Genomic DNA, 230,686 nt, shown 5'->3' with positions numbered 1-230,686 from the left:
AGAACGGCGGGTAGTCGTCCTGGGCGTCGTAGATGTGGGGGCCGCAGTCGACGGGCTCGTGGCCGTGGGCCTTGAGCCATTCGACGAGGTGGTTCTTGAGTTCATAGCCGGCATGGTCCGAGCCGAGGTACACGCGCATGGTCCGAGTGTGGCACGCGGGCGCGCGGGTAGCGGTCAGCGGGGTCGCGGGGCATGTCCGGACCGTCTCCGACCCACGGGATCTTGACCGTCACTCTGTGTACACAACGTTCCGGAATATGGTCTTCCTTTATCTCGGCTCACCCGCTTCAATACTCAGGTTCGTAACCCGAACGACCCGCATACGTAAGGAATCGTCCATGACCACCCAGCCGACCCTTACGAAGACAGGCGGGAGCACCGGCACTCCCGGTGACCCTCAGTCTTCCAACGGTCTCCAGGCCGGTCTCAAGAACCGCCATCTGTCCATGATCGCCATCGGCGGCGTGATCGGCGCAGGACTCTTCGTAGGGTCCGGTTCCGGTATCGCCAAGGCGGGGCCGGCCATCCTCCTGTCGTACGCGCTCGTCGGCTTGATGGTCGTCTTCGTGATGCGGATGCTGGGCGAGATGGCCGCCGCGAACCCGACCTCCGGCTCCTTCTCCGCGTACGCGGACCGGGCGCTCGGCCGCTGGGCCGGATTCTCGATCGGCTGGCTCTACTGGTTCTTCTGGGTCGTGGTGCTGGCCGTAGAGGCCACGGCCGGTGCGGAGATCCTGGAGAGCTGGATACCCCAGGTGCCGCAGTGGGGCTGGGCGCTCATCGTGATGGTCGTGCTGACCGCGACCAACCTGGCGTCGGTGGCGTCGTACGGCGAGTTCGAGTTCTGGTTCGCGGGCATCAAGGTCGTCGCCATCGCCGCGTTCGTCGTCGTCGGCCTGCTCGCGGTCTTCGGACTGCTGCCCGGCTCGGACAACCCGGGCGCCGGCCTGTCGCACCTGACCGACACCGGCGGCTTCTTCCCCGCGGGCTACGGCGCGATCCTCACCGGTGTGCTGATGGTCGTCTTCTCCTTCATGGGCAGCGAGATCGTGACCCTCGCGGCCGGTGAGTCCGAGGACCCGCAGCGCGCCGTCACCAAGGCCACGAACAGCGTGATCTGGCGGATCGCCGTCTTCTACCTGGGCTCGATCTTCGTGGTGCTGACGCTGCTCCCGTGGAACGACCCGTCGATCGCCAAGGACGGCTCGTACGTCGCCGCGCTCAACTCCATCGGCATCCCGCACGCCGGCGAGGTCATGAAGGTCATCGTGCTGACCGCCGTGCTCTCCTGCCTGAACTCGGGTCTCTACACGGCCTCCCGGATGGCCTTCTCGCTCGGCCGGCGCGGCGACGCGCCGAAGGCCTTCGCCCGCACCAACGCGCGAGGTGTGCCGACGGCGGCGATCCTGGCCTCCGTGCTCTTCGGCTTCGTCGCGGTGTTCTTCAACTACAAGTGGCCGGACACGGTCTTCGCGTTCCTGCTGAACGCCTCCGGTGCCGTGGCGCTCTTCGTCTGGCTGGTCATCTGCGTCACGCAGCTGAAGATGCGCGGGATCATCCAGCGCGAGACGCCGGAGAAGCTGATCGTGCGGATGTGGCTGTTCCCGTATCTGACGTGGGTGACCATCGCGATGATCTCGGGCGTGCTGGTCTACATGCTGTACAGCGGCGGGGACGCGCGCGAGCAGGTCGTTCTGTCGCTGCTGGTGGCCGCCCTGGTCATCGCCATCGCGGTGGTGCGCGACCGGCTGCCGAAGAAGGCGGACGCGGACGCCGAGATCAACGCCTGATCAACGCCTGATCAAGTCCTGATCAAGGCTGATCGAGGCTGATCGAGGAAACGCGAGAAGGGGCTCCGTACACGTTCGGTGTACGGAGCCCCTTCTTTCTTTCGTACGCGCGCCTCAGCCGCGGCGGCCGATCAGCTTCCATGCCGTCGGCAGCGCGCCCATCGCCAGCGCGGCCTTGAGCGCGTCCCCGACCAGGAACGGCGTGAGGCCCGCGGCGACGGCCTGGCCGAGCGTCATGCCGGTGGCGAGGGAGAGGTACGGCACGCCGACCGCGTAGATGATCGCGGAGCCGAGCACCATGCTGCCGGCGGTGCGCAGGACGGTGCGGTCGGCGCCACGGCGGGCGAGGTCGCCGACGACGGTCGCGGCGAGCAGCATGCCGAGGATGTAGCCGAAGGACGGCATCGCATACCCGTGCGCGCCCTCGGCGAACCACGGCATGCCCGCCATGCCCACCAGCGCGTACAGCGCGAGGGACAGGAAACCGCGGCGGGCGCCGAGCGCGGTGCCCACGAGCAGCGCGGCGAAGGTCTGGCCGGTGACCGGGACCGGGGAGCCGGGGACCGGGACGGCTATCTGGGCGGCGATGCCCGTGAGTGCGGCGCCGCCGACGACCAGCGCGGTATCCACCGCGTACTTCGTGCGGGAGGCGGGCAGCAGGTCGGCGAGGACCGCTCCGGCTCGAACGGGTGCGGCTGCAGTGCTCATCGGGACTCCGCGGAGGTGAGGGTGACGGGGAGGACACGGTGACGCTAGCGGACACGTAAGCACGTGATCACCATCAGTCGTGAACAAAGGCCGAATCCCCGACTTGGTGGGGTCCTCACAAACGATGACCATGCGGAGAGCCATGGAGTGACGCTCGTCACTGAGTCGAGGTTCGAGGCCGCGACGGCCGAGACTGTAGGTTTTGGCCAAATCCACCCGTTGCCCGATGTGCATGCGCCGCGTGCTTGGCGTGTACAGTTCTTCACATTGTGTGAGCGTGGTGTCCGTATACCGGTCCCCCGTTCCCCGTCAGCGGTGCACACGACGAAACTGTGTGGGTTTCCGCTCACCCCTCTCGGCTACTGAACAGGGCACGCCCATGTCTCGGACTTCCGCGCCCGCGCCCGTCGACGCCGCACCCGTCGACTCGTCGCTCGCGCACGGCCTCAAGCAGCGCCATCTCTCGATGATCGCCCTCGGCGGTGTCATCGGTGCCGGACTCTTCGTCGGCTCGGGCGCCGGTATCGCCGCCGCCGGACCGTCGATCGTCATCGCGTACGCGATCTCCGGCCTGCTCGTCATGCTCGTGATGCGCATGCTCGGCGAGATGTCGGCCGCGAATCCCGCATCCGGCTCGTTCTCCGTGCACGCGGAGCGGGCCATCGGCCCCTGGGCCGGGTTCACCGCGGGCTGGGCGTTCTGGTTCCTGCTGTGCGTGGCCGTCGGCCTGGAGGGCATCGGCGCGGCGAAGATCATGACCGGCTGGATGCCCGACACGCCCGAGTGGGCCTGGGTCGCGCTGTTCATGCTGGTGTTCTGCGGGACGAACCTGGCGGCGGTGAAGAACTTCGGCGAGTTCGAGTTCTGGTTCGCCGCGCTCAAGGTCGGCGCGATCGTGCTCTTCCTGGGCATCGGCGTGCTCGCGATCGTCGGCGTCCTGCCGGGCACGGACGCCCCGGGCACCGCGAACCTCACCGGCGACGGCGGGTTCATGCCCAACGGCACCGAGGGCCTGGTGATCGGACTACTCGCGTCGGTCTTCGCGTACGGCGGCCTGGAGACGGTCACCATCGCCGCGGCCGAGTCCGAGCACCCCGTCCAGGGCGTGGCAAAGGCCGTGCGTACGGCCATGTGGCGCATCGCGCTCTTCTACATCGGCTCGATGGCGGTCATCGTCACGCTCGTCCCGTGGGACGACAAGACGGTCGTCGACAAGGGCCCGTACGTCGCCACCCTCAACCACCTCGGCATCGACGGCGCCGGGCAGATCATGAACGTCGTCGTGCTGGTCGCCCTGCTCTCGGCGATGAACGCCAACATCTACGGCGCCTCCCGCATGGCCGGCTCGCTGGTCGCCCGCGGCCAGGGCCCGAAGGCGCTCGGCAAGCTCTCCGGCGGCGTGCCGCGCATCGCGGTCCTCACCTCCTCGGTCTTCGGCTTCGGCTGTGTGCTGCTCAGCTACTGGCGGCCCGACGACGTCTTCATCTACCTGCTCAACACGATCGGCGCGATCATCCTGGTCGTCTGGATCTTCATCGCCGTCTCGCAGCTGCTGCTGCGCCGCAGGACGGAGCGCGAGGCCCCGGAGAAGCTGGTCGTGAAGATGTGGGCGTACCCGGTGCTGACCTGGGTGGCACTGCTGGGCATGGTCGGGATCTTCGTCCTGATGGCCCGCGACCCGGGCACCCGGGTCCAGCTGTACTGGACCGGCGGCCTGACGCTGGTGCTCGCGGTCGTCGGCTACATCCGTCAGACCGGTAAGGCGAAGCTCCAGGCGGGCGCGCCCGTCGACGGCGGCAAGGACAGCTCCGCCGTCGACGCGACCGGCTGACGCTCAGCCACACGCCACACAGGACCCCCGGGCCGCCGCCAAGGCCCGGGGGTCCTTCGCATGCCGGAACGGTCGACGGTGATCACGAAATCGAACTTCTGCTGTTAATCTGCACTTGCATAAGGTTTGCAATAGGCAGTGGAAGGGCTCGGACGAACATGGCTGTTTACACGCTTCCTGAACTTCCGTACGACTACGCGGCGCTCGAACCCGTCATCAACCCGCAGATCATCGAGCTGCACCACGACAAGCACCACGCGGCCTACGTGAAGGGCGCCAACGACACGCTGGAGCAGCTGGCGGAGGCGCGCGACAAGGAGGCCTGGGGCTCGATCAACGGCCTGGAGAAGAACCTCGCGTTCCACCTGTCCGGGCACATCCTGCACAGCATCTACTGGCACAACATGACCGGCGACGGCGGCGGCGAGCCGCTGGACAAGGACGGTGTGGGCGAGCTCGCGGACGCGATCGCCGAGTCCTTCGGCTCCTTCGCGAAGTTCAAGACGCAGCTGTCCAAGGCCTCGGCGACCACGCAGGGCTCGGGCTGGGGCGTCCTCGCGTACGAGCCCGTCAGCGGCCGGCTGATCGTGGAGCAGGTGTACGACCACCAGGGCAACGTCGGCCAGGGCTCGGTGCCGATCCTGGTCTTCGACGCCTGGGAGCACGCCTTCTACCTGCAGTACAAGAACCAGAAGGTCGACTTCATCGAGGCCATGTGGCAGGTCGTCAACTGGCAGGACGTGGCGAAGCGTTACGCCGAGGCCAAGGAGCGCACGCCGCTGATCGCGCCGTGAACTGACCTGCTCCTGGAGTCGTCCTGCTCGTGATCGTCTTCTCAACCTTCACTTGCAGGCGGATAAAGGAAGGGCCCCCGTGAGGACGTGACTCGCGGGGGCCCTTCTGTCTGCGCGGGTGCGGTCAGTCGAAGATCGGGCCCTGCGTACGCGTCCGCTTGATCTCGTAGAAGCCCGGCGTCGACGCGACCAGCAGCGTGCCGTCCCACAGCCGCGCCGCCGCCTCGCCCTTGGGCGCGGGCGTGACGACAGGGCCGAAGAAGGCCACGCGTCCGCCGTCCTCCCCCGGGACCGCGATGACCGGGGTGCCGACGTCCTGGCCCACGAGCTCGATGCCCTCCCGGTGGGAGGTGCGCAGCTCGGCGTCGTACTCGTTCGAGTGGGCGTAGTCGAGCAGCGACGTGGGAAGGCCGACCTCCTCCAGCGCCGCCGTGATCGCGTCGTCCGTCGCGCCCAGGCCCTGGTTGTGGAAACGGGTGCCGAGAGCGGTGTAGAGCGGGCCGACGATCTCGTCGCCGAACTTCTGCTGGGCGGCGATGACGACCCGCACCGGGCCCCAGGCCGTGGCGAGCTGCTCCCGGTACTCGGCGGGGAGCTCGTCCAGCCGGTCCTCGTTGAGCACGGCCAGGCTCATGACGTGCCACCGCACGTCCACCGGCCGGACCTTCTCCACCTCCAGCATCCAACGGGAGGTCATCCAGGCCCAGGGGCACAGCGGGTCGAACCAGAAGTCGGCGGGGGTCCTGGTCTCGTTGCTCTCGTTGCTCTCGGACACGTCTCTCCTCGGGGTGGGCCGGGGTGGGCCGGGTGGGCTTCGAGGGAGGAACACCGGCGTCACGCGGAGGCATTCCCTGCCCAGGGCCCGAGGGTCCCGGGCGCGTGCGAGGATCAAGGCTGTTCGTACGAGACACGAAGGAGTGGCCGTGCCCGGAGAGAATCTGTCCCGCGACGAGGCCCGCGCACGGGCCGCGCTGCTGTCGGTCGACAGCTACGAGGTCTTCCTCGACCTGCGGTCGGCGACCGGGGAGAGCACCGGGCCGGAGCCCCGCACGTTCCGCTCCGTGACGACGATCCGTTTCCGCGCCGCCGAGCCGGGCGCCGCCACCTTCGCCGATCTGATCGCCCCGTCCGTGACCGCCGTCACACTGAACGGCGAGAAGCTGGACCCGGCCGCCGTCTTCGACGGCTCCCGGATCGCGCTCACCGGTCTGCCGGCGGAGAACGTCCTGGTGGTGGACGCGCAGTGTGCGTACAGCCGCACCGGTGAGGGCCTGCACCGCTTCGTCGACCCGGAGGACGGCGAGGTCTACCTCTATACGCAGTACGAGCCGGCCGACGCCCGCCGCGTCTTCGCGAACTTCGAGCAGCCGGACCTGAAGGCACCCTTCCGTTTCGAGGTGGCGGCGCCGGCGGAGTGGACCGTCTGGAGCAACGGGGCGGAGGAGTCGCGCGACGGGGAGATCCGGCGGTTCGCGCGGACGCAGCCCATCTCGACGTACATCACCGCCGTCGTCGCCGGGCCGTACCACCACGAGACCGACGTCTACACGCGTACGTACGACGACGGCACGACGCTGGAGATCCCGCTCGGGGCGATCTGCCGCAAGGGTCTTGCCCGGCACTTCGACGCGGACGACATCTTCCTGATCACGAAGCAGGGCCTGGACTTCTTCCACGACCACTTCGACTACCCGTACCCCTTCGGGAAGTACGACCAGGCCTTCGTGCCCGAGTACAACATCGGGGCGATGGAGAACCCGGGCTGTGTGACCTTCCGGGAGGAGTACATCTTCCGGGGGAGGGTGACGGCGGCGTCGTACGAGCGGCGGGCCAACGTCATCCTGCACGAGATGGCGCACATGTGGTTCGGCGACCTGGTCACCATGCGCTGGTGGGACGACCTGTGGCTCAAGGAGTCCTTCGCGGACTTCATGGGCTCCTTCTCGCTGGTCGGGGCGACCCGCTTCACCGACGGCTGGGTGACCTTCGCCAACAGCCGCAAGGCGTCGGCGTACCGGGCCGACCAGCTGCCCTCCACCCATCCGGTCACGGCCGACATCCACGACCTGGAGGACGCCAAGCTCAACTTCGACGGCATCACGTACGCCAAGGGCGCGTCGGTCCTGAAGCAGCTGGTGGCGTACGCGGGGCGGGAGGCGTTCCTGGAGGGCGCGCGGCGCTACTTCAAGGCGCACGCGTACGGGAACACGGAGCTCGGCGACCTGCTGTCGGTGCTGGAGGAGACCTCCGGGCGGGACATGACGGCGTGGTCGCGGTCGTGGCTGCAGACGGCGGGCGTGAACTCGCTGACGCCGGTGGTGACGTACGACGCCGGTGGCCGGATCACGGAGCTGGCCGTCGTCCAGGACGGGGACGAGCTGAGGCCGCACCGGGTGGCCGTCGGGCTGTACCGGCACGAAGGGCCCGATCTGGTGCGCTACGCGCGCGCCGAGGTGGACGTCACCGGGGTGCGGACGGTCGTGACGGAGCTGGCGGGCGCGGAGAAGCCGGCGCTGGTGCTGGTGAACGACGACGACCTGACGTACTGCAAGATCCGCTTCGACGAGGGGTCGCTGGAGACGCTGCGGTCGCATCTGGGGTCGGTGACGGACTCGCTGGCACGGGCGCTGTGCTGGTCCGCGCTGTGGAACCTGACCCGTGACGCGCTGATGCCGGCGCGGGACTTCGTGGCGCTGGTCCTGGACTTCGCCGGGCGCGAGTCGGACATCGGCGTGCTCCAGATGGTCCACGCGTGGGCGCGGACGGCTCTCGTCCACTACGCCGCGCCCGAGTGGCGCGAGGAGGGCGGGCGGTTGCTGTCCGAGGGCGCGCTGCGGGAGCTGAGGGTGGCCGAGCCGGGCAGCCAGCACCAGCTGACGTGGGCGCGGTTCTTCGCCTCGCTGGCGGCGACGGACGCGGATCTGCGGCTGCTGCGGGGGCTGCTGGACGGTACGGCGAAGATCGACGGACTGGACGTGGACCAGGAGCTGCGCTGGGCGTTCCTCGAGCCGCTCGCCGCGCACGGAGCGGCGGACGAGACCGTGATCGGGGAGGAGCTGGCGCGGGACGACACGGCGTCCGGCAAGCGCCACCAGGTGCGGTGCCTGGCGGCGCGGCCGTCGTCGGCGGTCAAGGACCAGGCGTGGGCGCAGGTGGTGGAGTCGGACGCGTTGTCCAACGCGTTGGTGACGGCGACGATCTCGGGGTTCGCGCAGGCGTCGCAGCGGGAGTTGCTCGCGCCGTACGTGACGAAGTACTTCGCGGCGATCGAGCGGGTGTGGGCGGAGCGGTCGATCCAGATCGGCATGGATGTGGTGGCGGGGCTCCACCCCGCGCTCCAGGGTGACCGGCCCACGCTCGACGCGACGGACGCGTGGCTCGCGGCGCACCCGGCGGCGCCGCCGGCCCTGCGCCGCCTGGTCCTGGAGGCCCGCGACGACCTCTCCCGCGCCCTGCGCGCGCAGGCGCGCGACGCGGCAGCGGCGTAACCGGGGGGCGCCCCCCAGGCCCCCGTGCTCGAGTGCCCCTCGCGCCGGGGCACCTGGCCCCCGTGCCCCTCGGCCGGGGGGTGCCTGCGGCGGGCCTTTTCCCCTACCCGCCCCTTCCCGAAACTGGGGCTCCGCCCCAGACCCCGCGCCTCAATCGCCGGCGGGGCTCCTTTGGAGCCCGTCCGGCGTTTGAGGACACGGCCGGAGGCCGTACGGGGGTCTGGGGGCTTGCCCCCCACGCGGCGGAGCCGCAAATCGACACTGCGGGAAGGGGCGGGGCGGGGAGAGAAGCCCGCCGCAGGCACCCTCACCACCCACCCACCCCACCGCGCGAGGGCGCAATCGGCAGTCGAACGTCCGTACTTTAGGGCGATGTTGTCCGGAATTGTCGACGGATGTGTAACAGCGGTTAGGAAGCCCCACCCGCGCGGGAATTGCCGAGGCATGACCCACAACACCCCTCTCTCCCCCCGCCCCTTGCCCCGGCTCTCCGACGTACGCGACCGCGTCATGTCCGCCGCCCAGCTGCGTGCGCACGGTGTTCCGGCCGGGCAGGTCGCCGAGCGGTGCACGCCCGGTGGGCCGTGGCAGCAGTTGCTGCCCGGTGTGTATCTGCTGCACCCGGGGCCGCCCACCAGCGAGGAGCGGCTGCATGCCGCGCTGCTGTACGCGGGACACGGCGAGGCGATGATCACCGGGCTCGCCGCGCTCGCGCTGTACGGGTTCACGGCCGCTCCGCCGCTGACCTCGCTCGACCGGATCGACGTGCTGGTGCCGCGCACCCGGCGGCTGCGGTCGGTGGGGTGCGCCCGGCTGATCCGTACGCACACGACGCCGAGCCCGCAGGAGGTGACGGGCCTGCCCGTCGCCCCGGTGGCCCGCGCGCTCGCGGATGCCGTGGCGCGGCTCTCCGACGCGGCCGCGGTGCGCCGGCTGCTCACCGAGGCGGTACGCGGTGGGCACTGCGAACCGGCCGCGGTGGTGCGGGAGCTGAACCGCGCACGGCTGCTGGCCCGGCCCCACGTCGTGGGTGCCGTGGACTCGCTGCTCGCCGAGGGGCGGGCGCTGGCCGAGGAGCGGCTGTACGCGCTGGTGCGGGAGCACGGGCTGCCCGAGCCGCTGTGGAACGTGGATCTGCGGCTGCCGGGCGGCCCGCACCTCGGCGGTGTCGACGCGTACTGGCCCGAGCACTCCGTCGCCGTGGAGCTGGACACCCGTGCCCCGCGAACCCAGGACGGGGACACGGACGCGGAGTGGACCGCGTACAGCAGCAAGCGCGAGCATCTGGAGCTGCTCGGCATCACCGTCGTCCACATCACGCCGAAGAAGCTGCGGGAGTCCTCCGAGCAGCAGGCGACGGTGATCCGTACGGCCCTGATGGCGTCCCCGGACCGGGAGCCCGCCGCCTACGTCGTCGTCCTCCCCCGCTAGCTGCCGCTCCGGCTACCGGGGCGGCAGAACTCGGCCTCGACCACCGTCGCGGAGTCTCCCGCCCAGTCCGCGTTGAAGTTCAGCGCGAGCGAGTGGCGGGCGTCCCGGGTGGTCACGGCCTCGGACGCGGAGCCGTGGATCCCGCCGCCATGGCCCCAGACCTCCTTGCCGCAGGACAGCTCGGTGCTCATCAGCCCGAGGCCGTAGCCGTACTGCGGCACCTCCGCCGACATCGGGACGGTGTCCGTCATCTCCTTCAACTGCCCGGCGGGCAGCAGTTTTCCGCCCAGCAGCGCACGGTAGAAGCGCTGGAGGTCCGAGGTCGTCGAGATCATCTCGCCCGCCGCTCCCGCCATGGACGGGTTGAGCTCGGTGACATCGTGGATCTTCTCCGCCGCCGGGTCGAGGGACAGCTTCGAATACGCGCGGCCGCTCGGCTGTGGCATCCCCACGGCCGTGCCGGGCACGCTGGTCGCACGGAGCTTCAGCGGCCGCAGGATGCGGCGTTCGATCTGCCGCCCGTACGACTGCCCGGTCACCTTCTCGATCACCATCCCGGCGAGGACGTAGTTGGTGTTCGAGTAGCTCCAGGACGTGCCGGGCGCGAACTCCGGCTTGTGCTCCATGGCGATCGCCACGAGCTCACGGCCCTGCCAGGTGTCGTAGCGGTGCTCCAGGAAGCCGGGCCCGAAGACCTTCGCCATCAGGGCCGGGTCGCTGGTGTAGCTGTAGACGCCGCTGGTGTGGTTGAGCAGCTGCCGTACGGTGATCTTCCGCCCGTCGTGTCCGTTGCCGCGGACCACACCGGGCAGCCACCGCTCGACGGTGTCGTCCAGGTCGAGCTTGCCCTCGGCCTGGAGTTGCAGCAGGACCGTCGCGACGAACGTCTTGGTGATGGAGCCGACGCGGAAGCGGTCCTGCGGGAGCCGGCCGCTCCCGGCGGTGCCGTCCCAGGTGCCGCGCGGGTCCTGGGCCCTGGCCACCACCCCGGGCACTCCCGCGCGCACGGCCGCCGCGATGGCCGCCCGGGTGTCCTCGTGGCCGCTGCCGGTGCTCGGTGCGGCGGCGGCAGCCGGGGCTGCGAGGGCGCCGGCGGCGAGCGCGGCCGCCACCAGCGCTCCGGTCAGTGCGGAACGTACTGACATACGAACTCTCCTGTCTGCGGGTCGTCTCGACTGACAGGACCCCGACGGATCGTGCCCAGTTGATCGGATTTCAGCCGTTCGCGGCGGGGAACGACCCGTCCACCCGGCCCAGCGCGGGGCGTTCGCGCCACAGTTCCAGGCCGATGTCGACGAGAGCGACCCGGTCGAGGTCCGCGACCGCGTCCAGGGGGTGCCAGGCGGCGAGGTCGGTGGAGCCGTTCGTCTCGGGGCGCAGCTCACCGCCGGTGACACGTCCTTCGTACACGATGCGCAGGCTGTGGAAGTCCGACTCGCCGCCGAGCCTGCGCGGGCGGCGTGTGCGCATGGAGTCGATGCCGAGGAGGGTGGTCACCTCGGCCGTGTATCCGGTCTCTTCCGCGACCTCGCGGACGGCCGTGTCGACGGGGTCCTCGCCGTGGTCCATCCCGCCGCCGGGCAGGGTCCACTTCCTGGTGCCGTCCCGGCCCACCCAGCGGGCGAGCAGTATCCGTCCGTCCCGTACACATACGGCGTAGGCCGCCACCCGCAAATCCTGACTCATGCGGTGAGGTTAGAGGCGAGGCACGTCAACCTATCACGTACCCTTCAGGGGTTAGCCGTACAGGTGAAGGGGAGCCCGCCCATGTCCGACACCGACATCGACGCCGACCCGCGTCCGCTGATCGGCGAGCCGGTCTCGCTGGACCTGCTCAACACCCGCTGGATCGAGGACGGTGAGCACAAGGACCTGCTCACCTCCGTCGACGGGCTGCGGATCTGGCTGCGCAGCAGCGGCCTCGGCGACCGCTTCGCCGCCGACGCCCCGACCCTGGAGAAGACCCGGATCGCGCGGGACGCGCTGGGCGCGGCCGTGGACGGCCGGGGGGACGCGGCAGCGACCGCGCGGGCCGACGCCGTACTCGACCACGGACGCATTCGCGCCATGCTGACCACCGAGGGCCCCGGCGAGCGGGCCGAGTTCGCCGATCCGGCCTGGGGTCCGGGCTGGACGGCCGTACGCGACTACCTGGATCTGCTGCGCACGGCGCCCGACCGTATCCGCGCGTGCGCCCATGAGGCCTGTGTCCTGCACTTCTTCGACACCTCGCGCAACGGCACCCGGCGCTGGTGCTCGATGGCCGTGTGCGGCAACCGCGCCAAGGCATCGCGGCACTACGCCCGCACGAAGGACAGCTGACCCCACCGCGTACGCCCGGAACCTCCGGGTTCGTCCCACATGGCGCGGGGAGCGCGGTGGCGGATCTCCGCCATGTGCATGTCCCGTCTTCGCCAACTCTCCACAAACCTCTGTCACTTGCGAAAGGCTGAGCGGTCATCCGGCACCGACATCCGGACCCGTTCTGACCCGTCCTTTCACAACACAGGGATGCTGATGACTTTCGAGTCCCAGAGCGCCATACCCGGGCCGAGACGCGTCGCCCGAGTGGCTGCCGCCACCGCACTGGTGGCCGCGCTCGTCGCGACCGGCGCCGCACCCGCGTTCTCGGCGGCCACCGCCGACGACCCGGCCGGCTCCGCCCCCGTCAAGTCCTCCCCCGCCTCCGACAAACTCGGGGCAGCCGACGCCGATCTGCTCGCGCAGGCCGAGGCCACGGGCGAGAAGTCCGTCACGCTGATGGTCGCCACCGCGCCCGGCGCGACCGAGCAGGTCGCGCGCCAGTTCGACGCCGTACCCGGCGCCACGGTCGGCAGGACGGACGACAAGCTCGGTTACGTACGGGCCACCCTGCCCACCGGCAGGGCGGACGCCGCCATCAAGGCGGCCCAGAAGCTCACCTCCGTCCAGGGCATCGACCTCAAGCACGAGATCGAGCTGGACGACCCGACGCCCGCGGCCGACACCGCCAAGGGCGCCGCCACGGGCACGACGACCGCGGGCAGCTACCCGGCCCCGGGCAAGCACACGCCCGCGAAGAACCCGTACAACCCGTCCTTCGAGACCGGCGCGGTGGACTTCGTCAAGGACCACCCGAAGGCCGACGGCCGCGGCGTGACCATCGGCATCCTCGACTCCGGTGTCGACGTGGCCCACCCGGCGCTGCAGAAGACCACCACCGGCGAGCGCAAGATCGTCGACTGGGTCACCGCGACCGACCCGGTCAGCGACGGCGACGGCACCTGGCTGCGGATGGACACGGGCGTCACCGGCCCGGTGTTCACGGCGGACGGCCGCACGTGGAACGCCCCGGCCGGCTCGTACCAGTACCGGAAGTTCGCGGAGGCCGCCACCAAGGGCGGCGACATGGCAGGTGACCTCAACCGCGACGGCGACACCACCGACGTGTGGGGCGTCCTGTACGACGCGGCCGCCGGTACCGCCCGTGTCGACCTGAACAACAACGCGGACTTCACCGACGACACCGCGATGAAGCCGTACAAGGACGGCTTCCAGATCGGCTACTTCGGCACCGACAACCCGGCCACCGAGGTCGTCGAGCGCATCCCGTTCGTCATCGAGATCCGCAAGAACGTCCCCGGCTCGGCTTCCGACTTCGTCAGCATCGGCGTCATCGAGGGCTCGCACGGCACCCACGTCGCCGGCATCACCGCCGCCAACAGCCTCTTCGGCGGCCGGATGAACGGCGCGGCCCCCGGCGCCAAGCTCGTCTCCTCGCGCGCCTGCACATGGAGCGGCGGCTGCACCAACATCGCGCTCACCGAGGGCATGATCGACCTCGTCACCAACCGCGGTGTCGACATCGTCAACATGTCCATCGGCGGACTGCCGGCGCTCAACGACGGCAACAACGCCCGCGCCCGCCTCTACACCCGGCTGATCGACACCTACGGCGTCCAGCTGGTCATCTCGGCGGGCAACGAGGGCCCCGGTGTCAACACCATCGGAGACCCGGCTCTGGCCGACAAGGTCATCTCCGTCGGCGCCGCGATCTCCAAGGAGACCTGGGCCGCCAACTACGGCTCCGCCGTGGCCAAGAAGTACGCGATGCTGCCCTTCTCCTCCCGCGGCCCGCGCGAGGACGGCGGCTTCGCCCCGACGATCACCGCGCCCGGGGCTGCCATCAACACCACCCAGACCTGGGCCGCCGGCGGTCCGGTCAAGGAGGCGGGCTACCAGCTCCCGGCCGGCTACTCGATGCTCCAGGGCACCTCGATGTCCTCGCCGCAGGCCGCAGGCGCGAGCGCGCTGCTGCTGTCCGCCGCCAAGCAGGAGGGCATCGCACTGCCGCCCGCGAAGCTGCGCACCGCGCTGGTCAGCCAGGCCGACCACATCCCCGGCGTCCAGGCGCACGAGGAAGGCGCCGGGCGGATCAACGTCGTGGACGCGTGGAAGGAGATCAAGCGCGGCGCCACCGCCCACGAGTACACCGTCAAGGCCCCGGTCGACACCGCGATCGACTTCGCGCTCGCGCAGCCGGGCTTCGGCACCGGTCTGTACGACCGTGAGGGCGGCCTGAAGGCCAGTCAGAAGAAGACGTACGACATCACGGTCACCCGCACCACGGGTCCGGACCGTCCGGTCCGCCACGAGCTGCACTTCCAGAACAACGACGGGACGTTCCGCGTCGTCGGCGACGACGTCGTCGACCTGCCGCTGAACAAGCCGGTCACGGTCAAGGTCTCGGCCCGGCCGAAGGCGGCGGGCGTCCGCAGCGCGATCCTGGAGCTGACCGACCCGCTGACCAAGGGCATCGACAAGCAGATCCTCACCACCGTGGTCGTCTCCGAGGAGCTGGCCAAGCCCGCGTTCTCCGTCTCGCACAGCGGCTCGGTGCAGCGCAACAGCTCGACGTCGTACTTCGTCAACGTGCCGGCCGGCGCGAAGAACCTGGAGGTCGCGCTCGGCGGCCTCGACAAGGGCAGCCAGACCCGGTTCATCGCGATCCACCCGTACGGTGTCGGGGTCGACGACAGCTCGACGATCTTCTGCTACCCGAACTACGTGAACCCGGCCAACACCTGCCGCCCGGACGTGCGCTCGTACCCGGACCCGGCGCCCGGTGTCTGGGAGATCGAGGTCGAGTCGCGGCGTACGTCGCCGCTGCTGGACAACCCGTACGCGCTGGACGTGACCGTGCTCGGCGCGGACTTCGACCCGGCCGTGCAGACGCTGCCGGAGGCCAAGGTCGGCACCCCGGTCCCGGTCCGGTGGAACGTCTCCAACGGCTTCGCCGCCATCGACGGCAAGGTCGGGGGCGGCTCGCTCGGATCCGCCAAGGTCGCCCGTCCGACGATCAAGGACGGTGAGCAGCAGATCAGCAAGGTCACCATCGGCGAGGGTGTGGAGCGGCTCGATGTGACCATCGGCTCCACGGCCGACAACCAGGCCGACCTCGACCTGGTGGTCTTCGACGGGAACGGCGCCGAGGTCGGCCAGTCCGCCGACGCCGACTCGGAGGAGTCGGTCAGCCTGCTGAAGCCGAAGGCCGGTACGTACACGATCGTCGTCCTCGGCTACTCGGTCCCGGCCGGGACCACCGCCTACGACTACCGCGACGTGTACTTCTCGGACTCGCTCGGCACCGTCAAGGTCGACGGGGCCCCGGTGAAGCTCGCCAACGGGGCGACGGCGCAGGTCGGCGCCGAGGTCGTGGTGGCGGGCCCGGCGCCCGAGGGCCGGCAGTTCTTCGGCCAGGCGCAGCTGCTGACCGCGCGCGGCACGGCCGCGGGCACCGGCAGTGTGGTGATCGAGAAGGTCACTCCGTAGCCGTACGGGTACGGGGTGCGAGGGAGTGTCCGCACACGACCTCGGGCGGGCGTCCGGTCGGACGCCCGCCTTTCTCACACCCCGGACAATGGATTGGACAAGGTGGCCGGGGACATACGCATCATGGAAGGCGCCCAGGCCACCCCAGGCTGCGCAAAAGTACGTAAACGTGTGGAGGAGTCCCCGTGAAGGTCGGAATCGTCGGAGCCACCGGGCAGGTCGGCACGGTCATGCGCAAGATCCTCGCCGAGCGAAAGTTCCCGGCCGACGAGCTCCGGCTGTTCGCCTCGGCCCGGTCCGCGGGCTCCACGATCGAGTGGCAGGGCCGGCAGATCACCGTCGAGGACGCCGCCGCCGCGGACTACACCGGCCTGGACATCGTGCTCTTCTCCGCCGGCGGTGCGACGTCGAAGGCGCTCGCCGAGAAGGTCGCCTCCCAGGGTGCCGTCGTGATCGACAACTCCTCCGCCTGGCGCCGTGACCCCGAGGTCCCCCTCGTCGTCTCCGAGGTCAACCCGCACGCGATCAAGGACCGCCCCAAGGGCATCATCGCCAACCCGAACTGCACGACGATGGCCGCCATGCCGGTCCTCAAGCCGCTGCACCAGGAGGCGGGCCTCGTCGCCCTGATCGCCACCACCTACCAGGCCGTCTCCGGCTCCGGCCTCGCGGGCGTCGCCGAGCTCGACGGCCAGGTGAAGGCCGTCGCCGAGCACGCGACCGAGCTGACCCACGACGGCGAGGCCGTCGCCTACCCCGAGCCCGGCGTCTACAAGCGCCCCATCGCCTTCAACGTGCTCCCGCTGGCCGGCTCGATCGTCGACGACGGCTCCTTCGAGACCGACGAGGAGCAGAAGCTCCGCAACGAGTCCCGCAAGATTCTGGAGATCCCGGAGCTGAAGGTCTCCGGCACCTGCGTCCGCGTCCCGGTCTTCTCCGGCCACTCCCTCCAGGTCAACCTCCGCTTCGAGCGCCCGATCGGCGTGGAGCGCGCGTACGAGCTGCTGAAGGACGCCGAGGGCGTCGAGCTCTCCGAGATCCCGACCCCGCTCCAGGCGGCCGGCAAGGACGCCTCGTACGTGGGCCGCATCCGGGTGGACGAGACCGTCGACAACGGCCTCGCCCTCTTCCTCTCCAACGACAACCTCCGCAAGGGCGCCGCGCTGAACGCGGTGCAGATCGCGGAGCTGGTCGCGGACGAGCTCAAGGGCTGAGTCTCAAGGACCGAGACGCAAGAGTTTGAGTCTCAGGACTGAGCCTCAAAGGCCGAGTCTCACGCTCTCTCACGGGGCGGGATTCCGTACGGTACGTCCGGAATCCCGCCCCGCCGTGATGACCGCCACCGTCGCGAGCAGCGCCAGTACGCCGCCCAGGCCGAGCGCCCCCGTCACCCCGAAACGGTCCGCCGCCCGCCCGCCCAGCAGCGCCCCCAGCGCGATCGCCACGTTGAACACCGCGGCGAAGAGCGCCGAGCCCGCCTCCCTAGCATGCGGCGCGGCCGCCGCCATCCAGCCCTGGGCCGACACCGACACGCCCCCGTAGGCGAGCCCCCACACCACCAGCAGCACCACGCTCGCCGCCGCCGAACCGGCGGCCCCGGCCATCAGCAGCACCACGGCACCGAGCAGCGCGGCGATCCCCAGCAGCGCCCGGCGCGGATCGCGGGCCGCGACGGCGCCGCCCGCGAAGTTCCCGGCGATCCCCGCGATCCCGTACGCCAGCAGCAGCCCGCTGATCAGGCCCGTGCCCATGCCGTCCACCCGCTCCAGGACCGGCCGTACATACGTGTACGCGGCGAAGTGCCCGGTCACCAGCAGAGCGATGACCACCAGCCCGGCCCGCGCCCGCGCTTGCCCGAGCAGCCCCACCACCGTCGTCAGCCGGACCACCCGCTCGGCGGGCAACCGCGGCAAGGCCGCCGCGAGCAGCCCGGCGACCAGCAGGGCGAGCGCCCCCATGGCCGCGAAGGCCCAGCGCCAGCCCGCGAGCCCGCCCAGCAGCGTGCCCGCCGGTACGCCCAGGACCGAGGCCACCGCGATCCCGCTGAAGATCACCGCGGTGGCGCGGCCGGCCGCGGCCTCGTCGCGCGCCAGGCGTGCGCCGAGACCGGCCGCGATCGCCCAGACGCCGCCGATGCACACGCCGACGAGCACCCGGGCGGCGAGCAGCACACCGAAGCCCGGCGCGAGCGCCGAGAGCAGATGCGCGGCGGCCAGCAGCACCATCAGCGCGCACAGCACCCGCCGCCGGTCCGCGCCGCGCACGACGACGGGCAGCAGCAGGGCGGCGAGCGCGGCGACCAGCCCGGGGAGCGTCACCGTCAGGCCCGCGGTGCCGGAGCTGACGCCGAGGCCGGAGCCGATCGAGGTGAGCAGGCCGACCGGGAGCATCTCGGCGGTGACGACGCAGAAGGTGGCGGCCGCGACGACGGGGACGGACAGCGGCAACGCGCGCTGTCCGGGGGGACGTTCGGTAGTGGTGGAACTCATGCCCGCAAGCCTTCGCGGGGCGCGGCGCCGGAACAACGCCGAAGATCTCATCCTTCTATGAGCGGGGCTCATCGACGGGTCCCGCCGACGGGAGGAAGCGACGTGCTGGAGATCCGGGAGCTGGAGTGTTTCCTCGTCATCGCCGAGGAGCTGCACTTCGGCCGCGCGGGCGAGCGGCTGTACGTCTCGCAGAGCCGGGTCAGCCAGCTGCTTCGGTCGCTGGAGGACCGTATCGGCGCCCGTCTCGTCGAGCGCACGAGCCGCCGGGTGCGGCTGACCCCGCTGGGGACGCGCTTCCTCACGGATCTGCGCCCCGCGTACGAGACGCTCCGCGCGACGGTCGAGGACGCGAGGGCGGCGGCCCGCGGGGTCGAGGGCACGCTGCGCCTCGGCTTCCAGGGCACGGCCGACGCGCGGCTGGCGGAGGCGATCGGCGTGTTCCGGCGGGATCATCCGGCGTGTGTCACGGAGATCGTCGAGATCCCGTTCGCCGATCCGTTCGGCGCGGTGCGGCGAGGGGCGGTGGACGCCGCGATCGTGCTTCTGCCGGTGGCGGAGCCGGATCTGGTGCTCGGCCCGACGTTCTCGAGGGAGCGGCAGACGGTGGCGGTGTCCGTACGCCACCCGCTCGCGGCACGCGCCGCACTGGGCGCCGCCGAGCTGTCCGGCACCGCGCTGATCGCGGCGGCGGCGCCGGCCCCCGCGTACTGGCGCGAGGCCCATGCCCCGTCGGACGTCGCGGGGCCGGAGGTCACCACCCTCCAGGAGGGCCTCACCCTGGTCGCGGCGGGCTGCGGCGCGATGCTGCTGTGCCGGCTGACGGCGGAGTACCACGGCCGCCGGGACGTGGTGTTCGTCCCGGCCGAGGGGCTGCCGGACTCGGTGCTGGGCCTGGTGTGGCACCGGGACCGTGAGACGGAGCGGGTCCGGGCCATCGCGCGGGTGCTCGCGGAGGTGGCGTAGCACCCTGGCGGAGGTCCGGTTGCCCCACCGCACGCCGCCCGCCCGTCATGGAAGGATGGCCCCAAACATCACATACCGAGGAGATGACCGGGTGCCTGGCACAAACCTGACCCGTGATGAGGCGCAAGCGCGGGCTCGCCTGCTCACCGTTGACTCGTACGAGATCGATCTCGATCTCACCGGGGCGCAGGAGGGCGGCACCTACCGGTCCGTGACCACCGTGCGCTTCGACTCCGCCGAAGCCGGCGCGGAGACCTTCATCGACCTGGTCGCCCCCGCCGTGCACGAGGTCGTGCTGAACGGGAAGTCGCTGGACGTGGCCGCGGTCTTCCGCGACGCACGGATCGACCTGAAGCATCTGCACGAGGGCCGCAACGAGCTGACGGTCGTCGCGGACTGCTCGTACACGAACACGGGCGAGGGTCTGCACCGGTTCGTCGACCCGGTCGACGAGCAGGCGTACCTCTACACCCAGTTCGAGGTTCCGGACGCCCGCCGGGTCTTCGCGAGCTTCGAGCAGCCGGACCTGAAGGCCACATTCCAGTTCACGGTGAAGGCTCCCGAGGGCTGGACGGTCATCTCCAACTCTCCGACGCCGGGACCCGAGGACGTCAAGGACAACGTCTGGCGCTTCGAGCCGACACCCCGGATCTCCACGTACATCACGGCCCTGATCGTCGGCCCGTACCACTCCGTCCACAGCTCGTACGAGAAGGACGGCCGGAGCGTTCCGCTCGGCATCTACTGCCGGCCGTCCCTCGCGGAGTTCCTGGACGCCGACGCGATCTTCGAGGTCACCCGTCAGGGCTTCGACTGGTTCCAGGAGAAGTTCGACTACGCGTACCCCTTCGCGAAGTACGACCAGCTCTTCGTGCCGGAGTTCAACGCGGGCGCGATGGAGAACGCGGGCGCGGTGACGATCCGCGACCAGTACGTCTTCCGTTCGAAGGTGACGGACGCGGCGTACGAGGTGCGGGCGGAGACGATCCTGCACGAGCTCGCGCACATGTGGTTCGGCGACCTGGTCACCATGGAGTGGTGGAACGACCTGTGGCTGAACGAGTCGTTCGCCACCTACACGTCGATCGCCTGCCAGGCGTACCACCCCGACTCGCGGTGGCCGCACTCGTGGACGACGTTCGCGAACTCCATGAAGACCTGGGCGTACCGTCAGGACCAGCTGCCGTCCACGCACCCGATCATGGCCGAGATCCGCGACCTTGATGACGTTCTCGTGAACTTCGACGGCATCACGTACGCCAAGGGCGCGAGCGTTCTGAAGCAGCTTGTCGCCTATGTCGGCATGGACGAGTTCTTCCGGGGCGTGCAGGCGTACTTCAAGCGCCACGCGTTCGGGAACACGCGGCTGACGGACCTGCTCGGCGCGCTGGAGGAGACCAGTGGCCGGGATCTGACGGCCTGGTCGAAGGCATGGCTGGAAACCGCCGGTATCAACATCCTCCGCCCGGTGATCGACACCGACGCGTCGGGGGCCATCACCTCCTTCGCGGTGAAGCAGGAGGCCCCGGCGCTGCCCGCCGGAGCCAAGGGGGAGCCGACCCTGCGGCCGCACCGGATCGCGATCGGCCTCTACGAGCTGCGGGACGGCAGCCTGGTGCGCACCGAGCGGGTCGAGCTGGACGTGGACGGCGAGCTCACCGCCGTACCGGACCTGGTCGGCAAGCAGCGTCCGGCCGTCGTGCTGCTCAACGACGACGACCTGTCGTACGCGAAGGTCCGCCTGGACGAGGAGTCGCTGAAGGCGGTCACCGAGCACCTCGGCGACTTCGCCGAGTCGCTGCCGCGCGCCCTGTGCTGGGCCTCCGCCTGGGACATGACCCGGGACGGCGAGCTGGCCACCCGCGACTACCTGGAGCTGGTGCTCTCGGGCATCGCGAAGGAGTCCGACATCGGCGTCGTGCAGTCGCTGCAGCGGCAGGTCAAGCTGGCGCTCGACGTGTACGCGGCGCCCGAGTGGCGCGAGACGGGCCTGACCCGGTGGACCGAGGCGACGCTGGCGCATCTGCGCGCGGCGGAGCCGGCCGGCGACCACCAGCTGGCCTGGGCACGGGCGTTCGCGGCGACCGCGCGCACCCCGCAGCAGCTGGAGCTGCTGGCGGCGCTGCTGGACGGCCGCGAGACGATCGAGGGCCTGGCCGTCGACACCGAGCTGCGCTGGGCGTTCGTGGAGCGGCTCGCGGCGACCGGGGACTTCGACGAGGAGCAGATCGCGGCCGAGCTGGAGCGCGACCGGACCGCCGCGGGTGAGCGCCACGCGGCCACCGCCCGTGCCGCACGGCCGACGCCGGAGGCCAAGGCGGAGGCGTGGGCCTCGGTCGTCGAGTCCGACAAGCTGCCGAACGCCGTGCAGGAGGCGGTCATCGGCGGCTTCGTCCAGACCGACCAGCGCGAGCTGATCGCCCCGTACGCCGAGAAGTACTTCGCGGCGGTCAAGGGCGTCTGGGACTCCCGCTCCCACGAGATCGCCCAGCAGATCGCGATCGGCCTCTACCCCTCGCTCCAGATCTCGCGGGCGACGCTGGACGCGACGGACGCGTGGCTGGAAACCGCCCAGCCGAACGCGGCGCTGCGCCGGCTGATCTCGGAGTCCCGCGCGGGGATCGAGCGGGCTCTGAAGGCCCAGGCGGCGGACGCGGCGGCGGCCTGACCTGCACCCTTGGAGGGCGCCCCGGAATCTTTCGGTCCGGGGCGCCCTTTCATGTGCCCGGCCCGGGTACCTAACCGGCGCGCCGAGGTGGATCAAGGTTGTGTCCAGTCCGTGACCCGGCGTCAACACCCGCCCTTCGAAACCACTATGCTCCGATGCCGTCGTCATATGATCGTTTCCGTTCAGATGGTTTGAGGGTGCTGATGGTCCGTGAGGAATCGTCGCCCGGAAGTGGAAGCCCGCAGTCTGCGGCATCTTTCGTGTGGCTGCTGCCTGCCGCTCTGACCGCCGTCGCCACCGTTGTCGCGGTGGCCGTGGTGTCCGCCGGCGCACGGTTGCCGGTCGGGGTCGTCGGAGCCGTCGCCGTCGTGGCGGTCGCCGCCATGGGGGCTGAATCCGCTCGGCGCGGGAGAGTCATCGACGGGCTGCGGCGTGACGTCGCCGTCCGCGACACCGCTCTGGCGCGCCAGAGCGCCGAGACCGGGCACCTCGCCGGGACTCTGCTGCCCGAGGTCGTCGAGCGGCTGCGCAAGGGCGAGTTCCCCGAGGACGTCCTCGCCTCGCTCACCGCGCCGCACGAGCACCAGGCCGTGGTCCGGGCCGTCGTGGACGCGGTCGTCGCCGAGGAGGACCTGCGCGAGTCCGCGCAGCGCGCCTTCGTCAACATCGCCCGCCGCGTCCAGGCCATCGTGCACCAACAGGCCCAGGAACTGCGGGAGATGGAGGACCGGCACGGCAAGGAGCCGGAGGTCTTCGGCGATCTGCTCCGCCTCGACCACGGCACCGCGCTGATCGGCCGGCTCGCCGACTCCATCGCCGTACTCGGTGGCGCCCGGCCGGGCCGCCAGTGGAGCCGGGCCGTCCCGCTCTACTCCGTCCTGCGCGGAGCCATGTCGCGGATCATCGACTACCAGCGCGTCGAGCTGCACTCCGTGTCCGAGGTCGCCGTCACGGGCCCCGCCGTCGAGCCGCTGATCCACGCGCTCGCCGAGCTCCTCGACAACGCCACCCGCTACTCGCCGCCGCAGACCAAGGTCCATCTGACCGCCGTCGACGTGCAGTCGGGCATCGCCATCGAGATCGAGGACGGCGGTGTGAGCATGAGCGAGGAGGCCCGCAAGCGGGCCGAGCGGATGCTCCGCCAGGCCCAGCAGGGCATCGACCTCAACGACCTGGGCGAGACCCCGCGCCTCGGCCTCGCCGTCGTCGGCCGCCTCGCGCAGGCGTACGGCTTCCAGGTCTCGCTGCGTTCCTCCGCGTACGGCGGTGTCCGCGCGGTCCTCGTCGTACCGCAGGAGCTGATCACCACGACCGCGTCCGCGACCGGCCTCGCGCACGGCATCGGCGCCTCCTCGGTGCCCCGTACGAGCCTCCCGCCCGCCCCGGCCGTGCCCGAGACGCGCCAGGTGCGCCCGGCCACCGGCCCGGTGGCGACCGCCGACGCGCTCACCGGCGCGCCCTCGGTCGCGCCGCCCGCGCCGTCGCCGCTGGAGCCCGCACCCGTCGTCACCGAGCGGACGCCGAACGGCCTGCCGCAGCGCCGCCGCAAGGCGCCCACCGTGGCGCCCGCCGCGCCGGCGCCCTCGACCACCGCGGCTCCCGGCCAGGACCAGGAGCCCACACCTCAGGTGCAGCCCGGAATGTGGCTGGCCGCCTTCCAGAGCGGCCTCTCCGGGGAGTCCACCGACACCAGCAAGGGGAACACGCAGCCATGATTCAGCAGCAGGCCAATATGGACTGGATGCTCAAGGACCTCGCGGAGGGTGTACCGCAGACCAGGCATGTGGTCGTGCTCTCCGCCGACGGTCTGCGCATGGCCCAGTACGGCACCGACACCGACACCGCCGACCGGCTCGCCGCCGCCTGCGCCGGGCTGCAGTCCCTGGCCGGTGCCGTCGCCTCCGAACTCCCTGGCAGCGAAGGCCGGATGCGGCTGGTCGTCATCGAGATGGACGGCGGCTTCTTCTACTTGATGGCCGCGGGGGCGGGAGCGTATCTGGCCGTACTCGCCGAAGAGGGGGTGGACGCCGGCCTGATGGGCCAGCGGATGCGTGACCTCGTCCTGCGCATCGGCGAGCACCTGAGCAGCCCGCCGCGCCAGGACGGGCAGGCGGCCAGGTGAGCCACCCGGGCGGCGGGGACTGGGAAGAGGCCAGCCCCGAGCGGCTCTACGTGATCACGGGCGGCCGCAGCGGCATGTCCGTGCCCGCCCATCTCGACCTGGTCACCTTGATCGTGGCCAGGTCGGGGCCGAAACCCGGGATGCAGCCCGAGCACGCGGCGATCATCCAGATCTGCCAGGCCCCCCTGTCGGTGGCCGAGATCTCCGCGTATCTGAGCCTCCCGGTCAGTGTCGTCAACGTCCTCCTCGGCGATCTCCTCGCCGAGAACCGGGTCGTCGCCCGCGCACCCGTCCCACCCGCCCGTCTCCCCGACCGCGCTTTGATTGAGGCAGTGATCGATGGACTTCAGAGGCTCTGAGCAGGCCACCGCGGTAGAGCGCGGGCCGCGGAGCGAGGATGTGCTGCCGGCGACCGCCACCGCCGCCGTCAAGGTGGTGATCGTGGGCGGCTTCGGCGTCGGCAAGACGACGCTGGTCGGCTCGGTCAGCGAGATCCGTCCGCTGACCACCGAGGAGACGATGACCCAGGCCGGGGTCGGCGTCGACGACACCGCGGGCATCGGCGGCAAGACGTCGACGACGGTCGCGATGGACTTCGGCCGTATCAGCATCAACGACGAACTGGTGCTCTACCTCTTCGGCACCCCGGGCCAGGAACGCTTCTGGTTCCTGTGGCGCGGCCTGTTCGAAGGCGCGCTCGGCGCCGTCGTCCTGGTCGACACCCGCCGGCTCGAGGTCAGCTTCGACGTGATCGGCCGGCTGGAGGAGCGGGGCGTGCCGTTCGTCGTGGCCGTCAACTCCTTCCCCGACGCTCCCCCGCACGCCATCGAGGAGCTGCGCGGCGCGCTGGACCTGCCGGAGTCGGTGCCGATCGTGCGGTGCGACGCGCGGCAGCGCGGGTCGAGCCGGGACGTACTGATGGCGCTGATGCGCTATCTCCAGACCATCGCTGTTTCTACGGAGGCATCGTGACCACGCCCGACCCCGGAATCCTGCCGCCTCCGGGCTGCCCCGCCCACGGCAAGAGCGCCGATGAACTGCGCAGGCTGTACGGCCCGGTGGCCGAGGCCGATCCGCGGGCTCTGTACGAGTCCCTGCGCAAGGAGCACGGTGCGGTGGCGCCGGTGCTGCTGCACGGCGACCTGCCGGCCTGGCTGGTCCTCGGATACCGGGAGATCCTCGAAGTCACGCGCTCCCCTTCCCGGTTCACCCGCGACTCACGTCATTGGCGGATGTTCCAGGAGGGGAGGGTCGCCCCGGACTCGCCCCTGCGCCCCATGGTCGAGTGGAGCCCGAACTGCATCTTCGTCGACGGCGAGGAGCACCGCCGGCTGCGCGCCGCGGTCACGGACAGTCTGGAGCAGTTCGACCGCCGGGGTATCCGGCGCTATGTCATCCGGTACGCGAACCAGCTGGTCGACTCCTTCGCCGCCGACGGACAGGCCGATCTGATCTCCGGCTTCGCGGAGAAGCTGCCCATGCTCGTCATGACGCAGCTGCTCGGGATGCCCGAGGAGTACGGGGCTCAGCTGGTGGATGCCGCCCTGGACCTGATGAAGGGCACCGAAACGGCCCTCGCCAGCAACGACTTCGTCGTGGAGACGCTGCGGACGCTGACCGAACGCAAGAAGGTGGCCCCGGGCCACGACCTTGCGACCCGGCTCCTCGGCCATGAGGCCGGTCTCACCGACGACGAGGTCATGGAGCACCTGCGGCTCGTGCTCATCGCCGCGAACGAGACCACGGTCAACCTGATCGCCAACACGCTCAAGGTGGTGCTGACCGACCGCCGTTTCCGCGCGAACCTGGCCGGCGGCCATATGACGCTGCCCAACGCGCTGGAGCAGGTGCTGTGGGACGAGCCGCCGCTCTCGGCGATCCCGGGCCGCTGGGCCACCGGCGACACGGTGCTCGGCGGCAAGGAGATCAAGGCCGGCGACCTGCTGATGCTCGGGCTCGAGGCCGGCAACGCCGACCCGGAGATCCGGCCCGACCTGACCGCGCCGCTGCACGGCAACCGTGGTCATCTCTCCTTCTGCAGCGGGCCGCACGAGTGCCCGGGCCAGGAGATCGGCCGGGCCATCGCGGACACCGGCATCGACACCCTGCTGGCGCGGCTGCCCGATGTGCAGCTCGCCGTGTCCGAGGGCGAGCTCCACTGGCGGGCGGCCTGGCTGTCGAAGCGACTGGAGGCCCTGCCCGTACGGTTCACGCCACCGCGCTCGGCGGGACAGGGCGGCGCCAGGGAAGCGGCCTCGGACTTCGCCTCGACGATGCCAGGGCCCCTTCCGGCCACGGTTCCGGTGCCCCCTCCGGCGGTTCCTCCGGCGTCCACGGGCAGCCACGCGGTCCGGAAATCGTGGTGGAGGCAGCTGCTCGGGCAGTGAGACGCCCTATTGCCGGGGCGGCGTGGCTGAGTACTATGCGCAATAGTTGATCACTTCTGGTGACCAAGTTACTGGTGTGACAACAGAGACCGCACCGTACCGACCCGAGAGGATGGCCGAAAGTGGGGCCTGAGCTCATAGTTCCGCCGATCTTCTCTCCCATCCCCCCGGCGATCCATCCTCGGCACGCCGACATAGACGTCCAGACGGCGGCCTGGGCCGAAACGTTTCGCATCGGCTCCGAGGAGCTGAGGTCCAGGCTCGTCAGGCACGACATCGGCACGTTCTGCGCCAGGATCCTGCCGGAGGGCCGGGAGGAAGTCGTCTCGCTCCTCTCCGACTTCGTGCTGTGGCTCTTCGGCGTGGACGACGGCCACTGCGAGGAGGGCGAACTGGGCCGCCGGCCCGGCGAGCTGGCCGGCCTGCTGCACCGCCTCATCCGGGTCGCCCAGAACCCCGAGGCCCCGATGCTGGAGGACGACCCGCTCGCGGCCGGCCTGCGCGATCTGCGCCTGAGAGTGGACCGGTTCGGCACCGCCGGCCAGACGGCCCGCTGGGTGGACGCCCTGCGCGAGTACTTCTTCTCGGTCGTGTGGGAAGCCGCCCACCGCCGCGCGGGCACCGTGCCCGACCTCAACGACTACACCCTGATGCGCCTTTACGACGGCGCGACCTCCGTGGTGCTCCCGATGCTGGAGATGGGCCACGGCTACGAACTCCAGCCGCACGAGCGGGACCACACCGCGGTGCGCGCCGTGGCCGAGATGGCGTCGTTCATCATCACCTGGGACAACGACATCTTCTCGTACCACAAGGAGCGCAGCACCAAGGACTACTACCTCAACGCCCTGCGGGTGCTGGAGGAGGAACGCCGCCTCACCCCGGCCGAGGCCCTGGATCTGGCGATCTCCCAGCGCGACCGCGTGATGCGCCTGTTCATGAAGGTGAGCGAGCAGCTTGCGGAGCAGGGCAGCCCGCAGCTTCGGCAGTACCTCCACAGCCTGGGCTGCTTCATACGCGGCGCCCAGGACTGGGGCATCAGCTCGGTGCGCTACACCACCCCCGACGATCCGGCGAACATGCCGTCGGTGTTCACCGACACCCCCACCGACGACAGCGACGAGCCGCTCGACATCCCCTCGATCTCGTGGTGGTGGGGACTGCTCCCCACCAGGAACGCGACGCCCGGCGGTCGAGTGCCGTCCCAGCAGTCCGCCCAGAGCAAAGGACTCGTCGGTGGCCGTTGAGTCGCAGGTGGTTCCCCGCGCGCCCGGCGCGGTGCCGCTTCTCGGGCACGCCCTGAAGCTGTGGCGCGACCCGCTCGGCTTCCTCGGTTCCCTGCGCGCCAGCGGGGAACTGGTCCGGGTCGACCTCGGGACCATGCCCATGTACGTCGCGACCAGCGCGCGGGTGGTGAACGAGGTGACCGTCAAACAGGCGCGCAACATGGAGAAGGGCCGGCTCTTCGACCGCGTGCGCCCGCTCGTCGGCAACGGTCTGGCGAACTCGGGCGGTGAGACCCACCGCAAGCACCGACGGCTGATGCAGCCCATGTTCCACCAGCAGCGCATCGCGGGCTACGCGTCGATCATGAGCGAGCGCGCGTTGGCGCTCACCGAGTCCTGGACACCAGGGCAGGAGATCGCCGTCGAGCAGGTGATGAGCGAGTACACGATCGAGACGCTGGCGGAGACGATGTTCTCGGCGGACCTCGGCCGGCCCGCGGTCGAGGCCGTGCGCCGGAACTTCCCCATCATCCTGAAAAACATGCTGATACGCGCCGCGTCGCCGAAGTTCCTCGACCGGCTGCCCATCCGTCCCAACCGGGAGTTCGACGCCGCCGCCTCGCGCATGCGCGAGGTCATCGACGAGGTGATCGCCTCGACGCGGAAGTCGGGGCAGACGGACCAGCCGGACCTGCTCTCGGTACTGCTCTCGGCCCGGGACGCGGACACCGGGGAGGCTCTCACGGACACCGAGGTGCGCGACCAGATCGTCACCATCCTCTTCGCCGGCACCGAGACCACCGCCTCCACGCTCGCCTGGGCCTTCCATGAGCTGGCCCGGCATCCTGAGGTCGAGAAGCAGCTGGTGGCCGAGATCGACGAGGTCGTCGGCGACCGGCCGGTGACCGCCGGGGACATCCCCCGTCTCCCGGCGATCCGGCGGGTGCTCGACGAGACGATCCGGCTGTACGGCGTGACCATGCTGATGCGCCGCACCACGACCGAGGTGGAGCTCGGCGGGTTCACGATCCCGGCCGGTGCCGAGGTCGCGTTCAGCCTCTACGCCCTGCACCGGGATCCGGAGCTCTTCGACGAGCCCGACCGCTTCGATCCCGACCGGTGGTTGCCGGAGCGCAAGGCGGGCCTGGGGCGCGACGAGTACGTTCCCTTCGGCGCGGGCAACCGGAAGTGCATCGGGGACGCCTTCTCCTGGACGGAGGCGAGCATCGTCCTGGCGACGGTCCTGCGCCGCTGGAAGCTGCGGCCGGTCCCCGGCCATACGCCCAAGGCGGCGGCCTCGGCGATGGCGCACCCCGACCATGTGCCGATGACGGTGCTCCCCAGAGACGCGTGACGCAAGGGCCCGGCCGATTCGGCCGGGCCCTTCCGTCTCACTCCGTCACATCGCCGTACCGCGCCCGCAGTTCCGCCTCGCCCGCCGCGGTGAGCGCCCCGTGCAGCCGCATCCGCGCCACCCCTCCGTCCGGAAACGCGTCGAGCCGTACGTGGGTCGCGATCGCCTGCGCCGCCAGCGGGAAGCGGTGCAGGGTGTCGGGCTCCAGCCGGGAGCGCGGGATGATCTCGAACCACTCGCCGGTCTCGCCGTTGCGGCCGCTGAGCGCGATCCAGCCGGCCGAGTTCCCCTTCAGGTACGCGGTGTCGATCTCCACGGCCCGGATCGCCCCCTGCGCGACGAGCCGGAACCGCACCCAGTCGTTCGTGCCCCGGACCCGGCGGCGGCGGTTCTCCCAGCCGTCGTCCATCTTGCGGGAGGTGCCGGGCAGGATGATCTGCGTCGGCGACGAGTAGAACTTGTCCGAAGCGTCCTCGTACACCCCGCCGTTGAGTACGGAGACGAGATCGAAGGTTCCGAGCAGCCCCAGCCACTCGGGGTCCGGCACGACCTCACCGTGCACGCGCAGCCGGGCGATGCCGCCGTCGGGGTGCTGGCAGAGCCGGATGTGCGTCCAGCGGCGCTCGGAGGTGATCTCGAAGCCGTTGGCGGCGTGGCCGCGTACGGGGGTCGGCGGGACGAGCTCCTCCCACTTCACGTCGTCGGCGAGCAGCCGCGCGGGGCTCGGGGATCCCTCGACGGCCGCGGCCTGGACGGAGACGCGCTGCGGGTAGTTGCCCCGGAAGTGCGCGGTGTCCACGACGATCCCCCGGATGACGCCGGGCGCGCCGAGCCGGACGATGGCCCAGTCGTGCTCGTCCGGCTCCGGGAAGGTGTGCTCCTCGTCCGCGCCCCGGCGGCGGCGGGTCTCCCAGCCGTCCATGATCTTGCCCTTGTGCCCGAACCGCTCGGGGTCGAAGACGGCGGCCTCCCGCACGAGCAGGTTCTCGCGCTCGGCGAAGAACTCGTCGTTGGCGGCGACGACTCCGGCCCCGAGGCGGCGGTCGGCGAGGTCGACGAGCTCGGTGAACGGGAAGTACCCGGCGCGGTAGTCGGCGTAGGGGTCACCGCCGGCGTAGGGGGCGGCGTCGTTGGTGTGAGGGTCTTCGGCGTGCGCGGCGTTTGTCATACGGACGACTGTGCCGCCCACCGACACCCCAGGTCCATCGAATGTTTCCGCACAGTCCTTTCAGCTGGACTGAACGGTTGAGGTCCGTGTCAAGACCACCTGCCGCAACGCGGCCAGTACGTGCGCCACGCCCGCGCCCTCCTCCGCGCCACGGCGCACCGCCGCGATCACATGACGGCGCGGCTGGTCCACGCCGAGCACCCGCGTCACGACCCCGAGGAACGGGTCCGCCGCCACCATCCTCGGCACCAGTGCCACACCCATCCCCGCCTCCACCATCGCGAGGATCGCGTCCCAGCCGGACGCGGAGTGCGCCTGCTCGGGCATGAACCCGGCCGCCTCGCACGCCGCGATCGTGATCTCCGACCAGGGCCCGCTGCCCCCGAAGATCCACGGCTCCCGCGACAGATCCGCCAGCCGCAGCCCCGGCTCGGCGGCGAGCGGATGACCGGCCGGCAGCGCGACGTCCAGCGGATCGGCGAACAGCGGTACGCGCGTGAACTTCGGGTCGCGCGCGGTCGGCGCGTGCGCGGCGAGCGACAGGGCCAGGTCCACGTCCCCGGCGGACAGCAGCTCGTACGCCTCCGCCGCCTCCGCCTCCCGCACCCGTACCTCCAGGGCCGGATGCTCGGCACGCAGCCGCCGCACGGCGGGCACGACCAGCGCGGGCACGGCCGTCGAGAACGCCCCGACCCTCACCTGCCCCGCCTCCCCCTGCAGATAGCCGGCCAGCTCCGCGTCGGCCCGCTCCAACTGCGCGAACACCGCCTCCGCGTGCCGCAGCACCAGGTGGGCCGCGTCGGTGAGCCGCACCCGCCGCCCGTGCGCCTCCAGCAGCTGGACGCCGAGCTGCTTGGCGAGGTTGGTCAGCTGCTGCGACACCGCGGACGGCGTCATGAGCAGCGCGTCGGCGGTCGCGGTCACGGTGCCGCGATCCCGCAGCGTACGGAGGATCTGCAGCTTCTTGACGTCCCACTTGTCCCACTCGGCCATGCCCGCAACCTACAGCGGCCCCGCGCGAGGAGCGCGGGGCCGCCGGCACCGACCGGACCTGGGCCCAGGGCAAGGGCAGGTCGGGGGTCAGGTCCGGGTCGGGTCCGGGTCCGGGTCGGGTTCGGGTCGGGTTCGGCGTCGTATCAGCCACCCGAGGCCCGTCACGAGGGGCATTCGCGGCCGCTGACGCGCGAACGGCTGACACTCGCTCAAGCACCGCCCGGGGCCGGTCGAATAAAGCGGTGACCTGATCATCATCGATCCGATGGGAGTACCCATGCGACTGTACGCGCGCTGCGCGGCCGCCTCGCTGCTCACCGCCCTGTCGTTGACCGCCCCCGAGGCCGTCGCGGCCCAGGACCTTCACGACGGCACGGCGCCCGCGCCGCTGCACCGGTCGGCGGAGCCGCTGAAGGGCAGTTACATCGTCTCGCTGGAGGCCGGGGCCGACCCGGCCGACGTCGCCAGACAGACCGGGGTGAAGCGCAGGTTCACGTACAACCGGGCCATGCGGGGCTTCTCCGCGACGCTGAGCCCGGACCAGCTGAACGCGGTGCGGCTGGTGCCCGGGGTCAAGGCCGTGGAGGAGGACTCGAAGGTCTCCGCACACGACACGAGGGAACTGCGCAAGGCCGCCGCCAGCTGGGGGCTGGACCGGGTCGACCAGCGCACGCTCCCGCTGGACGGTCAGTTCGGGGTGAGCGGCACCGGCAAGGGCGCCACGGTGTACGTCGTCGACACCGGGATCGACTTCGGGCACAGCGAGTTCGGCGGGCGCGCCACGGCCGGGTTCGACGCGATCGGGGACGGGCGGGGCGGGCAGGACTGCGAGGGGCACGGGACGCACGTGGCGGGCACCGCGGGCGGAGCGACGTACGGAGTCGCGCCCGAGGCCTCACTGGTCAGCGTGCGGGTGCTCGACTGCAACGGCGAGGGGACCTGGTCCGGGATCATCGCGGGCCTGGACTGGGTCGCGAAGAACGCCAAGCAGCCCGCCGTACTGAACGCCTCGCTCGGCGGCTCCACCTCCCCCGCCGCGAACGCCGCTGCCGACACGGTGTTCGCCAGCGGGGTCCTGCCGGTGATCGCGGCCGGGAACTCGGCCGAGGACGCCTGCGGCATCTCGCCGGCCAGCGCCGCCCATGTCGTCACGGTCGGCGCGACCGACCGTACGGACAGCGAGACGGACTACAGCAACTACGGCGAGTGTCTCGACCTCTACGCCCCCGGCAGCGAGATCGTCTCCGCCCGGATGGGCGGCGGGAGCACCACCATGAACGGCACCTCGATGTCCTCGCCGCACGTCGCCGGGATCGCCGCGCTCTACAAGGCGGCGCATCCGGACGCCGACGCGCAGGCGGTCACGGACTGGATCGTCGCGCAGGCCACGCCGAACGCGGTCCTGAACATCTCCCAGGGCTCGCCCAACCGGCTGCTGTTCAGCGGCGGTCTGTGAGCACACGCGCGCAGGAGAGTGTGGCGGGGTACAAGCCCCGCCACCCTCGCCTCAGTCCGTTCCCCGCGCCGAGCCCAGCATCACTCCGCCGAGGATCAGCACCAGGCACAGCCCCTGCAAGGCCCCGAACGGCTCGTCGATGATCGCGAAGGACAGCAGCGCCACGCACACCGGCTGGAGGTAGTACACGATCCCCGCCCGCGCCGCGCCGACCAGGGCGATCGCCTTGTTCCAGGCGAAGAAGGCGACGGCCGACGAGAGGACACCGACGTACACGAGGGGTCCGACCGTCCCCGCCGTGGGCTGGAAGCCGCCCTGGACGGCGAGGCTGACCAGGAAGACCGGCAGCAGCATCAGCGCGCCGAGGACGAAGGTGGTGAAGAGGAAGGTGAGCCCGCCGAGTTCGGCCGGGCGGCGCTTGAGCAGGGCGCTGTAGGAGGCGAAGGCGACCGCGCCCGCCATGACCCACAGGTCGCCGGTGGTGAACTCCAGGGCGAGCGAGCCCTTGCTGACGAGCAGCAGCACGCCGGCGCAGGCGATCGTCATGCCCACCACCCGGCGGGCGCCGAGACGGGTGCCGCCGAGACGTTCGTACAGGGCCATGAGGACCGGCGACGCGGCCATGATCATGCCCATGTTCCCCGCCGTGGTGGAGACTCCGGCCTGGTTGACGAGGGTGTTGTAGACGGTGACGCCGAGCAGCGAGGCGAGGGTCACGAAACCGAGGTGGCGGCGGATCAGACGCCGCTGCCGCCAGGTCTCCCGGGCCGCGAAGGGCGCGACCGCCGCGATGGCGATGATCCAGCGCCAGAAGGCGTGCTGGACGGGCGGCACGGAGTCGTGGAGGGCACGGGCGGCGACGAAGCTCCCCGACCAGACGACCGTCGCGACGACCGCGAGGAGGACGCCGAGGCCGGAGGCCTGCTTCACCCTCCTCGTGGCGGTCGTCGGTTCGATGACGCGGACGCGGTCCAGGAGTGCCACGGCGTATCCCTTGCCTCTCTCCCCCGGTGGGGACTCGGTCTCGTTGCGGGCTCTACCGTCGCAGTTCCGGAACGCTCAGGTCCATCGAATCTTTTTGATCGATCCCTTCAGAATTCTTGAACGATCGGGAGGATCGCGACGGGAGCTGACCGACCACGGTCGCGGCGAACGCGATCACCATGCCCGTCAGCTGGACCGCCGTCAGGGCCTGGCCGAGCGCCGCCCAGCCGATGACGGCCGCGGTGATCGGGGAGAGCGGGCCGAGGAGCGTGGCGGAGGTGGCGGTGAGCTGCCCGATGCCGCGGAACCAGAGCCAGTAGCCGACGGCGGTGTTGGCGAGGGCGAGGTACGCGTATCCGGCCACGGCGCGGCCGTCGAGCGCGGGCGGCGCACCCTCGACGATGAGCGCGACCGGGGCGATCAGAAGTCCGCCCGCGGTGAGCTGCCAGCCGGTCAGGGCGAGCGGGCCGACACCCTCGGGCCGGCCCCAGCGCTTGGTGAGGACCGTGCCCGAGGACATCGAGGCGGTGGAGGCGAGTCCGGCGAGGATGCCCACCAGGTCGAGCGCGCCGGCCGCCTTGAGGACGACGAGGCTGACACCGAACGCCGCGGCGATCGCGGCGAGCAGCCCCCGCACGGTCGGCCGCTCACCGAGCAGCAGGGCGGCGAGGCCCACGACGAAGAGCGGGCCGACCGAGCCGACGACGGCGGCGAGCCCGCCCGGCAGGCGGTACGCGGCGAGGAAGAGCAGCGGGAAGAACGCGCCGATGTTGAGCGCGCCGAGCACCGCCGACTTCCACCACCAGGCACCGCGCGGGAGCGTGCGGGTGAGCCCGAGGAGGAGCAGTCCCGCCGGCAGCGCGCGCACCAGACCCGTGAACAGCGGCCGGTCCGGCGGCAGGAACTCCGTGGTGACGGCATAGGTGGTGCCCCAGGAGATGGGGGCGAGGGCGGTCAGGGCTATGACGGTGGCCTTGCGGGACATGGTCGTCCCCTCCGAATCGCAGTGCCAGGAAGTAGCTCGGTGATAAGTAGCTTACAGCTAAGCCACTTATCCGCAAGCAGCTTTCTCGTAAGAAACTTCCTTGTCGCTTACTTGCCGACGAGCGGGAGGGACGGGACACTGCGGTCATGGACTCTCAGGACCCCGTGGACGCGATCACCGCGCAATGGGCAGTGGTACGGCCCGACCTCGACACCGTTCCGATGGCCGTCTTCGGACGGATCTACCGGCTGTCGAGCGCCATGGCCGCCCGGATCGACAAGGCGTACGCGCCCTTCGGCATCTCGCGCGGCGAGTTCGACGTACTGGCGACCCTGCGGCGGTCGGGAGAGCCGTACACGCTCTCACCGCGCGAGCTGTCGGCGACGCTGATGCTGACGACGGGCGGGATGACCGGGCGGCTCGACAAGCTGGAGCGGGCCGGGCTGCTGAGCCGCAGCCCCGATCCGCACGACCGGCGCGGACTGCGGGTGACGCTCAGCGAGCGGGGGCGGGAGCTGGTGGACCAGGCCGTGGGCGCCGGGCTGTCGGCACAGCGGGAGGCCCTGGAGGGCGCGCTCGACGCGGATGAGGCGGAGCAGCTGGCCGGGCTGCTGCGGAAGCTGCTCGACTCGATGGGGGCGTGACCCGGTCGGGCCTGACCGGTGGGGGCCTGTTGGGGGCGTGCCCGGTGGAGGCGTGACCCGGTAGGGGCGTGACCCGGTAGGGGCGTGACCCGGTAGGGGCGTGACCCGGTAGGGGCGTGGCCGGTGGGGGCCGCTAGGGGGCGTGCCCGGTCGGGGCCTGTTGGGGCGTGATCCGGTACGTGAACGCGCGAGGGCGCCGCACGGTATGCCCACCGTGCGGCGCCCTCGTGCTGGTCTATCGCGTCAGGCTTGCTTCCGGGACTTGTCGAGGACCATCACCAGGCCGGCGATCACCAGGAAGAGGACGATCGGCAGAACGACGTACAGGCCGAGCGTCTCGCCCACGCTCAGGCCCGGACCCGGGTCGTCGCCGTCGTCGCGGGTGAGCGCGAGCGCGGGGGACGACATGAGCAGCATCATCAGCGTCGTACCGGCCGCGACGGCGCCGGTGCGCAGGGCGTTTTTCTTGTCCACGGTGCCAAAGTAGCGAACGGTCATACGAGCCGCGCGTCCGGGGTGCCCGTACGGGGAGCTCCGCGGGATCGACCGGGCGGCCGGAACACCTCCATCAGCGCGTGCAGCCGGGGCGACGCGGCCAGCTCCTCCAGGCTCAGCGGACGGCCCTCGGCATCCGCGACGGGCAGCCGCCAGTTCGGATACTGGTCCCAGGTGCCGGGCAGATTCTGCGGCCGCCGGTCCCCCACCGTGTCCGGCAGCCAGATGCCAACCATCCGGGCCGGGGTGCGCAGCAGGAATCGATGGACGGCCCGGATCTCGCCCTCCTCGTCGTGCGTGCCCTCGGGCAGCAGGCCGAGCCGGGTCAGATAGCCGCGCCACTCGGCGACCTCCGCGGAGTCCTCCGTACGCTCCTGCTCCAGTGGCCGGGCGAGCAGCCCCAGCCGGTGGCGCAGGTCCACGTGCCCACCGGTGAGGCGGGCCGCGGTGGACGGCAGATCGTGGGTCGTCGCCGTCGCCACGCACCCCTCGCGCCAGGCCTCCGGGGGCAGCGGGCGGCCGTTGCCGGCCCAGTCGCGCTCGAACCACATCACCGAGGTGCCGAGCACGCCCCGGCGCGTGAGGGTCTCGCGCACGCCCGGTTCGACCGTGCCGAGGTCCTCCCCTATGACGACGGCGCCGGCGCGGTGGGCCTCCAGGACGAGGACGGCGAGCATCGCCTCGGCGTCGTAGCGGACGTACGTGCCCTCGGTCGGTTCGGCGCCGCTCGGCACCCACCAGAGCCGGAACAGGCCCATGACGTGGTCGATGCGCAGGGCGCCCGCGTGGCGCAGCAGTCCGCGCAGCAGATCGCGGTAGGGGGCGTAGCCGGAGGCGGCCAGCACGTCCGGGCGCCAGGGGGGCAGGCCCCAGTCCTGGCCGCGCGCGTTGAACGCGTCCGGGGGCGCGCCGATGGACATCCCGGCGGCGAAGGCGTCCTGCTGCGCCCAGGAGTCCGCGCCGTCCGGGTGCACCCCGACGGCGAGGTCGTGGACGATGCCGACGGCCATCCCGGCGTCCCGGGCCGCCCGGGAGGCGGCGGCCAGCTGCTCGTCGGTCAGCCAGGCGAGGCGGCAGTGGAAGTCGACCCGGTCCATCAGCTCGCCCCGGGCGCGGGCGGTCTCGGGCGAGCGCGGGTCACGCAGGCCGGCGGGCCAGGAGCGCCAGTCGGAGCCGTACACCTCGGCCAGCGCGCACCAGGTGGCGTGATCGTCCAGCGCCTGGCCGCGCGCGGCCAGGAAGTCGCAGTACGCGGCCCGTCTGCCGGGGCCGAGCGGGATGCGCAGCACCAGCTCCAGCGCCCGGAGCTTGAGCTCCCAGACGGCGTCGCGGTCGATCAGCGCTCCCTTGTCGAGTACGGAGGCACGCAGGTGGCCGGCCTTCTCGACGAGCGCGTCCAGCCGGACGCGGTCCTGGCCGCCGACGTACGCGTACTCGGGGATGTCCTCGATCCGCAGATGGACGGGGTCGGGGAAGCGGCGGGAGGACGGCCGGTACGGCGACGGATCGGTCGGCGCGCCCGGCACCGCCGCGTGCAGCGGATTGACCTGCACGAACCCGGCCCCGAACGCCCGCCCGGCCCACGCCGCCAGCTCCGCCAGGTCCCCGAGGTCGCCCATCCCCCACGACCGCCCGGACAGCAGCGAGTACAGCTGGACGAGAAACCCGTGGGCCCGCTCCGGCGCCCGCGGCGCACCCGCGGGCGTGACGACGAGCGTGGCACGGGCGTCACGCCCGTCGGGAGTCCGGACGACCAGCCGGTGCACCCCGGCCGGCAACCGGTCCCAGCCGGGGGCCCCGGCGGGCGGGGCGGCGGGCTCGTCGTGCACGGGCTCGTCGTGCACGGGCTCGTCGTGCACAGGCTCGCCCGGCGCCACGGCCGCGCCGGGAGCGGGGTCGCCGGGAGCCGGCTCGTCGGCGTCGGACACGCCGGGCGCCGGCGATCGTGGTGCCGGTTCGTGCCATTCCGTCGTGGCGCCGGACTCCAGGCGCACCCGGACGCGTGTGCCGCGCGGGAGGGGGGCGGGGGGCTCCGTGGCCGGGAGCCAGAGGACGACCGTCGGCGGGAGCAGCCGGCGCGCGGCGGACGACTCGGCCGCGGTCAGGGCGACCCGTACCGCCTCGGGCGTGGTGGCGTCCACTCCCAGCGCGGCGAGTACGGAGACGACCGTGGAGTCGGGGACGGGGACGGTGACACCCGCCGACGGCGAGTGCGTGGTGGCGACACCGTGCAGCGCGGCGAGCCGGGCCAGGCCCATTCAGACTCCTGGGGGCTCCGTGCCGCCGGCGGTGCCGGGGGCGGTCGGTTCGCTGGTGAGGGGCGCGGGGGCGGCGAGCGGGGGCTCGCTGGTCAGCGGGGCGGCGTCGGCAAGCGGGGGCTCGCTGGTCAGCGGGCCCGGCAGCAGCGTCGGTTTGGACAGGGCGGAGAGCAGAAGCGCGGAAGCGGCCACGGGGGCCTCCCTCAACATGGACAACAGGACAGTGCAGCCCTACCCCGTAGGCGCGGCCGCAGACGTAGACCATTCGTCAACGTGTTCCGTGTCACATTCTGCTGCACCTACGGAAGCGGGTACGGCAGTTGAACAGAACGCGCGCGCCGGAGGGCAAAGGGGACACAACCGGCGCACGCGTTGACACCCTCACCGCACGGGTGGTGGGCTCGCATTCGGTTTGCCGGCGAGAGGGGACTGACGTGCGGTTCGGGCGCAGCAAGCAGACGGCCACCGCCGTCGCCGTCGCCGTGATCGGCGGACTGCTCGGCACCGCTCCCGGCGCCGTCGCGGCCCCCGGCGTCCCCGGCGCGCCCGCCGCCACCGCCGACACCGTTCCCGACCGCGAGGGCGACGCGACACCGCCCGCCGTATGGCCGCGACCGCAGTCGCTGAAGGCCGCCGGCGGCTCCGTGCGCCTCGGTGCGGACGTCACGCTCATCGCCGCGCCCGGTGCCGATCCGTACGCCGTCGAGTCCGTACGCGCGCTGCTGCGCGCCGCGGGCGTACGGACCGTGCACAGCTCGCTGCCCGGCCGCGGCCCCGTCGTCCACCTCGGTGGCACCGGCGCGCAGGAGGCCCTGCGCGCCCTGCGCGCACCCGAACGCACCGATCTGCCCGCCGGCGGCTACCGCATCGCCGTGGGCCGCGTCACCGGGCGGGACACCATCGCCCTGGACGGCGTCGGGGCCGACGGGCTGTTCCACGGCGCGCAGACACTCCGTCAGCTGGTCGGCGACGACGGCTCGGTCGCCGGGGTCGTCGTACGCGACTGGCCCGGCACCGCCGTACGCGGGCTGACGGAAGGTTTCTACGGACAGCCTTGGAGCCACGAACAGCGCCTCGCGCAGCTCGACTTCATGGGCCGCACCAAGCAGAACCGTTACTTGTACGCCCCCGGCGACGATCCGTTCCGGCAGGCCCGCTGGCGCGAGGTGTACCCGGCTGCGGAGCGTACGGCCTTCCGGGAACTCTCCGAGCGGGCCCGCGCCAACCATGTGACGCTCGCCTGGGCCGTCGCCCCCGCCCAGTCCATGTGCATGGCATCCGCCGACGACGTCAAGGCCCTCAAGCGCAAGGTCGACGCCATGTGGGCGCTCGGCGTGCGCGCCTTCCAGTTGCAGTTCCAGGACGTCAGCTACAGCGAGTGGCACTGCGACGACGACGCCGACACCTTCGGCTCGGGGCCCGAGGCCGCGGCGGAGGCGCAGGCGCGGCTGGCCGGGGAACTGGCCCGGCATCTGGCCGACCGCTATCCCGGGGCCGAGCCGCTCACGGTCATGCCGACCGAGTTCTACCAGGACGGCGCCACCGACTACCGGCGGGCACTCGCCGACGCGCTGGACAGCCGCGTACAGGTCGCGTGGACCGGTGTCGGGGTCGTACCGCGCACCATCACCGGGCGGGAACTGGCCGGTGCGCGCGAGGTGTTCCGGCACCCGCTGGTGACCATGGACAACTACCCGGTCAACGACTACGCCCAGGACCGCATCTTCCTCGGCCCCTACACCGGTCGCGAGCCGGCCGTCGCGACCGGCTCGGCCGCGCTGCTCGCCAACGCCATGGAGCAGGCCACCGCGTCCCGCATCCCCCTCTTCACCGCCGCCGACTACGCCTGGAACCCGAAGGGGTACCAGCCCCAGGAGTCCTGGCAGGCGGCGATAGCCGATCTCGCGGGCGGCGACCCGAAGACCCGGGAGGCGCTCGGCGCGCTCGCCGGGAACCACGCGTCGTCGATCCTCAGCACGAACGAGTCCGCGTATCTGCGGCCGCTCATGGCCGAGTTCTGGCGGGCGCGGAGCACGACGGGTGGGAGTGCGGGGGCGGCGGCGGAAGCGGGGGCGGGTGCGGGTTCGGGGGCCGGTGCGGGTACGGGTACGGGTACGGGTACGGGTCCTGGTTCGCGGGGCGAGGCGGCGGTGCGGCTGCGGGCCGCGTTCACGGTCATGCGGAACGCGCCGGGGCGGCTCGCAGGGCTGGATGCCGAAGTACGGCCGTGGGCCGAGCAGTTGGGCCGCTACGGACAGGCCGGGGAACTCGCGGTCGACATGCTTCAGGCCCAGGCCCGCGGCGACGGGCAGGCCGCCTGGGCGGCCTCGCTGGCCCTGGAGCCGCTGCGGAAGGAGATCGCCGGGCAGCGGGTGACCGTCGGCAAGGGCGTGCTGGATCCGTTCCTGGACCGGGCGGCCAAGGAGTCGGCGGCCTGGACGGGCGCGGACCGGCCGGCCGGGTCGGTGAGCCGTACCGCCTCCGCGTACACCGTACGGCTCGACCGCGCGCGGCCCGTCGAGGCGCTCACCGCGATGGCCGAGCCCGGCGGGGAGGGGGCCACCGGGCGGCTGGAGGCCCATGTGCCGGGCCAGGGCTGGCGGCCGCTGGGCGCGCTCGCCCCGTCCGGCTGGACCCAGACGGCGGGGCGCGGGCTGCGCGCGGACGCCGTACGGATCGCGTGGTCCGGCGACGCGGACGCGGCGCCGGTCGTGCGGCGGCTGGTGCCGTGGTTCGCGGACGAGCCGCGTGCCGGGCTGGCACTCGTACGGGGCGAACTGGACGCGGCGATCGGGGGCGGGCCGCAGCGGACCGAGGCGTACGTCTCGGCGCGGCGGCCCGACGAGGTGCGCGGGGCGCTCACCGCGAAGGCCCCGCCGGGGATCACGGTGACGGTCCCGCCGGAGGTCCGGGTGCCCCGGGGTGCGCGTACGGCCGTGCCGGTCGAGGTCACCGTCCCGCCGGGGACGCCGTCCGGGGAGTACCGGGTGCCGGTCGCCTTCGCCGGCGAGGAGCGCACGCTGACGGTGCGGGCGTATCCGAAGACCGATGGGCCCGATCTGCTGCGGACGGCCACGGCTTCCTCGTCCGGGGACGAGACGCCCGACTTCCCGGCCTCGTCGGCCGTCGACGGCGACCCCGCGACGCGGTGGTCGTCCCCGGCGGAGGACGGCGCGTGGTGGCAGGCGGAGCTGGCGGCGCCGGCGCGGGTGGGGCAGGTGGTGCTGCACTGGCAGGACGCGTACGCGACCAAGTACCGGGTCCAGGTGTCCGGGGACGGCCGGACGTGGCGCACGGCGGCCACGGTCCGCGACGGCCGGGGCGGGCGGGAGGTCGTCCGCCTGGACGCGCCCGGCACGCGGTTCCTCCGCGTCCAGGGGGACGCGCGGGCGACGCCGTACGGCTACTCGCTGTGGTCGGCGGAGGCGTACGCGGTCGCGGACTGACGAGACTGCTCCGCTCGTCGGTGTTGCCGGGCGATCATGGTGGGCCCGTGCCGGGCCGTGCACCTCGGGCCGGTCGTGGTCGGCCCGTGCCGGGCCGTGCACCTCGGGGCGGTCGTGGTGGACCCGGTCCGGGTCGGTTGCTGTGGGGGCCGCTCCGGGGCTCGTGTCCGGGACGGCATGCTGTGTCTTCTGGGGGACACCCCCAGACCCCCGTACGGCGCCTGCGGGCCCTCGTAAAGGCACTCTGAGTCATGCGCCACAAATCACGCTTTAGTGTCCCGAACACGACCCCGCCGCGTCCCCCTCCGTGCGCCTGGCCGGGTCCTTCCGGTTTGTGGGCATACGTTCCGCAGGGCGGAACGGGTGGGCACAAACCACCCACCGGCCCGCAGACGGGTACGTGCCTCAGGAGGCACCGGACCCAGCCCCGCCCGGGCCGGTGCCGGGGCGCCCCCCGTACGGGGCACGCACCCGGCCCCGCCCGGAGGGCCTACGCGAAGGCCCGGATCTCAGGCAGAGATGCCGTCGATCCGGGCCATCGCGTCATCCGCGCCGAACGGCTGCAAGTACGGCAGCCAGCGCGGATCCCTATGCCCCGTGCCGATGATCCGCCACGCCAGCCCCGTGGGCGGAGCGGGCTTGTGACGCAGCCGCCAGCCGAGCTCCATCAGGTGCCGGTCGGCCTTGACGTGGTTGCAGCGGCGGCACGCGGCCACCACGTTGTCCCAGACGTGCTGACCGCCCCGGCTGCGCGGAATGACGTGGTCGACGCTGGTTGCGACGCCACCGCAGTACATGCAGCGGCCCCCGTCGCGCGCGAACAGCGCGCGCCGGGTAAGTGGAACGGGCCCCCGGTAGGGGACCCGCACGAAGCGCTTGAGTCTGACCACGCTGGGCGCGGGCATGATGTGGGTCGCGCTGTGCATGAAGGCGCCGGACTCTTCGAGACAGATGGCCTTGTTCTCGAGGACGAGGACGAGCGCGCGGCGGAGCGGTACGACGCCGAGCGGCTCGTACGACGCGTTGAGGACCAGGACATGCGGCACGGATGCCTCCTTGTACGCCGGCGGCGCGTGGCTCGCGCCGGGACGATCTGCTCTCAGTCTCTCCTCCTGGCTGGTCGAAGCGCCACTACGTCCCCGTAACGGGCCGGAGGGATTTTGTGTGCGGTCGGCCACAGACCTCCAGGTCCTTCGAACGGAACGCCGGGCGCACGGGGTATGCCCCGTTAGTGTGGTTGGACCGCCGTACGTCCTGGAGGTACCCACCGTGTCCCTGGCAGCCGACCCGTCCGCTCCGCCCGTCACCTTCGACGAGGCCGCGGCAAAGGCCACGAACGCCGCGGGCTGGGTGGAGGAGAACTGGTCCACCTGGCTCAGCATCGGCCTGCGCATCCTGCTCATCCTGGTGATCGCGGTGCTGCTGCGGATCGCCATCCGCCGTGCGCTCACCAAGCTGATAGAGCGGATGAACCGCAGCGCCCAGGCGGTGGAGGGCACGGCCCTGGGCGGTCTGCTCGTCAACGCCGAGCGGCGCAGGCAGCGCTCGGAGGCGATCGGGTCGGTGCTCCGGTCGGTCGCGTCGTTCGTGATCCTCGGCACGGCGGGCCTGATGGTCCTCGGCGCCCTCAACATCAATCTGGCCCCGCTGCTGGCCTCGGCCGGTGTCGCGGGTGTGGCGCTCGGTTTCGGTGCGCGGAACCTGGTCACCGACTTCCTGTCGGGCGTCTTCATGATCTTGGAGGACCAGTACGGCGTCGGTGACAGCATCGACGCGGGTGTGGCCTCGGGCGAGGTGATCGAGGTCGGCCTGCGCGTGACCAAGTTGCGCGGCGACAACGGCGAGATCTGGTACGTCCGCAACGGCGAGGTCAAGCGGATCGGCAACCTGAGCCAGGGCTGGGCGACCGCGTCGGTGGCGGTGACCGTGCGGCCGACGGAGGATCTGGACCGGGTCAGCAAGGTCATCGAGGAGGCCTCCTCGGCGATGTCGAAGGACGAGCCCTGGAACGAGCGTCTGTGGGGCCCCATCGAGGTGCTGGGCCTGTCCGAGGTGCTGCTGGACTCGATGACCGTGTCCGTTTCCGCGAAGACGATGCCGGGCAAGGCGCTGGGCGTGGAGCGGGAGCTGCGTTGGCGGATCAAGCGCGCCTTCGACGAGGCGGGCATCCGCATCGTGGGCGGTCTGCCGCTCCAGGCCGACGACGAGCCGCCGGTCAAGGACCCGGCGGCGGGCGTGGCGGCCCCCTCGGCGTACGCGTCGAACACGTCGCCGCAGTCCATGGCGGCGTCCCCGATCAGTCCCCCGCCGAGTCTCTCGAAGTAACCCCGGTCCTCGGACACCCCCGCAGGCATGTGCCGCGGGGGTGTTCTTGTCTGCGGGTATTGACGGGCAGCTGACGCGGCCCTACTTTTCACGGCATCAGATAGGAACCTTTCCTAACAATGCTCGAGAGGGCAGGTGGGCCGTCATGGCTACCCCGGGGACACCGCGCGTACTCCGCGCCATGAACGACCGGGCCGCACTCGATCTGCTGCTGGAGCACGGCCCGCTCTCGCGGACCCGGATCGGCAAGCTGACCGGGCTGTCCAAGCCCACCGCCTCGCAGCTGCTCGCACGGCTGGAGGCCGCGGGTCTGGTCGTCGCCACCGGGACCACCGAGGGGCGCCCGGGGCCGAACGCGCAGCTGTACGCGATCAACGCGCGCGCCGCCTTCGCCGCGGGGCTCGACGTGACCCCGCAGCGCATCCGTGCCGCCGTCGCCGACATCACCGGCTCGACGGTCGGGGAGTTCGTCGTGCCGAAGCCCGGCCGGCGCGCCGACGGCGTCGTACGGCAGGTGACCGAGGCGCTCGACGGGGCGGCGAAGGCGGCCGGAATCACCCGCGCCGACGTGCACCGCCTCGTCATCGGGACGCCGGGCGCCTTCGATCCGTCCACCGGGCGGCTGCGGTACGCGGCGCATCTGCCCGGGTGGCACTCGCCCACGCTGCTCGACGAGCTGGCCGCCGCGCTGCCGATGCCCGTCGAGTACGAGAACGACGTCAACCTGGTCGCCGTGGCCGAGCAGCGGCTCGGCGCCGCCCGCGGGCACGAGGACTTCGTGCTGCTGTGGAACGAGGAGGGCCTGGGCGCCGCGCTGGTCATCGGCGGCCGGCTGCACCGGGGCTTCACCGGTGGCGCGGGCGAGGTGGGCTTCATGCCGGTCCCCGGTACGCCGCTGGTGCGGCAGGTCTCCAAGGCCAACAGCGGCGGCTTCCAGGAGCTGGCCGGTGCGCAGACGGTGCGGAGGCTCGCCCGGGAGCTCGGCATCCCGGGCATCGGGAACGGCACCCACGTGGAGGTGGCGACGGAGCTGCTGACCCGGGCCGCGGCGGAGGAATCGGCGCCGCTGCGCACCCTGCTCGACACGTTCGGGACCGGCCTCGCCACCGGGATCGCCGCCATGGTCGCCGTGATCGACCCGGAGCTCGTGGTGCTCTCCGGCGAGGTGATCCTCGCCGGAGGCGAGCCCCTGCGCGAGCGCGTCCACGCGGAACTCGCCGAACTGGCCGCGTCCCGGCCCCGGCTCGTCATCGGCGACGTACGCGAGCAGCCCGTGCTGCGCGGGGCGCTGGAGAGCGCCCTCGCCTCGACCCGCGACGAAGTCTTCGACACGACCCTCCGCTGAACCCCCGCTTTCCCGAAGGACCACCCGCCACAGGGAGACCCCGCCATGCCCGGAATCCGCAGGAAGACGGCCGCCGCACTGGCCGTGACCGCCGCGACAGCCCTGCTCGCCACCGCCTGCACCGGCTCGAACGACGCCGGCGCGAACGACGACCCGAACGCGAGGACCACGCTCACCTTCTGGCACGGCTGGAGCGACCCCGGCGAGGTCAAGGCGATCGAGGCGAACGTCAAGGCCTTCGAGACCGAGTTCCCCCACATCAAGGTGAAGCTCGTCAAGGGCATCTCGGACGACAAGCTCAACCAGGGGCTGCGTACGGGCGGTTCGAACGCGCCGGACGTGGTGTCGTCCTTCACGACGGACAACGTGGGCCGGTTCTGCTCCTCCAGGGCACTCACCGATCTGAAGCCGTTCCTGGAGAAATCGAAGATCGACCCGGAGAAGACCTTCCTGCCACAGATGGCCAAGTACACGGAGCACGACGGCACCCGGTGCACCGTGCCGCTGCTCGGGGACGCGTACGGCCTCTACTACAACAAGAAGGCCTTCGAGGAGGCCGGGATCAAGGCCCCGCCGAAGACGCTGTCCGAGTTCGACGCGGTCGTGAAGAAGCTCACCAAGCCCAAGGGCGACGGCTTCGAGCGGCTCGGCTTCATGCCGCTCTACCAGGGTTACGAGACCACCGTCGAGCACTACGGCGGCAGTTTCGGGATCACGTACCTCGACGGGAGCGGGAAGTCGAACACCGCCGAGGACCCGGCGGTCAAGGCCATGTTCGCCTGGCAGAAGAAGCTCGTGGACGACCTCGGCGGGTACCGGAAACTCAACAAGTTCCGCACCTCGTTCGGCGACGAGTGGGGCGCGAAGCACCCCTTCCACACCGGCCAGGTCGCCATGCAGCTGGACGGCGAGTGGCGCGGCAGGATGGCCTCGAACGCCAAGCTGCCCTTCGAGATCGGCGCCGCGCCCTTCCCCGTCCCGGACGACCGGGTCGCCGACTACGGCAAGGGCTATCTGTCCGGCACGGTCCTCGGTATCGCCGGCAACAGCCCCAGGAAGAACGCCGCCTGGGAGCTGGTGAAGTACCTCTCCACCGACACCGACGCGGTCGTCGGCTTCGCCAACGCCATCCACAACGTGCCGTCGACCGTCGCCGCGCTGAAGTCGCCGAAGCTGAGCACCGACCCGCTCTACCGCACGTTCGTCGGCATCGCCCAGCACCCCAGGAGCTCGCACGCCCCCTCCTCGGTCAACGGCGGCGCCTTCCTGCTGACGTTGCAGGACAGCGGCATCGCCTACGAGAAGGGCGCGGCGAAGGACCTGGACGCGCTGCTGAGGAAGAACGACGCGCAGGTCGACAAGGACAACGAGCAGGCCGGCTGAGATGGCCGTCGCCCCTGTGCCGAGTGGGTCGAGTGGGCTGAGGGCGAAGCGCGCTCTGCGGACCCTCGGGTTCCTCTCGCCCTGGCTGGTCGGGTTCAGTGTGTTCTTCGCGTATCCGCTGATCGCGACCGTCCACTTCTCGTTCATGGAGTACGACGGGTTCACCCCGCCCCGCTGGGTGGGCCTGAAGAACTGGGCGTACGTCTTCCAGGACAGCCCCTTCTTCTGGCCGGCCCTGCGCAACATGCTCTGGCTGGTGCTGGTCATGGTCACCTGCCGGGTCGCCTTCGGGCTCGGTATCGGCCTGCTGATCACCAAGGTCAGGACGGGCGGGGGCCTGTTCCGGACCTTCTTCTACCTGCCCTGTCTGGCCCCGCCGGTGGCGGCGACGATGTCGTTCGTCTTCCTGCTCAACCCGGGCACGGGACCGGCCAACACCGTCCTGGGCGCGCTCGGACTCGGCGAGCCCGACTGGTTCGGCAGCCCCGCGTGGTCGAAGCCGTCGCTCACGCTGCTCGCCCTGTGGGGCATCGGCGACCTCATGGTCATCTTCATGGCGTCGCTGCTCGATGTGCCCAAGGAGCAGTACGAGGCCGCCGAACTGGACGGCGCGAACGCCTGGCACCGTTTCCGGTACGTCACCCTGCCCAACATCGCGCCGATCGTGCTGTTCGCGGTGATCACCGGAGTGATCGCCACGATGCAGTACTACACCGAGCCCCTGGTGGCCGCGAAGGTCGCCAGTGGCGTGATCGGCGGCTCCGGGCAGCAGTTCGAGCCCGGATATCCGGACAGGTCGACGCTGACCGTGCCGCACGTGGTCCACAACCTGGGCTTCCAGCGTTTCGACACCGGGGCGGCGTGTGTGGTGGCGCTGGTGCTGTTCGTACTGGCCATGCTCTTCACCGGATTCCTGATGCGCCGGCGCAGCGGCTTCATGGCGGCGGAGGACTGATCGACGATGACTCGCACGACACTTTCCCCGGTGCGCGCCGCCATGGCCGCCGCGCCGTCGCCGAGCGGCACCGCGGCCAGGCGGGCGGCGCGGCGCAGGGCTGCCCTGGAGTGGATCGCGGTCCACGCGCTCGCCGTCGCCGCGGCGCTCTTCTTCCTGCTGCCCTTCGTCTTCGTGTTCCTGACCGCCGTGATGAGCGACAGTCAGGCACTCACCCGCGATCTGTGGCCGCACACCTGGGAGTGGGGCAACTTCGCCACCGTATGGAGCACGTCCGGGTTCCTCACGTGGTGGCGCAACACGCTGCTGTACGCGGGGCTCGGTACCGTGCTCGCCGTGGCAAGCAGCATCCCGGTGGCGTACGCGCTCGCGAAGTTCCGCTTCCGCGGCCGCAATGTGATGATGATGCTGGTGATCGCGGCGATGATGCTTCCGCCGCAGGTGGTCATCGTCCCCATGTATCTGTTCTGGGCCAGGCAGATGGATCTGGCCGGCACGCTCTGGCCGCTGATCATCCCGTTCGCGTTCGGCAACGCGTTCACGATCTTCCTGCTGCGGCAGTTCCTGCTGACGATCCCCCGCGAGTACACGGAGGCGGCGAGGATCGACGGCTGTGGCGAGTTCCGCACGATGATCAAGGTCGTGCTGCCGATGGCCAGGCCGGCCATCGCCGCATCCGCGCTGTTCCACTTCTTCTACTGCTGGAACGACTACTTCGGGCCGCAGATCTACGCCTCGGAGAACCCTGCCGCCTGGACGCTTTCGTACGGCCTGGAGTCGTTCAAGGGCTCCCACCACACGGACTGGAATCTGACCATGGCCGCGACCGTGCTGGTCATGGCCCCCGTGATCGTCGTCTTCTTCTTCGCCCAGAAGGCGTTCGTCGAAGGCGTCACACTGACCGGAGTGAAGGGCTGAGGTGTTCATGAGGCTCGCAGTCGTGGGTGGCGGATCCACCTACACACCCGAACTGATCGACGGTTTCGCCCGGTTGAGGGACACACTGCCGGTGAGCGAGCTGGTGCTCGTCGACCCGGCGGCCGACCGGCTGGAGCTGGTCGGCGGACTGGCCCGGCGGATCTTCGCCAAGCAGGAACATCCCGGCACGATCACGACCACCTCGGACCTGGACGCGGGCGTGGCCGGCGCCGACGCCGTACTGCTCCAACTGCGCGTCGGTGGGCAGGCGGCGCGCGAGCGGGACGAGACCTGGCCGCTGGAGTGCGGCTGTGTGGGGCAGGAGACGACGGGCGCGGGCGGTCTCGCCAAGGCGCTGCGCACGGTGCCGGTGGTGCTGGACATCGCCGAACGGGTGCGGCGGACCAGCCCGGACGCCTGGATCATCGACTTCACCAACCCGGTCGGGATCGTGACCCGCGCGCTGCTCCAGGCCGGTCACAGGGCCGTCGGGCTGTGCAACGTGGCGATCGGCTTCCAGCGCAGGTTCGCGAAGCTGCTGGACGTGGCTCCGGGCCATGTCCATCTGGACCATGTGGGGCTCAACCACCTCACCTGGGAGACGGGTGTGCGCATCGGCGGCCCGGAGGGCGAGAACGTCCTGCCGAAGCTGCTCGCCGAGCACGGCGACGACATCGCCGGGAACCTGCGCCTGCCGCGCGAGATCGTCGACCGGCTCGGCGTCGTACCGTCGTACTACCTGCGGTACTTCTACACGCACGACGAGGTCGTACGGGAACTGAGGACCAAGCCGTCGCGGGCCGCCGAGGTCGCCGCGATGGAGAAGCGGCTGCTGGAGATGTACGGCGATCCGGCGCTGGCGGAGAAGCCGGAGCTGCTGGCCGAACGCGGGGGCGCCTTCTACTCGGAGGCGGCCGTCGATCTGGCCGCGTCGCTGCTCGGCGGCAGGGGGAGCCCGTACCAGGTGGTGAACACGTACAACAACGGGACGCTGCCGTTCCTCCCCGACGACGCCGTGATCGAGGCGCAGGCCGCCGTCGGCCCGGCGGGCGCGACGCCGCTGGCCGTACGGGAGGTCGACCCGCTGTTCGCCGGGCTGATCGCCCAGGTCACGGCGTACGAGGAGCTGGCCCTGGAGGCGGCGCTGCGCGGCGGCCGCGACCGGGTGTTCAAGGCGCTGCTCTCCCATCCGCTGATCGGCCAGTACGAGTACGCCGAGGCGCTCACGGACCGGCTGGTCGCGCACAACCGGGAGCACCTGGCGTGGGCGTGACCGCTTCCGTACTCGCCATCGACGCGGGCAACAGCAAGACCGACGTGGCGTTGGTCGGCACGGACGGGTCGGTGCTCGCCGCCGCGCGCGGCGGCGGCTTCCAGCCGCCGTGCACGGGCATCGAGGCGGCGTTCGACTCGATCGCCGCGACGGTGGGCGACGCGCTGGCGAGGGCCGCCGACCGGGGCGACTCCGTCGACCGCGTCGAGCACGTCTCGGCCTGCCTCGCCAACGCCGATCTGCCGGTCGAGGAGCAGGAGCTGACGGCCGCGCTGCGGGCGCGCGACTGGGGACGGACCGTGGAGGTCCGCAACGACACCTTCGCGATCCTGCGGGCCGGGGTCGAGGAGCCCAGGGGGGTGGCCGTCGTCTGCGGCGCGGGCATCAACTGTGTGGGCATGCTGCCGGACGGCCGTACCGCCCGCTTCCCGGCGATCGGCAAGATCTCCGGGGACTGGGGCGGCGGCGCCGCACTCGCCGACGAGGCGCTGTGGTTCGCGGCGCGGGCGGAGGACGGGCGCGGCGATCCGACGGAGCTGGCCCGCACCTTGCCGGGGCACTTCGGCCTGCCGACGATGTACGCGCTGATCGAGGCGCTGCACCTGGGCCACATCGACGCCGGGCGCAAACACGAGCTGACCCCGGTGCTGTTCGCGACCGGCGCGGGCGGTGACCCGGTGGCCCGTGCGGTCGTCGACCGGCTCGCGGACGAGGTCGTCGCCATGTCCACGGTCGCGTTGGGCCGGCTCGGGCTGCTCGGTGAGGAAGTGCCGGTGGTGCTCGGCGGCAGCGTCCTGGCCGCCCGTCATCCGCGGCTCGACGCCCGCATCGCCGAACTGCTGGCGGTCCGGGCGCCGAAGGCGTCGGTGCGCGTGGTGACGTCCCCGCCGGTGCTCGGCGCGGCGCTGCTGGGCGTGGACCGGCTCGGTGCGGCGGCGGAGGTCCGGGCGCGGCTGCGGGCGCACTACGAGGGTTCTTGACCCGGAATGGGAACCGATCGGGCGCGGGCGGCGTATACAAGGTGGGACTCGGGGCAGGCGGCAGGACGTGGGCGTGGGGCCGAAGGCGGGGTTGGCGGCGATGACGGCGTGGACGGCGTGGAGTTGGCGGCGTTGACGCGACGGACGAGATAGCTCAAGATCCAGTCAATCCTGGGTGTGGGTATCCTCCCCTGCGGCCATACTGGCCGGGCCGCCGTCCCCCGTCCCGCGGGGTCGGGACGCCGTCAGTGACCGAGGGGGAGGTCTGGTGACACACACGCCGAACGCGGCAGGACCGCCGCCCGCGCCGCCGATGGCGCGGGTTCCCGGGCAGCCGCGGCCGTCCGGGGACCAGTCGGCGTCCCCGCCCGCGCCCACATCGCCCGCCCGGCGCAGCGCCTGGGCCGAGACATCGGCGCGGCTGCGGGCAGCGGCGACGACGGAGCCGGGCCGGCTGCGCGTCATCGGGGCCGTCCTGGCCGCTCTCGTCGTGGCGTTCGGCGCGGTGACCGCGTTCGAGGTCTCCGACCGGGCGTCCGCCGCCGACGACGTGGTCAGCCGCAGCCAGCCGCTGAGCGCCGACGCCGCGAGCATCTACCGCTCGCTGGCCGACGCCGACACGGCCGCGGCAAGCGGCTTCCTGGCGGGCGCCGAGGAGCCGGCCGAGGCCCGGGAGCGCTACCGCAAGGACATCGCCAACGCCTCCCGGCTGCTGGTCAAGGCCGCGGCCACCACGGACGTCTCGTCCGATTCGGGCCGCTCCATAGCCGCGCTCAACGAGCAGCTCCCCCGCTATACGGGCCTGATCGAGCGGGCCCGCGCCAACAACCGCCAGGGCCTGCCCCTGGGCGGCGCCTATCTGCGGTACGCGAACCAGCAGATGACCACCGAGCTGCTCCCGGCCGCCCAGCAGCTGTACGACGCGGAGACGGCCCGCCTCGACGCGGACCAGGAGGACGCCCAGCTGTGGCCGTTCCTGTCCCTGGCCATCGGTGTGGTGGCGCTCGGCGGCCTGGTGTGGGCGCAGCGCCGGGACTACCACCGGACGAACCGGATGTTCAACCAGGGCCTGCTCGCGGCCACGGCCGCGTCGACGGTGGTCCTGCTGTGGCTGGCGGTCGGCCACACGGTCGCCAGGGCCGGGCTGGACGACGCGCAGACGCGCGGCCAGGCCTCCCTCAGGGTCCTCAACGAGGCCCGGATCAACTCGCTGAAGGCCCGCGCCAACGAGAACCTGACCCTGGTCGCGCGCGGCGCCGTGCTCACCCCGGACGGCAAGGGCGACAAGTACGAGACGGACTACGCGGCGGGCATGGACCGGCTGACCACGGCTCTCGGCGAGGCCCAGGAGCTCGCCGGGGACGACCCGGGGAGCATCCCGGTCGCGTCCGCCGTCTCCGCGGTCTCCGAGTGGAAGACCCGGCACAAGTCCGCCGCCGACACCGACAGGGCCGGTGACTACGACGAGGCCGTCATGAAGGTGATCGGCGGGAAGGGCTCCACGGGCGAGTCCTTCGACCGGGTGGACGAGGCGCTGGACAAGGCGCTCACCCACGAGCAGGGCGAGTTCACGAAGTTCGCGGGCGACGGCAGGGCCGCCCTGACCGGTCTGCCGGTCGGCACGGCGGTGCTGGCCGTGCTCGGCGCGGCGAGCGCGGTTCTGGGCATCGGCCGCAGGCTGTCGGAGTACCGGTGAGAGGGGGAGCGATGAGGAGCGGGGTGTCCGGCGCGATGCCGGAGAAGCCGAAGGGGACGGCCGCGGCGGCCGGGGACACGGACCCGGTCCTGGCCGCGGACGTGACGCCGGACGCGGCCTCGGCGCGGCGGGTCCGGACGGGCCGGGCCGGGCGCGGGCTCCGCGGCTGGGGTGGTGTCGCCGCGATGGCGGCGGCGTGCGCCCTGACGGCCGCGCTCACCCTGCTGCCGCTCTCGCACGGCGGCGCGGTCACCGGCAAGGTGGCGGGCTCGGCCGCCCAGGCGCCCACGAAGGCCGACACCTGCACGGACCCGGAGGCGTCACTGCTGCCGTCCGCCGTGGACGGACCGGCGATCGCGGACATCAAGCGGCGCGGCAAGCTGGTCGTCGGCGTCGACCAGAACAGCTACCGGTGGGGATACCGCACCAACGACGGCAAGCAGGAGGACCTGCAGGGCTTCGACATCGATCTGGCCCGCGCCATCGCCGCCGACATCCTCGGCAGCCCCGACGCCGTCATCTTCCGCGCCATCCCCACCAACCAGCGGATCCCGGCACTCGACAACGGCAAGGTCGACCTCGTCGTCCGCACGATGACGATCAACTGCGCCCGGATCAAGCAGGTCGCGTTCTCCACCGCGTACTTCCAGACCGGGCAGCAGGTGCTCGCCCCCAAGGAATCCACGATCACCGGCTATGACAAGTCCCTCGCGGGCAAGCGGGTCTGCACGGCCGAGGGCTCAACCGCCTTCGAGGCACTGAAGAACCAGTCGTTCGGCGCGGTCTTCGAGGACGAGGACGACAACGGCCCGGGCGACAGGGACCAGCTGACCGTCCCCAACCAGCTGGACTGTCTCGTCCGGCTCCAGCTCGGCGAGGTCGACGCGGTGGTGACGGACGCGGCCCTCGCCGCCGGTCAGGCGGCGCAGGACCCGGCCGTCGAACTGAAAGGCGGGAAGCCTTTCACCACCGAGTACTACGGCGTGGCCGCCAAACTGGGCAAGGACGATCTCGTGCGCCGGGTCAACAAGGTGCTGGAAAGCTACCGCCAGGGCCCGTGGCTGACGGCGTACAAGAAATGGCTGCAGGCTGACCTGCCCGGCATGACCAAGCCGCCGGCGCCGAAGTACCTGAAGAGCTGATTCCGCCCCGACGCCATGGCCTCCGTGCCATGCGCCGGGCAGCGGAGCCGAGAGCACGAGCGGAGAGGTGATCGATGAGCGTCGCGGGACCCCCCGGGCCGGTAATGGACCGGGACGAGGTGGACCGTGCGCTGGCGCGGCTCGGAGAGGAGCACGAGGCGATCGAGACCTCGCTCCTCGCCCTGCAGGACCACGCGGGCCGCCGGCTCCTGGAGGGCGCGGAGCTGACGGGTGTCACCAAGGACCGCTGGGCCTCCACCGAGCAGGCGATCACCCTGCTGTGGGGCTACTTCGACGCGTACACGGCGGCGCTGCGTTCGGCGAGCGAGCTCAGGGCCCGGCGCCGCTGGCCGAACCGCGACGACCTCGTGGAGCTGACCGAACGGCTGCGCGGCGCCAGTGTCACCGTCGCGGGTTCCGCCGCGCACCCGGAGCCGTCGCTCACCGGACCGGCCAAGCTCTCCGAGCGGTTCACGCTGGAGGCCCTGGTGGGCCGCATGAACCAGCTGTACGCGCGCTCGCTCGACATGGTCGTGGCCGCCGACTCCGTCTGGTCCGCGCTGCCCGCCCGGATCGATCTGCTCTCCGCCGAGTTGCAGCGCACCCGCTCGCTGGCCCACTCGGTGGGCGTGCGGCCGGGTGAGCATCCGGCGGGCGACGACCTGGAGTCGATCACCCACGAGCTGGTCACGCTGCGCTCCCAGGTCGTGTCGGACCCGCTCGCGTTCTGGACGCCCGCGGGCCTGAGTTCCGCCCCCGGCGGGGGCCGCCCCGACACCGAGCGGTACGACCGGGCGGCCCGCGCGCTCGAGGACATCCGCCGCGAGATCGAGGCGGTCCTCGCGGTGCGGCAGGACTCGGAGGAGCGGCTGGTCCGACTGCGGGACGTGCTCTCCCGCGCGGACCGCACCCTCACCGAGGCCCGGGCGGCCCGCGGCGAGGTGCTGGCGAAGATCGCCGCGTCCGAGGTCCCGGCGGTCAGCGGCCCTCCGACGGTCCTTCAGGAACGGCTCGCCACCGCCGCCGAGTACCGGCGGCACGCCCAGTGGCACCGGCTCTCGCCGCTGCTGGAGTCCCTGGAGCGGGAGGCCGAGGACGAACTGCTGCGGGCACGGGAGTCGCTGACGGCCGTGACGGCGCCGCTCGCGGTCCGCGCGGAGCTGCGCGGCCGCCTCGACGCGTACAAGGCGAAGGTCGCCCGGCACGGGATGGCGGAGGACCCGTTCCTGATCGAGCGGTACGACGCGGCCCGCCGGATGCTGTGGAGCGCGCCGTGCGATCTGCGCGTCGCCGAGCAGGCGGTGCTGCGGTACCAGCAGGCCGCGGCGGAGGTCCTGGTCCCAAGGCAGTCGGGTCCCCGGGACGGTACGGCCGGGCGGGGGGATTCGTGAGCGGCGCGCGCGAGGCCACCGGGCCCCGGAGGAGAACGAAGAGCGTACGTCCGCCGATCGGGCGGGGAATCGAGGAGGGGGCAGCGTGAGTGCCATGACCGTGTGCGTGCGCCCCGGCTGTGAGGGGTCGTACGAGGACGTCGGCGGCGGACAGCTGTACTGCGACACCTGCGGGCTCGCCCCCGAGACCTCGGGGAGCGGCGCGGGCGGGTCCGCCGTGGTGGTTGGGGCTGCCGTTGGAGGTGGGTCCGCCCTTGGAGGTGGGTCCGCCCTGCCCGCCTGCCAGCGACCCGGCTGCGAGGGGTCGTACGAGGACGTCGGCGGCGGCGAGCTGTACTGCGACACCTGCGGGCTCGCCCCGGTCGTCTCGGTGAACGGCGCGCTGTCGTCACCGCCCACCGGGGTCGCGGGCGGCGGCCGTGGAACCAACGGCAGCTCCTCGCGGAGCAGTTCACGGGCCTCGTCCCGGTCCTCCTCGCGCTCGTCACGGTCCTCGACGTCCCGGCGGTCGGTCTCCGGCCGGCTGTCGCGCTCGCTGTCCGGCGCGACCTCGGGCCGCTCGATCTCGGTGCGCAGCTCCGGCTCCACGGCCTCCTCCTCCGGGCGCAACCGGCTGGGCGCCGGTCTGGTCCTGGTGCCGGACGTGCCGCGCCCCGACCCCCGTTCCGCGGTGATGGAGAACCCCGAGGTCCCCGAGCGGAAGCGGTTCTGCAGCCGCAGCGACTGCGGGGCGCCGGTGGGGCGGGCCCGCGGCGAGCGTCCGGGCCGTACCGAGGGCTTCTGCACCAAGTGCGGCCACCCGTACTCGTTCGTGCCCAAGCTGCGACCGGGCGACATCGTGCACGGGCAGTACGAGGTCGTCGGCTGCCTGGCACACGGCGGCCTGGGGTGGATCTACCTCGCCGTCGACCGGGCCGTGTCCGACCGCTGGGTCGTCCTCAAGGGCCTGCTCGACACCGGCGACCAGGACGCCATGGCCGCCGCGATCTCGGAACGCCGCTTCCTCGCGGAGATCGAGCACTCCAACATCGTCCGCATCTACAACTTCGTCGAACACCTCGACCAGCGCACCGGATCGCTGGACGGGTACATCGTGATGGAGTACGTCGGCGGCAAGTCCCTCAAGGAGATCGCCAACGAGCGGCGCGCGCTGGACGGGAAGCGCGACCCGCTGCCGGTCGAGCAGGCCTGCGCGTACGGCATCGAGGCCCTGGGGGCGCTCGGCCATCTGCACAGCCGCAACCTGCTGTACTGCGACTTCAAGGTCGACAACGCGATCCAGTCCGAGGACCAGCTCAAGCTCATCGACATGGGCGCGGTGCGCAGGATGGACGACGAAGAGTCGGCGATCTACGGCACGGTGGGCTACCAGGCGCCTGAGGTCGCGGAGGTGGGCCCGTCGGTCGCCTCCGATCTGTACACGGTGGCGCGCACGCTGGCGGTCCTGACGTTCGACTTCCAGGGCTACACGAACGTGTTCGTGGACTCCCTGCCCGATCCGGACAACATCGACGTGTTCCGCACGTACGAGTCCTTCTACCGCTTCCTCGTCCGCGCGACGGACCCGGACCCGGCCCGCCGGTTCGCCTCGGCCGAGGAGATGGCGGACCAGCTGACGGGTGTCCTCCGCGAGGTCGTGGCGCTCCAGACGGGCCGGCCCCGGCCCGCGCTGTCGACCCAGTTCGGCCCCGAGCTTCGGGTCACGGACACGGAGCTGTTCGCCGAACTCGACGGCGAGGTCTCGGCCCTGGGCACGCGGACCCCGCCCCGCAGGGCCGCCCTCCGCCGCCGCCCCGTCGGCCCGTCCGGCCCCGCCACCGCACCGGTCGCCGTGCCCGGCGGCCCTGCCGCGGGCTCGCCGCCCGGGTCGTACCCGGGCCCCGGGGTCGCGGGGGCCGTGCCCGGCACCGCCTCCGGCGCCGCGGGCGGCTTCGGCCATCCGGCCGCCGGGCACCCGGGAGCGGGTTCGCTGCCCGCGGGCAGCGTCGGCGCCGGGCAGAACGTGGTCGTCGGCAGCTTCGGTGGCGCAGCCGCGTACCCGGGCGGTGCCGCCACCGGGGCATACGCGCAGGCCGAGGTGGCGGTGGCGCCGGAGCTCGCCGGGCTCGACGCGCGTGCGACCGCGCTCGCGCTGCCGGTGCCCCGGGTCGATCCGAACGATCGGAACGCCGGGTTCCTGACGGGCCTCATGGCGTCCGCCCCCACCGAGCTGATCGCCGCGCTGCACACCGCGCCCGCCACCTCCGTGGAGCTGCGCCTGCGCGAGCTGCGCGCCCGCCTGGAGATGGGCGATCTCCTCGCGGCGACCACCGCGCTGGCCCATCTCGAGACCCAGTACCCGGACGACTGGCGGGTCGTCTGGTACCGCGGCATCGCCTCCCTCGCGACCGGCGACAACGAGACGGCCGCGCTGTCCTTCGACGCGATCTACGACGCCTTCCCCGGCGAGCCCGCGCCGAAGCTGGCGCTCGGTGTGTGCGCCGAGGTGCTGCGCCAGTTGGACAACGCGGCGGAGTACTACCGCCTCGTGTGGGCGACGGACCCGAGCTATGTGAGCGCCGCGTTCGGCCTGGCCCGGGTGCAGCTCGCGGCCGGGGACCGGGTCGGAGCCGTACGAACGCTGGAGTCCGTGCCCGAGGCGTCGATCCACTACACCGCGGCGCGCATCGCCGCGGTCCGGGCGAGGCTGCGCAGGCGCGCCGCGCACGAGCCCCTGATCGACGATCTGACCGCTGCCGCCGGCCAGGTGGAGGCGCTGCGCGGGTTCGGCCTGGACGCGGTCCACCGTGAGCGGCTGTCCACCGAGGTGCTGGGTACGGCACTGGACTGGATACTCTCCGGTAGCCCCGGAGCGCGGCCCGCCGCGACTGTCCTGCTCGGCAGCGAACTGGACGAGCGTGGCCTGCGCTTCGGTCTTGAACGCTCGTTCCGGGTGCTCGCCCGGCTCGCCCAGGAGGGCGAGGAGCGCATCGAACTGGTGGAGCGGGCAAACCGTTTCCGCCCCCGGACGTGGGTGTGAGTGATGGACCGGATGCACCAGCTCTCCGCGTGCCCCAGCTGCGAGGAGCCTCTGGAGTCGGGTGACTTGTTCTGCGGCGCCTGCGGGTACGACCTCTCGGCCGTACCCGAGCCGCCGCAGGACCACCCCACGATCGCGATCGGCACCCTGGTGGGCCGGGGCGAGGCCGTGGCCGCTACGGATGGCGCCGGTGGTGCCGGCACGTCCGCGGTGGCGGGCACGGCCCCGGGGGGCCCGCCGCCCGCCACGACGTCGGTCGCCGCAACGCCGCCCGCCGCCACGGCGGTCCGTCACGACGCCCGCGCCACCGACGTCACCCCCGGAGCCTCCGACGTGTCCGGGGACTGCGCGCCGGCCACGCCGGACCCCCGCACCGCCCAGAGCCCCGCCGCCGCGCCCCCGGCCGGTGCGAAGCTCTGCGTCGCCTGCCGCGCCGGCCATGTCGACACCGACGGCTACTGCGAGAACTGCGGGCATGCCCAGCCCCGCGAGCGCGACCACATGGAGCAGGAGCTCGGCGCGGTGGCCGCGGTCAGCGACCGGGGCCTGCGTCATCACCGTAACGAGGACTCCTTCGCGGTGTCCTCGACGGCGCTGCCCGACGGCTCCCCCGCCGTGATCGCGATCGTCTGCGACGGCGTGTCGTCGGCGACCCGGCCCGACGAGGCGTCCGAGACCGCGGCGCGCTGTGCCAACGAGTCGCTGCTGGAGTCGCTGCCCCGCGGCACACACCCGCAACAGGCCATGCACGAGGCGATCATCGCGGCCGCCGAGGCGGTCAACGCGCTGGCGGCGGAGCCGGCCGGGGCCATGGAGCACGACCCGCACCGCCATCAGAACGCACCGGCGTGCACCCTCGTGGGCGCCGTCGCCGCGGCCGGTCTGCTGGTGGTGGGCTGGGTCGGCGACAGCCGGGCCTACTGGGTGCCCGACGACCGCGACGGACCGCCCGCCCGGCTCACCGAGGACGACTCGTGGGCGGCGCAGATGGTCTCGGCGGGCCTGATGAGCGAGGCCGAGGCGTACGCGGACGAGCGCGCCCACGCCATCACCGGCTGGCTCGGCGCGGACGCGTACGAACTGGAGCCGCACACCGCCGCTTTCAAGCCCGACCGCCCCGGTGTGGTCGTGGTCTGCACGGACGGCCTGTGGAACTACGCGGAGGCCGCGGACGAGATGGCGCAGGTCCTGCCGCGGGACGCGGCCGGACGCCCCCTGGGCGCCGCCCAGGTGCTGGTCGGTCACGCGCTGGACGGCGGCGGCCACGACAACGTAACAGTGGCCGTGCTGCCGTTCGCCGTGCCGCAGCAAGGGGCAGGATCGGCCTGAACAAGGCCTTTGGTCTTTCTGCCTGTTATCTATCTGTTCCGTGGAGGCAAGGAGCCCCCAGGATGGCGAACTTCTCGAAGTCGAACGTGCCCCAATTCTCCGTCGACGTGTACCAGAACGAGTTCCTGCCCGAGGGCGGGCGCGATGTGAACGCGATCGTGACGGTCACCTCCACCGGCGGTGGCACCAGCGGCGGGGTCCCGCTCACGGCGGCGTCCGCCTCTCCCTCGGCCGTCCCGGGGCAGCGCGCCGACGCCGCGGTGGTGCTGATGGTCGACTGTTCGGGCTCGATGGACTACCCGCCGACGAAGATGCGCAACGCGCGCGACGCCACCGCCGCCGCCATCGACACCCTGCGCGACGGCACGGCCTTCGCGGTGGTCGCCGGTACGCACGTGGCCAGTGAGGTCTATCCGGGCGGCGGGCGGCTCGCCACTGCCGGTCCGGCGACCCGGGCGGAGGCCAAGGAGGCGCTGCGCAGGCTGAGCGCGGGCGGTGGCACCGCGATCGGCACCTGGCTGGGGCTCGCCGACCGGCTGTTGCACTCAGCGGACGTCGGCATCCGGCACGGCATCCTGCTCACCGACGGACGCAACGAGCATGAGGAGCCGCAGGACCTGCGGGCCGCCCTGGACGCCTGCGCGGGCCGCTTCACCTGTGACGCCCGCGGTGTCGGCACCGACTGGGAGGTCAAGGAGGTCACCGGTATCGCCTCGGCGCTCCTCGGCAGCGCCGATATCGTCGCCGACCCGTCCCATCTCGCCGCGGACTTCACGCGGATGATGGAGAACGCGATGGGCAAGGAGGTCGCGGACGTGGCGCTGCGGCTCTGGACGCCCGTCGGTGTGGAGATCAAGTTCGTCAAGCAGGTGGCGCCGACCGTCGAGGAGCTGACCGGCCGCCGCACCCAGGCGGGCCCGCGCGCCGGGGACTACCCCACCGGCTCGTGGGGCGACGAGTCCCGCGACTACCACGTGTGTGTGCAGGTCCCGCAGGCGTCCATCGGCCAGGAGATGCTGGCGGCCCGGGTCTCGCTGATCATTCCCGACCCGGCGGGCGGCACTCCGCAGACCCTCTCGCAGGGCCTGGTGCGGGCGGTGTGGACGGACGACATGGCGGCGTCGACCTCGATCAACCCTCAGGTCGCGCACTACACGGGGCAGGCCGAGCTGGCCCAGGCCATCCAGCAGGGCCTGGATGCCCGCAAGTCGGGTGATTTCGACGGAGCAACGGCGAAACTGGGCCGCGCCGTGCAGCTGGCGGCGGCCTCGGGAAACGAGGACACTGCGAAACTGCTTGCGAAGGTGGTCGACATCGTCGACGTGGCGACAGGTACTGTGCGATTGAAGGCGAAGGTCGCGGAGGCGGACGAGATGACACTCGAAACGCGCTCCACGAAGACAGTTCGCGTCAAGAAGTAGCTGAGAAGTAGCCCAGAAGTAGACCGACGTAGACCACAAGCAGGACGTGTCCGCCCGGGGCGGACGGAGGAGAGGGGGAAGCGCCGACATGCCGACCTGCCCGAACGGACACCAGTCGGGTTCCGACGACTGGTGCGAGGTCTGCGGCCATCGCATGGCCGGGGCGGGGGCTCCGGCGGGCGCGGTGCCGCCTCCGCCACCCCCTCCGCCGTCCCCCTCGCCCCCGCCGGGGTACGGATACCCGGGACCCGGCGGCGCGGGCGGACCGGGCAGCCCCGGCCACGGCGCCACGGGCCAGGCCGAGCTGTGCCCGCAGTGCCGTACGCCGCGCGAGGCGATGGCTCCGTTCTGCGAGGAATGCCGCTGGAACTTCCTGACGAACACGGCGACCTCGTACACACCGGTGGCCCCGCCCGGCGCACCGGTGCCCGGGCTGAACCTGCCGCCCGGTTTCCAGGCGCAGCAGCCGCCCCGCCCGCCGGACCCGTACGAGTACCAGGGCTCGCGGCCCTCGCAGATGAACCGCCCCGCCGAGCCGCTGTCCGGCGACCCGTCGGCCGCGCCGCACCCCGCGCAGCCGCAGCCGGGTCCGCCCGCGCCGCCGCAGGCGTTCCAGCAGCCCGGTCCGTCCGGCCCTCCGGGTCCGCCGCCCCCGCCGCAGGCGTTCCAGCAGCCCGGCCCGCCCGGTCCGTCCGGCCCTCCGGGTCCGCCCGCGCCGCCGCAGGCGTTCCAGCAGCCCGGGTTCCCGCAGGCCGTCCCGGCTCCGCCGCAGCAACCGCAGCAGCCCCTGCCCGGTGGGGACGACTGGGTCATCTCGCCGCCCTCGCAGCCGCACGCGCCCCAGCAACCGCAGCAACCGATGCAGCCGGGACCGCCGCAGCCCCAGCAGCAGATGCAGCCCGGACCGCCGCAGCCGCAGTACCAGACCCCCGGGGGCTGGACCGCGGTCATCGCCCCCGACCGTGCGTACTTCATGGCGATGATGCAGCGCAGCGGCCCCGAGGCGGCCGGTCTCAACCTGCCCGCGTACTCCCCCGAGCAGCAGCTCCCGCTCTCCGGGAACCAGGTCACCATCGGCCGGCGCCGCCACTCCACCGGCGAGTCGCCCGACATCGACCTCTCGGTCCCCCCGGAGGACCCGGGCGTCTCGCACCAGCACGCGGTCCTCGTCCAACAGCCCGACGGCACCTGGTCCGTGGTCGACCAGAACTCGACCAACGGCACCACGGTCAACGGCGCCGAGGACCCGATCCAGCCCTACGTCCCCATCCCGCTCAAGGACGGCGACCGGGTGCACGTCGGCGCCTGGACGACGATCACGATTCGTCGCGGCTGACTCCGCCCAGGGGCCAGGCGTACGGCCCTTCGGGGTCGTCCAGCCAGGCCCACTGCCGTCCCCCGCTCAGGGTGACCCCGAAGCGCTCTCGTTCCGGCCGCTCCTCGCGCTGCCAGAGCGAGAGCGCTTCGTGCGGATCCAGGCTGCCCGCGGTCAGGCCGAGCAGGAAGCCGAACAGCTCGCTCCCCCTCGCACGCCTCGACAGCCCTGCCGCGCGCGGTACCGGCGGGCGCGGGGGCGTGCCGCCGCGCAACGGGACGAAGTACGCCGGGGTGTGCAGGAACCGCCCCTCCGCACGGCCCGCGTCGTGCACCCTCAGCACGATCAGCCCGGTGGCGAGCGGGGCGAGGATCCTGCCGCCCGGCCGGCACTGCCGCGGCCAGGCCTGCGGCACGGACGGCAGGGCGCAGGTCGCGATGATCCGGTCGAACGGGGCGCGCGCGGGGCAGCCGCGCGCCCCGTCGGCGGTGATCACGGTGGGCCGGTACCCGGCCGCCGCGAGATGGACCCGGGCGGATTCGGTGATCTCCGGGTCGAGATCGACCGTGGTGACGAGCTCGTCGCCGAGCCGGTGGGCCAGCAGGGCGGCGTTGTAGCCGGTACCGGCGCCGATCTCCAGGACCCGGTGCCCGTCGCGGATCTCCAGCTCGCCCAGCATTCTGGCCATCAGCGAGGGCTGGCTGCTGGAGGACACCAGCTCGCCTTCGCGCACGCGGGTGGCGATCGGCCCGTCCGCGTACGCGCCCCTGAGCCAGCGCTCGCGCCGGTCCGGGTCGGGGTCCCCGGACCAGAGCCGCTCGTAGCCCGTGAAGGTGGGGACGTAGTAGTACGGCACGAACAGATGCCGGGGCACCGCCTCGAACGCCGCCCGCCAGGCCGGGTCGTCCAGCGCACCGGCCTGGGCGATCCGCCGCACCAGCGCCCGCCGCAGCTCGGCGGCGGAGGCCGCGTACGGGTCGCGCACCACGCGTGCGTCCTGGTCTGCACCCATATCTCCACTTTCCTTCGCGGGGGTCGCCGAGGCGAGTAGCCCTAGGCCTCCGGTCTTCGGCCGGGCCGTCTGAGACCATGGCTCTGTGATGCTGTATCCCCGGGGGGCAACCCCCGGACCCCCGGGCGGGACGAGCCCGGGGCGGACCGGGTCGACAATTGCGAGGCTTAATCACGTGAAGGAAATCCCGCGGGGCACGCTTCAGGAGCAGACCTTCTACGAGCAGGTCGGTGGCGAGGAGACCTTCCGGCGCCTGGTCCGGCGTTTCTACGAGGGTGTCGCCGAGGACCCGCTGCTGCGCCCGATGTACCCGGAGGAGGACCTGGGCCCGGCCGAGGAGCGCCTCGTACTCTTCCTCATCCAGTACTGGGGCGGCCCTCGGACCTACAGCGATCATCGCGGGCACCCCCGGCTGCGGATGCGCCACGCACCGTTCACCGTCGACAAGGCCGCGCACGACGCCTGGCTGAAGCACATGCGGGCGGCGGTCGACGAGCTGGGGCTGTCCGAGGACCACGAGCGGCAGCTGTGGAACTACCTCACCTACGCCGCCGCCTCGATGGTGAACACCGCCGGTTAACCGAGCCTCTCCGTCACCCACGCGTGGAAGGCGCCTATGTGGTGCTCGCTGGGCACGAGCACCCCATCACGCCCGGTACGCCCGTGAGTCCATGGCGGGCTGGGTGCGTTCGCAGGCGTCGAAGTCCTGCACGTTGACCCGGTGGAACAACTCAGGCAGGGGTGACGGTCAGCCCGCCGAGCCCCGCCCTGCGCACGGCGATCGAGCCGAACGGCGTACGCAGCCGGAGCCAGCCGCCCGCCGCGAGCAGCGCCGCGCCTCGGACGCCCTCAGGGGTCGGGCGCAGGAAGCCCAGCGACTGTGCGGCGTGCACGGCCCGCAGCGGCAGATCCGTGCCGGCCACGGTCCGGGACCAGATGTCGCGGCCGATCCGGTCGCGCTCGGCCCGGGTGCGCCGCTCGCCCGGCAACGCCTCGTCCCGCCTGCGGAACTCGGCGACCGCGACCGAGACCGCGGCGCGCATCTCGGCCACGCCGGGCAGCCCCGGCAGCTCCCGCCAGCCGCCGCGCGGGGGGAGCAATCCGGCCCACGGCGGCCCGGTGACCGCGGCGGGCACGGCGAGCCCCGCGCCCTCGACGGACTCCAGCAGCTCTCCGGCGGAGACCGTGACATCGAGCTGCACGCCCTCGTCGGACTCCGCCAGCCGGGCCGTACGGATCGCGAGGACCTCGAACGACGGCGGCCTGCCGAACACGGCGAGCGCGCCGCCGCCGGCCTGGAGCCGGACGGCGGCGGCGCGGTCGTAGTGGATCAGCCGGCCGAGGAAGGCGGCGAGGTCCGCCGCCTCCCGGGCATCGGCGAGCCGTAGGGTCTGCACGGGCGCTGTCATGCCGCGAGCGCGTCCTTCACGCCTTCGTCCAGGTACTCCTGGAGGAAGGACTTCTCCTCTGCGCTGATCCGGCGCGGGCGCGCCTTCTCCAGGTCGTAGGGCACGACGACGGTCGAGGCCCGGACGTAGATCTGGTCGGCGTCCTTGATCTCGTACGCGATCGTCAGGGACGCCGCGCCGATCTTCGTCACCCACGACTCGACGGTCACCGGCGCGTGCCGGTGGACCAGCGGCCGTACGTAGTCGATCTCGTGCCGGGCCACGACGGAGCCGCCGGAGAACGACGGGGACCCGTCCCCCGGCGCCAGCCGGAACATGAAGTCGATCCGGGCCTCCTCCAGATAGCGGAGGAAGACCACGTTGTTGACGTGCCCGAAGGCGTCCATGTCCGACCAGCGCAGGGGGCACTGGTAAATATGCCGAGCCACTGACTTCCTCAGCCCCGAGTGAGCTTCTTGTACGTGGCACGGTGCGGACGCGCCGCGTCCGGACCGAGCCGCTCGATCTTGTTCTTCTCGTAGGACTCGAAGTTGCCCTCGAACCAGAACCACTTCGACTCGCCCTCGTACGCCAGGATGTGCGTGGCGACGCGGTCGAGGAACCAGCGGTCGTGGGAGACGACCACAGCCGCGCCGGGGAACTCCAGCAGCGCGTTCTCCAGCGAGGACAGCGTCTCGACGTCGAGGTCGTTGGTCGGCTCGTCGAGGAGCAGCAGGTTGCCGCCCTGCTTGAGGGTGAGCGCGAGGTTCAGACGGTTGCGCTCACCGCCGGAGAGGACCCCGGCCGGCTTCTGCTGGTCCGGCCCCTTGAAGCCGAAGGCGGAGACGTACGCCCGCGAGGGCATCTCGACGTGGCCGACGTTGATGTAGTCCAACTCGTCCGACACGACGGCCCAGAGGGTCTTCTTCGGGTCGATGTTCGACCGGTTCTGGTCGACGTAGGAGATCTTGACGGTGTCGCCGACCTTGATCTGGCCGGAGTCCGGGGCCTCCAGGCCCTGGATCATCTTGAAGAGCGTCGTCTTGCCGGCGCCGTTCGGGCCGATGATGCCGACGATGCCGTTGCGCGGGAGAGTGAAGGACAGGTCGTCGATGAGGACCTTCTCACCGAAGGCCTTCGAGAGGTTCTCGACCTCCACGACGATGCTGCCCAGGCGGGGGCCCGGCGGGATCTGGATCTCCTCGAAGTCCAGCTTCCGCATCTTGTCGGCCTCGGCCGCCATCTCCTCGTAGCGAGCGAGACGGGCCTTGGACTTGGCCTGACGGCCCTTGGCGTTGGAGCGGACCCACTCGAGCTCTTCCTTGAGCCGCTTCTGCCGCTTCTCGTCCTTCTTGCCCTCGACCTTGAGGCGGGTGGCCTTCTTCTCCAGGTAGGTGGAGTAGTTGCCCTCGTAGGGGTGGGCGCGGCCGCGGTCGAGCTCGAGGATCCACTCCGCGACGTTGTCCAGGAAGTACCGGTCGTGGGTGACGGCCACGACGGCGCCCTTGTACTGGGCGAGGTGCTGCTCCAGCCAGTTCACGGACTCGGCGTCGAGGTGGTTGGTGGGCTCGTCGAGGAGCAGCAGGTCGGGGGCCTCCAGCAGCAGCTTGCAGAGGGCGACGCGGCGCTTCTCGCCACCGGAGAGGGTGGTGACCGGCCAGTCGCCGGGCGGGCAGCCCAGCGCGTCCATGGCCTGCTCCAGCTGGGCGTCGAGGTCCCAGGCGTTGGCGTGGTCCAGGTCCTCCTGGAGCTTGCCCATCTCCTCCATCAGCTCGTCGGTGTAGTTCGTCGCCATTTCCTCGGCGATCGCGTTGAACCGGTCGAGCTTGCCCTTGATCTCCGCGACGCCGTTCTGGACGTTCTCCAGGACGGTCTTGGACTCGTCGAGCTTCGGCTCCTGCATGAGGATGCCGACGCTGTAGCCGGGCGAGATGAAGGCGTCGCCGTTGGAGGGCTGCTCAAGGCCCGCCATGATCTTGAGAACGGTGGACTTACCGGCACCGTTCGGGCCGACCACACCGATCTTCGCACCGGGCAGGAAGTTCAAGGTGACGTCATCGAGGATCACCTTGTCGCCGTGCGCCTTGCGCGTCTTGCGCATGGTGTAGATGTACTCAGCCAAGAGAAACCGTCCGGCAATGTGGGAGTGGGCAGTGGGCAGATACACCCCATCTTGCCTGACCGCCACCCCAGGAACGAAACCAGTTAGTCGAGGCCTGCCTGACCAGCTCTTTCGGGCCTCTCCCTGGCCACGGACAGGCCCGGGCCGGAGGCGGCGGGGCGGCATGGGAAGCTCTTCCCGTGATCGATTCCAGCGATAGCGCTCCCCAGCAGAAACGCCCGCGCCGCCTGAGCCCCCTCGCCAAGGCCCTCGTCGCATCGGGTCTCGGCTTCCTCGCGGGCGCGATCGTGCTCGCCGCGTACTACGTGTACTTCTGGGACTCGCTGTCCTACTAGCAGGGCGAGCCACCCGTCCGGCCCTGTAGCAGGGCGAGCCACCCGTCCGGCCCTGTCGGGCTGTGCACCGGCGGCGGTCGCGTGAGGCTGGAGGGGTCCCACCCTCCAGGAGCGTGATTTCCGTGGCCCGGAACCGCCGTCTGATCCTGAGCTCGCCCCCCGAGGTCTGGCGCCTGCTGTCCGATGGCCACCGCTACGGGGAGTGGGTGACGGGAACCCAGCAGGTCCTTGAGGCGGACCCGCACTGGCCGGACGTGGGCGCCCGGCTGAGGGTGCGGGTCGGCGCCGGTCCCCTGACGCTCGACGACACCGTTGTCGTACGGATCTGCGAACCGCAGCGCCGCCTGGAGCTGGAGGCGAAGGCGGAACCCTTCGGCGCGGCCCGCATCGCCATGAACCTGATCCCCTGGGGCGGGAGCACCCTGTTCGTCCTCGACTGGCACCCCCTCCGGGGGCCCGGCACCCGGATGCACGGACTCCCCGTGGACTACATCGTCGCGATCCGCAACGGCATGATGCTGACGAAGCTGGCCCGGATCGCGGTGCGCGAGCACGACGAGAGCGCGTAGCGACCCGGAATGGCCTTGCCGCGCGTCCTGCGGTGAGACAGCGGGAGGGCACCGCTCCGTGGGGCAGCGGCGAGGCTGCGACGGGGTGGCGGTGCCCTCCTTGCCCGGTGTGCTCCCCTACTCCTCCGAGGAGGGGCCCTGCTTCCTGCGGACGAAGAAGACCGCGCCGCCGCCGACCAGGACGAAGGCGATGGCTATACCGGCGATCATCGGGGTCGTGCTGGAGGCACCCGTCTCGGCGAGATTCGTGTCGGAGGTGCCGCCCGCCGCGCCGCCGGCCGAGGCCGGGGCGAGCTGGGAGACGGGCCCGTCGGGGGACGGCCCCGCGTTGCCGGTGGTCTTGCAGTCCAGTACGCCCTTGAAGCTCTTGCTGAAGCCTCCGGGGCCGGTGATCGTGAAGTCGTACGCCTGGTCCTCCGGGACCGGGACGGTGATCGTGCGGGACTCACCGGCGGCGATGGAGTGCTCAAAGCCCATCAGCTCGAAGCGGAACGCCTCGTCGCCGGTGTTGGTGGCGGTGATGTCGACGCCGCCCTTGGCGCAGTTCTTCTTCGCCGAGAGCGCGGGGATCGGACCGGCCGTGGCCCAGGTGGCGGTGGCGGTCGCGGAGACCGTGGACCGGCTGGACCCGGCCAGGATCTGGGTCTGGCTCTTGGTCACCCCGGCGAACGCCCGGCCGACCGGCACGGAGGTGGTCGCCTGCACGGTGAGCTCCGCCGAGCCGTCGGTGGCCTCGGAGGGTATGTCGAAGTACAGCTCGCTGCCGTTGACCGCGGCGGTGACCGGCAGGCCGTCCTTGCCCGTCACCTTGATGCCGCTGGCGGCGGCGTCGGCGGGCGGGGTGATCGTGACCTGGTCCGCGTCGGTGCGGACCGTGACCGGTCCGAGCCGCCCTCCGGCCTTTCCGGAGACGGCGCTCGGCTCCAGGCTGAGGGAGGCGTGGGGCTCCCCGACGTTCTTGGCCTTCTTCTCCAGCCAGTCGGCGAGCTTCTCCGCCGCCGGGTCGAGGGCCTCGACCCGGGCACCGTCCGAGTAGCGCCAGATGGCGACCTGGGTGCCGGCGGCGGCGGTCCGCTCGGTGAGCGGCCCCGTGCCGGCCTTGTCGGCGAGCCCCGTGAGGTCGTCGACCTGGGGATAGGAGTGCTGAAGGATCCAGCGGATCTTGCCGGCGTTCTTGTTGCTGCCGAGCGAGGTCTGCGCCCAGGGGGTTTCCAGGTACTTGGCCTGCTCCTGGGTGGGGTTGTGAATGTCGATGCAGTACGTCTTGAGCCTGCCACCGCCGTCGACGGTCATCTCGAAGAGACCGGCCGGCAGCTCATGGTTCCGGCCGCCGTCGCGCAGGACCGCGCGGTCGAAGGTGGTCAGTCCGTCGAGGGTGGCGACGGCGCCGCCCTGGTGCCGGGGGGCATCGTCGGCGACAGCCGGTCCCGCCCCGACCATCGAACCCGCCGCGAACAGCCCCGACACCAGGGCGGCCACGGCGAGACGGACGGATCCCCGCCCACGTACCGAGAACGCAGAAAACACAGAATTCCCCTCCGGGCGAGGCCCATTCGCGTGGGACGCGTGTGGGGGGTGCCTCGCCTGCAGACTCAAGTGCCCCGTGAATACTGGGGAATCCTAGGTACACGTGATGCGACCTGATCCCCCGTCATGCCATCAGATAACCATTCCGAATCGGAATTGTTATCGCGGCCTCCGCGTCCCCTCCCAGAGAATCGACAAATCTCCACAAGTGCAGGTCAGGGAGCGGGAACAGGGACGGGAGCGGAAACGGAAGCCGCAGCGGGCACCGCCGGGGCCTGGTCCGGGGACGGCGCCAGGGCCGGGTCCGGGGACGGCACCGGGTCCGGAACGGCGGTGGTGGGGCCGGGGGCCTGCCTCACCTCCCCCTTCGCCATACGCCGGAACGCGGACGTACCCCGCGCCAGATCGTGACCGACCGCCACCGCGTCGATGTCGACGAACGTCCTGCGCTGCCCGTCCCGCTCCTCCTCCCGCACCTTCAACCGGCCGTGCACCACCAGCGGTTCGCCGACGGACACCGAGGCCGCCAGGTTCAGCCCCAGCGTCCGCCACGCCCACACCGTGTAGAAGCTGGTGCTCCCGTCCGCCCAGACCTCCCGCTGCCGGTCCCAGCGGCGCCCGGTGACCGCGAACCGGAACCGGGCCACTCCCCCGGTCGCGGACTCCCGGTACTCCACGCTGGTCGCGACATTGCCCACCACGGTCACCATCGTGTCGTTCGACATGAGATCCCTCCCCGTCCGCGGCCGGACCGTCCGGTCGCGCTGACAGATCTCATGCTGGACCGGGGCCAGGAATCCCGCCGAGGCCTGTGGAAGCAGCCCCGCCTGTGGACAACTCCGCCACCCTTACGAGGGCGGAGCCTCCCCACGTACACATACAAACAGATACAGAACCGGTCAACGCCTCGCCACCGTCGTGTACTGCTCCCGCACCTCCCGGTAGCGCATCAGCTCCGCAGCGACCGGATCGAGCACCATCGCCCGGCCGCACTCCGCCGCCGCCTCCCTCAGGGACCGTTCCGCGTCCTGCCCGTACCGCCGCGCCGGCCCCTTCGCGGCCGCCGCGCACGCCCATTCCACGAGCGGCCCGCCGATGATCCCGCCCACCATCACCAGCACCGGCGGCAGCAGCCCCGGCTCCACGACCCCGACGATCTGCCCCACCAGCCACAGCCCGCCGAAGATCTGCAGCAGCGTCATGGAGACCTGCGCCAGCACGGCCGCCGGCCACCACGCGGGCCGCGGCGGACGGGCCTTCGGCGTACCCAGCTCGACCGCGAGTTCGTCCAGCGCCTCGGGCAGCCCGGCCGCCCCTCGCACCGCCGCCTCGCGCACCGCCTGCGCCCAGGGCGCGGGCAGCCCGTGGGCCGCCTCGTCCGCGACCGTGCGTACGGCCTGTTCGACCCGCTGCCGGGCCGTGAGCTCCTCCTCCGCCGGCTGCGGGGTCTGCGGCAGGCTGCCCCCGTCACGGACGCGCTCGTACCAGCGCCACAGCCGCAGCCAGGGCGTTCCACAGGCACGGCCCGCGTTCCTGCGCCACTGGCGTTCGGCCTCCTCACCGACCGCCGCCGCCCCGACCGCGCCCGCGAGCCGGGCGCCGAAGTCCGCACGGGCCCGTTCGCCGAGCCCGGAGCGTCCGTAGGCGACGTACTCCGAACGCAGCCGCCGCGCGGCCGCGTCGACGTCGGCGGAGATCCGGCGGTGCGCCGCCGTCCGCTCCTGGACGAACCGTCCCAGCAGTTCGCGCAGCTCGCCCACGTTCTCTCCGGTGAGTGCGGACAGCGCGAGGACGGTGGCGCCCGGTTCGCCGTGTTCGCCGAGCGCCATGCCGTCCTCGTCGAGCAGCCTGCGCAGATCGTCGAGTACGAGGTCGGCGGCGTCGCCGGGCAGCCGGTCGATCTGGTTGAGCACGACGAAGGTGACCTCGGCGTGCCCGGCCAACGGCCGCAGATAGCGCTCGTGCAGGGCGGCGTCGGCGTACTTCTCCGGGTCGACGACCCAGACGACCGCGTCGACCAGGGCGAGTACCCGGTCCACCTGTTGACGGTGCACGGTCAGGGCGGAATCGTGATCGGGCAGGTCCACCAGGACGAGCCCCTGGAGCGCCTCGTCCCCCGTACCGCCCGCCAGCGGCCTGCGGCGCAGCCGCCCCGGGATCGCGAGCCGGTCGAGCAGCCCGGCCGCGCCCTCGGACCAGCTCAGCGAGATCGGCGCCGATGTGGTGGGACGGCGCAGCCCGGTCTCCGAAATGGGCACTCCGGCCAGCGCGTTGAACAGCGTCGACTTGCCGCTGCCCGTGGCGCCCGCGATGGCGACGACGGTGTGCTGCGCCGACAGCTGCTGCCGCGCCGCGGCCTCGTCGAGCACCCGCCCCGCCTCGGCCAGGGCCTTGCCGTCGAGCCGGGTACGGGAGAGGCCGACGAGTTCGCGCAGCGCGTCGAGGCGGGCGCGCAGCGGGCCGTCGTACGGCCCTCCGATGGGTACGTGCGGCTCGTCGGAGCCGGCGGCGTCCGCCGCGGCCGCGTCCTCGTCCCCGTGGGCGTCGGCTCCGGCGGCGCGGCGGGCGATGAGCCCGTCGTCCCAGTGCCGCTCGCCGGTGCCTCCTTCCCCGGCCCCCTCCTCGGCCTCTGCTCCGCCCTCTGCTCCGGCCCCTGCCTCGACCCCCGCTCGGCCCCCTCCTTCCGACCGGCCCCCTCTTTCCGGCCGCCCCTCCCCTTTCGACCGGCCCTCTCTTTCCGACCGCCCCTCCCCTTTCGACCGGCCCTCTCTTTCCGACCGCCCCTCCCCTTTCGACCGGCCCTCTCTTTCCGACCGGCCCTCTCTTTCCGACCGGTTCTCGGAACGGTCCTCGGTCTGCCCGGCGACAGCAGCCACCCGGTCACCTCTCCTTCTGCAGTACGGACAGCGCCGCGATCAGCTCTGCCTGCGGCTCCGGGTGCACATCGAGCGCGTCGAGCGGCGCGAGCCGCCGCTCGCGCTCCTCCCTCAGGACGCGCCCGATGCACGAGGACATCAACTCGCCGCCCCGGTCGCGCAGCCGCAGCGCGCCCTGGGCGCCCATCCGTTCGGCCAGCCCGTCCCCGGCGAGGCGGGCCCGCCGGCCGCCGAGCAGCGAGGCGGCGAGCAGCGCGGCGACGGTCTCGGGGTCGGGCGCGACGGAACGTTCCATGTCGCGTACCTCTTCCTCGGCGAGCTCCTCCAGCTCCCGCCGCCAGCGGCGTACGGCCATCCCGATGCGCTCGCCGGACTCCCCGTCGGCCGACGTGGACCCGCCGCCGACCGCCCCCGAGGCCGGCTCGCGCCGCCACGCCTCCTGGAGCCGCTCGTCGGCGGCGGCCACGGCGCACTGGAGCAGCTCGGCCAGGCTCTCGGCGAGCGCGTCGAGGAGCTCGGTGGCCGAGCTGTCGCGGGGATATCCGCGCCAGCGTGTACGCGCGTCGCCCGCGAGCACCGCGCCGCGCCCCACCAGCTTGCGCAGCCGCTCCGCCTCCAGCGCGTACGCCTCCTCGACCGCGCCGGTCAGGCGTACGGCGGCGGCGTACTGCGCGGCGACGGCTCCCGCCAGTTCGGGCATGCGCGCGTTGAGCGAGTCGATGACGCCTGCGGCGGTCCGTACGACGGTCTGCTGGCGCGCGGCCGGATCGAACGCCCGGTGCGCCAGCCAGTCCCGCAGCGCGGCGACGGCGCTGTCCGGCAGCAACCCGCTCCCGCCGCCCGCCGATTCGGGCAGCTCGGGGATGGTGAACCTCGGCACGGCCCCGAGCCCGGCCTTCGTGAGCAGCGCCGCGTACTGACGCGACACCTCCGTGATCACCTGGTGCGGCACCCGGTCGAGCACGGTCACGAGCGTGGCGTCGTACTCCTTCGCCGTGCGCAGCAGATGCCAGGGGACGGCGTCCGCGTACCGGGAGGCGGTGGTGACCATCACCCAGACATCGGCCGCACAGATCAACTCGGCGGCCAGGACCCGGTTCTCGACGACGAGCGAGTCGATGTCGGGGGCGTCGAGCAGCGCGAGCCCGCGCGGCAGTGACCCGGCGGTCTCGATCCGCAGCGTGTTCTCCTCGACGGGCCCGCGCTCGCCGCCGACGGTGTCCTCCTGCTGCGGCAGCCATACTCGCGTGAGGTTCGGCAACACCCGCATCCCCGCGAACCAGTGGTGGTCCTCGGGGTGGCAGACGAGCACGGGCGTGCGGGTCGTGGGCCTGAGCACCCCGGCCTCGCTGACCCGGCGTCCCACGAGCGAGTTGACGAGCGTCGACTTCCCGGCCCCGGTCGATCCGCCGACCACCACGAGCAGCGGCGCTTCGGGCTCTTTCAGGCGGGGCAGCAAATAGTCATCCAGCTGTGCGAGCAGCTCGGCTCTCGTCCGCCGTGCGCGCGGCGCGCCGGGAAGGGGGAGTGGGAGGCGCACGGCGGCGACACAGTCGCGCAGGGCGGAGAGTGCGTCGATCAGCTGAGGCCGAGCTTCCATGGTCACCACATGCGAAGAATGCCCAATTTTCGTGCCTTTTTGAAGCGTATAAACGTCTCTGCGCGCCGATAAGACAGACGGGATAGACGGGACGAGTGGGGCGCAGGCATAACGAGTGCACAACACCCGGTGCGTGAGGTGAAAAAAGCGCTGCGAGAATCGCACCCACCTGCGATTATCGGTTCGCTTCACTGAACCTCCACATCGTGCCACGCAGGTGAAGCGCCCGGGCCAAGGCGATCGGAGCCCTATCCTTGTCCGGGCAAGGTCACGGACGACCCACCAGGGGCTCCAGGCCACCGAGGCCCCATCCGGCCCCCGTAGCTCAGTGGATAGAGCAGGCGCCTTCTAAGCGCTTGGCCGCAGGTTCGAGTCCTGCCGGGGGCGCCACTTTCCGCCCTCCCTCCGGGAGGGCGTTTTCGCTGGTCAGAACGTGTTCGGGTGCTCGCCGTCGGCGGGACGGCACACTGGATCCGAGGTTTCCGGGCGAGCTCCTCGACGAGGCCATGGTCGCGGTCACGGCGCGAGGGGTCCCGGTCGTGTCCGGGCTCGCGTACCGCGCCCCTGGGGTCCTCCCCTGCTGAGCGCTGCCGGCGGACGGGCGCGGGGTGCGGTGCCTCCCGGCGGCCGGTGCGGCGCGCGGCGCCCGGGCGGTGCTCGGCCCCGCCCACCGCCTAGCGTGGATCCATACGAAAGCCATCGCCTCGGATGCCGACCGACGGGCAGGTGATGTCATGACGAACCGCATCTACGACGCCATCGTGGTGGGGGCACGCTGCGCCGGGGCGCCGACCGCGATGCTCCTGGCCCGCCGGGGCCACCGGGTGCTCCTCGTCGACCGGGCGACGTTCCCGAGCGACACGGTTTCCACGCATCTCATTCACCCGCCCGGCCTCGCCGCACTGGACAGCTGGGGACTGCTCGCCCCGGTGGTCGCGAGCGGCTGTCCGCCGATCGACACGTACTCCTTCGACTTCGGGCCCTTCACCATCGAGGGGTCTCCCGCCGGCGCCGGGTTCCCGGCCTCGTACGCCCCGCGCCGTACGGTCCTGGACAAGATCCTCGTCGACGCGGCGGAGGAGTCCGGCGCGGAGGTGCGCCCGGCGTTCACCGTCGAGGGCCTCGTGATCGAGGGCGACACCGTGACGGGGATCAGGGGCCACGGGGCCGACGGGCACGGCGTCACGGAGTACGCCCGCGTCGTCGTCGGCGCGGACGGGGCCCACTCCCTCGTCGCGAAGGCCGTCGGCGCCGTCCGGTACGCCGAGAAGCCGAAGCTCCAGTGCAGCTACTACTCCTACTGGACCGGGCTGCCGATGAACCGCCGGTTCGAGACCTACATCCGGCCGGACCGGGCCTTCGCCGCATGGCCCACCAACGACGACCGGACCGTGGTCATCTGCGGGCTGCCGATGCGCGACTTCAAGGCCAACCGGTCGGACGTCGAAGCCGGCTACCTGGCCACCATGGCGCTGGTTCCGTCCTTCGCCGAACGGGCCGCGGCGGCCACACGCGTGGAACGACTCGTCGGCACGGCGGTCCCCAACTTCTTCCGCAGACCGTACGGCCCCGGCTGGGCGCTGGTCGGTGACGCCGGATACCTCAAGGACTTCATCACCGCCCAGGGCATCCAGGACGCCTTCCGCGACGCGGAACTGTGTGCGCACGCGCTCGACCGGACCTTCACCGGCGGGCAGACGTTCGACGCGGCGATGAAGGACTACCAGGAGAGCAGGGACCGGCAGGTCATGCCGATGTACGAGTTCACCGCCCAGCTCGCCGCACTGGACCCACCGCCGCCGGAGCTGCGGCGGCTGCTCGGCGCGGTGTCACGCAGCCGTCCGGCCCAGGACGGGTTCGCCAGGGTGGCGGCGGGGGTCACCTCGCCCGCGGAGTTCTTCGCGCACGACAGCCTCGAACGCCTCCTGGCGTAGAGGCGATCCAGCCGTCTTCGTCAGGAGAGGCCGTCAGGAGAGGCCGCCTACCTCGGGCGCGAGCAGTGTCAGGGCCTCTTCCCAGTCGAAGTGCGGGGCGCCGCTGTCCGGCGCGGGACGGTGAGGTTCGTGCGAGCCGATCAGGACACCCATCTCGCGCAGCCGGTGCAGGCTCTCGCGGTACGCGGGGTGCGCGGCCTGTGCCGCGTTCAGGCAGGGGAGGGCGGCCGTCGGGATGCCGGAGCCGTAGGCCTCGCACAGGATGCCCAGAGCGAGGGTGTCGGAGATGCCGGCCGCCCACTTGTTGATCGTGTTGAAGGTGGCCGGGGCGACCGCTATCGCGTCGGCCGGCGGCAGGGGGCGCGGGTCGCCGGGACGGCGCCAGGCCGAGCGGATCGGGTAGCCGGTGCGGGTCTCGACGGCGGTGCGGTCGATGAAGCCGAGGGCCTGCGGGGTGGCGACGACGCCGACGTCCCAGTGCTGTTCCTGCGCGGCGGTGATGAGCTTGCCGACGTCCCCGGCGATTCCGGCCGCGCAGACGACGACGTACAGGAACGGCTTCTTCGGCCGGTCGGACATGCGGGAAACCCCCGACTCGAGAGCGATGTGGACACCGTGCATTCTGCTCCAGGGGGTCGTGAGCCCGGCATGGTCCACCGGACACCCTCTACCCTCGCGTCGCCGTCGCCAGGGTCGCCGAGGTCTCGACCAGCGAGACGGTGAAGGGATGGCGGGGTGAGGTCAGTACCCGGTGCGCCGGGCCCTGTTCGACGAGTTCGCCGGCGTCCAGGACGGCGATCCTTGCGGCCGGTGCCGCGGCGGTCAGGTCGTGGGTGATCAGGACCAGGGCCAGCTCGTGGCGGTCGCGCAGGAGGGCGTCGAGGGTGTCGAGGAGGCCGCGCCGTGTGACCGTGTCGAGGCCGGAGGTGATCTCGTCGCAGATGAGCACTCGGGGGCGGGCGAGCAGGGCGCGGGCGAGGGCGGCGCGCTGGAGTTCGCCGCCGGAGAGTTCCGCCGGTGCGCGGCGTACGAGATCCTCCGCGAGGCCGAGGGACGCGAGGGTCGTCAGTGCCTCGGTCCGGGCCTCGGCGCGGGGCACCGCGCGCAGCCGTACCGCCGTGCGGGCCACCTGGTCCAGGACCGGGCGGTGTTCGTCGAACGCGGCTCTCGCGTCCTGGAAGACGTACTGCACCGCGGCCAGTTGCTCACGGGTCCGGGAGCGCAGGCTGCGCGGGAGCGGGGTGCCGTCGAGCAGGACGTCGCCCTCGTAGTGGCGGTGGAGCCCGGCCAGGCAGCGGGCGAGCGTGGTCTTGCCGCTGCCGGAGCGGCCGACGACGGCCTGGCATTCGCCGGTACGGAGGGTGAGTCCGGGCGTGCGCAGCACCGCCGTGTCCCCGTGCCGCGCGGTGAGGCCGCGTACGTCGAGCACCGGGTGGCCCGGGGCGCGCGCGGGCGGGGCGGGGGACGCGGTGGTCTCCGCCGCCAGGAGTTCGGCGGTCCAGGGGTGCCGCGGCGCGAGCAGCACCCGGTCCGCCGGGCCCGACTCCACCACCCGGCCGCCGCGCATGACCAAAACGTCGTCGGCGAGGGCCCGCACGACGTCGAGGTCGTGGCTGAGGAGGACCACGGCGATGCCCTGCCGGGCGACCGCCGCCAGCCGGTCGACGACGCGCCGCTTCGTCAGCGCGTCCTGGCCGGTGGTGGGTTCGTCGGCGACCACGACGCGCGCGCCCAGCAGCAGCGCCTGGGCCAGGACGACGCGCTGCTGCTGGCCGCCCGACAGCTGGTGCGGGTAGCGGCGGAGGAGGGTCTCCCCTTCGGGGAGCTGGGCCAGGCGGAGGGCTTCGAGCACGCGGTGGCGGATCCGGCGCTCGGGGCGCGGCAGATGGCGCGTCCGGACGCGCGCGATGTCCCGCAGCAGCGCCCCGACCCTGCGCGCCGGGTTCAGTACGGCGGCCGGGTGCTGCGGTACGTATCCGACCAGGCCGTCCGGCACCCGTACGTCGCCGCTCACCCGCGCCCCCGCCGGGTACTCCCCCAGCAGCGCGCGGCCCGTCGTCGTCTTGCCGCTGCCGGACGCGCCGACGAGCGCGGTGATCTTCCCGGGCATGACGCGGAGGCCGACGCCGTCGACGATCGCCCGGCCGTCGATCTCCACGCGTAGGTCCCGGATCTCGGCGATCGCGTTCACGGGCGCTTCCTCTTCTCCAGTACGGCGTCGGCGAGCAGGTTGCCGCCCATGGTCAGGGCGACGATCAGCAGGGCGGGCACCACCACGGCCCAGGGCTGTACGAACAGGCCCGTACGGTTGCGGTCCACCATGACCGCCCAGTCGGCGGCGTCCGGTGCCACGCCGACGCCGAGGAACGCGGCGGTGGCGACGAGGTAGAGCACGCCGGTCAGCCGTACGCCCGCGTCGGCGGCCAGCGTGCGCGCGATCGACGTGCCGACGTAGCCGACGGCGATGCGCCGCCACGTCTCCCCCTGCATGCGCAGGGCTTCGACGGCCGGGCGGGAGGCCGCCTCGGCCGCGGCGGCCCGTACGATCCGCGCGGCGTCCGGGATGTTGACCAGGGCCACCAGCAGGGAGAGGCCCGCAACGCCGGGCCGGAGGACGGCGGCCGCCAGCAGGATCAGCAACAGCGAGGGGATGGCGAGCAGCACGTCCAGGGGCCGCATCAGCAGCTCCTCCAGCCATGCGCGGTGGGTGAGCGCGCCCACCAGTCCGAGCGGCAGCGCCACCAGGTAGGCGAGGGCCGTCGCGGCGAGCGCCACGAGGACCACCGACCGGCCGCCGAGCAGCACCTGGTGCCAGACGTCGCGGCCGACGAAGTCGGTGCCGAGCGGGTGTCCGCCGCCGAGGGTGAAGGACGCCGCCCGTGGTCCCGGCTCGCCCGCGACCAGCGGTCCGAGCAGGGCCAGGGCGAGCGGTACGCCGACGACGACCGCGCCGAGCGTCGCACGTGGCTTCACGCCGCCACCCCCGCCCGTGGCGCGAAGCGGTGGGCGACCAGGTCCGCGCCCAGGTTGAGGACGACGGCGGTCACTCCGAAGACGACCGCGAGGCCCTGGACCACGGGGACGTCGCGTTCGGCGACGGCGTTCATCAGCACCGTTCCCAGGCCGGGGATGACGTACAGCGCCTCCACGACGATCACCCCGCACAGCAGCCAGTCGATCGTGCGCGCGAGTTGCTGGGCGGCGGGCGCGATCGCGCCCGGGAGCGCGTGCGCGTAACGGACGCGGACGTCCGGGATTCCGTAGCGGCGCGCCTGGGCGACGTACGGCGAGGCCAGCGCGTCGATCATGCCCGCGCGTACGAGCCGGGACAGCGAGCACACCGGACGGGACAGCAGGACGAGGACCGGAAGGACCAGCGCTTCGGGATGGGCCAGGAGGTCGGTGCCGTAACCGACGGCGGTCGGCGGCAGCCATCCGAGCCGCAGCGCGAACACGGTCACCAGCAACACGCCGAAGGCGAACTCCGGGACCGCGTACACGCCGAGCGTCACCGAGCTGACCAGCCGGTCCGCCCAGCGGCCCTCGTGGCGGGCGGCCAGCACACCGAGGCCGACCCCGGCCGGGACCAGCAGCGCCACCGTGAGGGCGGCGAGCAGCAGGGTCGGGCCGAAGCCGTCCGCGAGGTACGAGCTGACGGGGCGTCCCGAGGCCAGGGACGTACCGAAGTCGCCGTGCGCCAGCCCGGAGGCCCAGTCCGCCAGGCGTTCGTACGCCGGCCGGTCCAGGTGCATCGCCGCGCGGATGGCCGCGATCCGCTCCGGGTCGGGCTGGTCCCCGGCGAGGGCCACGGCGGCGTCGCCCGGCAGCGCCTCGGTGAGCGCGAAGACGAGCAGCACGACGGCTGCCGTCTGCGCGGCGCCGAGGAGCAGCCGCCGGGCGACGAAGGAGCGGAGTCCGCTCACGCGAGCCAGACCTTGTCGAAGCGTGCCCAGTCGAGGCTGTTGGCGGGGGCCTTCGGGTCGACTCCGTGGACGTTTCGGGCGGTGCCGAGGATCCAGTCGCCGAAGCCCCAGACCAGGAAGCCTCCCTCGGCGTGCAGACGGCGCTGCATCCGGTCGTAGACGGCGGCGCGGGCCTTGGGGTCCCTGGTGGACTGGGCCTGCTGGTAGAGGGCGTCGAAGTCCTTGTGCTTCCAGTGGGTCGCGTTGGTGGTGGAGCCCGTCAGCAAGCGCTGGGAGATGTGGGACTCGATGGGCATGGCGCCCGACCGGTAGGAGGCGAGGGTTCCGGAGTCCAGGATGTCCTTCCAGTAGCTGTCCTTGCTGCCGGTCCTGATCGTGATCGTCACGCCCGCCTTGGCCGCCTGGTCCCGGAAGATCGCGGCGGCCTCGGTGAATCCGGCCGCGACCGGGGAGGTGTCGAGGGTGACCTTGAGCTTCTCGGCCCCGGCCGCCTTGAGCAGCGCGCGGGCCCGGTCGAGGTCCTGTTCGCGCTGCGGAAGGCCGGCCGCGTAGTACTGGTAGCCCTTGCCGAACAGGTCGTTGCCGATCTCGCCCGCGCCGGACAGGGCGCCGTCGACGAGCTCCTTGCGGTCGGCGATGAGGAAGAACGCCTCGCGCACCCGCTTGTCGTCGAACGGCGGCCGGTCGGTCTTCATGACGAAGCCCTGCATGGTGCTGTTGCGCAGCCGGATGATCCGGATCCGGTCCCCGCTCTCGTGGGCGCGGGCGGTGGCGGGGTTCAGCTCGTGGGCGTACTCGACCTGCCCGCCCAGCAGGGCACTGGCGCGCGCCGACTCCTCGTTGGCGACGACGAACTCCAGCTCGTCCAGGTACGGGGCGCCCTCCCAGTAGGCGTCGTTGCGCGCGAGGACGGCGGACTTGCCGGGTGCGAAGGAGACGAAGCGGAACGGGCCGCTGCCGACCGGCTTCCGGTCGAAGTCCGTGGCGCCGTCCGGGACGATGTACGCGCCGAACGCCGCGAGCACGTTGGGGAATTCGGCGGTCGGACGCTTGAGGACGAACTCGATCGTCCGCGCGTCGACGGCGCGGCTGGCCTTCAGGTCGACGGGTTCGAGCGACGCCTTGGCCCGGTAGGCCTTCGCCGGGTCGGTGATGCGGCGGTAGCTGTAGAGGACGTCCTTGGCGGTGACGGGCCTGCCGTCGTGGAAGGCCGCCTCGCGCAGGGTCACCTTCCAGCGGTCCAGGCCCGCGTTCGGCTCCCACGCCGAGGCCAGTCTGGGCTTGGCGGAGAGATCGGGCCCGTAGTCGGCGAGCTTGTCGAACAGGGCCTTGGCGCGGGCGACGTCGGCGAAGAGGTTGGCGAGGTGCGGGTCGAGGGTCTCGCTCGCGCCGCTGCCGGCGAAGGCCGCGCGCAGCCGGCCGCCGCGCCTGGGCTTGCCGCTGCCCCCGGCGGGGCCGGTGGCGGGGTCGGAGGCGCCCGCGCAGCCGGCGAGGGCGAGCGCGCCGAGTCCGGCCGCGCCGCCGGCGGCGGCGAGGAAGCCGCGGCGGCGCAGGCCGGACGACAGGGGGGTGACGGGGACGTCGTTCATCTCAGGTCCTTGCTTTCGTGCGGGGTGAGCGGATGTCAGCGGGGGGTGCGGGTCAGGCGGGCGACGACGTGCAGGCGGTCGGCATCGGCCGTGGTGGCGGGCAGGTCTCCCTCGCGCCACGGGGGCTCGGTGCGCGGTCCGGGCGTGTCGTACAGGTCGAGGACCTCGAAGCCGTGGGCGGCGAGGACGTACCGCAGTTCCTGGGGGAGGAGGAGCCGCCATGCGGAGTGCTGCTCGACGGGCGGCGATCCGTCGTCCCGCGTCCACACCCGCCTGCGGCGCAGCAGTTGCGCGGCGCGGTCGACCCGGAGGGTGGTGGTGGACCGGTAGTCGCTGTCCTGCCAGGTGAAGCCGTTGACCGTCGGGGTGTCGAGCAGGTCCGTACGGCCCAGGAAGAAGGCGCCGTTGCGCATCTCCGCGACGAGCAGTCCGCCGGGCGCCAGGGCGCGCCCGCACGAGGCCAGGAGCCCGTCGAGCTCCTCGTTCGTGTGGCAGTACAGCAGGGCGCTGTCCAGGCACACCACGGCATCGAAGGACCGTTCCCCCAGGTCGAATCCGCGCAGGTCGGCCCGTACGTACGCGGGGCCGGGGTGGTGGTGGCGGGCGTGCGCCAGCATCGCTTCGGACAGGTCCGCGCCGGTGACCGTACGGCCGGCGCCGTGCAGATACGCCGCGTCGCGGCCGGTGCCGCAGCCGAGGTCCAGGACGCGCGGGCCGGCGGCGTGGCGCCGCAGGCAGTCCTCGGCCCAGCGTCCGGCGAGCCGGGACGCGTCGGGGAACCGGGCCTCGTACAGGGCCGGGTTGTCGGTCAGCAGGTTCGCGCCGTCCATGGCGCCGCTCATACGTCGTCTCCTCAGGCGCGTCGTCTCGTCATGCGCGCGGGGCGTCACGCGTCGTGTCGTCACGCGTCGTGTCGTCACGCGTCGTGTCGTCACGCGTCGTGTCGTCACGCGTCGTGTCGTCACGCGTCGTGTCGTCACGCGTCGCTCCTCATACGCGTCGCTCCTCACGCGGTCACCGGCGCGGCCGCCACGGGGGTCGCGGGAAGGGCCCGCAGCCGGTGCAGCCACGCCACCCCCGCGGCCGACACGAGCCCGAAGGCCAGGCAGCACGCCCAGGGCAGCCAGCTCGCCCCCGCCCGCTCGCCGGTGTCCATGGCCCAGCCCACGACCGTGTTGCCCACGGCCGCGGCGATGCCCGAGACCACGTAGAAGAGCCCGAAGTAGGTGCCGGTGAGCTCCGGGCGGCCGAAGCGGGGGATCAGCTCCATCACGAACGGCTGGGCGATCATGACGCCGACGTGGAGCAGCAGCGCCCCGGCCAGCACGGGCAGCGAGCGCAGGACCACGCCGACCGGATCCCCGCCCGTCCCGGCCCCCGCCACCAGCATCGGCGGTACGAAGGCCAGTCCCATCAGCGCCAGACCGGTGCCGATCCAGCGCGCGCGGCTGCCACGCTCCTTCAGCACCCGGGTGATGCGCAGCTGGAGCCAGAGGTTGGTGAGCGTGCCGACGAGGAAGACGAGGCCCGCCGCACCGTCCCAGCCGGTGGCCCGGCGCGCGCCGTCCGGCAGCAGCAGATACAGCTGGTTCTCCATGGTGAACATGCCGACCATGGCCAGGGCGAACGCCAGGAACGCGCGGTTGCCGGCCACCTCGCGCCAGTCCGCGAGGACACCGCCGGTGGACGGTTCGACCGCGCGCGCCGGGAGGACCACGGCCTGGGCGATCGTGAGCACCGCGAAGATCCCGGCCGCGGTCAGGGCGGACGCCCGGAAGTCGACGAGCAGCAGCGCGCTGCCGAGCAGCGGCCCGATCAGGGCACCGGTGGTCGCGAAGACGTTGAACAGGGCGAACGCCTCCGCCTTGCGCTCCCCCGCCTCCAGGGCGAGATACGCGCGCACGGCCGGGTTGAACAGCGCCCCGGCCAGCCCGCTGAGCACGGAGGCGGCCAGCAGCACGGTCAGCCCGTCGCCGAGTGCGAAGAGGCCGAAGCCGACGGTGCGCAGCGCGCATCCGGCGATGATGACCCCGCGCGCCCCCAGCCGGTCCGATGCCGATCCGCCGATGAGGAAGAGGCCTTGCTGGCTGAGGTTGCGTACGCCGAGGACGATGCCGACGACGGCGGCCGACAGCCCGAGATCCTCGGTCAGATGTACGGCCAGGTAGGGGATGAGCAGGTAGAAGCCGGTGTTGACGCCGAGCTGGTTGACCAGGAGCAGCCGTATCGCGAGGGGGAAGCCGCGTATCTCGTGCCAGGTCCTCACCCTTGATCCCCCTCGGTGCGCGGATGCACGCCGAGTCCCGGGCGCGGGCTCGTCCGTACGGTGCCGTCGGCGCCGCCGATGCCCGTCCACGGGTCGTGCGCGAGCAGCAGGTGGCCGTCGAGGTCGGTCCACCGGGCGCGGTCGGCGAGGTGCACGGCGGGGGCGATGCCCAGCGTGCTGGCGGTCAGACAGCCGAGCATCAGCTCGGTGCCGGTCCCGGCGATCAGTTCGGCGATCCGCAGGGCGGCGGTGACGCCGCCGCATTTGGCGAGCTTGACGTTGATGCCCTGCACCCGGCCGGCGAGGCGGCGGGCGTCCTCGTGGCCGACCGCGTCCTCGTCGGCGATGACCGGCAGCGGCGAGCGTTCGGCGAGTTTCGCCAGCGCCTCCGGGTCACCGGGGGCGATCGGCTGCTCGACGGCCTCGATGCCCAGCTCGGCGAGGCGGGGCAGGAGCCGCTCGGTGGTGGCGACGGTCCAGGCGCCGTTGGGGTCCAGCAGCAGCCGCGTGTGGGGAGCCGCGGCCCGTACGGCCGGGATGCGCGTGACGTCGTCCTCGGGGTCGGGGGCCCCGGCCTTGAGCTTGAGGACCGTGAAGCCGTCGCGCGCCAGCCGGGCGGCCTGGGCCCCGGCCCGCTCCGGGGAGGTGATTCCGATGGTCCGGGCGGTCGCCGCGCGGGGCGCTTCGGACGTACCGAGCAACTGGTGGACGGGGACACCGGCCCGCTTCCCGGCCAGATCGAGGAGGGCCGATTCGACCGCCGCCCGCACGGCGGGGGGCGTGCAGCTCGCGGACGGTACGCCGTCGGCGCGCAGGGCTTCCAGGGCGCTCTCCGGGTCGGCGAACCGGGCCAGGTCCAGGGCCGCTTCGCGCGACAGGCGGCCGATGGTGCCGGCGTCGAGGCCGTAGTACACGCTGGCGACGACTTCTCCGTGGCCGCGCAGCCCCTGGTGCTCGACGGACAGCCGGACGGCGTCGCGGGCGGTCATCGTCGAGCGGGATATGCGCAGCGGCTCGGAGAGTTCGAGCCGTACGGTGCGCAGGCTGAGCTTCACCGTTCCCCTTCCGTGACGTTCTGGTCGTGCCGGTGCCGCAACGGGTCCGCCACCGCCCGGCACCGTGCCCACCCCGTGGCCTCCACGGCTCCCGGGTGCGGGATCTCGACGGGGCGGGTGGCGGCGGTGGCCTTCTCGACACGCAGGTGGGCGGCGCGCCTTGACGCGGCCGTACGTTATCGATAATCGTTTTCATTGTCACCTTACTGGCCGTCACATCTCGGAACCCAGAGAAGGGCAATCCCGGCACACGCCGCTCACAGCCGTGCGCGGCCATCACCTGTCGGGCCGTGGCATCCGCCGGCTCAGGTCACCTACGGTCTTGTTCACTTGACCGGCTCCCGGCGGCAGCCGGCGGCCCGGAGACGGCGCGCCGGCGGCAGCCGGCGGCCCGGAGACGGCGCGTTCCCCGTATTCGAACGCGTGCCGCCACCGCGCGCCGTGGCGTTCGCGGATCACGCCTGAGCGAGCCTGTGGCGCGCGGGTCGCCCCGGCGCCGTGCCCGGCTCACCTCACCGAGGCCGCCGGAGGGCGTTCGCGGACGGCGCCGTACGCCAGGAAGTACGCCGGTACCCGGTTCAGCCACCGCGACGTAGTGACCAGCTCGATCAGCCGCCGCGCCCGCCTCGGGTCGGCCACGGGCGGGCGGCCCGCCAGCAGCGGCGTGATGACGCGCGCGTGGGCGAACCGCTGGAGGCCCTGCGTCGCGACCGTGGTCGGCCACCGGCGGCGCTGGACGCCGCGGACGTCCCGCAGGCCGACCGCGCCGTCGCGCAGCGGCTCGACGAGATACCGCGCGGCGGCCACCGCGTCCTCGACGGCGAGGTTGATGCCGATGCCGAAGACCGGCGACATCGCGTGCGCCGCGTCCCCGATGCACAGCAGCCCGGGGCGGTGCCAGCGCTGCAGCCGGTCGAGCCGTACGTCGAGCAGTTTCACGTCGTCCCACGAGCGCAGCGCGTGCACCCGGTCCGCGAGCCAGGGGACGGCTTCGGCGTATTCGGCCATGAACCGGTCGAGACCGGCGGCGCGGCGCGCGGCGTCGGTTCCCTTGGCGATCAGCACCGCGCACTGCCAGTAGTCGCCGCGGTCGATCATGGCGCTGAACAGCCGGCCCCCGACACCTCCCACGAGCCCGTGCGGGTCGCCTTCGTGCCGCGGCAGCCGCAGCCACCAGGCGTCCATCGGGCAGCTGAACGACCTCAGACCCAGCTCCGGCAGCGACCGGGCCAGCGAGCCCCGGCCGTCGCAGGCCACCGTGAGGGTGGCCCGCAGTTCACCGGTGCGTCCGCCGGACTCCCGGTAGCGCACTCCCACGACCCGTCCGCGCTTCATCAGGAACGCCGTCGCCTCGGTGCTCATCCGCAGCAAGAACGACCGTTCCCGGCCGGCCTCGTCCGCCAGCAGGTCGAGCAGGTCCCACTGCGGCACCATCGCGATGTAGTTGTACGGGCCCGGCAACGCACCGAGGTTCCCGACGGTGACCAGCGAACGATCCGGACCGAGCGGCAGCTGGACCGTCGTCACCCGCCGCTGCGGCAGCCGGGCGAACCGCTCGGCGAGCCCCAGGTCGTCCAGCAGCGCCAGCGTGGACGGATGCACGGTGTCACCGCGGAAGTCGCGCAGGAAGTCACCGTGCTTCTCCAGGACCGTGACGTCCACCCCGGCCCGCGCCAGCAGCAGGGCGAGCACCATTCCGGCCGGCCCGCCGCCCACCACACAACATGTGGTCCGCTCCATCGCACCGCTCACTTTCGGTCACATCGATGTAATCCCGTGATCCACCACACTGGTGCATATACCCTCAAATTCCGACCGTGCCGTGGCAGACGGTGCGCGACGCATTCCGGGAGGCATGATGAGCCAGCAGCCGGTCCTTCTCCCCTACGCCGACCCGGCCTTCGTGGCAGACCCCTTCCCGCTCTACCGGCAGCTGCGCGAGGACGGCCCGGTGCGCCGCGTCGTCATCGCGGGCGGACTGGAAGCCTGGCTGGTCACGCGGTACGAGGACGGCCTCGCCGCCCTCTCCGACCCGCGTCTGAGCAACGACGCGCGCGACGCGTCGGATCCCCGCCTCCTCGAGACGCTGCCCGTCACCGAGCGCGAGTCCCTGGTGAGCAACATGCTCCGCTCCGACCCGCCCGACCACGACCGGCTGCGCCGCCTGGTCTCCAAGGCGTTCACCGCGCGCCGCGTGGCCGGGCTGCGGCCCCGCGTCCAGTCGATCACCGACCGGCTGCTCGACGCGGTCGTGCCGACAGGCCGCGCCGATCTCGTCGCGGACTTCGCGCTGCCGCTGCCGGTCACGGTGATCAGCGAACTGCTCGGGGTTCCCGTGTCGGACCGGCACGACTTCCAGCGCTGGACCGACGACATGATCCTGCGCGGGGCGGAGCCGCCGGACCCTGCCGTGGTGGACGCGGCCTGGCAGCAGATGCACGCGTATCTGACCAAGCTGCTGGAGACCAAGCGCGCCCGGCCCGAGGACGACCTGCTCAGCGCGCTGATCACCGCCCGTGACGAGGAGCAGCGGCTGAACGAGGACGAGCTGATCGCCATGGCGTTCCTGCTGCTGGCTGCCGGGTACATCACCACGGTCAACCTGATCGGCGGCGGTATCGCGGCACTGCTCGCCCACCCCGACCAGCTGGAGCTGCTGCGCGGCGACCCGGAGCTGCTGCCGACGGCGATCGAGGAGTTCCTGCGCTACGACGGCCCGGTCAGCCCGGGGATCGCCCGGTTCGCGCGCGAGGAGGCCGAGATCGCGGGCGTACGCATCCCGCGCGGCGCCACCGTCGTGATCGCCTCCGCCATCGCCGACCGCGACCCGGCACGCTTCCCCGACCCGGACCGCCTGGACGTCACCCGCCGCGACAACGCCCACCTGGCGTTCGGCCACGGCATCCACTACTGCCTGGGCGCGCCCCTGGCCCGGCTGGAGGGCCAGATCGCGATCGGCACCGCCCTGCGCCGCCTCCCCGACCTGGCCCTGGCCGTCCCACCGGGCGAACTGCGCTGGCGCCCCGGCGGCCTGCGGGGCCCGGAGCGACTGCCGGTCACGTTCACGCCGGGCGACGAGGGGTAGGGCCGGGCGAGATCCCGAGACCTCAGCGTCCGGCGGATCGGGCCGGATCCCGGCGAGATCCCAGGGCGCCGCGAGCCCGGCCTGATCCTCCGGACAGGCACTAGGGACGCGTCCACGCGCTGGTCCGGCGCCGGGCTGTTGCCGCCTGCCGCGCTCGTCGGCCCACCGCATCCTCGAACACCTCACGACGGTCCGTTTCCTCCAGCGCGACGGGAACAGGTACCGGCTCGGCATGCGGCTGATGGAGCTCGGCTCCGCCGTGTACCACCAGGACCAGGTGCGAGCGGCGGCGATGCCGTACCTCCAGCAGCTCCACTGGGCGACCGGGCTGACCTCCCAGCCGGCCGTGCTGGACGAGGGGAAGGTCGTGTACCTGCTGCAGTTCGGCAGCCGGGCCGGCATGCCCTCGCGGCTGCTGGTCGGCGCACGGCCGCAGGCCCTTCACACGGTGGCGGGCAAGGCCCTGCTGGCGCATACGCGCTGCTCGCCCGACGCCGTCCACGTCGACGTTCCGAACCGGCTGCGCGCCGAGCTCGCCCATATCCGCGAGCGGGGAGTCGCCTTCGACCGCGAGGAGTTCGTCCAGGGCATCGGCAGCGTCGCGGCGCCGGTCATCGCGTCCGAGGACTCGTCGGCACTCGCGGCGGTGTCCGTCAGCGGCCCTATCGACGAAATGCAGTTCGCACGACTGGCGCCGGTGGTCCTCCAGACCGCCGCGAGCGTACGGCGCGGCGCCGAATCCGCCCCTCCGGCGCGTCTCTAGGCCGGCTCTCCGGGCGGGCGCGCGAGGGGGCGGGTCGCCCTCAGGTGGGGGCTCGTCCCCACTCGGTGGGCGGGACGACTGGGGGCAACCCGCCCGGTCTCGGTCTCGGCCGCGACGCGTGTACGACAACGATGTCGAAACCCGTGTCGGGACGAGCGTACAAGGGTCCGGGCCCCGGGGAGCTGTCGGTTTCCCGACAGGGCGGCTTTCCGCCCCGTCGGGCCCCCGTCGGGCTCAGGTCCGCCTGTGGTCAGCCGACCGCGGCGAAGGCGAGCAGAACGAACGCGGCCAGGATGAGCACGGTCCGGATGGCATGGAACCGGTTCCAGGGCCGCTCGAACGCCGCCCGCACCTCGGAGTCGGGGGCCTGCTCCGACGAGGCCAGCGCGTTGTTCAGCGGAATGTTCCCGGCGATGGTCACCAGATGATTGGCCACCGCACACACCAACGCGGCCACGATCAGCCACTTCTGGGTGTCCGAGCGCCCCTCGACCGGCACGGCCAGGGCCGCCGCCGGAAACGCGACGACGCCCAGGAACACCACCATGAACACGGCGCGCGGCACATCCTCGTTGATCCGCCGCATCGCCGGCACGAACTGATCGTCGGAGAGCCGCGCGAGGGCGGGCATGATCCCGGTCTGGAAGATCAGCATGAAGCCCGCGTAGAGCCCCGTCGACACGACGGCGAGGACGAGCAGCAATGTGGCAGCCATGCCCACATCATGACGTTGCTTCGGGCTGCTCGCAGGGCAGTTCGACGATCTTTCCCCGCCGGGCCCCTTCCCGTGCCCGTGGCCCTTCCCCTGCCGGCGGCCTTCCCGTGCCCGTGGCCCTTCCCGTGCCCGGGACCCGGCACCCGGCACCCGGAGGGGCAGGCCTCAGCCGAGCAACCGGTCGGCCTGGCCGATCGCCGTGGTCAGCGCACGCACCGACGCGTCCTCCGTCTGCCTCGCCAACGCCCCGGTCCGCTCGGCGAGCACGTCCAGCCGTGGCGCTCCCGGGGTCTCCGCCCCCCTCAGGGCCTGCGCGAGGTACGCCGCGGCGGCGGAGATCCGCAGCCGCGGCGGCGCCTCCGCCGACCACAGGTCACGCCCGAGCCCACCTGTCTCCACCGTCCCCGTGGCCTCGTGCGGAGCACGGTCCCTCGGGTCCAGCCAGCGTACGGTCGCCGTCGCGACGTGCCCGCGCGCTCCTTCCCGGAGCCGTACCGCGTAGAGCGCGGTCACCGTGTGCCCGGGGCCCACCTCGCCACCGTCCACGCGGTCGTCACGGAAGTCCTCATCGGCAACGGCCCGGTTCTCGTACCCGATCAGCCGGAACTCCTCCACCGTCTGCGGGTCGAACGCGACCTGCGCCTTGGCGTCGCGGGCGCGCAGCTCGACATGGGCGGGGAGCTGGTCCACGAACACCCGCCTGGCCTGTGCCGAGGTGGAGACGTACGTGGTGTGCCCGTCGCCCCGGTTCGTGAGCCGCTCCATCAGCTTGTCGCCGTACTCGCTGCCGACACCGACGCCGAAGAGCGTGATCCCGAACTCGCGACGGGAGCCCTCGATCCGCTCCAGGATCGCGTCGGCCTCGGTCTCACCGGTGTTGGCGAGGGCGTCCGACAGCAGGACGACCCGGTTGTTCGCCCCGCTCCTGCGGCCCTTGACGGCCACGTCGTAGCCGGTGCGCACCCCCGCCTCCACATTGGTGGAGTCGGCCGGTTCCAGCCCGTCGATGATGTCGTGGACGCGGTCCCGGTTACCGGCGAGCCGGGTCATCGGCAGCCGGGTCTCGGCCACGTCGCTGAAGGTGACGAGTGCTATGGAGTCGTCGTCACGCAGCTGATCGGTGAGGATGCCGAGGGACTCCCGCACCAGGTCGAGCCGGCCGGGCTCGTCCATGGACCCGGAGATGTCCACGACGAACGTGAGCGCGGCCGGGGGCCGTTCGCCCTTCCTCGGCGTGGCCGTTCGGGTCGCGAGGCCGACACGCACCAGCGACCACTCGGCGCCGCGCCAGCTGCCCGTACGCGCGCCGTCCACGCTCACCGAGAAGCCGTTGCCCTCGGGGCGGCGGTAGTCCTGGCGGAAGCTGTTGACGAACTCCTCCGGACGGACCGAGTCCGGCTCCGGCAGGCGCCCCTCGGCGAGGGTGCGCCGGGCGTAGCCGTAGGAGGCGGTGTCCACGTCCAGCGCGAAGGTGGACAGAAAGTCGGCGGGCGGCGCGAAGTCCCCACCGGTCTCCCGTTTCTGCCCACCCTCGTGGCTGCCGCCGTCCTCCGCCGGGCGTCCTCCGCTTTGCCCGCCCCCGGAACCGCCCGAGCCGCCGCCCCCGCCGTCCGGTGCCACCGGAGCGGGCCGCGCGCCGCCCTTGGCAGCGCGGTCGGCCTGAACGGTCCCGTCCGCCGCACAGCCGGTCAGCAGCAGACCCCCAGCCAGCAGCGCCACGAGCGCTTCCCTGTACGTCCTTGCGCAGAGCTTCATCGTCCGCCCCCTGGCATCGTCAGCACTTGCGAATGTGACGTGCGAGACGGCCGGAAGGAGGATGCGAAGGAGTTGCGGATGGATCTCAATGCGGCAACGGCAAGCGCCCGGACAACGCCCCCTGAGCGGGAGTCACCCTGCCGCCGCAAGGCAACTCCCGCCGCTATGGGGGGGGACGTTAAAGGGGGATCACTGGGGGGGGGATTACGGCATGGGCTCGGTCACCCCTCCTCCCGGTTCAGTCCTCTCCCCGGGTCAGCCTTCTTCCCAGCTCACGCTGCCGACGCCGGTCCCGTGCGAACAGGTGGCGGAGGAGGAACCGGAGCCGCCGGGATTCAGCGTCACCCAGTCACCGACCTGGTCCGGCCATTCGCCGCAGACCACGACGGCGCGGAACGCGACGACCTGACTGCTCGGATTGGAGCAATTCGCCGTGCCCGTCCGCCCGTCGGAGGTCGTACCGCAGGAGAGCAGGCCTGCTGCCACGCGGGTCTCGCCCGGGTCGTCCGGACCGCCGGGGCCGTCCGCCAGTGCCGTACCTGCGCTCGGGAACAGGACAGCGAGGGGCAGCGCCGCCACGGCGGCCAGGATCGAGCGGGCCCGGACACGCCCTCTGCCCGTCCGTACGGTCAGGCGTCGGATCATGGTGATCTTCCCTTCTCCACTCTCGACACACGGCCCGCTTCTCGCGCCGCTCCTCCAGACTGCCCCGGCCCAGCCCCCGCCGAAGCGACTGGCAAGGACTCGCCATCCCCTGAACTGGGGCTTGTCACGATGCGCAGTCACGTGCGTACATGTAGTGGCGTACAGCTCCGAGGGGACGGGGGTGGCTCCTGCTGGTTGAGGCGAGCAGGAGTGTGTGTAAGAGCGAGTAAGCCAGTCCTCGGCAGTGGTGCGGGAGCGGGCGGGCCGGATTGTCAGTGGCGGCTTGTAGGTTCGGGCTGTTTGGTCACGGAAGGGGGTGAGTGGTGGAGCGGGGCACGGAACGGCGACTGCGTCCGGTCGATGACCCGTTCGTCGCGCTCAGCCCGTCCGGTGTGGCGATCCGCGACCGGCTGAAGAACCTCACGCCCGCCGATGAGCAGGTGCTGCGCCTGGTCGGCGCGCATCTGGGCCGCCTGGCGTCCGGTGATCTGGCTGCGCGGTGCGCGCAGGGCCTGGATCACAACAGCGAGACGTGGGCGGCCCGTAAGCGGGACCTGACCGAGGAGTCCTCGTCCCGCTGGGCCGGGAGCATCACGAAGGCCACCCATGATCAGTGGGCGCTGTCACGCCGGGCGCAGCTCGCGTACATCCAGGGCCTTGAGACGGGTGTGCGGACGCTGATGCACCGGCTGTCGCTCCCGGTCGGGGAGAAGGGCAGTAAGCGCGCCCCGGGCGGATACCGCTCCAAGCACGAGTGGTTCATGAAGTCCCGGCGTCTGCATCTGCTCCAGCGCCGCCTCGATGTCGCCCGCGCCGAACGCGAGGCTGGCGTCGTCCGTGTGGTGCGTGGTGGCCGGCGGCTGCTGAACACCCGGCACAACCTGGAGAAAGCCCAGCTCACCGAGGCGGAGTGGCGGGACCGTTGGGAGGCCGAGCGGTGGTTCCTCGCCGCAGACGGCGAGTCCGGCAAAAGGTTCGGGAACGAGACGATCCGCGTCACACCCGACGGCGAGGCCTCCATCAAGCTGCCCGCGCCGCTCGCGCACCTGGCCAACGCCCCGCGCGGCCGGTACGTCCTGGCCTCCCGCGTCGCCTTCGCGCATCGGGGCGAGGAGTGGGCCGACCGTATCCACGGCAACAGTGCGGTGGCCTACCGAATCCACCTGGACGTGACCCGGGGCCGTTGGTACCTGACCGCGTCGTGGCAGCGGCCCGTCGTCAAGACGGTCCCGCTGGACGCTGCGCGCGCTGCGGGGATGGTCGGGGTGGACACCAACGCCGACCACTTCGCCGCCTCCCGGCTCGATTCCATCGGCAACCCGCGCCGCTTCCACTACGACCTCACCGGGTCCGCTGATCATCGCGATGCGCAGGTGCGGCACGCGATCACCCGCCTGCTGCACTGGACCCGGCGGTGCGGCGTCAGTGCGATCGGCATCGAGAACCTCGACTTCGCGGCGGAGAAGACCCGGGAGAAGCACGGCCGCAGGAAGCGGTTCCGACGGCTGATCTCCGGCATGCCCACCGGCAGGCTCAAGGCCCGGCTGGTGTCGATGGCCGCAGAGCAGGGCCTGGCGATCGTCGCCGTGGACCCCGCATACATCTCCGTGTGGGGCAATGAACACTGGCGCAAGCCGCTGGCCACCCCGCGCCGCAAAATGTCCCGACACGATGCCGCCGGTATCGCGATCGGGCGACGCGCCCTCGGGCACCCGATCCGGCGACGGACGGCACCGCCCCACGACGACCAGAGCGATCGTCGTGGGCATCGGACCGTCCAGGCCGCATCGGGCGCCCGGGAGCGTGAGGAAACCCGCCCCCACATCCCCGGACCGCGCACAGGATGCCCGCCGCCTGACGTGGAGCGAACGCGGGCAACCAGGGCACCCAAACCGTTCGGGATGTCCGCAGTGCACAGGAATGGGTCCAAGACTCACTCCTACTCACTGATGAGGAACGGTGGTAGCCGTGCTTGAAGCAACCGTTGTGCCCGGTTCCGTGTTGTGCCGACCGCCGGCATGGCCGGAGGCGCCCACACAGCCGGTGCGAGGCGCGGCCGGGGTGACCGCGGCGCTGGCCGGTCTGGTCCGCTCGGCCCGCCATGAGCTGCTCACCTTCGACGACCCGGTGACACCGCCGGGTGTGCCCGAGGCGTTCCGGTCTCTGGCCGGTGCCTGTGTGCGGGCGGCCGCGGGGCGGCAGGCGACGGTCCGGCGCATCGTGCCCCGGCGGGCTCTGCCCCATCTTCCGCCGGACGCCCGCGTCGACGGCCGGGCGCGGGTGACGGACTCCATCCCGTTCAAGCTGGTCGTCGCGGATCGTACGGTCGCGGCCCTGCCGCTCGATCTGGAGCTGCACTGCAACGGGCTGCTGGTGGTCCGCGACCCGGTCGTCGTCCAGGCCCTGGTGCGTACGCACCACGCGTGGTGGGACGGCGGCGACGACCTGACGGCCCCGCCGGGCAGCGCACCCGCGCATCTGCGTCCGGTGCTGGAGGCTCTGATGGCGGGGCTCACGGACGAGGCGGCCGCGGTCCGGCTCGGCATGTCGGCCCGCACCTACAGCCGTCGTGTCGGCGAGTTGATGGCGGCTCTGGGCACGGCGAGCCGCTTCCGCGCGGGTGCGGAAGCGGCTCGCCGGGGCTGGATCTGATGTGCGCCGGGCAGGCGCCGGTCCGTCAGGACACGATGTCCTTGCGGGCGAACCCGCGGAAGGCGAGGGCGAACAGGACCAGGGCGTAGGTCACGGAGACCGCCGTGCCCTTGAGCATGCCGCCCCACTCCAGCTGCGGCTGGAGCGCGTCCGCCCAGGAGTACTGCCAGTGGGTCGGGAGGAAGTCCCGCCAGGAGCCGAGCGCCGTGACCGCGTCCAGGACGTTGCCGATGATGGTCAGCCCGACCGCGCCGCCGACCGCACCCAGCGGAGCGTCGGTCTTCGTCGACAGCCAGAACGCGAGCCCGGCCGTGACCAGTTGGGTGATGAAGATGAACGCGACGACGACCGCCAGTCTCGGCACCGTTTCGCCGGCCGCCAGAGAGCCTCCAGTGGGCAGTTTCAAGGGGCCCCAGCCGTAGGCCACCGTGCCCGCCGCGAGTGCGACCACCGGCAGCAGCAGCATCGCCGCCGCGCTGAATCCGAGCGCCACCGCCAGCTTCGACCACAGCAGCCGGGACCTGGGCACCGGCGCCGCCAGCAGATAGCGCAGGGACGACCAGCTCGCCTCGGACGCCACGGTGTCCCCGCAGAACAGCGCCACCGGCACCACCAGCAGGAACCCGGCCGAGACGAACAGGCAGGTGGCGGCGAAGTTCGCGCCGGAGGCGGTGGCGGTGTCCATCAGCGTGATCCGGTCGCCGCCTCCGCCGCGCTCGTCCGGAGTGCCGCCGATCGCGAAGGCCGCGATGAGGACGAACGGCAGTGCGGCCAGGATCGCGCCCATCACCAGCGTCCGCCTGCGCTTCAGCTGCCGTACGGCCTCGACGCGCAGCGGCAGGGTGTGCCGGGCCCGATAGCCGGGCGCCGCCGTCACCGTGCCCGCGCCCGTGGTCGTGGTCGTGTCCGTGGTCGTGGTCGTGCTCATGCGGATTCCCCTCCGATCAGGGTGAGGAACGCGTCCTCCAGGCGGCGGTGCGGACCGACGCCGGTCACGGGCACGTCCAGGCGTACGAGTTCGGCGATCAGCTCCGCCGCGCTCGCGCCGTCCAGCCGGACCAGCAGCCCGGCCGCGTCGTCCGTGCGGACCGCCGAGCCGATGCCGGGCAGGGCCGCGACCTTCTCGACCAGCGGCTCGGACACCTCCGCCGAGGCGGTGACCAGCAGGGTGTCGCCGGCACCGGTGATCTCGGCGACCGGTCCTGCCTGGACCAGCCGGCCGCGGTCCATCACCACCAGGTCGGTGCAGGACTGTTCGACCTCCGCGAGGAGGTGGCTCGAGACGATGACGGTCCGGCCCCCGGCCGCGTACCGGATCATCACGTCCCGCATCTCGCGGATCTGTGGCGGGTCGAGTCCGTTCGTCGGCTCGTCGAGGATCAGCAGATCGGGCAGGCCGAGCATGGCCTGGGCGATGGCGAGGCGCTGGCGCATGCCCTGCGAGTACGTGCGCACGGCGCGGGCGAGCGCGTCGCCGAGGCCCGCGATCTCCAGTGCCTGGTCGATATGGGAGTCCTCGGCGGGGCGGCCGGTGGCCCGCCAGTACAGTTCGAGGTTCTCCCGGCCTGACAAGTGGGGCAGGAAGCCGGCGCCTTCGACGAAGGCTCCGACCCGGGAGAGGACGGGAGCGCCGGGCCGGATGGCCTGGCCGAACACGCGGATCTCGCCCTCGTCGGGGGTGATCAGGCCCATCAGCATGCGCAGGGTGGTGGTCTTTCCGGCGCCGTTGGGCCCCAGCAGCCCCAGCACCTGCCCCTTCTCCACCCGGAAGGACAGATCCCGTACGGCGTACCGGTCGGCGGACTTGGCGTACCGCTTGGTCAGTCCGGTGATCTGCAGGGGGACGTCGGAGAGTTCGGGATCGGGTGCGGGCGCGGTGGTCCGGCGCCGGGCGGTGATGAGGAGTGCCACGGCGACGGCGGCTCCGGCGGCGGGCAGACCCCACACCCACCAGGGCAGCGCGGTCGCCTGGGTGGTGACGGCGGACGCGGTCGGCACCGTCAGCTGCCCCTTCAGGGACACGGTGTAGGCGGCGGGCGCGGCCGGGGAGGCGTAGCCGAGGTCGGTGGCGGCGAGGACGAGGCGGAGGCTGTGTCCGGCCTCGATCTCGTGGTCCACGGCGGGCAGCGTCAGTTCGACCGTCCGGCCCGCCTTGGCGCCGTCGACCCGGACCGGGGCGACGAGCTGGGCGGGCAGCACCTGCTGGCGTCCGTCCGGCCCGACGTCGTACACCTTCCCGAAGAGCACCGCCTCGCCGCTGTCGGAGGTCACACCGACCCGGATGGTGGGCGAACCGGTGATCCGCATCGGGGCGTTCAGCGGCCGGGAGTCGAAGCGGGCGTACTGCCCGGGGAAGTCGAGGGAGAGGCCGACGCCCAGCGAGGAGAGCTGGGAGAGACCGCCGCCGACGCCGGGTACGGCGGAGATCGCGGGCGGATTGGCGCCCGCGGGGTTACGGAAGGACTGCGTCCGCCCGGTGAGTTCGACGGTTCGGGTGCCTGCGTTCAGGCCCGGGTAGCCGGGTGCGGTGGCGCCGCGCAGGGTGGCCCGCCCGTCGGTGGAGTCGATGCCTCCGGATCTGCTGACCCGGAAGCCGGGGCCGGTGTCCGCGGCCTCGTCGCCGCCCAGATGGCGGTCGAACCATGCGGAGACCCGCCCCTGGATCCGGTCGGCCTCCAGGTCGCCGCCGTCGTGTCCGCCCGCGATCCAGTCAACGGCGACGGGCGCGCCGTTCTTCTTGATCGCCGAGGCCATCGCATCGGCGTGCGTGAGCGGGAAGAGGGAGTCGGACTGCCCCTGCACGATGAGCGTGGGCACCTTGATCCGGTTCCCGACCGCTGCGGGGCTGCGCGCTTCGAGCAGGGCGCGGGCCTCGGCATCGGGGCGCCCGGCGGTGGCGACGCGTTCGTACATGGCGCACAGCTGGGGCTGGAAGCGCCCGCACGCCTGCGCCTCCGTGGCCCCCGGGCGTCCGGGGGCGGCCGGGGTGGGTCCGGACATGGCGGCGGATCCCGTGGTGAAGAAGATCCCGGCCCAGAGTTTCTTGAAGACCCCGTTCGGGAAGAGCGCGTCCGCGAGGTTCCAGTAGGTGATCTGCGGGGCGAGCGCGTCGACCCGCTTGTCGTACCCGGCGGCGAGCAGCGAGACGGCGCCGCCGTACGACGCGCCGGTCATGCCGACGCGCGGGTCGCCCGCCGCGTCGAGCTGTACCTCCGGGCGCTTCGCCAGCCAGTCGATCAGCCGGGAGACGTCCTTGACCTCGTGGTCCGGATCGTTGAGCCCGATCTGCCCGGTGGAGGCCCCGAACCCGCGCGCGGACCAGGTCAGTACGGCGTACCCGTCGCGGGCCAGCGCCTCCGCCTGTTCCTTGGCCGAGTCCTTGCTGCCGCCGAATCCGTGCCCGAGGAGCACCGCGGGCCTGCGTCCGGTGCCGGAGGTGTAGTACGAGGTGTCGATCCTCGCCCCTGGCATGGAGAGCACGTGGTCCTCGCGGTGCACGTCCGGTGGTTCGTCCGATGCGGTGGCCGTCCACGTGCCGGCGCCGGCGAGCACCGCGAAGGCGGCCAGGCCCGCGAGCCATTGCACGCGGCGCCTGGGTCTCGCGTCCCGTCCGGGAAGTCGGATCTTCATGCTTGAAACTTTAAGCGGGACCCCGCACCCACTGCGGCTGCCGCCGGGCGGAACTCACCGACCTCCTCGGGTAGTACACCTGGTCGCCGCCTACACCAGACGCGGTAGGTGGTGTCCGTCATATCGCCCGCGGCGCGGGAACCTCGCCGTGAACCGAGCAGTAACAACCCCTTGTGCACGCGATCACCGCACGACACCCTGTACGCGACCTTGTCATGCTCCGATCAAAGAGAGGGTCAGGTGCACGAGATGAGATTCACTGCCCGCCGCTCCATACGTATGGGCGCGCTGCTCCCCGCAGTCGCCCTCGCGGCCGGTCTCCAGTTCGCCGTCTCCCCCACGGCGCAGAGCGCGCCACTCGGCGATCTCCGTCTCGCCCCCACTGCAACCGCCGTCCAGGACAGCTGGATCGTCGTCCTGAAGGACGGCAGCACCCGCGTCACCGATCTCGCCGCCGAGGAGGGTGTGACACCCAAACACACCTACCGCTCCGTCCTCAAGGGCTTCTCCGCCTCGATGTCCAAGGCCAAGGCCGCGCGTCTCGCCGCCGACCCACGGGTCGCGTACGTCGAGCAGAACGCCACGGTCCGCATCGACGCGACCCAGACCAACGCCACCTGGGGCCTCGACCGCATCGACCAGCGGAACCTGCCCCTGTCGACGACGTACACGTACAACACCACCGCGTCGAACGTGAACGCGTACATCATCGACACCGGCATCCGTACCTCGCACAGCGAGTTCGGCGGCCGCGCGAGCGTCGGCACGGACACCGTCGGCGGCGGCCAGAACGGACAGGACTGCCAGGGACACGGCACCCACGTCGCGGGCACCGTGGGCGGCAAGACCTACGGCGTCGCCAAGAACGTCAAGCTGATCGCGGTCCGCGTCCTCGACTGCAACGGCTCCGGCACGACGGCCGGCGTCATCGCCGGAGTCGACTGGGTCACCGCGAACGCCGTCAAGCCGGCCGTCGCCAACATGAGCCTGGGCGGCGGCGCCAACACCTCGTTGGACAACGCGGTCAAGAGGTCGATCGCCTCGGGCGTCAGCTACTCCGTCGCGGCGGGCAACGGAAACTTCCTCGGCCTGCCCGTGAACGCGTGCAACTCCTCCCCCGCCCGCGTCCCCGAGGCCATCACGGTCGGCGCGACGGACAGCGCGGACCGGCGCGCCTCCTTCTCCAACTACGGCACCTGCCTGGACCTCTTCGCCCCCGGCGTGAACATCACCTCGGCGTGGAAGGACAACAACACCGCGACGAAGACCATCTCCGGCACCTCGATGGCCACCCCGCACACCGCGGGCGTCGCCGCGCTCCACCTCGCCGCCAACCCCTCGGCGACCCCGGCCCAGGTCCGCGACGCCGTGGTCACCAACGCGACGAGCGGCAAGGTCACGGACCCGCGCACGGGCTCCCCGAACAAGCTGCTCCACTCGCTGTTCTGACCCCCCTCACACCCTGAGGTGCCCGAGGAGCCCCTCCCCCACCGGGTAGACCCGCTCCTCGGGCAACAGCCGCCCGGCACCCTCAAGATCCCCGCCGCGCACGAGTCCATGGATCTCGCGCGCGAGCGGGGTCACGTCCGTGATGGCCACGGTCCACTCGTCCGCGTACCGCGCCGAGGCCTCCCCGGCGAGGCCGAGCTGAAGGGAGCGGTACGGGAGGGGCGCAAGGCGCAGATCGCGCTCGGGGTCCCACTGGACACGGGCGGGAGCCTGCCTCAACTGGCGCTTCCAGGTGGCCTGGTCGGGGTGCAGGTCCCGGGTGTAGTGCGACAGGCAGGCGTTGCGCAGCGCCCATTCGAAACCCTCGCGGGCGATCTCGACGGCCAGAACGGTCTGCTGGCCCTCCTTGGTACCCCAGCCGCAGCGGTACATCATCCACAGGAAGGACGGCTTGATCCACGTCATGCGCTCCCGCTTCCAGGCGGCCGGGAAGCGGCCGTCGCGCGCCGCGGGGCCGCCCAGGGCAGGGTCGTAGGCCTGGTAGACGGTGATCGTCTCGTCGGTGTGCAGGGCGCGGATCTGGTACTTCGGTGGCATGGGCGGCATGACCCGGAGCCTATGCAACGGCCGCGCGGCCCGTACGGGGTGAGGGTTCCGTACGGGCCGCGCGGGGGTCGGAGGGGTCAGTGGTTGCGGGGGAAGCCCAGGTCCACGCCCGCCGGGGCGTCGGACGGGTCCGGCCAGCGGGTGGTGACGACCTTGCCGCGAGTGTAGAACTGCACGCCGTCGTTGCCGTAGACGTGGAGGTCGCCGAAGAGCGAGTCCTTCCAGCCGCCGAAGCTGTGGTAGCCCACCGGCACCGGAATCGGCACGTTCACGCCGACCATGCCCGCCTGGATCTCCAGCTGGAAGCGGCGGGCCGCGCCGCCGTCGCGGGTGAAGATCGCGGTGCCGTTGCCGAACGGCGACGCGTTGATGAGCGCGACACCCTCCTCGTACGTCTCGGCTCGCAGCACGCACAGCACGGGGCCGAAGATCTCGTCCCGGTACGCGTCGGAGTCGGTGGAGACCTTGTCGAGGAGCGACAGGCCGATCCAGTGACCGTCCTCGAAGCCGTCCACCGTGTAGCCGGTGCCGTCGAGGACGACCTCGGCGCCCTGGTCCGCCGCGCCGTGGACGTAGGAGGCGACCTTGTCGCGGTGGACCTTGGTGATGAGCGGGCCCATCTCGGAGGTCGGGTCGTTGCCCGGACCGATCTTGATCTTCTCGGCGCGCTCGCGGATCTTGTCGACCAGCTGGTCACCGATCGAGCCGACCGCGACGACCGCCGAGATCGCCATGCAGCGCTCGCCCGCGGAGCCGTACGCGGCGGAGACGGCGGCGTCGGCCGCGGCGTCCAGGTCCGCGTCGGGCAGGACCAGCATGTGGTTCTTCGCACCGCCCAGGGCCTGGACGCGCTTGCCCGCCGCGGAGGCGGTGGTGTGGATGTACTTCGCGATCGGCGTCGAACCGACGAAGGAGATCGCCGAGACGTCCGGGTGCTCCAGCAGCCGGTCCACCGCGACCTTGTCGCCGTGGAGGACGTTGAAGACGCCGTCCGGCAGCCCCGCCTCGGCGAGCAGCTCGGCGATCTTCAGCGAAGGCGAGGGGTCCTTCTCGCTCGGCTTGAGGATGAAGGTGTTTCCGCAGGCGATGGCGAGCGGGAACATCCACATCGGCACCATCGCCGGGAAGTTGAACGGGGTGATGCCCGCGACCACGCCGACCGGCTGGCGGATCGCCGCGACGTCCACGCGGTTGGACACCTGGGTGGACAGCTCGCCCTTGAGCTGGGTGGTGATACCGCAGGCCAGGTCCACGATCTCCATGCCCCGGGCGACCTCGCCCAGCGCGTCCGAGTGGACCTTGCCGTGCTCGGCGACGATCAGCTCGGCGATCGCGTCGCGGTTGGCGTCGAGCAGCGCGCGGAAGCGGAAGAGGATCGTCGTCCGCTGGGCCAGGGACGAGGTGCCCCAGGTGGCGAACGCGGCCTTCGCGGCGGCGACCGCCGCGTCGACCTCCTCGACGGAGGCGAGCGCGACCTTCGTGGTCACGGCGCCGGTCGCCGGATCGGTGACCGGGCCCCAGTTGCCGGACGCGCCCTCGACGGTCTTGCCACCGATCCAGTGGTTGACGGTCTTCGTCATGACGAAAAGCTCCTTCAGGTCCTTCAGAGATGGCGGCGTCGGGCTGCGACTTGCCGGTCGTACTCCTCCCGGGCCTTGACCGCCGACGAGCGGGTCGCGATCTCGGCCACGGGCACATCCCACCATGCCTGGCCGGGGGGCGCGCCCGACACAGTGTCTGCCGTTTCGGTCTCGACGTAGACACATGTGGGACTGTCCGTCGCGCGCGCCTCCGAGAGAGCTTCGCGCAGGTCACGCACGGTCTTGGCACGGATCACCCGCATGCCGAGCGAGGCCGCGTTGGCCGCGAGGTCGACGGGGAGCGGGGGCCCCGTATAGCTCCCTTCCGGGGTCCGGTGGCGGTAGGCGGTGCCGAAACGCTCGGATCCGACCGATTCGGAGAGCCCTCCGATCGACGCGTATCCGTGGTTCTGGAGGATGACGACCTTGATGGGGACGCGTTCCTGCACCGCCGTGACGATTTCGGTGGGATTCATCAAGTATGTACCGTCACCCACGAGCGCCCACACCGGCCGGCCGGGCGCGGCCATGGCGACGCCGATCGCGGCGGGGATCTCGTATCCCATGCAGGAGTAGCCGTACTCCACGTGGTACTGGTCGCGGGAGCGGGCGCGCCACAGTTTGTGCAGATCGCCGGGGAGCGATCCGGCCGCGTTGATCACGATGTCGTCCTCGTCGACCAGGGCGTCCAGCGCCCCGAGGACCTGCGGCTGGGTGGGGCGTACGTCCTCGTCGGGCGCCTCGTACGCCGCGTCGACGCGATGCTCCCAGCGCTCCTTGTCGTCCGTGTACTCCGTCTCGTAGCTGTGCTCCACGTGGTGGCCGCGAAGGGCTTCGGTGAGGGCTTCGAGGCCGGCCCGGGCGTCGCAGACCAGCGGGAGCGCGGCGAGCTTGTGGGCGTCGAAGCCGGTGATGTTGAGGTTGAGGAAACGGACCTCGGGGTGGGTGAAGAGGGTGGCGGAGGCGGTGGTGAAGTCGGAGTAGCGGGTTCCGACGCCGATGACCAGGTCGGCGGCCCGCGCCAGCTCGTCGGCGGTCGCGGTGCCGGTATGGCCGATGGCGCCGACGTCCGCCGGGTGGTCGTGGCGCAGGGAGCCCTTGCCCGCCTGGGTCGAGGCGACGGGGACGCCGGTGGCCTCGGCGAAGGTCTTCAGCGCGGCCTCCGCACCGCTGTGGTGGACTCCGCCGCCCGCGATGATCAGGGGGCGGCGGGCGGCCCGTACCGCGGCGACGGCCGCGGCCAGCTCGGCCGCATCCGGCCGCGGACGGCGTACGTGCCAGACGCGCTCGGCGAAGAACTCCTCGGGCCAGTCGTACGCCTCCGCCTGGACGTCCTGCGGCAGCGCGAGCGTCACCGCGCCGGTGGCGGCCGGGTCGGTGAGGACGCGCATCGCGGCGAGCGCCGCCGGGATCAGCGCTTCGGGGCGGGTGATCCGGTCGAAGTACGCCGAGACCGGGCGCAGGCAGTCGTTGACGGAGACATCGCCCGCGTACGGGACTTCTAGCTGCTGGAGGACGGGGTCGGCGGGGCGGGTCGCGAAGATGTCGCCGGGCAGGAGGAGGACGGGGAGCCGGTTGATCGTGGCGAGGGCGGCGCCGGTGACGAGATTGGTGGCGCCCGGACCGATGGAGGTGGTGACGGCATGGGTGGCGAGGCGGTGGGACTGGCGCGCGTAGCCGACGGCGGCGTGCACCATGGCCTGTTCGTTGCGGCCCTGGACGTACGGCATGTCCGCGCCGCCGCTCTCCAGCAGGGCCTGGCCGATCCCCGCGACGTTGCCGTGGCCGAAGATGCCCCAGACGGCGCCGATCAGCCGGTGCCGCTCGCCGTCGCGCTCGCTGTACTGCCGGGCGAGGAACGCGACGAGGGCCTGGGCGGTGGTGAGGCGGCGCGTGGCCGGTCGGGTGCTCATCGGTATCCCTCCGCGTGGTCGGGGTGGAAGCGGATCTTCCATTCCCGCTCCTCTCCCGGGCCGGCCATCACGTTCAGGTAGTACATGTCATGGCCGGGCGCGGCGATGGAGGGACCGTGCCAGCCGTCGGGGACGAGGACCGCGTCGCCGCTGCGCACCTCGGCGAGCACATCGGTGCCGCCGGGGCGCGAGGGGGACACACGCTGGTAGCCGAAGCCGTGCTCACCCTGGATCTCGAAGTAGTAGATCTCCTCCAGCTCCGACTCCTCGCCCGGCCGGTGCTCGTCGTGCTTGTGCGGCGGGTACGACGACCAGTTGCCGCCGGGCGTGAGCACTTCGACGGCGATGAGCCGGTCGCATACGAAGGTGTCGGCGGCCGCGAAGTTGTTGACCCGGCGGGCACAGCTGCCCGTGCCGCGCTCCTCGACCGGCACCTCCGGCGCGGGGCCGTAGCGAGCGGGGAGTCGTCGCTCGCACTTCGCTCCTGCCAGGGCGAAGCGGCCTCCCGCGCCGGAGGCGATCTGTGCATGGGCATCGCGGGGGACGTACGCGAAGTCGGTGACTCCCGCGAACACGCTTTGCCTGCCCAGCAGTTCCATGAACTCGCCGTCGATGTGAACCGTACATCCGCCACTGAGCGGAAGCACGATCCATTCGCTGTCCCCCGCCATCAGGAGGTGGGAGCCGCCCGGGGGAAGCTCCAGGATCCGCAGCGCGGAATACCCCCATCCGGCCCGCTTGGGGTCGACGGCGAGGGCGTACGCCCCCTCGGCCGCGCCGCCCGCTCGTAGATGCCTGTCGATGTCCATGAGATCTCCGTACCCGCTAGAGCAGCCCTACCGCCGTATCGACCGCCGCTGCGACATCACCGTCGGCCGGATAGAGCAGCGAACGCCCCACCACCAGGCCCTGGACCGTAGGAAGTTGCAGGGCTCCCCGCCATTTCTCGTACGCCCCCTCCTGCGCACCCGGGGAGGCGCCGACCTCGCCGCCGAGCAGCACGGCCGGCAGGGTCGAGGTCTCCATCACCCGGGCCATGTCGTCCGGGTTCGCCGTGACGGGGACCTTCAGCCATGTGTACGCCGAGGTCCCGGCGAGACCGGAGGCGATGGCGATGGAGCGGGTGACGGCCTCGGCGGACAGATCGTTGGTCAGCCGCCCCTCGACGCGCCGGCAGATGAACGGCTCGACGAACACGGGCAGCCGGTGCGCGGCCATGTCGTCGATGGCCCGGGCCGCGGAGTGCAGCGTGTCCAGGGAGCCCGGGTCGTCGTAGTCGATACGGAGCAGCAGCTTGCCCGCGTCGAATCCGAGCCGCGCCAGGTCCTCGGCCCGGTGGCCGGTGAACCGGTCGTCGAGCTCGAAGGCGGCGCCCGCGAGTCCGCCCCGGTTCATCGAGCCCATGACGACCTTGTCGTCGAGCGCGCCGAGGAGGAGCAGGTCCTCCAGGATGTCGGCGGTGGCGAGGACCCCGTCCACGCCGGGGCGCGCGAGGGCGGTACGGAGCCGCTCCAGCAGGTCGGGGCGGCTGGCCATGGCGAACCGCCGGTCACCGACGCCGAGTGCGCCGCGGGCGGGGTGGTCCGCCGCGACGATCATCAGCCGGCCGCGGTCCCCGACGAGCGGCCGCCTCCTGCGCCGGGCGGCCGCCTCGGCGACGGCCTCGGGGTGGTGGGCCCGGATCCCGGCGAGATCCGCGGCATCGACGCGGCTCACGAGGGCGCCCCGGGCGCGGGGCGGGGGGCGGGACCCGGCTCAAGACGGGGGTCGTGTGCGGGGCCCGGCGTGGGACGGGGGCCGGGTGCGGGCTCGCGGCCGGGTGCGGATGCGGGACCCGGCTCAGGACGGGGGTCGTGTGCGGGGCCCGGCGCGGGACGGGGGCCGGGTGCGGATGCGGGACCCGGCTCGGGACGGGGGTCGTGTGCGGGGCCCGGCGCGGGACGGGGGCCGGGTGCGGGCTCGCGGCCGGGTGCGGATGCGGGGCGGAGGTCGGGTGCGGGGTCGGGGCCGGGTGCGGGACGGGGCCCGCGGCCGGGCTCCGGGTCGGCGAGGAGCGCGTCGACCTCGTCGGCGTAAGGCATCGCGGAAGAGCAGGCGAGGCGCGAGGCGACGATCGCACCCGCGGCGTTGGCGAACCGCATCACCCGCTCCAGCTCCCAGCCGGCCAGCAGACCGTGCACCATCGCCCCGCCGAACGCGTCCCCCGCGCCGAGTCCGTTGACGACATCGACCTCGACCGGCGGGACTTCGACCGTCCCGCCGTCGCGGTGCACGGCCAGCACCCCCTTGGGGCCCTGCTTGACCACGGCGAGCTCGATCCCGGCGTCGAGCAGTGCGCGGGCAGCGGCGTACGGCTCGCGCTCGCCGGTCGCGACCTCGCACTCCTCCAGGTTGCCGACGGCGACGGTGGCGTGCGCGAGCGCCTGTGTGTAGTACGGCCGCGCCTCGTCCCGGGCCGGCCGGGCCGTGCTCTGCCAGAACATGGGCCGCCAGTCCAGGTCGAACACGGTCGTCGCGGATTTGGCGCGATGCGCGAGCGCGGCCAGGGTCGCGGTCCGGCTGGGCTCCGCGCACAGCCCCGTTCCGGTCACCCAGAAGACCCGGGCCGACGCGATCGCCGCCAAGTCCAGCTCAGCCGTCCGCAGTTCGAGATCGGGCGCCTTGGGCTGCCGGTAGAAGTAGAGCGGGAAGTCATCGGGCGGAAAGATCTCGCAGAACGTCACGGGCGTCGGGAGTCCGGCCACCCCCTCCACCCACCGGTCGTCGACCCCGAACTCCCGCAGCGCCTGGTGGAGATACTCCCCGAAGGGGTCCTGTCCCGTACGGGTGACGACCGCGGCACCGCGGCCGAGCCGGGCCGCGGCGACCGCCACATTGGCGGCCGACCCTCCGAGGAACTTCCCGAACGTCTCGACCTGCGCCAGCGGGACCCCGGTCTGCAAGGGGTAGAGGTCCACCCCGATCCGTCCCATCGTGATCACGTCGTACGACTGCGGCGGCTGAGGCATACGTGTCCCTTCGGTTCCACGCCCGGCTGTTCCCTGGTCTAGCCCGCTCTCCCGAATGCTGTCAACATTTTGTCCTTACATTCGGACGAAAGCTTGACACCTTTCTCGGACGGCCGGAAAGCTGACCGCCATGACCTCCTCCGCACCCTCGCTCAACCGCATCCGGATCGGGTCGGCCCCGGACTCCTGGGGCGTGTGGTTCCCCGACGACCCGCAACAGGTCCCCTGGCAGCGGTTCCTCGACGAAGTCGCCCAGGCGGGTTACGCGTGGATCGAACTCGGCCCGTACGGCTACCTCCCGACCGACCCCGCCCGGCTCACGGAGGAGACCCGGGCGCGCGGGCTGAACGTCTCGGCCGGAACCGTCTTCACCGGGCTGCACCACGGGCCGGCCGTCTGGGAGCGCACCTGGGCCCATGTCGCCGACATCGCCGTGCTCACCCGCGCGATGGGAGCGGACCATCTCGTGGTCATCCCGTCCTTCTGGCGCGACGACAAGTCCGGCGCCGTCCTGGAGGACCGGACGCTCACCGCGGAGCAGTGGCGCCACCTCACCACGCTGACCGAGCGCCTCGGCCAGGAGGTCGGGGACCGCTTCGGGCTGCGGATCGTCGTCCACCCGCACGCGGACACCCACATCGACAGCGAGGAGAACGTCAGCCGCTTCCTCGACGCGACCGACCCCTCCCTGGTCTCGCTGTGTCTGGACACCGGGCACTACGCCTACTGCGGCGGCGACAGCGTCAAGCTCATCGAGACCTACGGTGAACGGATCGGCTATCTCCACCTCAAGCAGGTCGATCCGGAGATCCTCGCCCAAGTGGTCGCGGAGGAGGTCCCGTTCGGGCCCGCGGTGGCGCGCGGTGTGATGTGCGAGCCCCCGTCCGGCGTCCCCGCGCTGGAGCCAGTGCTGGCGGCGGCGCGCCGGCTGGACGCCGAACTGTTCGCGATCGTCGAGCAGGACATGTACCCGTGCCCCCCGGACAAGCCCTTCCCGATCGCCGAGCGCACCCGCCGGTTCCTCCGTTCCTGCGGCGCATGACCCGGCCGGTGGGTGAGGGGCACCGGCGGCTGGACGGTTCGGGCGGTTCCGGTTCCTCCACCTACGTCACGTCAGTCACCTGCTCGTCACGCGCATCCCGATTAGGCGGGTCTTCCGTCACAGGGCCTCGACAACCGCTCCCCGCTCGTTACTCCGTGGCGTGCGCCAGGCACAGGCTCAGTGATCGCCAGTGTCCGCGTCACAGCTCCCCCGACGGCTTCCCGGCCGCCGCTGCGGCGCGCGCAGGGAGGTGCCACAGATGACGGACAGAAAGCTCTGGTCCTACAAGGACATCGCCGCTCACATCCGGGTGCAGCCGGACACCGTTCGTTCCTACCGCAAGCACGGCCTCCTTCCGCCTCCCGACCACGTGGAGGCCGGGAAGCCCTACTGGTACGCGGACACCATCCACGTCTGGGTGGCCAACCGCCCGAGCAACAGAGGACGCAGGGACTGACCCGCCCGTCCCCGCAGTCGGCCGGCGCGGGGCCAGGCGCGCGAGCGGGCGGTCCACCGCGGCCGCCCACTCGGCTGCCCCTCCGGGCCTCTGGAGGGATCAGGACGGCAGGTCAGTGGCGGGCCGGCTCGATGATCGTCACCCCGGCGCCCGGGGTCTTCCCCATGGCGGCGAGGGCGGCCGGCGCCGCGTCCAGGGAGATCACCGAGGTCACCAGCAGATCCGGACGTAGCACACCGGAGCGGACCATCTCCAGCATCGGACCGTACGCGTGCGCGGCCATCCCATGGCTGCCGAGGATCTCCAGCTCCAGACCGATGAGCCGCCCCATGGGCACCACCGGGTCACCCGCGGCCGAGGGCAGCAGGCCGACCTGCACATGGCGCCCGCGTCGGCGCAGACTCTGGACCGAGGCCGCGCAGGTGACGGGGGAACCGAGCGCGTCGAGCGAGAGATGGGCTCCGCCGCCGGTCAGCTCACGCACCGCCTCGGCGGTCCCGCCCGCGCCGGTGACCGCCGTCGCGTCCACGCACTCCACGGCGCCGAACTTCCGCGCGAGCTCCAGCGCCTGCGGGGCGACATCCACCGCGACCACCCGGGCCCCGCTCGCCGCCGCGATCATCACCGCGGACAGTCCCACCCCGCCACAGCCGTGCACCGCGACCCACTCCCCGGGCGCCACCCGCCCCTGGACCACGACGGCCCGGAAAGCGGTCGCGAACCGGCATCCGAGCCCCGCGGCCGTGGCGTACGAGAGCTCCTCGGGCACGGCCACCAGGTTGACGTCCGCGTTCTCCAGCGCCACGAACTCGGCGAAGGATCCCCAGTGCGTGAACCCGGGCTGGGTCTGGCGCTCGCACACCTGCTGATCCCCGGCCGCACAGGCCGGGCACCGCCCGCAGGCACATACGAAGGGCACGGTGACCCGGTCCCCGGGCCGCCAGTCGGCGACCCCCGCGCCCACGGCCTCGACGACTCCGGCCAGCTCGTGTCCGGGGACGTGGGGAAGGGCTATGTCCGGGTCGTGGCCCATCCACCCGTGCCAGTCGCTGCGGCACAGCCCGGTGGCCTCGACCCGGACCACCACTCCATGCTCCGACGGCACCGGGTCCGGCACCTCGCGCACTTCGGCGTCCTGTCCGTACTGCTCGAACACCACAGCCTTCATCGGCCCCGCCTTCCCTGGATCCGTCCGGGTCGGCTCGAACCTATCCGGGGACAGCGGCCGCCGGCACGGGCCCGGCGGTGGCCGCGGCAAGGCGACTGGCATTCATACCCCCTGGGGGTATACAGTGAGGGACGTCAGGGAGCCCCGGCATCCCCAGGACCCTCGTGACGCACCATGCCTTCATTGAACGAAGTGAGCGCGAAGCGCGACACGCCCTCGAAGAGGAGAACGCCATGACCGTCGAGACGAAGACCGAGATCCCGCAGGCCACCGGCTCCTGCTGCTCACCGACCGGCTCCTGCCACGGCGGCGACTCCGCCGACACCCAGTCGGGCGCCGTCACCACGGTCTACGAGGTGAAGGGCATGACCTGCGGCCACTGCGAGGGGGCGATCGCCGGCGAGATCTCCGAGATCGCGGGCGTCACCTCGGTCAAGGCCGTCGCCGCCACCGGGCAGGTCACAGTGGTCTCCGAGGCCCCCCTGGACGAGTCCGCGGTGCGCGCCGCGGTCGACGAGGCCGGCTACGAGCTCGTGGGCCGGGTCTGACCAACCGGCCGATTCCGAAGCCCTCCGGGCCGTACCGTGACGACGGTGCGGCCCTGCTTCGCGTTACGAGGCGGACCGCCGACGCCCCTCAGGTTCCGGCCGTGCCGGATTCGCGATGGCCTTCTCATCCGTTCCGGTGGCCGACACCGGTCTTCTTCTGCGATCCTTCACGTGATACACAGGACCTTCACAAAGAGATCCAGATCACAGATATTTGTAGGTAACCATTCGGGCTCTTCGCGAGTCTAAGTGGGCGATGCCAGAACGTCTTGGGGGACGTTCACGGGATGTCTTGGGGGACGTCCCAGGCAAGCGTTGGCCGGGGCACGTAGACCGGGGAGCTTTGAGCGGCCCTCCCGTACATACGTACCCCGGCAGACCGCGCGAAGAGCTTCTGCTGGTAGTAGCAGCAGACGCCCGGGCCGGATCCCGTGGGGGGAATCCGCACCGGGGATATGGGAAGCGCCCCGCTCGCCGACCCGTGGGGGGATCGGCAGCGGGGCGCTTCTCTCACTTCTCACTTTGCTGACCCGGGGGACGCCCCCCGGACCCACGGCACGCCTCAGAGCGCTCAACTGACAGCAGACCTCAGCGCGCCTCGACCGGCACGAAGTCGCGCAGGACCTCGCCCGTGGCCGCGTTGACCCCGGGGGACCACCCCCGGACCCCCGGCAGACCTCAGCGCGCCTCGACCGGCACGAAGTCGCGCAGGACCTCGCCCGTGTAGATCTGGCGGGGACGGCCGATGCGGGAGCCCGGCTCCTTGATCATCTCGTGCCACTGGGCGATCCAGCCGGGGAGCCGGCCGAGCGCGAAGAGCACGGTGAACATCTCGGTCGGGAAGCCCATGGCCCGGTAGATCAGACCCGTGTAGAAGTCCACGTTCGGGTAGAGGTTGCGCGAGACGAAGTAGTCGTCGGAGAGCGCGTGCTCCTCCAGCTTGAGCGCGATGTCCAGCAGCTCGTCGGACTTGCCGAGTGCGGAGAGGACATCGTGCGCCGCGGCCTTGATGATCTTGGCGCGCGGGTCGAACGACTTGTACACCCGGTGGCCGAAGCCCATCAGGCGGACGCCGTCCTCCTTGTTCTTCACCTTGTTGATGAAGGAGTCGACATCGCCGCCGTTGGCCTGGATGCCCTCCAGCATCTCCAGGACCGACTGGTTGGCGCCACCGTGCAGGGGCCCCCACAGGGCCGAGATGCCGGCGGAGATCGAGGCGAACATGTTCGCCTGCGAGGAGCCGACCAGGCGCACGGTGGAGGTCGAACAGTTCTGCTCGTGGTCCGCGTGCAGGATCAGCAGCTTGTCGAGCGCGGAGACGACGACCGGGTCGAGCTCGTACTCCTGCGCCGGGACCGAGAAGGTCATGCGCAGGAAGTTCTCCACGTACCCGAGGTCGTTGCGCGGGTAGACGAAGGGGTGGCCGATCGACTTCTTGTACGCGTACGCCGCGATCGTCGGCAGCTTGGCGAGCAGCCGGATCGTGGAGAGGTGGCGCTGCTTCTGGTCGAACGGGTTGTGGCTGTCCTGGTAGAACGTCGACAGCGCGCTGACCACGGAGGACAGCATGGCCATCGGGTGGGCGTCGCGCGGGAAGCCGTCGAAGAACCGCTTGACGTCCTCGTGCAGCAGCGTGTGCTGGGTGATCTCGTTCTTGAACGCCGCGAGCTCGTCGACCTTGGGAAGCTCGCCGTTGATCAGCAGGTACGCCACCTCAAGGAAGGTGGAGCGCTCCGCCAGCTGCTCGATGGGATAGCCGCGGTACCGCAGAATGCCCTGCTCACCGTCGAGGTAGGTGATCGCGGATTTATAGGCGGCCGTGTTGCCGTATCCGCTGTCCAGGGTGACCAGACCGGTCTGGGCTCGGAGCTTCCCGATGTCGAAGCCCTTGTCACCGACGGTGCTCTCAACCACCGGGTAGGTGTATTCACCGTCCGCGTACCGCAGTACTACAGAGTTGTCGCTCACGTCATCCCTCACCGACGTAGTGCCTCTTCTTCGAGGTGCCCTGACTGTCTCTACCATCCCCCATTTGGCTGAGGAGAGTGCACTCGGGGTCGACCATTGGGCCAATTGGCGGCACTCAGTGCCGTCAACCTGCTCATCCTGCCCCCTTCGCCCCGGTTCCGGAAGTGCTAGGTGATCTTTGCCACGAACCCTCCACCTGTCAGCCGGTGGTCGAGTGCGGTAAAGCGCCTGCCTGCGGAGACGGTACGAACGGCCTGTCCTATCGCCCTGCGGGAGCCGACGAGCACAACGAGCTTCTTGGCGCGCGTGACGGCCGTGTAGAGCAGATTCCGCTGCAGCATCATCCAGGCCCCGGTGGTGACCGGTATCACCACCGCCGGATACTCACTGCCCTGGGAGCGGTGGATGGTCACGGCGTACGCGTGTACGAGCTCGTCCAGCTCGTCGAAGTCGTACGGCACCTCCTCGTCCTCGTCCGTCAGCACCGTCAGCCGCTGATCGACCGGATTGAGTGACGTCACCACGCCGACCGTGCCGTTGAAGACCCCGTTCTTACCCTTCTCGTAATTGTTGCGAATCTGCGTGACCTTGTCGCCGACGCGGAACACTCTGCCGCCGAGCCGCTTCTCCGGCAGGTCGGGACGGGCGGGTGTGATCGCCTGCTGGAGCAGCCCGTTGAGGGCACCCGCGCCGGCCGGGCCGCGGTGCATCGGCGCGAGGACCTGCACATCACGCCGCGGGTCCAGGCCGAAGCGGGCGGGGATACGCCGGGCCGCGACGTCCACGGTGAGCCTGCCCGCCTCCTCGGTGTCCTCCTCGACGAACAGGAAGAAGTCACCGAGACCCTGGGTGAGCGGCTGCTCACCGGAATTGATGCGGTGGGCGTTGGTGACGACCCCGGACTGCTGGGCCTGCCGGAAGATCCGGGTCAGCCGGACGCTCGGCACCGGCCCGGAGTCAGCGAGCAGATCGCGCAGCACCTCGCCGGCGCCGACGCTCGGCAGCTGGTCCACGTCCCCGACCAGCAGCAGATGCGCACCGGGTGCCACCGCCTTCACCAGCTTGTTGGCGAGGAGCAGGTCCAGCATGGACGCCTCGTCGACCACCACCAGATCCGCGTCGAGCGGCCGGTCCCGGTCGTAGGCCGCGTCGCCGCCCGGTTTGAGCTCCAGCAGCCGGTGCACGGTGGACGCCTCGGCTCCGGTGAGCTCGGCGAGCCGTTTGGCGGCGCGGCCGGTGGGCGCGGCGAGCACCACCTTGGCCTTCTTCGCGCGGGCCAGCTCCACGATCGAGCGGACCGTGAAGGACTTGCCGCAGCCCGGTCCGCCGGTGAGGACGGCCACCCTCCGGGTCAGGGCGAGGCGCACCGCCTCCTGCTGCTCGGGCGCCAGCTCCGCGCCCGTCCGGTCCGCCAGCCAGGCGAGCGCCTTGTCCCAGGCCACGTCCTGGAAGGCCGGCATACGGTCCTCCTCCGCGCGCAGCAGCCGGATCAGCTGGGCGGAGAGGGACAGCTCCGCTCGGTGGAACGGCACCAGGTAGACCGCGGTGACCGGATCCCCGCCGTCCGGCGCCGGGACCCGTTCCCGTACGACACCCTCTTCTTCGGCCGCGAGCTCGGCGAGGCAGTCGATGACCAGACCCGTGTCGACCTGGAGCAGCTTCACGGCGTCGGCGATCAGTTGCTCCTGCGGCAGGAAGCAGTGGCCCTGGTCCGTGGACTGCGACAAGGCGTACTGCAGCCCCGCCTTGACCCGGTCCGGGCTGTCGTGCGGGATGCCGACGGCCTGGGCGATCCGGTCGGCGGTGAGGAAGCCGATGCCCCAGACGTCCGCCGCCAGCCGGTAGGGCTGGTTCTTCACGACGGAGATCGAGGCGTCCTCGTACTTCTTGTAGATCCGCACGGCGATGGAGGTGGAGACGCCCACCCCCTGGAGGAAGACCATGACTTCCTTGATGGCCTTCTGCTCCTCCCATGCGGCACCGATCATCTTCGTGCGCTTCGGGCCGAGGCCGGGGACCTCGATGAGCTTCTCGGGCTGCTGCTCGATGACGTCGAGCGTGTCGGCACCGAAGTGGTCGACGATCCGCTCGGCGATCTTGGGGCCGATGCCCTTGATGAGACCGGAGCCGAGATAGCGGCGGATGCCCTGGACGGTCGCGGGGAGAACCGTCGTGTAGTTGTCGACCGTGAACTGCTTGCCGTACTGGGGATGGGAGCCCCAGCGGCCCTCCATCCGCAGCGATTCGCCCGGCTGCGCGCCGAGGAGCGAGCCGACCACCGTGAGGAGGTCACCGCCGCCGCGGCCGGTGTCGACACGGGCGACCGTGTACCCGTTCTCCTCGTTGGCGTAGGTGATCCGCTCGAGGACCCCTTCGACCACTGCCAGATTGGACATGAACCGACGGTACCGTCCGGGTCGGACAGCCTGCCGGGCCTGTGGACAGCCGCGCGGACCGGCGGGCTCCGCCACCGGCGAGTTCAAGGGGCCCGGTTCTGGGACCGGGCCCCGCTCACTCCCCCTCCGTCAGGGCTTCCCGATCCCCCCAGATCCCTCCCCGGAAGCCCTGATGCCACGTACGACTCTTCTCACCCCGGAAGGGTTGCACGGCTGAGGGCAGTCGTTTTCTTGAAGGCGGCGGTGGGCTACAGAACCTGCCGGACGTACCGGTCGGCCGTTTCCTCCAGGACCTCCACGCCGTCCCGTGCCCACAGGGATTCGTTGAACAGCTCCACCTCGACCGGGCCCGTATATCCCGCCGCGTCGACTCGTTGGCGCCAGGCCCGCAGGTCGATCGCGCCGTCCCCCAGCTGGCCACGGCCGTTGAGCACTCCCGCGGGCAATGGGGTGACCCAGTCGGCCAGTTGGAGCGCGTGGATGCGTCCGCACGCACCCGCGCGGGCCACCGCCTCGGGGGCCCGCTCGTCCCACCAGACGTGGTACGTGTCCACGACGACGCCGACCTGCTCGGCAGGGAAGCGTTCCGCGATGCCGAGGGCCTGGTCGAGCGTGGACACCGCGCAGCGGTCCGCCGCGTACATCGGGTGCAGTGGTTCGATCGCCAGCCGCACGCCCCGCTCGCCCGCGTGTCCGGCGAGGTCGGCGAGGGCGTCCGCGATGCGCTCCCGCGCGGCCGGGAGGTCCCGGCTGCCGGGCGGGAGGCCGCCCGAGACGAGGACGAGGGTGTCCGTGCCGAGGGCCGCCGCCTCGTCGATGGCCGCGCGGTTGTCGTCGAGGGCCCGTGCCCGCTCCCCGGGGTCCGTGGCCGTGAAGAAGCCGCCGCGGCACAGGCTGGTGACCGCAAGGCCCGCGTCGCGCACGAGCTTGGCCGCCGCCTCGACGCCGTACGCCTGTACCGGTTCGCGCCACAGCCCCACCGCGGGTACGCCGAGCCGCATGCACGCCTCGGTGAGTTCCGGCAGCGTGAGCTGCTTGACGGTCATCTGGTTGATGCTCAACCGGGACAGGGGTTTCGCAAGTGCGGTCATTGGGCGACTCCGTACACCGTGAGCAGGGATTTCATCCTGTCCTCGGCCAGCGCAGGATCCGGGAACAGACCGAGGCCGTCCGCCAGTTCGTACGCCCGCGCGAGATGGGGCAGCGATCGCGCCGAGTGCAGGCCGCCGACCATCGTGAAGTGCGTCTGGTGGCCCGCGAGCCACGCCAGCAGGACGACTCCCGTCTTGTAGAAACGGGTCGGCGCCTCGAAGAGGTGGCGCGACAGGGCGACGGTGGGGTCGAGCAGTGCGCGGAGCCCCTTGGCGTCACCCGTGTCCAGGACCCGGACGGCTTCGGCGGCCACCGGGCCCAGTGGATCGAAGATCCCCAGAAGGGCGTGGCTGAATCCCCGGTCGTCGCCCTCGATCAGTTCGGGGTAGTGGAAGTCGTCGCCCGTGTAGCAGCGCACGCCTTCGGGAAGGCGCCGCCGGACGTCGACCTCGCGCTCGGCGTCCAGCAGCGAGATCTTCACGCCGTCGATCTTGTCGGAGTGCTCGGCGATGATCCGGATGAACGTCTCCGTGGCCGCGTCGAGGTTCGAGCTCCCCCAGTAGCCGTCGAGCGCGGGATCAAACATCGGTCCGAGCCAGTGCAGGATGACCGGCTCGCCGGCCTGCCGCAGCAGGTGACCGTAGACAGCCCTGTAGTCGTCGGGTGTCCGCGCGGCGGCGGCGAGGGCGCGTGACGCCATGAGGATCACCTGTGCCCCGCTCCCCTCGACGATGGCGAGCTGTTCCTCGTAGGCCGCCCGTACCGCGGCGAGGTCCGCGGGGCCGGGGCCCAGCTGGTCGGTTCCGGCTCCGCAGGCGATGCGCCCGCCCATGGCCCTCGCCTCGGCCGCCGAGCGGCGGATCAGCTCGGCCGCGGTCTCCCAGTCGAGTCCCATGCCCCGCTGCGCCGTGTCCATCGCCTCCGCGACGCCCAGGCCGAGCGCCCACAGGTGGCGCCGGAACGCGAGGGTGGCGTCCCAGTCGACGGCGGCCGGACCGTCCGGGCAGGTGCCGCCGTAGGGATCGGCGACGACATGGGCCGCCGCGTAGACCGTCCGGGAGACGAGCGGTGAACGGCCCGCGGAGCAGGCGAGGGGCTCGGCGCAGGGCTCGTACGTACGCAGTTCGCCGGCGGGGCCCGGCAGTCGGATCGTCACAGCACCAGCTCCGGCACCGCCAGCCGACGGCCTTCCGCCGAGGATCTGAGCCCGAGCTCGGCGAGCTGCACACCACGCGCGCCCGCGACCAGGTCCCAGTGGTACGGCTCCCCCAGGGCGACGTGCCTCAGGAACAGCTCCCACTGGGCCTTGAAGCCGTTGTCGAACTCCCTGTTGTCCGGCACTTCCTGCCACTGGTCGCGGAAGGACTCGGTCGCGGGCAGATCCGGGTTCCATACGGGCTTCGGCGTGGCGCTGCGGTGCTGTACGCGGCATCTGCGCAGTCCGGCGACCGCCGAGCCGTGTGTGCCGTCGACCTGGAACTCGACGAGTTCGTCGCGGTTCACTCGGACGGCCCAGGAGGAGTTGATCTGCGCGACGGCGCCGCCCTCCAGCCGGAAGACGGCGTACGCCGAGTCGTCCGCGGTCGCCGCGTACGGTTTGCCCCGCTCGTCCCAACGCTGCGGGATGTGCGTGGCGACGTGTGCCTGTACGTCCGTGACGCGGCCGAACAGCTCGTGCAGGACGTACTCCCAGTGGGGGAACATGTCGACGACGATCCCGCCGCCGTCCTCGGCGCGGTAGTTCCAGGAGGGCCGCTGGGCCTCCTGCCAGTCGCCCTCGAAGACCCAGTAGCCGAACTCTCCGCGCACGGAGAGGATCTCGCCGAAGAAACCGCCGTCCACGAGGCGCTTCAGCTTCAGCAGCCCCGGCAGGAAGATCTTGTCCTGGACGACGCCGTGCTTGATGCCCGCGGCCCGGGCGAGGCGGGCCAGTTCGAGGGCGCCCGCGAGGTCCGTCGCGGTGGGTTTCTCCGCGTAGACGTGCGTGCCCGCCGCGATCGCCTTCTTGACCGCTCCGACCCGGGCGGAGGTGATCTGGGCATCGAAGTAGATGTCGATCGCTCCGCCGGCGAGCACCGCGTCGAGGTCCGTGGACCACTCGGTGAGGCCGTGCCGCTCGGCGAGCTGCCTCAAGGCGTGCTCGCGGCGGCCGACGAGGACCGGTTCGGGCCAGAGGATCTCGCCGCCCCCGAGGTCGAGGCCGCCCTGCTCGCGAATCGCGAGGAGGGAGCGCACCAAGTGCTGCCGGTATCCCATCCGGCCCGTGACGCCGTTCATGGCGATCCGCACTGTCCTGCGTGTCACGAAGCTGCCTCCATGGTTACTCGTTTCTCGATTCGGCTGCGAAACGGTCATAGCAAGCGCTTTCTAGGCTCTATGACGCTAGCCTGCCGGGAGCAGCCCGGACAAGGGCTCGTCCTGATCTCCCCTCGGAGGAAAGCGATGACAGTCACGCTGGCTGATGTGGCGGCCCGCGCCCGGGTGTCCCCGGCGACCGTCTCCCGGGTCCTCAACGGCAACTACCCCGTCGCCGCGACCACGCGCGAGCGGGTACTCCGTGCGGTGGACGAGCTCGACTACGTGCTGAACGGCCCGGCCAGCTCTCTCGCCGCGGCCACCTCCGACCTGGTCGGCATCCTGGTCAACGACATCGCCGACCCGTTCTTCGGGATCATGGCGGGGGCCGCGCAGAGCGCGATCGGCGCGGGCGGCTCCGGGCGGGCCGGCGGCGAGAAGCTGGCGGTCGTCTGCAACACGGGCGGCTCCCCGGAGCGCGAGCTGACCTATCTCACCCTGCTGCAGCGCCAGCGGGCCGCGGCCGTCATCCTGACCGGAGGGGCGCTGGAGGACCCGGACCACATCGCCGCGATGTCCGCGAAGCTCGCCAGGATGGCGGAGGCGGGTACGACGGTGGTGCTCTGCGGCAGACCCCCGATGCCGGGCACGTCGGTCACGGCGACACTCGCCTTCGACAACCGCGTCGGCGGGAAGCGCCTCACCGAGCATCTGATCGCGCTCGGCCACCGGCGGATCGGCTACGTCGCCGGTCCGAAGGAGCGGACGACGACCCGGCACCGGCTCGAGGGCCACCGCGCGGCGCTGACCGCGGCGGGGATCGGCGAGGGCCAGGACCGGGTCACGGTCCACGGCGGGTACGACCGCCGCTCGGGCTACGACGCGGCGCTGGAGCTGCTGCGCCGCGACCCGGATCTGACCGCGATCGTCGCCGCCAACGACACGGTGGCTCTCGGCGCCTGCGCCGCCCTGCGCGACCGGGGCCTGATCATTCCGGACGACGTGTCGGTGGCCGGCTTCGACGACCTGCCGTTCGCGGTGGACGCGGTACCGGCGCTGACGACGGTCCGGCTGCCGCTGCACGAGGCGGGGGTACGGGCGGGGCGGCTGGCCATGGGCAAGGAGGCCCCGCCGCCGGGGGGCATCGCGACGATCGGCGCGGAACTGATGGCGCGGGCGTCGACGGCGCCGCCGCGCAAGGGGTGAGCCGGGTCCGCCGCCACCCGGCCCGAGAGTTATCCACAGGCCTTGTTGGGGCGGCACCCGAGACCTAGCCTTGACTCAGTCAAAGGAAAGGTCAGGGGTGGATCATGACCGTCCACGAGATCCGCGCGTTCAACCGCTTCTATACGAACCTCATCGGCGCCCTGGACTACGGCAAGCACCTCTACACGCCCTACACGCTGACCGAGTCCCGCGTTCTGTACGAGCTCGCGCACGCCCCGCGCACGGACGCCGCCGACCTGCGCCTGGAGCTCTCGCTGGACGCGGGGTACCTGAGCCGGCTGCTCGGCAAGTTCGAGCGCGACGGGCTGGTCGAGCGGGCGCCGTCCGAGCGGGACCCGAGGCGCCAGCGCATCACGCTCACCGCACGCGGACGCGAGGCGACCACGCTGCTGGACGAGCGTTCACGGGAGGCCGTCGGCAAGCTCCTTGCCACCGTGCCGGCGCAGGACCGGTCCCGGCTGGCCGAGGCCATGCGCATGGTCCGGGAAATACTGAGCGAGGCCCGCCCCGACCAGGACCGGCGCCGCGAGGGCCCCGTGCTGCGCGATCCCGCCCCCGGCGACCTGGGCTGGATAGTCCAGCGCCACGGCGCGCTGTACGCGGCGGAGTACGGGTGGAATGCGGACTTCGAGGGTCTGGTGGCCCGTATCGTCGCGGACTTCGCCCAGGACCACGACCCGCATCTCGAGCGGGTGTGGATCGCGGAACTGGACGGCCGCCCGGTCGGCTCGGTCATGTGCGTACGGGACGAAGCACCGTCCACCGCCCGGTTGCGGCTGCTCCTTGTCGAGCCGGAAGCGCGCGGCCACGGCCTTGGTGACAGGCTGGTGAGCACGGTCGTGGAGTTCGCCCGCGAGGCCGGCTACCGGGAGCTGGTGCTGTGGACCAACGACGCACTGTCCGCCGCCCGCAGGATCTACCAGCGCGCCGGGTTCACCCTCGTCACCGAGAAGCCGCACCGCTCGTACGGAGCGGACCTGGTCGGCCAGGACTGGCGGCTCCCCCTCCAGGAAGGACCTCCACCGCTGTGAAGCTTGCCTTCTCGACGCTCGGCGTCCCCGGAATGCCCGTCCATGACGTGGCCGCCCTCGCCGCGACGTCCGGCTACCAGGGGGTGGAGCTGCGCGCCGCCCCGGAGGAACCGGTCCACCCGGGGATCGGACTGGCCGAACGGGCCGCGGTGGTCCGGGAGTTCAGCCGGGCCGGTGTGGAGATCCTGACGGTCGCCGGTTACGCACGGGTGGCCGCGCCGGGGGACGACGACGCCGTATGTGCGGAGCTCGACGGACTCCTGGGACTGGCCGGGGACTTGGGCGCCTCGTACCTGCGCGTCTTCCCCGGCGGCGGCGACCAGGACCCGGCGGCCTCGGACGCGACGGCCGCCCGCCGGCTGGGCGTGGCGGCGGAGGCCGCGGCGGATCTTGGGGTGTGCGTGCTGCTGGAGACCCACGACTCGCATCGCACAGGCGTCGCAGTGTCCCGCGTCCTGGGCACGGTCGGCCACCGGCACGCGGGAGCGCTCTGGGACGTCCTGCACCCCTGGCTGGACCACGAACCCCCGGCCACCACCCATGCCGCCCTCGCCCCCTACCTCGGCTACGTCCAGGTCAAGGACGTGGCATCGGCGGACGACCTGGCCCCGCTGCCACTCGGTGGCGGAGTGCTGCCACTTGCCGAATGCCTGGCCCTCACCGGCGACGGCGGGTGGGTCTGCTGGGAGTACGAGAAGCGCTGGCACCCGGGGGCGGCGGAGCTGCCGGGACTGCTCATAGCGGGGCGGGAGCATCTGGAGTCGCTGCGCCGGACCCACTGAGCCGGACCGGGGAAGCAGGTCCCCGGCAGCCGGGCCCGGCATTACGGGACCAGGACGATGCGGCCGCGGGCGCCGCCCTCCTGCAGCCGGGTGTGGGCCGCGGACGCTTCCGACAGGGGGAAGGTCTGGGCCACTCGGAGCGTCAGGACGCCCTCGTCCACCAGCTTCGCCAGTTCGGCGAGGCGGGTGCCGTCGGCGCCGACCTCGACCGCCTCGACGCGGATGCCGCGTTCGGGCGAGGGCTCAGCGCCCGGGATGACTCCCGTGTACGTACCGCCGTCGCGCACTGAAGCCAGCGCGGCCGCGCCGAGGACGGCCGCGTCCAGGACGCCGTCCACCGTCCCCGAGGGGAGCGGGCCGGTGCGGGGGATGAAGTGGGTGGCGCCGAGAGCGCGGACGAAGTCCTCGTCGGACGGGCTCGCCAGGGCCGTGACGACCAGCCCACGGCGGGCGGCGAGTTGGATCGCGTAGCCGCCGACCGCGCCTGCCGCGCCCGTGATCAGGAGGGACTGGCCCGATTCGAGAGAGAGGAGGTCGAGGGCCTGGTCGGCGGTGAGGGCGTTCAGGGGCAGGGTCGCCGCGTGCACCGGGTCGGCGGTACGAGGGGCGGCGGCAACCGCCTGCGCGTCGAGGACGGTGTAATCGGCGTGCGTACCGAGGGACTTGGTGACTCCGTAGGCAAGGCCGACGACCTCGTCGCCGACCGACCAGCCCGCCTCGGCGCCCACCGCGTCAACGGTCCCGGCCACGTCCCAGCCGAGGCCGAGCCGCTCGCCGGCGCCGCCGAAGACTCCCTGTCGCACGCCCGCGTCAACCGGGTTCAGGGCGGCCGCCCGGACCTTGATGCGCACCTGGCCGGCGGCGGGCTCGGGCAGTTCGGTCTCGATGACCTCGACGACGTCCGGTCCACCGAAGGTGTTGATCACTGCTGCACGCATGGCTTGTCTCCTGGAAAGGTCTGGCTTTTCGATGCACCGCAAACATATGGAGAGTTACTCTCTTTCGGTAAGTACGCACTTTGGAGTGCGTACGGCACCCGGAGGTACGACCCATGGCGACCATGACAGCGGCCGAGCGCCGGGCCGACGCCCGCGACGCGTACGACGCGTTCCTGAAGGAGTGCCCCACCAGCCAGTTGCTCGCGCGGATCAGCGACAAGTGGGTCAGTCTCGTCGTGAGCGCGCTCGGCGCGGAGGAGCGGATGCGCTACAGCGACCTCGGCCGCAGGATCCCGGGCGTCAGCCAGAAGATGCTGACCCAGACGCTGCGTTCGCTGGAGCGGGACGGGATCGTCGCGCGGTCCGTCACGGCCTCGGTGCCCGTGCGTGTCGACTACGAGCTGACGGCGCTCGGGCGGAGTCTCAGTGCCCTGCTCTCCGCGGTGAAGGACTGGGCGGAGAACCATTTCGACGAGGTGCACGAGGCCCGGCACCGATACGACGCGGCGGCGCTCGCGGCGGGAGCTTGAGCAACAGCGAAAGGGCGAGCAGCGGGAGTACGGGGACGACGGACACCCGGACCGTGGAAGGTGCCGATGCGGCGGCTGTCCGCGTTGTGGCGCGCGGGCGCGGCGCGGCGGCCGGCGATCCGTGAGGCGGTACGGACCCTTCGCGAGCTCTGGCCGGAGGTCTCGGCGGCCTGATGTGAGGCGGGCAGGGCCTCATGGCCGGCGATACCAGGGCCACCGGCGCCACCGGGCTCTCGGGGAATCGGCGAGTCGGGGAACCGGCGGGTCGGCGGGTCGGCGGGTCGGCGGGTCGGCGGGTCGATCCGTGGCTCGGGGAACCCCTGGCGATCCGGCGGCGTCCAACGGCCGTTCTGTCGGTGAGTCTCCGCAGAGCGGTGTCGGCCCTCGCTGCTGGCTGCGAGGGTCGGCTCCCCTCTCCAGCCGCCTGCGGCCGGCAGCGCACACCGCCACCGGTGCGCCCCCTCCCGAGCGCCGGTGGCGGACCCGCCCCGGCCTCGCGGAGGGGCCCGGCCCGCAGTCCCCGCACTCACATCCTCCGCGCCCGTCACGGACGCATCCCGGATGCATCCCTTGACCGGCAGTTACTTTCCGGATATGCGTGTCTCCTTGGAAGTTTCCTTCACGGAAGGAGCACCGGTGCACGATCGGATCACCCCCTCCCAGGGCATCTCCCCACGCACCTCCAGACGCACTTTCCTCGCCGCGACCGCCGCGACCGCCGCGACCGCCGTGACCGCTGCCGGAGCGGCGGCCGGTGCCCTCGCCCCGACGGCGGCATTCGCCCATGCCGATGGCCGTGACCGGCTCAAGCGGCTCATCTCACGGATGAGCCTGGAGGAGAAGGTCGGCCAGCTCTTCGTGATGCGGGTGTACGGGCACTCCGCCACCGCACCCGACCAGGCCGACATCGATGCCAACCTGAAGGAGATCGGCGTCCGCACCGCCGCCGAGCTGATCGAGCGGTACCACGTGGGCGGGATCATCTACTTCGCCTGGGCGCACAACACCCGCGAGCCGCACCAGATCGCCGATCTGTCCAACGGCATCCAGCGGGCCGGACTGGCCCAGCCCACCCCTCTCCCCCTGCTCATCTCCACCGACCAGGAGCACGGCATCGTCGCCCGCGTCGGCAAGCCCGCCACCCTCGTTCCCGGGGCGATGGCGCTGGGCGCGGGCGGGTCGCGCCCGGCCGCGCGCGAGGCGGCCGCGATCGCGGGCGCCGAGCTCGCCGCGATGGGCATCGTCCAGAACTACGCGCCGGTCGCCGATGTCAACGTCAACCCCGCCAACCCGGTCATCGGCGTACGGTCCTTCGGCTCCGACCCGCAGGCGGTCGCCGGGCTCGTCGCCGCCCAGGTGCGCGGCTACCAGAGGGCGGGCATCGCCTCGACCTCCAAGCACTTCCCGGGGCACGGCGACACCAAGGACGACAGCCACTTCTCCCTGCCCACCATCCACCACACCCGCGAGCAGTGGGGACAGCTGGACGCGCCACCGTTCCGGGCGGCGATCGCCGCCGGGATCGACTCGATCATGACCGCCCACATCGTCGTGCCGGCGCTCGACCCGAGCCTGGACCCGGCGACCCTCTCCCGTCCCATCCTCACCGGCATCCTGCGCGAGCAGCTCGGTTACGACGGCGTCGTCGTCACCGACTCCCTCGGCATGGCGGGCGTACGGCAGAAGTACGGCGACGACCGCGTCCCGGTTCTCGCGCTCAAGGCCGGGTGCGACCAGCTGCTCAATCCGCCGCACCTGGCCATCGCCTGGAACGCGGTCCTCCAGGCCGTCAAGTCCGGCGAGCTGACCGAACAGCGCATCGACGAATCGATCCTCCGGATCCTGCTCCTGAAGGCGAAACTCGGACTGTTCCGCGAGCCGTTCGTCTCGCACGAGGGTGTGGACCGGACCGTCGGCACCCGAAAGCACCTCGCTGCCGCCGACCGGATCGCCGAGGAGACCACCACCCTGCTCGCCAACGAGAAAGGACTGCTGCCGCTGTCCCGCCGCCGGCATCCCGACGTCCTGGTCGTCGGCGCCGACCCGGCCTCGCCCTCCGGCACGACCGGACCGCCGACCACGACAATCGCCGCCGCCTTCACCGAACTCGGCTACACCGCGACGGCCCTGTCCACCGGGATCACCCCGACCGCGGCCAAGATCGAGCAGGCCGTGGCGGCGGCGGCCGGAAAGGACGTCGTCGTCGTCGGCACGTACAACGTCTCGGCGACCAGCCCGCAGCGCACCCTCGTGTCCCGCCTCGCCGCGACCGGCGTCCCCGTCGTGACCGTCGCCATCCGCAATCCGTACGACATCGCCCAGCTGACCGGCACCGGCTTCACCGCCTCACTCGCCACGTACAGCTGGACGGATGTCGAACTGCGGGCGGCCGTGCGCGTGATCGCGGGCCGCGCCGAGCCGGAGGGCAGGCTGCCGGTGCCGGTCCAGCGCGCCGACGATCCGGCGCAGGTGCTGTACCCGCTCGGTTACGGGCTGACGTATTAAGGCGTAGTGCGGCGTACGCCGCGCGCTACCGGCGCACCACCCCCACAAGGCGGAAAGCTCCCTGTTCCCCTGGCGTGCCCGCGCTCCGGCAGGTCACGCTGGACGGACAGATCGGGGGGATTCATGTCCGTAAGCGGCCGTATGCGGCGGTTGGGTGTGGGGGTGGTGTGCGCGCTCGTCATCGGCGGCGGATCCGGATGCCAGCCGTCGCCGAGGACCGAAAGCACCGGCAGCAGCTCCGAAGGGCGTCCGCGGACCGTGCTGCCGTCCGGGTACGGGGCGGTGTTCCTCGGCCCCGGCGACTGCAGCAGCCGGGGCGACGGCGGGGCCGTACGCGAAGTGCCGTGCGGCAGCGAGAAGGCGACCGCCCGGGTGATCGCGCGGTTCAACGGGCGGATCGCGGACGGGCCCGCCTGTCCGGCCGCCACCGACTTCGTCCTGCACATCTCGGAGCGCAGACCGGCGGTCGACGAGGACGGCGACGGAGCGGTACCGCAAGGCTATGCCTGCATGCGCAATCTGGAGCCGCCGCATCCGGGCGACCCGGGCGGGGGCGGCGGGCCCCACACGGTCGTCGGCGACTGCGTCTACACCTCGCGCAAGGGCCAGGTGAAGGAGACCGCCTGCGACGGTTCGGGCGAGCAGCAGCCCGAGTTCGAGGTGGCGTCCGCCGTGACCACGCGGAAGAAGTGCCCGGGATCGACTGATCTGTACGTCCAGTTGGGCGGGGCACGGCCGGTGGGCTGCGCCCGCCGCACATAGCCCCACACCGCAACGCCCACCGCTGAGAAAACACACACCGCTGAGAAGACACACACCGCTGACAAGGCGCACACAGCTGCGCCCGCCGCGTGTAAGGCACACACGGCGGGCGCAGTCGCAGCACGCGGTCAGGACGAGCGCATCACGCGGAAGCAGCGGGCCTTACGGCCGCAGCGTGAACGGCTCGCGCTCGATGTCCTGCTTGTCGAGCTTCGCGTCGAAGCGCGTCAGCGGCTTCGCCAGCTCCGGGTTCTGCTGGACGGCAGCCGGTGCGACGCCCGCCCACGCGAGAATCCGCGCGGTCGCCTGCGCACGCTCGGACTCGGACAGGCCCGCGACGTTGGCGCCGTGGTTCGCACCGGCGGCGGTGAAGACGTGGGCGTCACGCGAGCCCTTGCCGGGGCGGAAGCGCTCCGCGCCCCACGGGTCGTTCTCGCCGTAGACCCACATCGAGCGCGTCGCGTTGTGCCGCACCCAGGTGTCGATGTCCCGCATCGCGTTGCGGTCGAACTTGCCCATCGGGATCTCACGGGGCACGTACGCGCGCGGCGTGAAGTAGCCGGGGTAGCGCAGCAGATCGGCCAGCTGCGGCTGGCGCAGCGTGGGAGCGCCGAGCTGGGTGCCCGCCTGGAAGTAGTACGGAGCGTACGGTTCCACGCCCTGGTCGATGTAGGACCCGAAGCCGGAGATCGCGTCCAGCGAGTCGTAGATCTCCTGGTCGGTGGCGGTCGCGGCGACCGGGATGGACTCGCAGTCGGCGAGCAGGCTGTACTGCCAGAAGGCCCAGGCGTAGTCGGACACGAGGCTCTCGTACGCCTTGTCGAGCGAGCCGATGGTGTGGAAGGTGCCGCCTTCCGCCGTGGCCCATTCCTGGTACTTGGCGGTGAGCGCGCCGCGCCGCTTGCCGAGCGCCTCGCGCTGGACGGCGGTCAGCTTGTCGCGGCACTCCTTGGTGCCGACGTTCTCGAAGAAGCGGTCGTACGCGGCGTCCTCACGGTCGTTGACGTCGTTCGGGGCGACGTAGGCGACGATGCCGTCCATGTCGCGCGGGTAGAAGCGTTCGTAGTACGTCGCCGTCATCCCGCCCTTGGAGATGCCGGTGGCGATCCACTTCTTCGTGTAGATCGACTTCAGCGCGGCGAAGATGCGGTGCTGGTCGCTCGCGGCCTGCCAGATGTCGAGCTTGGTCCAGTCGGCGGGCTGCGGGCGGGACGGGGTGAAGAATCGGTACTCCATGTCGACCTGGTTGCCGTCGACGATCTGCGTGGGTTCGCGGCGGCGCGGGTTGGTGCCCACGTTGTAGCCGCTGGTGTAGAAGACGGTCGGGCGGGCCGTGTCCTTGTGCAGCAGGGTGATGCGCTGCTGGAACGTGCCCTTGGACGGGCGCCGGTGGTCGACCGGCTGGGTGTAGTTGAGGACGAAGTAGCGGTAGCCGGGGTACGGCTTCTCCTCGATCAGGCTCATCCCGGGGATCGCGAGGATCCGGTCCTTGATGTCGGTGGACGCTTCCGGTGAGCTGGTGCCTGATGCCCTGTCGGCGGGCGGCTCGGCGGCGGTGGCCGCGCTCGCCGTCCCACCCGCCGTGCCTATGAGCACGACGAGCGACAGCAGCCATCTCAGCGTTTTGCGCATGCACCCTCCCCTTGATTCACAACGGTCGCCGTGAACCTAGCGGGGGTAACACACGTACCGCCAGACCTCGTTGGATCAGCGGGAGTACGTCAGCACAGGATCCAGCCGGTCGAGACGCTCCTGCCGCCGACGGAACCCGTGACGCGGACGCACCTGTTGAGGGCGTGCACGGTGACCGGTCCCGCCTGCTGGGTGAAGCGGCCCTTGTCCACGGCCGCGCGCCCGCCGCGCGGCTGGAGGGAGACCGACATGTACCGCGTGGTGCCCGGCTGCTTGGTCGCGGTGAGCGCGCACACGTACTGACGGCTCTTGTAGACGCGCAGCTCTCCCGTCGCGAACGACACCGACTTGACCGGGCGTCCGGAACACACGGACGCGGCCTCCGCACGCTGCGACGCCCATGGCCCGGCCAGCAACAGGGCGAACGCCGCCCCAAGCGCTCCGATGCCGCGCGGTATCAGCAGTTTCCCGAACACCCTTGCTCCCCTCCGACACCAGAGCGTACTGACATACGACGCAGCGGAGAGCCGGATGGTTGCCGGAAGACCCCTCGAACGCCCCCCGGCGCCCCCTGACCCCCCGCTCCCGGCGACCCCTCGCCTCCGCCCCCGGCGCCCCGCCTGTCGCTCCTCGCGCCTCACTCCCCCGCTCTCCGCGCCCCGCGCCCCCCTTCGAAGGGCCTACGCGGGCGTCGGCGTCTCCTCGCCGATGAACGTCCGCCACAACGCGGCGTACCGCCCGCCCCGCGCCAGCAGCTCGTCGTGCGTACCGTCCTCGGCGACCCGTCCGCCGTCCATCACCACCACCCGGTCGGCGCGCGCGGCGGTGCTGAGCCGGTGCGCGACGACCAGCGTCGTACGGCGCCCGGTCAACCGGTCGGTGGCCTGGTTGACCTGCGCCTCGGTGGCCAGGTCCAGCGCGGCGGTGGCCTCGTCCAGCAGCAGCACGTCCGGAGCGACGAGCTCCGCCCGCGCCAGGGCGATGAGCTGGCGCTGACCGGCCGACAGATTGCGGCCGCGCTCGGCGACCTCGTGCAGGTAGCCGTCCTCCAGCGTCGCGATCATGTCGTGCGCGCCGACCGCGCGGGCGGCCGCCTCCACCTCGGCGTCGCTCGCCCCGGGGCGCCCGTACGCGATGGCGTCGCGGACCGTGCCGGGGAAGAGGTACGCCTCCTGCGGGACGACACCCAGCCGGTGCCGGTACGCCGTGAGGTCCAGGTCGCGCAGATCGGTGCCGTCGGCGGTGACCCGCCCGCTCGTCGGGTCGTAGAACCGCGCCACCAGCTTGACCAGCGTCGACTTGCCCGCGCCCGTCTCCCCCACGAAGGCGACCGTCTGCCCGGCCGGGATCCGCAGGTCGATGCCGCTGAGGGCCTCCTCCGAGTCGCCGTACGAGAACGACACGTCCTCGAAGGCGATCTCGCCGCGCAGCGCCGGCACGTCCAGCGGCTTGGCGGCCTGCGCCGTCGACGTGGGCTCCCGCAGCAGCTCCTGGATGCGGCCCAGCGACACCGTCGCCTGCTGGTAACCGTCGAAGACCTGCGACAGCTGCTGCACGGGCGCGAAGAACAGATCGATGTAGAGGAGGTACGCGACCAGCGCGCCCGTGGTGAGCGTCCCCGCCTCGATCCGCCCGGCGCCGACGATGAGCACCGCCGCGACCGCCACCGAGGAGAGCAGCTGCACGAACGGGAAGTAGACCGAGATCAGCCACTGGCCGCGCACCCGCGCGTCCAGGTAGGCGTGGCTGCGCTCCACGAACCGGCCGTACCCCGCGCGCTCCCTCCGGAACGCCTGCACGATCCGCAGTCCGGCGACCGACTCCTGGAGGTCGGCGTTGACGACGCTGATCCGTTCGCGGGCCAGTTCGTACGCCTTCACCGACTGACGGCGGAAGAAGACGGTCCCGATGATCAGCACCGGCAGGGTCGCGAAGACCACCAGCGCGAGCTCCACGTCGAGCACGACCAGCGCGACCATGATGCCGAAGAACGTGACGACCGAGACGAAGGCGGTGACCAGACCCGTCTGGAGGAAGGTGGACAGGGCGTCCACATCCGTCGTCATCCGGGTCATGATCCGGCCGGTGAGCTCGCGCTCGTAGTAGTCCAGTCCGAGCCGCTGTAGCTGGGCGAAGATCTTCAGCCGCAGCGAGTAGAGGATGCGCTCGCCGGTGCGCCCGGTCATCCGGGTCTCACCGATCTGCGCCGCCCACTGCACCACGACCGTGACCAGCGCCAGCCCGGACGCCGCCCACACCGCACCGAGCGCCATCCGCTCGACACCGTCGTCGATGCCGTGCCGGATCAGGATCGGCAGCAGCAGACCCATGCCCGCGTCGACCGCGACCAGCAGCAGGCTGACCAGCAGCGGCAGGCCGAAGCCGCGCAGCAGCCTGCGCAGGCCGTACGACTCCTCGGGCGTCACCGCCCCCGCCTCGTCGATCCCCGGGGTGTCCGTGGCCGGCGGCAGCGCGGCGACCTGCGCGAGCAGCTCGGGCGTGGCCCCGGCCGCCGCGTCCTCCTCGGCCTCCTCCTTGCGGACCCAGAGCGGGGGCGTGATGCCGCGCTCGGCGTCGAACTCGGCGTCGAGTTCGTCGCGTACGGTGCGGTCCTCGGGGATCTCGACGGGGAGGGGGCGCCCGGGGGACACGCCGCCCAGCTCGTCGGGGTCGGTGAGCAGCCGCCGGTAGAGGGCGGAGCGCTCCTCCAGCTCCTCGTGCGTGCCGATGTCGGCGAGCCGGCCCCCGTCGAGGACGGCGATCCGGTCGGCGAGGCCGAGCGTGGAGCGGCGGTGGGCGATCAGCAGCGTGGTCCGCCCGGCCATCACGCCGCGCAGCGCCTCGTGGATCTCGTGCTCGACGCGCGCGTCGACGGCGGAGGTGGCGTCGTCCAGGAGCAGCAGCCGGGGGTCGGCGAGGATCGCGCGGGCGAGCGCGACGCGCTGGCGCTGGCCGCCGGAGAGGGTGAGGCCGTGCTCGCCGACCTTGGTGTCGTAGCCGTCGGGCAGCTCGGCGATGAAACGGTCGGCCTGCGCGGTGCGCGCGGCCTGGACGATCTCCTCGTCCGTCGCGCCGGGCTTCCCGTACGCGATGTTCGCGCGGACGGTGTCGGAGAAGAGGAAGCTGTCCTCCGGTACGAGGCCGATGGCGGCCCGCAGCGAGTCCAGGGTCAGCTCGCGGACGTCGTGGCCGCCGACGAGGACGGCGCCGTGCGTGACGTCGTAGAAGCGGGGCAGCAGCAGCGAGACGGTGGACTTGCCGCTTCCGGAGGAGCCGACGACGGCCACGGTCTCACCGGCCCGGATGGCGAGCGAGAAGCCGTCGAGAACGGGCTGCGCCGCGTCGCCGTACCCGAAGCCGACGTCGTCGAACTCGACGGTCGCGGGGGCGTCGGCGGGCAGCTCCCTGGTGCCGTCCTTCATGGTCGGCTCGGTGTCGATCAGCTCCAGGACCCGCTCCACACCGGCCCTGGCCTGCTGCCCGACGGTGAGCACCATGGCGAGCATCCGGACCGGTCCGACCAACTGGGCGAGATACGTCGAGAAGGCGACGAACGTACCGAGCGTGATCTGCCCGCGCGTGGCCAGCCAGCCGCCGAGCGCCAGCATCGCGACCTGACCGAGGGCGGGCACGGCCTGGAGGGCGGGGGTGTACTTGGCGTTCAGCCGGATCGTGCGCAGCCGGCCCGCGAAGAGCCTGCGGCCGACCTCCCGGAGCTTCCCGGTCTCCTGCTCCTCCTGCCCGAAGCCCTTGACGACGCGGACCCCGGAGACGGCCCCGTCGACGACGCCCGCGACGGCGGCGGCCTGCTGCTGGGCGTACCAGGTGGCGGGGTGCAGCTTCACGCGGCTGCGCTTGGCGATGAACCAGAGGGCCGGGGCGACGCCGAGGACGACCAGGGTCAGCGGCAGCGACAGCCAGGCCATGACGCCGAGCGAGATGAAGAAGAGCAGGAAGTTCCCGATCGTCATCGGGAGCATGAAGAGCAGACCCTGGATGAGCTGGAGGTCGCTGGTGGCGCGGCCGACGACCTGGCCGGTGGACAGCTCGTCCTGGCGTCGGCCGTCGAGCCGGGTGATCGTCCCGTACATCTCGGTACGGAGATCGTGCTGGACGTCGAGGGCGAGGCGGCCGCCGTAGTAGCGGCGTATGTACGTGAGGACGTAGACGACGACCGCGGCGGCTATCAGCAGGCCGGTCCAGACGGCCAGTGACCGGCTGTGATCGCCGATGACGTCATCGATGACGACCTTGGTGATCAGCGGAACGAAGGCCATCACGGCCATACCGGCGAGGGACGAGCCGAGCGCGAGCACGACATTGCGCCGGTACCGCCACGCGTATCCGGCAAGCCGTCGTGCCCACGTCTGTTTTCCCGCCGCCGCCACTGGTGCCTCCCGGCTCCGGATTTCGGTCCTGATCTACCGGAAGGCACCAACGCGGGCGCGGGCGGATTTCATCCCGCCGCAACAAAGTACGGTCCGAGGTCCTAGGACCTCATGACCTCATGGCCTCACGGGCCTCAGTACGCCGGGCCGCGCTCCGGCACCGGGACCGTGGCCTCCTGCGGGGCGGCGGGCGGCGTGATCACGGAGTTCAGCGGCGCCGTCGGGTTGAGGTGCTTGTGCACGGCGCGGGCGACGGCCTGGATGGTGTTCACGCCGTCGGTCATCGTCTTGTTGTCGTGCGTCAGGACGGTGATCGTGTAGTTCTTCGAGGTCCCGGTGAAGGCGCCGATGCTGTGCACCCGCCAGCCGTGGGTGGCCCGGGACAGCCAGCCGTTCTTGACGTGCACCTTCACGGTGGTGGGCGCGCCGGCGGGGGTGCCCCAGCGCTGCGACGAGACGACGGTGTTCATCAGCTGCAGGATGTAGCTCCGCGAGGCGTCCGTCAGCAGCCCGTTCTTCACCGTGATGCGCGCCAGCAGCTTCTGCTGGTCGTACGCGGTGATCTGGGTGAGCCCCCAGTAGCCGCCGGAACCGGGGACGGTCTTGGTCATGCCCGCGGCCCGGAGGAAGGCCTGGATCTTGGTCATGCCGAGCTGACGCCACAGCGCGCTGGTCGCCGCGTTGTCCGACTGGGTGATCATGGCCTTGGCGCGGGACTTCTCGGTGGCCGTCAGGGAGCGGCCGGTCTTCTGCGCGTCGAACAGGAGGGCGGCGAGCACGGTCACCTTGACCACACTGGCCGAGTCGAACCGCTGCTCAGGCCGCAGCGAACAACTCGTCCCGCCGATCCGGTCGTTGACGAGGATGGCCGTCGTCGAGGCGCGGCCCGCGAGGGCGGCGTTGATGTCCTTGGCGAGCGCGGCGGCGACACCCGGCTTGAGCGAGGTGCAGGTCGCGGCGGTGGTCGCGGCGGTGGCGGGCGCCGCCGACAGGGCGGTCGGCGCGAGCACACCCACGGCGAGGGCCACACCGAGAGCGCCGCGTCCGCGGCGGCGGGATACGCGGTGGGAATGGGAGTGGTGAGTCACGCATCGGAAGACTCACCGGATGATGAAAAGTTGTACGGAAAATCGTACGGGCGTGGGCACGGTCGTGTGACGGTGCCCACGCCCGCGGACGGCAGGCCGGGAGGCCCGGCTCGGAGGCGTGACTCAGCGGTGCACCTCAGGGACGCACCCAGCGGCACGCCTCAGGGACACGCCTCAGAGATGCGTCGGCGCGAACATCCTCAGCAGCGCGGGCAGGACGACGACCGAAGGACCGGGCTCGTGGAGGGCCTTGGCCAGATCCTCGCTCAGCGACTCGACGGACGTACGGACGGCGGGCACCCCGAAGGACTCGGCGAGCGCGACGAAGTCCGGGCGGGACAGCTCGGTCGCCGTCGCCTCCCCGAAGGCGTCCGTCATGTACTCGCGCAGGATGCCGTAGCCGCCGTCGTCGACGATCAGCCAGGTCACCGGCAGGTTGTACTGCTTCGCCGTCGCCAGCTCCGCGATCGAGTACATCGCGCCGCCGTCGCCGGAGACCGCGAGCACCGGCTTCGTACGGTCCGCCGCGGCGGCGCCCAGCGCGGCGGGGAAGCCGTAGCCGAGGCCGCCGGCGCCCTGTGCGGAGTGCATCGTGTTCGGCCGCCTGGCGTCGAAGGCGGACCAGGCCCAGTAGGCGAGGATCGTCATGTCCCAGAAGCTCGGCGCGCTGTCCGGCAGGGCCTCGCGGACCGCCGCCAGCACCTCCTGCTCCAGGGTGAGGTCCTGGCCGTCGATCCGCTCCCGTACCTTCGCCAGCAGCGCCCGGACCCGCTCGGCGGCCGACGGGTCGCGCCTCTCCTCTACCGTCTCCAGCAGCGCGGAAAGGGCCGTACGGGCATCGGCGTGGATGCCGAGCCCGGCGTGGTTGGACTCCAGCTTGCCGAGGTCCGCCTCGATCTGGACGACCCGGCCTCGCGGCGCGAACGTGTGGTAGTTCGAGGAGAGTTCACCGAGTCCGGAGCCGACGACCAGCAGGACGTCGGCGTCCTCCAGGAAGTCGGTGGTGTGCCGGTCCTCCAGCCACGACTGCATCGACAGCGGGTGCTCCCACGGGAAGGCACCCTTGCCGCCGAAGGTCGTGACGACCGGGATGTCCAGCTTCTCGGCCAGCGCCAGCAGCTTGCCGGACGCGTCGGAGCGGACGACTCCGCCACCCGCGATGATCGCCGGGCGCTCGGCGTTCTGCAGCAGATGCGCGGCGACGGCGGTCAGTTCGGGGCGCGGGACCAGGTCGTGCGGGGTGGCGTCCATGGCCGTGACGACCGGCAGGCCGGTCTCGGCCAGCAGCACGTCCTGCGGGATCTCCACCCAGACCGGCCCGTGCGGGGCGGTCAGCGCGGACTCCCAGGCGGCGGCGATCGCCGAGGGGATCTGCGAGGCGTGCCGGACGGTGTGCACGGATTTGACGATGTCGCGGAACGACGCCTTCTGGTCACGCAGTTCGTGCAGATAGCCGTGCCGGCCGCCACCGAGCCCGGCGGTCGGCACCTGGCTGGAGATCGCCAGCACGGGCGCGCTGGCCGCGGCGGCCTCCTGCAGGGCGGCGAGCGAGGTCAGCGCGCCGGGTCCGGTGGAGAGCAGCAGCGGGGCGGCTTCCCCGGTGATACGGCCGTACGCGTCCGCCGCGAAGCCCGCGTTGTTCTCGACGCGCAGGCCGACGTACGCGAGGTCGGAGCGGCGCAGCGCGTCGAACATGCCGAGCGCGTGCTGGCCGGGCAGTCCGAAGACGGTGGTCGCACCGAGGCCCTGCAGCGTCTCGACGACGAGGTCACCGCCGTTACGCCCGGCGGGCGGGTTGAGGGCGGCCCGCGTCTGCTGCTCCGTGGGCCGCAGTACGAGGTCGTGGTCGTGGGTCACTTGTCCGTCCTCGACGCCGCGATCTGGCGGGACATGATCGTGGTCAGCTCGTACGCGGTGTGCGACGCCGCGACCGACGTGATCTCGGCGTGGTCGTAGGCCGGGGCGACCTCGACGACGTCGGCGGAGACCAGGTTGCAGGAGGCGAGCCCGCGCAGGATCTCCAGCAGCTCGCGCGAGGTGATGCCGCCCGCCTCGGGTGTGCCGGTGCCGGGCGCGTGCGCCGGGTCGAGCACGTCGATGTCGATGGAGATGTACAGCGGGCGGTCACCGATGCGCTGGCGCAGCTGGTCGGCGACCTCGTCGGCGCCGCGTCGGTAGACGTCGGCCGAGGTGACGATGCCGAAGCCCATCTTCTCGTCGTCGGTGAGGTCCTGCTTGCCGTACAGCGGCCCGCGCGTACCGACGTGGGAGAGCGCCTCGGTGTCGAGGATGCCCTCCTCGACGGCCCGGCGGAACGGCGTGCCGTGCGTGTACTCGGCACCGAAGTACGTGTCCCAGGTGTCCAGGTGCGCGTCGAAGTGCAGCAGCGCCACCGGGCCGTGCTTCTTGGCGACCGACCGCAGCAGCGGCAGCGCGATCGTGTGGTCGCCGCCCAGCGTCATCATGCGGGCGCCGGTGCCGAGCAGATCGTCGGCCGCGGCCTCGATCGTCTCGACGGCCTCGTTGATGTTGAACGGGTTGGCGGCGATGTCACCGGCGTCCGCGACCTGGGCGAGCGCGAAGGGCGAGGCGTCCTGGGCCGGGTTGTACGGCCGCAGGAGCCTCGACGCCTCACGGATGGCGTTGCCGCCGAAGCGCGCGCCGGGACGGTACGAGACCCCGGCGTCGAAGGGCACGCCGACGACGGCGACATCGGTGCTGCCGACCTCGTCGAGCCGGGGCAGCCGGGCGAACGTCGCGGGTCCGGCGTACCGCGGGATGCGGGACGAGTCGATGGGGCCGCGAGGCGTCTCGTTGCTGCTCATGCCTATGCCTACTTCCTACGCTTTTCCTACGATTCGCAGTCGTATGACTGTATCGGGCTTCAGTGGGTGGCCGGGACCGATTCCGCGGCCGGTTCCTGGGCGCCCTCGGGGCCGCGGCCCGCGAGGCGCTCGCGCCAGTTGGCCAGGATCGCCTCGTCGGTGGGCGGGGTGGCCAGCGAGACGACGACGTACGTGACGAGCGAGGCCAGCAGACCGTACTTGATCGGCTCGGTGGCGAGGATGCCGTACGCGGCCATCAGACCCACCACGGCCAGTCCGCCGACGGCGACCGAGGCGAGCGCGCCGTGCACCGTGCCGCGCCGCCACAGCAGTCCGCCGAGGATCGGGACCAGCAGTCCGCCGACGAGCAGGTTGTACGCGACGGTCAGCGCCTCGATCACGTTGTTGAGCGCGATCGCGATCAGGATCACCCCGACACCCATCACCAGGATGAACGCCCGGTTGCCCTTCACCTCGTCGTGGTCGACGTCGTCGCCGCTCGTGCGGGAGGCACCTCGCAGCCGCTGCCAGATGTCGTTGTTGGCGACGGTGGCGCAGGCGATCAGCGCGCCGGAGGAGGTCGACATCACCGCGGCGAGCGCGGCGGCCAGGACCAGACCCCGCACACCCATGGGGAGCTCGGCCTTGACGATGGTGGCGAAGGCGTCGTCCGCACTGGCGAGGTTCGGGAAGAGGACCTTCGCCGCCGTACCGATGACGGCACCGGCGAGGGCGTAGACGAGACAGTACGTACCGGCGACCGTGCCGCCCCAGCGGGCGACCTTGTCGTTGCGGGCGGTGAAGACCCGCTGCCAGATGTCCTGGCCGATCAGCATGCCGAAGGTGTAGATCAGCACGTACGTGAAGATCGTCTCGCCGCCGATGCCGAGCGGGGCGAAGTAGTCGGCCGGCAGCTGGGCCTTCATCTCGGCGAAGCCGCCCGCCTTGATCACGGCGATGGGCAGCAGCAGGATCAGCACACCGATCGTCTTGACGACGAACTGCACCATGTCGGTGAGGGTGATCGACCACATGCCGCCGAGCGTCGAGTACGCGACGACGATCGAGCCGCCGAGGATGATCGCGAGCGTCCGGTTCATGTCGAAGAGGACGTCGAAGATCGTGGCGTACGCGATGGTCGAGGTGACCGCGAGCATCAGGGTGTAGGCCCACATCACGATGCCGGTGATCAGGCCGGCCCGGCCGCCGTAACGCAGGTCGAGCATGTCGGAGACGGTGTAGACCTTCAGCCGGGCGATGCGCGCGGAGAAGAAGACCGAGAGCGCGAGGAGCCCGAGGCCGATGGTGAAGACCATCCAGGCGCCGGAGAGTCCGTGCTTGTAGCCGAGGCCGACGCCACCGATGGTGGACGCGCCGCCGAGGACAATGGCCGCCATCGTGCCGGAGTACATGAAGGGCCCGAGCCTGCGGCCCGCCACGAGGAACTCGCTCTTGGACTTGGCGCGGCGCATGCCCCACCAGCCCATGGCCAGCATGCCGGCCAGATAGACGGCGATCACTGCGTAGTCGACGGCCATGGGGGCCTCCTTCGCTCACTCTCGGTGGCGTGTCGTGCGGGGATGTGAGGGGACGCAGCAGCTCTTGTGCGGGGACATACGCCCGTACCCGCGGCCGCTGGATGGGACGACCATAGGTGGCCGAAAAGCGACGAAGAAGTGTACGTTTCCTCCATCCTGGAAGACGCGACGGGATGGATCGTCCACCATGCCGGACCCCACCGCCTCCACCACCCCCGCCGGGCGCACCGGGCCCACCGGGCCCACCGGACCGCCCGCTCAGCCGATCCGGCTGGCCGCGCTGCTGGCCCGTGAGGACCTCGGCCTGCGCCGTGTGGCGGGTCCTGAGGACGTCGACATCCAGTGGGTGCACACCTCGGAGATGGCCGACCCGTACCCGTATCTGCTCGGCGGTGAGCTGCTGCTCACGGCGGGCGTGCAGCTGACCGATCCGGACATGGACCGGTACGCCGCCCGGGTGGCCGAGGCGGGCGGCGCGGCGATCGGCTTCGGCGTGGCTCCGGTGTACGACACCGTCCCGGCCGCGCTCGTGGCGGCCTGCGAACGCCACCACCTCCCGCTGCTCGAAGTGCCGCCGCAGACCCCGTTCACGGCGATCGCCCGCGCGGTCTGGCGCCTCATGGCCCAGGCCCGCCTCCAGGAGCTGCGCCGCGTGACCGAGGCCCAGCAGGGCCTGGCGTCCGCGGCGGCCCGCCCCGACCCGGTCCCGGCGGTGATGCAACAGCTGGCGTCCCGGCTGGGCGGCTGGACGGTCCTGCTGGCCCCGGACGGCTCGGCCCTCCACATGGCGGGACGTACGCCGTCACGCGAGGTGCGGGTGGCGCTGGCGCGGCTGGCGACGGTGGTACGGCCGACGGCGGTGGAGGAGGAATCCGACACGGCGGGCGGGCGAGGGGAGGGGGCGGCGGGCACGGCAGGCACCGCGGGCTCGCGGGGGGCGGGGGGCACGGCGGGGACAGCCGGAGGCACGGGGACGGGCAGAAGCGCGGGGCCCGCCGGAAGCACAGGCACAGCCACAGGGACCGCCGGAAGCGCCGCGCGGCGACCGCCCGCCACCGCCAGTGACAGCGCCGCCGGGCTGGGCCTCACCGCGTACGCGCTCGGCGGCGGCGAGGGCCTGGTCCTCGGGATCGCCGCCGAGGGGCGGGAGCCCGGGGACCACACGATCGCGGGCGTCGCGGTCGTCCTGCTGTCGCTGCTCACGGCCCCGCACCAGGGCGCCGACGCCACCGGCCGCTCCGCAGCCCTCGTACGCCTCCTCCTGGGCGGGGACCCCGCCGACGTCGCCCCGGCGCTCGGCCCTGGCCCCTGGACCGTGGTGCACGCCACCCGTCCCGGACTGCCCGACCGCATCGCGGCCTCATCACTGGGCGCGGCCCTGGGCAGCGAACTCGTGGACACGGACGGGGCGACCGTACGCGTCCTGCTCTCCGGCGACCGGCGCGTCGAGCCCCAGCCCGGCTGGACCCTCGGCGTGAGCGCCCCCGCCGCCCCGGACGCCCTGACCGCCGCCGACACCGCCGCCGCCCGCGCCCTGCGCCGCGCGGAGGCCACCCGCGAGCCCCTCGCCCGCCAGCGCGACGCGGGCCGACTCACCGAGCTGATCCCCCCGACCGACGCCGCCACCCACGCCCGCGCCCTCCTCGGCCCCGTCGCCGACTCCCCCGCGCTCACCGAGACCCTGCGCGTCTGGCTCTCGCTGCACGGCAGCTGGGACCGCACGGCCGTGGCCCTGGGCGTCCACCGCAACACCGTCCGCCAGCGGATCGCGCGCTGCGCGACGCTGCTGGGGGTGGACCTGGACGACGCGGACGTACGGATGGAGCTGTGGTTCGCGCTGCGCTACAGCTGACCCTCAGAACCCCATCGGGTCGGGGTGCGGGGTGAGGCTCCGGTCGTCCGACCACACCAGGCGCGCTTCGAGGTCGTCACCGAGGAGTTCGGCCAGGCGGTCGGCGGCCCAGCCGTTCCAGAACACGGCTCCCGGCCATTCCGGGATGCGAAAAGCGGGCAGGTCGTAGGGCAGAGCGTCCTGCTGGAAGACCACCTGCTTGATGTGCCCCGTCGCTTTCCTCGGCTTCGAGGACCGCCGCGCGTCGAGGCAGTCCACGACCGCCTCGACCGCGTAGAGAAGGAACTCACCGGCGTCCGCGTCGTCGGTCCGGACGGGGACGAACCTGCCGGCCGCCGTCAGGTCGTCGTGGAGAGCGTCCACGAGCCGACGGCTGAGCACTGGGGCACTGGGGTACCCAGCGGGGAACTCGGTCACGCGCAGTACTGGATTTCCGATCCACTCCGCCGTGATCTCCTCGGGGCAGTCCTCGGAACGACCGCTGCGCTGCCAGCGATTGACCTTGGTCAGCGAGAGGTCGACCAGATAGAGCGTACGGAACTCCCTGAGAGCGGAAAGCAGTCGGTACACCCGACGGGGACTTGCACTTGTGTCAGCCATCGTTACGCCGTCCAGACAGCATTGGGACCTGGTTTGCCGGTTTTGAGCTCGTCTTCGACCGCTCGGCCGATGGCGCGCAACTCACTGCGGAGCTCGCTTCGGGTCCCTCTCGCACCCCTACCGCTGTCTGTCATGTCCCTCACCAGATCCTGCAGGTGATTGTCGAGCCGGAGGAGAAACACGCCACGGTGAGTGTGGTTGCGGGGCGTCGAATGATTCAGACGCGCCCGCGTCACCGTGCTTCCCCGGTTCCGTGGAAAGCCCACGACTCCCGGGCCCGAAGGCTGTCGCCACGCACCAAGTCCCTTGCTCCACAGCCGTGTTGGAATACCCACATGGCTTCTCCCGCTGACGGAACCACGACCCGGGACCCGGACGAGCCCGCACGCCACCTCCGCGCCGAGATCGAGCGGCTACGAGACGAGGCGACGCGCCACAAGACACTCGCCCACCGCCGGGCCGAGTTCTGGGCCAAGGCCCACGTCGCTCTCGGCTTCCCCGCCGCCCTGCTCGCCGGGACCTCAGGAGCGGCCGGCCTGGCCACGGCGGACGCGCGCATCCCCGCGGCGCTGCTCGCCCTGGCCTCCGCCGGGTTCGCGGCGGGGGCGGGCTTCCTCCGGAGCGACACCAGATGCAGGGCCAACAAACGCGCGCGGCACGCATGGGCCGCGGTCGAGGGCAGAGCCACGGTGGCGCTGGCACGCGAGCGTGTCACCCCCGAGGACCTCGGCGAGCTGATGACACACCGCCAGGCGGCACTGGCCTCCTACGACAGCGAGGACTCACCACCGGGCCCGCAGCCACTCGGCCCGGGATGAGCACGCCTGGCCGACGGCAGCCCGCCGCGCCACCCGTTCGCGTACACCGCCCCGTTCGGCGCGATCGACCGCGCCGCCCGCCCGCCGAGCGGGAGGCCGCCGTCGCTCAGCCCGCCGCCAGCGCCTCCTCGGCGGCCTCCAGTTCCTCCTCCGGGTCCACCATCCGGGACAGCACGTCCAGGTCATCCCGGCTGTAGCGCACCCGCACGTCGTCCCACCAGTTCTCGGCGGCCACGCGCAGCAGCTCCACGGCCTCCGCATGGCGTCCGAGCCGGTTCAGAACGAGGCCGTAGTAGCCCGCCGTCTCGGTTCCGAACGCCTCCTCGCGGCCGTCTTCCCATGCCTTGCGGAGGTACGGCTCAGCCTCCTCGTACCCGCCGCGCTGGGCGATCGCCTTGCCCGCGAACATCGCGTGCAGCGCGCTGCCGTCGGCGGCCGCGCGGATGTACCACCGTTCGGCCTCCTGGTAGTCCTTGTGGTAGTCGGAGAGCCAGCCCATGTCGCTGCAGGCGTCGTGGTCCCCGGCCTCCGCGGCGATCCGCTTCCAGTGGTCGCGCCGCACGGGCTCGCCCAGGTCGCGGTAGAGCCACCCGAGATCGGCCGCTGCCGCCGCGTCGCCGGCGAGCGCCGCGGGTTCGTGCCGGGGGACCATCCAGCGCGCCGCCGCCCCACCCCACTCGTAGAGCATCTTCCCGTACGCGTACGACGCCTGGAGGTCCCCCGCTTCTGCCCGCTCCCGCAGTTCCGGCAGCCGGCGCAGGTCCTGCTCGTGCGGCACCTCGTCCTCCTCGCGGAGCCGGGCGATCTTGGCGAGGCGTTCGGCGACGGACTCGTCGTCGGGGTCGAGCTCGCTCAGCAAGGCCTCCGCCTCGTCGAGCCGGCGCTGCCGCCTGTACAGGTCGGAGAGCAGCTTCCGCCCGGCCCGGTGCCCGGCGTCGACCGCGAGGGTGTACCAACGCTCGGCCTCGGCGAGTTCGCCGCGCTCCTCGTTGAACAGGCCCAGCAGGTAGGCAGCGCCGTTGTACCCCGTGGCGTGGGCGCGCAGGAGGAGTTCGCGGACCTCGGCCCAGCGGTCGTCGGCGTGCCACCGCTCGAGGAAGAGCGCGTGCTCGACGAGGGCCGACGGACTGAGCTGTCCGGCCCTGCGGAAGTACTCCCCGGCCTCGGCGGTCAGCCCGGGATAGTCCTTGAACTCCCGGTCCATCTCCCGCAGCGGCTCCAGCGCCTCCCACGCGGCCTCGCCGTCCTCGGCCGCCTCCGCCGCTTCGAGGTCCTCGGCGACCTGATCGAAGTCCTTGCGTATGCGCTCGAAGAGCTGCACCCACTCGAAGACCGCGATGTCCCCGATGTCCACGCCCTTCATCAGGAACTTCGCCGCCTCGGCCGGCTTCCCCTCGGCCGCGAGGAGCTTGCCCAGCTCGATCTTGCAGTCGAGCCGACCGCCCATGTCCCAGCCCTCCTGGAACCATCTTGGGGCCTCGGGGTCGCCGTTCTCCTGGAGCAGTACGGCCAGACCGTACGCGCAGCCGGAGTGGCGCTCGGCGGCGAGGCGGTAGAGCCGCTCGGCCTCGGCGCGGTCACCGCGGATCTTGCGGTAGCGGGCGAGCGTGTACGCGGAGAAGGCATCGCCCGCCTCGACCGCCCGCTCCCAGTACGGGATTCCCTCGTCGACCCGGCGGCCGAGCACGAAGAAGTCGGTGTGCCGGCGGGCGGTCTCCTCGTCACCCGCGAGGGCGGCGGCAACGAGGGCCTCACCACAGGCCTCGATGGTCTGCTGCTCGTTCTGTTGTGCCATGCGCGAGATCGTTTCATCTTGCCGGAACTCGGCCAACCGCAGGCCGCCTTTGGAACGGAGTTCACGGGCCGCGCGTCACGGCGAGCACCACGCCCGGCGCCACGCGGGTCGAGAATCAGGGTCAGCACCCTGCACGGGTCTCGGCGGTTCAGGCCGGATGAGCTCGTTCCCAGGCCTGGACGATCTCAATGCCGAGCCGTGCGCTGTCCGCGTGTGCCTTCCGGCTCACGCCGTGCGCCAGCGCTGGACCGTGTCACCGTCCATGGTCAGCCATGTGCCGTCGCCCAGCGCCAGCGGATCGAAGCTGCTTGCTCCCGGGTAGTCCAGTTCGGCGACCGGCTGGAGCGTGCGGCCGTTGAGGATCAGGTGCCGGTTGTCCTCGGAGTCCTGGTCCTCGGCGATGGCGGCCAGGACGCGGTCCGTGTCCAGAAATCCCGGGCTGTAGCCGACGAAGCGCAGGTCTTCGGGCAGGACGTCCGCGGCGTCAACGCTGACATCGGGCTGCCCGGCCTCGTACCGGCTCAGCCACTCTCCCCCCACGTCCAGCTTGAGGAACGCGCCGTTCACACTCAGACCGGCGAACGGTTCGTCCTCCAGGCCCACCGGCTCCGCCCAGAGCGCGTCGTCCTTCAGCGTGACCAGGAGGGAGTGGAACGTATCGCCCATTGCCGCGTTCAGGAAAATCTGCGTCGGGTCGGTGAGGGACTGCTGGAAGGAGTAGCCGGCGGACGCGGACGGCAGCACGGTCTCGGCCATGCGCCCGCCGTCGGCCAGGTCGAGAGCGACGCACAGGTCGCCGGGGTAGGAACCGTCCTCCTCCGTCGGACCTGCCATCGTGACGAGAAGCCGGCGCCCCGACGGATCGGCGACACAGGCGCCCGAGGCGATGTGCTGGTCGAACCAGGGCTCGTGCTCGTGTGCCCAGCGCACCCGGCCGTTCGCCTCGTACACGGTGACGATGCCGCTGCCGCTCACGGCGAGACCGCCGTCCGGCAACGGGGAGGCGAAACCGTGACTCGGCCCGGGCTGCGGGGAGGACCAGCGGCGCTGCCACGCGAAGACGCGGGAGGGATCTTCATCGATACGTCCGACCGTGATCTCGCCCTTGTCCCGCGCCACCAGCCAGTTCGCGCGGTCGCGCGCCTGCCAGGCGTCGTGATGCCCGCGCCATTCACCGAATCCGGGGAGTGTTTCCTGAGCCAGGAGCTCGGCGGCGAGGTGTGTGTATTCCATGTGCCTTGTTTACCTTGTTCACTTTACGGAGTGTCGTGCGGGCCAGTAGAACTGCTTCTGTTGCGTCCCCTGGGTGTGTGGATGCACCAGTCCGTGCGAGGCCCCGGAGGTACCGAGGATGATCGGGTAGCAGAACTTCTTACAGACGACGTTCGAGGCTGCTCCGTGTGTGGGCAGCCAGGTGGGTGTTTTCTTCCCCTCGTTCATTCTGTGGAGGAATTGCAGGATGTTCTGCTCTGCGTGACCTCCCTTGTCGCCCTTGGGAACCTTCATGTACTGGTCATTGGGCAGTGGCACGAGCCCGAGCTGCTTCGCCAGTAGCACCTGAGCCTTGTCGAGCTTGCTCTTACTCGTCCCCGCGACGAAGGTGACCGGCCCGTTGGGTGTCTGCGCGTGGATGATGGCGACGGTCTGCTTCTCGCGGGCCTGGGGGTTGGTTTTGAGGTTGTTGATCTGCACCGCCATGTCCTCCATGCTCTGCATGCACGGCGCAAGCCCCATGGGGTCGGACATGGTCGCCGGATTACCCACGTACCCGGCCGGGTTGGGCGCCGGGTCCAGCCCCAGCGGATCGGGGGTGAGGTAGCGGCCCGGCTCTGGGTCGTAGTGGCGGAAGTGGTTGTAGTGGAGCCCGGTCTCGGGGTCGGCGTACTGGCCGGGGAAGCGCAGCGGTGTGTACGCGGACGCGTCACGGTTCCAGGTGGTGGTGCCCCACTGGGTGGCACGGCTGTGCCAGGCGATGTAGCCCGACTCGTCGACCAGTTCGGTCGGCGTGCCGATCAGGTCGGTGACGATGGCGAAGAAGCGCGCGTCGACGTCCTGCTGGTCGCCGCTGTCATCTCCGTCGCCGCTTGCGTCGCCGTCGCCCGGGCGCCCGCGCGTCTCGGCCTGGGCCAGCGGCCGGTATCCGTCGTATTCCCACGTCAGCGTGGTGCGGGTGGCGCTGTCCGTCTGTTCGGCGAGCTGGCCGCCATCCCAGCTGAAGAGGGTCTCCTCGACGATCCGGCCGTCGGCGTCGTACCTGCGCTTGGCCGTACGCCGGGCGAAGGCGTCGTACGCGTACGTCCACAGCACACCGTCCGGCGTGGTGCAGGAGACCAGCCGGTCCTCCGCGTCCCATTCGTATCGCCAGATGTCGGGCTTGCGGGACAGCCTCTTCTTTCGGCGCTCTATGACGCGGCCGGCCGCGTCATAGGTGTAGTGCAGTGCCCCGGCGGAGCGCAGAAGCGTGCCGTCGTAGGTGCGTGGCCCCCTCGACTCGGGGTGCGGGGCCCCGTCAGGCCAGTTCGCCTCGGTCTGGTTGCCCTCGTTGTCGTAGAGGTACTTTTCGCTCCAGCCGTTCGCATCCACGCCCAGCGGCCTGCCGTCAGCGTCCAGCCGGAAGCGACGGGACCGCCCCGTCACCCGGTCGGTGACTGTCTGGAGGTAGTGGTCGGCCCGGTAGCTGTACGCGCGGGAGCGCAGCGTTCTGCCCTGGGCGGTGAGTGACTGCTCGCTGACGCGTCCTTGGACATCCCAGGCGGTGGTGAGGGTGAGGGGGCGCTCAGGCAGTCCGAAGGAGCGGGTCAGCTCCTGTCCGAGACCGTCGTGGGTGAAGACCAGAGGGTGTCCGGCAAGGTCCATACGGGTGCGGTTGCCGGCCGCGTCGTAGATCTCCGAGGTGCGCACTCCGCTGGGGGTGACTCGGCTGGTGCAGCGCCCGACGGCGTCGTAGGTGAAACGGGTGGTGCGGCCATCGACGGTCTCGGCGGTGAGGCGGCCGAGCGGGTCCCATTCCATTGCCAGGGTGGAGTGGGGCGAGCGGGCGCTGGTGAGCCTGCCCGCCCGGTCGTAGGTGAAGGAGGTGACAGTTCCGTCCACGTCCTTCGCGAGGATGCGGCCCATGTCATCCATGTGATGGGTGACCGTCTGGCCGAGAGGATTGGTCCTGGCCAGGAGCCGGCCGGCGACGTCATGGGTGTAGGCGAGCGTCCTGCCGTCGAAGTCGGTCTCGCGGATGACCCGGCCGGCCCTGTCATGCTCGTACCGCCATGTCTGTCCAGCGGAGTTGCGGACCTCCGTCAGGCGTCGTTCGGTGTCATAGCCGAATTCGTAGCGTGAGCCACCGGGTTCGGTGCGGGCCGTGAGCAGGTCGAAGTGGGTGTACTCGTAGCGGGTTACACCGCCGTTGGCGTCGGTCTGGGTCAGGCAGTTGCCCTCGCCGTCGTAGGCCCAGGTCTGTTCGGTGCCGTCCGGTTCGACGCGCCGCAGCAGCTGTCCTTCGACGTTCCATTCCATTGTCGTGACAGCGCCCAGCGGGTCGGTCATGCTGGTCGGCCGGCCGAACGCGTCACGGGTGAAGGTATAGGTGTTACCCAAGGCGTCAGTGCTGGTCATGGGCAGCCCGGCTGCGTCGGGGCGGAACGTCTCGGTGGCACCAGTGGCATCGGTGACGGCCACGATGCCGCCGTGGGGATCGTGGTCGTAACGGGTGGTCGTGCCGTCCGGGGCGATGAGCGCGGTGTTGTTCCCGGCGTCGTCGTACTCGCGCTGCCATACGGCGCCGTCCGGGCCGGTCACGACGGTGGGCATGCCGAGCTCGTCGTACTCGGCGGTGCTGACGGTGCCGTCGGGCTCCCGGACCGCCATGAGGTTGCCGTGGTCGTCCCAGGTCCACGTCGTGGTTCTGCCCTGGGCGTCCGTGCTGCTCAGGATGCGGTCGTAGCGGTCCCAGCTCTGGGTGACCGTGGCGCCGAGCGGGTCTGTCTCCGCGACCACCTGGAGAAGTTCGTTCAGGTGGAAGACAGCGGTGGCGCCGGTGGAGTCGGTGAAGCGCGTGATGCGCGCCTCGGTGTCGTAGTCGAAGGACGAGGAGAGGAAGCCGTCCGGGCCGACGGTGCGGATGACGCGGCCGGCGGTGTCGTACATGTACTGGTAGGTGGAGTCGTTGCGGTCAGTCCAGGACGTGATCCGAGAGTCCTGGTCGTACGTGAACCGCAGCGGCAGGTCCGAGGAGTTGGTGACGGCTTCCAGGTTGGCATCGCTGTCGTAGCCGAAGGACGCGATCCGTATAGGGCCGTCCGGGGTGTGCAGCGCCAGGGCGGTAACGCGGTCGAGGTCCGGGTCCGAGGACACCAGGACGCGGTAGCCGCTTTCGTGCATCACGGTGGTGGGCAGGCCGTCCGTGGTGCGGCCGATGTGGAGGGCGTTGCCGTTGCGGTCCTCGATCTCGCACAGCCAGTACAGGCCGCCCGCCTGGTACGGGTTGCCGGTGAAGCGCCGGGTCAGGCCGCCCGTGTGCGGGTCGGTCACGGCGTACGTGATGGCACCCAGTGCGCTGGTGCCGACGTAGGTGAGCGGCAGGCGGTCGCCTTCGAGGGGCCAGATCTGCTCGCCCGTCTCGCGGGGGAGGTTCGGGTAGAAGAGGATCGAGCCGTCCTCGCGGGCCCACATCGCGCCGCCGCCGGCCGGCTCCAGGCGCTCGTCGAGGGTGGAGGCCCAACTGGGTCCGAAGCAGTGGCCGTAGCGGTAGCCGGATATGTGCGTACGCCGCAATACCAGCGGCAGCACCGCGGCCAGCTCCAGATCCGTCTGCGGCAGCACCATCTCGCCGCTGGCCACGTCGACCGGGTCGGTCTTGCAGCGGCGCTTGGACAGCGAAATGCCCTTCTCGCGGGGACTGTTCTGTACTTCCCGCAGCGAGTCGGGGCGTTGGCCCCGCCGGTCTCCGTCCCTTCCGCGCCGTCGTCCGTCACCACTGCCAGGCCGCCCGTCGCCCTCCTTGGCGTCCGTTTTCTCCCCCTTGGTGATCTTGTTGAGGCGGTCGCGGACGTCCTGGTCGGTGTCCCGGTGGGTTTTCGAGCCCGCCTTCATGGACTTGGGCAGGTCGGTGCCGGTGTGCTTGCTGAGGTCCTTGTGGCCCTTGGTGAGCTTTTCGATGACGCCCTCGAGGGTGGTGTCGAGGACGGCGGTGAGGGAGTCCTTGCCCTTGGCGCGGCCGTGGGCGGTCTTGGCCTTGCCGATCTTGCCGGCGGTCTTGCCCTCCATGGCGATCTGTACGTCGCTCAGCTTGCCGCCGGCCGTGCCGTGCGCGTCGTGGTCGATCACCGGTCCGCCACCGGGGCCGCCGCCGCCCGGCCCGCCGGCGGAGTTGATCTGGAGGCCCTCCTTGCCCGCCTGCACGGTCTGGCCGGCGTCGTAGCCGTCCTGCACGCCGACCACGTTGAGGGCGACCTGGATGGCGAGGTCGGCCGCGATGTTCTCCAGCGCGGCGACGGCCGGTTCGGCGAGGATGGCGACGATCTCGGCGACCGCGAGGTCGGCCATCTCCTTCAGGACCTGTTTGAACGCGGCACGGGTGGCCAGGATCTTCGCCCCCGCCAGCAGCGTCGAAAGACCCGCCGTGACTGGCGCCAGCGCGAGGGTGATGCCCACCGTGGCGGCCAGGTCGGCGAGTTCGCCGACGGCCATGATCTTGCGGGCCACGATGAGGTCGGCCACCCGGTCCAGCGCCCCGGCGATCGTGCGGGCCGCCTTGGCCACGTCCTTGTTCTTCTTCTGGACCTTCCCCCAGTGGTCGTCCAGGGCTGTCAGCGACTCGCTCTGCCCGGAGGAGAGCAACCGCTGGATGTGCCCGTGCGCAGAGTGCGCGTCGTCGTCCGCGTCGTCCGCGAACTCCCGCAACGCGTCCGCCATATCGCGGTACGCGTCCTCGTCGACGTTGGGCCACCCCACACCGACGACATCCAGCATCGTGTCGACGCCCTCGGGAATGGTGTACCCCACGACGCAACAGCCCCCGCCTCAACACGCAGTCAGATCACCTGATGATCACCCAGCATGTCATGAGACTGCCAACAGACCCTGGGCGGTTCCAAGGTGTCTGGAGACCGGCGCGGCAGGCTCAAGGCTCAACGTCAGGCAGCGGGCCGACCCAACAGGAGCCGGTGGACGCGGCGATCATGGCGCGCCGCGTCGAGGTGCTGGACGACCACCCCTCGACCCCTCTCGCGCCCCGGCTCCGGCCACCGCTCCCCCGGCGCACCCAGGCGCACCCCGGGCCAAGCCCCCAAGCGTGCCGCACCTCACTCTGGACACACTTGCGAACTGCCGGGTAACTTAATCTGAGCAAGCGCTTAGACAATCGCTTGAGCCGTCCAGCCCGTCATCTCCGAAGGAGGCGTCCGTGCGCCGTACCGTTTTCAACGAGGACCACGAGGCGTTCCGGGAGACCATCCGCGCCTTCATCGAGGCCGAGGTCGTCCCCGTCTACGACGAGTGGTTCGCCGCGGGTCAGGCGCCGCGCGACTTCTACTACAAGCTCGGTGAGCTGGGCATCTTCGGCATCAACGTCCCGGAGGAGTTCGGCGGCGCGGGCCTGGACACGCACAAGTTCGAGGCCGTGCTCTACGAGGAGACCTCCCGCGCGGGTGTCCAGTTCGGCGGCTCCGGTGTGCACGTGCTGCTCGCCCTCCCGTACATCAAGATGCTCGCCACCGACGAGCAGAAGAAGCGCTACCTGGAGAAGTTCGTCAGCGGCGAGGAGATGTGGGCGCTGGCGATGACCGAGCCGGGCACCGGCTCCGACGTCGCCGGCATGAAGACCACCGCCAAGCTCTCCGAGGACGGCACGCACTACGTCCTCAACGGCGCGAAGACCTTCATCACCGGCGGCGTGCACGCCGACCGTGTGATCGTCTGCGCCCGTACGTCCGCCCCGCGCGAGGACGACCGCCGCTTCGGCATCTCCCTGTTCGCCGTGGACACCAAGTCCGAGGGCTACTCCATCGGCCGCAAGCTGGACAAGCTCGGCCTGCGCACCTCCGACACCGCCGAGCTGGCGTTCGTCGACGTGAAGGTCCCGGTCGAGGACCTGCTCGGCGAGGAGAACAAGGGCTTCTACTACCTCGGCCAGAACCTGCCGTCCGAGCGCTGGGGCATCGCCTTCGGCGCGTACGCGCAGGCCAAGGCCGCCGTCCGGTTCGCCCAGCAGTACGTGCAGGAGCGCACCGTCTTCGGCAAGACGGTCGCCTCCTTCCAGAACACCAAGTTCGAGCTGGCCGCCTGCCAGGCCGAGGTGGACGCCGCCGAGGCCGTCGCCGACCGCGCCCTGGAGGCCCTCGACGCGGGCGAGCTGAGCCCCGCCGAGGCCGCGTCGGCGAAGCTGTTCTGCACCGAGGTCGCCCACCGCGTCATCGACCGCTGCCTCCAGCTGCACGGCGGCTACGGCTACATGAACGAGTACCCGATCGCCCGCCTGTACGCCGACAACCGCGTCAACCGGATCTACGGCGGCACCAGTGAGGTCATGAAGTCGATCATCGCCAAGGACATGGGCCTGTAGGTCGGTTGACCCGCCGAACGCATACTGTTCAAACATGAACGAGGCTCTGGACTCCCTGCTCGGTCTGCTCGACCTCGAGCGGATCGAGCAGGACATCTTCCGCGGCGAGAGCCGCTCGGCCCTCGTGCCGCGCGTCTTCGGCGGCCAGGTCGCCGCACAGGCCCTGGTCGCCGCGGGCCGCACCGTACCCGCGGACCGCACCGCCCACTCGCTCCACGCGTACTTCCTGCGCCCCGGTGACCCCGGCGCCCCGATCGTCTACACGGTCGACCGGATCCGCGACGGGCGCTCCTTCACCACGCGCCGGGTCGTCGCCGTCCAGCACGGGTATCCGATCTTCCACCTCTCCGCGTCCTTCCAGACGTACGAGGAGGGCCTGGAGCACCAGGCCGGGATGCCGTCCGCGCCGGACCCGGAGACGCTGCCGACCGCCGCCGAGATGCTGCCGCGCCATCTGCCGCCCGACGTCGCCGAGCGGCTCGTCCAGGCCCGCGCCGCGGTCGATCTGCGCTATGCCGAGGCACCGCCGTGGGGCACCGTCGGGCAGCCGCGCGAGCCGCGCTCCCAGGTGTGGTTCCGTACGAACGGCAAATTGGCCGACGACCCGCTGCTGCACGTCTGCCTCGCCACGTACGTCTCCGACATGACGCTGCTCGACTCGGTGCTGCTGGCCCACGGGCGGGGCGGCTGGGCGGTCGGTGACGTCGTCGGCGCGTCGCTGGACCACGCGATGTGGTTCCACCGGCCGTTCCGGGCGGACGAGTGGCTGCTGTACGACCAGGAGTCGCCCTCCGCGCACGGCGGGCGGGGGCTCGGGCAGGCCCGTATCTACACGCAGGACGGGCAGCTGGCGATCTCGGTGATCCAGGAGGGCGTGGTCCGCGTCCCGCGCGACTGACCTCGCGGCGCGCCGTCCGCCCCGAAGCCCCCCCGACCACCGCGCCCGACACCGCGCGACCGGCCCACACCACGACCGGCCCGCAGCGCGACCGGCACATATCGGACATACGCTCACCAGCATGGCGAGCGACCAGATCACCGGCGGCGGCCCGTCCGACGGGCCACCGGACGCACCCGTACCGCCCGAGGAGCGGATCGAGACCGGCGAAGTCCCCCGGAGCACCTTCACCGTCATCGTCGCGGGGCTGGCCAACCTCGGCATCGCCCTGGCGAAGGCGGTCGCCGGAGCCATCAGCGGTTCCAGCGCGATGCTCTCCGAGGCCGCCCACTCGGTCGCCGACACGGTCACCGAGGTGCTCCTGCTCACCGCCCTCAAGCGGAGCGAGAAGCCGCCCGACGACGAGCATCCGCTGGGCTACGGTCCCGAGCGGTACATCTGGGCGATGCTCGCCTCCGTCGCCACCTTCGTCGGCGGCGCGGTCTTCGCCGTGTACGACGGCATCCACACGCTCACCCACGGCGAACAGCTCGGCGACCCGCTCGTCTCGTACCTCGTGCTCGCCGTCGCCGCCCTGATGGAGGGCTACTCCCTGCGGACCGGCATCCGCCAGATCCGCGGCGAGGCGACACGCTTCGGGACGCCCGCGCGGCGCTATCTGCGCTACACCCCCGACACGGCGGTGAAGGCCGTCGTCATGGAGGACTCCGCCGGGCTGAGCGGGCTGCTCCTCGCCGCCGGCGGACTGGCGGGCGCGCAGATCACCGGCTCGTACGTCTGGGACGGCGTCGCCTCGATCCTCATCGGGACGCTACTGGTGTACGTGGCCCTCGTCCTGGGCCGCAGCAACGCGCAGCTGCTCATCGGGCGGGCCCTGCCGCCCCGGATGCGGGACGGCGTACGCGAGGAGCTGCTGTCCGTGCCGCACATCACGGACGTACGGGAGCTGAGCACGCTCATCCAGGGCCCGGCCGAGATCCTGATCGCGGCGAAGGTCGGCTTCCGGGACGTGGCGTCGGCCGAACAGGTGGAGTGGGCCTGCGAGGACGCGGAGGACCAACTGCGCCAGCGCTTCCCGGCGATCAGAAGGGTGTACCTGGACCCGACGCCGGGGGTGCACCAGGTGCGGCCGCCGTCCGGGGACACCGGCCTGGGGGCCGAGGGCCGTCCCTCGGGTGAACACAGCCTGGATGCGACGCGGGGGCCGGATCAGGTGCGGCCGCGGACCGGGGCCCCCGGCCAGGGGGCCGGGGGTGGTCAGGTGCGGTCGCCGGGTGAGCCCGGCGGCCTCACAGGAGGCCCGCCGCGTCCAGGAGATACGCCGTCATCGGGTCGTAGTAGCGAGGGTCCGTGACATGGTCGTCCAGCGGAATCGTCACCTGAAGGGTGCCCTCCGCCTCGCCGATGAACAGCGCCGGGTCGTTGCAGTCGGCGTATCCGACCGCGTCGATGCCGCGCTGACCCGCGCAGCCGGCCCAGCCGTGGTCGGCGATCACGAGATCCGGACGCGGTCTCCCCTCGCGCTCCAGGCCGTTGAGAATCGCGGCCATCGGTTCCGGCGAATGGGTGTGCCACAGGGTCGCGCCGCGCTCCAGCACCGCGACGTCGGCGAACTGCCACACCATGCCCTCGTCCGCCGTCAGCCCGGACGGGATCCGGATGATCTCGCAGCCCACGGCCCGCAGCGCGTCCGCGGTCTGGCGGTGCACGTCGAGCAGCCCGCCGGGGTGGCCGGTCGCGAAGAGCACCGACTCCTTCCCGGCCGCGGCCTTGCGCAGCCGCGCGGCGAACCGGTCGAGGGCGTCGACGGTCAGTTCCGGGTCGATGGTGTCCTGTCCGAACCGGTGCTGCGGATCGTCGTTGACGCCGCAGCGCTCGGCCATGACGGCCAGTACGTCCTGCTCGTCGGTCCAGCGGTCGCCGAGATCCAGTCCGAGCCAGTAGTGACGGTCGCCGTTGGCGAGCTTGCGGTAGTGGGAGAGGTTGTTGTCGCGGGGTGTGGCGACGTCTCCGGCGATACGAGTGCGGACGAGGTGGTCGACGAGGGCGGCACGGTTCGGTATCGGCATGCGCCCATTGTGCCGTCAGGAGTGCGGAGCGTGCCGTGCGTCCCGGCCCCTGGACGTCCGTTCGGGGGGCTCAGCCGGACAGCGAGGCGAACGCGCCGTGGGCCAGCTTGCGCAGCAGCGCCTCCATCGCGGCGCGGCCGGGCAGCCCGTTTCCGTACGAACCGAGGTGCGGGGTGGAGTTGAGCAGCCCGAACACGGCGTGCACGGCCGCGCGGGCCTGGCCCTCGGGGACGTCCGGGTGCAGTCGGCGGACCACGTCCACCCACAGCTCGACGTACTGCCGCTGGAGCTGTCGTACGAGCTTGCGGTCGCTGTCGCGCAGCCGGTCCAGCTCGCGGTCGTGGAGGGTGATGAGCGGGCGGTCGTCGAGGGCGAAGTCGATGTGCCCGTCGATCAGCGAGGCGAGCACGTCCTGCGGGACGCCGTCGGCCTCGGCGACCCGGCGCCTGCCGCCGTCCAGCAGCCGGCCGGAGATACCGACGAGCAGCTCGGCGAGCATCGCGTCCTTGCCGGCGAAGTGGCGGTACAGACCGGGGCCGCTGATGCCGACGGCGGCGCCTATCTCGTCGACGCCGACGCCGTGGAAGCCGCGCTCGGCGAAGAGGCGGGCGGCCTCCTTGAGGATCTGCTCGCGGCGGGTCAGGGCATCGGTCCGGGTGCTCATGCCATTCATTCTAGACAACCCGGTTAGCGGTCGTTAACCTGAAGGAAATGGGTTAACGCTCATTAACACGAAGGGAGCCCTGCGGGATGCAGCAGGCACCTGTGCTGGCGAGTGCGGCAGATCCCGCATCCGCGGCTTGGCAGGCCAATGAGGCGGCACACCGCGCCTTGGCCGACACACTGCGCGAGAAGCTCGCCGCCGCGCGACTGGGCGGCGGCGAGAAGGCCCGCGCCCGCCACACCGCGCGCGGCAAGCTGCTCCCGCGCGACCGGGTGGACACGCTTCTGGACCCGGGCTCGCCCTTCCTGGAGCTGGCGCCGCTGGCGGCGGAGGGGATGTACGGCGGGCAGGCACCGGCCGCCGGGGTGATCGCCGGAATCGGGCGGGTCAGCGGCCGCGAGGTGGTGGTGGTCGCCAATGACGCCACGGTCAAGGGCGGCACGTACTACCCGATGACGGTGAAGAAGCATCTGCGCGCCCAGGAGGTGGCGCTGGAGAACCGGCTGCCGTGCGTGTACCTGGTCGACTCGGGCGGCGCGTTCCTGCCGATGCAGGACGAGGTGTTCCCGGACCGCGATCACTTCGGGCGGATCTTCTACAACCAGGCACGGCTGTCGGGTGCCCGTATCCCGCAGATCGCGGCGGTGCTCGGGTCGTGCACGGCCGGCGGGGCGTACGTCCCGGCGATGAGCGACGAGGCCGTGATCGTCCGGGGGCAGGGGACGATCTTCCTGGGTGGTCCGCCGCTGGTGAAGGCGGCGACGGGCGAGGTGGTCACGGCGGAGGAGCTGGGCGGCGGCGAGGTCCACTCCCGGGTCTCCGGTGTCACCGACCATCTGGCCGAGGACGACGCGCACGCCCTGCGGATCGTCCGCAACATCGTCGCGACGCTCCCGGAGCGCGGCCCCCTGCCCTGGTCGGTGGAGCCGGCCGAGGAGCCGAAGGTGGATCCGTTCGGGCTGCACGGGGCGGTGCCGGTGGACTCCCGGACGCCGTACGACGCCCGCGAGATCATCGCGCGGATCGTGGACGGCTCCCGCTTCCAGGAGTTCAAGGCGGAGTTCGGCACGACGCTCGTCACCGGCTTCGCCCGGATCCACGGCCACCCGGTCGGGATCGTGGCGAACAACGGCATCCTGTTCGCCGAATCCGCCCAGAAGGGCGCGCATTTCATCGAGCTGTGCGACCAGCGCGGCATCCCGCTGCTGTTCCTGCAGAACATCTCGGGCTTCATGGTCGGCAAGGACTACGAGGCGGGGGGCATCGCCAAGCACGGCGCGAAGATGGTCACGGCGGTGGCGTGCACCCGGGTGCCGAAGCTGACGGTGGTGGTCGGCGGTTCGTACGGGGCGGGGAACTACTCGATGTGCGGCCGGGCGTATTCACCCCGGTTCATGTGGATGTGGCCGAACGCGAAGATCTCGGTGATGGGCGGCGAGCAGGCCGCTTCGGTGCTGGCGACCGTCAAGCGCGACCAGATCGAGGGGCGCGGCGAGGAGTGGCCGGCCGAGGAGGAAGAGGCGTTCAAGGACCCGATCCGTGCCCAGTACGAGCAGCAGGGGAACGCCTATTACGCGACGGCCCGGCTGTGGGACGACGGGGTCATCGACCCGCTGGAGACCCGGCAGGTGCTGGGGCTCGCGCTGACCGCCTGTGCCAACGCTCCGCTGGGTGCGCCCGGCTTCGGCGTCTTCCGGATGTGAGGGACTGATGTTCGAGACTGTTCTGGTCGCCAACCGCGGGGAGATCGCGGTCCGCGTCATCCGTACGCTGCGGGCCCTGGGCATCCGTTCGGTCGCGGTGTTCAGCGACGCGGACGCCGACGCCCGCCATGTGCGCGAGGCGGACACCGCGGTCCGGCTCGGGCCGCCACCGGCCGCGGAGAGCTATCTGTCGGTGGAGCGGCTGCTGGAGGCTGCCCGCCGCAGCGGGGCCCAGGCGATCCACCCCGGTTACGGCTTCCTCGCGGAGAACGCTCGATTCGCGCGGGCCTGCGAGGAGGCGGGACTGGTCTTCATCGGGCCGCCCGCCGAGGCGATCTCCCTGATGGGCGACAAGATCCGTGCCAAGGAGACGGTGCGGGAGGCCGGGGTGCCGGTGGTGCCCGGTTCGTCGGGCTCGGGCCTGACGGACGACCAGCTGGCCGAGGCTGCCCGCGAGATCGGCATGCCGGTCCTGCTGAAGCCGTCGGCGGGCGGCGGCGGCAAGGGCATGCGGCTCACCCGGGTGGAGTCCGCGCTCCTGGAGGAGATCGCGGCGGCCCGGCGCGAGGCGCGGGCGGCGTTCGGTGACGACACCCTGCTCGTGGAGCGGTGGATCGACCGGCCGCGACACATCGAGATCCAGGTCCTGGCGGACGGCCACGGCAACGTGGTCCATCTGGGCGAGCGCGAGTGCTCTCTCCAGCGCCGCCACCAGAAGATCATCGAGGAGGCGCCGTCCGTCCTGCTGGACGAGAAGATCCGCGCGGCGATGGGTGAGGCGGCCGTGCAGGCGGCCCGCTCGTGCGGCTACCGGGGCGCGGGCACGGTGGAGTTCATCGTCCCCGGCGGTGACCCCTCCTCGTACTTCTTCATGGAGATGAACACGCGCCTCCAGGTCGAGCACCCGGTGACCGAACTCGCTGTGTCCATCGCGGGGGGCGGCCTGGACCTGGTCGAGTGGCAGTTGCGCGTCGCGGCGGGCGAGCGCCTGCCCTTCGCCCAGGAGGACATCGCCCTCACGGGCCACGCCGTCGAGGCCCGCATCTGCGCCGAGGACCCCGCGCGCGGATTCCTGCCGTCCGGCGGTACGGTCCTGGCCCTGCACGAGCCCCAGGGCGACGGCGTCCGCACCGACTCCGGCCTCAGCCAGGGCACCGAGGTCTCCAGCCTCTACGACCCGATGCTCGCCAAGGTGATCGCGTACGGCCCCGACCGCGCGACCGCGCTGCGCAAACTCCGCGCCGCCCTGGCCGACACGGTCACCCTGGGCATCCCGACGAACGCGGGCTTCCTGCGCCGCCTCCTCGCCCACCCGGCGGTGGTGTCGGGGGACCTGGACACGGGACTCGTGGAGCGCGAGGTGGACGGGCTGGTGCCGCAGGGGGTGCCGGACGAGGTGTACGCGGCGGCGGCGCTGCTGCGGCAGCCCTCCCAGCCCGAGGGCCCGGACGGCTGGGTCGACCCGTTCGCGGTGCCGAACGGCTGGCGTCTGGGCGGCGAGGCGGCCTGGACCCACCGCCACTTCCGCGTGCCGGGCCAGGACCCCGTGGCGGTCGGGGTCCGTGGTGCCACGAGCGACGCCGAGCTTCTCGTGGACGGCGCCCGGTTCAACCCCGTCCGGAGATCGAGGACGGACACACCGGGTGCGCACTCGGAGCCGGGCGACACCGTGACCATCGAGCTCGACGGCGTCACCCACACCTTCACCTACGCCCACACCCCCGGAGGGGTTTGGCTCGGGCGGGACGGCGACTCCTGGTACCTCCAGGATCACGACCCCGTCACCGAGAGCCTGCGCGGCGCCGCCCGCCAGGGTGTGGACACGCTCGCCGCCCCGATGCCCGGCACCGTCACCGTCGTGAAGGTGGCGGTCGGGGACGAGGTCACCGCGGGTCAGAGCCTGCTCGTCGTCGAGGCGATGAAGATGGAGCACGTCATCTCCGCCCCGCACGCGGGCGTCGTCACGGAGCTGGACGTCACCCCCGGCACCACCGTCGCCATGGACCAGGTCCTGGCCGTCGTCACCCCGGAGGCGACCGATGGCTGAGGGACTGCCCGGCGGGCTGCCGATGGAGGTGCCCGTCCCGGATCTTCCGCCCCGGGTGAGGATCCATGAAGTGGGCCCGCGCGACGGGCTGCAGAACGAGAAGGGTGTCATCCCGACCGGCGTCAAGGCGGAGTTCATCCGCCGCCTCGCCGATGCCGGGCTGACGACGATCGAGGCGACGAGCTTCGTCCACCCCAAGTGGGTGCCGCAACTGGCCGATGCCGAGCAGCTGTTCCCCATGGTCAGCCCCATCGAGGGCGTCACCTTCCCCGTCCTCGTCCCGAACGAACGGGGCCTGGACCGCGCCATCGCCCTCGGGGCCCGCCGTATCGCCGTCTTCGGGTCCGCCACCGAGAGCTTCGCGTCCCGCAATCTCAACCGGACGATCGACGAGTCCCTCGCCATGTTCGAGCCGGTCGTGGCCCGCGCCAAGGACGACAAGATCCATGTGCGCGGCTATCTCTCGATGTGCTTCGGCGACCCGTGGGAGGGCAAGGTCCCCATCCACCAGGTCGTCCGCGTCGCCAAGCGGCTCATGGACCTCGGCTGTGACGAGCTGAGCCTCGGCGACACCATCGGGGTGGCCACGCCCGGCCATGTCCTCACCCTGCTCGCCGAGCTGAACGAGGAGGGGGTGCCCACCAGCGCCCTCGGGGTCCACTTCCACGACACCTACGGCCAGGCGCTGGCCAACACCTTCGCCGCGCTGGAGCACGGAGTCACGACCGTCGACTCCTCCGCCGGCGGCCTCGGCGGCTGCCCGTACGCGAAGAGCGCCACCGGAAACCTCGCCACCGAAGACCTCGTGTGGATGCTCCACGGCCTCGGCATCGACACCGGGGTCGATCTCGGCCGGCTCACCGCCACCAGCGTGTGGATGGCCGAACAGCTGGGCCGTCCCAGCCCGTCCCGCACCGTCCGTGCCCTCGCGGGCGCGGACTCCTCCCACAAGGAGCCCTGACCATGTCCCTCGACCACCGGCTCACACCCGAGCACGAGGAACTCCGCCGCACCGTCGAGGAGTTCGCCCACGACGTCGTCGCCCCCAAGATCGGCGACTTCTACGAACGGCACGAGTTCCCGTACGAGATCGTGCGCGAGATGGGGCGCATGGGCCTGTTCGGCCTGCCCTTCCCCGAGGAGTACGGCGGCATGGGCGGCGACTACCTCGCCCTCGGGATCGCCCTGGAGGAGCTGGCCCGCGTCGACTCGTCCGTGGCGATCACCCTGGAGGCCGGTGTCTCGCTGGGCGCCATGCCCGTCTTCCGTTTCGGTACGGAGGAGCAGAAGCGCGAGTGGCTGCCCCGGATGTGTTCCGGCGAGATCCTCGGCGCCTTCGGGCTGACCGAGCCCGAGGCCGGTTCCGACGCGGGCGGTACGAAGACGACGGCCGTGCGCGACGAGGCGTCCGGCGAGTGGGTGATCAACGGCTCCAAGTGCTTCATCACCAACTCCGGTACGGACATCACGGGGCTGGTCACGGTCACCGCCGTCACCGGCCGCAAGGACGACGGCCGGCCGCTCATCTCCTCGATCATCGTCCCCTCCGGCACCCCGGGGTTCACCGTCGCCGCCCCCTACTCCAAGGTCGGGTGGAACGCTTCGGACACGCGCGAGCTGTCGTTCGCCGACGTCCGGGTCCCGCTCGGCAATCTGCTGGGCGAGGAGGGCCGCGGGTACGCCCAGTTCCTGCGGATCCTCGACGAGGGCCGCATCGCGATCTCGGCGCTGGCGACGGGCCTCGCCCAGGGCTGCGTCGACGAGTCGGTGAAGTACGCGAGGCAGCGGCGCGCCTTCGGGCGGCCGATCGGCGACAACCAGTCCATCCAGTTCAAGATCGCCGACATGGAGATGCGGGCCCATATGTCCCGTATCGGCTGGCGTGACGCCGCCTCACGACTGGTCCACGGCGAGCCGTTCAAGAAGGAGGCGGCGCTCGCGAAGCTCTACTCCTCCACGGTCGCCGTCGACAACGCCCGGGAGGCCACCCAGATCCACGGCGGCTACGGCTTCATGAACGAGTATCCGGTGGCCCGGATGTGGCGGGACTCCAAGATCCTGGAGATCGGCGAGGGCACCAGCGAGGTGCAAAGGATGCTGATCGCCCGCGAGTTGGGGCTGTCGGCCTGAGTCGACCGGCCGCTAGGCCGTGTCTGACACATACCGCCGTCCGCCCGCAGGGCGGGGCGCGCGGCGTCCGGTGCGTGCAATCGCAAGGCGGAGGATCATCCTCGTACTGGACGTACTTGGATGACTCCGACAACGCGGCGAGTGTGCGTGCCGGGCGTCGCGCGCCAGGCGGGATTTGTCAGACACGGCCTAGCCGCTCGTGCGCCGCCGTGCGTGCCGGGGCCACCCATGGACAATGCATGAGGTTAGGCTAACCTATCTTCATTCTTGCCCAGGCCGATCCCGGCGCGCACGAAAGCGAAACCGCCATGCCCATAGCCCGCGCCTCCCATCTCGCCCGTCGCGGACCGCTTGCGGCTGACGGCGCCGTCGGGACCGCGAAGAAGGCCGCCTGACCATGACGTCCGCCGAGGCCACCCCGTTCCGTTTCTTCCCCATGCAGGTCGCACGGACACGGCGGCTCGGCCCGTCGCTGATCCGGGTCACCTTCGAAGGAGAGGCCCTCGCGGGCTTCGCCGCCGGAGGCCGCGACCAGTCCGTCTCGCTCTTCCTCCCGCACCCGGGCCAGGAGGCCCCCGTCGTCCCGGTGCCGGCCGCCGACGACGAGCCCGCCATGTACGCCGCGCTCGGCGCCTGGCGGGCACTGCCCGACGACGTCCGGGCCGTGATGCGCTCGTACACCGTGCGGGAACAGCGGCGAAATCCCGATGGCAGCACCGCGATCGACATCGACTTCGCCGTGCACACGGACGGCGGCCCCGCCTGCCGCTGGGCACAGGAGGCCTCCGCCGGGGACCGTGTGATGGTCCTCGGGCCCGCGATCGCGGACAACACGGCCGTACGCTTCCGGCTGCCCGGCGACGCCGACTCCGTACTGCTCTGGGCGGACGAGACCGCGCTGCCCGCCGCCGCCGCGATCCTCGAATGGCTGCCGGCCGGGATCCGGGCACAGGTCTGGCTCGAAGTCCCGCACGCCGATGACCGGCTGGAGCTGCGCACCACGGCCGACGCCACCATCACCTGGCTGGTACGGGACGAGGGCGCGCCCGGCGCCGTGGAGGCCGTGCGTGCCGCCGAGTTCGCCGGCGCGGCGCCGTACGCCTGGATCGCGGGCGAGTCCGGCTCGGTCAAGGCGCTGCGCCGGCATCTGGTGGGCGAGCGCGAACTCGACCGCCGCCGGGTCACGTTCGTCGGCTACTGGCGCAGAGGTCTGAGCGAGGACGCCCTGCGCGAGGCACCGGCCGAGGACGAGGGCTAGAAGCCCGCCCATTCCCGAGGCGGCCGGACGAGGGCGGGACAGCCCCGTCCGGCCGAAGTGTGACGTGGTCGGGGGCACTTCGGGGACCCAGAGGCCTCCCGATCGCAAAAGTTAGGTTAGGCTAACCTTGTTTTGGACGACATCCCCGCGTCCGCTCTTCCTTGCCCCTGGAGGACCCCCGCATGCGCGCGCACCTGCTCAATGACACGACGGCCGAGCACTACAGGCGCTCCGTGACCGAAGGAGTCGAGCGGGTGGCGAACAAACTCGCCACGACCCGGCGGCCGTTCACCGGGATCACGCCCGACGAACTCGCCCCCACCATCGCCGCCGTCGACCTCGACCGGCCGCTCGGTGACACCACCGCCGCGCTCGACGAGCTCGAAGAGGTCTACCTCCGCGACGCGGTCTACTTCCACCACCCCCGCTACCTCGGCCACCTCAACTGCCCGGTCGTCATCCCCGCCGTGCTGGGCGAGGCCGTGCTCTCCGCCGTCAACTCCTCCCTCGACACCTGGGACCAGAGCGCCGGCGCCACCTTGATCGAACGCCGCCTCATCGACTGGACCGCCGCCAGGATCGGCCTCGGACCCGCCGCCGACGGCGTGTTCACCAGCGGCGGTACGCAGTCCAACTTCCAGGCCCTGCTCCTCGCCCGCGCGGAGGCCAAGACGGACGACCTGTCGAAACTGCGCATCTTCTCCTCCGAGTGCAGTCACTTCAGCGTCCAGAAGTCGGCCACCCTGCTCGGCCTGGGGCACGAGGCCGTCGTCTCCATCCCGGTCGACCGCGACAAGCGCCTCCAGACCGCCGCCCTCGCCGCCGAACTGGAGAAGTGCGTGCGGGACGGACTCGTCCCGATGGCCGTGGTCGCCACCGCCGGCACCACCGACTTCGGCTCCATCGACCCGCTCCCCGAGATCGCCGACCTGTGCGCGCTGTACGGCACCTGGATGCACGTGGACGCGGCGTACGGCTGCGGACTGCTGGCCTCCCCCACCCGCCGCCACCGCCTCGACGGCATCGAGCGCGCCGACTCCGTGACCGTCGACTACCACAAGTCCTTCTTCCAGCCGGTGAGTTCCTCCGCCGTGCTCGTGCGGGACCGGGCGACCCTGCGCCACGCCACGTACCACGCGGACTACCTCAACCCGCGCCGTGCCGCCGTCGAGGACCGGATACCCAACCAGGTCGACAAGTCCCTCCAGACCACCCGCCGCTTCGACGCCCTCAAGCTGTGGATGACCCTGCGCGTCATGGGCGCCGACGGCCTCGGCGAGCTCTTCGACGAGGTCTGCGAGCTGGCCGGCCAGGGCTGGCAGCTGCTCGCCGCCGACCCGCGCTACGACGTCGTCGTCGAGCCCCAGCTCTCCACCCTCGTCTTCCGCTACATCCCGGCGCACGTCACCGCCCCGGCCGAGATCGACCGCGCCAACCTCTACGCCCGCAAGGCCCTGTTCGCCTCCGGTGAGGCCGTCGTCGCCGGGACCAAGGTCGACGGCCGCCAGTACCTGAAATTCACCCTGCTGAACCCCGAGACGACCGTGCGCGACATCGCCGCCGTCCTCGATCTGATCGCCGGCCACGCCGAGCAGTACCTGGGAGAGACCCTTGTCCACGCTTCCTGAGCCCCTTGCGCCTCTCGACTTCATCGGGATCGGTCTCGGCCCGTTCAACCTCGGGCTCGCCTGCCTGACCGAGCCGATCGACGAGCTGAACGGCGTGTTCCTGGAGTCGAAGCCGGACTTCGAATGGCACTCGGGGATGTTCCTCGACGGCGCCCACCTCCAGACGCCGTTCATGTCGGACCTGGTCACCCTCGCCGACCCGACCTCCCCGTACTCCTTCCTCAACTACCTGAAGGACAAGGGCCGGCTGTACTCGTTCTACATCCGCGAGAACTTCTATCCGCTGCGGATCGAGTACAACGACTACTGCCGCTGGGCCGCCGCCCAGCTCAGCAGCATCCGCTTCAACACCACCGTGACGACGGTCGAGTACGAGGCCGACAGCGAGCTGTACGTGGTCCGCACCGCCACCGGAGAAACGTTCCGCTCCCGTCGGATCGTGCTCGGCACCGGCACCCCGCCGCACATCCCGGACGCCTGCGAGGACCTCGGCGGGGACTTCGTCCACAACTCGCGCTACCTCCAGTCCAAGGCAGAGCTCCAGAAGAAGAAGTCGATCACCCTGGTCGGCAGCGGACAGAGCGCCGCGGAGATCTACTACGACCTGCTCTCCGAGATCGACGTACACGGCTACCAGCTCAACTGGGTCACCCGCTCCCCGCGGTTCTTCCCGCTGGAGTACACCAAGCTGACGCTGGAGATCACGTCCCCCGACTACATCGACTACTTCCACCGGCTGCCGGAGGCCACCCGCTACCGGCTGGAGTCGGAGCAGAAGGGCCTGTTCAAGGGCATCGACGGGGATCTGATCAACGAGATCTTCGACCTGCTCTACCAGAAGAACGTGGCGGGCCCCGTCCCGACCCGGCTGCTGACGAACTCGGCGCTGCAAACGGCCTCGTACGACGCCGGGCACGGGAACGGGACCTACACGCTGGGCCTGCGCCAGGAGGAGCAGGAGAAGGACTACGCGATCGAGACCGAGGGCCTGATCCTCGCCACCGGCTACAAGTACGTCACCCCGCAGTTCCTGGAGCCCGTGCGCGACCGTATCCGCTGGGACGGCCAGGGCCGCTTCGACGTCGCCCGCAACTACTCGATCGACAGCACGGGGCGCGGCATCTTCCTGCAGAACGCGGGCGTGCACACCCACTCCATCACCTCGCCCGACCTGGGCATGGGCGCGTACCGCAACGCGTACATCATCGGTCAGCTGCTCGGCAGCGAGTACTACCCCGTAGAGAAGACCATCGCGTTCCAGGAGTTCGCCGTATGAGCACCACCGCCCCGACCCTCGGGACGTTCACCGTCCGCCCGCTCGACCCGCTCGCCGACGCGGAGCTGCTCCACAGCTGGGTGACGCATCCGAAGGCCACCTTCTGGATGATGCAGGACCACAAGCTCCAGGACGTGGAGCGCGACTACATGGCGATCGCGGCCGCCGAGCACCACGACGCGTTCATCGGTCTGCACGACGGTGAGCCCGCCTTCCTGATGGAGCGCTACGACCCCCGGTACGTCGAGCTGGTCGGCCTGTACGAGCCCCGGCCGGGCGATGTCGGCATGCACTTCCTGGTCGCCCCGACCAGCACCCCGGTGCACGGCTTCACGCGCGCCGTGATCACGGCGGTGATGGCGGAGCTGTTCGCGGACCCGGCGACCGTGCGTGTCGTCGTCGAGCCGGACGTGAGCAACAAGGCCGTCCACGCCCTCAACGAGGCCGTCGGCTTCGTACCCGAGCGGGAGATCCAGAAGCCCGAGAAGAAGGCCCTGCTGAGCTTCTGCACCCGCGAGCAGTTCGAGACGGCCGTGGGAGTCGACCGATGAGCACCGCCGGCATCACCGAGAGCGTTTCCCACCTCACCCCCGAGCTGTGGGCGAAGGCGAGCCGTCAGCTGGTCCGCAAGGCGCTGGCCGAGTTCACCCATGAGCGCCTGCTGACGCCGCAGCCGCTCGGCGACGCCGACCGCTACCGGGTCGTGAGCGACGACGGCGCGACCGAGTACCGGTTCACCGCGCGCCGGTTCGCCCTCGACCACTGGCAGGTGGACGCCGAGTCGATCAGCCGCCACCGCGGCGACGCCCCGCTCGCGCTCGACGCCCTGGAGTTCTTCACCGAGCTGCGCGGCGCGCTGGGCCTGTCCGACGAGATCCTGCCGGTCTACCTGGAGGAGATCTCCTCCACCCTGTCCGGCACCGCGTACAAGCTGACCAAGCCGGAGTTGTCCGCCGCCGAGCTGGCGCGGGCCGATTTCCAGGCCGTCGAGACCGGGATGACCGAGGGCCACCCGTGCTTCGTGGCCAACAACGGCCGGCTCGGCTTCGGCGTCCACGAGTACCACCAGTACGCCCCGGAGGCCGCGGCCCCGCTGCGGCTGCTGTGGCTGGCCGCCCACCGCTCGCGCGCCACCTTCACCTCCGGCGCCGACCTCGGCTACGCGGAGCTGATGAGCGCCGAGCTGGGCGAGAAGACGCTGGCGGGCTTCGACGCCCGGCTGCGCGAGCTCGGACTCGACCCGGACGACTACCTGCTGATGCCGGTCCACCCCTGGCAGTGGTGGAACAAGCTCTCCGTCACCTTCGCCGCCGAGGTCGCCCAGCGCCGTCTGGTGCTGCTCGGCGAGGGCGAGGAGGAGTACCTGGCCCAGCAGTCGATCCGTACGTTCTTCAACACCACGGACCCGGCCAAGCACTATGTGAAGACCGCGCTCTCGGTCATCAACATGGGCTTCATGCGCGGCCTGTCGGCGGCCTACATGAAGGCCACGCCCGCCATCAACGACTGGCTGGCGAACCTGATCGAGGGCGACTCCGTCCTGCGGGCCGCCCGCTTCTCGATCATCCGCGAGCGCGCGGCGGTCGGCTACCGGCACCTGGAGTACGAGGCCGCCACCGACCGCTTCTCCCCGTACCGCAAGATGCTCGCCGCGCTCTGGCGCGAGAGCCCGGTGACCACGCTGGAGGACGGCGAGCGGCTCGCCACGATGGCTTCGCTGCTCCACGTCGACGGCTCGGGGAAGTCGTTCGCGGGCGCGCTGATCGAGCAGTCGGGGCTCGCGCCCGAGGTGTGGCTGCGCCGCTACCTGGACGCGTACCTGCTGCCGATCCTGCACTGCTTCTACGCGTACGACCTCGCCTACATGCCGCACGGCGAGAACGTGATCCTCGTCCTCGGCGAGGGCGGGGACGTGCGGCGCGCGATCTTCAAGGACATCGCCGAGGAGATCTGCGTGATGGACCCGGACGCGGTCCTTCCGCCCGCGGTCGAGCGGGTCCGTGCCGAGGTCCCCGAGGACATGAAGCTGCTGTCCGTCTTCACGGACGTCTTCGACTGCTTCTTCCGCTTCCTGGGCGCGACGCTCGCGTCGGAGGGGGTGCTGGAGGAGGACGGCTTCTGGCGGACGGTCGCCGAGTGCGTCGTCGCGTACCAGGAGTCGAAGCCGGAGCTCGCGGACAAGTTCGCGCAGTACGACGTGTTCGCTGACGACTTCGCGCTGTCCTGCCTCAACCGGCTGCAACTGCGCGACAACAAGCAGATGGTGGACCTGTCCGACCCGTCGGGCGCGCTCCAGCTGGTGGGCACGCTGGGGAACCCCCTGGCACGGTTCGCCGCGCGCTAGCCGCGGGCTGACGTCGGGGGCTCCGCTCCTCAATCGCCGGAGGGGCTCATTCTGAGCCCGTCTGGGGGTCCCCCCACGCCCGCCAGGGCGTAGGGGGAGATTGAGGACACGGCCGAAGGCCGTACCGGGGGTCTGGGGGCTTGCCCCCGGTTTCGGGAAGGGGCGGGGTGGGGCTGTGTCCGATATGCGGCTCCGCCGCGTGGGCCCGCCGCAGGCGCCCCGCCCCCACGCCTACTCAGTCGGCCACGGCACCTGCGGCGAGCGGTAGTAGTCGATCCCCAGCGCAGCCATCCGCGGCCCCTGCGCCGCCAACCGCACCTTGTACGCGTCCCAGTCGTGCGTCGACGCCGGAGACCAGCCCAGCTCCGCGACCCCCGGGAGCCTCGGGAAGGCCATGTACTCGATGTGGTCGCTGGTGGAGATCGTCTCCGACCACAGCGGCGCCTCGACCCCGGCGATCGCCGACGCGGGCGCGCCGGGCAGGTACGCGCCCGGGTCCCAGTCGTAGGAGCGCCGCACCTCGACGTAGCCGGCCCAGGCCAGGCCCAGCGGGGTGTCCTTGTTGTACTTCATGTCGAGGTACACCCGGTCCGCGGGCGACAGGATCAGCCGCGTCCCGTTCCGCGCGGCCGCCGCGACCTGCTCCTTCTCCGCCGCGCCGGTGCCGTCCAGCCCCCAGTACTGGGCGACCGCGCCCTTCGCCGGCGTCGCGCCGGTCAGCTGGTGCCAGCCGACGACCGTCTTGCCGTACCTGGCGACGACGGCCTGCGCCCTGTCCATGAACGCCACGTAGTCGGCGTGGCTGGTGGAGTGGGCCTCGTCGCCGCCGATGTGGAGGTACTTGCCGGGTGTGAGCGCGGCCAGTTCGCGTACGACGTCGTCGATGAAGTCGTACGTCACGGCCTTCGGCACGCACAGCGAGCTGAAGCCGACGTCCGTGCCGGTGTAGAGCGGCGGGGCGACGCCGGTGCAGTTCAGCTCGGCGTAGGAGGCGAGGGCGGCGTTGGTGTGGCCCGGCATGTCGATCTCCGGGATCACCTCGAGATAGCGGGACGCGGCGTACGCCAGGATCTCCTTGTACTGGGCCTTGGTGTAGTGGCCGCCGGGGCCGCCGCCGACCTGCGTGGAGCCGCCGTACGTCGCGAGGCGCGGCCAGGAGTCGATGGCGATCCGCCAGCCCTGGTCGTCGGACAGGTGCAGATGCAGCTTGTTGATCTTGTAGAGGGCGAGCTGGTCGATGTAGCGCTTGACCTGTTCGACCGTGAAGAAGTGCCGCGACACGTCGAGCATCGCGCCCCGGTGACCGAAGCGCGGCGAGTCGGTGATGGTGCCGCCGGGGACCTGCCAGGGGCCGGGCTGCCGGCTGTCCCGCTCCACGGCGGCGGGCAGCAGCTGACGGAGCGTCTGGACGCCGTGGAACAGGCCGGCGGGCCTGCGGGCGGTGATCGTGACCCCGCCGCGGCCGGACTCCAGCCGGTAGCCCTCCTCGCCGAGGCTCCGGTCCGGTGACCCGAGGGCGAGACGGATGCCGCCGAGGCCGTCGTCGTCATCGGTGACCGGCAGGGCGTAGCCGGTGGAGGGGCGCAGCACGGCGGCCAGATACGCACCGATGCGGCGCGCCTCGCGCGAGTCGCCGTCGACCCGGATCCGGGTCGCGTGCGTGAGGGCGTACGGGGAACCGGCGGGTCGTACGGAGGAGGGCGCGGGGACGACCTCACCGAGGGGTCGCACGGCGCCGGGGGCGGAGGCGGGGGGCGCGGCCGCGACACAGGAGATACCGGCCGCGGCGACGAGCAGCAGCGAGCCGAAGATCCGGGGGAACGTTCCGTGCAGTCTCACAAGCTGGGTCCCTTCCGACGGGCGTCACAACTGTGGTGCTGAGCAACCGAACGGTCCTCATGCGTACCGCGCGCCTCATGACCGGTCAAGGTGTAGACCACTTGCCGGTGCACCCAACCCTCGCCCCTGGAGCCACCCCCTCCACCACCCCCCGGTGCGACAACCCCCGGCCCCCCGGCCCGCATCCCCGGAGCCGCCCCCTCCGCCACCCCCGGTGCGACAATCCCCCTCATGGCGGAAATCATCCAGAAGGACGGCACCTGGACCTTCGACGGGGACACCCTGCGCATCGTCCCCGGTCACGACAAGGGCGTCGGCCTGCTGCGCAGAACCCTCGGTGAACTCGCCGTGCCGCTCGGCGCGTTGGCCGGGATCTCGTACGCCCCCGGCAAGAAGTCCGGGCGGCTGAAGCTGCGGCTGCGCGAGGGCGCCGACCCGCTGCTCCAGATCACCCGGGGCAAGCTTGAGGACGGCTCGGACCCGTACCAGCTCGCCGTGGCCGGCGACCGCTCCGGTGTCGCCGAGTACCTGGTCGACGAGGTGCGCAACGCCCTCCTTCTGGACCAGGTCCCGGACGGGCCCGTCACCTCCTATCTCGTTCCCGGCCCCGCCGTGCCGATCACCGTCGGCGCGGGTGACGGGACCGTCACGTTCGACGGCGAGCGGATCCGGCTGGAGTGGAACTGGAAGACGGAGGAGTCCAAGACGTCCGGCGGCCCCCGCGTCCTGCACCTGGACGATGTCGAAGCGGTGGAGTGGCTGCCCTCGGCCGGTCTGGAGAACGGATATCTCCGGTTCCGGGTGACCAAGGTCGCCTCCCCGCCTCCGCCGAAGTACGACCCGTACGCCGTCGAGCTGTGGGGCTTCCGCAAGGATCCGCTGATGGCACTGGTGGGGGCTGCCGTGACGGCCCGGATGCCGCATCCGCACGCCCCTCAGGACGCCCTCCCCGCCGCCGCCCCGGCTACCGCCGCCCTGCCCACCGCGGACGACCATGATGTACTGCTCCGAAGGCTGCGCGAGCTCGGTGAGCTGCACCAGGCCGGAATACTGACGGCGGACGAGTTCGCCACGGCCAAGCAGGCCGTCCTCAAGCGCATGTGACCCCCGATGTAAGCATGATCACGCGGCTTTCTGCCCGAAATCGGGCAGGAATCTTGCGTAAGCTCCCCCGCTCCCCTCAGTATCTACGGGTGCTCGAACGCCGCCCGTCGCATGACGACCTCATCGACCACCTGGTGCGCAGCACCGCGCTCCAGCGCGGTGAGGCCGCCCGGGTGGTGCTCGACGTGCTGGCGTTCTTCGACGAGACGACCGAGGAATTCGTCCGCCGCCGCCATCGCGAGCTGCAGTCCGGCGGCGCGGTGAACACGGAGATCTTCGACCGGATCGCGGCCGAGCTGCCGCACCGCGCCGTGGCGCCGCCGGAGCTCTCGCTCCGGCAGCTGCGGCGCATCGTCTACGGCTGAGCAGCGCGGCCGGACAGCGGCCGGGCAACGGCCGGAAAGCGGCCGGGCACACACCCACGAACCTGGAGGGGCAAGAAGCTTATGTGCGGAATCGTCGGTTATATCGGGAAGCGTGATGTCGCTCCGCTGCTGCTGGAAGGCCTGGCGCGGCTGGAGTACCGGGGTTACGACTCCGCGGGCATCGTGATCACCAGCCCCAAGAGCTCCGGGCTGAAGATGGTCAAGGCCAAGGGCCGGGTCCGCGACCTGGAGGCCCGGGTCCCCAAGCGCTTCGCCGGTACCACCGGCATCGCCCACACCCGCTGGGCCACCCACGGCGCCCCGAGCGACATCAACTCGCACCCGCACCTCGACCCCGAGAACAAGGTCGCCGTCGTCCACAACGGAATCGTCGACAACGCCTCCGAGCTGCGCGCCAAGCTGGAGGCCGACGGGGTCGTCTTCGCCTCCGAGACCGACACCGAGGTCATCACCCACCTGATCGCCCGCTCCCAGGCCGACTCCCTGGAGGAGAAGGTCCGCGAGGCGCTCAAGGTGATCGAGGGCACGTACGGCATCGCCGTCATGCACGCCGACTTCAACGACCGCATCGTGGTCGCCCGCAACGGCTCCCCGGTCGTCCTCGGCATCGGCGAGAAGGAGATGTTCGTCGCCTCCGACGTCGCCGCGCTGATCGCCCACACCCGCCAGGTCGTCACCCTGAACGACGGCGAGATGGCCACCATCAAGGCCGACGACTTCCGCACGTACACGACCTCGGGCACGCGGACCACCGCCACCCCCGAGACCGTCGAGTGGGAGGCCGCGTCCTACGACATGGGCGGCCACGACACGTACATGCACAAGGAGATCTCCGAGCAGGCGGACGCCGTCGACCGCGTGCTGCGCGGCCGTATCGACGACCGGTTCTCCACCGTGCACCTGGGCGGGCTGAACCTGGACGCCCGCGAGGCGCGCGGCATCCGCCGTGTGAAGATCCTCGGCTGCGGCACCTCGTACCACGCGGGCATGATCGGCGCCGGCCTCGTCGAGTCCCTGGCCCGGATCCCCGCGGACGCCGAGCCCGCCTCCGAGTTCCGTTACCGCAACCCCGTCGTGGACCCCGACACGCTCTACATCGCGGTGTCCCAGTCGGGTGAGACGTACGACGTGCTCGCGGCCGTCCAGGAGCTCAAGCGCAAGGGCGCGCGCGTCCTGGGCGTGGTCAACGTCGTCGGCTCCGCGATCGCCCGTGAGACGGACGGCGGCGTGTACGTGCACGCCGGGCCCGAGGTCTGCGTCGTGTCGACGAAGTGCTTCACCAACACAGTCGTCGCCTTCGCGCTGCTCGCGCTGCACCTGGGCCGCATCCGCGACCTGTCGGTGGCCGACGGCAAGCGGATCATCGAGGGTCTGCGCAAGCTGCCCGCACAGATCGAGGAGATCCTCAAGACCGAGGACGAGATCGAGAAGCTGGCCGCCGAGTACGCGAACGCCAAGTCGATGATGTTCATCGGCCGGGTGCGCGGTTACCCGGTGGCGCTGGAGGCCTCCCTGAAGCTCAAGGAGATCTCGTACATCCACGCCGAGGCCTACCCGGCCTCCGAGCTGAAGCACGGCCCGCTGGCGCTCATCGAGCCCGCGCTGCCGACGGTCGCGATCGTCCCGAGCGACGAGCTGCTGGAGAAGAACCGCGCCGCGCTGGAGGAGATCAAGGCCCGCAGCGGCAGGATCCTCGCCGTCGCGCACCAGGAGCAGGAGAAGGCCGACCACACGATCCTCGTCCCGAAGAACGAGGACGAGCTCGACCCGATCCTCATGGGCATCCCGCTCCAGCTCCTCGCGTACCACACGGCCCTGGCCCTCGGCCGGGACATCGACAAGCCGCGCAACCTGGCCAAGTCCGTCACGGTGGAGTAAGTCCCCGCCGACGACGTCAGCAGCGACAATTGAGCAACCCCTACGGCGCCCGGCCACCTCCGCGAAAGCGGCGCCGGCTTAGGCGCAAAGGGCAGCGACCCCCTTTCCCGCACGCCACCAGTGCGGGAAAGGGGGTCGCCTCTTTTCAGGGGTCCGGCGTTGCCCAATCACGCCGGCCCGTGGCCGCTCAGCCGGTGGCCGTCACTCCCCGGCCGGCAGCGCGCCCGGTGAAGGTGGGCCAGTGCGCCAGCGCGGCCGTCGCGCCGTACCAGGCGGCGAGACCCGCGACCGCGCCGACCCAGCCGCCGGCCTTGGCGAGGCCCGCGTTCTCCGCGAAGGACGAGATCGCGAGGAGCAGCAGCGAGACGAAGAGCAGCCCGTAGACACCCTGGCCGAAGAGCCCGCTGCCGCCGGACGCCGCGGTGAGGGTGAGCGCCAGCAGGGCGAACAGCAGCAGGAAGAGTCCCGCCGTCTGCGCCGAGACCTGCGTGCCGGCGCCGGTGCCCCAGGTGAACCAGAAGGCGCCGAGGCCCGCGAAGGCCGTACCCGTGCCGCCGTTGCCCGACCGGAACTCGAGCAACCCGACGATGAACAGTGCGACCCCGCCCACCCAGGTCGCGAGGGATGCGGCGTCGGACGCCGCGACGTTGTCGATCACACCGGTGTGGCCGATGCCGAATGCCAGCAGGGTCAGACCCAGTGCGAGGTGGCCGAGAGTGGTTGATGTGGCGCTTCCCGCGGAGACTTCGTTGTCCACGGCGGGCTCCCTTCATGCGCGCGGTGGTGCTGCTTCCCAGCGACGCTTATGTACCCTTCACAAGCGCACAACCCACCTGGTACGGGCCAGTAGATTGAGCGTTCACCAAAATGTGACCGGCACCGTTTCACCTCCGCCCCACCCGCCCCCACTTGCGCCGACAGGACACAACAGGGCATGCCGGGCGGCCCGTCGGAGGAGGGCGGGATCAGGAGGGAACGCTCAGGGAATGACCACGACCGGGCGCTTCGCGCGCTTGGCGAGACGGCCGGCCACCGAGCCGAAGAGCCGCCCGACGATGCCGTGGGTGGAGCCGACCACGATCGCGTCGGCCGAATATTCTCGGCCGACCTCCTCCAGCTCATGACAGATGTCGCCACCGCGCTCGACGAGGATCCACGGGACCTCGCAGAGGTAGTCGGCGCAGGCCAGCTCGAGACCGAGCACTTCGGTGCGATGGTCCGGTACGTCCACGAAGACCGGCGGCTCGCAGCCCGCCCAGACGGTGGTCGGCAGCCGGTTGGCGACGTGCACGATGATCAGGCCGGAGCCGGACCGGCGCGCCATGCCGATGGCGTACGCGAGCGCCCGCTCACTGGATGTCGATCCGTCGAAGCCGACGACGACTCCGTGCCGGAAGGCGGGATCGCAAGGATGACGTGACTCTTCCGCCGCTTGCAGATCCGACAGGGGGTCGGCGACCTGCTTGCGGTCAGCGGGTTCGGGGAATTCGTGACCGGCCATCGGTGTCTCGGAGTTCAGATCCTCAATGGGAGAGCGACGGTTGGCGGCGGAGCTGTGTCCGGGAATCATCTTCCCAAGCCCATACCCCCAAGGGTACGGCGACACTCCTCTCCTGCCCAGAGCGCGCAACCCTACTCACGGCGTTCCAGGGAGCATGCACGACCACGCTCCGTATGGCAATGGAAGCTGTCAGATACAACCTTCGCCCGCGGGCCGTACGGCGCAGTGACCGCAGGGCTCCATTCCTCGTTGGCACTCGATCAGCCGCCTCCGCCTCCAGGGAGCTCTCCCCGTGTCCGCATCTCCGGCCGCCCAGAGCCGCGCCCAGGCCCCCACCGAGTCGACCGGGCCACGCGGCCGCCGTCGGGCGGGGCGGACGGCGCGGGCGGCGCGGACGGCGCGGACGGCGCGGCCCGAGCCGCCGAGGACGCCGGAGCGCGTTCCGTACGACCGCGCGACCGCCGCCGACCCGGCCGGCGACGTGGTGCGCTGGGCGACTTTCAGCTGCCTCCTCGTCCCTGTCGTGCTCGTCGTCTACGGCACGTCCGTCGGCGGGGCCGCGACCACGGCGCTCGGACTGGCGGCCGTGACCGCCGCATGCAGGGTGCTGCTGCGCCGCTCCGAACGCGCCGCGGCCGTCCCCGTTCGGGCGAGGGCGCACAGGGGCGCATCCCGTCACGCACGAAATACGCCGGGAGACTGACGCGTTCGCACGTACGCACCCGTCGATTTTCAGCCAACTTCCCACACCCGGCTCATCCTTGCCGAAATGGCCTGCCAACCCCCTTGCCACCTGGGAAGAAAGGGCCGATCCGGTCGCGCGCACCCTACGGGGACGGGCCATGAGTGAAAGAGGCACTTCCCTGCGGGGCTCGCGGATGGAACCATTCGTGAGCGAATGCTTCGCGCCAAGTTGCCTTGTCGACAATGTGCCGGATTCAGAACTTGTCACGCCGGCACCACGGGACGCAGTAGATTCGATCATGAGTATCGAAGGCTGGGGACTCGTGCAAAACCGAGGGGAAACGTGCAGGAGCGACAGGCCCGAAACGAACGGGGAGACGCGAACACCGAGGGGGGCTTAGCGTCATGAGTCAGGACTCCGCCGCACCGGAGGCCACCCGGAAACTTTCCGGGCGCCGCCGCCGCGAAGTCGTCGCGGTGCTGCTGTTCAGCGGCGGCCCCATCTTCGAGAGCTCCATTCCGCTCTCGGTGTTCGGCATCGACCGCCAGGACGCCGGCGTTCCCCGCTACCGGCTGCTGGTGTGCGCCGGTGAGGAAGGCCCTCTGCGGACCACAGGGGGACTCGAACTCACCGCGCCCTACGGCCTGGAGGCGATCGGCAGAGCCGGCACCGTCGTCGTCCCGGCCTGGCGGTCGATCACCTCGCCGCCGCCGCCGGAGGCGCTCGACGCGCTGCGCCGCGCGCACGAGGAGGGGGCCCGCATCGTCGGTCTGTGCACCGGCGCGTTCGTGCTGGCCGCCGCCGGACTGCTGGACGGCCGCCCGGCCACCACGCACTGGATGTACGCGCCGACGCTCGCCAAGCGCTACCCGTCCGTGCACGTGGATCCGCGCGAGCTGTTCGTCGACGACAACGATGTGCTGACCTCCGCGGGGACAGCGGCCGGAATCGATCTCTGTCTGCACATCGTGCGTACGGATCACGGTACGGAGGCCGCCGGGGCGCTGGCCCGCCGACTGGTCGTACCACCGCGGCGCAGTGGCGGTCAGGAGCGCTATCTCGACAGGTCTTTACCAGAGGAAATCGGCTCCGACCCGCTCGCCGAGGTCGTGGCCTGGGCGCTGGAGCACCTCCACGAGCAGTTCGACGTGGAGACCCTGGCGGCGCGCGCGTACATGAGCAGGCGGACCTTCGACCGCAGGTTCCGCTCGCTCACCGGCAGTGCTCCCCTGCAGTGGCTGATCACCCAGCGGGTACTGCAGGCGCAGCGGCTGCTCGAGACCTCCGACTACTCGGTCGACGAGGTCGCGGGCCGCTGCGGCTTCCGCTCCCCGGTGGCGCTGCGCGGCCACTTCCGCCGCCAGCTGGGTTCGTCCCCGGCCGCGTACCGGGCCGCCTACCGGGCCCGGCGCCCGCAGGGCGAGCCCTCGCCGGTCCCGGTGACGGAGCAGGCCCTGCCGGCGCAGCCGCACCCGCAGGGGCAGGGGCACCTTCAGGCGCGGCGTACGGCCACGGCCGTGGCGGGCACGGCGACGGCCTCGGCCGCGCCGCCGGAACCGGGCAAACCGCACTCGGACGCGTACGCCCCCGGGCGTGCGGCGCTTCCGGGCCAGCGGACCGCGCCTTAGACGGACGGGAGAACGGAGATCGGGGGGCTGGGGCAGGTGTCGAGAGGCGAGAGCCATCGGCACGCGGCGCCTCCCCCCGATCGCCGGTCGGCCTAAGGTAGGACGCATGAACGATCGCATGGTGTGGATCGACTGCGAGATGACCGGGCTCTCGCTGACGGACGACGCACTCATCGAGGTGGCCGCGCTGGTCACCGACTCGGAACTGAACGTGCTCGGCGAAGGCGTGGACATCGTGATCCGCCCGCCGGACGCGGCGCTGGAGACCATGCCCGAGGTGGTGCGGCAGATGCACACCGCCTCCGGGCTCCTCGACGAGCTGGCGGCCGGCACGTCGCTCGCCGACGCCGAGGAGCAGGTCCTCGCCTACGTACGCGAGCACGTCAAGGAGCCCGGCAAGGCGCCCCTGTGCGGAAACTCGGTCGGCACCGACCGCGGGTTCCTGCTCCGCGACATGCCGAAGGTGGAGGAGTACCTCCACTACCGGATCGTCGATGTCTCCTCGGTCAAGGAGCTGGCCCGCCGCTGGTACCCGAGGGCGTACTTCAACAGTCCGGAGAAGAACGGCAACCACCGGGCGCTGGCGGACATCCGCGAGTCCATCGCCGAGCTGCGCTACTACCGCGAGGCGATCTTCGTGCCGCAGCCCGGACCCGACTCGGACACCGCCAAGACCATCGCGGCACGGCACGTGCTGCCCGCCGGATAAAAGGCGGGAGCGAGCACCCTCTCAGACCCTGTACACTTTTTCTCGGCCGGTCGGGAAAGCGACCGGTCGTGGTGGGTATAGCTCAGCTGGTAGAGCACCTGGTTGTGGTCCAGGATGTCGCGGGTTCGAGTCCCGTTACTCACCCTGATCGATCAGCCGGTGATCCGCGGAAGCGGATCACCGGCTGATTTCGTTTCACCCGGCCGTCGCGGGCTCATGGCGTATGGGCGCACGGGCGTGTGCCGGGCTCACGACGCATCCGGGCTCACGCCGACTCACGGGCTCACGGGCTCGCTGGCCCACGGGCTCACGACGAGTCGCGGACCACCAGCTCCGTGGGGAGCACGAGCTGCGGGCGGTCCGTCGTGTCAGGGGCCGCTATCTGGCGGAGCAGGACGTCGGCCATCGTGCGGCCCATCTCCTCGATCGGCTGGCGCACGCTGGTGAGCGCCGGGTCCATATGGCGTGCGATGGCCGAGTCGTCGAAGCCGACCAGTGCCACGTCGTCGGGTATGCGGCGGCCGGCCTCGCGCAACGCCCGGCGGGCGCCGGCCGCCATCACGTCGGAGGCGGCGAAGACGGCGTCCAGGTCGGGGCGGCGTTCGAGGAGCTCACGCATGGCCCGGCGGCCGCCCTCCTCGGTGAAGTCGGCGGGTGCGATCAGCCGCTCGTCGGGGACGAGGCCCGCGGCGGCGAGGGCGTCCCGGTAGCCGTCGAGGCGGCACTGGGCGCCGTACACGTCGAGGCGGCCGGTGATCGTCGCTATGGCGCGCCGGCCTCGGGCCAGCAGATGGGACACCGCCGCGCGGGCACCGTCGGTGTTGTCGGAGTCGACGGCGGCCAGCGGCTCGTCCGCCGAGCGGCGACCGCTGATGACGGCCGGGATCCGGAGCTGTTCGAGCAGGTCGGGCAGCGGGTCGTCGGCGTGCACGGAGACCAGCAGGACGCCGTCGACGCGGTCGGCGGCGAGGTACTGGGCGAGCCTGCGGCGTTCGCGGTCCGACCCGGCGAAGGTCAGCAGGAGCTGCATCTCGGTGTCGGCGAGGGCCGCGCCGACACCGCGGACCATGTCGGAGAAGTACGGCTCGGCGAAGAAGCGGGCCTCGGGCTCGGGGACGACGAGGGCGATGGCGTCGGTGCGGTGGGCGGCGAGCGCGCGGGCCGCACGGTTGGGTACGTAGCCGAGCTCGGCCACGGCGGCCTCGACGGCGGCGCGGGTCGCGTCGCTGACCCGGGGCGAGCCGTTGATCACCCGGGAGACCGTGCCACGGCCCACTCCGGCGCGTGCGGCGACCTCTTCGAGGGTCGGCCTGCCAGCGCTCCTGGCGCCGGTCGTCCGGCCATTCACCATGTCCGCCTCCCGGGCTCCCCTGGTCGAGAACATAACGCGCCCGGTGCCTTGACACCCCTCCGGGGAGCCGAGACCCTTCAACACATCACGCATGGGAGCGCTCCCACACTACCTGACCCATACACAACCCGCACGTTCCCCGCCCGAGCCGCATGCTCAACGAACGGGCTCAGCAGGTCAGTTGGCCGGGGGGTCGGCACGTCAGGGCACAAGGAGGACGCAATGCGCAGGACCGTAATCCTCGTGGTCGTCGCCGCGCTCGGGGCCGGGCTGCTGGCCGGCTGTGCCGAGGACAGCGACGAACCCGCCGCGGGCAGTTCGAGGGGTGGGGGCGGCGCGAAGGGCAGGACCACCCTCACGGTCGGGATCTTCGGGGCCTTCGGCTTCAAGGAGGCCGGGCTCTACGACGAGTACATGAAACTCAACAAGAACGTCGTGATCGAACAGACGGCGATCGAGCGCAACGAGAACTACTACCCCCAGCTCCTCACCCACCTGGGCACCGGCAGCGGACTCGCCGACATCCAGGCCGTCGAGGTCAACAACATCGCCGAGATCACCGCCACACAGGCGGACAAGCTCGTGGATCTGGGCAAGGTGGACGGGGTGAGCAAGGACGCCTTCCTGCCCTGGAAGTGGGCGCAGGCGACGAACAGGGCCGGCAGGACGGTCGGCCTCGGCACCGACATCGGCCCGCAGGGGATCTGCTACCGCAAGGACCTGTTCGCCAAGGCCGGTCTGCCCACCGAGCGCGGGGCCGTCGGCAGGCTCTGGGCGGGCGACTGGAACAAGTACCTCGCGGTGGGCAAGCGGTTCAAGGCGAAGGCGCCCGAGGGCACCGCCTTCGTGGACTCCGCCTCCGGGGTGATGGCCGCGGTCACCGGCAGCAACGCCAAGCGGTTCTACGACGAGAACGGCAAGGTCATCTACAAGTCCAACCCGGCCGTGAAGGAGGCCTGGGACATCGCCGCCTCCTTCGCCACCGAGGGACTGACCGGCAAGCACCAGCAGTTCACACCCGCCTGGGACCAGGCGTTCGCCAACGGCACCTTCGCCACCGTCTCCTGCCCCGCCTGGATGCTCGGCTACATCCAGGACAAGGCGGGGGCCGCGGGCAAGGACAAGTGGGATGTCGCCCCGGCCCCGAAGCCCAGCAACTGGGGAGGCTCGTTCCTGGTCGTCCCCGAGGCGGGGAAGAACAAGACGGAGGCGGTGAAGCTCGCGGCCTGGCTGACCGCGCCCGCGCAGCAGGCGAAGCTCTTCGACAAGCGCGGCAGCTTCCCGAGCGCGTCCGCCGCGTACGCGCTGCCGGCGGTCTCCGGCGCCCGGCACGAGTACTTCGCGGGCGCCCCGATCGGCCAGATCTTCTCCCGGGCCGCCCAGGGCATCCCGGTGACCATCGTCGGCCCGAAGGACCTGGTCATCGCCCAGAACATGGCGGACATCGGCATGCTCCAGGTCGACCAGAAGGGCAAGTCGCCGCAGGAGGGCTGGAACGCCGCGGTGAAGGCCATCGACAACGCCCTGGACCAGTGACCGGGCCGGTGACGGGACCCACGACCGGACCGGTGGCCGGACCGGCGACCGGCATCACGGACGACGCCACGGCCGCCGCGCCCTCCCGGGGGGAGGAGGGTGCGGCCCCGGCGGCCGGAGTGGTCGGGGCAGCCCGGGAGCCGTCGCTCCGGCGCGCCGCCCGGTGCAGCCGCCGGTACCGGTGGGACGTGCGCTGGAGCCCGTACGCCTTCGTCGCGCCGTTCTTCCTCTTCTTCCTGGCCTTCGGGCTCTTCCCGCTGCTCTACACCGGGTGGGCCTCGCTGCACCGAGTGGAGCTGACGGCGCCGGACGACATGGAATGGGTGGGGCTGCGCAACTTCTCCCGGCTGCTGGAGGACGAGTTCTTCTGGAACGCACTGCAGAACACCGTCACCATCGGACTGATCTCCACCGTGCCGCAGCTGCTGATCGCCCTGGGCATCGCGCATCTGCTCAACTACCGGCTGCGTGGCTCGATGTTCTTCCGGATCGCCGCGCTCACTCCGTACGCGACCTCGGTGGCCGCGGCCACGCTCGTCTTCGTCCTGCTCTTCGGGCGCGACTACGGAATGATCAACTGGACGCTGGGGCTGGCCGGGATCGACCCCGTCGACTGGCAGAACGGCACGTGGACCTCGCAGATCGCGGTCTCGACGATCGTGATCTGGCGCTGGACGGGCTACAACGCGCTGATCTACCTGGCGGCGATGCAGGCCGTCCCCGACGACCTGTACGAGTCGGCGGCGCTGGACGGGGCCTCCCGGTGGCAGCAGTTCGTGCATGTGACGGTCCCGTCGCTGCGGCCCACCATCCTCTTCACCTGTGTCGTGTCCACGATCGGCGCGACCCAGCTGTTCGGCGAGCCGCTGCTGTTCAACGGCAGCGCGGGCGCGACGGGCGGCGCCGAGCACCAGTTCCAGACGCTCGGGCTCTATCTGTACGAGCAGGGCTGGGTGAATCTCCATCTCGGCCGGGCCTCGGCGATCGCCTGGACGATGTTCCTGATCCTGCTGGTGATCGGCGCGGTGAACTGGCTGCTGGCGCGCCGGCTGCGCAAGAGCGCATAGGGGGTTGCTGTGCTGACGACGACACCACCGAAGCGGCGAAAGGGAGCCGGGCGGCAGCTGCACGGCGACCGGATCACCTACGCCGTACTGGTCCTCTTCACCGTGGGATCGCTGTTCCCGCTGGTGTGGACCGCGGTCGCGGCCTCCCGCACCAGCGGCCGGCTCGCACAGACTCCCCCGCCCTTCTGGTTCGGCGGCAATCTGTTCAAGAACCTCCAGATCGCCTGGACCGACGCCAACATGGGCACGGCGCTGCTCAACACGACCGTCGTGGCGGGCTCGGTCGCGGCGGGCACGGTCCTCTTCTCCACTCTCGCCGGCTTCGCCTTCGCCAAGCTGCGTTTCCGTTTCAAGAACCTCCTCCTGCTGCTGGTGATCGGCACGATGATGGTGCCGCCGCAGCTCGGCGTCGTACCGCTCTACATGCTGATCGCCGAGCTGTCCTGGACCGACCGGCTCCAGTCCGTCATCCTGCCCACCCTCGTCAGTGCCTTCGGCGTGTTCTTCATGCGGCAGTACCTGAGCGAGGCACTGCCGACCGAGCTGATCGAGGCGGCCCGGGTGGACGGGGCGAGCAGTTCGCGGGTGATTTGGCACGTGGTCTTTCCGGCCGCGCGGCCCGCGATGGCGGTCCTGGCCATGCTGACCTTCGTGATGGCCTGGAACGACTTCTTCTGGCCGATCATTGCCCTCACCCAGCACGGCAGCCCCACCGTGCAGGTGGCACTGACCGGGCTCGGCCGCGGCTACATCCCGGACCAGTCGGTGATCATGGCCGGCGCGCTGCTGGGCACGCTGCCGCTGCTGATCGCCTTCGTGATCTTCGGCAAGCAGATCGTCGGAGGCATCATGCAGGGCGCGGTCAAGGGCTGACATCCGACGCCTCCTCACCTTCTCGTCCTCACACAGACGTTGGGAGCCCGATATGTCTGAAGCTTTCGATTCCGGGCCCGTCAGCTTTCCGCCCGGGTTCCTGTGGGGCACCGCCACCGCCGCGTACCAGATCGAGGGCGCGGTGGCGGAGGGCGGCCGTACGCCGTCGATCTGGGACACCTTCAGCCACACCCCCGGCGCGGTGGAGAACGGGGACACCGGCGACATCGCCGCCGACCACTTCCACCGCCGCGCCGACGACGTGCGGCTGATGGCGGACCTGGGCGTCAACGCGTACCGCTTCTCGGTCTCCTGGCCGCGCGTCCAGCCCACCGGCCGGGGCCCGGCGGCCCAGCGCGGACTGGACTTCTACCGCGGTCTCGTCGACGACCTGCTGGAGCACGGCATCACTCCGCTGCTCACCCTCTACCACTGGGATCTGCCCCAGGAACTGGAGACGGCGGGCGGCTGGCCGGAGCGGGACACGGCGAGCCGCTTCGCCGACTACGCCCGTATCGTCGCCGAGGCGCTGGGCGACCGGGTCGAGCGGTGGACCACGCTGAACGAGCCCTGGTGCAGCGCCTTCCTCGGATACGGCTCCGGCGTCCACGCCCCCGGCCGCACGGACCCGGTGGCCGCGCTGCGTGCCGCCCACCATCTCAATCTGGGCCACGGGCTGGCCGCCCAGGCTCTGCGCGCCACGCTCCCGGCCCGCGCACAGCTGGCCGTGAGCCTCAACCCCAGCGCCGTGAGGGCACGGACCCGGTCGCCCGCCGACCTGGACGCGCGGTGCAGGATCGACGCGCTGGCCAACAGGATCTTCACCGGCCCGATGCTCCACGGCACGTACCCGGAGGATCTCCTCGCGGACACGGCCCAGCTCACCGACTGGTCGTACGTCCATGGCGACGATCTCGCCGTCATCCGGCACCCCCTGGACTCGCTCGGCATCAATTACTACTCACCGTCAGTTGTAGCCGCTGCCACTGACAGTGACGGCACCCGGGATGACGGCCATGGCGCGAGCGCCCACTCCCCCTGGCCGGGCGCCGATCACGTCGCCTTCCACCAGCCGCCGGGCGATGTCACCGACATGGGCTGGACCGTCGACCCGACCGGCCTGTACGACCTGCTGCTGCGCTACACACACGAGGCGCCGGGACTCCCGCTCGTGGTCACCGAGAACGGCGCGGCCTACCCCGACAAACCCGCCGTCGACGGCAGCGTCCACGACCCCGACCGGATCCGCTATCTGCACGGGCACCTCTCCGCCGTCCACCGCGCGATCACCGACGGCGCGGACGTCCGCGGATACTTCCTCTGGTCCCTGATGGACAACTTCGAATGGGCCTACGGCTACGGAAAGCGCTTCGGCGCCGTGTACGTCGACTACGACACCCAGGCCCGCATCCCGAAGTCCAGCGCCCGGTGGTACCGGCGGCTGGCCGGGACGGGTGTGCTGCCCGACGTCCACGTCACCACGTAGAGGGACGTAAAGGCGCGCGCCCCGGCCGGATGGGGGAAGCCGGCCGGGACGCGCGCGCTGGGGGGTGGCTACTTGTAGGCGGCGAACGCCTTGGTGAAGGCCAGCGGCTCCTGGAGGATCGAGCTGCACGTGGGGTCGGCGTGGCCCACCGCGCCCCCGGCGCACTGCTTGTCGCGCGTCGAGGACCACATCGCCAGCCAGCCGATCCCCTTCGACGCGGCGAAGTCGACCAGCTGGGCGGCGTCGTCGACCTTGAAGATCTCGGTCGTGACGTCATTGACGCCGATCATCGGGGTGACGGCGACGGCCTTCCACGCCGCCGCGTCCGAGAGCCCGAGGACGCCCTTGATCTGCGCCTGGGTGGCGGTCGCGGCCTGGATCGCGTACGTGCCCATGTCGCCGCTGTACGCCGGCCCGTAGTCCATCGCCATGATGTTGACCGCGTCGATCCTGACACCGTTCTTCCTGGCGTCGGCGAGCAGATCGACGCCGGGCTGGGTCAGACCCTCGGGCATGACCGGCAGCGTGAACGACACGTCGAGCCCGGGGTGTTCCTTCTGGAGCTGGGCGATGGCCTGGGAGCGGCGGGTGTTGGCGGCGGTGTCCGGCAGGGCCGCGCCCTCGATGTCGAAGTCGACCTTGGTGAGCTTGTAGTGGTCGATGACCTTGCCGTACGCCTTCGCCAGCTCGCCCGCCGACGAGCAGTTCAGGGCCAGTTCACGGCCTGCCGCACCGCCGAAGGAGACCCGGACGTCGCCGCCCTTGGCGCGCAGGGCGGCGGTCTGGGCCGCGACCTTGTCGCTCGCGAGGTCGGTGACGCCGCCCCAGAGCGGGGCACAGCCGCCGCCGGAGGTGATGAAGGCCAGGGTGAAGTCCTTCACGCCGGTCCTGGCGGCGGTGTCGAGCATGTCGTACGCCGGGTACAGCGACGTGTCGATGTACGGGGAGAACTTCCCGCCGCCGCCCTCGGTCCGCGTGGGGGTGGGCGTCGGGGCGGGCGGCTTCGTCGGCGTGGGGGTGGTGGTCCGCGTCGGGGTGGAGGTCGGGGTGGGGGTCGGCACCGAGGTCGGCACCGGGGTCGGCTGCTGCGTCGGCCGGCCGCTCGGCGCCGGTGTCGCGCCCTCCTCCACCGAACAGACGGCTTCGTTGATGCGACAGCCCGACGGGTCCCCCGCCGTCCCGCTCGCCGAGGTCACGAAGCCGACGGTGACGGACGCGCCGGGCGCCAGCTGCCTGTTCCAGCTCGCGGGCTTCACAGTGACGCGCTGCCCCCGGACGGTGTGGTCACCGTTCCACAGCGAGCCGATCTTCGTCCCGGCGGGCAGGTCGAAGGCGAGCGTCCAGTCCGACTGGGCCTCGCCGGTGTCGTTGGTGATGACGTACTGGCCCGTGTAGCCGCCGTCCCAGGAGCTGGTCCTGGTGTACGCGGCGCCGACGGCGGCCGCCTGCGCCGTGCCGGTGAGCGCGAACGCCGCGCCGCCGGTCATCGCTGCCGCGACGACCGCGCCGATCGCCTTCGTCCTGCCGCTCGCCCTGCGCCGGTGCGTGCTGGTGCCCATCGCGTGCCTGCCTCTGTGTCGCGGAACCGGGGACGGAACCGGGGGATCCGGGGAATCCGAGGTGGAACCGGGGACGGTTCCGGGGGTGGGGTGCGGCAGCACGCTAGCGAGACCGGAACGGACAATTCCCCTGATCCGGACAGGGCTTGATGTTCTTAGGGTGCGCTTAAGGACCGCATCGGCGGCGGTTAATCGTGGTTCAGACCTCTGCGCTTGCGGCGCCCCGTCCGGTGCCCGCGACGCCCCTGCGCACGCTCCCCGCCGAGCTGGATCCAGATCCGGACCTCCGTACCGCCGAGCACCGAATGCCCGATGCGCACGTCCCCGCCCGTCGACTCGGCGACCCGGCGCACGATGTCCAGGCCGAGCCCCGTCGAGCCGTCCCTGGCGCCGCTGTTGCCGCGCGCCAGAGCGGCCTGCGGGTCCGCGATGCCGGGGCCCGCGTCCGACACGAGCACGATGACGGCGTCGTCGCCGTTGTGCACGTCCACCGAGAAGGCGGTGCCTTCCGGGGTGTGCCGGAAGACGTTGCCGAGCAGGGCGTCGAGCGCGGCGGCCAGTTCGGGCCGGGCCACGGGTATCCGTACCGGACGGTCCACCCCGGCGAGCCTGACCTTGCGCCCCTCGTCCTCCGCCAGCGCCGACCAGAACCCCATCCGCTCGCGTACGACTTCCGAGACGTCGCACCCCGCTCCCGGGCCGGTCGCCTGCGTCTGCGGCTTCGCCTCCCGGGCCGTACGGATGATCGTGTCGACCTCGCGCTCCAGCTGGGCGACGGCCGCCCGGGTCTGGTCGGCGGCGGGGCCGTCACCGAGGGAGGCGGCGTTGAGCCGGAGCACGGTCAGCGGCGTACGCAGCCGGTGCGAGAGGTCCGCCGCCAGCTCCCGCTCGTTGGCGAGCAGCTGAACCACCTGGTCGGCCATCGAGTTGAACGCGACCGCGGCCGACCGCAGCTCGGTGGGCCCCTCCTCGGGGACGCGCGCGCCGAGCTTGCCCTCGCCCAGCTCGTGCGCGGCGCCCGCGAGCCGCTGGGCCGGCTGGACCATCCGTACGCCGAGCCGGTCGGCGACCGCGACCGAACCGACGATCAGCGCCACGCCGACTCCCGCGAGCACCAGCCAGGCGGTGGTCACACCGTTGCTGACCTCGTCCTCCGGTACGAACACCTCGACGACCGCGATCTCGCCGGAGCTCAGCGCGGTGGGCTGGAGCAGCGCGGAGCCGCCGGGCACCTCGGTGATGGAGGCACGGCCCAGCCGCTCGGTCGTGCCGAGGTCCCGCACGGCGGCGCGCCGGGTGCCGATCTCCAGGTCCTGGCCGCCGGTCTCCTCCGAGGCCGGGACGTGGACGGCCATCCGGCCCGCCGCTCCGGCCTGGGTGGAGGCGACGGCCCGCTCCAGCTGGTCGCGGTCGGTGGTGATGGAGAGGGTGGGGCCGATGGCGGCGGCCTGCCGCTCGGCGTTGGTGAAGGCCCGGTCCCTGGCCATCTCCTGGATGACGAGTCCGAGCGGTACGGCAAAGGCGATCACGACCATGGCCGTGACCGCCAGCGACACCTTGACCAGGGCCCATCTCACTGCGGCGGCTCCAGCTTCACCCCGACGCCCCTGAGGGTGTGCAGATAGCGGGGGCGGGCGGCGGTCTCCCCCAGTTTCCTGCGCAGCCAGGACAGGTGCACATCGATGGTCTGATCGTCACCGTACGACTGCTGCCACACCTCGGCGAGCAGTTCCTTGCGCGGTACGACCACACCCGGCCGACCGGCCAGGAAGGCGAGCAGGTCGAACTCGCGGCGGGTCAGGTCGAGCCGGACCCCGTCCAGTTCGGCCTGGCGGCGCAGCGGGTCGACCGTCAGCCCGCCGACCTGGAGGACCCGGCTCGGCGGCACGTCCCCGGCGACGGCGCGCGAGCGGCGCAGCACGGCCGCCATCCGCGCGGACAGGTGTTCCACCGAGAACGGCTTGGTGAGGTAGTCGTCGGCGCCGTCGTTCAGCAGTCGGACGATCTCCGTCTCGTCGTCCCGCGCGGTCGCGATGATCACGGGTACGTCCGTGATGCCGCGCAGCATCTTCAGCGCCTCGGACCCGTCGAGATCGGGCAGGCCGAGGTCGAGGATGACCACGTCGAAGCGGAAATGGGCGACCTCGCGCAGCGCCTCCAGGGCCGTGCCGACGCTCCGCACGGTGTGGGAGGCGTCGGTCAGGTGCCGGATGAGGGCGGAGCGCACGAACTGGTCGTCCTCGACCACGAGCACACTTGGCATGGGCGGCACCGTACGCCATACGTGTGAAGACGGTCCCCCTTGGGACAGCGGGAGGGGGGTGGTGCAGTATGACCCGGATGCGGAGAGGACTCGTACACGCACTGGCGTGGTCGCTCGCCACGGGCGCGGCGGTCACGCTCTCGTGGTGGGGTGTGCACACGGTGATGGCGGGGACGGCGTACGACCGTCCGCGCGCCCTGCCGATCACGGCGGGGCCGGCGCCCCGGTCGTCGTCCCCGCGGCCACCCGAATCCCCGACGCCCTCGGCGACCTCCGCCCCGGAGCCGGACGACAGCCACAGCCCCTCGCCCCCGCCGTCGTCACCGTCGTCGTCCTCTCCGTCGGCCGATGGGACACCGAGCGGCGGCAACAGCGGCGGCGACCCGGCCCCGAGCAAGCCCCCCGCCTCGCCCCCGCCTTCGGGCAACGTGAAGAGCTATACGGTCGAGGGCGGCCGGGTCGCCTTCGACATCGGGCCGTCCTCCGCGGAGTTGGTCTCGGCGACGCCGTCCGGCAGCTGGACGATGCAGATCTGGAAGCAGCCCACCTACATCCGGGTGACGTTCTCCCAGGACGGCCGGGAGATCGACGTCTTCTGCACCTGGCACGACACCGCGCCGCGCGTCGAGATCGAAGAACGCTGAGCGAGGAACGCCGGGCGGAGCGCGAAGAGCGCCGGGGCGCAGGAGCGCTGAGCGCTACGTGAACACCGAGGCGGGCGGTACCGGCGAGGGCCTGGCGCTCGCGTCGGTCACCGCGGCCGCCCCGCCGGTGAAGTCCGTCAGCGCCCTTCCGTGCTCGACCCGGCCCGCGTGCGGGTCGCTCGCGACCCGGCGGGTCAGCTCGGCGACGGGCAGCGGCGACGCGGAGGCGAGCAGGACGGCGTTGCCGAAGCGACGGCCGCGCAGCACGGTCGGGTCGGCGGCGAGCGCGAGCTCGGGGAAGACGGTCGCGGCGGTGGCGATCTGCCCGCGCAGGTGCGCGAGCGGCGGGCCGTCGGCGAGGTTCGCGGCGTAGTGGCCGCCCGGCTTCAGCACCCGGCGCACCTCGGCGAGGAACTCCGTACTGGTGAGGTGCGCGGGGGTGCGGGCGCCGCTGAAGACGTCCGCGATGACGAGGTCGGCCCAGCCGTCGGGCAGCTTCGCGAGCCCGGCCCGGGCATCGGTGGACCGGACCCTGATCCGGGCGTTCGGGTCGAGCGGGAGGCGGTCGCGTACGAGCTGGACGAGACGTCCGTCCAGCTCGACGATCTGCTGGGTGGAGCGCGGACGGGTGGCGGCGGTGTACCGCGCGAGGGTGAAAGCGCCGCCGCCGAGGTGGACGGCGTTGACCGGCTTTCCGGGCGGAGCGGCGAGGTCGATGACATGGCCGAGGCGGCGCTGGTACTCGAAGGTGAGCAGGGCGGGGTCGTCCAGGTCGACGTGGGACTGGGGCGCGCCGTCGATCAGCAGGGTCCAGCCGTGCGGGCGGTCACGGTCGGGTATGAGCTCGGCGAGCCCCCCGTCCACGGTCTCGACGACGGTCTCGGGTGCCGCCGACCGGCCGCGCTGTCTGTTCCTTGCCACACGCCCATTATCGGCCCGGGCGAAGGGGCCGGATTCAGATGCTGTCCGCGGCTTCGATCATGCGGGCCGCCTCGCCGAGCGCCTCGCGCAGGACGACTGGGTCGGTCACCGGTCCCGTGTCGCCCGGGGGCAGAAGCCAGCCGGTGCCGGAGACGGGCGGTTCCACGGGGGCGAGCGGGGCGCCGGGGTCGGCGGGGATGCGCAGGCCGCGGCCCGAGGTCTGGGTGCAGGCGCTGCCGGGCATGTCCCAGCCCGCCGCGGTGCCGGGCGGCACCAGGAAGCCGAGGGTGTCGCAGCTGCCGTCGTGGAGCACGGGGCCCACGGCCGGGGCGCCGCCGCGGCGCAGGATGTCCACCGCTTCCAGCCCCTGCCGGGCCGGGACGGTCACCATGTCGCACGGCTCCGCCGCGCCCGGTGCCGTGCTGAACTCCTCGCTGGGCAGGTGCTGAGCGCTCGTCGCGCCCGATACCACACTCGTCACACTCGTCCGCGAGCCGCCGCTGGTCTCCATGCCGACCTCCAACAAGGGGAACCCCTCCTCGTTGCCCAGGAACACGTACCGCGTCCCGACATGGTTCAACGCCCGCCCGCGTCAAGGGCTACGGCGGCACGCCGCCGCAAAGGATGGCAGTTCATGGCGGATCGTGGGTGAGATATCCCGTTTGTAGCCAAACACCGCGTGCCCGGCTCGTCACAGCAGGTACGTTCTTGCTCCGCCGGAGCACGGAATCCCACGTCCGGGACCCGAGGCGCCGGCCGCACCAGGAGCAGTACCAGAGAGGGCTCGGCCATGGCATCGTCACGGGCAGTTCCCAACCTCACCTTCCGGCAGCTGCGCGGGCAGCGCTCGCCGGGGGAGTTCGCGGCTCTCGTACGCAGGGCCGCCCGGGAGATCGGCGAGCAGGTCGCCTGCGACGCCCGCTACATCGGGCGGGTGGAGGCAGGCGAGATCCGCTGCCCCAACTACGCCTACGAGCGGGTCTTTCTGCATATGTTTCCGGGTCTGACGTTGGCGGATCTCGGGTTCTCGGCCCGCGAGTCGGTCCGGGGCCGGGCCGCGCGGTGCGGCACCAACGACACCAGTGACACCAGTGACACCAGTGACACCAGTGACACCAGCAACAACAGCACCTACAGCAACGAGGAGAGCGACGTGCTGCGTCGCGCATTCATGACCAGCGGCACCGTCACCGTGGCGGCCGCGTCCCTGGGCCTGGGCGCTCTGCCCGGCGCCCTGCCCGGCACCGAGGCGCTGAGTGCCGGCGTACCCCGGCAGCGGGTCGGCGAGTCCGAGGTGAGCGCCGTCGAGGAGGCCGTACGGCAGATCCGGCTGCTCGACGACCGGCACGGCGCCGACGGGCTCTACAAGCGCGCGGCTCTGCCGCTGCGCACGGCGTACGAACTGCTCGACGCGGGCGCCACCGCGCGCGGTTCGACCGCGGGACGGCTGGCCGCGGGCGCGGGTGAACTGGCCATCTCGGTCGGCTGGCTGGCCCACGACTCGGGCCGCTTCGAGGACGCCCGGTCGCACTACGCCGAGGCCCTGGCCACCGCACGGGTCGTCGGCGACCCGGCACTGGAGGCGCACGCGTTCTGCAATACGTCGTTCCTCGCCCGGGACGCGGGCCGGCACCGGGAGGCGGTGCGGGCCGCGCAGGCCGGGCAGCGGGCGGCCGGGCACGTGCCGTCGGCGCGGCTGCTGGCGCTGCTCGGCCTGCGGGAGGCGGGTGGCTGGGCCGGGCTCGGCGACCGCGTCGGCTGCGAGCAGGCGCTGGCCCGCGCCCACGCGCTGTTCGACCGCGGGCCGTCGGACGCGGACCCGGAGTGGATGTCCTTCTTCGGCGAACCCGAGCTCGAGGCGCTGGAGGCGCAGTGCTGGTCGGCGCTGGGCGAATGGGCCCGGGCCGCGCGGCACGCCCACCGGGCGACGGTCCTGCAGGACCCCCACTTCACCCGGAACCTCGCGCTCTACCGGGCCCAGCTGGCCGCCGACCTCGCCCGCGCGGGGGCGCCCGCGGAGGCGGCGGCGGCCGGTGAGCAGGTGCTCGATTTGCTGGACGAGGTCCAGTCGTCCCGTATCCGCGCGATGCTCGCGGACACGGCGCGCACGCTGACGCCCCGCCGGAGCGCGGCGGGCGTCGCCGGCTTCCTGGACCGCCACGCGGCGGCCGCGCGGCATGCGGGAGCGGGAGCGGGGGCGGGGGCACGCTGAGGTGGGGGTGGGGGGCGCCTGCGGCGGGCCCACGCGGCGGAGCCGCATATCGGGCACAGCCCCGCCCCGCCCCTTCCCGCAACTGGGGCGCTGCCCCAGACCCCGCGCCTCGAACTCCCCCTGTGCCCTGCGGGCATGGGGGAACCCCAGCGAGGCTGATTGCGACCCCTACGTCCCCAGATGCCCCGTGTCGTTCCACCGCTCGATCGCCGGTGCCCCGTACGCCCATCCCAGCGCCGACAAGCTCGTCGGATCCAGCTTGATGCGCGCCGCGAAGGAGATGTCCTCGCCGATCCAGCGGGCGCCGAGCACGCGCAGGATGTGACCGTGGGCGAAGAGCAGCGCGTCGCGGTCGGATGAGCGCGCCCATTCGATGATCTCGTCCGCGCGGGCCGAGAGCTGGGCCATGGTCTCGCCCTCGGGGACACCGTCGCGCCAGATCAGCCAGCCGGGGCGGATCGCGTGGATCTCGGCCGGGGTCATGCCCTCGTACGCGCCGTAGTCCCATTCCATGAGCGCGTCCCACGGCTGTGCCCGGTCCGCGAATCCGGCGAGTTCGCAGGTCTCGTGGGCGCGAACGAGCGGGCTGGTGCGGATCTCCGCCTCCGGGAGCCCCGACCACGGGGACTTGTGGAGGCGCTCCCCCAGGAGCTTGGCGCCCCGGCGCCCCTCGTCCAGGAGGGGGATGTCGGTCCGGCCCGTGTGCTTGCCGAGCAAGGACCATTCCGTCTGCCCGTGCCGGGCGAGAAATATGCGCGGTGCCATGGGTCCATCATCGCCCACCTGAACGCGCGGTGAATCTCACGGTGCCTCCGGAGCAACCCCCGACGCTCTTTTCGCGTCCCGTACGCCGTACGGTTCCCCAGATGACGGAGAGCGCTCGGATGTCGCAGACCGCACACGCCAGCCGACACCACCCGACCCGACTTCGGTGGTGGACCGAACTGCCGCTGATCGCCGTGGTGTACGTCGCCTACTCCGCGGGCCGGCTGGTCGTGCGAGGGGACGTGTCCACCGCGGTCGACCACGGACTGGCGATCCTGCACCTGGAAGGGCTCCTCCACATCGATTTCGAGCGCCCGCTCAACCGGCTGTTCACCAGCACCCCGGAGATAGGCATACCCGCCGACTTCCTCTACGCCGCACCCCACTACCTGGTCACCCCGGCGATCCTCGTCTGGCTCTTCCGCCGGTACCCCGCCCGCTACCGGGCGGCCCGCACCTGGCTGATGGTCTCCACCCTGCTCGGCCTGATCGGCTTCTCGCTCATGCCGACGTGCCCGCCGCGGCTGCTGGACGCCGGGCACGGCTTCGTCGACACGATGGCGCAGTTCAGCTCGTACGGCTGGTGGGGTGCGGAGGCGAGCGCGCCGCGCGGTCTGGGGGGCATGACCAACCAGTACGCGGCAATGCCGAGCCTGCACGTCGGCTGGGCGCTGTGGTGCGGGGTGATGCTGTGGCGGTACGGCCGGGGCCCGGCCACGAAGGTGCTCGCCGTCGTCTATCCGCTGCTCACCACGGTCGTGGTGATGGGGACCGCGAACCACTACTTCCTCGACGCGGTGGCGGGCGCGGCCGTGATGGGGGCGGGCCTGCTGCTCACCCGGCCCTCGATGCGGCTCGCCGACCGGGTCAAGGCCCGTCTCGGACTGGGCTCCGCGGACGGCACGTCCACGGTTGTCAGTGGCGGATGCGAGACTTCCGCGGGTGAGCACATCCCTGGACAGCGGATCTCCTCCACCGGCTCCGCGACCGCCGACGACAGCACTCCGGCAGCGACTCGCTGAGCTGCGCGGCCCGTCCGCCGCGCCGCATCCGCTCGACGCCCGCGCGCTGGCGGCGCTCGCCGCCAATCCCGGGTGCGAGCGGCGTGCGCTGCTGGACGGCGCCGGGGTGGACAAGGCGGCGCTCGCGCGGGCGCTCGGCTCGCCCGCCGCCTTCGGCCAGTCGCAGTTCGCCTTCATGCGGGGGAACGCGTTCGAGGCCCGCGTCAAGGCCGACGGCGGTACGGAACTGCTGCGGCTGCTCGGTGTCGCCGAGCCGCAGGAGGCGCGGGTCCCCGACCTGGCGGCGGCCGGGCCCGAGGGCCGTGCGGCGCGCACCGCGCTCGCGCTGCGGGAGGCCACCGAGGCCGGGGTGTGGACCCTGCTGGACCATCCGATGCTGGCGCTGGAGGTCGCGGGGTCGCCCGCGTATCTGGAGCCGGACGCGGTGGTGGTGCATCCCGACGGCCGGTGGACGGTCGTCGAGATCAAGTCCTTCCCCATGATCGACAGCTCGGCGGACGCGGCGAAGGTGGGCGCGGCCGCCCGCCAGGCAGCGGTGTACGTCCTGGCGCTGGAGCGGGTGGCGGCGCTGACCAAGGGCGCGCAGGTGGGCCACTCCGTGCTGCTGGTGTGCCCGAAGGACTTCTCGAACCTCCCGGCCGCGTCCGTGGTCGACGTACGCAAGCAACTGTCCGTGACGCGGCGGCAGCTGGCCCGGCTGACCCGCGTCGAGGACATCGCGGCGGCGCTGCCCGACGGGGTCAGCTTCGATGTCGAGTCCTGCTCGCCCGGTGAGCTCACGGCCTCGGTCGAAGCGGTTCCCTCGGCGTACGCCCCCGAGTGCCTGGCCGCCTGCGAGCTGGCGTTCCACTGCCGCGACCGGGCGCGCGGGGCCGGCGCGGTGGAGTCCCTGGGGCGTGCGGTGCGGGGCGAGCTGGGCGGGCTGACGACGGTGGCCGGTGTCCTGGCGGCGGCCCGCGGCGAGTCGGGCGACGCGGCCGACCCGACGGTCGCCGCGCTGCGGCGTGCTGCGACGCTGCGGGCCGAGGCGCTCGTCGCCGCCGGCGCGGGGCGGGGAAGGACGCCGGGGAGGGACGCATGTCGCTGATCAGTACGCTCGCCCGGCTGGAGGCCGTCGAGACCGGGCGGGCCCAGCCGCTCGCCACCGTCCGGCACCGGTATCTGTCCGACCGGCCGCTCGTGTTCGTGCCGCTCACCACCGCGGGCGAGGCGGGCGCGCCGCTCGGGGCGCTCGTGGGGACGGACCGGGACGCGCCCCGGCTGCTGACCGTGGCGCAGCCGCGTGACCGGGACCTGCGGTTCGCGTTCCTCGCCGAGCTTGCCGAGTCGGTGCTGCCGTACGTGGACGGTTTCGCGGACGACGTCGAGCCCGCCGAGCGCAACGAGACGGACCCGGAGTCGGGGAAGCGGGTGAAGGTCGAGGTCGAACTGTGCGCCGACGCGCCGCAGTTGATCGTGCCGAGCCGGCCCGGTATCGACTTCGTACGGCTGCTGGGGCGCTCGATGCGGTTCCGGCGCACCGCCGAGCAGGACCCGGACGCGCCGTACCCGGCGCCGACGCGCGTTCCGCTGCTCGGGCGCTGGCTGACGCACTACGGGGAGCGGGCCCGCGTGCCGGGCTCCTCGCTGCTGCTCGCCATGACCGATCTGCTGGGGCGGCACTGGGCGACGGGGCAGTCGCACCTGGAGGACCAGCATCTGGGCGCGCTGCTCGCCTGGACAGCGCCTCCCGAGGGCGAGTCGGGCGCGGAGGCTGCGCTGCGGGCGGAGCTGGCGCGGGACGCGGGCGGTCAGCTGGTGTGCCCGCCGGCGGGCCCGGCCACGGACCCGGCGTTCGACAACAGGCTGCTGGCGCCCGCGATGGAGCGGTACGACCGGGCCCGCCAGGCGCTCGGCGCGGCGCAGGACGGTGCCGCCGCGGACGAGCAGCTGGGGCGGCTGACGGCGGCCGAGCGGGAGATCCGGACGTTGCTGGAGGGGGTGCTGCGGCCCACCTGGGACGCGGTGTGGGAGGGCCTGGACCTGTTGCGGGAGCTGCCGCAGGGGGCGCGGGTGGCCGACCGCTGGACCCGGGACCGCTGGTCGTTCACCGGCCACCGCGACCGGGTGCGGGCAGGTGAGCCACCGCAGCCGCGCCGCGACGACGCGGTGACCGCGGCGCGGAAGCTCGCGGCGCGCGAGACGGCGCAGGCGCAGCTGGAGGCGCAGGAGGCGCTGGACGACCCGCTGGTGCTGGCGGGGCGGCGGCTGTCGGGCGAGGCGTTCGTCGCGGAGGTGACGGAGGTGACGATGGCGTGGACGGAGTCGAAGCGGCCGAGCCCGCGCCCGCTGCTGACGGTGCGGACCGATGACCGGCCGCATCTGGGCCCGGGGGTGAAGACGTACCGCTCGCTGGAGGGCAAGGCGCAGGCCGCCGAGTTCGTCCGGTACGAGGAGGACGGCTCCGCCGTGCTGCGGCTGCTGGACCGGATGGGCCGGTCCAGGGACCCGGCCGAGGGTTCCGTGCCCGAGAAGGGCGAGCGGATCGCCTGGACGCTGTTCGAGCACGACCAGCGGGGCGGGCCGGCGCTGCCGGAGCCGGAGGAGACGCCGTGGACGCACGGCGGTCCGCCGCGCACCGACGCCACCGATGCCGCCGAGAGCCCCGATCCCGTGACCCCGGAGGACCTGCTGTGACGACCGGTTTCGATCCGGGCGCCGAGGCCGCGCGCGCGACCGCCGGCATCCTCGACGACACCCTCCACGGGGACGCGCGCGGCGTCGTCGTCGACTCGCCGCCCGGCGCGGGCAAGTCGACGCTCGTGGTGCGCGCGGCGCTCGAACTGGCTGCGGCGGGGCGGCCGTTGATGGTCGTCGCGCAGACGAACGCGCAGGTGGACGACCTGGTGCTGCGGCTCGCCGAGAAGGAGCCGGAGCTTCCGGTCGGCCGGCTGCACAGCAACGACGCGGACCCGTACGACAAGGCGCTCGACGAGTTGGACCACGTACGCAAGTCGGCGAAGGCGGGTGATCTCGCGGGGCTCGACGTCGTCATCTCGACCGCCGCGAAGTGGGCGCATGTGAAGGGCGTCGAGCCGTGGCGGCACGCGATCGTCGACGAGGCGTACCAGATGCGTTCGGACGCGCTGCTCGCGGTGGCCGGGCTGTTCGAGCGGGCGCTGTTCGTCGGGGATCCGGGTCAGCTGGACCCGTTCTCGGTCGTCGGGGCGGAGCAGTGGGCGGGGCTGTCGTACGACCCCTCCGCGAGCGCGGTCTCCACGCTGCTCGCCCACAACCCGGAGCTGCCGCAGCACCGGCTGCCCGTGTCCTGGCGGCTCCCGGCGTCGGCCGCACCACTCGTCTCCGGCGCCTTCTACCCGTACACGCCGTTCCGCAGCGGTACGGGCCACGGCGACCGGAGGCTCACCTTCGGGGTCGCGTCGGACGGGTCCGGTCCCGACCGGGTGCTGGACGAGGCGGCGGAGTCGGGCTGGGGCCTGCTGGAGCTGCCCGCCCGGCACACCCCTCGCACCGACCCGGAGGCGGTTCGGGCCGTGGCCCTGGTCGTGCGGCGCCTCCTGGACCGCGGCGGCGCGGCGGTCTCGGAGCGCTCGGAGGATCCGGTGCCGCTCACCGCCGACCGGATCGCGGTCGGCACGGCCCACCGCGACCAGGCGGCGGCGGTGCGGGCGGCGCTGGCGGAGCTGAGCGTGTCCGGTGTGACCGTGGACACCGCCAACCGCCTCCAGGGTCGTGAGTACGACGTCACGGTCGTCCTCCACCCGCTCTCCGGCCGCCCGGACGCGACGGCGTTCCATCTGGAGACGGGCCGCCTGTGCGTGCTGGCGTCCCGGCACCGGCACGCCTGCATCGTGGTGTGCCGCGCGGGCGTGGCGGACCTGCTGGACGAGCATCCGTCGACGGAGCCGGTGCAGCTGGGCGTGACGGTGAAGTTCCCGGACGGCTGGGAGGCGAACCACGCGGTCCTCTCCCACCTGGCCGAGCACCGGGTGGTCTGGCAGCCGTGATCGACGCGCCCCGGGCACCTGCCCAACAGGCGACCGGCTCAGCACCGCCCACCGCCGGACGGAGTCCGGCACCCCGCCGGAGGCGGCCAATGATTACAGCCCCGGACGGCTGGGAGGCGAACCACGCGGTCCTCTCCCACCTGGCCGAGCACCGCGTGACGTGGAGCCCCTGAATCAAGTCCCTCCGGCGATCGAGGAGCGGGGGTCAGAGGGCGGAGCCGCCGCGGCGGAGACGGTCGTGTCGGCGAAGGAGTGGTGCTCGTGGGCCACGACCCAGCCGCCCCGCTCCTTGCGGAGTCCGATCGTGAGGCGCAGGCGGGTCTCGGGGTGGTCCGCGAGCTCCTTCGCCGTCCCGCAGCGCAGCAGGGCGTGGGCGTAGGCGACCGTGTCCGAGGCGGTCACGTCCAGGGACACGATCTCGAAGGAGGCACCCTGTGCCTGCCACTCGAAGAACGGCGGCCATGTCTCGCGGTAGGCGTCGACGCCGCGCACGCCGTCGTGGGGCGGCGGCACGTCGAACATCACGATGTCGTCGGCGTGATGTGCGAGGACGCTCTCCATGTCGGCGCGGTGCACCGCCTCGGCCCACCGCTCGATCAGTGTGCGGATCTCTCGTACCTGGTCATCGGACATCGTTCCGTCCTTTCGCCGTGTGGCGTTCACCCATACAGACCCGTGCGGCCGCCCGAACTCATCGACCCGCCCGGGGCGAGGCGCACTTGCCCCGGGCGGGAGAATGGGGGTGGTCAGGTTGTGCGAGGAGGAGAAGCTGATGGCGGAGCCCGAGCGGAGTGAGCGGCGGATGCGGCCTGCGCCGCTGATCTTCGAGCCTTCGGAGGCCGCCTCCGACCCGGAGCACTTCTTCGACCTGGAGGCGATGGAGGACCCGCGCGAGCTGCTCGCCCGGGCCACGGAGCTGGCGCTGGCGTTCCAGGCCGCGACGGACCGGGCCCTGGAGTACCAGGCGATCGCGGCCGCGCAGCTCGCCGACCCCCGCCGCTTCGACCGGCTGACCGCCGACGACATCGCGCGGCGCGCGGAGTGGAGCGAGGACTACGCGAAGAAGATGATCGAGTTCGGGCAGGATCTGCTGCGCGCGGCGGAGCCGGGCCCCCAGTAGACGGGCCTTCCGGTCGACCGGCCCTCTCGGCCGGGCCGTCGGCCGTGTGCCCGACCGGCCTCCCCACCGGACCGGCCTTTCCGGTCGACCGGCCCTCGCGGCCCACCTGGCATATGCCGGGGCGCAAGATACTCCCTCCCGCCCCGCCGTGTCCCGATTTCCGGCAACCCACGGCAACGATATGTCGACTCTCGGTACATGTAGTCGCCATGAGTACTTGGCTGCGAGACGAGACCCCCCTGTACCCCGCCGACGCCATCGGTGAGGCAGCGCACGATCACACCGCTCGGGTGACCCCACAGGGCGCGGGCTGGCTCGCCTCCGCCAGCCCCTATCCGCAGTCCACGCTGGCGCTGTGGAGGGCGAAGCCGACCGCGCCGGCCGTCGCGCCCTGCGGGACCGCGTTCGACGTGGTCAACGTGCCGGGGATCTTCGGTCGCCGGATGCTCGACCGGCTCTGGTCGGAGGGTCCGGGCTCCGGCCCCGTGGCCTTCCACCGCGGCCGGATGCTGCTCTTCGCCGCCCCGGGCACGGCCCAGCGCTTACCGTCCCTGCTGGACTGGGAGGAGTGGGGCGCGTCCGTGCCGCCACTGCTCTGCCACGGCATCGGGGACGCCATCACCATCCCGCCGCTCACCACGCCGGACCCCGTCGGGCCGGACGCGGGCCAGCCCGCCACCGGTCCGCGCTGGGTGGTCGCCCCCGACTCCCGGCACCCCTGGCTGCCGGGGCCCGAGGCGCTGCTCTGGGCCCGCGTACGGGCGGCCCGCGCGGTGGACGCCGCGTCGGTCCGTATATCGATTTTTCCCTCCCCCGATCAGGATGCTAAGGTCTACGACGTCAGCAGGCGCCGCTAGCTCAGTTGGTTAGAGCAGCTGACTCTTAATCAGCGGGTCCGGGGTTCGAGTCCCTGGCGGCGCACAGACGGAAGAAGCCCCTCGCGGAAGCGAGGGGCTTCTTCGTTCTCATGAAGCTCATGAAGCTCATGAGTCCACCAGCGGGGTCACGGGCCCGACAAACCTGACGAGGGTCAGGAGATCGGCGTGATCCTGACCGTCCACGCGCCCGTGCGCGTACGGTCCGTCACCTCCACGCGCACCTTCTCCCCTGGCACCGTGAGCGTCTCGCCCACCCCCAGCGGCGCGTCCGCGAGCGGCGGGTAGACCGACATGTTCCAGCACGCCCCCGTGTCCGGATGGGCGTCGATCACCTCGACCGGCCCGCCCCCGGACGCCGCCTCGTTGCGTACGCGGTAGATCAGCACGCCCTCGGTGCAGGTGTCGCGGTCGTTGCCGGTGGCGCCGCGCGCCTCGATCGCGAGCGCGCTGTTCTCGCCGGTGCGGACGACCGCGAGCCGGGTCCCGCCGGAGCCGCCCGGTGGCGCCGAGAGCGGCTCCAGGGTGAGCATGCCCCGTGTCGGCCCCGCGCCGGTGACGCACCGCACCTGCTCCTGTTCCAGCCAGCCCAGCTTCCACTTGTGCCAGCCGAAGGGTTCCGGCGCCAGCCCGAACTGGCTGCCCATCAGGTCCCAGTCCCCGACGTGGGTGTCCCAGTCGCCCTTGCCGTCCTCCGGGCGGTGGTACAGATCGGGCAGGTCGAAGACGTGTCCGGTCTCGTGCGCGAGCACGTTGCGGTCCGGCGGATGCCGTTCGAAGACCGTGACGACGCGCCGGAGGTCCGTACCGTCCACGGGGAGGGGGCGGTCGAAGTTGACCACCTTCGTCGCGTCGGAGTCGACGCCCGGGGCGTCCGGGTCGGCGACCAGATAGACGATGTCGTAACGCGAGAAGTCGACGACCGGGTCGGCCGCGGTGATCGCGTCCCGCAGGTACGCGGCGCGCCGGCCGGCGTCCCAGTCGCGCTTCATCTGATACGCCGTCGAGGTCTGGGGCATCTCGATCCACTGTCGCAGCGGATGCGCCCGCAGCGTGAACTTCCCGTACGACGCCTGGTGGAAGAAGTCGCTGGTCGCCGGGAAGTGGTCGGCGGCCAGCTCCGCCGGGGTGGTCATCGGCGGCGCGTCCGGGAACGAGAGGAAGACCATGACCGCGTCGAGGGTGCGGTCGGGGCGGGGGTACACGCCGTTCCACGTGTTGAGGCCGAGGGAGTGGTGGGCCGCCGTGCGGGGCAGCACGCAGGGCCCGGCGGAGGTGTCGGCGACGGCGGGGCCGGCCACGAGCGAGGTGGCGGCGAGTGCCACGAGCGAGGTGAGGGCGGCGGTCGTGGAGCGCAGGCTGGGGCGTTCCACTCCCTCGGGTGTTCCGTCGTGCGCCTGCTGACCCTCCACGTCGACCTCCGGCTGAGGAATGCGTGACACCTCACCCAGCTTGTGGGGGTTTGCGATGGGCCGCACTTTTCAGGTGGGCCGCCTGGGTGAGGTGGGGCGACACCCCGATGTCTCACAGAAAGTCACAACCGATCACGACGGTGTCGGCCAGGGCCACACCCGTGCAGAAACGATCGGTCTGGACCTTCCCGTGCTCTTGATCACCGGCGAGAAGCTGGAACGGCCACCCGGCCAGCCTCTATGATCGGCACACTTTCCCGGCTTTCCGGCCCCGACCAGACCTGAACGTCACGACTGCCCTGCGGGAGCGAGCGGTGAGCGGAAACACCGAAGGACCGGGTCCCGCGGCAGTCGTCACGCCCGGGACCGCCCGACCGATGATCACGGAGCGTCACCCGACTGCCGCGACGTCGCACGTCGCGGGGGTCGCGCGGGCCACCTCCGCCGCCTGCGCGGCAGGGCGCGCCGCCGGATGGGGCGGAAGTCCGGCCGGCGGCCCCGCGGGCAGATCCGCGTCCGCCACGGGCGCGGCACCGGCCCTGCCCGGCGTCGCGGAACTCAACGACTACCGTGCCGCGTTCAACACCGCGCAGATCGCCATGGCCGTCGTCGACCACGAGGGGGCCGTCGTCGCGGCGAACGACGCGCTCGCGACGCTGCTGGGGACCGAGCCCGAGGCGCTCCACCAGCAGTCCGCCGCCGACCTCGTCGACCTCGCGTCCGACGGCCGCACATGGCACGCGTACCGCGAGGTGCTGAGCGGACGGCGCTCCCGGTTCCGGTGCACGCGCAGGCTCAAACATCCCGACGGGCGCTCGCTCTGGGCCGAGGTCACCGTCGCGCCCGCACCGGACAGCCGTCGCGTGCTGCTCTCCATCGCGGACATCAGCGACCGGCGCGAACTGCAGGCCCGGCTGCGCCATCTCCAGATGCACGACCCGGTGAGCCGCCTGCCCAACCGCACACTGTTCTTCGAACGGCTCAGCTCCGTACTGGAGACCTCGTCGTACGAGCACGGCGGCACCGGCCGGATCGGCCTCTGCTACCTCGACCTCGACGGTTTCAAGGCCGTCAACGACACGCTCGGCCACCGCGTCGGCGACCGGCTGCTGGCCGCCGTCGCCGGGCGGCTCACCGCGTGCGCCGACAGCGACGGGTTCACCCGGGGCGGCAGCCACCTCGTGGCCCGGCTCGGCGGCGACGAGTTCGCGATCCTCGTCGAGGACTCGACCGGTACGGAACAACTCGCCGACCTGGCCCGCTCGGTGCTCGCGGCGCTCCAACGCCCGTTCGACCTGGCCGGTCAGCGGCTGTCGGTCTCGGCGTCCATCGGAGTCGTGGAGCGGGCCACCGACGGTACGACGGCGACCGGCCTGATGCAGGACGCGGACACGACGCTGTACTGGGCGAAGGCGGACGGCAAGGCCCGCTGGACCTTCTTCGACCCCGAGCGCAACGCCCACCGGATGACCCGTCAGGCGCTCTCCTCCATGCTGCGTCCGGCCCTCGACCGCGGGGAGTTCGCGCTGGAGTACCAGCCGCTCGTGGGGATGGCGGACGGGGCGGTTCGGGGCGTGGAGGCCCTGGTCCGCTGGAACCATCCGCAGTTCGGCACACTGGCGCCGAATCGGTTCATCGGAATTGCTGAAGAGGACGGCTCGATCGTCCAGCTGGGCCGCTGGGTGCTGCGCACCGCCTGCCACCAGGCCCGCCAGTGGCAGACCGACCACCCCGGCGCCGCGCCCCTGTTCGTCAGCGTCAACGTCGCCGTCCGCCAGGTCTGGGACTCCGACCTGGTCACCGATGTCGCCGGCATCCTCGCCGAGACCGGTCTCGCGCCCCACCTCCTCCAGCTCGAACTCACCGAGTCGGCGGTCATGGGCTCGGCCGGCCGGCCGCTCCAGGCCCTTCAGGCGCTCAGCGACATGGGCGTCCGGATCGCGATCGACGACTTCGGGACCGGTTACTCGAACCTCGCGTATCTGTCGCGGCTGCCCGTCTCCGTACTCAAGCTGGATGGTTCCTTCGTACGGGGGTTCCAGGACGAGGCCCACCCCAACCCCGCCGACGAGATCATCGTCGAGGCCCTGGTCCAACTGGCCCACCGGCTGGGCCTCACGGTCACCGCGGAGTGCGTCGAGACGGGCGGCCAGGCCGCCCGCCTGCGGCGGATCGGCTGTGACACGGGGCAGGGGTGGCTCTACTCACGGGCGGTCGCGCCGGAACGCATCGACGGGATGATCGGCGTCAGCCCGCTCGCGGTCTGAACGTGCGCCCGCACGTCAACGGGCCGCACGCGCGCGGGCCGTACGGACGAGCCCCGTACGCACGCGGCCGGTTACACGGCCCGCGCGTGCGCGGTCTCACAGCACCGGCAGCCCGTACGCGTCCGCGATCAGCTCGTAACTGCGCAGCCGCGTCCGTCCGCCGTGCCCGTTGGCCGTGATCATCAGCTCGTCCGCGCCCGTGCGCTTCTGAAGGTCGTCCAGGCCCGTGCGCACCTCGTCCGGCGTGCCGTGGATGACGTTGGCGAGCCAGCTGTCCACGAACTCCCGCTCCATCGACGTGAACGCGTACGCCTCCGCCTCCTCCGGCGTCGGGATCAGACCGGGCCGCCCGGAGCGCAGCCGCAGCATCGACAGCGCGCCGGTCATGACCTGGCGGCGGGCCTCGCGGGCGTCGTCGCCGGCCAGCGCCGATACGCCGATGAGGGCGTAGGGGGCGTCCAGGAGCTGCGACGGGCGGAAGGAGTCGCGGTAGAGGTCGAGCGCCGGGATCGTGTTCCGCGCCGAGAAGTGGTGGGCGAAGGCGAAGGGCAGCCCGAGCATGCCCGCCAGCCGGGCGCTGAAGCCGGAGGAGCCGAGCAGCCAGACCGGCGGGCGGGCCGCGGATCCCTGCACCGGGCCGGGGACGGCGTGGATACGGGCGTACGGGTGGCCGTCGGGGAAGTCGTCGTCCAGGAAGCGGGTGAGTTCGGCGAGCTGCTGCGGGAAATCGTCGGCGCCCTCGTTCAGCCGGTCGGTACGGCGCAGCGCGGCGGCGGTCGCGCCGTCCGTGCCGGGTGCGCGGCCGAGACCCAGGTCGATGCGGCCCGGTGCGAGGGCCTCCAGGGTGCCGAACTGCTCGGCGATCACCAAAGGCGCGTGGTTGGGGAGCATCACACCGCCGGACCCGAGCCGGATGCGCTCGGTGTGGGCGGCGAGATGGGCGAGGATCACCGCGGGGGACGAGGAGGCGACGCCGGGCATGGAGTGGTGCTCGGCGACCCAGTGGCGGTGGTAGCCGCGGCGCTCGGCGAGCTTGGCGATGTCGACGCTGGTGCGCAGGGCCTCGGTCGCGGTGTGGCCGCTGCCGACCGTGACCAGGTCCAGTACCGACAGGGGTACGGGGGCGGTTCCGGTCGCCGTGCCTCGGATGTGGTCCACTGCGGGGGCCTCCTGCGTGCGCTTCGTTCGTACGGCCACACACAACAGGAGGCAGTCTCCGCTTTATTCCCGACCGTCTCGCTCAGCCCGCTCGTCCTCCTCGGGCTTCCACTCGGACCGGTCCCAGTCGGGGCGCGCGAACAGCGTGCCCAGCTCGTCCGCCCACGCCCTGCGGCCGGCCAGCCGCAGCCCCTCCCACACCGTCACCTGATTCGCCGTGAGCACCGGCTTGCCCATCTCGGCCTCCAGCTCGCCCAGATACGCCGCCGTGTGCAGTGCGGTGTCCGGCAGCAGGACCGCGTCCGCCCGCGGGTCGTCCCCCGCCCGTGCGAGCTCCAGCACCTCCCCGCGCCCCCAGGTGCCGACCTCGGCCGCCGTCACGATCCCGCTCGCGCGCGCGGCGGTCACCTCCACCCCGCCCGCCCGCAGGAAGCCGGCGAACGACTCCGTCACGTCCTCGGGGTACGTCGCCGCGACCGCGACCCGCGCCGCGCCCAGCGCCCGTACCGCGTGCACGAAGGCGAACGACGTACTCGACGCCGGCAGCCCCGCCGTCCGCGCGAGCTCCCGGATCTGCTGCTGCGCGCCCTCCCAGCCCCGGATGAAACTCCCGCTCGTGCAGGCCCACACCAGCGACTCCGCCCCGGCCAGCCGCAGCTCCTCGACCCCGGCCGCCAGCCGCGCGGCCGAGCCCATCTCGATCAGCGCGTCCTCCCTGTGTGCGTCCTCGCCGATGTCGGTGTGGAAGACCGGGAGCCGGATGTCGCTGTCGAGCAGGACGGCGATCCTGGGGTAGTCGTCCTCGGCGGAGTGTCCCGGGTAGAGGAGTCCGACGCTCGTCATGTGAGCCCTTCCTGTTCCCGTTCGGAAGCCTGTTCCGCTGGACGGTCTTCCTCTTGTCGATCGGTGGCGCCCATCAGCAGCGCCTGGTACGGGCCGACGGCGTGCACCCCGATCCGGCGCAGGGCCGCCCACATCGTGACCTGGTTCGCGGAGATCACCGGCATCCGCAGTTCCGCCTCCAGCTGAGGTATCGCGTCGTACGTCGGCAGGTTCGTGCAGCTGATGAAGAGCGCGTCGGCCGCGCCCACCACAGCCTGCCGCGCCATGTCCACGACGGACCGGTACGGCACCTTCCAGATGTGCCGGGTCAGCCCCAGAAAAGCGCAGCCCGTGACCGCTACCCCAGCTTCTCCCACGTACTCCTCCAGTGCCCGGGTCACCGACTCCGTATAGGGGGTGACCAGGGCGATCCGGCGGGCGCCCAGCTCGGCGAGCGCTTCGAGCAGGGCGCCGGACGTGGTGAGCGCCGCGACCTCCCCGGCCAGGGCCATCGCCGCGCACATGGCGCGCTCGCCCACCATGCCGCCGACGAAGCTGCCGCTGGTGCAGGCGTACGCCACGACTTCCGGCTCGGACGCGGACAGCGCCCGGACGGCGTCGCCGAGCGTCTCGTGCTCGCTGACGATCCGGGCCAGGTCGAGGGAGACCTCGACCGGGACGTACGGCGTGCGGGTGAGGCGCAGCGAGACGCTGTCGGGCACCCAGCGCCACAGCTCGCGGTCGAGCGCGAAATCGAACGGGGCGACCACGCCGATCCCGCGCTGCCGGGCGGGTCCGCCCAGCCAGGAAACATCGAGGGACACGCTCATCAAAGGCCCCCTTTAACGTCTTGTTGACGAAGGTAGGTTCGGGTGCGAGCGTGGGTCAATCCGTACATGTCAGACGTTCAGAAACGGTCTCTCCGCAATGTCCGTCACGTTGCCCGTCACGTCGTCCGCCACGTCCTCCCTCCCGGTCCTCCTCGTCCTGGACGCGGAGCCCTCGCCGCGCCTCGGAGCGCTCGCCGGCCGCGCCGACGTCCGGTACGCCGACGAACACACCCTCGCCGCCGAACTGCCCCGGGCCGACGCGCTGCTGGTGTGGGACTTCGCCTCCGACGCGGTACGCCGCGCCTGGCCCGGCCCGGGGCCGCGGCCCCGGTGGGTGCACACGCCGAGCGCGGGCGTGGACCGGCTGCTGTCCCCCGAGTTCGCCGCGTCGGACACCGTGCTGACCAACGCGCGCGGGATCTTCGACGAGCCCATCGCCGAATACGTCGCCGGGCTCGTCCTGGCCATGGCGAAGGACCTGCCCGGCACCCTGGAGCTCCAGCGGCAGCGGCGCTGGCGGCACCGCGAGAGCCTGTTCGTCGCGGGCAGCCGCGCGGTCGTCGTCGGCGCGGGCCCCATCGGCCTCGCGATCGCGCGCACCCTGCGGGCCCTCGGCGTGCGCGTCGACGTCACCGGGCGCACCGCCCGCCCCGGGGTGCACGGGGCCGAGGAGCTCGACGAGCTGCTGGGCCACGCCGACTGGGTGGTGTGCGCGGCGCCGCTGACGGGCGCGACGCGCGGCATGTTCGACGCGCGGCGCTTCGCGCTGATGCGGCCGTCGGCCCGGTTCGTCAATGTGGGGCGGGGCGCGCTCGTGGTGGAGGACGCGCTGGTCACGGCGCTGAAGGGGCGGCGGATCGCGGGCGCGGCGCTCGATGTGTTCGAGCACGAGCCGCTCGACCCCGGCAGCGGGCTGTGGGATGTGCCCGGTCTGATCGTCTCCCCGCACATGAGCGGGGACACCGTCGGCTGGCGGGAGCGGCTCGGCGAGCAGTTCCTGGACCTGTTCGAGCTGTGGATGGCCGGAAAGCCGCTGCCGAACGTGGTCGACAAGAAACGTGGGTACGTCCCCTCCCATGACTCCTGAGCTGACAGATCTGGCCGACCTGACCGCACGTCAACTCATCACCGGGTACGAGCGCGGCGACTTCTCGCCGCTGGAGGCGACCCGGGCCGTCCTCGACCGGGCCGAGGCCGCGCAGGACCGCGTCAACGCGTTCGTCCGCATCGACCGTGACCAGGCCCTCGCGCAGGCCGAGGCGGCCACCGGGCGCCGCCGCCGTGCGGAGCCGCTCGGGCTCCTCGACGGCGTCCCCGTGACCGTCAAGGACCTCCTGCTCCAGGCGGGTGCGCCGACCCTGCGCGGATCGCGGACGGTGCGCCCGGACGCGCACGCCTGGGACGAGGACGCTCCTGCCGTGGCGCGGCTGCGGGAGCAGGGGGCGGTGCTCGTCGGGAAGACGACGACTCCCGAGTTCGGCTGGAAGGGCGTCACGGACTCCCCGCTGACCGGCGTCACCCGCAATCCGTACGACGTCTCGCGGACCGCCGGCGGGTCCAGCGGCGGCAGCGCGGCGGCCGTCGCGTGCGGCGCGGGGCCGCTGTCGGTCGGGACGGACGGGGGCGGATCCGTCCGCATCCCCGCGTCCTTCTGCGGCGTCTTCGGGCTGAAACCGACGTACGGCCGCATCCCGCTCTACCCGTCGAGCCCGTTCGGCACGCTGTCCCACGCCGGGCCGATGACCCGGGACGCCGCCGACGCCGCCCTGCTGCTGGACGTGCTCAGCGGCCCCGACTGGCGGGACTGGTCGCAGCTGGCGCCCGCCCCTGCCGCGAGCGCCGTGCTCGCCGACGGCGTGAAGGGCCTGCGGATCGCGTACTCGCCCTCCTTCGGCGGCCAGGTCGCGGTGCGTCCCGCGGTCGCGGCGGCGGTGCGCGGGGCGGTGACCCGGCTCGCCGAGCTGGGGGCGTACGTCGAGGAGGCCGACCCGGACATCGCGGACCCCGTGGACGCGTTCCACACGCTGTGGTTCACCGGGGCGGCGCGGCTGGTCCAGCGCGTCGGCAAGGAGCGGCGGGACGTGCTCGATCCCGGGCTGCGGGAGATCTGCGCGGAGGGGGCGGCGGTGTCGGCGCTGGACTATCTCGCGGCCGTGGACGCCCGGATGGAGCTGGGCCGCCGGATGGGCCGGTTCCACACGGCGTACGACCTGCTGATCACGCCGACCCTGCCGATCACCGCCTTCGAGGCGGGCGCGGAGGTGCCGCGCGGCTCGGGGCACCGGCGGTGGACGGGGTGGACGCCGTTCACGTACCCCTTCAACCTGACGCAGCAGCCGGCGGCGACGGTGCCGTGCGGGGTGGACGGGGAGGGGCTGCCGATCGGCGTCCAGCTCGTCGCGGCCCGGCACGCGGACGCGCTGGTCCTGCGTGCGGCGCACGCCCTGTACGAGTCGGGAGCGGCGACCGTCCCCGGGCCGGGGGTGGGGTAGGCGGGGGGTCCGCCCCCGTGCCCCGGCGCCCTGCCGGGGTGGCGGGGGCGCCTGCGGCGGGCTTGTTCCCCTACCCGCCCCTTCCCGAATACTGGGGGCAAGCCCTCAGACCCCCGTACGGCCTCCGGCCGTGTCCTCAAACTCCCCCTACTCCCTGGCGGGCGTGGGGGAACCCCCAGACGGGCTCCAAAGGAGCCCCGCCGGCGATTGAGGCGCGGGGGTACGGGGGCGGAGCCCCCGCCCGGGTCTGGGGCGGAGCCCCAGTTCGGGAAGGGGCGGGGTGGGGAACAAGCCCGCCGCAAGCGCCCCGACCCCCAGCCCCCGCCCGCCTACGCCCGCCGGAAGCTGAGCGTCTCCCCCAGTGCCCCCGCCCGCCACAGGTCCTGGCACGCGTCGGCCATACCGGCGAGGCCGTCGACCACCTGGCCCCACACGATCCCCGGCACCCACCCCACGTCCCCGTTGAGCAGCAGGTTGTTGCGTTCGTAGAAGAGGGCGAGGTCCACGGTCACCGGCCGGGAGAGCTCCGGGCTCGGGTAGCCGTACGCCGCCGTGCCCAGTTCCGTACCGCTGAAGGTGAAGTAGCAGAGGTCGCCGGGGATGGGCGTCACCGTCGGGTTCTCCAGCGGTGGTTCCCGGTCGGCGAAGGCCGGGAAGAGGGCGTAGATCTCGTTGCGCGCGTACTTCGCGTGGTACACGTCACCGCCCAGCGGCAGCGCGTCCCACACCGCCGCGCAGGTCAGGGGCGCCCGGTCGTCGAGGAGGCGCGCGGTGCAGCGGACACCGCGCTTTGCGAGCGAAACGTCGATGAAGCGATCGGCCATTGGATACGCATACCCCGACAGGACCCGGGTAGCCGCGCGCCCATGGCTCCACACACCAGACACGCCGCGATACGGCGGCGCACCCTGCTGATCGGTGCCGGAGGCGCGGTCGGCGCGGCCGCCGTGTCCGCCGGCTGCGCCCGGGTGCCCTCGGGCGACTCACTGGCCCGGCTGAGATCCGCGGGCACCGTACGTCTCGGCATCGCGGGCGAGGTGCCGTACGGCTATATCGACGAACAGGGCGAGTTCACGGGCGAGGCCCCCGAGCTCGCCAAGGCCGTCTTCAAGCGGCTCGGTATCGACCGGGTGCAGCCGGTCGCCACCGACTTCGCCTCCCTCATACCCGGGCTCAACTCCCAGCAGTTCGATGTCGTTTCCGCCGGGATGTACATCAACAAGGAGCGCTGCGCGCAGGTCCTGTTCTCGGACCCCGAGTACCAGATGCTGGACTCCTTCATCGTGCGCAAAGGCAATCCGCTGAAGCTGCGCGGCTACGAGGACGTCGTACGGTCCAAGGCACGGTTCGCGACCGGAACCGGTTACGCGGAGATCGGCTACGCCGTCGCGGCCGGCTACCCGGAGAAGGACATCGTCATCCTCCAGGACCAGGTGGCCGGGCTGAACGCCGTCGAGTCCGGGCGCGTCGACGTCTTCGCGGGCACCGCGCTCACCGTCCGCGCGGTGGTCCGCAGGAGCAGCAGGGCGGAGGCGACGGACGCGTTCGCCGCGGTCGTGGACGGGAAACAGAAGGTCGACGGCGGCGGCTTCGCCTTCCGCCCCGGCGACACCGAGCTGCGGGACGCCTTCAACACCGAGATCCACAAGATGAAGAAGAGCGGCGAACTCTTCCGCATTCTGCGCCGGTTCGGCTTCACCGAGAGCGAGATGACGACTCTCACGGCGAAGGAGCTGTGCCGATGACCGCCGGGCTGTGGCAGAACTGGGTGCTCCCGGGGATCTGGATCACGATCCAGCTCACCGTCTACAGCGCGGCGCTGGCCGCCGCCGTCGCGTTCGGTGTCGGTATGGCCAGAACTCATCGCTCACGCCTCGTGCGCTTCCTCGCGGGCTTCTACACCGAGGTGTTCCGCGGGATGTCGGCGCTGATCCTGATGTTCTGGCTGTTCTTCGTGCTGCCACCGTTGCTGGGGTGGCAACTGGTGCCGATGTGGGCGGCGGTGCTCGCGCTCGGCCTGTCGTACGGGGCGTACGGTGCCGAGATCGTGCGCGGCGCCCTGAACGCGGTGGCGCCCGCGCAGCGCGAGGCGGGCGTCGCGCTCAGCTTCACGCCCTGGCAGCGGATGCGGCTGATCCTGCTGCCGCAGGCCGTACCCGAGATGATCCCGTCCTTCTGCAATCTCCTCGTGGAGCTGCTCAAGGGCACGGCTCTGGTGTCGCTCCTCGGCGTCGGCGACGTGTCGTTCGCGGCCTACCTGGTGCGGCTGGCCACCCAGGAAAGCGCACAGATCTACACGGTCACACTGGTGATCTACTTCGTGATCGCGTTCGTCATCACCCGCTCCATGAAGGCGCTGGAACGCAGGACCAAGGCCAACCTGGGGGTGGTGACGAAGTGACCTGGGACTGGTCCGCGGCCTGGGACTTCATGCCGCGCTTCTGGGAGGGTCTGCTGGTCACCCTGCAGATCCTGGTGCTCGGTTCGCTGATCTCGTTCACTCTCGGGCTGGTCTGGGCCCTGGGGCTGCGCTCCGGGACGCGCTGGGTGCGCTGGCCCGTCGGCCTGGTGACCGAGTTCATCCGGAACACCCCGCTGCTGGTGCAGCTGTTCTTCCTGTTCTTCGTGCTGCCCGAGTGGGGCGTGCAGTTCTCCGCGCTCACCACCGGCACGATCGCCATCGGGCTGCACTACTCGACGTACACCGCGCAGGTCTACCGGGCCGGCATCGACGCCGTACCGGCCGGGCAGTGGGAGGCGGCGACGGCGCTCAGCCTGCCGGTCCACCGGACCTGGATCGCGGTGATCCTGCCGCAGGCGGTCCGCCGGATCGCGCCCGCGCTCGGCAACTACGTCATCGCGATGCTCAAGGACACTCCGCTGCTCGCCGGGATCAGCGTGCTGGAGATGCTCCAGCAGTCGCGGCTGGAGAGCGCGGCGACCTTCCAGTACACGGAGCCGCTCACCGTCGTCGGCATCGCCTTCGTCCTCATCGCCTACCCGGCATCTCTTCTCGTACGAGCCCTGGAGCGCCGCCTTGTCCACTGAATCCCGCGACGAACTCATCCGCTTCACGAACGTCACCAAGCGCTTCGGTGAGAACACCGTCCTCGACGACCTCTGCTTCTCCGTCAGGCCCGGGAAGCACGTCACGCTCATCGGCCCGTCCGGCTCCGGGAAGACGACCATCCTGCGACTGCTGATGACGCTGGAGCGGCCCGACTCCGGCACGATCGACGTGAACGGCGGCCGGCTGTTCCCGGCCGGCGAGCGGGAGCGGCGCGAGGTCCGCAAGAGGATCAGCATGGTCTTCCAGCAGTTCAACCTCTTCCCCAATATGAGCGTGCTGCGGAACCTCACCGAGGCGCCGGTGCGGGTGCTGGGCCTGTCCGAGGAGGAGGCCGTGCAGCGCGCCCGTGAGCTGCTGGACCTGGTCGGGCTCGGCGATCGCTGCGACGCACGGCCCGGCCAGTTGTCGGGCGGTCAGCAGCAGCGGGTGGCGATCGCGCGGGCGCTGGCGATGCGGCCGCAGGTGCTGCTGCTGGACGAGGTGACGTCGGCACTCGACCCGGAGCTGGTGGCCGGGGTGCTGGATCTGCTCAGGGACATCGCCCGAACCACCGACATCACGATGCTCTGTGTGACCCATGAGATGAACTTCGCCCGGGACATCTCGGACGAGGTGCTGATGTTCGACTCCGGGAAGGTCATCGAGTCCGGCGCGCCGGAAAAAATCTTCTCCGCGCCGGAGCACGAACGCACGCGCGAGTTCCTCGGCGCGGTGCTCTGACGTGCCCTGACCTCGCCCTCAGCGCACGTAGTGTGACCATGGCATATGCCAATGTGATGCGCCCCAGGCCATGGCGCCGGGGCGCCCCACAAATCTCGCCAACAGCCGCCCCTTAAGCGGTTCTTGGCGGCTATCGTGGTACGGAAGCTTGCGGTCACAACCTGGTAGGGGGAAACCGTGGCGCTGAAGCCCGAGCCGACCGCGCCGTTCCACTCGGTGCAATACGCCCTGCGCGTACTGGAGACGGTCTCCAGGCACGGCGGCGGAGTGACCGATGTCCAGATCGCGCGCGAAACCGGCCTGCCCACCGGGCACCTGGCGTCCATGCTGCTGATGCTGCGCCGCGAGGGCTATGTGGAACAGGTCGCGGACGGCGCGTACGTGATCGGCGACTCGCTCGTCCTGCTGGGTTCCGGCACGACCCGGCGGGAGGCCCTGGAGCGCAAGCTCCAGGAGACGCTCACCGAGCTGCGCGACTCCGTCGGCGCCGCCGTCTACATCAGCCGGTACATCGACGGCGAGGTGAAGATCACCCAGTTCGCCGACAGCCCGCGCACCCCGGCGGTCAACGAGTGGGTCGACTTCCGCTCGGCGGCGCACGCCAGCGCGGTGGGTAAGTGCCTGCTCACCCAGCTCGACCAGAACGGCCGCCGGGACCATCTCTCACGGCACCGGATCGCCCGGCTCACCTCCCGGACGATCACCAACGAGAAGATCCTTTTCTCGAAGCTCGACGCCCAGCCGCCGACGGTCCCGGTGCTGGACCTCCAGGAGTACGCGGTGGGCACGGTCTGCGCCGCGGTTCCGCTAACGGCCGGCTCGGCCGTGGGCTGCCTGGCACTCTCGCTCCCGATCGAGCACGCGCACCGGCTGCGCTCGGCGGCCGACACGCTGAACCGCAAGGCGGCTCCGGTGGTGCTGTCGCTGGCGCTGTAGGGCGACGGGCGGCGCGGCGGGCGCGGCGAGTGAGCCGAAGGTGCGCGCGGGCGCCGAAAGGGAGTGGGGGCACCTCCCAGCGGTAGCTGGGGGAGCGCGGAGGGTTCCGAGAGACGAGGAATCCGAGCACGATCGACCGTCGGGGCACTCCCCCTAGGACTTCGCCCTGGGGGGACCCCCAAGCGCCCCGGAGGCGAGCCGAGCCCCTGAAAGAGGGGCGCTGGTCCGGAGCACCCCCGTGGACCAGGTAGTATTACTTCTGTCGTCAGCCGCCGAGAGCGGCGATAACGGCAGCCCGCGCCGCTAGCTCAGTTGGTTAGAGCAGCTGACTCTTAATCAGCGGGTCCGGGGTTCGAGTCCCTGGCGGCGCACAACCTCACAAGAGGCCCCTCGTGGATACGAGGGGCCTCTTGTGGTTCCCGGCCGGATTCCGGCCGATCAGCCTTCCGGCCGGTCAGTCGCAGCAGCCGTCGCGGCGCATCTGCTCGGCTACCGCCCGCCACCGCGCCGACGCGGTCCGCGTCGCGTCGCGAAGGCCGCCGCGGCGGGTGTACGGCTTCTCCAGGGCCTTCCGGTCGTGGATCCGGCCACCCACCATGACCTGGGTCACCTCGGCCAGATCGGCGATATCGGTGAGCGGGTCGCCCGCGACGATCGTCAGATCGGCCAGCTTGCCCTCCTCGACCGTCCCCAGGTCCCGCTCGGCGCCGAAGACCCGGGCCGGCACCGCCGTCGCCGTGATCAGCGCCTCGCCCGGGGTGAAGCCGTACCGTACGAGCGCGCGCAGCCCCAGGTGCAGCTGGATGCCGACCGGGCGGATCGGGGTGTCCGTCCCGAGCGCGACCAGCCCGCCGGACGCGAGCACCCGGCGGCAGGTCTCGACCTCGCGGCGCAGCGCGAGCAGCTCGATCTCGGTGGCCGGGTTCGCGGCGCGGTCCCGGACGGTCTGGGCGTCCCAGGGCGGCATCATCGCGGTGACCCGGGTGTCGTCCACCAGGTCCGGGGTCTCGGAGAGCAGGCTGATCGCGATGAACGGGGTCTCCAGGAGATGGAAGCCCCCGGTGGCGTAGTTCGCCACGGTGTCCTGGTGGGTGTGGGCCTCGGCGGTCGTGGCGTGCCCGTACTCCGCCCGTTCGGTGGCGATCAGATGCGAGGTCAGGTCCTGGCCGGTCTGGATGCCCTGCGCGCACAGATGCGATCCGGAGCGCACTCCGAGCCGCTCATGGCCGAAGGCGGCCGCCTCCTCCATGATCCAGGCCGGGGCGCGGACGTACGTCTTCACGACGTCCCAGTCGAGCGCGGCCCCGCGCGCGAGCGAGCGGCGCAGGCCCTCGGGGGTGCGGTGGGCGCGGGCCATGCTGTAGGAGACCCGGGAGCCGTCGAGGAGCTCGCTGCTGGTGAGCAGCCGGGGCCCGGCGAGCCGGCCCGCGATGATGTCCTCGCGCAGCCGGGTCTGCTCGTAGGAGAAACCGGCGAGTGCCACGGTGGTGGTGACGCCGTAGGCGATTCGAGGGCGGTCTGTCGGGCGCCGTAGGTGTACTGCCAGGGGTGGGTGTGGGTGTCCCAGAGGCCGGGCAGGACGGTGTGCCCGGTGGCGTCCACCGCGCGGGTGGCCCGGCGTCCCGCGCGGTGCGGTGCGACGGCGGCGACGCGCCCGTCCCGGACCAGGATGTCCATGTCCTCGCGGGGCGCGCTCCCGGTGCCGTCCCAGAGGCGGCGCGCGCGGATGACGGTGTCGACGGGCGTGGGGCGGCGGTGGTCGAGGCGTACGGGAACGGTCCTGGCGTGGCCGTCGAGGGTGCGCAGCCGCAGCCGGCCGCCGGAGAGATGGAGCAGAGTGCGCGAGTCGGCGGCCCAGCTCGGGTGGTCGGCGTCCTCGTCGGTGAGGCGGCGCGGCTCGCCGTCCGGCGTGCCGTCGGGGCGTACGGGAAGCAGCCACAGCGCCGACTCGCTCACGCAGGCCATCCACCGCCCGTCCGGTGACCAGGCGGGCCCGGAGGCGTAGCGGTCGGAGAGCGACACGTGCGGGGCGAGGGCGTGCAGGCGGGATGTCCCGGTGGTGGTGTCGACGACCCGGATCAGGTTGTAGCCCTCGCGGAAGCGGAGGTTCAGCCGGTTGCGGTCGCAGTAGGCGAGGTAGCGGCCGTCCGGGGACCAGCTGGGTGGGCCCGGGAGTCCGCCGCCGCCGAGCGGCGCGGCGAGGGTCCTGTCCGTGCCGGTGGCGAGGTCGCGTACGAGGAGGTTGCCCGCGAGGTCGAGGCAGGCGAGGCGGGTGCCGTCCGGGGAGAGCGCGGGGTGGGCGCGGCCGCCGGCGGCCAGCAGGGTGTCGGCGCCGCTGTCCAGGTCGTGGCGGCGCACCGCGTTGAGCCCGCCGTCGCGGTCGTCGACGTACAGCAGCGCCTTGCCGTCCGGCGTCCAGACGGGGCTCTGGAGGTACGTGTCCGGCGTGGCCGACCGCACCTTGCGGGGCCGTCCGGCTCCCGAGGTGGGCACGGTCCACAGGGAGTTGAGGGACACGAACGCGACGGTGCGGCCGTCCGGGGAGAGGGCGGGCAGGTGGATGCCACGAACGGGGCGGGGGGCGGCCGGCTCGAAGTCGTACGTCTTGACGCGGTAGCGGGGCCGGTGGAGCGGGAGTTCGGCGCTGAAGCCGACCGTCTCGGGGGCGGTTTCGGGGCGGTGCGGGCGGATGACGCGGAACTGCCCGCCCGCGGTGAGCAGCAGCCGTTCGTCGTCCAGCCAGCGCGGCGGCACGGGCGCGATGTCGTCGCCGTCCACCGCGACCGGCTTGCCGTCCACGACCAGGAGGACCTGTTCGTAGCGGATCGTGGAGGGGACGTTGCGCAGCCAGGCGCGGCGCCCGGACGGGGAGAGCGCGGGGCTGAGCAGATTGCCCGGCTCGGTCTCCGTGTGCAGGGTGGTGACGGGGCCGCCGGCGGGACCGGCCGGTACGGAGGCGAGGGTGCGGGCGCGCAGCGCGGTGCCGTCGTGTCCGGCGCGTACGAAGACGACCTCGGCGCCGTCCGGGGACCAGACCGGGTCGAAGTCCTCCCAGGGGCCGGTCTGGAGGGGGCCTTCCTGGCCGGTAAGCCCGGTGAGCGGGGCAAGCTCGCCGGTGCGGATGTCGACCGTCCAGATCCGGTACGGGCTGCCCTTGACCGGATCACCACCGCGCTCGGAGGAGAACACGATCCGGGTGCCGTCGGGGGACCAGGCGGGGGCGCGGTCGTCGAACGGGCCGTCGGTGAGCTGCCGCAGCCCCGAACCGTCCACGTCCATCACCCAGATATGGAACTGGCCGCCCTTGAAGCAGGCCATCGCGACGCGCCGGCCGTCCGGCGAGCAGACCGGACGGCAGGGTTCCAGATCGGGCCGGGTGAGGGCGGTGGCGGGCGAGCCGTCGCGGGGGACGCGCCACACGATGTTCTGCACCTCGGCGACGAGCGGCGCGGTGGGGCCGGAACCGGTGGGCGCGGCGGCGCCGTTGGTGGCGGCGGTGAAGCGGAGCCGGGTGTCCGGGGCGGCGCGTGCCGCTCGCGCCGACCCGGGCACCACGGCCGCGGACACGGTGGCCGCCGTGGCGGCCGTGGCGGCCGTGGCGGCGGCGGACTGCAGGAACTGTCTGCGTGGCATCTGTCTGCGTGGCATCGACGACACGGCAATACCCCTCGCCTCGTGGGTCATGGTCGCCCCCACTGGTAGCGGGCAGGGGCCGCCGGCGTCATCAGGGCATGCCCGCCGCGGAGGGAATCCGGCCATCCGGGCCCGATGGCGTGAAGGAAGTGAGTACGCGTACTCATGAACGCGGTGAGCATGACTCAGCATGATGCGTACATGCGATCGATCTCCCTCCCGTAGGTTGATCCTGACCTGATCGCAGCAAGGACCACGGGACAACCGGATCGTGGAAGACCACGGGGACATGTGATGAGCGACGAAACGCTGCCCGAGCCGGACAAGCTACCGCTGACGCCGGACGAGCTGAAGAAGCGCAACCTGGGCTTCGCGAGCCCGTACTACCAGGCGCCGCCCGCCGACAGTTACGCCGACCCGACGGCGCCGAAGCTCCTTCAGCCGGAGAACCCGCTGCAGCCGAGCTCCCCGTTTCTTCAGCCCCCGGCCCCCCGTGGCCCGCAAGGGCAGGAGCCGGGCAAGCGGCTGCGGATCGAGCCCGGCATCCTGAACAAGGCGGCGGGCAAGGCCGACGAGATCTACACCGCGTTCAGCAAGCCGGCGGCCTCGATCGAGGCCCCGACCCTGGCGGCGATCTCGGCCCTGTCGGACTGGCAGACCTCCGCGGCTCTGCGTGAGGCCCACAAGCACTGGGAGAAGCAGGCCGGCACCGTGGCCGGATGGCTCGCTCACATCGCCGAGAGCCTCAGGGCCGGCGCCCGTGACTACACGAAGACCGATGCCGCGATCGAAGAGGCGTTCCGCGGGGTGCGGGTGCGGTCCAAGATCGAGGGGCTGTGATGGTTTCCTTCTACCAGGAGCTCTTGAAGACGGACCTCGGACCGCTGCAGAAGCTCGCCGACCAGTGGCGTGCCTCGCACAAGAGCATGACCGGCCTCGACAAGCGCGTGCACGACGAGATGCTGGTACCGCTGCGCGACAAGGGGTACTGGGAGGGCGTCGCCGCCCCGTTCGCCTGGCGGATGATCGACGACATCGAGCGCCAGATCACCGCCGCCGTCAAGGTGGCGGAGGCCGTGATCGGCGTACTGGACGACGCGCTGGGAGAGCTGAAGGTCGTTCAGCGGGACCTCAAGGACGCCGTGCGGCGGGCCGGGGAGAAGGGCCTGCACATCTATCCCGACGGCACGGTCTCGAACAACGTCATCGGCGGCCAGTGCAAGGTGATCGAGAAGGGCTCGGCGGAAGCGAAGGCCATCGAGGACGCCTCGCGGGAGATAGTCGAGCTCGTCAGGCGGGGAATCGTCGCCGACCAGAACATGGCCTTCGCGATGATGTCCGACGTGGGCCTCGGCACGTGGTTCAACACGGCACCCCAGCACAAGAACATCGACACGACCAACAAGATCGGCGAGGACGAGTACAACGCGATCAACCGCGTCCTGGACGGCAAGGCACCCTATCCGGGCGTCAAGAACGAGGGCCCGTACGACCTCGGCCTCGACTGGGTCACCGGGAGCGGGCCGCGGCACCGGGAGTACGGGGCCGGCGACGAGATGACCGAGGCGATCAGGTCCAGCGTGAGCATGAAGCAGCTGCGCGAGGACACGCTCGCGGAGTGGCGCAAGGACGGGATGGCCGAAGGCAGCGTCAGCTACTCGATCTCCGCGGACGGCAAGCTCGGCGCGCTGAAGAAACTGATATTCACCGACATCCCGGCGATCGTCACGGCGGACGAGGACCACTTGGGCGAGGCCTTCGTGGGCTCGTACTCGCTGGGCTACAAGGTCCAGGGCCAGGACCCGGACGGTAGCCTCGTCGTCGAGTACACCCTCGACAACAAGACCAGCAACGAATCGTTCCTCCACTACGTCGGCTACTACGAGTGGCTGGAGAAGTTCAACCGGGAAGAAGGCGCGTTCTCCACCGTGAGCCAGAAGATCACCTGGACCGAACGCATTCCGGCAGACGGGTAGAGCGGCGATGAACCACCGCCCCCACCGACCCCACCGCCCCCTCCATGCACTCGGCGTGCTGACGGCCCTGGCGGTCCTCGCCGGGACGCTCAGCGGCTGCGGCTCCGACGTCTTCGAGCGCTGTGTGCCCGAAAAGTCGGCTGCCGTGAGCTCGGCCGATCTGGACGGCACGTACGAAGGCCGGCGGGACGCCGAAGGTGTCCGGCTGACCCTCACCCCGGCCGCCGGGCAGGCCGGCGGCACCCTGACCGCGGAGAACTGGCCGACCAGCGACTACTACCGGGACGAGCTGGGTGACACCTTCGACGGCTCCGGGACGTGGGCGTTCGACGCCGCGTCGGCGCCGGGCAAGGACCCGCTGCTGCGGCTGAACTTCGACAAGCCGCGGGACATGCTGCCTGGGGACACGGTCGACCTCCTCACGATCGGCGTGGACGCCAAGCGCACCGTCGTCTACAAGAACGACGACCCCGACACCTGCCCGTCCTTCCGGCTGGACCTGAAGAAGTCGTGACGACGGCGGCCCCGGAGGGGGCCGCCGCGGCAGCTGCTCAACTGTTCGCCTACTCGCCCGCTCGACGTCAGAACTGGACGTCCGAGCAGGCGTAGAAGGCGTTGGGGGTGTCGTGCACGGTCCACACCGCCAGGATCAGGTGCCGGCCCGACTTCGACGGCAGCTTGCCGGAGTGGCTGAGCGTGAAGGGCGGCCGCTGGCCGTTGTAGGGGACCGTCAGGAACGGCTGGGGATCGAGGGCCGCGCGGGTGAGCGGCTGGCTCGGGTTCCAGCCGTTCCTGGTGACGTAGTACGTGAAGTCGGTCGTCGCGTGGGCGGCGGTGAACTGCCACCGGAAGGTGTGGTTCGCTCCCGAGGAGAGCTTGGTCGTGGGCCATGAGCCGCCACGCGGGTCGTCGAGCTGTGCGAAGCGGCTGTTGCCGCCGGCGCAGATCCTTCCGTCGGCCGGGCCCGCCGCCGGGAAGCCCTTGGGGCCCTCGACGCTCTGCGGTTCCCAGATGATCTCGCCGCAGTTGGCCACCGTGCCGTTGGCACAGACCTTCTGACGGCTGATCGGGGAGTCGGTGTAACCGTGACTGCCGGCGTTGCCGGTGGCGAGGAGGGTGGTCCCCGCCACGGCGAGGCCGACTATGGCCGCGCCTATGCGTGTACGCATGCTGATGCTCCTGAACGTGGGGGGAGTTCTCTGAGCGATGTGCGGTGCGATTGCGGTGCAGTGCGGTGCGGTGCGGTGCGGTTGCAGCGTGGTGCTGTGCGGCGCAGTGCGGCGCTGCGGTCTAGACCAAGTCCCAGATTATTGACGGACGTTGAACATGTCCAGACCAATCACGGGCCTTCCGTGGCGCCCGCGCGTGCGGTGCAGAAGGCGACGGTCAGGTCGCGTACGAGGGCCTTGCGCTCGTAGTCGTCGAGCTCCACGAGACCGCGCATGGTGAGGCGTTGCACGGTGTCGTCCACCGCGTCCACCACCGAGGTCAGCACGGTGTCCCGGTGCTCGGCCTCGATCGCGGCGATACGGCGCCGGCGCATCGCGGCCGCGACCTCGGGGGCGTACTCGATACGCGTCGGCTGCGCGGAGAAGACGTCGATGCCGACCGGGGCGCACTCCGCCGAGAGGGTCTTCGTCAGCGCGTCGCCGACGGCCTCGGCGTTGCGCAGGGTCGGGGCCTCCTCGTAGAAGGCGTCGGCCGGGAGCTGCGACAGCACACGGGCCATCGCCGCCTCGACCTGCTCGCACAGGTACGCCTCGTGGTCCGCGACGGAAAGCACGGCGCGGGCCGTGTCCTTGATCCGCCATACGACGAGGACGACGGCCTGGAGCGCGGTGCCGTTCGCGTCGACCGCGGGCATCGGCTCGCTGCGCCAGTGCCTCAGGCGTACGTCGACCCGGCGGCGCAGCAGGAGCGGGCTGACCCAGACGAGTCCGGTGCGCCGCACGCTGCCCCGGTAGTCCCCGAACAGCGACAGCACCCAGGCGTGGCCGACCCGGCCGCGGCCGAGCCCGCCGAGCGTGAACAGCGTCAGCAGCACGCCGAGCGCGAGCAGGGCCCACTGGCCGAGCCGGATGCCGTGGTACGGGCGCCTGCCCAGCCCGAACAGCCGCTCCACCACGCCCGGGAAGACTCCCGCCCAGTGCAGGACGGCCAGGCACCCGACGAGCGCGGCGGCCCCGATGAACACCGCGGCCCACCCCGGCAGCGCCGGCCCCGGCCGCTCCCGCAGCTTCGGGTCGGCGGGCGGCGCGGGCCGGGTCGACACGGTGACCGCCGTCCGCGCGGGCGCCGGGCGCCGCCCCGGAGGAACGGTGACGGGCTCCATCGCGACGGTGTCGGGCCCGGAGTCGTCGCCCTGGGCGCCCTTCGTTCCCTTGGTGCCCGCGCCGTCCCGGAACAGCAGGTGTACGGGGATCGGCCCGGCGCCCTCGCTCCCGATGACCCCGGCCCGCCGCCCGCCCACCACACTGAGCTGACGCTCCGCACCGGGGACGACGTCGTGGGCCTCGCCAGCGGACTCGGCACCGGTCGCGTCCGCGGCCGCCGCCTTGCCGAACCCGGCGGGCCTCTCACCCGGGACCGCCGCACCGCCGTCACCGGGCCGGTCGGCGACGACCCCGACGGCCGGGCCGTCCCCCGGCTTGGCGAACCCACCGGCCGGCGCGGCGTCGGCGACGTCTCCCTCGCGTCGCAGGGGCACGTCGGGGGCGCCCCTCAGTGCGGCATCGGGGCGACCAGCCGCCCACGAGCCGGACGGCCCCTGCGCATCACCGATCGGCGCCCACGGCCCGGCCCGGCGGCCGAGGTCGCCCGCGGCCGCGTCGCTGCCGCCTCGCACGAGCTCGTCCCCGCCGCCTCGCAGCGCGGTATCGGGGCGACCCCCCGCCCAGGAGCCGGACGGCCCCTGCGCGTCACCGCCGTGACCGACGCCACCGGCCGACCCAGGCACGGGATTGCCGTACGGCCGCGCAACGCCATCGACGAGACCGCCGGACGCCTCGCCGACACGTCCGGCGTCACCGGCCGGACCGGGCGTGGGGTTCCCGTACGGCCGAGCGGCAGCGTCCACGCGACCACCCCACAGCGCCTGCGCGTCCCCGTCGCCTCGCACGGGCACGTCACCCCGCAGCGCGGCATCGGGGCGACCCGCCGCCCAGGAGCCCGACAGCGCCTGCGTCTCACCGCCGTGGCCGGCGTCACCGGCCGGCCCAGGCACGGGGTTGCCGTACGGCCGGGCGACAGCGTCCACGTGACCTGCGGACAGGCCCGCCGCATCGCCGTCACGCCGCAGAGGCGCCTCAGGCCCACTCCGCAACGCGGCATCGGGGCGACCCGCCGCCCACGAGCCGGACGGCCCCTGCGCGTCACCGCCGTGACCGACGCCACCGGCCGACCCAGGCACGGGATCGCCGTACGGCCGCGCAACGCCATCGACGAGACCGCCGGACGCCTCGCCGACACGTCCGGCGTCACCCGCCGGACCGGGCGTGGGGTTCCCGTACGGCCGAGCGGCAGCGTCGACGAAACCGGCGGACACGCCCGCCGCGCCACCCTCCGGACCGCAACCGCCGTATGGCCGCCCCCCGGCGTCGACGACACCGCCAGGAACGCCACCCGACGCGCCACCCTCCGGACCGGAACCGCCGTCGGTCGGCCGGGCCGTGGCCGTGGTGTCGGTGCGGGACAGGTCGGGCGGGCCGACGGGGACGGTCACGGGCGCGTCCTCGTGGCGACGGCGGACGTCGAACAGTCCCCTCAGTTCGGCCGCGGCGGCACCGCAGGGGGGCTCGGGCGGGCCCGACGCGGGTGACGGGGGTGGTGGTGGACCCGCAGGGTCCTCGGGGTAGGGAGTCGTGGGGTTCACCGGGGCCGCCTCCTCGCGGTCGCTGCGTGGTCTGTGCGGCGGCGGGTCATGAGAAGAGCCGCCGCCAGGTCTCGGGGCCGGGGTAGCCGTCGGCCGCGCCGCCGCGCCAGCCCTGGGCGCGCTGGAACGCCTCGACGTTGCGGCGGTCCGCCTCGGTCCACCGCTTGTCGGGCCCGGAGGTGTAGTGCTTGCCGAAGCCCCGCTTCACCAGCTGGCGGCCGAGCTTCTCGATGTGCGGGTTCGACTGGCCGGGGCGGAAGTAGCCCTTCCCGGGGTAGTGCGGAACGGAGACGGCGGCGGGCGGCCCGGCGGTCACGGCCCGCGGGATGTTCCTGCCCGTGCCGTTCACGAGGTGGCGCCAGGTGTGCGGGCCGGGCAGCCCGTCCGCCTCCGCGTCCCGCCAGCCCTGCGCCCGCTGGAACGCCTCGGTCGCCTTGCGGTCCGCCGCGCTCCAGAGCGGCCCCGGACCCTCGCGGTAGAACCTCTTTCCGCCGCGCTCCACGAGCATCCTCCCGAGCTCGGTGATGTGTCTGTTGGCGGCGCCGGGCCCGAAGGCCCGCACGCCGGGAAAGGCGGTCCTGGCTGCGGTCTTGGCGGCGGCCGTACCCTTCGCCGCACCGCCCTTCGCACCGCCCTTCGCCGGGCCCTTCGCCGCGCCCTTCGCGCTTCCGCTGACGAGCCCCTTGTAGCGGTACGCCACATAGCTGCTGGAGTTGCTCCAGTACGCCAGCGGTGTGGCCTGCTTACGGGTGTACGGCTTCGACTGCTCGTAGGCGGTGTAGTAGGTGCGCGTGAAGTCGGTCCAGCCGCCGAAGATCGTGACGTGCGAGCCCGCACTCGGATCGTCCGGGTTGTGGAACAGCAGGATGTCGCCCGGCTGGAGATCCTTCTTGTCTATCCGCACCCCGTAGTCGGCGAGGCTTCCGGTCCATTCGTTGCCCGGCAGGTTCCAGGCCATCGAGACGTAGCCCGAGCAGTCCTGCCGGTATCCGTCCGACCAGAACTTGCTCTGGGAGTACGGGACCTTCGCGGTCACCCAGCGCTTGGCCCGGTTGATGATGTCCGCGCGCGTCGTCTTGCGCAGCTCCGGCGTCGACGGGGACCCGCTGGGACCCGCCGTCGGGCGTCCGTACAGCGGGCCCTGTCCGCCCTGCGGAGTACTCGGGCCGGGATCGTCCGCGCGGGACGGGCCACCCGGGACCAGGCCCCCGGCGGCGGTCGCCGCCCCCGCTCCCCCGCCGCCCAGCGCCACACCCGCCGCGGTGGCCAGCACCAGCGCGCGGCGCGCGCCGTGCGCCGCGGGGTGGCCTCCGGCGCGTACCGGAACGGCGTGGGCACGGGCCAGCGCCCGCCGCTGCTGCACGCAGCCGGCACAGGCGCAGTCGGCCGGGGGCTCGTACTCCTCGAAAGCCGGAACTGTCATTCCGCTTCCCCTCCACACTCACCACACGTCGCTTGCCAGGACAAGTGACATCTTGAGGGAGAAAAGGGAAAAAACGACCATCCGACAGGCCGGATTGTGCGACGAACCGAGAGAAATCGCCAGAAGAAGGACGAGGGCCGTGGTCGGAAGCACCCCGGCCGGTCCGGTAGAGTTCTCCAGGTCAGCAGGCGCCGCTAGCTCAGTTGGTTAGAGCAGCTGACTCTTAATCAGCGGGTCCGGGGTTCGAGTCCCTGGCGGCGCACGCGCAGTACGAGAAGCCCCCTTGCCTACGGTGAGGGGGCTTCCGTCGCTTTCGGCCGGTAATACCGCCATAGGGAGCCATAGAGGCACTCTTGTGATCAAGGCGTAGGTCGGAGAACCTGTCCTGAAGTCCGTGGCTCCAATGGGGCGGCGGGCTCGCGCAGTTGGGGGCAGGTGGAGGGGATGCTCCGGTTGCTGCGACCACAGGGTGGGGGCCCTGTATTCACCAACGGATGCTTTGACCGGCATCATGCAACCGGAAGGCCACCGTTCCATGTCTAGGGGGACGGCGGCCTGCCATTCACACGTCCGGATCGGCTGATCGGGGGACCTGCGTCCGGGCGAGAACAACAAAAAACAGTCACGCAGCCAGCACAGGCGTGCGGGGGGATACTCATGACGTCGACGCCGACCGGCGCCCGACCGCAGGAAAACGACCCAACACGGACCACTCAGCTCCGGGTGCCTCAGCTCAGAACGGGCGGGAACCGGTTGCACCGCAAGAGGCCGGCGCTTCCGCGGTACGACTACGAGCACTACAGCCGACTCGCCGGACCCCTGACCCAGCCCGACCCGTCGAAGCCGTACACGGTGCAGTACCGGTCCCTGCTCTCGCAGGAGCCGCACCGCGTCCGGGCCGCGCTGCTGCTCGGTGCCGCGCCGCTCGTCTCGCTCGGCCTGTTCGCCTGGCTGATGCAGCCCCAGCACTGGACCGAGCGCGATCCGAACCTGAACAACGAGCTGCTCCTTTGGCTCGACATCGTCATGCTGGTCTCGATCGGACTGATCGAGCTCTTCCGCACGATGAACGTGCTGTCGAACGCGCACGCGACACTCGTCGCCCGTGACCCCGTGCCCGTCGTGCCGGAGTCCGGCACCCGGGTCGCCTTCCTCACCTCCTTCGTCCCGGGCAAGGAGCCCCTGGAGATGGTGACGAAGACGCTGGAGGCGGCGGTGCGGATCCGCCACCGCGGACTGATGCACGTCTGGCTGCTCGACGAGGGCGACGACCCGGCCGTCAAGGAGGTGTGCGCGCGGCTCGGCGTGCACCACTTCTCCCGCAAGGGCATCGCCCGGTGGAATCAGGCCACGGGCGCCCACCGGGCCAAGACCAAGCACGGCAACTACAACGCCTGGCTGGAGGCGCACGGCGGCGACTACGACTTCTTCGCCTCCGTCGACACCGACCACGTACCGCTGCCCAACTATCTGGAGCGGATGCTCGGCTACTTCCGCGACCCGGACGTCGGCTTCGTCATCGGCCCGCAGGTCTACGGGAACTACGACACCTTCGTCACCAAGGCCGCCGAGTCCCAGCAGTTCCTGTTCCACGCCCTGATCCAGCGCGCGGGCAACCGCTACGGCGCGCCCATGTTCGTCGGCACCTCCAACGCCGTGCGGATCAAGGCGATCAAGCAGATCGGCGGTCTGTACGACTCGATCACCGAGGACATGGCGACGGGCTTCGAGATGCACCGCGCCCGCAACCCCGAGTCCGGCAACAAGTGGCGCTCGGTCTACACCCCGGACGTCCTCGCCGTCGGTGAGGGCCCGACCGCCTGGACCGACTTCTTCACCCAGCAGCTGCGCTGGTCGCGGGGCACGTACGAGACGATCCTCAAGCAGTACTGGCGGGGCTTCGGGACACTGCCGCCCGGCAAGCTCTTCAACTACACGATGATGATCATCTTCTACCCGATGTCCGCCCTCAACTGGATCCTGGCGGCGCTGAGCTGCGCGCTGTTCCTGGGCATGGGCGCCTCGGGTGTGCAGATCGACGCCGCGATCTGGATGATGCTGTACGGCAACGCCTCGGCGCTCCAGATCGGCCTGTACATCTGGAACCGCCGCCACAACGTCTCGCCGCACGAGCCCGAGGGCTCCGGCGGACTGGCCGGCATGGTGATGTCCGCGCTCTCCGCGCCGATCTACGCCCGCTCCCTCATGGACGCCGTACTGCGCCGCAAGAGCTCGTTCGTCGTGACGCCCAAGGGCGACTCGTCCAGCCCGGACACCCTCTTCGGCACGTTCCGGATCCATCTCTTCTTCATTCTGGTCTTCGGCGGATCGCTCGCGTCCTCCTTCTACTTCGGGCACGACCACCCCGCGATGATCACCTGGGCCGGACTGGCCCTCCTGATCACGGCGGCGCCCATCTTCGCCTGGCGGTACACGATCCACGCGGAGAAGAAAAAGAAGAAGACGCAGCCGCCCGGCGGCGGGACTCCTGAGCCCGAGCCGCGGGCGGCCGTCCACGAGCCCCAGCAGAAGCCCAGTTGGGCCTCCGCCGACCAGACCGTACAGATCGCCCTTGGGGGACGTAAGAAATGAGCACCCTGCCCGTCCGGCCGAACTACCGCAAGAACCGGGCCCGGCGGATCCTGATCGGGGTGGCGGTCGTGGCGCTGATCGCCGGGTTCAACGGCCCGGCCCTCTACCGCTACGGCTCCGCGGAGTACCACGAGTACAAGATCAACCGACCGGAGTACAAGGCCGCGAACGGCCACTGGGACTACCTCGACGTCCCCGCCGAGTTCAGGATCAACACGATCCACGCGGCCCTGCTGCACACCGGCAAAGTCCTGCTGATCGCGGGCTCCGGCAACAACCAGAAGAACTTCGACGCGAAGAAGTTCGAGTCCGTGCTCTGGGACCCCAAGACCGACAAGTTCAAGCTGATACCCACACCGAAGGACATGTTCTGCGCCGGGCACACCCAGCTGCCCGACGGAAAGCTGCTGGTCGCGGGCGGCACCAAGCGGTACGAGAAGCTGGAGGGGGACGTCACCAAGGCCGGCGGCCTGATGATCGTCCACAACGAGGACCCGGACAAGCCGATCACGCTGCCCGCCGGCACCCGGTTCACGGGCAAGGAGAACGGCAAGACGTTCGTCTCCAAGGACCCGGTGCTCGTCGAGAAGGCCGCGAAGGTCTTCGACAAGAACACCGGCCGGTTCCTGCGCACCGAGGCGGGCCTCGGCCGGATCTACGTCGAGGCCGAGAAGTCCGGCAAGGCGTACGAGACCGGCACCGAGGACAACTACCGGGTGCACGGCCTCAGCGGCACCGACGTCCGCAACGTCTACGGCATCGCGCAGAAGCTCGCCCTCGACAAGAAGGACTTCCAGGGCATCAAGGAGGCCTACGAGTTCGACCCGGTCGCGGAGAAGTACATCACCGTCGACCCGATGAACGAGGCCCGCTGGTACCCGACCCTGACCACGCTGAAGGACGGCAAGGTCCTCTCCCTCTCCGGCCTGGACGAGATCGGCCAGATCGTCCCCGGCAAGGACGAGATCTACGACCCGAAGACGAAGAAGTGGGAGTACACCGGGATCGAGCGGCGCTTCCCGACGTACCCGGCGATCTTCCTGCTGGACAACGGGAAGCTCTTCTACTCGGGTTCGAACGCCGGATACGGCCCGGCCGACGTCGGCCGCGACCCCGGTGTCTGGGATCTGGAGACGAACGAGTTCGAGAAGATCCCCGGACTGAGCGACCCGGACCGGATGGAGACCTCCGCGACCGTCATGCTGCCGCCCGCCCAGGACCAGAAGTTCATGGTCATCGGCGGTGGCGGGGTCGGCGAGTCCCAGAAGTCCAGCGACAAGTCCCGGCTGGTCGACCTCAAGGACCCGAGCCCCCGCTTCAAGGACGGCCCCTCGCTGGACAGGGGCACCCGCTACCCGAGCGCCTCGCTGCTGCCCGACGACAGCGTGCTCGTCACCGGCGGCTCCGAGGACTACCGGGGGCGCAGCGGCTCCAACGTCCTGGAGGCGCGTACGTACGACCCGAGGACGGGCACGTACAAGCGGGTGGCGGACCCGCGCGTGGGCCGCAACTACCACTCGGGGTCGGTGCTGCTGCCCGACGGCCGGGTGATGATCTTCGGCTCGGACTCGCTCTTCGCCGACGACGCCAACACCAAGCCGGGCGTCTTCGAGCAGCGGATCGAGATCTACACGCCGCCGTACCTCTTCCGGGACTCCCGGCCCGAGGTCACGGGCGGTCCGAAGTCCGTCAAGCGCGGCAAGAGCGGTGAGTTCACGGTCAAGAACGCGGCGTCGGTGAAGTCCGCGAAGCTGATGCGGCCGAGCGCGGTCACACACGTCACCGATGTCGATCAGCGTTCGATCGCGCTGGAGATGACGAAGACGGCGACCGGTGTCGAGGTCACGGTGCCGAAGAAGCGGGCCCTGGTCCCGTCCGGCTGGTACATGCTGTTCCTGACGGACGACAAGGGCACCCCGTCCGAGGGTGTCTGGGTCGAGGTCCCGTAAACCCTGGCGTACGTACGTACGTACGCGAAGAGGGGCGCCCCGCGTACCGGGGGCGCCCCTCTTTCCTCGCCTACTTCGTATTGCGGGCCAGCTCCAGCGCGTAGTCGGGATACCAGTCCCCCGCCTTGGGGCCGCCCTTGCAGTCGCCGTCCGACTCTCCGGGCCGCTTGATCCACAGATAGGCGTCGACGAGGGGATCGCCGGTCGCGGTCGTCGGGGTCTCACCGAGCGCACGGCCCGGCGGGTTGCACCAGTTCTCCTTCGGATCGCCCTCCGTGTACGGCCCGTTGCCGTTGCGGCTGGTGTCGATCACGAAGTGCTTGCCGCCCACCTTCGGCGAGAGCTTCCTGCCGAAGTCCTTGCTGGCCTGGGTGGTCTGGAAGTTGGAGACGTTGACGGCGAAGCCGTCGGCCTTGTCGATACCGGCCCGCTTCAGCGGCTCGAACAGGGAGTCCGGCGTGGACCAGCCCGCGTTGCCCGCGTCCACGTAGACCTTGGTCGCGGGCTGCTGCTTGAGCCGCTCGACGGCCCCGTTGAGGAGGTGGTAGCGCTCCTCGTGGAACTCCTGCGGCGTGCAGCCGTCGACGAGGTGGAGCAGGGCGTCCGGCTCCAGGATGACCGTGGCGCGCCGGTCGCCGATGCCCTTGGCGACCTGGTCGACCCATTCCCGGTACGCGTCGCCGTCGGCGGCGCCGCCCTTGGAGAACTGTCCGCAGTCGCGGTGCGGGATGTTGTAGAGCACCAGCAGGGCGTCCCGGTCGGCCTTCTGGGCCGCTTCGGTGAACCGCTTCGCCCGGCCCTCCGGGTTGTCCGAGCCGATCCACTCACCGACCGGCTGCGCGGCGATCTTCTTGATCAGGTCGGCGTTCGCGCTGTCGCCCTTGCTCAGGTAGGCGGAGACCTGCTTCGCCGCGGTCCCCTCGGGGTTGACCCAGAACGGGTCGGTCTCCTTGGGCTGCTGACTGATCGGTGGCTGCTTGTCCTTCTCGGCGCCCTCCGACGTGGAACACCCCGCCAGCAGCAGCGTGGCCCCCACGACGACCGCTCCCAGGCGGGCACGCCCGACGAAACTGCCGTACATCCACTCCCCCTTGGTGCACTGATCGAACTGTTGGCGCTGTTGGCACTGTTCGCACTGGGCCGGGGCCACCCCCCCAGGCGCCCCGCTCCAGGACAAGACCGGTCGAATCCATCCTCTCAGATACCGCGTGCGTCCGTCAGATACGCCGAGACCACCACGTTGGCCGTGTAGGACCGGGTGGCCTTGTCGAAGGTGCCGCCACAGGTGATGAGCCGCAGCTCCGCGCGGCCCGGCTGCCGGACCCCGTACACCTTGTGCGCGTCGAACCGGTCCCGGCCGATGACCTGCACGTCGTCGATCGTGAACTCGGCGACCGAGCCGTCCGTCCGGGTGACCCGGACCTTCTCGCCGGGGCGGACCGCGCTGAGCCCGTAGAAAACGGCCGGTTCGCTCGCGGTGTCGACATGGCCGACGAAGAGCGCGGTGCCCTCGGCCCCCGGCCGGGTCCCGGAGCCGAACCAGCCGACCGTCCGCGGTGTCGCGTACGGCGGCGGCTCGACCGCGCCCGTCGCGTCCAGGCCACGCATCACGACCGGAGCCCTCACCCCTATCGAGGGGATCTCCACCGTGCTGGGCCCGGCGGGCTTCAGCGGCGCACGGGCCGGAGGAAGCGGTACGCCGAGGGGCCTGCCGACGGCGGCCACATCGCCGGTCATCGGGGCCGAGCTGCCCCCGGGGCCCTCCGTCGCCCCGTGGCCCCACAGCCACAGGCCCAGCAGCAGGACCACCCAGGCCACTCCGGTGAGCAGCCGGCCGGTGCCCGCCGGGTGTTCCGCGTCGTGCGAGGCCATCCCGGGTCAGTCCGCGTCCGGACCCACACGTCGGCGCCGGGAGCTGCGCAGGGCGACGGCCACCGCCGCCACTCCGGCCAGCACCAGGCCGATCACGGTGTGCGTGGTTCCGGGGCCCTGCTCGTCGGCACCCTTGACCGCGAGCGCGGCGGAGGTGCCACCGCCACCGGCACTGACCGGGGCGTACGGGGTCTGCGTGGCGCCCGGCACCGCGTCCTCGTCGTCGCCCTCGTCGTCATCGGTCCCGTCGTCGTCGGCCTCGTCGTCGCCGTCGTCCCGGCCGGCCTGGTCCCGGTCCCCCCGGTCGTCCTTCTCGTCCTCGTCCTCGTCCTCGTCCTTCTTCTCGTCGTCACGCTGCTCGGCGAGCGTGCGGGCCGTCTCCAGCCGGTACTGCGCGACGGTGATCCCGGCGCCTTCGTCGGCGTACGCGATCCCGGTGGTGGGCGCCAGTATCAGCACGCCGGCGGCCACACCTACAGCACGGAAAGCAATCGGAACTGAACGCATCGTTAACCTCCTGGTACCAGAAGACTCACGCGCGGCGGTCGATTCCGCATCTCCGGCAGACCCGGATGGGTCATTGCCGGAGAGGTCCGATCAGATCCGGTCGACGAGGTCCGCGATCGAGTCGACCACCGTGGACGGCCGGAACGGGTACCGGTCGATGTCCGTGGGCGTGGTCAGGCCCGTGAGCACGAGGAACGTCTCCATGCCCGCCTCCAGCCCGGCCAGGACGTCCGTGTCCATCCGGTCGCCGATCATCGCGCTGGTCTCCGAGTGCGCGCCGATGGCGTTCAGCCCGGTCCGCATCATCAGCGGGTTGGGCTTGCCCGCGAAATACGGGTCCTTGCCGGTGGCCTTGGTGATCAGCGCGGCGACCGATCCGGTGGCGGGCAGCGGGCCCTCGGGGCTCGGGCCGGTCTCGTCGGGGTTGGTGCCGATGAAACGGGCGCCTGCGTTGATCAGCCGGATGGCCTTGGTGAGGGCCTCGAAGCTATAAGTGCGGGTTTCGCCGAGGACGACGTAATCGGGCTCGTGGTCGGTGAGGACGTACCCGATGTCGTGCAGGGCGGTGGTCAGCCCGGCCTCCCCGATGACGTACGCCGTGCCCCCGGGGCGCTGGTCGTCCAGGAACTGGGCCGTGGCCAGGGCGGACGTCCAGATGTTCTCGACGGGCACGTCCAGGCCCATGCGGCGCAGGCGGGCGTGCAGGTCGCGGGGGGTGTAGATCGAGTTGTTGGTGAGGACCAGGAAGGGCTTCCCGGTCTCCCGCAGCTTCTTGATGAAGGCGTCCGCGCCGGGGATCGGGACACCTTCGTGGATGAGGACACCGTCCATGTCGGTGAGCCAGGATTCGATCGGCTTGCGCTCTGCCATGGGGCGGACTCCTGCTGTACGCATGCTGCGAGTGCGGGTGGGGCGCCGCGACGACGGTGTGGCGACTCCCCCAGCCTATTCAAGAAGCGCGAGGCTAACCCTCGGACGCCCTAAATCCTGAGTTGTCTGCTTGCAGATGAACCCGAATTGACGGCCCCGCCACCGGATCGGCGGCGGTCGCCCCCGAGGCAGCGGTGAGGCTGCCCGCGGCTGGTTCACGCGTGCGCCTGCCAACGGGGGTCCGATGGCGACTTGGCTCCTTGCGGGGCCTGCGCGTGCTCTTGGTGACCGTGCCGCCCGTCCGGCGGGCACGGGCCTCGATTTCGATCGAGGCGGTCTTGTCGGCGTGACCGGTAAAGCCACAGTGCACACACGCGAACTCCCGGCCGCAACCGACACGGCTCTGCGGATCGCGCTCACCGCAGGACGGACAACTCTGCGAGGTGCCACCGGGCGGCACTGGGCGCAGTTCGGAACCGTACTGGCGGGTTTTGTATTCCAACTGTCGGCGTCTCTCTCCGGGCATGTTGTCGAGGATGGCCCGGTTGAGCCCCGCCTTCTGCTTCACGCGGGCACCAGTGCGGGTCACCGTACCTCTGGCCGTGGCCGTCATGCTGGTCACACGCAGGTCTTCGATGCCGACAAAACCGTGGTTCTTGGCGAGGTCGGTCGTGAGCTTGTGTGTGAAGTCGAGTCGGCGCCGAGCCTGGCGCGAAGTGAGGGCGGCGATCTGTGTGATGGTCTTGCGCAGGCGCTTGCTGTACCGACCTCCGTTGTGCTTCTTCGCATGCTTCAGCTGTCGCGACTTGCGCTGCTGCAAACCACGCAAGCGCCGTTGCTCACCTGGTGTGAGGGTGGGGCGCATGAGGCGCGGCTTGTTTTCGGTCGACACGTAAGCCGAGACAGCAACGCCGAAGTCAACGCCGCAGCCGGGCTTGCCGTTCGGCGGCGCGTCTACCGCACCTGTATGGACTCCGAAGGCGACATGCCAGCCCAGCCCATCCCGCACCAGTACGCAATTACGCACGGCACCACCCAGAGAACGGGACAGACGGAACCTCACCCAGCCCAACTTTGGGATACGTACCTCGGCCCAGTGCCGATTCAGCTTACGGAGCCGCACGGACTGGCCCGGGAACGAGATGCTCATCGCCGTGCCCCGCCGCTTGAACACAGGGGGACCGGCAGGATGATCGGGGTTGGCCATGTTCACGAACGCCCGGTCGAGGTGCCGCAATACCTGCTGACCAGCCTGGGCGGGCAGTCGGCTCAGCCAGTTCACCGCATCGTCCGGGTCTTTGCGGACTTCAGTCAGCAGCAGGCACTGCTCCGCCGACCACACCCATGTCCCGTCATGCTTGCGGCCGACCATCATGCGGTGCTCCAGCGCCAGGTTCCACAGCGCACGGACGTCATGCCCCCAGCCGGTCAGGATCTCGTCCTGCGCCGACGTCGGGTACGCGCGGTACTTGCGCCCCCGATCCGCCTTCACCGGCCCTCCCCAATATGTCCGACTGAGCTGCCCCGAGTTTCGTAGAGTCCGATCTTGATTGGTTCAGGCGGACTGCGGGACTTGCTCCTGGCTACGCCAGAAGGCTTCCTCGTACTCGGCGGGCGGGACATAGTCGAGCGCGGAGTGGAGACGTTCTTCGTTGTACCAGGTGATCCACTGGAAGATCGCGCGTTCGACCTGGTCGACGTCCTTCCAGGGGCCCTGCATCTCGATGAGCTCGGCCTTGAAGGTGCCGTTCAGGGCCTCGGCCATCGCGTTGTCATACGAGTCCGCGACCGACCCGACGGACGCGGAGGCGCCGATGTCGGACAGCCGGTCGGTATACCGAATTGATACGTATTGGGACCCGCGGTCGCTGTGATGGATGAGGCCGGAATCCCTCTTGATCTTCCGTCTCCACAACGCCATCTCCAGTGCTTCCAGCGGGAGTTCGGTCCGCATGTGGTTCGCAACTTGCCAGCCGACGATCATCCGGGAGTACACGTCCAGGACGAACGCCACGTATGCCCACCC

Annotated in this window: 183 protein-coding genes, 5 tRNA genes and 4 pseudogenes (1 of these 192 cut by a window edge); 103 read left to right on the top strand and 89 right to left on the bottom strand. The window is 71.5% G+C overall.

Going from position 1 to position 230,686, the window contains the following annotated elements; all coding sequences use genetic code 11:
- Window positions 1–139 carry the beginning of a ribose-5-phosphate isomerase gene (locus ABT342_RS04425; RefSeq protein WP_351566832.1) on the bottom strand. Its footprint begins 347 nt before the window's first position, so 139 of the gene's 486 nt are visible here — the first part of the coding sequence; it begins with the start codon at window positions 137–139; its stop codon lies beyond the left edge, outside the window.
- A gap of 199 nt (window positions 140–338) precedes the next feature.
- Between ABT342_RS04425 and ABT342_RS04420 the strand changes: the two genes are divergently transcribed.
- Window positions 339–1,790, top strand: coding sequence for an amino acid permease (locus tag ABT342_RS04420; RefSeq protein ID WP_351566829.1), 1,452 nt, complete (start codon window positions 339–341; stop codon window positions 1,788–1,790).
- Between the two features lie 114 nt (window positions 1,791–1,904).
- On the opposite strand, the gene ABT342_RS04415 is transcribed toward ABT342_RS04420, so the two are convergent.
- The gene (locus ABT342_RS04415) at window positions 1,905–2,498 is read right to left on the bottom strand and encodes a biotin transporter BioY (RefSeq protein WP_351566826.1); all 594 of its coding nucleotides are present in this window, start codon (window positions 2,496–2,498) and stop codon (window positions 1,905–1,907) included.
- Window positions 2,499–2,877: 379 nt separating this feature from the next.
- On the opposite strand from ABT342_RS04415, the gene ABT342_RS04410 reads away from it, so the two are divergent.
- Window positions 2,878–4,329 (top strand): amino acid permease, encoded by a 1,452-nt coding sequence (locus ABT342_RS04410; RefSeq protein ID WP_351566824.1) that lies wholly within the window; start codon window positions 2,878–2,880, stop codon window positions 4,327–4,329.
- A 158-nt stretch (window positions 4,330–4,487) separates the two neighbouring features.
- Window positions 4,488–5,123 (top strand): superoxide dismutase, encoded by a 636-nt coding sequence (locus tag ABT342_RS04405; protein WP_351566822.1) that lies wholly within the window; start codon window positions 4,488–4,490, stop codon window positions 5,121–5,123.
- 124 nt (window positions 5,124–5,247) lie between these two features.
- Here the strand turns inward: ABT342_RS04405 and ABT342_RS04400 are convergent, their stop codons facing one another.
- A complete protein-coding gene (locus ABT342_RS04400; protein WP_502965457.1) occupies window positions 5,248–5,898 on the bottom strand; it encodes a mycothiol-dependent nitroreductase Rv2466c family protein in 651 nt (216 codons plus the stop codon).
- A gap of 148 nt (window positions 5,899–6,046) precedes the next feature.
- On the opposite strand from ABT342_RS04400, the gene pepN (ABT342_RS04395) reads away from it, so the two are divergent.
- Both pepN (ABT342_RS04395) and ABT342_RS04390 read left to right on the top strand, forming a co-directional pair.
- Window positions 6,047–8,611 (top strand): aminopeptidase N, encoded by a 2,565-nt coding sequence (gene pepN, locus ABT342_RS04395; protein WP_351566820.1) that lies wholly within the window; start codon window positions 6,047–6,049, stop codon window positions 8,609–8,611.
- 444 nt (window positions 8,612–9,055) lie between these two features.
- Entirely contained in the window at window positions 9,056–10,042 is a 987-nt protein-coding gene (locus ABT342_RS04390) for a hypothetical protein (RefSeq protein ID WP_351566817.1), read from the top strand.
- Here the strand turns inward: ABT342_RS04390 and ABT342_RS04385 are convergent.
- Both ABT342_RS04385 and ABT342_RS04380 read right to left on the bottom strand, forming a co-directional pair.
- Window positions 10,039–11,187: a serine hydrolase domain-containing protein gene (locus tag ABT342_RS04385; RefSeq protein WP_351566814.1), complete on the bottom strand. Its 1,149-nt coding sequence runs from the start codon at window positions 11,185–11,187 to the stop codon at window positions 10,039–10,041. The genes ABT342_RS04390 and ABT342_RS04385 overlap by 4 nt on opposite strands.
- A 70-nt stretch (window positions 11,188–11,257) precedes the next feature.
- Window positions 11,258–11,728 (bottom strand): NUDIX hydrolase, encoded by a 471-nt coding sequence (locus ABT342_RS04380; RefSeq protein ID WP_351566811.1) that lies wholly within the window; start codon window positions 11,726–11,728, stop codon window positions 11,258–11,260.
- A gap of 81 nt (window positions 11,729–11,809) precedes the next feature.
- On the opposite strand from ABT342_RS04380, the gene ABT342_RS04375 reads away from it, so the two are divergent.
- The 3 genes from ABT342_RS04375 to ABT342_RS04365 all read left to right on the top strand — a co-directional run bounded on the left by ABT342_RS04375 (window position 11,810) and on the right by ABT342_RS04365 (window position 17,067).
- On the top strand, window positions 11,810–12,364 hold the full coding sequence (locus tag ABT342_RS04375) for a CGNR zinc finger domain-containing protein (RefSeq protein WP_351566808.1): 555 nt from the start codon (window positions 11,810–11,812) through the stop codon (window positions 12,362–12,364).
- 189 nt (window positions 12,365–12,553) lie between these two features.
- Window positions 12,554–15,853: a S8 family serine peptidase gene (locus ABT342_RS04370; RefSeq protein ID WP_351566805.1), complete on the top strand. Its 3,300-nt coding sequence runs from the start codon at window positions 12,554–12,556 to the stop codon at window positions 15,851–15,853.
- Window positions 15,854–16,038: 185 nt separating this feature from the next.
- Window positions 16,039–17,067, top strand: coding sequence for an aspartate-semialdehyde dehydrogenase (locus ABT342_RS04365; RefSeq protein ID WP_351566801.1), 1,029 nt, complete (start codon window positions 16,039–16,041; stop codon window positions 17,065–17,067).
- A 69-nt stretch (window positions 17,068–17,136) separates the two neighbouring features.
- On the opposite strand, the gene ABT342_RS04360 is transcribed toward ABT342_RS04365, so the two are convergent.
- Complete coding sequence (locus ABT342_RS04360) at window positions 17,137–18,342, bottom strand: MFS transporter (protein WP_351566798.1); 1,206 nt, start codon at window positions 18,340–18,342, stop codon at window positions 17,137–17,139.
- Window positions 18,343–18,399: 57 nt separating this feature from the next.
- On the opposite strand from ABT342_RS04360, the gene ABT342_RS04355 reads away from it, so the two are divergent.
- The 9 genes from ABT342_RS04355 to ABT342_RS04315 all read left to right on the top strand — a co-directional run bounded on the left by ABT342_RS04355 (window position 18,400) and on the right by ABT342_RS04315 (window position 29,062).
- Entirely contained in the window at window positions 18,400–19,305 is a 906-nt protein-coding gene (locus tag ABT342_RS04355; RefSeq protein WP_502965456.1) for a LysR family transcriptional regulator, read from the top strand.
- 91 nt (window positions 19,306–19,396) lie between these two features.
- Window positions 19,397–21,973: an aminopeptidase N gene (gene pepN, locus ABT342_RS04350; protein WP_351566794.1), complete on the top strand. Its 2,577-nt coding sequence runs from the start codon at window positions 19,397–19,399 to the stop codon at window positions 21,971–21,973.
- Between the two features lie 203 nt (window positions 21,974–22,176).
- The gene (locus ABT342_RS04345; protein WP_351567302.1) at window positions 22,177–23,688 is read left to right on the top strand and encodes a sensor histidine kinase; all 1,512 of its coding nucleotides are present in this window, start codon (window positions 22,177–22,179) and stop codon (window positions 23,686–23,688) included.
- Window positions 23,685–24,095, top strand: coding sequence for a roadblock/LC7 domain-containing protein (locus ABT342_RS04340; protein WP_351566792.1), 411 nt, complete (start codon window positions 23,685–23,687; stop codon window positions 24,093–24,095). Before ABT342_RS04345 ends, ABT342_RS04340 begins: the two co-directional genes overlap by 4 nt.
- On the top strand, window positions 24,092–24,454 hold the full coding sequence (locus tag ABT342_RS04335; RefSeq protein ID WP_351566789.1) for a DUF742 domain-containing protein: 363 nt from the start codon (window positions 24,092–24,094) through the stop codon (window positions 24,452–24,454). The genes ABT342_RS04340 and ABT342_RS04335 overlap by 4 nt, the downstream gene beginning before the upstream one ends.
- Window positions 24,435–25,067, top strand: coding sequence for a GTP-binding protein (locus tag ABT342_RS04330; protein ID WP_351566786.1), 633 nt, complete (start codon window positions 24,435–24,437; stop codon window positions 25,065–25,067). Before ABT342_RS04335 ends, ABT342_RS04330 begins: the two co-directional genes overlap by 20 nt.
- Window positions 25,064–26,482: a cytochrome P450 gene (locus tag ABT342_RS04325; RefSeq protein WP_351566783.1), complete on the top strand. Its 1,419-nt coding sequence runs from the start codon at window positions 25,064–25,066 to the stop codon at window positions 26,480–26,482. The genes ABT342_RS04330 and ABT342_RS04325 overlap by 4 nt, the downstream gene beginning before the upstream one ends.
- A 122-nt stretch (window positions 26,483–26,604) precedes the next feature.
- A complete protein-coding gene (locus tag ABT342_RS04320) occupies window positions 26,605–27,729 on the top strand; it encodes a selina-4(15),7(11)-diene synthase (RefSeq protein ID WP_351566780.1) in 1,125 nt (374 codons plus the stop codon).
- Window positions 27,719–29,062, top strand: a complete 1,344-nt coding sequence (locus ABT342_RS04315; protein WP_351566777.1) for a cytochrome P450 — start codon at window positions 27,719–27,721, stop codon at window positions 29,060–29,062. The genes ABT342_RS04320 and ABT342_RS04315 overlap by 11 nt, the downstream gene beginning before the upstream one ends.
- A gap of 37 nt (window positions 29,063–29,099) precedes the next feature.
- Here ABT342_RS04315 and alc read toward each other — a convergent pair whose 3' ends face one another.
- Both alc and ABT342_RS04305 read right to left on the bottom strand, forming a co-directional pair.
- Complete coding sequence (gene alc, locus ABT342_RS04310) at window positions 29,100–30,230, bottom strand: allantoicase (RefSeq protein ID WP_351566774.1); 1,131 nt, start codon at window positions 30,228–30,230, stop codon at window positions 29,100–29,102.
- Between the two features lie 60 nt (window positions 30,231–30,290).
- Window positions 30,291–31,223, bottom strand: coding sequence for a LysR family transcriptional regulator (locus ABT342_RS04305; RefSeq protein ID WP_351566771.1), 933 nt, complete (start codon window positions 31,221–31,223; stop codon window positions 30,291–30,293).
- 277 nt (window positions 31,224–31,500) lie between these two features.
- On the opposite strand from ABT342_RS04305, the gene ABT342_RS04300 reads away from it, so the two are divergent.
- On the top strand, window positions 31,501–32,679 hold the full coding sequence (locus ABT342_RS04300) for a S8 family peptidase (RefSeq protein ID WP_351566769.1): 1,179 nt from the start codon (window positions 31,501–31,503) through the stop codon (window positions 32,677–32,679).
- 51 nt (window positions 32,680–32,730) lie between these two features.
- Here the strand turns inward: ABT342_RS04300 and ABT342_RS04295 are convergent, their stop codons facing one another.
- Together ABT342_RS04295 and ABT342_RS04290 are read right to left on the bottom strand one after the other, a co-directional pair.
- Window positions 32,731–33,663: a DMT family transporter gene (locus tag ABT342_RS04295; RefSeq protein WP_502965455.1), complete on the bottom strand. Its 933-nt coding sequence runs from the start codon at window positions 33,661–33,663 to the stop codon at window positions 32,731–32,733.
- Between the two features lie 52 nt (window positions 33,664–33,715).
- Window positions 33,716–34,648 carry an EamA family transporter gene (locus ABT342_RS04290; RefSeq protein WP_351566766.1) on the bottom strand — a complete coding sequence of 311 codons (933 nt, stop codon included), beginning with the start codon at window positions 34,646–34,648 and terminating at the stop codon, window positions 33,716–33,718.
- A gap of 146 nt (window positions 34,649–34,794) precedes the next feature.
- On the opposite strand from ABT342_RS04290, the gene ABT342_RS04285 reads away from it, so the two are divergent.
- Window positions 34,795–35,292 (top strand): MarR family winged helix-turn-helix transcriptional regulator, encoded by a 498-nt coding sequence (locus ABT342_RS04285; protein WP_351566763.1) that lies wholly within the window; start codon window positions 34,795–34,797, stop codon window positions 35,290–35,292.
- 243 nt (window positions 35,293–35,535) lie between these two features.
- Here the strand turns inward: ABT342_RS04285 and ABT342_RS04280 are convergent, their stop codons facing one another.
- From ABT342_RS04280 to ABT342_RS04270, 3 genes are read right to left on the bottom strand one after another with little or no spacing between them, the layout of a single operon-like run.
- A complete protein-coding gene (locus ABT342_RS04280) occupies window positions 35,536–35,766 on the bottom strand; it encodes a hypothetical protein (protein ID WP_351566760.1) in 231 nt (76 codons plus the stop codon).
- 20 nt (window positions 35,767–35,786) lie between these two features.
- On the bottom strand, window positions 35,787–38,045 hold the full coding sequence (gene malQ / locus ABT342_RS04275; RefSeq protein ID WP_351566757.1) for a 4-alpha-glucanotransferase: 2,259 nt from the start codon (window positions 38,043–38,045) through the stop codon (window positions 35,787–35,789).
- The gene (locus tag ABT342_RS04270) at window positions 38,046–38,255 is read right to left on the bottom strand and encodes a hypothetical protein (RefSeq protein ID WP_502965454.1); all 210 of its coding nucleotides are present in this window, start codon (window positions 38,253–38,255) and stop codon (window positions 38,046–38,048) included.
- A 224-nt stretch (window positions 38,256–38,479) separates the two neighbouring features.
- Between ABT342_RS04270 and ABT342_RS04265 the strand changes: the two genes are divergently transcribed.
- A complete protein-coding gene (locus tag ABT342_RS04265; RefSeq protein WP_351566754.1) occupies window positions 38,480–41,491 on the top strand; it encodes a glycoside hydrolase family 84 protein in 3,012 nt (1,003 codons plus the stop codon).
- Window positions 41,492–42,000: 509 nt separating this feature from the next.
- Here the strand turns inward: ABT342_RS04265 and ABT342_RS04260 are convergent.
- A complete protein-coding gene (locus tag ABT342_RS04260; RefSeq protein ID WP_351566751.1) occupies window positions 42,001–42,537 on the bottom strand; it encodes an HNH endonuclease in 537 nt (178 codons plus the stop codon).
- Between the two features lie 223 nt (window positions 42,538–42,760).
- Between ABT342_RS04260 and ABT342_RS04255 the strand changes: the two genes are divergently transcribed.
- The 14 genes from ABT342_RS04255 to ABT342_RS04190 all read left to right on the top strand — a co-directional run bounded on the left by ABT342_RS04255 (window position 42,761) and on the right by ABT342_RS04190 (window position 62,004).
- Window positions 42,761–43,816 carry a mechanosensitive ion channel family protein gene (locus ABT342_RS04255; RefSeq protein WP_351566748.1) on the top strand — a complete coding sequence of 352 codons (1,056 nt, stop codon included), beginning with the start codon at window positions 42,761–42,763 and terminating at the stop codon, window positions 43,814–43,816.
- 145 nt (window positions 43,817–43,961) lie between these two features.
- Window positions 43,962–45,161 (top strand): ROK family transcriptional regulator, encoded by a 1,200-nt coding sequence (locus ABT342_RS04250; RefSeq protein ID WP_351566745.1) that lies wholly within the window; start codon window positions 43,962–43,964, stop codon window positions 45,159–45,161.
- Between the two features lie 45 nt (window positions 45,162–45,206).
- The gene (locus ABT342_RS04245; protein WP_351566742.1) at window positions 45,207–46,544 is read left to right on the top strand and encodes an extracellular solute-binding protein; all 1,338 of its coding nucleotides are present in this window, start codon (window positions 45,207–45,209) and stop codon (window positions 46,542–46,544) included.
- A 1-nt stretch (window position 46,545) separates the two neighbouring features.
- Complete coding sequence (locus ABT342_RS04240; RefSeq protein WP_351566739.1) at window positions 46,546–47,499, top strand: carbohydrate ABC transporter permease; 954 nt, start codon at window positions 46,546–46,548, stop codon at window positions 47,497–47,499.
- A gap of 6 nt (window positions 47,500–47,505) precedes the next feature.
- Window positions 47,506–48,417, top strand: a complete 912-nt coding sequence (locus ABT342_RS04235) for a carbohydrate ABC transporter permease (protein ID WP_351566736.1) — start codon at window positions 47,506–47,508, stop codon at window positions 48,415–48,417.
- Between the two features lie 7 nt (window positions 48,418–48,424).
- Entirely contained in the window at window positions 48,425–49,690 is a 1,266-nt protein-coding gene (locus ABT342_RS04230) for a 6-phospho-beta-glucosidase (RefSeq protein ID WP_351566733.1), read from the top strand.
- A complete protein-coding gene (locus tag ABT342_RS04225) occupies window positions 49,681–50,670 on the top strand; it encodes an N-acetylglucosamine kinase (protein ID WP_351566730.1) in 990 nt (329 codons plus the stop codon). Before ABT342_RS04230 ends, ABT342_RS04225 begins: the two co-directional genes overlap by 10 nt.
- A 313-nt stretch (window positions 50,671–50,983) precedes the next feature.
- The gene (locus tag ABT342_RS04220; protein ID WP_502965465.1) at window positions 50,984–52,366 is read left to right on the top strand and encodes a GlnX family signal transduction membrane protein; all 1,383 of its coding nucleotides are present in this window, start codon (window positions 50,984–50,986) and stop codon (window positions 52,364–52,366) included.
- Between the two features lie 185 nt (window positions 52,367–52,551).
- Window positions 52,552–53,508, top strand: coding sequence for a glutamate ABC transporter substrate-binding protein (locus tag ABT342_RS04215; protein ID WP_351567297.1), 957 nt, complete (start codon window positions 52,552–52,554; stop codon window positions 53,506–53,508).
- A 104-nt stretch (window positions 53,509–53,612) separates the two neighbouring features.
- A complete protein-coding gene (locus tag ABT342_RS04210) occupies window positions 53,613–54,899 on the top strand; it encodes a coiled-coil domain-containing protein (protein ID WP_351567294.1) in 1,287 nt (428 codons plus the stop codon).
- A 94-nt stretch (window positions 54,900–54,993) separates the two neighbouring features.
- Window positions 54,994–57,918: a tetratricopeptide repeat protein gene (locus ABT342_RS04205; protein ID WP_351567291.1), complete on the top strand. Its 2,925-nt coding sequence runs from the start codon at window positions 54,994–54,996 to the stop codon at window positions 57,916–57,918.
- 3 nt (window positions 57,919–57,921) lie between these two features.
- Window positions 57,922–59,247 carry a PP2C family protein-serine/threonine phosphatase gene (locus tag ABT342_RS04200; RefSeq protein ID WP_351566724.1) on the top strand — a complete coding sequence of 442 codons (1,326 nt, stop codon included), beginning with the start codon at window positions 57,922–57,924 and terminating at the stop codon, window positions 59,245–59,247.
- Between the two features lie 62 nt (window positions 59,248–59,309).
- Window positions 59,310–60,668, top strand: a complete 1,359-nt coding sequence (locus ABT342_RS04195) for a vWA domain-containing protein (RefSeq protein WP_351566721.1) — start codon at window positions 59,310–59,312, stop codon at window positions 60,666–60,668.
- 88 nt (window positions 60,669–60,756) lie between these two features.
- Entirely contained in the window at window positions 60,757–62,004 is a 1,248-nt protein-coding gene (locus ABT342_RS04190; RefSeq protein ID WP_351566719.1) for an FHA domain-containing protein, read from the top strand.
- Here ABT342_RS04190 and ABT342_RS04185 read toward each other — a convergent pair.
- Window positions 61,985–62,995: a methyltransferase domain-containing protein gene (locus ABT342_RS04185; RefSeq protein ID WP_351566716.1), complete on the bottom strand. Its 1,011-nt coding sequence runs from the start codon at window positions 62,993–62,995 to the stop codon at window positions 61,985–61,987. The genes ABT342_RS04190 and ABT342_RS04185 overlap by 20 nt on opposite strands.
- Before the next feature lie 175 nt (window positions 62,996–63,170).
- On the opposite strand from ABT342_RS04185, the gene ABT342_RS04180 reads away from it, so the two are divergent.
- The gene (locus tag ABT342_RS04180) at window positions 63,171–63,575 is read left to right on the top strand and encodes a globin (RefSeq protein ID WP_351566713.1); all 405 of its coding nucleotides are present in this window, start codon (window positions 63,171–63,173) and stop codon (window positions 63,573–63,575) included.
- On the opposite strand, the pseudogene ABT342_RS04175 reads toward ABT342_RS04180, so the two are convergent.
- The 4 genes and pseudogenes from ABT342_RS04175 to ettA form a co-directional block, all read right to left on the bottom strand.
- Window positions 63,572–63,728: pseudogene (locus ABT342_RS04175) on the bottom strand (SRPBCC family protein); the annotation flags it as partial. The gene ABT342_RS04180 and the pseudogene ABT342_RS04175 overlap by 4 nt on opposite strands.
- Window positions 63,727–64,404, bottom strand: a complete 678-nt coding sequence (locus ABT342_RS04170) for a DUF8010 domain-containing protein (RefSeq protein ID WP_351566710.1) — start codon at window positions 64,402–64,404, stop codon at window positions 63,727–63,729. The pseudogene ABT342_RS04175 and the gene ABT342_RS04170, both read right to left, overlap by 2 nt.
- Entirely contained in the window at window positions 64,401–64,832 is a 432-nt protein-coding gene (locus ABT342_RS04165; RefSeq protein WP_351566707.1) for an acyl-CoA thioesterase, read from the bottom strand. The genes ABT342_RS04170 and ABT342_RS04165 overlap by 4 nt, the downstream gene beginning before the upstream one ends.
- 8 nt (window positions 64,833–64,840) lie before the next feature.
- A complete protein-coding gene (gene ettA, locus ABT342_RS04160) occupies window positions 64,841–66,505 on the bottom strand; it encodes an energy-dependent translational throttle protein EttA (protein ID WP_351566704.1) in 1,665 nt (554 codons plus the stop codon).
- Between the two features lie 179 nt (window positions 66,506–66,684).
- Here ettA and ABT342_RS04155 point away from each other — a divergent pair, with 179 nt between their 5' ends.
- Together ABT342_RS04155 and ABT342_RS04150 are read left to right on the top strand one after the other, a co-directional pair.
- Window positions 66,685–66,840, top strand: coding sequence for a hypothetical protein (locus ABT342_RS04155; protein WP_351566702.1), 156 nt, complete (start codon window positions 66,685–66,687; stop codon window positions 66,838–66,840).
- Between the two features lie 122 nt (window positions 66,841–66,962).
- The gene (locus tag ABT342_RS04150) at window positions 66,963–67,409 is read left to right on the top strand and encodes an SRPBCC family protein (RefSeq protein WP_351566700.1); all 447 of its coding nucleotides are present in this window, start codon (window positions 66,963–66,965) and stop codon (window positions 67,407–67,409) included.
- A 117-nt stretch (window positions 67,410–67,526) separates the two neighbouring features.
- On the opposite strand, the gene ABT342_RS04145 is transcribed toward ABT342_RS04150, so the two are convergent.
- The 4 genes from ABT342_RS04145 to ABT342_RS04130 form a co-directional block, all read right to left on the bottom strand.
- Complete coding sequence (locus ABT342_RS04145) at window positions 67,527–68,936, bottom strand: Cys-Gln thioester bond-forming surface protein (protein ID WP_351566697.1); 1,410 nt, start codon at window positions 68,934–68,936, stop codon at window positions 67,527–67,529.
- A gap of 215 nt (window positions 68,937–69,151) precedes the next feature.
- Window positions 69,152–69,661 (bottom strand): single-stranded DNA-binding protein, encoded by a 510-nt coding sequence (locus tag ABT342_RS04140; protein ID WP_351566694.1) that lies wholly within the window; start codon window positions 69,659–69,661, stop codon window positions 69,152–69,154.
- A 174-nt stretch (window positions 69,662–69,835) separates the two neighbouring features.
- Entirely contained in the window at window positions 69,836–71,812 is a 1,977-nt protein-coding gene (locus ABT342_RS04135; RefSeq protein ID WP_502965453.1) for a YfjP family GTPase, read from the bottom strand.
- Window positions 71,813–71,816: 4 nt separating this feature from the next.
- Window positions 71,817–73,412, bottom strand: coding sequence for a dynamin family protein (locus ABT342_RS04130; RefSeq protein WP_351566691.1), 1,596 nt, complete (start codon window positions 73,410–73,412; stop codon window positions 71,817–71,819).
- A gap of 314 nt (window positions 73,413–73,726) precedes the next feature.
- On the opposite strand from ABT342_RS04130, the gene ABT342_RS04125 reads away from it, so the two are divergent.
- Together ABT342_RS04125 and ABT342_RS04120 are read left to right on the top strand one after the other, a co-directional pair.
- Window positions 73,727–73,802 (top strand) — tRNA-Arg (locus ABT342_RS04125).
- A 344-nt stretch (window positions 73,803–74,146) separates the two neighbouring features.
- Entirely contained in the window at window positions 74,147–75,346 is a 1,200-nt protein-coding gene (locus ABT342_RS04120; RefSeq protein WP_351566689.1) for an NAD(P)/FAD-dependent oxidoreductase, read from the top strand.
- A 33-nt stretch (window positions 75,347–75,379) separates the two neighbouring features.
- On the opposite strand, the gene ABT342_RS04115 is transcribed toward ABT342_RS04120, so the two are convergent.
- From ABT342_RS04115 to ABT342_RS04075, 9 genes are all read right to left on the bottom strand, one after another.
- Entirely contained in the window at window positions 75,380–75,925 is a 546-nt protein-coding gene (locus tag ABT342_RS04115) for a flavoprotein (protein WP_351566686.1), read from the bottom strand.
- 88 nt (window positions 75,926–76,013) lie between these two features.
- Window positions 76,014–77,537, bottom strand: a complete 1,524-nt coding sequence (locus ABT342_RS04110) for an ABC transporter ATP-binding protein (protein WP_351566683.1) — start codon at window positions 77,535–77,537, stop codon at window positions 76,014–76,016.
- Complete coding sequence (locus tag ABT342_RS04105) at window positions 77,534–78,319, bottom strand: ABC transporter permease subunit (protein ID WP_351566680.1); 786 nt, start codon at window positions 78,317–78,319, stop codon at window positions 77,534–77,536. The genes ABT342_RS04110 and ABT342_RS04105 overlap by 4 nt, the downstream gene beginning before the upstream one ends.
- On the bottom strand, window positions 78,316–79,269 hold the full coding sequence (locus ABT342_RS04100; RefSeq protein WP_351566677.1) for an ABC transporter permease: 954 nt from the start codon (window positions 79,267–79,269) through the stop codon (window positions 78,316–78,318). The genes ABT342_RS04105 and ABT342_RS04100 overlap by 4 nt, the downstream gene beginning before the upstream one ends.
- Window positions 79,266–80,858: an ABC transporter substrate-binding protein gene (locus ABT342_RS04095; protein ID WP_351566675.1), complete on the bottom strand. Its 1,593-nt coding sequence runs from the start codon at window positions 80,856–80,858 to the stop codon at window positions 79,266–79,268. The genes ABT342_RS04100 and ABT342_RS04095 overlap by 4 nt, the downstream gene beginning before the upstream one ends.
- A 35-nt stretch (window positions 80,859–80,893) precedes the next feature.
- Window positions 80,894–81,688 (bottom strand): class I SAM-dependent DNA methyltransferase, encoded by a 795-nt coding sequence (locus ABT342_RS04090; protein WP_351567285.1) that lies wholly within the window; start codon window positions 81,686–81,688, stop codon window positions 80,894–80,896.
- Window positions 81,689–81,864: 176 nt separating this feature from the next.
- The gene (locus ABT342_RS04085) at window positions 81,865–83,124 is read right to left on the bottom strand and encodes an MFS transporter (RefSeq protein ID WP_351566672.1); all 1,260 of its coding nucleotides are present in this window, start codon (window positions 83,122–83,124) and stop codon (window positions 81,865–81,867) included.
- Entirely contained in the window at window positions 83,121–84,179 is a 1,059-nt protein-coding gene (locus ABT342_RS04080) for a mandelate racemase/muconate lactonizing enzyme family protein (protein WP_351566669.1), read from the bottom strand. Before ABT342_RS04080 ends, ABT342_RS04085 begins: the two co-directional genes overlap by 4 nt.
- 507 nt (window positions 84,180–84,686) lie before the next feature.
- Window positions 84,687–85,919, bottom strand: a complete 1,233-nt coding sequence (locus ABT342_RS04075; RefSeq protein WP_502965464.1) for an FAD-dependent oxidoreductase — start codon at window positions 85,917–85,919, stop codon at window positions 84,687–84,689.
- Between the two features lie 118 nt (window positions 85,920–86,037).
- Between ABT342_RS04075 and ABT342_RS04070 the strand changes: the two genes are divergently transcribed.
- Entirely contained in the window at window positions 86,038–87,264 is a 1,227-nt protein-coding gene (locus tag ABT342_RS04070; protein WP_351566663.1) for a cytochrome P450 family protein, read from the top strand.
- A gap of 232 nt (window positions 87,265–87,496) precedes the next feature.
- On the top strand, window positions 87,497–88,027 hold the full coding sequence (locus tag ABT342_RS04065) for an IclR family transcriptional regulator (RefSeq protein WP_351566660.1): 531 nt from the start codon (window positions 87,497–87,499) through the stop codon (window positions 88,025–88,027).
- Between the two features lie 250 nt (window positions 88,028–88,277).
- Here the strand turns inward: ABT342_RS04065 and ABT342_RS04060 are convergent, their stop codons facing one another.
- The 3 genes from ABT342_RS04060 to ABT342_RS04050 all read right to left on the bottom strand — a co-directional run bounded on the left by ABT342_RS04060 (window position 88,278) and on the right by ABT342_RS04050 (window position 91,142).
- The gene (locus ABT342_RS04060) at window positions 88,278–88,742 is read right to left on the bottom strand and encodes an anthrone oxygenase family protein (RefSeq protein ID WP_351566657.1); all 465 of its coding nucleotides are present in this window, start codon (window positions 88,740–88,742) and stop codon (window positions 88,278–88,280) included.
- A gap of 165 nt (window positions 88,743–88,907) precedes the next feature.
- Window positions 88,908–90,497 carry a vWA domain-containing protein gene (locus ABT342_RS04055; protein ID WP_351566654.1) on the bottom strand — a complete coding sequence of 530 codons (1,590 nt, stop codon included), beginning with the start codon at window positions 90,495–90,497 and terminating at the stop codon, window positions 88,908–88,910.
- Window positions 90,498–90,752: 255 nt separating this feature from the next.
- Window positions 90,753–91,142, bottom strand: a complete 390-nt coding sequence (locus ABT342_RS04050) for a hypothetical protein (protein WP_351566651.1) — start codon at window positions 91,140–91,142, stop codon at window positions 90,753–90,755.
- A gap of 323 nt (window positions 91,143–91,465) precedes the next feature.
- On the opposite strand from ABT342_RS04050, the pseudogene ABT342_RS04045 reads away from it, so the two are divergent.
- Together ABT342_RS04045 and ABT342_RS04040 are read left to right on the top strand one after the other, a co-directional pair.
- Window positions 91,466–93,108, top strand: a pseudogene (locus tag ABT342_RS04045) (nuclease/transposase family protein).
- Between the two features lie 95 nt (window positions 93,109–93,203).
- Window positions 93,204–93,794, top strand: coding sequence for a helix-turn-helix transcriptional regulator (locus tag ABT342_RS04040; RefSeq protein ID WP_351566648.1), 591 nt, complete (start codon window positions 93,204–93,206; stop codon window positions 93,792–93,794).
- A gap of 25 nt (window positions 93,795–93,819) precedes the next feature.
- On the opposite strand, the gene ABT342_RS04035 is transcribed toward ABT342_RS04040, so the two are convergent.
- Window positions 93,820–94,722, bottom strand: a complete 903-nt coding sequence (locus ABT342_RS04035; protein ID WP_351566645.1) for an ABC transporter permease — start codon at window positions 94,720–94,722, stop codon at window positions 93,820–93,822.
- A complete protein-coding gene (locus ABT342_RS04030) occupies window positions 94,719–97,424 on the bottom strand; it encodes an alpha/beta fold hydrolase (RefSeq protein WP_351566643.1) in 2,706 nt (901 codons plus the stop codon). The genes ABT342_RS04035 and ABT342_RS04030 overlap by 4 nt, the downstream gene beginning before the upstream one ends.
- A gap of 249 nt (window positions 97,425–97,673) precedes the next feature.
- Here ABT342_RS04030 and ABT342_RS04025 point away from each other — a divergent pair, with 249 nt between their 5' ends.
- Complete coding sequence (locus ABT342_RS04025) at window positions 97,674–98,873, top strand: S8 family peptidase (RefSeq protein ID WP_351566641.1); 1,200 nt, start codon at window positions 97,674–97,676, stop codon at window positions 98,871–98,873.
- A gap of 6 nt (window positions 98,874–98,879) precedes the next feature.
- On the opposite strand, the gene ABT342_RS04020 is transcribed toward ABT342_RS04025, so the two are convergent.
- The 6 genes from ABT342_RS04020 to iolC form a co-directional block, all read right to left on the bottom strand.
- A complete protein-coding gene (locus tag ABT342_RS04020; protein WP_351566638.1) occupies window positions 98,880–99,479 on the bottom strand; it encodes a DUF4291 domain-containing protein in 600 nt (199 codons plus the stop codon).
- Window positions 99,480–99,556: 77 nt separating this feature from the next.
- Complete coding sequence (gene mmsA, locus ABT342_RS04015; protein WP_351566635.1) at window positions 99,557–101,059, bottom strand: CoA-acylating methylmalonate-semialdehyde dehydrogenase; 1,503 nt, start codon at window positions 101,057–101,059, stop codon at window positions 99,557–99,559.
- A gap of 23 nt (window positions 101,060–101,082) precedes the next feature.
- Complete coding sequence (gene iolD / locus ABT342_RS04010) at window positions 101,083–102,972, bottom strand: 3D-(3,5/4)-trihydroxycyclohexane-1,2-dione acylhydrolase (decyclizing) (RefSeq protein ID WP_351566632.1); 1,890 nt, start codon at window positions 102,970–102,972, stop codon at window positions 101,083–101,085.
- Window positions 102,969–103,781, bottom strand: coding sequence for a 5-deoxy-glucuronate isomerase (gene iolB / locus ABT342_RS04005; protein WP_351566630.1), 813 nt, complete (start codon window positions 103,779–103,781; stop codon window positions 102,969–102,971). Before iolB ends, iolD begins: the two co-directional genes overlap by 4 nt.
- A gap of 16 nt (window positions 103,782–103,797) precedes the next feature.
- Window positions 103,798–104,688, bottom strand: a complete 891-nt coding sequence (locus ABT342_RS04000; RefSeq protein ID WP_351566628.1) for a Cgl0159 family (beta/alpha)8-fold protein — start codon at window positions 104,686–104,688, stop codon at window positions 103,798–103,800.
- Complete coding sequence (gene iolC / locus ABT342_RS03995; protein WP_351566625.1) at window positions 104,685–105,980, bottom strand: 5-dehydro-2-deoxygluconokinase; 1,296 nt, start codon at window positions 105,978–105,980, stop codon at window positions 104,685–104,687. The genes ABT342_RS04000 and iolC overlap by 4 nt, the downstream gene beginning before the upstream one ends.
- Window positions 105,981–106,110: 130 nt before the next feature.
- Here iolC and ABT342_RS03990 point away from each other — a divergent pair, with 130 nt between their 5' ends.
- Together ABT342_RS03990 and ABT342_RS03985 are read left to right on the top strand one after the other, a co-directional pair.
- Complete coding sequence (locus ABT342_RS03990) at window positions 106,111–107,022, top strand: sugar phosphate isomerase/epimerase family protein (RefSeq protein ID WP_351566622.1); 912 nt, start codon at window positions 106,111–106,113, stop codon at window positions 107,020–107,022.
- Window positions 107,023–107,281: 259 nt separating this feature from the next.
- Window positions 107,282–107,479, top strand: a complete 198-nt coding sequence (locus ABT342_RS03985) for a helix-turn-helix transcriptional regulator (RefSeq protein ID WP_351566619.1) — start codon at window positions 107,282–107,284, stop codon at window positions 107,477–107,479.
- 112 nt (window positions 107,480–107,591) lie between these two features.
- Here the strand turns inward: ABT342_RS03985 and ABT342_RS03980 are convergent, their stop codons facing one another.
- Window positions 107,592–108,647, bottom strand: a complete 1,056-nt coding sequence (locus ABT342_RS03980; protein WP_351566617.1) for a zinc-dependent alcohol dehydrogenase family protein — start codon at window positions 108,645–108,647, stop codon at window positions 107,592–107,594.
- Between the two features lie 233 nt (window positions 108,648–108,880).
- On the opposite strand from ABT342_RS03980, the gene ABT342_RS03975 reads away from it, so the two are divergent.
- Window positions 108,881–109,195, top strand: coding sequence for a heavy-metal-associated domain-containing protein (locus ABT342_RS03975; RefSeq protein ID WP_351566614.1), 315 nt, complete (start codon window positions 108,881–108,883; stop codon window positions 109,193–109,195).
- A gap of 678 nt (window positions 109,196–109,873) precedes the next feature.
- On the opposite strand, the gene ABT342_RS03970 is transcribed toward ABT342_RS03975, so the two are convergent.
- The 5 genes from ABT342_RS03970 to ABT342_RS03950 all read right to left on the bottom strand — a co-directional run bounded on the left by ABT342_RS03970 (window position 109,874) and on the right by ABT342_RS03950 (window position 116,955).
- Window positions 109,874–111,163, bottom strand: a complete 1,290-nt coding sequence (locus ABT342_RS03970; protein WP_351566612.1) for a citrate synthase — start codon at window positions 111,161–111,163, stop codon at window positions 109,874–109,876.
- 167 nt (window positions 111,164–111,330) lie between these two features.
- Window positions 111,331–113,559: an SF1B family DNA helicase RecD2 gene (gene recD2 / locus ABT342_RS03965; protein ID WP_351566610.1), complete on the bottom strand. Its 2,229-nt coding sequence runs from the start codon at window positions 113,557–113,559 to the stop codon at window positions 111,331–111,333.
- A gap of 248 nt (window positions 113,560–113,807) precedes the next feature.
- Window positions 113,808–114,650, bottom strand: a complete 843-nt coding sequence (locus ABT342_RS03960; RefSeq protein WP_351566608.1) for a sugar phosphate isomerase/epimerase family protein — start codon at window positions 114,648–114,650, stop codon at window positions 113,808–113,810.
- A complete protein-coding gene (locus ABT342_RS03955; protein WP_351566605.1) occupies window positions 114,647–115,807 on the bottom strand; it encodes a dihydrodipicolinate synthase family protein in 1,161 nt (386 codons plus the stop codon). The genes ABT342_RS03960 and ABT342_RS03955 overlap by 4 nt, the downstream gene beginning before the upstream one ends.
- Entirely contained in the window at window positions 115,804–116,955 is a 1,152-nt protein-coding gene (locus ABT342_RS03950) for a Gfo/Idh/MocA family protein (RefSeq protein WP_351566602.1), read from the bottom strand. Before ABT342_RS03950 ends, ABT342_RS03955 begins: the two co-directional genes overlap by 4 nt.
- A gap of 138 nt (window positions 116,956–117,093) precedes the next feature.
- On the opposite strand from ABT342_RS03950, the gene ABT342_RS03945 reads away from it, so the two are divergent.
- The 3 genes from ABT342_RS03945 (at window position 117,094) to ABT342_RS03935 (ending at window position 119,986) form a co-directional block, all read left to right on the top strand.
- A complete protein-coding gene (locus tag ABT342_RS03945) occupies window positions 117,094–118,152 on the top strand; it encodes a LacI family DNA-binding transcriptional regulator (RefSeq protein ID WP_351566600.1) in 1,059 nt (352 codons plus the stop codon).
- Window positions 118,153–118,256: 104 nt separating this feature from the next.
- On the top strand, window positions 118,257–119,204 hold the full coding sequence (locus ABT342_RS03940) for a bifunctional helix-turn-helix transcriptional regulator/GNAT family N-acetyltransferase (RefSeq protein WP_351566597.1): 948 nt from the start codon (window positions 118,257–118,259) through the stop codon (window positions 119,202–119,204).
- On the top strand, window positions 119,201–119,986 hold the full coding sequence (locus tag ABT342_RS03935; RefSeq protein ID WP_351566594.1) for a sugar phosphate isomerase/epimerase family protein: 786 nt from the start codon (window positions 119,201–119,203) through the stop codon (window positions 119,984–119,986). The genes ABT342_RS03940 and ABT342_RS03935 overlap by 4 nt, the downstream gene beginning before the upstream one ends.
- A 41-nt stretch (window positions 119,987–120,027) precedes the next feature.
- On the opposite strand, the gene ABT342_RS03930 is transcribed toward ABT342_RS03935, so the two are convergent.
- Window positions 120,028–120,924: an NADP-dependent oxidoreductase gene (locus tag ABT342_RS03930; protein WP_351566591.1), complete on the bottom strand. Its 897-nt coding sequence runs from the start codon at window positions 120,922–120,924 to the stop codon at window positions 120,028–120,030.
- Window positions 120,925–121,037: 113 nt separating this feature from the next.
- Between ABT342_RS03930 and ABT342_RS03925 the strand changes: the two genes are divergently transcribed.
- The 3 genes from ABT342_RS03925 (at window position 121,038) to ABT342_RS03915 (ending at window position 124,721) form a co-directional block, all read left to right on the top strand.
- Window positions 121,038–121,454, top strand: a complete 417-nt coding sequence (locus ABT342_RS03925; RefSeq protein WP_351566589.1) for a winged helix-turn-helix transcriptional regulator — start codon at window positions 121,038–121,040, stop codon at window positions 121,452–121,454.
- A gap of 666 nt (window positions 121,455–122,120) precedes the next feature.
- Complete coding sequence (locus ABT342_RS03920; RefSeq protein ID WP_351567282.1) at window positions 122,121–123,959, top strand: glycoside hydrolase family 3 protein; 1,839 nt, start codon at window positions 122,121–122,123, stop codon at window positions 123,957–123,959.
- 141 nt (window positions 123,960–124,100) lie between these two features.
- Complete coding sequence (locus ABT342_RS03915; protein ID WP_502965463.1) at window positions 124,101–124,721, top strand: hypothetical protein; 621 nt, start codon at window positions 124,101–124,103, stop codon at window positions 124,719–124,721.
- A gap of 162 nt (window positions 124,722–124,883) precedes the next feature.
- Here the strand turns inward: ABT342_RS03915 and ABT342_RS03910 are convergent, their stop codons facing one another.
- The 7 genes from ABT342_RS03910 to ABT342_RS03880 all read right to left on the bottom strand — a co-directional run bounded on the left by ABT342_RS03910 (window position 124,884) and on the right by ABT342_RS03880 (window position 136,192).
- Window positions 124,884–126,353, bottom strand: coding sequence for a serine protease (locus ABT342_RS03910; protein WP_351566584.1), 1,470 nt, complete (start codon window positions 126,351–126,353; stop codon window positions 124,884–124,886).
- 89 nt (window positions 126,354–126,442) lie between these two features.
- Window positions 126,443–126,829 (bottom strand): hypothetical protein, encoded by a 387-nt coding sequence (locus ABT342_RS03905; protein WP_351566581.1) that lies wholly within the window; start codon window positions 126,827–126,829, stop codon window positions 126,443–126,445.
- A 204-nt stretch (window positions 126,830–127,033) separates the two neighbouring features.
- Entirely contained in the window at window positions 127,034–130,741 is a 3,708-nt protein-coding gene (locus tag ABT342_RS03900; protein ID WP_351566578.1) for an ABC transporter ATP-binding protein, read from the bottom strand.
- A 134-nt stretch (window positions 130,742–130,875) separates the two neighbouring features.
- A complete protein-coding gene (locus tag ABT342_RS03895; protein WP_351566576.1) occupies window positions 130,876–131,769 on the bottom strand; it encodes a serine hydrolase in 894 nt (297 codons plus the stop codon).
- A 234-nt stretch (window positions 131,770–132,003) separates the two neighbouring features.
- Window positions 132,004–133,686, bottom strand: coding sequence for a thiamine pyrophosphate-binding protein (locus ABT342_RS03890; protein WP_351566573.1), 1,683 nt, complete (start codon window positions 133,684–133,686; stop codon window positions 132,004–132,006).
- A complete protein-coding gene (speB, locus tag ABT342_RS03885; protein ID WP_351566570.1) occupies window positions 133,683–134,654 on the bottom strand; it encodes an agmatinase in 972 nt (323 codons plus the stop codon). The genes ABT342_RS03890 and speB overlap by 4 nt, the downstream gene beginning before the upstream one ends.
- Before the next feature lie 59 nt (window positions 134,655–134,713).
- On the bottom strand, window positions 134,714–136,192 hold the full coding sequence (locus tag ABT342_RS03880) for a sodium:solute symporter family protein (protein WP_351566567.1): 1,479 nt from the start codon (window positions 136,190–136,192) through the stop codon (window positions 134,714–134,716).
- A gap of 187 nt (window positions 136,193–136,379) precedes the next feature.
- Here ABT342_RS03880 and ABT342_RS03875 point away from each other — a divergent pair, with 187 nt between their 5' ends.
- Window positions 136,380–138,044, top strand: a complete 1,665-nt coding sequence (locus ABT342_RS03875; protein ID WP_351566564.1) for a PucR family transcriptional regulator ligand-binding domain-containing protein — start codon at window positions 136,380–136,382, stop codon at window positions 138,042–138,044.
- Window positions 138,045–138,047: 3 nt separating this feature from the next.
- On the opposite strand, the gene ABT342_RS03870 is transcribed toward ABT342_RS03875, so the two are convergent.
- Entirely contained in the window at window positions 138,048–138,614 is a 567-nt protein-coding gene (locus tag ABT342_RS03870; RefSeq protein WP_351566561.1) for a hypothetical protein, read from the bottom strand.
- 365 nt (window positions 138,615–138,979) lie between these two features.
- Here ABT342_RS03870 and ABT342_RS03865 point away from each other — a divergent pair, with 365 nt between their 5' ends.
- Entirely contained in the window at window positions 138,980–139,462 is a 483-nt protein-coding gene (locus tag ABT342_RS03865; protein WP_351566558.1) for a hypothetical protein, read from the top strand.
- A 106-nt stretch (window positions 139,463–139,568) separates the two neighbouring features.
- Here ABT342_RS03865 and ABT342_RS03860 read toward each other — a convergent pair whose 3' ends face one another.
- From ABT342_RS03860 to ABT342_RS03850, 3 genes are all read right to left on the bottom strand, one after another.
- The gene (locus tag ABT342_RS03860) at window positions 139,569–141,257 is read right to left on the bottom strand and encodes a tetratricopeptide repeat protein (protein WP_351566555.1); all 1,689 of its coding nucleotides are present in this window, start codon (window positions 141,255–141,257) and stop codon (window positions 139,569–139,571) included.
- A 225-nt stretch (window positions 141,258–141,482) separates the two neighbouring features.
- Window positions 141,483–142,490, bottom strand: coding sequence for a hypothetical protein (locus tag ABT342_RS03855; RefSeq protein ID WP_351566552.1), 1,008 nt, complete (start codon window positions 142,488–142,490; stop codon window positions 141,483–141,485).
- 18 nt (window positions 142,491–142,508) lie between these two features.
- Complete coding sequence (locus tag ABT342_RS03850; protein WP_351566549.1) at window positions 142,509–147,254, bottom strand: RHS repeat-associated core domain-containing protein; 4,746 nt, start codon at window positions 147,252–147,254, stop codon at window positions 142,509–142,511.
- A 400-nt stretch (window positions 147,255–147,654) separates the two neighbouring features.
- Between ABT342_RS03850 and ABT342_RS03845 the strand changes: the two genes are divergently transcribed.
- The 3 genes and pseudogenes from ABT342_RS03845 to ABT342_RS03835 form a co-directional block, all read left to right on the top strand.
- Window positions 147,655–148,812: an acyl-CoA dehydrogenase family protein gene (locus tag ABT342_RS03845; RefSeq protein WP_351566546.1), complete on the top strand. Its 1,158-nt coding sequence runs from the start codon at window positions 147,655–147,657 to the stop codon at window positions 148,810–148,812.
- Window positions 148,813–148,846: 34 nt separating this feature from the next.
- Complete coding sequence (locus ABT342_RS03840) at window positions 148,847–149,710, top strand: acyl-CoA thioesterase (protein ID WP_351566543.1); 864 nt, start codon at window positions 148,847–148,849, stop codon at window positions 149,708–149,710.
- A 121-nt stretch (window positions 149,711–149,831) separates the two neighbouring features.
- Window positions 149,832–150,845: pseudogene (locus ABT342_RS03835) on the top strand (cation diffusion facilitator family transporter); the annotation flags it as partial.
- 154 nt (window positions 150,846–150,999) lie between these two features.
- On the opposite strand, the gene ABT342_RS03830 reads toward ABT342_RS03835, so the two are convergent.
- Window positions 151,000–151,779 carry a phosphatase gene (locus ABT342_RS03830; RefSeq protein ID WP_351566540.1) on the bottom strand — a complete coding sequence of 260 codons (780 nt, stop codon included), beginning with the start codon at window positions 151,777–151,779 and terminating at the stop codon, window positions 151,000–151,002.
- 70 nt (window positions 151,780–151,849) lie between these two features.
- Entirely contained in the window at window positions 151,850–152,443 is a 594-nt protein-coding gene (locus tag ABT342_RS03825) for an SACE_7040 family transcriptional regulator (protein WP_351566537.1), read from the bottom strand.
- An 86-nt stretch (window positions 152,444–152,529) separates the two neighbouring features.
- Here ABT342_RS03825 and ABT342_RS03820 point away from each other — a divergent pair, with 86 nt between their 5' ends.
- The 9 genes from ABT342_RS03820 (at window position 152,530) to ABT342_RS03780 (ending at window position 164,829) form a co-directional block, all read left to right on the top strand.
- Window positions 152,530–154,146 (top strand): carboxyl transferase domain-containing protein, encoded by a 1,617-nt coding sequence (locus ABT342_RS03820; RefSeq protein ID WP_351566534.1) that lies wholly within the window; start codon window positions 152,530–152,532, stop codon window positions 154,144–154,146.
- Between the two features lie 7 nt (window positions 154,147–154,153).
- Complete coding sequence (locus ABT342_RS03815) at window positions 154,154–156,193, top strand: ATP-binding protein (protein WP_351566531.1); 2,040 nt, start codon at window positions 154,154–154,156, stop codon at window positions 156,191–156,193.
- The gene (locus ABT342_RS03810; protein WP_351566528.1) at window positions 156,186–157,154 is read left to right on the top strand and encodes a hydroxymethylglutaryl-CoA lyase; all 969 of its coding nucleotides are present in this window, start codon (window positions 156,186–156,188) and stop codon (window positions 157,152–157,154) included. Before ABT342_RS03815 ends, ABT342_RS03810 begins: the two co-directional genes overlap by 8 nt.
- 2 nt (window positions 157,155–157,156) lie before the next feature.
- A complete protein-coding gene (locus ABT342_RS03805; RefSeq protein WP_351566525.1) occupies window positions 157,157–158,323 on the top strand; it encodes an acyl-CoA dehydrogenase family protein in 1,167 nt (388 codons plus the stop codon).
- A gap of 397 nt (window positions 158,324–158,720) precedes the next feature.
- Window positions 158,721–159,581, top strand: coding sequence for a siderophore-interacting protein (locus ABT342_RS03800; protein ID WP_351566522.1), 861 nt, complete (start codon window positions 158,721–158,723; stop codon window positions 159,579–159,581).
- A 182-nt stretch (window positions 159,582–159,763) separates the two neighbouring features.
- On the top strand, window positions 159,764–161,209 hold the full coding sequence (locus ABT342_RS03795; protein ID WP_351566519.1) for a pyridoxal phosphate-dependent decarboxylase family protein: 1,446 nt from the start codon (window positions 159,764–159,766) through the stop codon (window positions 161,207–161,209).
- Window positions 161,193–162,485, top strand: a complete 1,293-nt coding sequence (locus ABT342_RS03790; RefSeq protein ID WP_351566517.1) for a lysine N(6)-hydroxylase/L-ornithine N(5)-oxygenase family protein — start codon at window positions 161,193–161,195, stop codon at window positions 162,483–162,485. The genes ABT342_RS03795 and ABT342_RS03790 overlap by 17 nt, the downstream gene beginning before the upstream one ends.
- The gene (locus tag ABT342_RS03785; RefSeq protein WP_351566515.1) at window positions 162,482–163,036 is read left to right on the top strand and encodes a GNAT family N-acetyltransferase; all 555 of its coding nucleotides are present in this window, start codon (window positions 162,482–162,484) and stop codon (window positions 163,034–163,036) included. The genes ABT342_RS03790 and ABT342_RS03785 overlap by 4 nt, the downstream gene beginning before the upstream one ends.
- Window positions 163,033–164,829: an IucA/IucC family protein gene (locus tag ABT342_RS03780; protein WP_351566513.1), complete on the top strand. Its 1,797-nt coding sequence runs from the start codon at window positions 163,033–163,035 to the stop codon at window positions 164,827–164,829. The genes ABT342_RS03785 and ABT342_RS03780 overlap by 4 nt, the downstream gene beginning before the upstream one ends.
- A gap of 231 nt (window positions 164,830–165,060) precedes the next feature.
- Here ABT342_RS03780 and ABT342_RS03775 read toward each other — a convergent pair whose 3' ends face one another.
- Window positions 165,061–166,668, bottom strand: coding sequence for a beta-N-acetylhexosaminidase (locus tag ABT342_RS03775; protein WP_351566510.1), 1,608 nt, complete (start codon window positions 166,666–166,668; stop codon window positions 165,061–165,063).
- A 231-nt stretch (window positions 166,669–166,899) separates the two neighbouring features.
- Here ABT342_RS03775 and ABT342_RS03770 point away from each other — a divergent pair, with 231 nt between their 5' ends.
- From ABT342_RS03770 to glmS, 3 genes are all read left to right on the top strand, one after another.
- Complete coding sequence (locus ABT342_RS03770) at window positions 166,900–167,772, top strand: DUF4429 domain-containing protein (RefSeq protein ID WP_351566507.1); 873 nt, start codon at window positions 166,900–166,902, stop codon at window positions 167,770–167,772.
- 89 nt (window positions 167,773–167,861) lie between these two features.
- Window positions 167,862–168,137 carry a hypothetical protein gene (locus ABT342_RS03765; RefSeq protein ID WP_351566504.1) on the top strand — a complete coding sequence of 92 codons (276 nt, stop codon included), beginning with the start codon at window positions 167,862–167,864 and terminating at the stop codon, window positions 168,135–168,137.
- An 81-nt stretch (window positions 168,138–168,218) separates the two neighbouring features.
- Window positions 168,219–170,036 carry a glutamine--fructose-6-phosphate transaminase (isomerizing) gene (gene glmS, locus ABT342_RS03760; protein WP_351566501.1) on the top strand — a complete coding sequence of 606 codons (1,818 nt, stop codon included), beginning with the start codon at window positions 168,219–168,221 and terminating at the stop codon, window positions 170,034–170,036.
- 187 nt (window positions 170,037–170,223) lie between these two features.
- Here the strand turns inward: glmS and ABT342_RS03755 are convergent, their stop codons facing one another.
- On the bottom strand, window positions 170,224–170,793 hold the full coding sequence (locus tag ABT342_RS03755; RefSeq protein ID WP_351566498.1) for a GPR1/FUN34/YaaH family transporter: 570 nt from the start codon (window positions 170,791–170,793) through the stop codon (window positions 170,224–170,226).
- Between the two features lie 222 nt (window positions 170,794–171,015).
- Window positions 171,016–171,537 carry a universal stress protein gene (locus tag ABT342_RS03750; protein WP_351566495.1) on the bottom strand — a complete coding sequence of 174 codons (522 nt, stop codon included), beginning with the start codon at window positions 171,535–171,537 and terminating at the stop codon, window positions 171,016–171,018.
- A gap of 292 nt (window positions 171,538–171,829) precedes the next feature.
- Between ABT342_RS03750 and ABT342_RS38190 the strand changes: the two genes are divergently transcribed.
- The 4 genes from ABT342_RS38190 to ABT342_RS03730 all read left to right on the top strand — a co-directional run bounded on the left by ABT342_RS38190 (window position 171,830) and on the right by ABT342_RS03730 (window position 174,703).
- Entirely contained in the window at window positions 171,830–172,240 is a 411-nt protein-coding gene (locus tag ABT342_RS38190; RefSeq protein ID WP_502965452.1) for a hypothetical protein, read from the top strand.
- Window positions 172,241–172,626: 386 nt separating this feature from the next.
- Entirely contained in the window at window positions 172,627–173,850 is a 1,224-nt protein-coding gene (locus ABT342_RS03740) for a GlxA family transcriptional regulator (protein WP_351566492.1), read from the top strand.
- Window positions 173,851–173,956: 106 nt separating this feature from the next.
- The gene (gene orn / locus ABT342_RS03735; RefSeq protein ID WP_351566489.1) at window positions 173,957–174,559 is read left to right on the top strand and encodes an oligoribonuclease; all 603 of its coding nucleotides are present in this window, start codon (window positions 173,957–173,959) and stop codon (window positions 174,557–174,559) included.
- Between the two features lie 71 nt (window positions 174,560–174,630).
- A tRNA-His gene (locus ABT342_RS03730) sits at window positions 174,631–174,703 on the top strand.
- Between the two features lie 163 nt (window positions 174,704–174,866).
- Here the strand turns inward: ABT342_RS03730 and ABT342_RS03725 are convergent.
- A complete protein-coding gene (locus tag ABT342_RS03725) occupies window positions 174,867–175,910 on the bottom strand; it encodes a LacI family DNA-binding transcriptional regulator (RefSeq protein WP_351566486.1) in 1,044 nt (347 codons plus the stop codon).
- Between the two features lie 222 nt (window positions 175,911–176,132).
- On the opposite strand from ABT342_RS03725, the gene ABT342_RS03720 reads away from it, so the two are divergent.
- From ABT342_RS03720 to ABT342_RS03705, 4 genes are read left to right on the top strand one after another with little or no spacing between them, the layout of a single operon-like run.
- Window positions 176,133–177,446, top strand: a complete 1,314-nt coding sequence (locus ABT342_RS03720) for an ABC transporter substrate-binding protein (protein WP_351566483.1) — start codon at window positions 176,133–176,135, stop codon at window positions 177,444–177,446.
- Window positions 177,447–177,499: 53 nt separating this feature from the next.
- Entirely contained in the window at window positions 177,500–178,513 is a 1,014-nt protein-coding gene (locus ABT342_RS03715) for a carbohydrate ABC transporter permease (RefSeq protein ID WP_351567276.1), read from the top strand.
- A 9-nt stretch (window positions 178,514–178,522) separates the two neighbouring features.
- Window positions 178,523–179,386: a carbohydrate ABC transporter permease gene (locus ABT342_RS03710; RefSeq protein WP_351566480.1), complete on the top strand. Its 864-nt coding sequence runs from the start codon at window positions 178,523–178,525 to the stop codon at window positions 179,384–179,386.
- Between the two features lie 52 nt (window positions 179,387–179,438).
- Window positions 179,439–180,872: a GH1 family beta-glucosidase gene (locus ABT342_RS03705; protein WP_351566477.1), complete on the top strand. Its 1,434-nt coding sequence runs from the start codon at window positions 179,439–179,441 to the stop codon at window positions 180,870–180,872.
- Window positions 180,873–180,940: 68 nt separating this feature from the next.
- Here the strand turns inward: ABT342_RS03705 and ABT342_RS03700 are convergent, their stop codons facing one another.
- The 3 genes from ABT342_RS03700 to ABT342_RS03690 form a co-directional block, all read right to left on the bottom strand.
- Window positions 180,941–182,431: a glycoside hydrolase family 18 protein gene (locus tag ABT342_RS03700; RefSeq protein WP_351566474.1), complete on the bottom strand. Its 1,491-nt coding sequence runs from the start codon at window positions 182,429–182,431 to the stop codon at window positions 180,941–180,943.
- Window positions 182,432–182,619: 188 nt separating this feature from the next.
- Complete coding sequence (locus tag ABT342_RS03695; protein WP_351566472.1) at window positions 182,620–184,008, bottom strand: sensor histidine kinase; 1,389 nt, start codon at window positions 184,006–184,008, stop codon at window positions 182,620–182,622.
- Window positions 184,005–184,694, bottom strand: coding sequence for a response regulator transcription factor (locus ABT342_RS03690; protein ID WP_351566470.1), 690 nt, complete (start codon window positions 184,692–184,694; stop codon window positions 184,005–184,007). Before ABT342_RS03690 ends, ABT342_RS03695 begins: the two co-directional genes overlap by 4 nt.
- A 68-nt stretch (window positions 184,695–184,762) precedes the next feature.
- On the opposite strand from ABT342_RS03690, the gene ABT342_RS03685 reads away from it, so the two are divergent.
- Complete coding sequence (locus ABT342_RS03685; RefSeq protein ID WP_351566468.1) at window positions 184,763–185,338, top strand: hypothetical protein; 576 nt, start codon at window positions 184,763–184,765, stop codon at window positions 185,336–185,338.
- Between the two features lie 54 nt (window positions 185,339–185,392).
- Here ABT342_RS03685 and ABT342_RS03680 read toward each other — a convergent pair whose 3' ends face one another.
- Window positions 185,393–186,259, bottom strand: coding sequence for a spermidine synthase (locus ABT342_RS03680; RefSeq protein WP_351566465.1), 867 nt, complete (start codon window positions 186,257–186,259; stop codon window positions 185,393–185,395).
- A 34-nt stretch (window positions 186,260–186,293) separates the two neighbouring features.
- On the bottom strand, window positions 186,294–186,770 hold the full coding sequence (locus tag ABT342_RS03675; protein WP_351567273.1) for a hypothetical protein: 477 nt from the start codon (window positions 186,768–186,770) through the stop codon (window positions 186,294–186,296).
- A 279-nt stretch (window positions 186,771–187,049) separates the two neighbouring features.
- On the opposite strand from ABT342_RS03675, the gene ABT342_RS03670 reads away from it, so the two are divergent.
- Window positions 187,050–188,471 (top strand): NsdA family TPR-like regulatory protein, encoded by a 1,422-nt coding sequence (locus ABT342_RS03670; RefSeq protein WP_351566462.1) that lies wholly within the window; start codon window positions 187,050–187,052, stop codon window positions 188,469–188,471.
- A gap of 168 nt (window positions 188,472–188,639) precedes the next feature.
- On the opposite strand, the gene ABT342_RS03665 is transcribed toward ABT342_RS03670, so the two are convergent.
- Window positions 188,640–189,236 (bottom strand): histidine phosphatase family protein, encoded by a 597-nt coding sequence (locus tag ABT342_RS03665; protein WP_351566459.1) that lies wholly within the window; start codon window positions 189,234–189,236, stop codon window positions 188,640–188,642.
- A 101-nt stretch (window positions 189,237–189,337) separates the two neighbouring features.
- Here ABT342_RS03665 and ABT342_RS03660 point away from each other — a divergent pair, with 101 nt between their 5' ends.
- From ABT342_RS03660 to ABT342_RS03645, 4 genes are read left to right on the top strand one after another with little or no spacing between them, the layout of a single operon-like run.
- Entirely contained in the window at window positions 189,338–190,258 is a 921-nt protein-coding gene (locus ABT342_RS03660; RefSeq protein ID WP_351566456.1) for a phosphatase PAP2 family protein, read from the top strand.
- Entirely contained in the window at window positions 190,179–191,345 is a 1,167-nt protein-coding gene (locus ABT342_RS03655) for a hypothetical protein (RefSeq protein ID WP_351566454.1), read from the top strand. Before ABT342_RS03660 ends, ABT342_RS03655 begins: the two co-directional genes overlap by 80 nt.
- Complete coding sequence (locus tag ABT342_RS03650; protein WP_351566451.1) at window positions 191,336–192,934, top strand: hypothetical protein; 1,599 nt, start codon at window positions 191,336–191,338, stop codon at window positions 192,932–192,934. Before ABT342_RS03655 ends, ABT342_RS03650 begins: the two co-directional genes overlap by 10 nt.
- Entirely contained in the window at window positions 192,931–194,265 is a 1,335-nt protein-coding gene (locus ABT342_RS03645; protein WP_351566449.1) for an AAA domain-containing protein, read from the top strand. The genes ABT342_RS03650 and ABT342_RS03645 overlap by 4 nt, the downstream gene beginning before the upstream one ends.
- A gap of 174 nt (window positions 194,266–194,439) precedes the next feature.
- On the opposite strand, the gene ABT342_RS03640 is transcribed toward ABT342_RS03645, so the two are convergent.
- On the bottom strand, window positions 194,440–194,898 hold the full coding sequence (locus tag ABT342_RS03640; RefSeq protein ID WP_351566446.1) for a nuclear transport factor 2 family protein: 459 nt from the start codon (window positions 194,896–194,898) through the stop codon (window positions 194,440–194,442).
- A 139-nt stretch (window positions 194,899–195,037) separates the two neighbouring features.
- On the opposite strand from ABT342_RS03640, the gene ABT342_RS03635 reads away from it, so the two are divergent.
- The 3 genes from ABT342_RS03635 to ABT342_RS03625 all read left to right on the top strand — a co-directional run bounded on the left by ABT342_RS03635 (window position 195,038) and on the right by ABT342_RS03625 (window position 196,306).
- On the top strand, window positions 195,038–195,385 hold the full coding sequence (locus ABT342_RS03635) for a DUF8844 domain-containing protein (protein ID WP_351566444.1): 348 nt from the start codon (window positions 195,038–195,040) through the stop codon (window positions 195,383–195,385).
- A gap of 209 nt (window positions 195,386–195,594) precedes the next feature.
- Window positions 195,595–196,242, top strand: coding sequence for a bifunctional DNA primase/polymerase (locus ABT342_RS03630; RefSeq protein ID WP_351566441.1), 648 nt, complete (start codon window positions 195,595–195,597; stop codon window positions 196,240–196,242).
- Window positions 196,233–196,306 (top strand) — tRNA-Lys (locus tag ABT342_RS03625). Before ABT342_RS03630 ends, ABT342_RS03625 begins: the two co-directional genes overlap by 10 nt.
- Before the next feature lie 109 nt (window positions 196,307–196,415).
- On the opposite strand, the gene ABT342_RS03620 is transcribed toward ABT342_RS03625, so the two are convergent.
- Entirely contained in the window at window positions 196,416–197,672 is a 1,257-nt protein-coding gene (locus ABT342_RS03620; RefSeq protein ID WP_351567270.1) for a M6 family metalloprotease domain-containing protein, read from the bottom strand.
- A 314-nt stretch (window positions 197,673–197,986) separates the two neighbouring features.
- Here ABT342_RS03620 and ABT342_RS03615 point away from each other — a divergent pair, with 314 nt between their 5' ends.
- Window positions 197,987–199,939 carry a putative bifunctional diguanylate cyclase/phosphodiesterase gene (locus ABT342_RS03615; RefSeq protein WP_351566438.1) on the top strand — a complete coding sequence of 651 codons (1,953 nt, stop codon included), beginning with the start codon at window positions 197,987–197,989 and terminating at the stop codon, window positions 199,937–199,939.
- Window positions 199,940–200,035: 96 nt separating this feature from the next.
- Here the strand turns inward: ABT342_RS03615 and ABT342_RS03610 are convergent, their stop codons facing one another.
- From ABT342_RS03610 to ABT342_RS03600, 3 genes are all read right to left on the bottom strand, one after another.
- A complete protein-coding gene (locus ABT342_RS03610) occupies window positions 200,036–201,097 on the bottom strand; it encodes an LLM class flavin-dependent oxidoreductase (RefSeq protein WP_351566435.1) in 1,062 nt (353 codons plus the stop codon).
- Between the two features lie 63 nt (window positions 201,098–201,160).
- Window positions 201,161–201,940: a maleate cis-trans isomerase family protein gene (locus ABT342_RS03605; RefSeq protein WP_351566432.1), complete on the bottom strand. Its 780-nt coding sequence runs from the start codon at window positions 201,938–201,940 to the stop codon at window positions 201,161–201,163.
- Window positions 201,937–202,749 carry a maleate cis-trans isomerase family protein gene (locus tag ABT342_RS03600; RefSeq protein WP_351566429.1) on the bottom strand — a complete coding sequence of 271 codons (813 nt, stop codon included), beginning with the start codon at window positions 202,747–202,749 and terminating at the stop codon, window positions 201,937–201,939. The genes ABT342_RS03605 and ABT342_RS03600 overlap by 4 nt, the downstream gene beginning before the upstream one ends.
- Window positions 202,750–202,846: 97 nt before the next feature.
- On the opposite strand from ABT342_RS03600, the gene ABT342_RS03595 reads away from it, so the two are divergent.
- Together ABT342_RS03595 and ABT342_RS03590 are read left to right on the top strand one after the other, a co-directional pair.
- On the top strand, window positions 202,847–203,836 hold the full coding sequence (locus ABT342_RS03595) for a D-2-hydroxyacid dehydrogenase (protein WP_351566426.1): 990 nt from the start codon (window positions 202,847–202,849) through the stop codon (window positions 203,834–203,836).
- Complete coding sequence (locus ABT342_RS03590) at window positions 203,826–205,241, top strand: amidase (protein ID WP_351566423.1); 1,416 nt, start codon at window positions 203,826–203,828, stop codon at window positions 205,239–205,241. The genes ABT342_RS03595 and ABT342_RS03590 overlap by 11 nt, the downstream gene beginning before the upstream one ends.
- Before the next feature lie 329 nt (window positions 205,242–205,570).
- Here ABT342_RS03590 and ABT342_RS03585 read toward each other — a convergent pair whose 3' ends face one another.
- Entirely contained in the window at window positions 205,571–206,065 is a 495-nt protein-coding gene (locus ABT342_RS03585; protein ID WP_351566420.1) for a DUF3830 family protein, read from the bottom strand.
- A gap of 42 nt (window positions 206,066–206,107) precedes the next feature.
- On the opposite strand from ABT342_RS03585, the gene ehuB reads away from it, so the two are divergent.
- The 6 genes from ehuB to ABT342_RS03555 all read left to right on the top strand — a co-directional run bounded on the left by ehuB (window position 206,108) and on the right by ABT342_RS03555 (window position 210,338).
- A complete protein-coding gene (gene ehuB, locus ABT342_RS03580; protein WP_351566417.1) occupies window positions 206,108–206,986 on the top strand; it encodes an ectoine/hydroxyectoine ABC transporter substrate-binding protein EhuB in 879 nt (292 codons plus the stop codon).
- Window positions 206,983–207,642 (top strand): ectoine/hydroxyectoine ABC transporter permease subunit EhuC, encoded by a 660-nt coding sequence (ehuC, locus tag ABT342_RS03575; protein ID WP_351566414.1) that lies wholly within the window; start codon window positions 206,983–206,985, stop codon window positions 207,640–207,642. Before ehuB ends, ehuC begins: the two co-directional genes overlap by 4 nt.
- Window positions 207,639–208,289 carry an ectoine/hydroxyectoine ABC transporter permease subunit EhuD gene (ehuD, locus tag ABT342_RS03570; RefSeq protein WP_351566411.1) on the top strand — a complete coding sequence of 217 codons (651 nt, stop codon included), beginning with the start codon at window positions 207,639–207,641 and terminating at the stop codon, window positions 208,287–208,289. The genes ehuC and ehuD overlap by 4 nt, the downstream gene beginning before the upstream one ends.
- Window positions 208,279–209,031, top strand: coding sequence for an amino acid ABC transporter ATP-binding protein (locus tag ABT342_RS03565; protein WP_351566408.1), 753 nt, complete (start codon window positions 208,279–208,281; stop codon window positions 209,029–209,031). The genes ehuD and ABT342_RS03565 overlap by 11 nt, the downstream gene beginning before the upstream one ends.
- A gap of 177 nt (window positions 209,032–209,208) precedes the next feature.
- Window positions 209,209–209,967, top strand: a complete 759-nt coding sequence (locus ABT342_RS03560; RefSeq protein ID WP_351566405.1) for an IclR family transcriptional regulator — start codon at window positions 209,209–209,211, stop codon at window positions 209,965–209,967.
- 297 nt (window positions 209,968–210,264) lie between these two features.
- Window positions 210,265–210,338: transfer RNA gene (locus ABT342_RS03555), tRNA-Lys, on the top strand.
- Between the two features lie 83 nt (window positions 210,339–210,421).
- On the opposite strand, the pseudogene ABT342_RS03550 reads toward ABT342_RS03555, so the two are convergent.
- Window positions 210,422–213,651, bottom strand: a pseudogene (locus ABT342_RS03550) (amidohydrolase family protein).
- A gap of 243 nt (window positions 213,652–213,894) precedes the next feature.
- Here ABT342_RS03550 and ABT342_RS03545 point away from each other — a divergent pair.
- From ABT342_RS03545 to ABT342_RS03535, 3 genes are read left to right on the top strand one after another with little or no spacing between them, the layout of a single operon-like run.
- Window positions 213,895–214,440 carry a type VII secretion target gene (locus ABT342_RS03545; RefSeq protein WP_351566402.1) on the top strand — a complete coding sequence of 182 codons (546 nt, stop codon included), beginning with the start codon at window positions 213,895–213,897 and terminating at the stop codon, window positions 214,438–214,440.
- Window positions 214,440–215,576 (top strand): hypothetical protein, encoded by a 1,137-nt coding sequence (locus tag ABT342_RS03540; protein WP_351566399.1) that lies wholly within the window; start codon window positions 214,440–214,442, stop codon window positions 215,574–215,576. The genes ABT342_RS03545 and ABT342_RS03540 overlap by 1 nt, the downstream gene beginning before the upstream one ends.
- A 55-nt stretch (window positions 215,577–215,631) precedes the next feature.
- Window positions 215,632–216,090 carry a hypothetical protein gene (locus ABT342_RS03535; RefSeq protein WP_351566396.1) on the top strand — a complete coding sequence of 153 codons (459 nt, stop codon included), beginning with the start codon at window positions 215,632–215,634 and terminating at the stop codon, window positions 216,088–216,090.
- 67 nt (window positions 216,091–216,157) lie between these two features.
- Here the strand turns inward: ABT342_RS03535 and ABT342_RS03530 are convergent, their stop codons facing one another.
- Both ABT342_RS03530 and ABT342_RS03525 read right to left on the bottom strand, forming a co-directional pair.
- Complete coding sequence (locus tag ABT342_RS03530; RefSeq protein ID WP_351566393.1) at window positions 216,158–216,745, bottom strand: lytic polysaccharide monooxygenase auxiliary activity family 9 protein; 588 nt, start codon at window positions 216,743–216,745, stop codon at window positions 216,158–216,160.
- Between the two features lie 170 nt (window positions 216,746–216,915).
- Window positions 216,916–218,421 (bottom strand): SPFH domain-containing protein, encoded by a 1,506-nt coding sequence (locus ABT342_RS03525; RefSeq protein WP_351566390.1) that lies wholly within the window; start codon window positions 218,419–218,421, stop codon window positions 216,916–216,918.
- 81 nt (window positions 218,422–218,502) lie between these two features.
- Here ABT342_RS03525 and ABT342_RS03520 point away from each other — a divergent pair, with 81 nt between their 5' ends.
- A complete protein-coding gene (locus tag ABT342_RS03520; RefSeq protein WP_351566387.1) occupies window positions 218,503–219,393 on the top strand; it encodes a hypothetical protein in 891 nt (296 codons plus the stop codon).
- Between the two features lie 100 nt (window positions 219,394–219,493).
- Here ABT342_RS03520 and ABT342_RS03515 read toward each other — a convergent pair whose 3' ends face one another.
- The gene (locus ABT342_RS03515; protein WP_351566384.1) at window positions 219,494–220,870 is read right to left on the bottom strand and encodes a peptidoglycan-binding protein; all 1,377 of its coding nucleotides are present in this window, start codon (window positions 220,868–220,870) and stop codon (window positions 219,494–219,496) included.
- A gap of 188 nt (window positions 220,871–221,058) precedes the next feature.
- On the opposite strand from ABT342_RS03515, the gene ABT342_RS03510 reads away from it, so the two are divergent.
- From ABT342_RS03510 to glxA, 3 genes are all read left to right on the top strand, one after another.
- A tRNA-Lys gene (locus tag ABT342_RS03510) sits at window positions 221,059–221,132 on the top strand.
- Window positions 221,133–221,527: 395 nt separating this feature from the next.
- Window positions 221,528–223,462, top strand: a complete 1,935-nt coding sequence (locus ABT342_RS03505) for a glycosyltransferase family 2 protein (protein ID WP_351566382.1) — start codon at window positions 221,528–221,530, stop codon at window positions 223,460–223,462.
- Window positions 223,459–225,411 (top strand): radical copper oxidase GlxA, encoded by a 1,953-nt coding sequence (gene glxA, locus ABT342_RS03500; RefSeq protein WP_351566380.1) that lies wholly within the window; start codon window positions 223,459–223,461, stop codon window positions 225,409–225,411. The genes ABT342_RS03505 and glxA overlap by 4 nt, the downstream gene beginning before the upstream one ends.
- A gap of 70 nt (window positions 225,412–225,481) precedes the next feature.
- On the opposite strand, the gene ABT342_RS03495 is transcribed toward glxA, so the two are convergent.
- From ABT342_RS03495 to ABT342_RS03470, 6 genes are all read right to left on the bottom strand, one after another.
- Window positions 225,482–226,492 (bottom strand): glycoside hydrolase family 6 protein, encoded by a 1,011-nt coding sequence (locus ABT342_RS03495; protein ID WP_351566377.1) that lies wholly within the window; start codon window positions 226,490–226,492, stop codon window positions 225,482–225,484.
- A gap of 116 nt (window positions 226,493–226,608) precedes the next feature.
- On the bottom strand, window positions 226,609–227,283 hold the full coding sequence (locus tag ABT342_RS03490; RefSeq protein WP_351566375.1) for a class F sortase: 675 nt from the start codon (window positions 227,281–227,283) through the stop codon (window positions 226,609–226,611).
- A 6-nt stretch (window positions 227,284–227,289) separates the two neighbouring features.
- The gene (locus tag ABT342_RS03485; RefSeq protein WP_502965451.1) at window positions 227,290–227,742 is read right to left on the bottom strand and encodes a hypothetical protein; all 453 of its coding nucleotides are present in this window, start codon (window positions 227,740–227,742) and stop codon (window positions 227,290–227,292) included.
- Between the two features lie 138 nt (window positions 227,743–227,880).
- Entirely contained in the window at window positions 227,881–228,660 is a 780-nt protein-coding gene (locus ABT342_RS03480; RefSeq protein ID WP_351566369.1) for an HAD-IIA family hydrolase, read from the bottom strand.
- Window positions 228,661–228,754: 94 nt separating this feature from the next.
- A complete protein-coding gene (locus tag ABT342_RS03475) occupies window positions 228,755–230,152 on the bottom strand; it encodes an RNA-guided endonuclease InsQ/TnpB family protein (protein WP_351566366.1) in 1,398 nt (465 codons plus the stop codon).
- Between the two features lie 63 nt (window positions 230,153–230,215).
- Window positions 230,216–230,686, bottom strand: a 471-nt coding sequence (locus ABT342_RS03470) for an IS3 family transposase (RefSeq protein ID WP_351566363.1), incomplete at its 5' end; no start/stop codon positions are given.

Source organism: Streptomyces sp. NPDC000410, assembly GCF_040300305.1.
Taxonomy (GTDB): Bacteria; Actinomycetota; Actinomycetes; order Streptomycetales; family Streptomycetaceae; genus Streptomyces.
This window is presented reverse-complemented; position numbering and strand designations above follow the sequence as displayed.

Coding starts and splice junctions, on each gene's coding strand:
- ABT342_RS04420 (WP_351566829.1), top strand. CDS start 339: ATGACCACCCAGCCGACCCTTACGAAGACAGGCGGGAGCACCGGCACT.
- ABT342_RS04415 (WP_351566826.1), bottom strand. CDS start 2,498: ATGAGCACTGCAGCCGCACCCGTTCGAGCCGGAGCGGTCCTCGCCGAC.
- ABT342_RS04410 (WP_351566824.1), top strand. CDS start 2,878: ATGTCTCGGACTTCCGCGCCCGCGCCCGTCGACGCCGCACCCGTCGAC.
- ABT342_RS04405 (WP_351566822.1), top strand. CDS start 4,488: ATGGCTGTTTACACGCTTCCTGAACTTCCGTACGACTACGCGGCGCTC.
- ABT342_RS04390 (WP_351566817.1), top strand. CDS start 9,056: ATGACCCACAACACCCCTCTCTCCCCCCGCCCCTTGCCCCGGCTCTCC.
- ABT342_RS04385 (WP_351566814.1), bottom strand. CDS start 11,187: ATGTCAGTACGTTCCGCACTGACCGGAGCGCTGGTGGCGGCCGCGCTC.
- ABT342_RS04380 (WP_351566811.1), bottom strand. CDS start 11,728: ATGAGTCAGGATTTGCGGGTGGCGGCCTACGCCGTATGTGTACGGGAC.
- ABT342_RS04375 (WP_351566808.1), top strand. CDS start 11,810: ATGTCCGACACCGACATCGACGCCGACCCGCGTCCGCTGATCGGCGAG.
- ABT342_RS04370 (WP_351566805.1), top strand. CDS start 12,554: ATGCTGATGACTTTCGAGTCCCAGAGCGCCATACCCGGGCCGAGACGC.
- ABT342_RS04360 (WP_351566798.1), bottom strand. CDS start 18,342: ATGAGTTCCACCACTACCGAACGTCCCCCCGGACAGCGCGCGTTGCCG.
- ABT342_RS04355 (WP_502965456.1), top strand. CDS start 18,400: ATGAGCGGGGCTCATCGACGGGTCCCGCCGACGGGAGGAAGCGACGTG.
- ABT342_RS04345 (WP_351567302.1), top strand. CDS start 22,177: ATGGTCCGTGAGGAATCGTCGCCCGGAAGTGGAAGCCCGCAGTCTGCG.
- ABT342_RS04340 (WP_351566792.1), top strand. CDS start 23,685: ATGATTCAGCAGCAGGCCAATATGGACTGGATGCTCAAGGACCTCGCG.
- ABT342_RS04330 (WP_351566786.1), top strand. CDS start 24,435: ATGGACTTCAGAGGCTCTGAGCAGGCCACCGCGGTAGAGCGCGGGCCG.
- alc (WP_351566774.1), bottom strand. CDS start 30,230: ATGACAAACGCCGCGCACGCCGAAGACCCTCACACCAACGACGCCGCC.
- ABT342_RS04305 (WP_351566771.1), bottom strand. CDS start 31,223: ATGGCCGAGTGGGACAAGTGGGACGTCAAGAAGCTGCAGATCCTCCGT.
- ABT342_RS04300 (WP_351566769.1), top strand. CDS start 31,501: ATGCGACTGTACGCGCGCTGCGCGGCCGCCTCGCTGCTCACCGCCCTG.
- ABT342_RS04290 (WP_351566766.1), bottom strand. CDS start 34,648: ATGTCCCGCAAGGCCACCGTCATAGCCCTGACCGCCCTCGCCCCCATC.
- ABT342_RS04285 (WP_351566763.1), top strand. CDS start 34,795: ATGGACTCTCAGGACCCCGTGGACGCGATCACCGCGCAATGGGCAGTG.
- malQ (WP_351566757.1), bottom strand. CDS start 38,045: ATGGGCCTGGCCCGGCTCGCCGCGCTGCACGGTGTCGCCACCACGCAC.
- ABT342_RS04270 (WP_502965454.1), bottom strand. CDS start 38,255: ATGTTGAGGGAGGCCCCCGTGGCCGCTTCCGCGCTTCTGCTCTCCGCC.
- ABT342_RS04250 (WP_351566745.1), top strand. CDS start 43,962: ATGGCTACCCCGGGGACACCGCGCGTACTCCGCGCCATGAACGACCGG.
- ABT342_RS04245 (WP_351566742.1), top strand. CDS start 45,207: ATGCCCGGAATCCGCAGGAAGACGGCCGCCGCACTGGCCGTGACCGCC.
- ABT342_RS04240 (WP_351566739.1), top strand. CDS start 46,546: ATGGCCGTCGCCCCTGTGCCGAGTGGGTCGAGTGGGCTGAGGGCGAAG.
- ABT342_RS04235 (WP_351566736.1), top strand. CDS start 47,506: ATGACTCGCACGACACTTTCCCCGGTGCGCGCCGCCATGGCCGCCGCG.
- ABT342_RS04230 (WP_351566733.1), top strand. CDS start 48,425: ATGAGGCTCGCAGTCGTGGGTGGCGGATCCACCTACACACCCGAACTG.
- ABT342_RS04220 (WP_502965465.1), top strand. CDS start 50,984: ATGGCGCGGGTTCCCGGGCAGCCGCGGCCGTCCGGGGACCAGTCGGCG.
- ABT342_RS04215 (WP_351567297.1), top strand. CDS start 52,552: ATGGCGGCGGCGTGCGCCCTGACGGCCGCGCTCACCCTGCTGCCGCTC.
- ABT342_RS04210 (WP_351567294.1), top strand. CDS start 53,613: ATGGACCGGGACGAGGTGGACCGTGCGCTGGCGCGGCTCGGAGAGGAG.
- ABT342_RS04205 (WP_351567291.1), top strand. CDS start 54,994: ATGACCGTGTGCGTGCGCCCCGGCTGTGAGGGGTCGTACGAGGACGTC.
- ABT342_RS04200 (WP_351566724.1), top strand. CDS start 57,922: ATGGACCGGATGCACCAGCTCTCCGCGTGCCCCAGCTGCGAGGAGCCT.
- ABT342_RS04195 (WP_351566721.1), top strand. CDS start 59,310: ATGGCGAACTTCTCGAAGTCGAACGTGCCCCAATTCTCCGTCGACGTG.
- ABT342_RS04190 (WP_351566719.1), top strand. CDS start 60,757: ATGCCGACCTGCCCGAACGGACACCAGTCGGGTTCCGACGACTGGTGC.
- ABT342_RS04185 (WP_351566716.1), bottom strand. CDS start 62,995: ATGGGTGCAGACCAGGACGCACGCGTGGTGCGCGACCCGTACGCGGCC.
- ABT342_RS04170 (WP_351566710.1), bottom strand. CDS start 64,404: ATGACAGCGCCCGTGCAGACCCTACGGCTCGCCGATGCCCGGGAGGCG.
- ABT342_RS04140 (WP_351566694.1), bottom strand. CDS start 69,661: ATGTCGAACGACACGATGGTGACCGTGGTGGGCAATGTCGCGACCAGC.
- ABT342_RS04130 (WP_351566691.1), bottom strand. CDS start 73,412: ATGGAAGCTCGGCCTCAGCTGATCGACGCACTCTCCGCCCTGCGCGAC.
- ABT342_RS04120 (WP_351566689.1), top strand. CDS start 74,147: ATGACGAACCGCATCTACGACGCCATCGTGGTGGGGGCACGCTGCGCC.
- ABT342_RS04115 (WP_351566686.1), bottom strand. CDS start 75,925: ATGTCCGACCGGCCGAAGAAGCCGTTCCTGTACGTCGTCGTCTGCGCG.
- ABT342_RS04095 (WP_351566675.1), bottom strand. CDS start 80,858: ATGAACGACGTCCCCGTCACCCCCCTGTCGTCCGGCCTGCGCCGCCGC.
- ABT342_RS04090 (WP_351567285.1), bottom strand. CDS start 81,688: ATGGACGGCGCGAACCTGCTGACCGACAACCCGGCCCTGTACGAGGCC.
- ABT342_RS04075 (WP_502965464.1), bottom strand. CDS start 85,919: ATGGAGCGGACCACATGTTGTGTGGTGGGCGGCGGGCCGGCCGGAATG.
- ABT342_RS04070 (WP_351566663.1), top strand. CDS start 86,038: ATGAGCCAGCAGCCGGTCCTTCTCCCCTACGCCGACCCGGCCTTCGTG.
- ABT342_RS04065 (WP_351566660.1), top strand. CDS start 87,497: ATGCGGCTGATGGAGCTCGGCTCCGCCGTGTACCACCAGGACCAGGTG.
- ABT342_RS04060 (WP_351566657.1), bottom strand. CDS start 88,742: ATGGCTGCCACATTGCTGCTCGTCCTCGCCGTCGTGTCGACGGGGCTC.
- ABT342_RS04055 (WP_351566654.1), bottom strand. CDS start 90,497: ATGAAGCTCTGCGCAAGGACGTACAGGGAAGCGCTCGTGGCGCTGCTG.
- ABT342_RS04050 (WP_351566651.1), bottom strand. CDS start 91,142: ATGATCCGACGCCTGACCGTACGGACGGGCAGAGGGCGTGTCCGGGCC.
- ABT342_RS04035 (WP_351566645.1), bottom strand. CDS start 94,722: ATGAGCACGACCACGACCACGGACACGACCACGACCACGGGCGCGGGC.
- ABT342_RS04030 (WP_351566643.1), bottom strand. CDS start 97,424: ATGAAGATCCGACTTCCCGGACGGGACGCGAGACCCAGGCGCCGCGTG.
- ABT342_RS04025 (WP_351566641.1), top strand. CDS start 97,674: ATGAGATTCACTGCCCGCCGCTCCATACGTATGGGCGCGCTGCTCCCC.
- ABT342_RS04020 (WP_351566638.1), bottom strand. CDS start 99,479: ATGCCGCCCATGCCACCGAAGTACCAGATCCGCGCCCTGCACACCGAC.
- mmsA (WP_351566635.1), bottom strand. CDS start 101,059: ATGACGAAGACCGTCAACCACTGGATCGGTGGCAAGACCGTCGAGGGC.
- iolD (WP_351566632.1), bottom strand. CDS start 102,972: ATGAGCACCCGACCGGCCACGCGCCGCCTCACCACCGCCCAGGCCCTC.
- iolB (WP_351566630.1), bottom strand. CDS start 103,781: ATGGACATCGACAGGCATCTACGAGCGGGCGGCGCGGCCGAGGGGGCG.
- iolC (WP_351566625.1), bottom strand. CDS start 105,980: ATGCCTCAGCCGCCGCAGTCGTACGACGTGATCACGATGGGACGGATC.
- ABT342_RS03990 (WP_351566622.1), top strand. CDS start 106,111: ATGACCTCCTCCGCACCCTCGCTCAACCGCATCCGGATCGGGTCGGCC.
- ABT342_RS03985 (WP_351566619.1), top strand. CDS start 107,282: ATGACGGACAGAAAGCTCTGGTCCTACAAGGACATCGCCGCTCACATC.
- ABT342_RS03980 (WP_351566617.1), bottom strand. CDS start 108,647: ATGAAGGCTGTGGTGTTCGAGCAGTACGGACAGGACGCCGAAGTGCGC.
- ABT342_RS03975 (WP_351566614.1), top strand. CDS start 108,881: ATGACCGTCGAGACGAAGACCGAGATCCCGCAGGCCACCGGCTCCTGC.
- recD2 (WP_351566610.1), bottom strand. CDS start 113,559: ATGTCCAATCTGGCAGTGGTCGAAGGGGTCCTCGAGCGGATCACCTAC.
- ABT342_RS03960 (WP_351566608.1), bottom strand. CDS start 114,650: ATGACCGCACTTGCGAAACCCCTGTCCCGGTTGAGCATCAACCAGATG.
- ABT342_RS03945 (WP_351566600.1), top strand. CDS start 117,094: ATGACAGTCACGCTGGCTGATGTGGCGGCCCGCGCCCGGGTGTCCCCG.
- ABT342_RS03940 (WP_351566597.1), top strand. CDS start 118,257: ATGACCGTCCACGAGATCCGCGCGTTCAACCGCTTCTATACGAACCTC.
- ABT342_RS03930 (WP_351566591.1), bottom strand. CDS start 120,924: ATGCGTGCAGCAGTGATCAACACCTTCGGTGGACCGGACGTCGTCGAG.
- ABT342_RS03925 (WP_351566589.1), top strand. CDS start 121,038: ATGGCGACCATGACAGCGGCCGAGCGCCGGGCCGACGCCCGCGACGCG.
- ABT342_RS03915 (WP_502965463.1), top strand. CDS start 124,101: ATGCGGCGGTTGGGTGTGGGGGTGGTGTGCGCGCTCGTCATCGGCGGC.
- ABT342_RS03910 (WP_351566584.1), bottom strand. CDS start 126,353: ATGCGCAAAACGCTGAGATGGCTGCTGTCGCTCGTCGTGCTCATAGGC.
- speB (WP_351566570.1), bottom strand. CDS start 134,654: ATGAGCAGCAACGAGACGCCTCGCGGCCCCATCGACTCGTCCCGCATC.
- ABT342_RS03880 (WP_351566567.1), bottom strand. CDS start 136,192: ATGGCCGTCGACTACGCAGTGATCGCCGTCTATCTGGCCGGCATGCTG.
- ABT342_RS03875 (WP_351566564.1), top strand. CDS start 136,380: ATGCCGGACCCCACCGCCTCCACCACCCCCGCCGGGCGCACCGGGCCC.
- ABT342_RS03865 (WP_351566558.1), top strand. CDS start 138,980: ATGGCTTCTCCCGCTGACGGAACCACGACCCGGGACCCGGACGAGCCC.
- ABT342_RS03860 (WP_351566555.1), bottom strand. CDS start 141,257: ATGGCACAACAGAACGAGCAGCAGACCATCGAGGCCTGTGGTGAGGCC.
- ABT342_RS03855 (WP_351566552.1), bottom strand. CDS start 142,490: ATGGAATACACACACCTCGCCGCCGAGCTCCTGGCTCAGGAAACACTC.
- ABT342_RS03840 (WP_351566543.1), top strand. CDS start 148,847: ATGAACGAGGCTCTGGACTCCCTGCTCGGTCTGCTCGACCTCGAGCGG.
- ABT342_RS03830 (WP_351566540.1), bottom strand. CDS start 151,779: ATGCCGATACCGAACCGTGCCGCCCTCGTCGACCACCTCGTCCGCACT.
- ABT342_RS03825 (WP_351566537.1), bottom strand. CDS start 152,443: ATGAGCACCCGGACCGATGCCCTGACCCGCCGCGAGCAGATCCTCAAG.
- ABT342_RS03820 (WP_351566534.1), top strand. CDS start 152,530: ATGCAGCAGGCACCTGTGCTGGCGAGTGCGGCAGATCCCGCATCCGCG.
- ABT342_RS03815 (WP_351566531.1), top strand. CDS start 154,154: ATGTTCGAGACTGTTCTGGTCGCCAACCGCGGGGAGATCGCGGTCCGC.
- ABT342_RS03810 (WP_351566528.1), top strand. CDS start 156,186: ATGGCTGAGGGACTGCCCGGCGGGCTGCCGATGGAGGTGCCCGTCCCG.
- ABT342_RS03805 (WP_351566525.1), top strand. CDS start 157,157: ATGTCCCTCGACCACCGGCTCACACCCGAGCACGAGGAACTCCGCCGC.
- ABT342_RS03800 (WP_351566522.1), top strand. CDS start 158,721: ATGACGTCCGCCGAGGCCACCCCGTTCCGTTTCTTCCCCATGCAGGTC.
- ABT342_RS03795 (WP_351566519.1), top strand. CDS start 159,764: ATGCGCGCGCACCTGCTCAATGACACGACGGCCGAGCACTACAGGCGC.
- ABT342_RS03785 (WP_351566515.1), top strand. CDS start 162,482: ATGAGCACCACCGCCCCGACCCTCGGGACGTTCACCGTCCGCCCGCTC.
- ABT342_RS03780 (WP_351566513.1), top strand. CDS start 163,033: ATGAGCACCGCCGGCATCACCGAGAGCGTTTCCCACCTCACCCCCGAG.
- ABT342_RS03770 (WP_351566507.1), top strand. CDS start 166,900: ATGGCGGAAATCATCCAGAAGGACGGCACCTGGACCTTCGACGGGGAC.
- glmS (WP_351566501.1), top strand. CDS start 168,219: ATGTGCGGAATCGTCGGTTATATCGGGAAGCGTGATGTCGCTCCGCTG.
- ABT342_RS03750 (WP_351566495.1), bottom strand. CDS start 171,537: ATGGCCGGTCACGAATTCCCCGAACCCGCTGACCGCAAGCAGGTCGCC.
- ABT342_RS03740 (WP_351566492.1), top strand. CDS start 172,627: ATGAGTCAGGACTCCGCCGCACCGGAGGCCACCCGGAAACTTTCCGGG.
- orn (WP_351566489.1), top strand. CDS start 173,957: ATGAACGATCGCATGGTGTGGATCGACTGCGAGATGACCGGGCTCTCG.
- ABT342_RS03725 (WP_351566486.1), bottom strand. CDS start 175,910: ATGGTGAATGGCCGGACGACCGGCGCCAGGAGCGCTGGCAGGCCGACC.
- ABT342_RS03720 (WP_351566483.1), top strand. CDS start 176,133: ATGCGCAGGACCGTAATCCTCGTGGTCGTCGCCGCGCTCGGGGCCGGG.
- ABT342_RS03705 (WP_351566477.1), top strand. CDS start 179,439: ATGTCTGAAGCTTTCGATTCCGGGCCCGTCAGCTTTCCGCCCGGGTTC.
- ABT342_RS03700 (WP_351566474.1), bottom strand. CDS start 182,431: ATGGGCACCAGCACGCACCGGCGCAGGGCGAGCGGCAGGACGAAGGCG.
- ABT342_RS03690 (WP_351566470.1), bottom strand. CDS start 184,694: ATGCCAAGTGTGCTCGTGGTCGAGGACGACCAGTTCGTGCGCTCCGCC.
- ABT342_RS03685 (WP_351566468.1), top strand. CDS start 184,763: ATGACCCGGATGCGGAGAGGACTCGTACACGCACTGGCGTGGTCGCTC.
- ABT342_RS03675 (WP_351567273.1), bottom strand. CDS start 186,770: ATGGAGACCAGCGGCGGCTCGCGGACGAGTGTGACGAGTGTGGTATCG.
- ABT342_RS03670 (WP_351566462.1), top strand. CDS start 187,050: ATGGCATCGTCACGGGCAGTTCCCAACCTCACCTTCCGGCAGCTGCGC.
- ABT342_RS03665 (WP_351566459.1), bottom strand. CDS start 189,236: ATGGCACCGCGCATATTTCTCGCCCGGCACGGGCAGACGGAATGGTCC.
- ABT342_RS03660 (WP_351566456.1), top strand. CDS start 189,338: ATGACGGAGAGCGCTCGGATGTCGCAGACCGCACACGCCAGCCGACAC.
- ABT342_RS03650 (WP_351566451.1), top strand. CDS start 191,336: ATGTCGCTGATCAGTACGCTCGCCCGGCTGGAGGCCGTCGAGACCGGG.
- ABT342_RS03640 (WP_351566446.1), bottom strand. CDS start 194,898: ATGTCCGATGACCAGGTACGAGAGATCCGCACACTGATCGAGCGGTGG.
- ABT342_RS03635 (WP_351566444.1), top strand. CDS start 195,038: ATGGCGGAGCCCGAGCGGAGTGAGCGGCGGATGCGGCCTGCGCCGCTG.
- ABT342_RS03630 (WP_351566441.1), top strand. CDS start 195,595: ATGAGTACTTGGCTGCGAGACGAGACCCCCCTGTACCCCGCCGACGCC.
- ABT342_RS03605 (WP_351566432.1), bottom strand. CDS start 201,940: ATGACGAGCGTCGGACTCCTCTACCCGGGACACTCCGCCGAGGACGAC.
- ABT342_RS03600 (WP_351566429.1), bottom strand. CDS start 202,749: ATGAGCGTGTCCCTCGATGTTTCCTGGCTGGGCGGACCCGCCCGGCAG.
- ABT342_RS03595 (WP_351566426.1), top strand. CDS start 202,847: ATGTCCGTCACGTTGCCCGTCACGTCGTCCGCCACGTCCTCCCTCCCG.
- ABT342_RS03590 (WP_351566423.1), top strand. CDS start 203,826: ATGACTCCTGAGCTGACAGATCTGGCCGACCTGACCGCACGTCAACTC.
- ABT342_RS03585 (WP_351566420.1), bottom strand. CDS start 206,065: ATGGCCGATCGCTTCATCGACGTTTCGCTCGCAAAGCGCGGTGTCCGC.
- ehuB (WP_351566417.1), top strand. CDS start 206,108: ATGGCTCCACACACCAGACACGCCGCGATACGGCGGCGCACCCTGCTG.
- ehuC (WP_351566414.1), top strand. CDS start 206,983: ATGACCGCCGGGCTGTGGCAGAACTGGGTGCTCCCGGGGATCTGGATC.
- ABT342_RS03545 (WP_351566402.1), top strand. CDS start 213,895: ATGAGCGACGAAACGCTGCCCGAGCCGGACAAGCTACCGCTGACGCCG.
- ABT342_RS03540 (WP_351566399.1), top strand. CDS start 214,440: ATGGTTTCCTTCTACCAGGAGCTCTTGAAGACGGACCTCGGACCGCTG.
- ABT342_RS03530 (WP_351566393.1), bottom strand. CDS start 216,745: ATGCGTACACGCATAGGCGCGGCCATAGTCGGCCTCGCCGTGGCGGGG.
- ABT342_RS03515 (WP_351566384.1), bottom strand. CDS start 220,870: ATGACAGTTCCGGCTTTCGAGGAGTACGAGCCCCCGGCCGACTGCGCC.
- ABT342_RS03505 (WP_351566382.1), top strand. CDS start 221,528: ATGACGTCGACGCCGACCGGCGCCCGACCGCAGGAAAACGACCCAACA.
- glxA (WP_351566380.1), top strand. CDS start 223,459: ATGAGCACCCTGCCCGTCCGGCCGAACTACCGCAAGAACCGGGCCCGG.
- ABT342_RS03495 (WP_351566377.1), bottom strand. CDS start 226,492: ATGTACGGCAGTTTCGTCGGGCGTGCCCGCCTGGGAGCGGTCGTCGTG.
- ABT342_RS03490 (WP_351566375.1), bottom strand. CDS start 227,283: ATGGCCTCGCACGACGCGGAACACCCGGCGGGCACCGGCCGGCTGCTC.
- ABT342_RS03480 (WP_351566369.1), bottom strand. CDS start 228,660: ATGGCAGAGCGCAAGCCGATCGAATCCTGGCTCACCGACATGGACGGT.